This is a genomic window from Bradyrhizobium nanningense (assembly GCF_004114535.1).
Lineage (GTDB): Bacteria > Pseudomonadota > Alphaproteobacteria > Rhizobiales > Xanthobacteraceae > Bradyrhizobium > Bradyrhizobium nanningense.
This window is the reverse complement of the sequence record NZ_LBJC01000007.1, coordinates 285673-516358: the sequence shown is the minus strand read 5'-3', so window position 1 is coordinate 516358 and position 230686 is coordinate 285673. Positions and strand designations below refer to the sequence as shown.

Genomic DNA, 230686 nt, shown 5'->3' with positions numbered 1-230686 from the left:
GGAGGCGAGCATTGTTGAAATTGCCGAAGCCCCCGTCACCGTCAACGAGCACAGGTAGCTTGGTTGAGTCCACTATGCGTTCGACGCTCTGGACGAGCTGGGTCCATGAAGCTTCATTGGCATCGCGATAGCCGAGCGAACTGGCAATCGACAGACCAGAGGCCCAGAGCCCTTTGAATCCCGAGCGCTGGGCGATCGTGGCAGACAGGCCATCATGCGCTTCCATCAGAAACGACAGATCATCATTCGAGCACACCTGGGCGCGAAGCATTTCGACTGGCGACGGCTGTGTGCATTGACGACCTGCGGTAGGCCGAACGGCTTGTGGTTGATACTGCATGCCTAAATCCTGGAGGCCGTTCCTCGATTGGCGCAAATTTCACTGTTCATATCGTTTTGTCGTGAAGTCGATCAATGACCAGCGTTGGTAGTTTAATGGCGCGTAAAAGCTAGCATGATCGCCATAGGGGTGGCGCCGAACGCTAGCCTGTCGTCATGGTCGGATGAGCGTCGACCGACACGCTGGAAAGGAGAGCTTTGGTGCAAATGAAAGATCTGGGCTCGCGAGCCGCGTGCTAACGGCCCTTCACAGAGCATTCAGCCCTGGCGGGAGGAGCGTCTAGTCAAAGGGTGATATCCAGCTCATACAGATATTGAAATATCGACTGCTACGATTGTCGTAAAGGCTGCTATTGCGTTGCGACATATGTCGCAATCCCGTCGAGAGGCTGCAGTTCGATGGTAGTCTCCCGAGAACGGACCGGCGATCTCCCAAGAGCCTCTCCTGCCGCGAGAGTTTGCGTGTGCCACTGAGTGGCATGGCACTTGCTGATCTCGTTCTTGTCCTCTCGGCTCCAGGAGAAATTCGTGGCGGATGTGCTAGAAGTTGTGCTGTCGGAACGGGAAAGACAGTGTTTGCGATGGGTGGAGAAGGGGAAGTCATCCTGGGTCATCGCAGTCATCCTGGGCGTGAGCTATAACACCGTCAACTTTCATATCAAGAATGCGATGCGAAAGCTGGAAACGACCAGCCGGACCCAGTGCGTCGTCAAGGCGCTACGTCTGGGTCTTCTTGACTAACGGCCGCAGTTCCGTTGCCGCTGAAGAGGGCGCGCTTCTATTTCGTCGCCGATTGTCACGGGGCGCCGTGGACCACTAGGCGAGGTAAGATCACCGGCGCATAACACTCTTGAAAGCTCGACCGCGGGTCGGATCCCTATGTCGACGTTGTGATCGGTCCGTCCCGCCTTGCTGCGGACGCGGCGGCCGTATGCGTGTCGCAAGAAAGAGAGGTGATCGTAGCGGCTTAGCTACTGAAGTCGTGCTCATCCGAACGGGGGGGGCTAGATGGCCTAGGCCGCACACGAAGACGGTGGTGATAGTTCGTAAACCCAGTTCCAAAAGCGTGCGTCTGGTAGACGTTGCACCATACGCTAGCGCTTTGCGCGCTCAACCAAGTGCGGGCGATCCTCACAAGCGTAGCACTACCCTTTCGCGGACCGGTAATGCGAAGGTTGCGTTTCTCGATAATCTAGAGGATTCGAGTCATAAGTTGGATATGTTTGCGGCGGAGCGATCCGAGTGTTTCTGAAGAGGCAGGTGACCCGAAGTCGATCTGACTGAGTTGGACCACCACCAGAGGGCGTCATCGATGATTTCGAAACTTGGCAGTATCGGGAGGGCGTTGAGAAGGATTCGAGGCGCGCAACACAGCTCATATACATCTCCGCGAGGTGGACACGACTCGTACAGAGCCATTAACGACGCACGCCCCCGTTAAACTGGTCAAACATTCGAGCTGCAATTTCGCTGTCGCATAGTGGGGAGCCGGCAGCATTGTTTGTGCCGCCGGCAGAGCATCAAGCCGACCACATCGGAGGTATCCTCCTCACGGTATGAAAGGGGCATGTCATGGAAGGGGATTGTATCCCCGCACAGGGCCGCACCTGATAGAGCCAAAGTCGTAGCCGCGGCTGCCTGAAAGAAGCTTCTCTGCAGGTTTCTACCTCGTATCGGATGCGCGCTGATGCGCCACGCGCGCACGAGCCAGGAGCCCTATGATGGCCGTCTATATCGTACCGTCGCGATGCCGAAGCAGGCGGCCCCGCCGAAGAACCTGATCTGGCGATTGTACCTGTTGTTGATTGTTGGCTCAATCTCAAGACGTGTTGCAACGTAGACCGTTTCTAGGCGCTTTTATTTTCCTCGTCTCGAGCGCAATCATCTCGGCAATCAGTCAACGAACCGATCTTTCGCCGTGACTAGTGGGTTTCGCGAGGAAAAAGCTCGTCAAAATCGGCAACGCTTGCAGTCAACGAGTCGGAGGTCGCCATGCATACCACCCTTGCCCGATATTGACCTGGCTGCTGATCAATGCGCTGCTCTTCGTGGGGATGATGCCCGTCGACAAGTCTGCCCGGTGACGCCAGCGTGAAGGAACAAGCTCTTATGCGGAGGAAAGCAGCATCGCTGCGGCCCGGGTTTTTGCCACTGAAGATCAAAAACGCTGGCGCTGTCTCGCAGGCGGTGGCCGCCGACACGCTGAGATATCCGCTTGGCAACCAATGTCGACAACCGAACAGGGTCGTGCAGCTCCGAACGGCTGAAACTTGCACTTTTCAGCCGGCACGCAGCTTGCAGTGAACGACCCGCGACATAGCGCAAGCCGCGCTATGTCATGCGCTTGCGTGCTCTCCGCCGCTTCTGCTTGACGCGTTAGGGGCCGGCAGCCTGGCCGCTCGACCTTCGCCGGAGCAAGTCCATGAAAACATCACTCTTGTCCGCCACGCTGCTTTCGAATCCCGCTTCACTTCCACGGGGGTTTTCACAGGAGCGAACGGAACGGTGACTGATGACCCATTCCTTTGGCGAGGAGATCGAAAGGCCAGACGCAGTGGCTTGGGCCCGCGCCGAGAACGAGAAGACGCTCGGGGTACTCCAGTCAGATCCTCGCTATTCGCGCTTTTTTGAACAGGCGCTCTCCATCCTGCAGGCCAAGGATCGGATCGCAGATGTTCCATTGGAAGGGCGCGGTTCGGAGAATTTCTGCCAGGACGAGAACCATGTGCGCGGCATCTGGCGGCGCGCCACGCGTGAGAGCGATAGTAGCAAAGACCCACAATGGGAAACCATCCTCGACGTTGACGCCTTGGCCGCCGCCGAGAACAGGAACTGGGTCTTCCAAGGTGCGAGCTGCCTTCCGCCTGAAGATAGCCTCTGCCTGATTAGTCTTTCCGATGGCGGCAAGGATGCCGTGTCCATACGAGAGTTCGACCGCGACGCCAAAACCTTCGTTGCGGAAGGCTTTTCTCTCCCAGAGGGCAAGCAGCACGTCAGCTGGGTCGATCGTGACACACTTCTTGTTGCACGGGACTGGGGTGAGGGGACTTTGACGAAGGCCGGCTACCCCTTTGTGGTGAAGGAGCTCAAACGCGCTCAGCCGCTCAGTGAGGCTCGTGAGATCTTTCGTGTCGAGCCCACCGACGGTGGTACGTCTCCCTTCGTGCTCCGTGACATCGGGGGTCATATTCATGCGACCGGCGCGATCCGCGCAATCAGCTCATTCGAGTCCGAGTATGTGGTCTTCCGCCCCGATGGGCCCGTCAAGCTCAATCTGCCGAAGAAGGCCGAGATCGTCACGCTCGCGTGCGGCCGTCTGCTTGTGAAACTTGACGAGGACTGGGCGCCGTCCGAGGACAACCGCTTCACGGCGGGCTCGGTGATCTCGTATGACCTCGACGACTGGAAGCAGGATCCGCTGCGCGCCAAAGGCTCGCTTGTCTTTCAACCTGGGCCCCGCCAGGCCCTGAGCGGGTCAGGCGTCACAAAGAATTTGTTGATCATGACGATCCTTGAGAACGTTCAGAGCAAAGCGTTCGCTTATAAGTACGATCAGGGAGCTTGGTCGGCGACGCCCATCCCGCTGCCGGAACATGCAAATGTCAGCCTGTCAGCCACCTCCCATGAAGCGGACCAGGCGATGTTCGCCGTCTCGAGCTATCTCAGACCAACCTCAGTCTGGTATTTTGATCCCGAAAGCAAAAGCCTTGAGGAATTGAAGACGAGACCGGCTGCCTTCGATGCGTCCAACCATGTCGTGGAGCAGCTCGAAGCCACTTCGCGTGATGGCACGTCAATTCCCTATTTTCTCGTGCGGCCGAAGAACGCAAGGTTTGACGGGACGATCCCGACACTTCTTTATGGCTATGGCGGTTTCCAGGCTTCGCTTCTGCCCTCTTATCTGGGACCGGTGGGGCGGCTATGGCTCGAACAGGGCAATGCCTATGTCGTGGCGATCCTGCGTGGGGGCGGCGAGTTTGGCCCACAATGGCATCAAGCGGGCCAGACGGCAACGAAGCACACGACATGGGATGATTTCATTGCCGTTGCCGAGGACCTGATCCGCCGGAAAATCACAAGTCCGCGCCGGCTGGGCGTGATTGGCGGCAGCCAGGGCGGCCTGCTCGTTGGCGCCGCGATCACCCAACGTCCCGAACTCTTCAACGCGGCGATCATCCAGGTGCCGCTGCTTGACATGCTTCGATACACCAGCCTTGGCGCGGGCGCCGGCTGGATCGGCGAGTACGGTGATCCCGCCATTGCCGAGCAGCGTGCGAGGATCGAAGGCTACTCGCCGTACCAGAAGCTGGTGGCGGGCAAGACCTATCCGGTTCCCTTCATTTTTACTTCCACAAAGGACGACCGCGTGCATCCAGCGCACGGCCGCAAGGCTGCCGCGAAGCTCGCCGCGCTGGGCCAGCCTTACGTCTATTACGAAAACATCGACGGGGGACACAGCACCGCGACCAATCTCATGGAATATGCGCGTCAACTGGCCCTTGAATACACCTATGCATCGAGGCGGCTTTGTTCTGAGTAAAATTCGGTCAACGGGCTGATCGAAGCAGACAAATAGAGACCATCGGTTATCTCAACGTCTTCACGGTGCTCAGCTGAATTCATCGAATCCAAGGCGAGAGAGCTGAGGTTCTGCAGGCGGGCACGATCAAGCTCGTCAGATGCGCAAGTTGCCGGTGGCGAGCGGTCTTCCTCTTTCCAAGCACAACAAGACGAGCGGGCGTCAGTTGCCAGATGCGTTTCCTTGAGGATTGTCTCAGCAAACCCGTTCGTTCGACAGGGCGCGACGTGCGGCTGACATCCGAAGACGAACAGCCAAAGCGCAGCCCTGCGAGCATATTCGTGGTTGAGAAAGCATGTCAGGTAGCTTCATGCAGGCATGCCGGATCGATAATCCTGCTCCAGGCTGCGCAAAGGAGTTCACGGCCGCCCTGTTGCTCAACGTCGATGAAAACCATCCGCCGGCTCTGGATGAGCGTGGGATGTTCGAGGCTCCGCAACTCTTCTGTAGGCCGGTGGCGAGCGACGAGTGGAGCGAAGGTCAAAACGTCATCCGGGCGGAAGCCTTGAGGCGAAACGTCGCCGACGGCAGGCCGCCTTTGTCGCTTGCACAATGCGGCCGCAGCTAGACCACGCGATAAAAAACGAGCACGTGACCAGCGCAGCGAGGCAGGGCGTCTCTTGCCGACCATCTTGATGGCCGGGAGACTCTTCGCTAGATCACAACGGCTCACTATGGAGATGCCGCCGTGGCAATGGGTATTGTGAAGTGGTTCAACTCGACCAAAGGTTATGGGTTCATCAGGCCTGAGGACGGAGGTCCCGATGTCTTCGTGCACATCGGTGCCGTCGAAAGGGCCGGTTACACCACTCTCGAAGAGGGGGCCCGGGTAAGTTATCAGCTCAAGGCCGGACGTTCGGGTAAGATGTCAGCTGAGGATCTCCGGGTAGGCTGAACCGACTCGCCTCCGGAAACTGCTCGCTGCAAAGCGTGTTCTCGCACCCGTCCGGCGATGCCTTGTGACGGCGCGCCGGGCGTTCGGCCTTTCGACGGTCTCTTCCAGCCATGAGGCTGTCTCTTGAGGCCGTCGACCGATCACTGCCGTCAGAGTATCTGCGCACGGTCGAGCCGGCCGGCTTCAATCTCGACCGCTCGTTCCAGGTCCTGTTCATCATCATCATCATCGGCGGCCTCGCTGCGCGGCGCGTTTCTCGGCGCCGCCTTCATTGTGGTGTTTCCGCTGATCCTGTCACGCACCGGCGCGACCCTACTCGGCGGCGTGTTCGATTCGGGCGTGCTGGAGATGCGCCAGCGCATCGTGGTCGGCGCGCTGATCATCGCATTCCTGATTGCCGAACCGCGCGGCCTGATCGCGCTGTGGGACTACCTTGGACGGTTCTCACGCGGCAGGCCGCCATTCGCACCACATGACATTTCGCACCACTGGAGAAGTTGACGATGATCAAGTCGAGAGTTCTGAAATTTGCGTTCGCGGCGGCGGTCGCTTCCGTGCTGGTCGGGCTGCCTGCGGCACGGGCTGACGAGCAGTTCTTTCCCCTGCAAAGCTATCGGGTCGGCCCCTATGCCGCCGGCGGCACCGGCTTCTTCGGCGGGTTCATCGACTATCTCAATTTGATCAACATCCGCGATGGCGGCGTCAAGCTGACCTGGGACGAGGGCGAGACCCAATACGAGGTCGAGCGCGGTGTCGAGGTCTATGAACGGCTGAAGGGGCGGCCCCGTGTCGCCGCCTGGAATCCGCTGTCGGTCGGCATCGCCTATGCCATGATCGATCGCATCACCAAGGACAAGGTGCCACTGATCACCATCAACCATGGCCGCACCGATTCGACCGACGGCCGCGTGTTTCCCGATGTCTTCCCGCTGCTGCTCAATCCCTACAGCGAAATGTCGGGAATCGTGAACTACATTGCGAGCCGCGAGGGCGGGGTCGACAAGCTGAAGGGCAAGAAGCTCGTTGTGCTCTATCACGGCTCGCCCTATGGCAAGGAGACGATCCCGATCTATAAGCTCCTGGCGGACAAGTATCAGTTCAGCCTGGAGCAGTTCGAGGTGCCGCATCCTGGCAACGAGCAGCAGTCGCAATGGCTGTCGATCCGGCGGGCGAAGCCCGATTATGTGGTGCTGCGCGACTGGGGCGTGATGAACCCGGTGGCGCTGAAGACCGCGCAGAAGGTCGGATTTCCCGCCGACCACATCATCGGCAACGTCTGGTCCAACTTCCGAGGAAGACGTGATCCCGGCCGGCGACGCCGCCAAGGGCTATATCGCGATCACCACGCAGGCTTCCGGTGAGCAATATCCGGTGCTGCAGGAGGTGATCAAGACCGTCTACGGCGCCGGCGAGCGCAATCTCGACGACAAGAAGCGGATCGGCAGCGTCTACCACAATCTGGGAATCGTGAACGGCATCCTCAATGTCGAGGCGATCAGGATCGCACAGAAGAAGTTCGGCAAGTGTACCCTGCCGGTGACGAAGTGCGCTGGGGTTTTGAGCACCTGCAGCTCGATCCGGCGCGGGTGGAGGCGCTCGGCGCCAAGGACCTGTTCCATTCGATCAACGTCACCTGGGACAATCACGAAGGCGACGGCCGCGTCACGTTCCAGCAGTGGGACGGCGGCAAATGGAAGGTGGTCTCGGGCTGGATCGCGCCGGACTGGGCCGTCCTGCGTCCGATCATCGAGAAGTCGGCGGCCGCCTATGCCAAGGAGCACGGCATCAAGGTGAGGACCTCCGGCGACGACGCGGTCAGCAATTGATGCAGCGGCAGTTGCGGGAGGAGCCTTTCGGCTCCCGTGTCCTGCAACGCCACGGATCAACAGATGAGTGAAACCCTGCTCTCGGTCGAGCGACTGGCCGCCACCTATAATCACGCGATCGCGGCGGTCAGCGAGTCTCGCTCGCCGTGCGGCGCGGCGAGATCGTCGCCGTGCTCGGCGCCAACGGCGCCGGCAAATCGACCACGCTGCAGGCGGTCTCGACGCTGCTCGCCGCACGGCGCGGCCAGATCACCGCGGGCCGCATCCTCTTCGACGGCCGCGATGTCGCGGGTACATCGGCGGCGACGCTGGCGCGCGCCGGCCTGGTGCCGGTGCTCGAGGGCCGGCACTGCTTTGCCTCGCTTACGGTTGAGGAGAACCTCATCACCGGCGCGATGGGGCGCGATGCGCGGCGGGCCGAGATCGCCGCGGACCTCGATCACATCTACGCGCTGTTTCCGTGCCTGAAGCAGCATCGCCGCTCGCTCGTCGGCCTGACCTCGGGTGGCGAGCAGCAGATGACGGCGATCGGCCGCGCCTTGATGTCGCGACCGCGGCTGCTGGTGCTGGATGAACCGGTCGATGGCACTCGCGCCGCTGCTCGTCGAAGGAGTTTTTCGCGCGCTGAAGCAGCTCAACGGCGAGCAGGGGCTGTCGATCCTGGTCGCCGAGCAGAACTCGACCGTGGCGCTGCGCTTCTCCGACCACGCGGTGGTGCTCGAGAACGCCCGCAGCGTGCTGGCCGGCACGGCGGCCGAGCTGCGCCAGCGCGCCGACATCAAGACACATTATCTCGGCGGATCGTCGCAGGGCGATCTCGGCCGGAGGCAGCCGACAGAGGCTGTCGCATGACTGCAACCCGGAGAGACTGACCATGGCCAACGACAATCTCGCACGCAAGATCGACGACGACGTTTATACCAGGCTCGATGCCATGGATGCGACCGTGAAGGTGAATGCCGACCGCAACGACCGCGAAAGCCGCTTTCCGCGCGAGAATCTGCGCGCACTTGCCGAGGCCGGCTGGACCGGCGTGCTGAACGAACCTCAGTTCGGCGGGCTCGGTCTCAGTCATCTGGATTTCGCCGAGGCCGCCTACCGGATCGGGCAGGCCGATGCATCCACCGGCCTCGTCTATGTCATGCATGTCGGTGCGGCGCAGACCATCAATTTGTTCGGAAACACCGACCAGAAGGAGCGCTGGCTGAAGGCCGGCAATGGCAGCCCGCTTCGGCACCTACTCGACCAGTGAACGCGCCACCGGCGGTCACTGTTGGTACAATCTGTCCGAAGCCTCGCGCGACGGCGACGACTATCGCGTCAATGCGGAGAAATCGTTCACGACGAGCTCGGGTCAGGCGGACTATTATGTGGTGCAGACGCGCACGCCTGACGCCAGGGACCAGCCGATATCATCTTCTTCATCGTCGACGGCAAGGCCGAGGGCATCGAATCCCGCCCCTGGGACGCGCTCGGTGTGCGCGCCAACCATTCGGGGCCGATCCGCTACACCAATGTGCTCGTGCCGCAACGCGACCGCCTTGGCGCCGAAGGGCAGGGCAAGGAAATCATCTATGACGGCGTATCGCCGGTCTATCTGATCGGGCTCGGCGCGGTCTGGGAAGGCGTGGCGCGGGGCGCGTTGAACGCGGCGATCGCGCACACCACGAGCTTCGTGCACAAGGATCGGAACAAGAGCCTGTCCGACTATCAGGCGATCCGCCAGGAGCTCGGCGCGGCCAAGGTTTTGGTCGAGACGCTGCGGCCCTCGCGCAACGAACTTCCAGCCAAGCTCGACGCGCTCTGGCGCGCCGGCAAGCCGCAAAGCGAAATCCTGATCCCGCTGACCGAATTCAAGGTGCATGCCGCAGAAGTCGCCAACAAGGTCGCGGCGACGGCGCTGACGGTGACGGGCGGGTACGGCTATCACCGCGGCCCGATCGAGCGCGCCTATCGCGACGCGCGTGCGGCGATCGCGATGGGGCCGTCCAATGTCATCGCGCGCGACTGGATCGGCAAGGCGCTGGTCGGCCTGCCCCTGGGACTATTCTACGAGGGCGGAGAATAAGTCGAACTTCACCAATCCATTGCCAGCGGTCGGTGCGCTACGCCGACGACTTCGTCATGGGTTTCGAGACCAAGGCAGATGCGCGGGAATGCTCTTGGGGCCCTCAAGGTGCGGCTGGCCAGCCTTCGGCCTCATGCTCCCAAGAGGACAAGACGCGGCTGGTCGAGTTTTGGCCGGCTCGCCGCCCTCCCGCGTCAGCGGCGCGGCGAGCGGCGGCCACGATTGGAGTAGCCGGTTAAGCCAAGCGGGCGGACACAAGATGAAACGCTGCAAGCTACTGCTTCGTCACGTTCAACTGTCCATTCCAGCGCGTCGCCCCGGAATAGCCCACCGTTGGACGTTTGCGATAGTTTCTCGTGGGCCGCCGGCAAATCGATTGACATCACATCAAGGTGTCGCTCGCCGGAGGCGCTCGCGCAAAGGGCTCGTCTTCATTGCATTGCGGCGCCGCTATCGCCGCCCGTTCCGCGGGTGCCTTGATAACCGGTCTCGCGACTGCACTCGCTTTCGGGGCCCGCCGTCATTTCATGCCGGCGTTGCTATCACTGCCCCTTAGCGGAAGCCTTCTCTCCTGCCTTCGCTCCGCTTCGGCCAGGGCGCTTACGCCGGCCGGCATTCAAGGAACGTTTGGTACGGTGATGCAGTCCGAAGGAGGGGGGATACGCGCTGACGATAGATCTCCGACATTTTCGTCCGAGTCGATGTCTGCAGCGCGGTGCCTGCCGTATTCAGGCGGCCGGCTCAGCTTCCGGCAGCGGGAGCCAACCACCGGCTGGACGGAAGGGGGAGCCACATGGGATACCGCCGCGCACGACCAGCTCGAGGCCTATCGCAAACAATATCCGGCATGGAATATCAACCATGTTCCGGACCGCGAATATTCCCCGAACGACTGGCTTAGCCATGTCCGCTACCGGTTCGAGATGAGCTTTAGCGCTACTCCTAAGTGGACGAGCAGCTTTGCCTGATCGCGAGGGGCCGGCTTCGACCGGTCCGTTCTTTACCCGCTTTCTTCCTCGGACCGTCACGGATGTCGGCCGGTTGAGGATTCCTTCTGTTGGCCTGCGCGTCGTCTGGTCGAGGGCGACGGCGGTTCGCCACCGGCAGAATGGGTGTCCCGCAGCGATCGCCGTGCCCGTGCGCCATGCTCGGCCGATTCAAATAAGGTGATCGGTGATATGCATGATTGAGAAATAATTCTCCGGGTGATGCTGAACGTCGCCAGCACTCACATTTGAGAGCGTGATTGAATTGCCCTCGCCCAGATCGACGATGGTATTGGAGCCAGCCGCCTCGACGCGGCTGGCAAGATCGGCAAGCGTATGAATACCAGTGTGATTGATCCCGTCCTCGATGTGCAACCTATCTCCCGCCGTGAAATCCATCACGAAATCCTTGCCGTTCCCGCTCGTAAACATGAAGTTGTCATTGCCGTGATTGCCGAACAGAGTGTCGTTGCCCTGATTGCCGTACAGAAAATCGTCGCCCGCACCACCAGAGATCGTGTCGTTTCCCTGATTGCCTTCCAGCTCATCGTCGCCCTTACCACCGGAGATGACGTCGTTCCCGCCCAGACCCTGGATAAAGTCTCTATCGGGCGTCCCAACCACGTGATCGTTGTAGTTCGTGCCGCGGAATACAGCCATGTTATTCTCCTGTGTCGTGTCTGCCAGGCGAGCGGTCACGGAAGTGATCGCGCTCTCGGACATACACATCGGATCTGACGAAAACCTGACGCGCACACCCGCCAAGACGGTGTGATGCGTCGTCCAATTACGAGCCGTTGTGCAAGTGATTTCAAAAGCCGAGCGGCTCACACTTTTGATGCCGGATGGACAAAGCTGGCACGGACGAAGTTACAAGGCCAAGCCGTTGTACGGGATAATGCCGGTCGCATCCCGGCAAGCGGCGAAGGCGTGATCAACCAGTACCGCACTCATTGGCAGACAGTGAGAGGAGCCTTGAACAAGTTCATGCTTGGGCGCCGATCTCTCCACGGGGCAGACCAGACTTTTGCGACAATGGCCTCAGTCGGCGCTATTGACCCGAAGCGTCAGGTCTTCGCCCCTCGCTTCCTTCCTCTATGGCGCGATGAGCATAGCTCCGCGCCGATCATCTTCATGTATGATGCGTTAACCGCGACGAAGAGGTCATCGAGAACGCCGACAGCTTCGTCATCGACCGCAAGAACGTGCGGCAGCATCTGTCATTCGGATTCGGCATCCATCGCTGCGTTGGGCGACACCTTGCGGAGCTGCAGTTGAAAGTCCTCTGGGAAGAAATGTTGAATGCGCGGCTGGAGGTCGAGGTTGTCGGCGAACCCGAGCGAATTGCGTCTAACTTCAGCACGGTTATTCCGCTCTTCCTGTGCAGATTAGCGCTTAGGCTTTGATGTGCTGGCTTTGAAGGTATTGCTCGGCACAGTTTCCGTCCCTCTTTGGTTGGCCCCTTTCACTGCAGCACAATGTCGAAAGCGGGTTGATTGACGGAATCACTACATCTCGGGGGCCAGGCATCCATCGAACAGACGTTTAGGTTCCTGCGACTAAGTTCCTGTGAGGAGTGGTGGTGTCGGGCCGAGGCCTTTGCGTTTCCCGCTCTCAAAGGCGGCCCGGAGATGGATTTTGACACTCACGCGATGAGTTTGACATTGAAGGTTGTCGCGGTCGCAGCGATTTTCTTTGGAGAGGCGTTTTCGATTATCGCGGAGTTGATTGCCTCAAAGCAGTTTGGAAAGGCCGGTGGGGAGTTGACAATGCTCCTGCTGATGTTTTTGCTGAGATCCTTCGGTGGTATCCTACTCGTCTTCGGATACGTACTCGGCTACATGTATCTCAAGAATATCTGGATAATTATCGCAATATCGGTCGGCGCAATTTTAGTGGTGGAGCCGGTTCTCACGTTTCTTCTGTTTCGAGACGTCCCGACAGTCGGCTCGCTGATCGGGCTGGCTCTCGGTGCGCTTGGCACGCTCGCTGCGATATTTTTATGAGCGTATTCCGGCTAAGCTTAAATGGATCGCTAGCTTGCTAGCTTCGGCAGGATCGTAGTTTGAAAAAGGAGTTGTGCAACGTCGGGTTCTGCTTAACGCGAACGTGAGGAAGGAAATGACGTTTTGACGGGCGTTCCACGTCCAGTCAGGATTTGCGCATGATCGAGCCGTGAGCCTTCGGTCGCAGACCCAGGATCTCCTTCGCGCAGGAAGACGTGCGCAGTCGCGGATGGTCTCCAACCGATATGCGCCGGGTACCTTTGCTTCAACACAATCCTCCAGTCCGCTCCACCAGGCGGGCATGCTTGTGATGACAAGCCGGTAGAGGATGGTTTCTGCCAAGTTCTTCCATGGACAAAGCTACCGGCAGTGAGCCGGGTTGTAGGATCGTCGTCCCGTTCGATGCTTTCGCGGCCTGCCAGCGCAGATCTCTATGGCGTTGATGCGGGCCAGTGCCAGGCCGCGGCCAGGTACGGCAGCTGAGGATTCCGCACCTGATGCGGTCATCCCTGCATCTCGGCCTCCAGCACCACGGCAGCTTCCATGGAGCTGGAACCCACGGTGATTCAGTTTTTTTGTCCATCCGGAGAGCGCCCTTCGTCAGCCAATCGTCAGCCAGGTGGTCTATCCAGACAGGCTGCGCATTCTCGATTGTATGGGAGATAGATTATGACGGGCACTGGCCGACCTGGCGAACCGCATGTTGGGGCTGCAGGAGCCGGCAGCACGTCGGGATCGGGCAGTTCGCGCTCAGAATCCGGTCTCATCTTGGCGGAAGGCAGCCAGTTTTTCGACGCCGTCGTGGAGCAGATGCGCTTGGAGCCTCAAGAGAGAACGGCGTCGGTCGCGAGCCAGCCGCCAACGTCGGGTGAGGGAGTTTCCTCAAGGGGCGACGGGATCAACGCGGCAAAGCGAAAAATGGGCAGTCTGTTTGAGGAACTTAATGCTTGCCGTAATGGCGCCATGCACGCCCAGAGCTCGTCGGAGGCGCAAGAGCTGATCGATCAGCTCGTCAAGGCGGGCTCAGCAGTTTTGGACTACTACGCGAGCCTGCCGCCGGATCTGGCGCGCAGCATTCTGTCCGACGATCAGGCCCGCCGACTTCGCGACGAGACGCTCGAGGCGGCGGACCAATGCGACGTGCTGGGCACCCCGACTACCTACGCGCTGGAGCAGAGCAGGAAGAATGCGGGAAAGGTGTTCGAGCGGATGCGCGAGTCCAACGTTCCGCCCGACCAACTGAGCCGAGCGGCTTCCAGTGTGGCAAAACACTATTTGGCCTGCGTGGAGTGGTGGGAAAAGAAGGCATTGCGCTCGGAACGGGTGCAGTCCGTCTGTGCGGCCACGGCCAACTTGCCAAGTACAACGGCCGAGATGCGGCAGGTCGAACAGGCTGCACTACGGCTGCACACCGGCTGGGCGCTGTATGCCAAGAACATGCATCTGCAATCGCAGGTCGCTCTCGCGCGGGTCATGATTGAATCGCAGGCGGGCACGTTCGAACCAGCCGTCGGACAAATCCTCTTGGGTGAGAACGGTCGGGCACGTCTACTCGGAACCTTCATCCAGGATGTTGTTCCGGCATTCCTCTCGACGGCCGAGGCTGTCCTAAAGAGCAGAGGAAGGGCCCTTGACGCAGAGCACTGCGCCGTTCTGGAAGGTGTCATGGAGCGGCTATCGGAATTTGCGTCGGCTTTGCACGACATGGTTGCCGAGCTAAGGAATGCCGGAGCAGGTGCCGATCTCCCGTTGGAACTGTTGGATCAGATCGTGGAAGGCGCTTGGGTCACTGCGCATGAGGTCATGCGCCTCCTGGCAGTACAGCCGAAGATGCCGGCCATGGTTGAACAGCCGGCCGAGGCTGGGACCGCAATACCGGCCCATACGACCGGCGGTGCTGTCGTGGCTGAAGGCACTGCAGCGCGCAGGAAGGGGAAAGCCAAACGCACGCCGGCCGCAGGCGCGGGGAGTTCGGCCGCCGGGCGGCCGAAGCCGCAGCCCTCTGGCCCCAACGCCGACACGGCGCCAGCAGCCAAGATTATCGTGCTCTCGGAGCTGGGCACGAAGAAAATCGCGACTGCAGAGGACGCACATGCGAGGGCGTTATCGTCGGCGACGGGACATTTGGCGATCTGGCAGGCCCCGCCATCGAAGGAGGCACTGACACGACTGCTCGAGCGGTTGGACGAACTTTTAAAATTCGATCTGCCCGGTCAGCAAAGGGCCATCTCGCAAGCACGCCTCATGAAACCCGAAGACGCCGACCACGTCGTGGACACTGTCGTCGAGCGCCTGCAGAGGCAGGCCGCCGAGATTGAGGCCTGTGTAGCCGCGCTGCAGGAGCCTCGTCGACGCGGCCTGCTCACGCCCGTGCAAGTGCCCGAAGTGCACGACAAAATAGTACGACTGAAGGGCATGTTATCCGAAGTACAGGGGCAGGCAAACGCTTTGAAGGAGCGAAAGGCTACGATCAAGATGGATTGCATGAAGACCTACGCCTTCCCCTCGCAGCAGTACCTTGAACACTTGCAGGCGGCCGGGGAGTTGGCTCCCCTGGAGCCACCCCGCGCGTTGAAGGGCGAGCCTGGGACACTGTTCGAGATCAAGCTGCAGCCCGAGGCACTGAGCAATGGTGCGATGCCGAGCCCGGTGTGGGTACACATCCATACGAAGCGGCCGGTACATGCGTGGCAGTTGGCGACGCTGGATAACGCCGAGTTCGCCGCTTGCCACGTGAAGTCCAACGAACAGCGCGGCTACAATCGCCTCTGGCAGAACGCTCGAGCTTCGACAGGGCACGAAAGCGTGGTGATCCACCGCGGCAAGCTCACGCCTGCGTTCTGCAAGTCCTTGTTAGGCACCGCTTTTAGCGGCTATCCGCGATATCCTTTTGCCGAGGCGGAGCACGGGTCGACGCTGGTCGCTCGATATGGGACTTAGTTAAGGTGTCTCGCGGTAGAGTGCCGCTTGTGAGGACAGCATCAGCCATGCAACCGAATCCGGATCCAGAGGGCCCGCTGAACCGCACCGGGACCCCGCAGGTCCAGCTCCTGAGAGGTCGGTCCATAGCTCGAAGCAACCCGGGATAGTCCGGGCTCTTATGAGAAACTCGACTGAATCGCCGCTTGGCACTTCACCTTTCCGGACTGCTCGAACGCTCCCTGGCCATTTCCGCTAACAGTGAACGCAGTGAGGCGATCACGGTACCGCATCATCGCAAGTAACATCTGTTGTCGGACTTCGGGATCGATCGTTCCTTGTCGGAGGTTGACGACGGTCACGTATATCAGTGCACCGATCGTGAACTGACGGAAGTCTGAGGTTGCGTCGGAATTGGCTAGGAACGCCAGCGATAAGTCCAGCGTGCCTGGTCTTACCCGATCGTCGATGGACGTGCGCCGCCTGATCTCGGATTGGAACTGGCTCCAAAAAGCGGGCTCTGACATGTGTGATACACTAGGCGCAACACCTTCGGCGCGGGGGAAGGGGCCTGCGCGGCCGCTCGCGTGATCTCAGAGAAAATCGAGCCGTCGTCGAAATAAGACGCGCGAGCTTCCTTGGAGGCAGGACCAGGCGGCATCCCCGGACCAAATCCAATCGCGCGCCATGTCTTCGCGAACGGCGCATGTGCCCACACTCGACTCTGAATGAGCCTTTTGAATGCGACAGCCGCAATCAGCCGTCCAACCAGGCGTCAAAGAAAGGAGAAGGATGAACAATGCGAAGACGTTCGTGATCGGGACAAGGCAGTGCCCCAACTTGCAGCGCGACAACGCAATGGTGTCTTCAACTTTAGCGAGAAGTAAAGAGTTCGGTTTCGGCGCGGGAACGCCGTTTGCGGTCTACCGACCGGATAGCTTAGCCGTCGGTGGTTGGCGACCTTCAGAGGAAGGTTGCGGGAGCCAACCTCAGAATTCCCGATCGGTAACTTTCCGAGCCGCTCAGCCTCGGCTTGAGGTAAATATTCCCGCTCGGTAACTTTTGTCCTTCGTCCATCGGAATAGTACGAAAAGTTCCCGCTCGGTAACTTTTCTCTGGACATCTGCTGTTTCAACGCATAAAGTTCCCGTTCGGTAACTTACGGCGAGAGAGCTATGAACACGCCTCCAAAAGGCACTCCCCCCTCGGGCGGAAACGAGGCTCCTGGCGAGACCGGTGTCGCGCGCCAAGCCGCCGAGTTCGCTGCAGCATTCGGTCGCCTCATCCAGGAAGAACGCAAACGCCAGGGCCTCCGGCAGGACGAGCTGGCCATGGTGAGCGGGACAGGAAAGCGTTTCATCGTCGACCTCGAGGCCGGAAAAAGCACCTGTCAGCTCGGGCGCAGCCTGCACGTGGCAAACGTGCTCGGGCTGCGCATCGAGGATGTTCTCAAAGATGCGCAAGCCCGCCGCGCGAACACTTCCGAGACACCGGACATTCCCGACAGCGACGAGGAGGAGCCTCATGGACCGTCTTCCGGTCTACTTTGAGACGCGAGAGGTCGGCTGGATCACGACCGCCGACGAAGCGTCAGGCTTCACCTATGCCGAATCCTGGCGCGGGCTGACCGGCGCCTTCCCTGTGTCGCTCACCATGCCGCTCGCGCGGGCGTCGCATGATGCCTCGGCAATTCTGGTATGGGCGGCAAATCTGCTGCCGGAGAACGCAACTCTCGGGACCGTAGGTCATATGCTCGGCAAGTCGCCGGCCGATGTCATCGGTCTTCTTGCCGAGATGGGCCGCGACACCGCCGGCGCGCTCTCCGTCGGACAACCTGGCACCGGGCTGATCGCCGGCAAATGGCGAGAGATCCCCGACAAGGCCTCGCTCGAGCGCATCCTCAATGAGCTACCCCACAAGCCTTTCCTCGTCGGCGAAGATGGCGTGTCGATGTCACTTGCCGGTGTGCAGACAAAGCTCGCCGTCGCTCTGGATGGCGACACCCTGTACATACCGATCGACGGCGCGCCATCGACCTACATCATCAAGCCCGATGGCGAGCGCTTGCCTGGCGCCGTCCAGAACGAGGCATTCTGCCTGACGCTCGCGCGCATGATCGGAATCCCGACGCCAAAGGTGACGACAGGGAGGGCAGGCGAACGTAGCTACCTGCTGGTTGAGCGCTATGACCGCCGTCATGACGGCAAGAGGTGGCGGCGGCTGCATCAGGAGGACTTCTGCCAAGCCCTGGGCCTGCCGCCAGCTGCCAAGTACCAGAACAACGATAGAGGCCTAAAAGGACCATCATTGGCCGACATGGTCGGCGTGACCCAGCGCCACATGACAGCACAGGAGACCGCCCGCTTCGTCGATCTTGCCATCTTCAATCCGATGGTGTGGAACACCGATTCCCACGCCAAAAATTACGCGCTGATGCTATCGGCGCGCGGCGCCGCCATGGCGCCAGGTTACGACATCGTCTGTGCGGCGCCATATCCGAAGATCACCCGCAACATGGCGCAGAAGATCGGCGGGCAAAAGCAGGCTGACCAGCTCGGACGCAACCACTGGGAGCGCTTCGCCATCGACTGCAAGCTCTCTCCAGCGCAGACGATCCGGCGCGTCTCCGAGATTGCTCAGGCTGTGACGCACCATGCAATGGCGGCCAAGGCAGAGGTCGAAGCCATGCCTGCCGGCGGCGATCCCGTCCTGGACACGGTGGTCGAGGCGGTGATTTCGCGCGCACGCGGCTACCTAGAGCGCCTAAAGCAAGCGCAGCCGGCGCCGGAAGGCGCAGCAGCCCCATCGCCCTAGGCTAGGAATAGACGCACGTGGCGACAAAGCCGAGCTCGCCTGTCTCACCCGCCGGAAGACGTGGCTGCACATCTGCGCTCAAGGACTCCGGGGGGCGTGCCCGACGATTTTCCGCACAAGGATACGATCATCGCACTCGAGGCGCTGCTCGAAGACCACGAAGGATTTCACCCAGTAGCACCCCGATCTTCCGCATCGCTTATGTAGCTGGCGCGGCCCGCCGGATAGCAAGATGTCTGCTGCCGGCACGATATTCGCGACGTGGCATGCGAAACCGCAAACGGCGGTTAATCGAAAGGCCATGATGCGTGCCGATCGAGTGGCAGAGCGCCCAGGTACGGCGAGCTTCGTGCTGATGGTCGTGGCCTTCCTCGCCGTCGCCTCGGCTTTCGCGCTCTCGATCGTGACCGGCTACATCTCGATCCGCCGTCAGGGCATCTATTTCTCGATGATCACGCTGGCGCTGTCTACAGCTGCTATTTCATCTACTTCAGGCCCCGTTCATCCATGGTGAGGACGGCATTCCGCAGGGACACATGTTCGGCGTCCTCGATCTCCCAAGCCGACGGTTCTGTATTACGTCGTGCTGATCGGCTTCCTCGCCGGGTTCCTCCTGATCTTCCGCGTCATCAATTCGCCCTTCGGCGAGGTCCTGAAGTCGATCCGCGAGAACGAGCAGCGCGCCATCTCGCTGGGCTGCCGGACTGACCAGTACAAGTTCCTGGCCTTCGTGCTGTCCGGCACGCTGGCGGGCTTCGCCGGAGCGCTGAAGGTGTTCGTGGCGCAGAACGCCTCGCTCACGGACGTGCATTGGTCGACGTCGGGCGAAGTCGTGCTGATGACGCTGGTCGGCGGTCTCGGCACCATCTTCGGCCCCGCGGTCGGCGCCTTCATGATCATCGCCATGCAGCAATATCTGGCGAGCTTCGGCCAGTGGGTGACAGTGATTCAGGGCGCGATCTTCGTGACCTGCGTGCTCACCTTCCGCCGTGGCATCGCACAGCGCTACAACTGTAAGCTCTGACGATCTGATGCAAGCTGTCACGCGGAGCGCTCGTCAGCGGCTTATTCGTCGTACAGCTGACGCAAGAGTGTTGACCTCTTCGAGTGTATTGTAATAGTGCGGCGAAGCCCGAATGACATGCGGGAGCCTTCTCCTCATTGCGTCCAATGGCGTACTTGTTGGAGGAGAGACCGAGACATTGATTTTTTCACTTTGCAAATGGCGCATGACTTCGCGTGCTTCCACGTCCTGAAGAGTGAACGAAACGATTGAAGCGCGATCTTCTCCGAGGTCGTGAATCGACAAACCGGGGATCGCGCTGAGTGCAGCGCGCAACTCGTTCGCAAGCAGGCGGCAACGTCGTTCGATCTTGTTGATGCCGATTAGAAGTGCGTAGTCGACCGCTATGCCAAGGCCGAGCCGCGCGGCGTAATTCGCCTCCCAGGTTTCAAACCGTCGAGCGTCGGACCTAAGTTCGTAGCGGTCAGGTCCAACCCAAGGTGCACCAAACAGGTCTATCATGGCCGGTTCAATGTCCTTCAGAAAATCCTCGCGCATGTAGAGGAAGCCTGTTCCACGCGGACCGCGCAGGAATTTCCGGCCCGTCGCCGTGAGCATGTCGCAACCAAGTGCATGGGCATCCACCGGGATCTGTCCAACTGCCTGGCACGCATCCAGCAGGTAGGGAATTCCATGTGCTCGCGCGATTTGACCGACAGCTTCAGCCGGATTCACCAAGCCACCGTTCGTCGGTATCCAGGTGATGGCGATCAGTCGCACGCGGTCATCGATCATCCGCTCGAGCGCCTCAGGGTCCAAAACCTGATTTGCGTCGTCGGGTATAACCTCGACCCGTGCGCCCGTGCGGCGTGCGACCTGCAAAAACGCAACATAGTTTGCGGCAAATTCTGCGGAGGTGGTGAGTATTCGGTCTGAAGGTTTAAAGCGGAGCGAATAGAAGGCGCGCTGCCAGGCCAGAGTGGCATTTTCGGCCAGCGCGATTTCTTCCCGCTTCGAGCCGACTAGTCGAGCTATGCCATCGTATACGCCTTCGAGGCACGCTGTGCTTTCGGCGTACGCTTCGTAGCCGCCAATCTCGGCTTCGCGCCGGAGATATGTCATCATGCCGTCCACGACGGGACGTAGCATCAGCGCGGCGCCCGCATTGTTGAGGTGAATTCGATGCGCAACACCCGGCGTATCGGCTCGCAAACGATCGACCTCGGAATCTGAAAGATCTTCCTTCGAGCTTGCGGCTTGCTCCCGGATATCCTGCACCAGAGATCCCCTCTTTCGCGACACGGTAGAATGCCAGATTGCGAGGCGTCAGCGGTCTTCGACCAGCAAATCTTTTTGGAATATGCCTGCCAGACGAGCCCAAACCCGCCATTTTAGGCTCAACAATGCCGAATTCCGTCATGGATTGCGTCAAAGATTGCACTAACCGGCTTCGCGGCTCGGCACAGTACAGTCCGAAAAGATCGAACGAACTTGCCAGGAGGATGACCTTGGTACCCCCTTTTGAGGCCGCCGACTCCGCGACACAGACGCTTGCCACTCAACGATCTATCCTATTACGCAGCCGGTCATCTGGACTGAAACATGCGGCTTCCTGGTGCGACCGCAACGCAGGAGATGAGCCTCTGCGCCTTCTTCAAGCTTGTCCGCGCTATGCTCCGACCAATCTGATTTCTCTGCCGCGCACCGCGGAAAGGCTGGGGCTTGGCGAAATCTGGATCAAGGACGAGACCCAGCGTCTGGGCATAGGCAGCTTCAAGGGGCTCGGCGGAGCCTATGCCGTGCTGAAGCTTGCTATGCGACACGTCGAGAGGCGGACGGGGCGAGCAATTCTGCCGGCGGAACTGATGGAGCCTGGCGTTCGGGCCATGCTGTCCGAACTCACCTTTTCCTGTGCATCTGACGGCAATCACGGTCGTTCCGTATCAGCCGGAGCGCGGCTCATCGGGGCGCGAGCTGTGGTGTATCTCCACCAAGGCGTGAGTGAAGAGCGTGCCGCTCATATATCACGGCTCGGTGCTGAGATCGTGCGTGTGTCCGGAGATTATCACGACTCGGTGGAAGCTGCAGCCAAGGCTGCGTCGCAGGACGGTTGGATTGCCGTCCCAGATACCGTCGGCCCAGGAGAAGATGCCACGGCCTGCACGCTTGTGGTTCAGGGCTACTCGATCCTGACCGATGAAATCGTTGCAGCCACCACAGGACAGCAAAAGCCCTTTACGCATGTTCTGGTTCAAGCTGGCGTCGGAGGTCTTGCTGCAAGCGTATTCGGCCATGGTTGGGCGCGTGGTCTATTCGGGCCCGATACCCATCTGTGGATCGTGGAGCCGGAACGATCGGCCTGCCTTTATGAAAGCGCGCGAGCCAAGATGCCCGTGCGCCTTCCACCGGGGCCTGCGACGAACATGTCGATGCTCGAATGCCAAAGCCCGTCCTTGTTGGTTTGGCCGATCATCGAAGACCTGACCAGCGGCTACATCACGGTCACCGACGAAGAGGCCGCTGACGCGGTACGTTTGCTCAATGAGGGCATTTCAGGCGATCAGCGTCTTCGCGTCGGAGAGTCGGGAGCGGCGGGATTGGCAGGCCTCTTCAGGGCAGCCGAAGAGAAGGACCGAAAGCGACTTGGGCTGGATCAGTCCGCCAAGGTCCTGCTCTTTGCGACCGAAAGCCCTACCGACCTGTCGGTCTGGAGCGGCAACCAATAGGCAGGATCAAAACGCTGCCAATCAGGATACGTCAAGATTGATGCGGGTGGTGAATTTCACCGTCTGCATCGACACATAGGTGTTGAACGACTTGACGTTCTTGTCGGGAAAGAATGCTCGCTCGGTGAAAGCGCCATATTCTTCCATCGAGCCAGTGTTGACGACCAGAATGAAATCAGCCGAACCCGTTACGTAGTAGCACTGCGTAACCTCAGGATAGGCGCTCATCCGATTCTTGAAGGTGTGGAGAAGATCGAGCTGCTCTTGCTCGAGCGCCACGAGCACGATCGAGGTGACCCGTTTCCCGGCGACCGAAGGCGATATGATCGAGACGTCAGACATGATCGCCCCGTTTTCACGCAATCGCCTGAGCCGACGCAGGCAAGACGTCGGGGAAAGTCCCACGCGCTCTGCCAATTCCTCAGAGGTCTGCAGATTATTCTCCTGCAGCAGCATCAGAAGCTTCAGATCGAGGCGGTCGAGGTCCGTGCGCGTGACAGCCATTTAAACTCTCAACTTGCAACTTTCCGGCATTTTAGATCGCAAAACGGCGAATTCAGCCACTCGCTTGCCGGATTATAGGCATGAAGCCGGGTCGAGCAAGTATTTGCCACTACAAACGGAGGCGAAGATGGTCGATGTAGTCAGACGCAAGCTTCTTCGGGGAACCGCTTTGGCTGGGGGCTTGGCGGCCGCGCGCTCGCTGTTTCCCGCCCCGGCGCTTGCGCAAATCCCGAAGGGCACCGGTGAAGTCGTGGTCTATGACGGCGGCGGGTCCTGGGGCGAAGCCAAGCGGATCGCCTATTTCGAGCCCTTCGAGAAAGCGACCGGCATCAAGGTTATCGCTCAACCCCGCACGGATACGGGAGCGGTGCGAGCGAGCGTGTTGGCCGGTGCTCCCCGATACGACGTGACGATCATTCCTGGCGGCAAGGCCCCGACTTTCGAGCGCGACAATCTTCTGCTTCCGATCGACTACGGCTACTTCGACAAGGCAGACCTCGACGCGTTCAGTCCGGTCAAGGTCGGCAAGTTCACCGTGCCCGCGATCATCTATTCTCTGTTCATTGCATATGACGCGTCGAAGTTTACCTCCGATGCGCCGAAGTCTTGGGCGGATTTGTGGGATGCCCAAAAATTTGCGGGACGGCGCTCGCTCATGGCAGGAACCTGGGCCTCGGACGGCGGCACGTTCGAAGCAGCCCTGATGGCGGATGGTGTTGATCCGTCGAAGCTCTATCCACTTGATTGGGATCGCGCATTCAAGAGCCTCAGCCGGGTCAAGCCGAACATCCTGAAATGGTGGAATACCGGTGCGGAAGCTCCGCAGATGATCATCGATAAGCTGATCACGGCCGGAAGCGCCTGGAACGGTCGGGTTTCGGCAGCCAACGAGCAGGGGGCCAAGATCGGCTACACCTGGAATCAGGGGATGCTGCAGTATGACACCTGGGTGGTTTTGAAAGGCACTAAGAACGCAGACAACGCGTTCAAGTTTCTCGCGTTCTCAGCGCGAGCCGAGAACCAGGCAAAGTTTGTCCAACACATTCTCTACGCGCCGCCGAACTCGCGTGCGTTCGACTTAGTGCCGACTGAACGGGCGAAGCTCCTGCCGACCTCACCGGAAGCGCGGAAGCTGCAATTCGTCCAGGATTATGAGTTCTGGAACACGGTCGGCTCCAACGGCAAGGCCAACAATGAAGTAGCCGTCGCTCAATGGGAGCGTTGGATTTCTGGCGCACGGTAGGGCAAGATGGCGGATGCGAGTGTGGCAATGCCCCGTAGGGGATATACATTAGGACGGGCGCGCCTAGTGCCCGTCCTTCTTCTCTTGCCAATCGTAATCGTATTCTCGGTCGGCTACGTCGTGCCGCTTGCGCAACTCGTGCTCAAGAGCCTGCAGCTTGATGGCGCCTGGTCGCTCAAGAGCTATATCGAGATCGCCAACTCGCCCGCGTTTCTTTGGATCGTCCTTAGAACACTCGCGCTCGCCGCGACCGTGACGATCATTTGCCTCCTCATCGCTTATCCGCTCGCTTATGCCATATCGAAATGTCCACCGCGTCCGGCGGCGTTTCTTCTGCTTATCGTCACGCTCCCTTATTTGACGAGTGTCTTGATCAGAACCTACGCTTGGATCGTCCTGCTCAGCCCCAACGGGCCCATTAACCAGCTGCTCCTGCGGCTTGGAGTCATCTCCGAGCCATTGCAAATGGTATTCAATTCGATCGGCGTCTATATCGGCATGGTCCAGGTCCAGCTGCCGCTTATGGTTTTTCCTCTTTACGCTGTGTTGGCACGGGTTAATCCAAGCCTTGCAAAAGCGGCACAAAGTCTCGGAAGTCCTCCGACCGACGCCTTCCTGAGGGTCACGCTGCCAGCCTCGATGCCAGGCGTGATTAGCGGCTGCACGCTCGTGTTTCTGTCCAGTCTCGGCTTCTATATCACGCCAGAGCTTCTTGGTGGTCCGGACAGCTATCTGATCGCTCAGGGCATCAGCCTGCGCGTGCTGATCCTCGGAAATTTTGATGAAGCCGCAGCCCAGTCATCGATCTTGATGCTAGCAGTCATCACGGTCTTCCTGATATTTCGTCAGCGGATTGCGGAAGAACTCGACGATCGCCCGCACGACAACGTCTCACCAACCGGCACAACGACATCGGGACTCTCCACGCCGTGGCCGATCCTGGAGCGGCTAACGGCGATCCTGCACGGGCCGTCGCTAAGGTTGCATGAGGCTTTCACGGTCGTCCGCCGGCCCTTGTTCTACTTGATGGCGGCGCTAACGCTGCTCCTGCTCATATTGCCGTTCGCGGTCGTGATTCCTCTTGCATTCAGCGATGCACCCTATCTGACCTTCCCGCCACCCGGCTACTCACTGCGCTGGTTCTCAAGTCTGCTCAGAAATACGCAATGGCTCAATGCCTTGAGCTTCAGTCTCAAATGGGCAGGACTGTCTGCCCTGTTGAGCGTGGGTATTGGTGTTCCCGCTGCCTTCGCCCTCGTGCGGTACCGGTTCGCCGCGCGCGTGCCTGTCTATCTGCTCTTGATTTCCCCGCTGATCGTTCCTCACGTCGTCATTGCAGTTTCCCTGTTCTTCGCTCTCGCCGGGTCTTCGCTGATCGGTAATCCGCTGGCATTTGCCCTTAGCTATACGATCATTGGCGCGCCATATACCGTCGTCGTCATGATCGCAGGGCTCAAGCGCTTCAACCGCACGCTCGAACTGGCTGCCGCCAGCCTCGGTTCGAGCCCTCTCGTGACGCTGCGAACGGTGACGCTCCCATTGTTGTTGCCGACGCTAGCAAGCGCAGCAATCTTCGCGTTTATCGTGGGCTTCGATGACGTCGTGTTCGGCCTATTCCTGAGCGGACCTACCGCGACGCCTTTGCCCATGAGGATGTGGGACAACATCCGTCTGGAAATCAGTCCCCAGATCGCCGTCATTGCCGTTCTGTTTCTCATCGTGCTTGCGCTTCTGCTGCTTCTGCGGCTGTTCGTTGGCGCGGTCGTTGCAGGCCGGCGGCCGGAGGAAAGCGCCCATCCGTGATGGGGATCAATGAATTACGCTTCCGATATTGTTCATCACCAGCGAGAAAGCCAATGACGACTTTCCTGAAGCTGCCCACTCGATACAATCCTGGCCAATGTTTCGCGGTGGCAACGGAGCATGAATCATGAGCCGCGATCTCACATTCTCCGTCGAGGAGTACGAGCGCCGATGTGATGCTGTTCGCAAACTGATGGCGGACCGTCGGCTTGACTGCGTCATCTTCGACGAGCCCGAGATGATGTCGTGGCTTTCTGGCTATACAGTGTCTGAGAATCTCTGGCGTGCGTGCGTCGTGCCAGCATCGTCCGAGCCGTTCCTGCTGGTGCGTAAGCTTGACATGCCGCCGGCGCGGCAGCGCACGTGGATGGATAAAATCGTGGGCTTCGGTGATTGGGACGATCCGCTGGCCGTGCTGGTCAGCACCTTGCAGAAAACGGGTCCGGCGCTTGCCCGGATCGGCGCTGAATTTCAATCGAACTCTTTCACCATCCAAAGACTAAAATCGCTTCGCAAGCTCTTGCCGGACACCGAGTTTTGTGACCTTGAGCGATCGGGATGGGATCTCAGGCGATGCAAGTCGGCCGAAGAGATCGCGCATATGTCCCGGGCGGGTTCACTCTTGGATGCGGCCTTCGATGCGACCGTCAGGGAGGTTGCAAGCGGCAAGAGTCAACGTGATATCGCCGCAGCTGCCGCTGCAGCCTACTATCAGCTTGGGTTTGACGATGGTTTTGTTGGGCCTCTCAATGTCGGATCAGGCTGGGATTCGCTGCATGGGTTCCTCACAGAGCGACCGCTGGTCGATGGCGATATCGTTCATATCGAGCTATTGCCGCGCTTGCGATTCTATACGGTCCGGATCATGCGATCGGTCATCGTCGGACGAGCAAGCGCCGAGCAGCACGCCGCAGCCCAGACTCTGATCGAGCTCCAAGATCGCCAAATCGCAGCGCTCAGGCCTGGCGCGATTGCCGCTGACGTCGACCGCATCGTGCGGGAAGGCGTTGTCGCGGCGGGATTGCGCGAGACCTACGACAATATCACCGGGTATACACTTGGTACCGCTCCGCTTGTTTCTCAGCACACGAGCGACCTATATCGCTGTTTCACGCCTCGTTCGGAGTGGGCTATCGAGGAAGGAATGGTCTTTCACATGTACACGTCCGCTGCCGGTCTTGCCTTCAGCGAGTCCGTTGTGGTGACCAGTTCGGGTGGGAAGCGATTGACCTCAATACCGCGCAAGATATTCGAGACGGGGCCGAAATGAGCGTCAGCACAGCAACGGTGAACGAAAAGGCAGCGGCTAGTGTAGCTACGGCGCGCAGCCAACGGGGCTCCGTCTCGGTCAAGTCGTTGACCAAAATGTTTGGACCGGTCACGGCGGTCGACGACGTCTCGTTGTCGATCGAGCCGGGAGAGTTCGTCGCCCTGCTTGGATCGAGCGGGTCAGGGAAATCAACTTTGCTGATGATGATCGCCGGGTTCGAAGCGTCCTCATCCGGCGATATCCTGCTCGACGGCGTGCGAATCAATGATGTTCCGAGCTATCGTCGCGGCTTTGGCATGGTCTTCCAGAGCTACGCGTTGTTCCCTCATATGACCATCGCCGAGAACATCGCCTATCCGCTGCGACGCCGGGGCTTGCGTGGCGCAGACGTCGAACGTGAGGTCGCAAAAGCCCTGAAGCTCGTTGCGCTTGACGGGTATGGTGCACGGCTTCCAAGCCAGTTGTCGGGTGGGCAGCAGCAGCGGGTCGCGCTGGCCCGCGCGCTCGTCTTTCGTCCGCCGCTGCTGCTCATGGACGAGCCGCTTGGGGCGCTTGATCGCAAGCTGAGGCAGCAACTCCAAATGGAGATCAAGCTGATCCATAAGGAGGTCGGCAGCACCATCATTTTCGTGACCCACGACCAGGAGGAAGCGCTATCCATGGCCGATCGCGTTGCGGTTCTCGAACGAGGCCGCTTGCAACAGTGTGGAACACCGCGTCAGCTATACGAACAGCCGGCAACTGCCTTTGTCGCGGATTTCATCGGCGAGATGAACTTTCTGCCTGTCGAGTTGCTGCGGTCTGGTGGCGAAGTCTGTGCCCGCAGCGCCGATCTCGGGCTTGAAGTCGTGCAGCGGGAGAATCAGGTGCTGGCGTCAGGCGATCGAGGGTTGCTGGCGGTCCGCCCAGAATATGTCGGCCTGACACCCGACGAGGGCTCTACCGCGTTGGTTTTGGAGTCTGCCTACACGGGCACGAACCAGAGCGTGCTCGTGCAGGTGGGGTCCATCCGATTGACCGCCCGGACTTCAGTGAGCCCGGGACGGCAGCTGTTCCAATCCGGTCAACGGGTCCGCGTTGAGATCGAGGCTGCGCATACCCGCGTGTTTCCGGCCGCCCGTTGAGCTCCCTTTGGCGTGCAAGGAGCGACCCGAAATGAGCCGGAACGCCGCAATCTCGCGTGCCAAAAGCCATTTGGATTCCGGGGACTTTGAGACCGTGCTCTCGCAGCTCGTCGCTATTCCTTCGGAGAGTCAGAACCCGGAGCGAAAACTTCAGCTTGTCGAGTATCTCGACCAGCTCCGTTCTATGCTTGAAGCGCTCGGCTGCGACTGCCAGGTTTTGGCCGCTCTAGGTGTCCAATTCCTTTATGCAGAGCGCATAGAGGATCCCTCATTGCTGACGGTGCTCGGATATGGGCACGGCGATGTGGTTCGGGGAATGGAAGGCTCGTGGGCCGCGGGAAGGTCGCCTTGGCGCCTCGCAAAGCTCGATGATCGCTGGTACGGCCGTGGTACCGCCGACAACAAGGGACAGCACGCCATCAACATTGCCAGCCTCCGTGCTGTGCTCGAGACGAGAGGTCGCCTCGGCTTTAATCTGAAATACCTGATCGAAATGGGTGAAGAGGTCGATTCGCCTGGCCTGCGCGAATTCTGTACGATCCACAAGAAGCGCCTCCGTGCCGATCTTTTCCTGGCGTCCGACGGGCCGCGTTTGTCCGAACATCGACCCACGGTATTCCTGGGGTCGCGCGGATGTCTCACTTTCGACATGTCGATCGAGGCGCGTGATCGGGCATATCATTCGGGCAATTGGGGCGGTTTGCTCTCCGATCCCGCAATCCAGCTCGCGCATGCCTTGACGACGATCGTCTCCCCCACCGGCCGCATCCTGATCTCAGAATGGCTTCCAAGGGGGCTGCCCGACTCCGTCCGGAGGGCGCTTGCCGGTTGTATCGTTGATGGGGGGCCTGATGGACCCGAGATTGATCTGGCTTGGGGCGAAGCGGGGCTGACCCGGGCAGAACAGGTGTACGGCTGGTGCTCATTCGATGTTCTCGCCATGAGTTGCGGAAATCCGCAGGCGCCGGTCAACGCCATCCCCCCGACTGCCTGGGCGCGCTGTCAGCTCCGCTTCGTGGTCGGTGTTGATCACGAGGACATTTTGCCGGCGCTTCGGCGACACCTCCCGAAGTCCGGCCTCGACATGGTCCAGGTGGCACCAAGCCCTGACGATGGGGTTTTTCTTGCCACGCGCCTCGACCCTGAAGACCCGTGGGCTAAATGGGCCCAAGCCTCGATCATCCGGACGACGCAGAAGGCGCCGGCGATGTTGCCCAATTTCGCAGGGTCACTTCCGAACGATATCTTTGCCAACCTGCTGGACTTGCCCACTTTATGGGTGCCCCACGCCTATCCTGGATGCCGGCAGCATGCAGCCGACGAGCACCTGCCGACCGGGCTCGCGCGTGAAGCGCTGGCAATCATGGCGGGGCTATATTGGGATCTTGGCGAGCCAGCTACTCTGCCGGCATTCCAACGACGTTGACCTGTTCGGTGGAACTTTGCCGCCGATCATGGGCAGGTAATCACTTTTCTGCGAAGGCCCTTGCACATTTTCGAAGTACCGCTCGCCGTCCGATGCGCCAATCTTTGTCCAGGCGGCGCCGGGCGCCATCTTCGATTGGAACGTTGAAGGGGGAGCAAAGCACATGAGTGATGCATTTGGTCATCACGGCCTCGGCTGCAAGTGTTGCGATCACAGTCCGGCGCAGCCGAGCTTTGAGGCTGCTGTATCGGACCGCGTCGAGCAGGCGCTTCTGCATGGCCTCTTCCCGCAACCCATCCTGCGACGCGAATTGCTGCGGACCGTGGGCGCCGGTGCGATCATCGGGGCGCTGTCGAGCATTCTCCCCATCGAGACGCTGAAGGCGATTGCCCAGGAGCGCAAGCCTCTCGAGAAGACCAAGCTTGCCGTCGGCTTTTTGCCGATTACCTGCGCTGCTCCGCTCATCTACGGCGAGAAGCTTGGGAGCTACAGCAGGGAAGGCCTCGAGGTTAGCCTGCAAAAGATCGCCGGAATAGCTTTGATTCGGGACAAGATGCTCAATGGAGAGCTGGACGTCTCACAGCAGGTGATGCCCGTGCCGCTGACGATGACCGCAGGCCTTGGGGGCAATGTCCAGTCGATCAAAGTGCTTACAATCCTGAATCAAAATGGAAACTCGCTTGTCCTGGCCAATAAGCACAGGGACAATCGCGAGCCGAAGAACTGGAAGGGCTTTACCTTTGCCGTTCCGTTCGAGCAGAGTCACCAGACCCTGCAGTTGCGTAACTATCTAGCCGCGGCCGGCCTCGATCCGGACCAGGATGTCAAATACCGGATTGTTCCTCCTACCGAGTACGTCGCGAGCCTTCGAGTCGGGAGCATCGATGGCTTCTTCGGTGGTGAGCCGGGCGGCCAGCGCGCGGTCTACGAGGGCGCGGGATTCATCCATCTCATTTCGAAGGAGATCTGGGACGGTCATCCGTGCTGCTCGGTCACTGCGTCAGAGAGCTGGATACAGCAGAACCCGAATACGTTTATGGCGTTCTACCGCGCCATCATCGCCGCCAGTCTCCATGTCTCCAAGCCGGAGAACCGCGTTGGGATGGCGAAGGTGTTGTCGGAGCCGCAATACCTCAACGCCCCTGAAATCGTTCTTGAGCAGGTCCTCGGTGGCACCTACGCGGACGGCCTCGGAGCGATCAAAAAGGATGCGCGCCGCGTCGATTATCAGCCATTTCCGCAATACTCAGCCGCCGTTTGGCTGATGACGCAACTCAGACGCTGGAACATGCTGAAGGAGGACGTCGATTACAAGACGCTCGCCGAACGGGTGATGCTCGCAACAGACGCTGCCCGCATCATGCGTGAGCAGGGCGCCTCTCCTCCAGTCGTCGGGTTCGGCAGTGAGAAGATCCTCGGGAAGGATTTCGATTCCGGCAGGCCGCTGGAGTACCTGGCCTCGGTCAAGAAGTCCGGCTGACGCAAATGTTGCATCGGCTGCAGCAGCCCTGGGTGGCATCAATCGCGATCTTTGTTGGGTTCATCTGCATCTGGGCGTGGTTCACGACGACGACGTCGGGATCAGGCAGCGCCGCTGACGCCGAGTATGCGCGGCTCGCCGGCCAAAGTGCACCAGGGCAGCAGGCCAGCGCAATTCCTTCGCCCTGGGCCGTTGCGCTGCGCGGTTATGAGCTGATCGCGCACGCGTTGGATCGTGATAACCCCAACAATCTCGGCATCGCATGGCACCTGCTCTATTCCATGGGGCGAGTGGCTCTTGGTTTCACGTTGGCGTTAGCCGTCGCCGTCCCGCTGGGTTTCGTACTTGGGCTATGGCCGGCTTGTTATCGCGCACTTGATCCTTTCATCCAGGTTCTTCGGCCGGTCTCACCACTCGCGTGGATGCCACTTGCTCTCTACACGTTTCGCGACAGCACGATCTCGACAATCTTCATCATCTTCATCTGTGCCGTGTGGCCGATGTTGATCAGCACCGCGACCGGAACAGCGTCAGTGCGCGCGGAGTGGCTGAACGTGTCACGCGTATTCGGGGTTCCGAGGCTCGAGCACGTCACGCGAGTCGTGTTTCCCGCCAGCGTGCCTATGATCTTGTCGGGAATGCGTATTTCCATCGGCATAGCATGGTTCGTGATCGTGGCCGCGGAAATGGTCGGAGCCCAAAGCGGGATCGGCTATTTTATCTGGAACGAATGGAACAACTTGCAGATCGCCAGCATGATCGTTGCCATCGTTCTGGTTGGCGGGATCGGCCTGGCGCTTGACGTCATTCTTAAACGAATTGGCGAGCGCCTCAGCTTCCGGGAATAGGACGATGGCCGATCTCGATATCAACGACGTCTCGATGTCATTTGTGGACCGGTCGGGCAAGGAGCTGCGCGCGCTCGATCGGATATCGCTCGCAATCGAACATAGCGAGTTCGTCTGCCTGATCGGCCACTCCGGCTGTGGCAAAAGTACGTTGCTCAACATCGTGGCTGGCCTGCTTACGCCCACCTCGGGGGCGATCCGCTGCGCTGGCGCCGTGGTTAGTGGTCCCGCCCCGGAGAGGGCGATGGTCTTTCAGAGCCATGCCTTGCTTCCCTGGATGACCTGCGTCGAAAACGTGCACCTAGCCGTTAAGCAGGCGTTTCGGGGAGCGTCCAGGTCCGAACTGATGGATCGGGCCGAACAGGCGTTGAAGCTCGTGCATTTGGAGCACGCGATCGGAAAATACCCGTTTGAAATATCTGGCGGCATGAAGCAACGGGTCGGGATCGCGCGGGCATTTGCCGTCCAGCCGAAGGTACTCTTGCTGGACGAACCATTCGGTGCGCTTGACGCATTGACGAGATCGAGCTTGCAGGACGAACTGGTGCGGATCGTCGAGACGACGAAAACAACTGTCGTCATGGTTACTCATGACATCGATGAAGCGATCTTTCTCAGCGACAGGATCGTCGCACTCTCCAACGGACCGGCTGCCCGAATTGGCCGGATCTGGAAAATCGAGACATCGCGACCGCGCGATCGACTCAAGCTGACAACTGATTTCGAGGGCATCAAGTACCGAAAGGAGATTCTCGAGTTCCTGTACAAGAAGGAGCCATTCCCGCAATTGGCCAGCTAGACGCCATCGCAGAGGTAAGCCTCGGATCACGTGACCGCGGGCCACCTATCAGGCGAGGGCATCGCGAAAATGCGCAAGTCTTCTCTCGCAAAGTCTCAGTGGGCAATGATTCAAGGTCTGACGAAACTGTCACAAACAATTCAGGAGTAGCAGATGACTGTATCTTCAAAGGCGCTGGAAAGGGGAATGATCGCACTGGCGCGATCGAGATTGACGGTCGCGGCGTCGTTAAGCTTTGCGATGATCGCGATCTATTTCGGTTTCATGGGGCTGTTCGCGTTCGCCAAGCCTGTTCTCGGCACGATGCTCGCCCCCGGTTTGTCGCTTTGCATTGTGCTCGGCCCGTTGGTCATCATCAGCTCGTTTCTTCTCTGCCTGATCTACGTGTACTGGGCAAACACGATCTTCGACCGCAACGTGAAGTCCACGCTGGAGCAAGCGTGATGCAGTCGCAGACCAGCAACATCTCCATCGCATTCTTCTTTGCGTTCATGGCCTTGACGCTCGCAATAACCTATTGGGCGGCCAAGCGGACCAAGACGACCGAGACGTTCTTTGCGGCAGGTGGTGAAATCACCGCGTGGCAAAATGGCTGGGCCCTCGCCGGAGACTTTCTTTCTGCGGCAGCGCTTCTAGGAATCGCCGGCATTGTCACTTCCAACGGCTTCGATGGCATGGTGTATTCGATCGGGTGGCTGGTCGGCTGGCCGATCATCCTATTTCTCATCGTCGAGCCACTCCGGAATGTGGGCAAATTCACCTTTGCCGATGTGGTGGCGTATCGTCTGTCGCAAAAGCCGGTTCGCTCTGCCGCCGCGATCGGAACCCTGGCCGTGATTTCGTTCTATCTCATCGCGCAGATGGTTGCGACAGGGGCTCTCATCAAGCTGCTATTCGGCATCCCGTACTCCTGGTCGGTCATCATTGTCGGGACCGCCATGCTGATCTACGTGCTCTTTGGTGGCATGCTCGCTACGACCTGGGTTCAGGTCGTCAAAGCGGCGCTCCTGATGGCAGGTGGGGCATTCCTCTGTATCCTGGTGCTTGTCCAATTTCAGATGAATCCGGTACGGCTATTCGCGGCCGCAGCTGAACGATACGGCGCGAATGTACTTCAGCCGGGTTCGCGCGTCGTTTCCGGTCAATGGGACGCGATTTCTCTTGGGCTGGGTCTCATGTTCGGTACGGCGGCGATGCCGCATATCCTCATGCGCGTCTATACGGTCAAGGACGTCAAGGCGGCGCGGCTCTCCATTCTCTATGCGACCGGCCTGATCGGAGCATTTCATCTCATGGTCTTCGTCATCGGCTTTGGCGCCATGGTGATCGTCGGACCTCAGGCGGTACTCAAAGCCGGAGGCGGCGGCAACATGGCTGCGCCCTTGCTGGCTCAAGCGGTCGGAGGCAACGCCTTCTTCGGCTTCATTTGCGCCGTAGCGTTCGCGACCATGCTTGCAGTCGTTGCTGGATTGACCCTTTCGGGGGTTGCCACCCTGTGCCATGACCTCTGGACCAACGTCATAAGAGCGGGGAAGGCGACAGAGTCCGAGCAGTTGAAGGTTGCGCGCGTCGCTACGATCATCATTGCCGTCGTCGCAGTCGTCTTGGGAATCCTGTTCGAGGGCCAGAATGTAGCCTTCATGGCGGGACTTGCATTCTCCGTAGCGTGCGCAGCAAACTTTCCTTCGCTGGTACTCGCAATCAGTTGGAAGCGTTTCACCACACAGGGGGCGGTGGCGAGCATCCTCGTCGGCACTGTTGGCTCGATTGTTCTGATCTGCTTGTCGCCGACCATTCAGGTCGACGTACTTGGGAAATCACTGGCGGACATTGCCGAAGCCTGGTGGTTTGTCCCATTGAAGAATCCAGCAATTGTGGCCATGCCGCTTTCGTTTGCGGTAGCCATTGCGGTGTCCGTTGCCACCCCTGTGATGGATGCCGACCGCACCTTCCGGGAGATGCAACGAAGGATCTTGATGGGCCCATCCGATCCGGCGCGCGCCGGGGCTGGTTCACGTGAGGAGGGATAGTTGGAGATGATTTCAGAACTAAGTGGCTGATTTCCCGGTTGGAATAAGCACCTGCCCTTGCAGGCCCGCCGCTACGGCTAATGGTTCATATGCGTCCTGAGGATGCTGGCAATCTCTTGAGACTAGTGCGAAATTCGCTGGAGTCTTCGAGGGGCAGAGCGGAGCGAATGTTCGACTGGAACGATCTGAAATTTTTTCTGGAGCTCGCAAGACAGGGCCGATTGATGCCAGCCGCTCGGCGCCTCAAGGTCGATCATACGACCGTCAGTCGGCGGATATCGGAGCTCGAGAGAGATCTTGCGATCAAGATATTCGATAGAAAACCGGATGGTTTCGTCCTGACTGAGGACGGCCACAAGCTCTACCAGGCCGCCGAGAAGATCGAAGCTGCCGCATTGGTGGTTTCCGAGGATTTCCGCTCAGCACCGACCGAACCCACCGGCCGGGTCCGGCTCACCAGTATGGAAGGCATTGCCGCTTTCTATCTAGCCGAGAAACTGGTTCAGTTCAATGAGAAGCACCCCGGTGTGCTCGTTGAGCTGGTTACCGAGAGGCATCTGATCAACCTTACGAAACGCGAGGCGGACGTCTGCGTCAGTTTCGTGCCGTTGGTAGGGCCTAAGCTGTCGGTCAAGAAAGCGGGAGAGTTCAAGCTCGGGCTGTTCGCTTCGTCGAAATACATCGTGAACAGGGGCGCCCCCGCTTCGTCGGAAGATCTAAAGCGTCATGACTTCATCGATTACGTTGACGATCTCGTGGCGATTCAGCCGGTGCAGTGGTTGCATGATGTGCTCGTTCCGGAAAACGTCGTGTTCCGCTCGACAAGTATGGCTGCGCAGCAGAACGCAATCGCCGCTGGGCGCGGTATCGGCCTCTTGCCGTTCTTTTCGGCGAAGAAGGATCCTCGCCTTGTACGTATTATGAAGGACGTCGTCGTCACGAGGTCATTGTTTGTCTCGGTGCATGAAGATATCGAATATATGGGACGGGTTCGCGCATTGGTGCGATTCCTCCATGAGATATTCAGGGCTGATAAGGCTTTCCTAAACGAGTTCGAGTGATCAACTTTGCGCAACCGGTCCTGCGGATTTTTGGTCAAGCGCTTCCCTGAGATCGGATAAGTTCGCAGCTCCATGGAGCGCTGCAATGGCTGACGATTTCACATACAAGGTTCGCGGCTTTTTCGGCCGAATTCCATCCGAGCCTCATGACCTGACGGACCGGATCACGCCAGTCCAGGCCTGCATCGTCCTGTGCCATCTCGGTGTTCTGGAGGCTTCTGCCGCCGATGATTGGAAGCTGGAAATCGGCGGGTTGGTGGAGAGACCTGTCGTTCTAACACTTCGCGAGCTCAAGAACTTTCCAAGGCACGAAGTCGTTTCAGTGCATCAATGCGCAGGAAGTCCGCTCGCGCCCAACAGGCCGACAAGGCGTGTCTGCAACGTTTCATGGGCCGGGGTTCGTCTGGACCACCTGTTGGAAATGGTCCGAGTTGAACGGACGGCGCGCTTCGTCTGGTCGCACGGCGCGGATTCTGGCGAGTTCGGCGGCATCGAGTGCGGTCACTATTTAAAAGACCTGCCGCTCTCCAGGGCGGCCCGCGATGTTCTGCTGGCTTACCAGATGAACGGCGCCGACCTGCTCCCGGAGCATGGATATCCGCTGCGCCTTGTCGTTCCGGGGTACTATGGCACGAACAGCGTCAAGTGGCTGCGCAAGATCGAGCTGCGCTCGGAACGAGCACCCGGTGTCTTCACGACCAAGTGGTACAACGATCCCGAGCCTGACGGGTCTACCCGACCAGTCTGGGGAATTGCACCCCAGTCGATCATCGTCTGGCCGAAACCCGACAACCAGTTGCGCCGCGGCGATCTGGTGCAGGTGTGGGGGTGGGCTTGGGCGGACGCGGATCTGGAGACCGTCGAGGTTAGCTCTGATGAGGGGGCGTCTTGGCAGGAATGTCGTCTGGAGCGTGCAGCTGGGTGGTCGTGGACCAAGTTCGTGTGCGAATGGTCCGTCGGCGAGGGCTGCACCGGGTTGTTGTCGCGAGCCAGATCCCGATCCGGTGAACTTCAGCCAGAAGCGCGACGGCGTAACGCCATCTATCGTGTCCCGATCTCGGTGCTTTGAAGACGTGCAACGAGCCGTGCAGATTTTCGCATTCGCGCGCATCCCGTGAGGGACTAACCTCTATTGGCCAACACCGGGAGGTAGTCTCAAATGGTTTCCACTTTGCCGCGCTTCAAGGCCGCCGCATGCCACACATCTTCAGTCTTTCTCGATGCCGCTAAGACTGCTGAAAAGGCGTGTGATCTCATCGCGGAGGCGGCGCGCAACGGCGCCTCTCTGGTGGCCTTTCCCGAGTCTTTCATTCCGGGTTTTCCGGTCTGGGCAGCCCTCCAGGCGCCCATCATGTCCCACGATTTCTTTGGAGCCTTATCGGCGCAGGCGCTTTTGCTCGATAGCCCTGAACTGACGAGAATCAGAATGGCCGCCAAGCGCCACGGTGTCGTGGTCTCGGTCGGCTTCACTGAAGGGACCGTCGCTAGCCTGGGCTGCATTTGGAATTCCAATCTCCTGGTCGGCGAAGACGGATCGATCCTCAATCATCACCGCAAGCTCGTGCCAACATTTTATGAGAAGCTGGTCTGGGCAGCCGGAGACGCACGAGGCTTACGCGTGGTCCAGACGAAGGTAGGCCGCGTAGGAATGCTGATATGTGGCGAAAACACAAATCCGCTGGCCCGCTATTCGCTGATGGCTCAAGGCGAGCAGGTGCACATCTCGACCTACCCGCCGATCTGGCCCACCCGTCCATCTCAACAGAAGGGGGGGTATGACCTGCGCAAAGCAATCGAAATACGGGCTGGCGCCCACTCATTCGAAGCGAAGTGCTTTAACATCGTTTCGTCAGCCTGCGTCGACGTCGGAATGAGGGACGCACTCGCCCAGGCAAATCCGGCGATGCTGGATCTGATCGAAGGGACGCCTCATGCTGTCTCTATGATCCTCGATCCAGCCGGACAGGTCATTAGCGAGGTGCTTTCCGAGAGCGAAGGCATCGCTTATGCCGACATCGACGTCGCTCGTTGTGTCGAGCCGAAGCAATTTCATGACGTCGTCGGTTATTACAACCGGTTCGACGTGTTCTCGCTCACCGTGGACAGGTCGCAGCGCGATCCGGCGGTGTTCGTTGAGGTCGAAGGACACGAGTTGGTGGACAGGTCGGGACAGGCTAAGCGTCGCGAGATGCCGGAGCCGCAAGCCAGCGAATTCGAGCGTCTGGTTGCGAACTGATTCACTTCGAAGGGACGGATGGGCACGTCTTCGGCGAAGTTCGACAACTTTGAGCTGTGAACAATGCGCATCAGGTCCACAATGGCCCGATGCAGAGGGTCGTTGAGCGACCACGACCCTCTGCAGACGCGCATCAGCTCATCGTCGGCATCACAAACTCGGCGCCCGCCCGAATACCGGTCGGCCACCGCGTCGTGATCGTCTTCAGCTTGGTGTAGAACCGGACTCCCTCGGGGCCGTGCATGTGGTGATCGCCAAACAGGGACGCCTTCCAGCCACCGAAGGAGTGGAACGCCATCGGGACCGGAATTGGAACGTTGATGCCGATCATGCCGACCTGGATCTGATGGGCGAATTCCCGGGCCGCATCGCCATCCCTGGTGAAGATGGCGGTACCATTGCCGAACTCATGCTTGTTGATCATATCGGCGGCGTCATCGTACGATTTGGCGCGCGCGACCGCGAGCACAGGTCCAAAGATCTCCTCCCGGTAGATCTTCATGTCGGTCGTTACCCGATCGAACAGTGTGCCGCCGAGGAAATACCCTTTCTCGTAGCCCTGGCGCCGGAAGTCGCGCCCGTCGACGATCAGTTTGGCGCCTTCACCGACGCCAGCATCGATGTAGCTGCGGACCTTGTCGAGATGCTGCTTCGTGACCAACGGACCCATCTCGGCTTCGGGATCGGTGCCCGGGCCGATATTGAGAGCCCGAACCTTAGGCGCCAGCTTCTCGATCAACCGGTCCGCCGTGGTCTCTCCAATCGGGACCGCCACCGAGATCGCCATGCAGCGTTCGCCGGCGGAGCCGTAAGCCGCGCCCATCAACGCGTCGACCGCCTGATCCATGTCGGCATCAGGCATGACGATCATATGGTTCTTGGCGCCTCCGAGCGCCTGGCATCGCTTGCCGTGGCGCGTGGCGGTCTCATAGATATAGCGGGCAATCGGGGTCGAGCCGACGAAGCTGACAGCGACGATGTCCGGGTCGGTCAAGATGGCATCGACGGCCTCCTTGTCACCATGCACGACATTGAAGACGCCGTCGGGCAATCCGGCCTCTTTGAGCCACCGCGCAAGGACGAGCGATGCGGACGGGTCCCTCTCGGACGGCTTCAGGACGAATGTGTTGCCGCAGGCGAGGGCAACCGGGAACATCCACATGGGCACCATCGCCGGGAAGTTGAACGGCGTGATTCCGGCCACGACGCCAAGCGGCTGCCGCAGCGAGTGGCTGTCAACGCGGGTACCGACGTTCTCTGTGATCTCTCCCTTGAGAAGTTGCGGTGCAGCGGTCGCGAACTCGACGACTTCCATGCCGCGCTGGATTTCGCCCTTGGCATCCGAGAGCACTTTCCCGTGCTCCGCCGTGATCACCGCGGCGAGCTCGTCGATCCGATCTTCGAGGATCCGCAGGAAGCGGTTGAGGATACGAGCGCGGCGGAGAGGAGTAGTATTGGCCCAGGCGGGAAACGCCTTTCTCGCTGCCGCGACCGCCGATTGGACCTCCCGTGTCGTTGCCAATCCGAGCGTTCCCGATTGCTCGCCGGTCGCGGGATTGTAGACCGGCGAGGTACGACTGCTCCGGCTCGGCACCAGCTCGCCGTCGATGAAATTCGGAATAGTTGCGGTCATAGGGCTTCTCTCCTCCAAACGAAGCTTGATCCACCCGATATGAAGCGCATAAAATTGCGCATCAACGCCCGATTTCGCGGCTCCGTTGTGCAGAAAGTGTAGTCGATGGATTGGGAGCGGGTTCGCATATTCCTTGAGGTCGCGCGCGCGGGGCAGATTCTGAAGGCCTCGAAACATCTGCGCCTGAATCATGCCACGGTGGCTCGCCAGCTCACAGCATTAGAGCGCAGCCTCGACGCCAAGCTGCTCGAACGGCACACTTCAGGGTGTACGCTTACGGCGGCAGGCGAGGCATTGGTCGCGGCCGCGGAGCGTGCAGAAAGCGAATTTCTGAAAGTTGGCTCAAGCATTGGAGGGCCGACCGAGGCGATCACCGGCACTGTACGCGTCGGGGCACCAGACGGCCTGGGCAATTACTTCCTGGCTGACCGACTTGGGTCGCTGGCGGCAAGACATCCTGGCCTTGTTATTCAACTCGTGCCACTGCCACGAACTTTCTCGCTGTCGCGCCGCGAGGCCGATATCGCGATTACGCTGGATCGGCCGAAGCAGGGCCGATTGGTCTTGTCAAAGCTAACCAACTACACTCTCAGTGTTTACGCGGCAGCGAGTTATCTGGCGCGCGAGGGACCTATAGACGATCAGGCCGATCTCGCCGGCCGTCTATTTGTCACGCATGTCGAGGATTTCGTTTACAGCCGGGCCCTAGACTATGCGTCGGTCTTAGGCCGGCTCATGTCCCGGCGCTACGAATGCGGGAGCGTCATCGCTCAAATGGAGGCGGTCCGGGGCGGGCATGGTATCGGAATTCTGCATGACTACGCTGCCCTCCGCTATCCTGAGCTGAAGCGCCTACTGCCTGACATACGTTTTGTTCGGAACTACTGGCTGACCTCGCATCCCGACACGCATGAGACGCGTCGAGTACAGGAGGTCCATCGATTCATCACGACCGCCGCGAAAGCGGCGAGGTCATCTTTTGAGGCCGACTAGCGGCATTAACCACCGCGGCGGTTACGGACATGTTTGCCGATGAAATTGACCCGGCGCATTCGATCAATGCTCGCAACGCGGACGAAACGAATGCATCTTTGCGATGGACGAACAGTGTGGTGGCTCTGCCCGTTCCATTCGGCAGCGGATGAATTCGAATCAAGCCCTGGCGCGCAGCCGGTTCGGCAACCACCTGTGGGATCAGCGAAAGCCCGACCGAAGCAGCGACACATCCGATGATCCCATCGAGCGTTCCCATTTCCATCCAGCGCAGATCGACGAAACCGCCGTGCGCAAGATATTCCGACAAACGCTGTCGATAGGAGCAACCTGCACGGAAAACGATCACCTTTCGGCCGCTTCCGGTTGCCAGAAACTTGTTGATGTGCTCGGGGGAGGTGACCATCGGCGGCGTGATCAGGACCAGCTCCTCCTCCACAATCGGCTTGGAAGTCAGTTCGCTGTGCGTCACCGGCGCCGAGACGAACGCGCCATCGAGCTTCCGCGACAGTACGGCATCGACCAGACTTGCCGTTGGTCCTGTTTCGATCTGAACGTCCACGTCCGGATAGGCGATTGCGTAATGCGTCAGCAAGGGCGGCAGGCGCAAGGCCGCTGTCGTTTCCATCGAACCGATCCGTAACTCGCCGCTGGGAGACGCCTCGTCCTTTACGGCGCGTTGGGCTTCCGCCAGCAGCTCGCCGATCCGCTTGGCGTAGGGAAGCAGCCTGCTTCCCATCGAGGTGAGCGTCACCCCTTTCTTGGACCGATGAAAGAGCTGGACACCGAGTTGGTCCTCCAGCGCTCGAATTCGCTGCGTGACGTTGGATTGCACTGTGTGGAGATCGTTGGCCGCCCGGCCGATTCCGCCCGCTATAGCCACGGCGGCAAAGAAGTTGAGGTCGTTGCTGTCCATTGAGGTCATCTCCCAAAGTGATCATATAGATCAAAAATAATCACTTTTCCGTTGTCAATAGCCAATCTAGCCTTCCCGCGTCGAAAGGCGGATTGCCTGAGGGGAGGAAAAAAGATGTCTATCAAGACGAGACTGACTGAACTTTTTGGACTTGAGCATCCGATTGTGCTTGCGCCGATGGATCCGGCATCTGGCGGCGAACTCGCGTCAGCTGTGTCCGCCGCTGGCGCTCTTGGTCTGCTCGGCGGGGGCTACGCAAATCGGGCTTGGTTCCAAGAGCAATCGGCCAAGGTCACCCGCCCCGACGTAGGATGTGGGTTCATAACTTGGGCGCTGGCGAACGATCCGGGTCTGCTTGATCTTGCCCTGCAGCGGCATAGCAGAGCAATCATGCTGTCGTTCTCGGATCCTGCCCCCTTCGCGCCAAAGGTAAAGCAGGCCGGCATTCCACTGATCTGCCAAGTGCAGACCCTTGAGCATGTAAAGCGCGCAATCGACGTTGGTGCTGATGTCATAGTCGCGCAAGGCACCGAGGCGGGCGGTCACGGGCTGACGGCGCGCTCCACGATGCCGTTCGTTCCTGCGGCTGCCGATCTGATCGCACAGCGAGCGCCCCGGGTTCTCTTGCTTGCCGCCGGCGGCATTGCGGACGGCCGCGGCCTCGCCGCGGCGCTCATGCTCGGCGCTGACGGCGTGCTGATGGGAACGCGTTTCTGGGCTACACAGGAATCCGTCATCCACCGTAATGCCAAGGAAAAGGTCGTCACCGCCACGGGCGATGAAACAATCCGCACCCGTGTCTACGATGTCGTCCGCAAGAAGGCCTGGCCCTCCGAATATACCGGCCGTCTGATGAAAAATGGCTTCATCGAACAGTGGCATGGTCGTGAAGATGAGCTGCGCACCCTTCAGGAAGCCGAGTTGCAGCGGGTGGAGCAAGCCTGGACATCGGGCGACTACGACACGGCCAACGTCACTGTCGGAGAGGGCATCGGCCTCATTAACGACATCCCAACTGCCGGCGAACTCGTGAAGCGCATTTCGGTCGAAGCGAGCGCCTGTCTTTCGCGGTACGCTGCTACGCGGAGTTCGATCGCAGCCTGAGCGGCTTCCCGCACCTTTTACATATTGCCGGGCGAAATCCAGCGCGTGCGCCATGGCGCACGCGCTTGGGAGAACGCGTGCCCTCAAGAGCGAAAGAGAGATGTTGATGAACGAACCGAGATTGGACGCCCAGGCTCCAGGAATATGGACTGTCGTACTTGCCTCAAGTGCAGGTACGATTATCGAGTGGTACGACTTCTATCTGTACGGCAGCCTCGCCGTCTTTTTTTCGACACTCTTCTACCCGGCCAATGATCCGACCGCGGCGGTCCTGATCAGCGTCGCGACCTTTGCTACGGGATTCGTTATTCGTCCCTTCGGCGCTATCGTCTTTGGCAGTCTCGGCGACCGGCTAGGACGGAAACACACGTTCCTGCTCACCCTGGTCCTGATGGGCATTTCGACCACCTTGGTCGGATTCCTGCCGACATACTCAAGCATCGGATTCGCAGCTCCCGTCGCCCTTGTGCTGCTGCGCCTGGTCCAAGGGTTGGCCATCGGCGGAGAGTACGGCGGCGCAGCCGTTTATGTGGCGGAACATGCTCCGGAGAACCGTCGCGGCTTCTTCACGAGTTTCATACAAACCACCGCGACCGTCGGCTTCTTTGTAGCCATCCTCGTCGTGCTCGCGTGTCGCTTGTCCCTCGGCGAAGAGGCATTTCGCGCGTGGGGATGGCGCATTCCGTTCCTCTTGTCGGCCGTTCTCGTCATCCTTTCGATCTATCTTCGCTTGAAGCTCAGCGAGTCACCCGTTTTCGAGCAGATGCGTCAAGCCGGGAAAGTCTCCCGTGCGCCCGTGCGCGAAAGCTTCGGCAGCGGGCAGGGGCTTCGATACGCCCTGTACGCCCTCTTTGGCGCAACGGCCGGGCTTGGTTGCGTATGGTACACCGGGCAGTTCTACGCGCTGTACTTTTTGCAGAGCATTCTGAAGGTGGACTTTCTCACGGCCAACATTTGCGTCGCTGTGGCGCTGGCTATCGGGACGCCATTGATCGTGGTGAGTGGCGCTCTTTCTGATCGCATCGGGCGTCGCCCGTTGATCGTAACGGGACTCCTGCTCGCTGCTGCTCTCTATGTGCCGATCTACATGGGAATGGCCGCGGCGACAGCAGTTCAAAACTATGTTGCTGTCACAGCCCTCATCCTGGCACAGCTCATCTTCGTCGCCCTGGTCTATGGGCCGAATGCCGCTTTCCTCGTCGAGCTTTTTCCGGCGCGTCTGCGGTATACTTCGCTCTCGCTTCCCTATCACATCGGGACGGGCATATTCGGAGGCTTCGTTCCGTTGATCAGCCTCTCTCTCGTGAGCTACACGGGTAACATCTATTCTGGCCTGGTCTACCCGATTGGGATATCCGTCTTGACTGCGGCCGTTAACATCTTGTGCCTACCAAAAACTGCGGCAGCCGTGATGCCGCTCGAACTGGAATCAGCGCCTGCAGCGGAGCGAAATCTCGCATGAAAAACGAGGTTAGCGCCTCTGACGCCGGCATTCGTGCAATACCCTTTGCACAGATACTCGTCTCGATCTCGGCTTGATGTGGTAGAGATGCGTCTCTCCCTAGACTTGTCGCCATGCATGCTGCGACGCATTCCCCGCTGCGCATAGCAGCGGGGTTTTCTTTCGGCAGAGGCAATTTTAGGCGGCGCGCCTTGATACCGACTTTGATCTGAGCAGATCGAATAGCGCCTTCATGGCGCTCGACACGTAGGCGTCATCTCGACGGACGAATACCGTTTCTACCATTGCCCGCGAAGGGGGCAGCTTATGCACGGCGATTTTGCCGTCCTTAAGGGCAGGAGCAATGACGCCCCTTGGCAGCAGAGTGACGCCAAGGCCAGCGGCAACACAAGTGATGATCGCATCGAGAGATCCGAACTCGAGTGGCTGGGCCACCGCAATGCCCATTTCGGCCAAAATGGACTCGAGCTTCTGACGGTAGGAACAGCCGATCTGAAAGACGATCGTCTTCAGATCATTGATTGCAGTCAGTTGCTTGGGCGAGCGGATGGAAACCGCCGTCACCAGTACAAGTTCTTCTCGAAAGAACGTCTCATGCTGCAAATCGGGATGGCTAACCGGGCCAGCGACGAACGCTCCGTCGAGACGATACTCGAGCACGTCACTCAACAATCTTCCCGTTGTACCCGTCGTGATCGCCAGCCGAACTTCAGGATACGCCTTCGCAAACTCCACCAGCACGGGAGAAAGTCGCAGGGCCGTCGTCGTCTCCAGGCTCCCGATCATCAGCGATCCGCTCGGCTCCCCGTCATCTCGGGCGGCGGATTGTGCGTCTGCAACAAGCTTTGCAATGCGGGCCACGTAGGGAAGTATCCTGCGGCCGGCGGGGGTTGGTGTGGCCCCGCGGGCGTGGCGTTGCAACAGGGGTACGCCGATTTCTTCTTCCAGCACGCGGATGCGGGCGGTCACGTTCGACTGGACCGTGTGCAGTTCGGACGCCGCGCGGCTCATGCTTCCGAGCCGCGATACGGCCTCGAGCACCTTGAGGTCGGAAATATCCATGCGAAACCTTCTATACGACGACAGGAATATATCTCTAGACGAGATAGCTACTATCTCATGTAATCATTTTTTGTAATTCCGGAGAAGGAGTATTTTGCGGCAACTGGGTTTTTGAGAGGACGCGTCATTCCGATGGACCGCCAGGACACTGTGTCAATATGGGCACCAGCGTCGCGGATGTGGCCCGCAGTTTCAGCCGGCCTATGCGCAACGCTGGTTGGAATAGGGCTCGCACGTTTCGCTTACACGCCACTGCTCCCTGCCGTAGTCGGAGCGCATTGGTTCGGCGCCTCTGCCGCTGCCTACATCGGGGCAGCGAACCTTGCCGGCTATCTGGCCGGTGCCTTGGTGGCGCATCCCATGCTCAAGTTCAGTTCGGCGGCTTCTTTGATACGTATGATGATGCTGCTCGCGTCGGCCGCTTTCATCGCCTGCGCGTTCCCGGTCTCGTTCGCCTGGTTTTTTACCTGGCGCCTTGCTTCGGGTTTTGCGGGCGGTGTCCTTATGGTCCTGGCGGCGCCGACCGTTCTTTCACACGTGGCGCCCTCGCGGCGTGGCCTTGCCGGCGGCATCATCTTCACCGGCGTGGGCATTGCCGCGTCTGGCACTCTCGTGCCGCTGCTGCTCGATCGTGGTTTAAAGCAAGCGTGGATGGGCCTCGGAGTTCTAGCACTCGTGTTGACCGTGGTGGCATGGCGCGGATGGCCCACGGCGCCGCCACCAACGCTTCCAATCCGCACCCGCGCCCCCCGAAGAGCACTTCCCCTATGGATTCTCTATATCGAGTACGGCCTTAACGCAGTGGGGCTCGTTCCCCACATGCTGTTTCTAGTCGACTTCGTGGCGCGCGGCCTTGGGCAGGGTGTGCAGGCTGGTGCACACTATTGGGTCCTCTTCGGTGCCGGTGCGATCGTCGGACCTTTGCTGACTGGCCAACTGGCCGACCGGATCGGGCCACGCAGCGCGTTGCTCATCGCCTACGCTCTCCAGGCCTTTGCGGTCGGATTACCAGCGCTGTATCTGGGAACAGTTTCTCTCGCGTTCTCGAGCCTGGTCATGGGAGCATTCACGCCGGGTATCGTGATCTTGGTGCTTGGACGTGTTCACGAACTGGTGCCGCACGATCATGGCTCCCAGAAAGTCGCTTGGAGCGTGGCGACCACCAGCTTTGCTGTCATGCAAGCGCTGGCGGCATTCGGGTTGTCTTTTGTCTTTCAGAACAGCGGAGGGAGCTATCGTCTGTTGTTCCTCATCGCCGTTTGCGCCCTCGCACTCGCGTTCATGATCGAATCCGGAGTCGGAACTTTCACTTCCGCACGGAGAGCAGAATCTCGCGACGGGCCCACACGAGGCTAACCCACCCAAGGTGCCGGGGCGCTTTGAAATTGGCTCTTGGCGTGCGGCACGGACAATAACTCAGGGCAAGGCTGCAATCATCTCGATCTCAACCTTCGCTCCCAGTGGCAGCGAGGCGACGCCTATCGTTGTGCGTGCCGGATAGGGCTTCGAGAAGTGCTTGGCGTAGACCGAGTTCATGGCGGCAAAGTCTTGCATGTCCGTCAAGAAGACATTGCATTTGACGACATTGTCGAAGGAAAGACTTGCCGCTTCCAGCGCCGCTCCTAGGTTGCGGAAGCACTGATGCACCTGGGCCTCTATGTCACCGTCGACCAATCGGCCAGTAGCGCCATCGATTGGAGTCTGACCGGAAAGATAGACGAAGCCGTTTATCAGCACCCCATGGGAGTAGGGTCCGACTGCTGCGGCGCCTGGAGCATTGATTGCTCCCCTGCTCATTGTTGCCTTCTCCTTGTTCGTCCGTCGCAAGCGAGAGCCCGTTGAAAATGGCTCAGTACGGTCGCGAAGCGGAAGTTCATGACGCATCGATGGGGAGCCCATCGGTCTGAGCGCCAACGAGGGCGACTAGCTTCCTGTTGACTGTGCCTTCAAGTTGCACGACGAGCAAATAATAACGTTGTTCCCAGTCCGCACATGACGGCGCCCGACGCTTGTCGTGTCCTGGCAATGAATGATGGTCGCTTTGCAAGTCCCGCTCTTGCTTTTGCAGCCCAATAGGTCACGACCAAGTCGACACTTGTGTTCAGTGCAACCGAGACGAGCCCAAGTACGATAAACTGCTCGGCGACGTGCGCGGTCGGATCTACGAATTGCGGGATAAACGCGAGAAAGAATGCCGCCGTCTTCGGGTTGAGCGCCTCGACCAGGATGCCTTCGCGAAAGGCACGATACGCCCCTGTCGTTTGAACCGCTGTTGGTTCCACGATGCGGGCTTCGCGCCATGTCTTGATGCCGAGCCAGATGAGATAGAGGGCTCCCGCGATCTTCAGGAAGGTGAATGCCTCAGTGCTTGCCATCACAAGCGCAGATAAGCCGATAGCGCCTGCGAGAACGTGAACGAGCCCGCCGAGACCGAGGCCCACGCTAGATGCCAGTCCTTCCGAGCGCCCGCCGGCAAGCGTTCGCGCTACGATGTAGAAGATGCCTGGCCCCGGCGTGATCGCGACAACGAGGGCTGCTGCCAAGAACAGAAGCGAGCTTTGAAAGCTGAACATCGTATACCTGTGACTGTGCTAGGTCGAGGATCTCTCGCCTTTGCTCTGAACCGGAATGAGCAGTCCCACTTCTCTATCACGCGGATCCTCGCTCGCTGTAAGGCCAGCGGAAACGCGGGTGCGGTCAGCTTCGGGACGGTTCTGACTCATCTTGCGTTTGCCCTCGAACCGGGTGACGGGAATGCGCAGCCCAACGATCCCGCGCAATTGTGCGGCAACGAAATCGGCAGGAGCTTCGTCAACGGTCCAGGGCTTTGCGCGCGGCGCCTCGTGCATATTTGTAAGGCGCTTGACAACCTCAAGCAAGCGTCCGGGATCGTGAAAGAATTCGACCGGGCCATAGGCGTGGACGGCGATGTAATTCCATGTCGGTACTACCTTGCCGGTTTCTTGCTTGGTGGCGTACCAGGAGGGCGTCACATAGGCTTCCGGCCCCATGAAGATTGCGAGGGCTTCGCCGATCGGGGGCGAATTCCACTGTGGGTTTGCCCTTGCGACATGGCCGTACAGAACGCCGCGCTCGCCTTCGGTCTCATCAAGAAAGAGCGGCAGCGGCGTCGCGAGTGGCCCATCTGAGGTAGCGGTGACGAGGTTGGCCAGCCGGGCGGAGCGGATGTTTGCCCGGATGTTGTCAAGGTCATCGTCTCTGAACGCGGGAGGTACATACAAGGCAGTTCTCCGTTCTGACGTGGTTTAGATTGGATGACGCGACCGAGGCGATCGATTAGCCTGAAGCTTGCCCATTGTCCCAAAGTCCTGTCATGCTCGTGAAGGGCGAGAATTCGACGTCAGGCCCAGATCGAATCGACGCACTTTGCGCGAAGTATCCATGCTCGATACATAGGCGCCAGGCCCGCTGGGCACCAGAGTACGAGGCAACCCGCGGATCGTTCCAAAGAATTTCAACGCGTCCCTGAATGTGCACCAAATCGCCGGTCAGAAAATCGATGAAGAGCAAAGCGGCATATGGATGGACTGAAAAGTTGCCCAGCGTGTTGTAATAGAGGTTGCCAGAAAAGTCTGGCACGGTGATCTCGCGATCGGTGGCATGGACGAAACCGGGCCGGCCGCCACGATGAGATATATCGCAGTCATAGGTGCCGGGCTCTCCATCGTATGCGGGAGTGCAGGACGCCACGAAAAATGTGTCCGCGTTTTGAATGACGCGCTTAATCGGCTTGTCGAGCTGCTTGAATTCCAATCTCCGTCTTTTGTCAGAGCAGAGCTTATTCGAGGTTATGTTTTGGCGAACCTGAATATACTTCGGGCAATTGCCGAAGCTTTGATGCACAAGCAGCTCAAAGCCCTCGGCGTCGGCGCTTACAACTCGTCCGTTGAGCCTATTTCGCCGTCGGTTGGTCAGGTCTAGGCCTAGCAATCCCAAATTTGTGCCAACCACGAGATTTTTACTCAAAGGATCGTCTTTAGACCGTTCGGCCCTCACCAGCAGGCGTGCCGGATCTGGCGACGACATGAACCCCCTCGGTCCGACCAAGATCGATGCGCTCGGCTGGCCGTCCCGATCGGCCGATCCAACAAAGACATAGGTCAGGTTCGCGAAAAACTCCCGATGCTGCTCGGGCATCTCCTTTCGTATTGCAACCTGCGCACGCTTCCGGACGCCGTCGCCGACACCCGCCCGTTGCTGGACCTCGAGCTCACCTGGGTGAAACGGAGACGAACTGCGTTCCGATATCATGATTTGCCGCTCCATAAGGCATCTATCGAGGGGCGGACGGCATAGGCTCGAATCTTGGCAAGGCTTCGATACGCTCGAGCCATCGAACGATGTTCGGGTAAGGCTCCAGCGACACACCACCTTCCGGTGCGGCGCGCGTGTAACTGTAGCATGCGACGTCAGCAACTGTCGGCACCTCGGTGGCGACGAACTCTCTCTGTGCCAGATGCTCGTTCATCACCTTGAACAGCCGATCCGCGATCTCGGTTGACCGTTCACGATCGATCGATCGTCCAAACACGGTGCCGAGGCGAGCGGTTGCCGGTCCGAAAGCGAGGGGGCCGGCAGCGACGGAGAGCCATCGCTGAACCTGCGCGAGTTCAACGGCCTCCACAGGAAGCCAGGTCCCGGACTCGTCGTAGCGACTGGCGAGATAGACAAGAATCGCATTCGAGTCAGCGATGATGGTGCCATTGTCGTCGATGACCGGAATCTCGCCGAATGCGTTCATTGCCAGAAACGTCGGCGTCTTGCGATCGGGTGGCGGCGTAGCGGCAAACTCGAACGGCAGATCGAGAAGCCTGAGAAACAACTCCACACGATGGCTGTGACCCGACAACTTGCCACCGTAGAGCCGAATCTGCTGGTTCATTGAACTCTTCTCCTGTTTGAGCTTCCTAATAGTTCTGGTCGGATCAGCCGGGAATGCCGCCGCCCGGCAACATATTGTTGCAAAAATCGCAATGATGGTGCGCATCTGTCTTGGCGCACGTTTTTTCACCGTTTTCCGCCGGCGTGCTCCGGCGAATTGGGCGATCGCTGGCGCCTGCAGCATGCCTTCGTCGGCTCTGCCGCGGAGATTTGAACCGTGGAGAGTTCGAGTCATCTGAAGCCGTGATGATGGTCATCTGAATTTCGAATGCGTCCCTCTGCCTGATGAAAAAGTTGCAACCGGTATTGCGCGTTTTCACATGGCAAGATGCTGGTGGCGCATCGAAGAGTCATGATTGCAATCTACGAGAGTGTGCTAGCGCGCTCGCCGAGAGCGCAAGTCCAAACCACGCGACCCGAACGTCGGTCGCACAAGGGGTTCTCAATGCCATTTCTTAGGTTTGATCTGATCGAGGGATGGAGTGATGGTGAGGTCCAGAAGCTGCTGGACGTCACTCATGAAGTGCTGGTTGAGACGCTGCACGTACCGGCTCGCGACCGCTATCAGGTCGTACACCTTCATCCGCGGTCTCGCGTAGTTGCGTTCGACACTGGTCTTGGTTTCGAGCGTACCGAGAGGCTGGTTATTTTGCAGTTGACCAGCCGCCCACGGGAGAGGGCATTGAAGGTCGAATTCTATCGAGTGCTGGCTGAGAGGTTGTCGTCGGTGTGCGGAATAGCGCCCACTGATCTCGTTATCAACTTCGTGATCAATGACGACGAGGACTGGTCATTTGGTTTGGGGCGAGCGCAGTTCTTGACAGGTGAGTTGCATTAGGCGGCCAGAGTTACCTCGAACACCAGTCCCTCCTTCCTGTGCACGCTGTCCGCGAAGGCGGCGTCAAATGCGATCTCCCCCACGCTGGGTTCGTGGGATATGGCGTAATTACTAGCTTTGGAGCTTGACCATGTACCGCAGGGTGCTGTTCTTCGTTTTAGCGCTGTCTCTGGACCCAATCAGCGCTGCCAGCGCCCAAACGTCTGCTCCACCTACCGTGCGGGCGTCGACGCCTGAAGAGCTCGTTGACGCCTTGGATGGCGTGTTCGGCTCACACCCCGGCGCCCGGGCCGTTCATGCGAAAGGAATTGTGCTTGAGGGGATCTTCAAGCCCAGCCAGTCGGCTTCCGCCATAAGCAAGGCATCTCACTTGCAGCAGACTGAAGTGCCGGTAACGGTCCGATTTTCGAATTTTGCTGGAATTCCCGACGTTCCGGATAATCAGGGGCTTGCTAGTCCTCGTGGATTGGCAGTCAAATTCAAGCTGCCCGACGGCAGCGACAGCGACATAGTGGCCCACTCGTTCAACGGCTTCCCCTCACCGACGGCGGTCGATTTCCGGGAGTTGCTGATAGCGCTGGGAAACAGTGGACCGAAGGCGACCAAACCGACGCCTCTCGATAACTATCTGGCTAGCCATCCCGTCGCGAAGGCGTTCTTGACTGCATCAAAACCAGCACCCGTAAGTTATGGCACGCTGCCCTATTACGGTGTCAACACGTTCAAGTTCACCAATAAAGAGGGGCGCGTCACTTTTGGCCGCTATCAATTTCTCCCGATGGCCGGCGCTCATTTTCTGAGCGACGATGAAGCGAGCAAAAAGGGCAACGACTACTTGAACGCTGAAATCCAGACACGAGTTGAGCAGGGTCCGGTGGACTTCAAGTTGGTGATTCAAGTTGCTGCCCCGGAAGACAAGCTCGATGATCCATCAATTGCATGGCCCGACACCCGCCAAATTGTAGAGCTGGGGACCGTTTCGGTAAGAGAGGTCGTACGAAACAACGATGCAGCACAACAGGCATTGCTATTCCTGCCAAACGCGCTTCCATCTGGGATCGAGCCGCAAGATCCCATGATCGATGCGAGATCGGCCGCCTATCCCATCTCATTTGTGCGCCGGCAGAAATAGCAGTCGACAGAAGCCGCTAACCCAGATTCAAGGCGCCTCGCTTAGACCCCCTTCGTTGACCGAGCGCATCGAGATCATCGCCGCCATCAAGCCGTATCTCTATCACCCCGTGGTGCTCGCCAAGCTGGCGCTCGACAAGCATGCCGAGCCGCACACGTCGCGCGCCTTCGAGATCGAAGGGAATTGCAGATGGCCTTGGAAACCCGGAATTTCGAGACGCTGGCGTTGCACGGTGGATCGTACCGCACCGATCCCGCCACCGGCGCAGTGGCGGTTCCGATCTAGCAGACCACGTCGTTCCAGTTCGAGAATGCCGATCACGCCTCGCGCCTGTTCGCGCTCGAGCAACTCGGCCCGATCTATACCCGCATCGGCAATCCGACTCAGGATGCGTTCGAGACGCGGCTCGCCGCATTGGAGGGCGGGGCGGCTGCCCTTGCCGTCGCCTCGGGGCAGACTGCCTCCGCCTTCGCGATCTTCAATATCGCGCAGGCCGGCGACAACATCGTGTCCTCGACCGATCTCTACGGCGGGACCTGGACGCTGCTCTCGCAGACCCTGAAGCAGTTCGGCATCGAGGTCCGGTTCGTCGATCCCGCTGACCCCGAAAACTTCCGCCGCGCGACCGACGCAAAGACGCGGGCCTATTTCGACGAGACGCTCCCGAACCCCAAGCTGAACGGGTCCCGAGTCAAGGAGGTCGCGGATATCGGCCGCTCGCTGGGCGTGCCGCTGATTCTCGACAACACGGCCTCGCCACTGATTGCGCGTCCGTTCGAGCACGGCGCCGCGGTGGTGGTCTATTCCACGACCAAATATATCGGCGGCCACGGCACCGCGATTGGCGTCGCCATCGTGGACGGCGGCAGTTTCGACTGGGCGGCGGATGCCGACCGATTCCCGCTGCTGAACAAGCCTGACGAGGCCTATTCCGGCCGAACACAACAGGTCTCTGGCCTAATTAGCGTATTGAGCGGTTGGGCGCGGGCAGCTCTTCGATTTGCTATCCCTTTGGCGCCGCGGGCGGACGCTGCAATTTGGATGGCGTGAAGATTTTTCGCAAGATTTATCTTTGGCGAAGCTTTTTCATGATGTCAGATCCGAAGGCGAGATCGCCAACGAAATTCATGGCCGAGAACGTTTTTCATGGGTTTAAGCCAAGCACCTACATTTTTTAGGTCCCGTGAGCGTTTTTCATGACCGGAGGCTGCCAGAGACCGCAACCCCGCCGGCTACGCAGCGCTGATTGACGCCACCGGCTGTCTGTCCCCCACGTGCTTTCCGCCAGTGGAACAAAACACCGCATCATCGAGCAAGGAGGATGGCGCATCTACACGCCACATGCCGCCGGCCTTGAGGGACATCTCACCTTCGCGCTCAAGAACGAAGGACTAGACCTTGCCATTCTGAAGCGGCTCTTCCTCACCGTGAAGGAGGATGAGATTGCGGACCTCGTGAACCAGAAGCCGAGTGGGCTCAACACGCGCCGCATATGGTTTCTCTACGAATGGCTGTTGGGGCGCGAGCTCAATCTCCCCGCAGCAGACAAGGTCTCCTACGTCGATGCCGTCGATACCGAGCTCAAATATGCGAGCTCCGGACATAATTCAGCACGGCACCCGCGTCCGCAACAATCTACCGGCACGCCGGACTTCTGTCCGCTCGTTTTCAAGAGGCGGCTTCGTCGGCGAGCATGACCGCGAGACGCAAAGACCCATTCCGGATCATGTCAGCGCACGTCACGACGATATCAGCCTAGCAAGGCGGTGTCGGAAGATATGTGCAGCGGCGGACAGATGACCTTACGTTCAGTGGACCAGACGGGTACCGACATTGCGATGTTTCCCAGCATGAATTTTCCGGCGCCCACAAGCGCGGACGTTCTTGAGAGGCTCAGAAATCGGCTTCTCGAAACTCCGACATGGTCTGGCCCCGACATGTCGAACTGCAGTGCGGGCATTCAAGCGCTAAGCCTCCACGCAGACCTAACAGGGCAGTTACAATCATTCTGGTCCCTCGTCAGCTTCTCGAAAGCTAAGCCTCGTAGCGAGATCGTGTTTATCCAGGTTCGGCGTTAGCTGCTCAGATTTGTCAGGAGAATCGGATGGATGCGTTCAACCACCTCCACCCATTCGAGGCCCCAGATGTCGAGCGGGCGTACGGCGACGAGCTGGAACAGCAGCAGGATTACCAAGCGGGGTTTCAGCAGCACCTGAACGAGTTGCATCCGCACGAGCGCCCGCCCCAGAATTCAAATAGCCTCGGCGACCGCGACGTTGTGTCGAACAGAGATGCGGATTTTTTGAGAATGCCGCACGGGGATCGCGTCGGACAAGGCACCTCGCGGTTGCCCTCGGATTCGCCCGCCTTCTCGGGACAAGCGGTCAATCAAGATCTGCTTTTTCCGGCCGCGGATCGGGGTGGCCAATTGCTAGCCGGCAGTTTCAGTCTGACGGATAGTTGGCACGGCGTGGATGCAGCTGCCGATTGGCCGACGCAAAGTTTCGATCAGGAGGAGCATTGGTGGGCGGAGCCCGCTGATGTGGTGCCTGAGTGGCCAACGACCCCGGCAATTCCTTGGCAGCAAAATCTCGGAGCATCAATCCTCGCCCGACAGCTCCGGCCAGGCGATGGCAGTACGACGGACCTTGAAGACCCCGTCCTCAGGCAATCGCGGCTCGACCACATCTTGGACACCTGGGCCGCCGAGGAGGGGCAGACGGAAGACGAAGACCGCCAAGAGGCCGTAAGACGAATAAGAGTCTGGGCAGAGGCCGGCGACGTCTATGCAGGGCTGGACCTGCATGATCTGGGCCTGACGACACTGCCCGCCGCCCTTCCGCCCGGGCTCCAGTCGCTCAACGTCAGCGACAACGAGCTGGTGCGCCTGCCTAACACCCTTCCGTCCAGCCTCCGGACGCTTGGCGCCAGCAACAACCGGTTAACCGGCCTGCCCGACACCCTCCCGACCAGTCTCCAGTCTCTGGTCATCAGCAGCAACCAGCTGACCGGGCTGCCCGAAACGCTTCCGGAGAGCCTTTCGACACTCGCCGTCTGCAGCAATCGGCTGACCAGCCTGCCAGACAACCTGCCGGCCGGGCTCCAGGACCTCGATGTCCGTGGCAACCTGTTGACCCGCCTACCCGACGCCCTACCGTCCGGACTTCAGTCGCTTGCCCTCGGCAGCAACCGGTTGACCACTCTACCTGACACTCTCCCGCCCGAACTCAAAGAGCTCGAAGCCGACGGCAACCGTCTGACCAGTCTGCCCGACACTCTCCCGGCCGAGCTCCTGTTGCTCTTCGCCCGCGATAACCGGCTGAACAGCCTGCCCGAGACGCTCCCGTCTGAGCTCCAGAGACTCCACGTCAGCGGCAACAGCCTGTCGAGCTTGCCCGAGAACCTCCCGACCGAGCTCCAGATGATCGAGGCACGCAACAATCGGCTGACCAGCCTGCCGGAGACCCTGCTAACCCGGCTAGGTTCTGGATGCATGGTTTATGTGGAGGATAATGCGCTGCCCGAGCAGGTGCGGACGAATTTGGCGGCAGCCCTGAATGCGCCGAGCTATGCCGGCCCGCGGGTCTTCTTTTCAATGGGGGGAAGAACGATGGTGGACCAGGAGCGGCCGCTCGCCGATGCGGTCGCGGACTGGTTGAAGGGCGAGCCGGAGACGATCGCCGTCTGGCAGAACTTCGCCCACGAGGAGGGGGCCCCGGAATACGCGCTCTTCCTCGACAAGCTGCAGAAGACTGTGAATTATGACAATCCTGAATTCCGAGAGACGGTGGCCGAGGATCTACGGCAGGCGGCGATCAGGCCGGAATTGCGGCGGCAGTTTTTTGAGCTGGCCTACGGGGCGAGCGAGACCTGCCAGGATCGCGTCACCCTGACCTGGAACGGCATGCAGACCGCACGTCTGAAGGCTGATGTCGAAGACGGAGGCTATGACGATCGGCTCGGCGAACTCATCCAGCAGGCGCGGGTCCTGTTCCGCCTGAACGCGCTCGAGCCGATCGCCCGTCAGAAGGTCGACTCGCTCGGATTCGTCGACGAGATCGAGGTCTATCTCGCCTATCAAGTCAAGCTACGTGAGCGGCTGGACCTGCAGCTCATCGCTCCGGACATGCGATTCTTTGATGTCGCCCACGTCACTGAAGACGACCTCACCGCAGCCGAGATCCAGGTGCGCAACGAGGAGGCGGCGGGGTTCGCCGACTATCTGGCAACTCGCTGGCAACCCTGGGAGATGGTGGTGAGTCGGATTGCCCCACAAGCTCATGCACAGATGGAGGGCCGACTCAGGCAGGCGATGGACGAGGAGTTTCCGAGCCGCCTTGAGCAACGGCTCGCCGACCATCAGCTAACCGGAGATAGCGATGCCGCGGTGCAATTCGGAGCCCAGATCGGCGAGGAGATCGCCCGCGAGATCAAGGGCGCTCTGATGCGCCAGATGCTTGGGGACCGCGGGCTTGAGCTGTGAAACGGCCATCCAATTGCGAGGAGCGTCAATTTTACGTCATGTTGTTTTCGGATGCCGGCACTCTGAATGGGTCGTTTGTTGAAAACGTTCGGCCGGCAGATCTACGCGCATGGCGGCGCTCGATCTCCCCGAAAGATGACCGCGGGGGCGCGCGGCAGCGGCCCAGATGCAATTCATCAGCTTCGCAGCTGACCGACACTATTGCTTGTTGCGCAATTGCTGCTTGGCATCAGGGCATCCATCCGGGGTGACGCGGACTGATTGACTGGCAGATCGCCTATACTAGGAGTCCGATGCCTCGCAACCGGAACGATGACAACGCGCCGCTCGGTACGATTCCAACTCTAGAGCATCCGCCGATCATGCAGCGTATCCTGCGGCGATGAAGTAGTTGCGGCATTTGGTTGCTGTCAAGCGATCAATCGCCCAAATCGCGCTCCAGAGGCCCTTCGTTCTGCGGCCTGACGCAAGAGCGCCTTGAGCTTGGCGAGGCGTTCTCGATCGGATTGAAGTCGGGGCTGTAGGGAGGCAGGTAGAGTAGGCGTGCACCCGCAGCCTCGATCATCTGGCGGACCCTTGGTCCCTTGTGGCTGGAGAGGTTGTCCATGACGACGATAGCGTCTGGCGGAAGGTCGGGGATGAGAACCTTCTCGACATAGATTGGCGTATAGTACCGCATGGGTACATCAATGCGGTTGATTTCTTCGATGAACTCCAGCGCGAAATGAGAAAATTCGCTTGATATCTGCGGTGCCCGGCAGAAATTGGCGAATTTTCCTCTTCATGACGAGGTAAGTTTTCCGTTGCGGACGGTGTTCGAAGGGCCCGGGTCCGGGTCCGGATGAAGGCTCAAGCCGAATGAGCTCACGCGGCAGCAGCTTTCTATCGATGCCGAGCAGCGAGGATGCTCCGGATGCTGCACACCAGAGTTTCTGACTCCGGAGTTGCAGAAGATGAACGTGTGGGATCGTCGCAAAGGCTTTAAGTCTCTCCCAGGCGCGACAACTGGAAGTGATCGGGCATTTCGGCTCGCTCCGATCGGGTTCCGTGTTGGTCGTCTCCAAAGCGTCAGCGCGGCACGGTGTGTGTCTTCCCAGCCGATCGCCGCATTTGCCAGAATTTCGAGGCAAGGTCACTCAGGAAAGCGGCGCGCAGGACTGAGGAGCTAGCTCAGGTACGACCTTGTCCGAACCGTACCAAAGACACGCTCTCCGCAACATGGATAACGCGAATGTTAAACGTGCCGCCGAATCTTCGCGTCGCCCTCAAATTTGGCGGTCCCTTCGAGCCCTCATCGACAATCCCTTTCCGCGTTTGCGGATACTTGGTGACAACACTCCGCTCAAGATTGCGATAAAAGGAATTTACTAGTTTGTTCTGATTGGAATTAAGCGAGTCCTGTTGTGAGCACTTTCCAATTTATCCATACCGGCGACATACATCTGGACAGCCCCCTGAGAGGCCTGAGCGGACAGGAGGGGCCAGCGGCCGAGCGTATTCGAACGGCGACCCGAACTGCCTTTGAGGACCTCATTACTCAGGCAATCGATAGACAGGCGGCTTTCGTGGTCATCGCCGGAGACCTCTACGACGGCGATTGGCGCGATTTTCACACCGGCCTGTTTTTCGTTCGGCAGATGGGTCGTTTGCGGGGGGCGAAAATCCCCGCCTTCGTGTTGCACGGCAATCATGACGCCGAAAGCCAAATCACGAAGCGGCTGACGCTTCCCGACAATGTTCAGGTGTTTAGCTATCGAAAGCCTCAAACTTTCAAGCTCGATGATTGCCGCGTCGCCCTTCACGGTCAAAGCTTCCGCCTGCAGGCGACGACGGAAAATCTGGCAGCAGCCTATCCCGCGCCGATCAAAGGCTATTTCAACATCGGCGTGCTGCATACTGCACTCGGCGGAATGGGTGGTTCTCACGAGAACTACGCCCCTTGCACGCTCGAAGAGTTGGTCAACAAGGGGTACGACTATTGGGCGCTCGCGCACGTGCATCAGGGCGGCGTACTGCATCGAAATCCGCACGTGGTGTTCTGCGGCAATCTACAGGGGCGCCACATCCGCGAAGCCGGCCCGAAATCGGCGCAGCTCGTTACGGTCCAAGACGGAGCGATCGAAGGCGCTGAGCTGCTCCAAACGGATGTCGTGCGGTGGATGCATGTCGATGTACCGGTCAGTGGTAGCGCGCGGTTCGGGGATGTTGTAGATCAAATCAAACGCTCGATCGACGAGGCGGCCAAGAACGCAGAAGGCCGACTGCTGGCTTGTCGCATCAAACTAACTGGCCCGACGGCTCTTCACGCCGAGCTGATGGCGTCTGCGCCGCAATTGTTGGCTGAAGCGAGAGCCGCAGCACTGGCTCTTGGCGAAGAGGTTGCATGGATCGAACGTGTGATCAATGCGACCGTGCCTACGACGGCCGTTTCTATCCAGACAGAGGGCAGCGCGATCAACGATCTCAAAGTCCTACTAGCTCAGGCTGCGGGGGATTCCGATCTCCAGGCAGAAATCGCGAACGATCTGGGCGACCTTGTCCGCAGGCTTCCTCACGACGCGGCACTTGATATTGACGATGTTCTTCTCGAAGCGGTGATCGCGAAACAATACTCGGTTGTGATTGAGCAGGCTGGCGAATATCTGAGCGCACGTCTGACTGCGGAAGGGCGTTGATCCGTGCGTATTCGTTCTCTTGACCTGATCCGTTACGGACATTTCACCGGCGCGACGCTTCATTTTCCGTCAGGCGAACCTGACTTTCATGTCGTGTACGGCGAGAATGAGGCTGGAAAGTCGACGACGATGTCGGCGATTGAAGATCTACTCTTCGGCATTCCCGGGCAATCATCCCGCAATTTCCTGCATGAGAATGCGGCGCTGCGAATCGGCGCCGCCCTAGAACGCGACGGCGCGCTGCTTTCGGTCCGGCGTCGCAAGGGCAACAAGGACACGCTTCTCGGTCCGGACGATCTGCCGCTTGCGGCTGGCGATGGCCTGCTTGCTCCTTTGCTCGGCGGGATGGACCGCGCGTTTTTCTGCCGGATGTTCTGTCTTGACCATGAGCGCCTGCGGGCTGGCGGGCGGGATATCACCCAGGCCAAGGATGATATCGGCGCGGCATTGTTCGCCGCCGGGGCCGGCGTGTCAGGTCTCCGCGATCGGCTGGGTGCGATGCAGGCAGAGGCGGATGGGCTCTGGGCCAGCCGCAAGGCGGGACACCGAAAATACTACCAAGCGGAAGACCGCCTGAAAGAGGCTGATGCGGCGTTGCGTCAACACATGGTGAGCGTAAACAAATGGCAGGAATTGAAATCCGCATTTGAAGAGGCGCGCGGCCTTTGCAATCAGATCGAGAAGGAAATCGAAGAGCACGTTTCCGAACTTGCGAAGATTTCTCGAGTCCGGCGCGTATATCGCGGTGTGCGTCGGCTTCAAGAGATTGAAACCGAGATAGCGGACCTCGGCGCGGTGGTCGAATTACCTCCGGACGCGGCTAGGCAATTTGAGGAGGCCTCGGGCGATAACGCTGCTGCAGAAGTGCGTATAAGCGCATTCCGCGAACAGATCGCAACAATCGGCACGGAAATTTCCGGACTTGTGGTTGACGATAGCGTTCTGCTCCACCAAACGGAGATTGAACGACTTTCGAAGCGCAGCATACAGCTTTCTTCGGGCCGGGCGGACTTACCGAAGCGGCGGGCCGAACTCGCCGCAGCGGAAGAAGTCCTGAAGCGCGCGGCGATTGAACTGGGGTGGACAGGATCCATCGCCGACCTGGTCGAGAGAATTCCGCCGCGGGCCAAGGTTGCGGCAGTCCGCGGACTGTTGACATCGCGTGGCAGCCGATTTGCCGCCGTTGATAGCGCTGAAGCGGCGCTAGAGGATGCCAACGAAAAACTCGCCGATATCCAGGCACGGATGGAAGCGCTCGGAGCGCAGAAAGACCTTTCGGTGCTGGCTGGGGTCGTTGAGTCCATTCGTGCTTTTGGCGATCTCGATGCGCGTCTCCTGAGTATCCATCAAGAGCATCAGGATGCCGATAGATCATGTCAGCGGCAAATGGCTGATATGAATCCGCCTATCGTGAGTGAAACGAGTTTGCAGGCCTTGAAAAGCCCAGCGGAAGAGGCGGTAAGGGCGCATCGCGATGCTGCCCGCGAGCTTCGGGCGCGTATTCAGCGCCAGCAAGCTGTGACGCGTGAGCTGACGCGTACAGTCGAAAACAATCGAAAGTCTTATGCTCGTCTTGTGTCAGATGAAAAAATTGTCGGCGTTGAGGAGTTGAAGAAACTCCGCGAACGGCGGGATGCCGGATGGTCTATCATCAGGCGCAGACATGTCGACAAGATCATGGTTCCAGAATCGGAGGAGCTCGCTTTTACAAGCGGCGAGCCGCTGCTCAATGCCTATGTGAAGGCCATCGAAGACGCCGACACCGCGGCGGACCGTCGCTTTCAGAATGCGCAGTCGACGGCTGCGGCCATGGTGCTGGCGCGGCAAATCGCTGACGAGCGAGACGTCCTTGAATCCGCCAAGCAGGAGCTTTTTTCGTTAGCCGAAGAGCAGAAAGCGTTGGCCGAGGCTTGGGCGATCCTGTGGAAACAGGTTACCGATAACCCGCGTTCTCCGGACGAAATGCTGGATTGGCTCGATGCGAGGGCCGACGTGCTCGATCAAATCGCCAAGCGTGACGCCGCGCTTCATGCAGAGTCCTCGCTCCAGCAGCAAATTGCGAAAGCCAAGCAACAGCTCGCCAGCTTGATGGCGGACACGGCAATCGCAGCCTCCGCAGATAGTCTGCCGCTGAACGGAATTCTTGGGGCTGCCGAAGCGCGCCTTCGCGCGGAGGAGGGCAACACACAAAAGAGGAATGAACTCGCGCTCGAGGAACGGAAGGTCGCAACAGAAGTCGAACGCAGGCGCGTGGCTGTTGAAAACGCTGCGAAAGAGCGTGATGTCTGGAACGCGCAATGGAAGGAGGCCCTGAGGGGTCTCAATCTGTTACCCGAAGCCCCGCTTGAGACCGTTCAAGAGCAAATCGAAGCAATCGATCAGATGCGGGAGACGTCTGCCAAGATCGCCGATTTGAAGCACGAGCGCATTGGAAAGATCGAGCGGGACATCACGGCGTTTACGGAGGATGTCGAAAAGCTCGTAAATGCGATCGCGCCACGGTTTTCCGGACAGAATGCAGATGAAGCAATCCTTCAACTCCATGCGCAATTGAATGCGGCGAGGCAGACTGTCGTGTCCCGCGACGAAAAAGCTGAGGCGATGCGGGGCCTGCAGAAGAAATTGGAAGAATGCGACAAGTCTAGGACGGACGCCGAGGCCGTAATAGATGGCCTCAAAAGGGCCGCAGCCGTCGATTCGATCGACAGATTGCGAGCGGCTATTCTTCAGTCCGATCTACAACGCGCGCTTAGGGATGAGCGATCGCGCTTGCGGACCACGCTTGAGGCTGATGGCGATGGGCTTGGTGTCGAACAACTCGCTGAGGAATGTCGCAGCGCCGATCCCGATCAAACAACGGCTCGGGAGCAAACGCTAAAGGCGATACTCAAAGATGTCAGGGAACGCCAGCTGATCGCCATTCAGAGTCGCAATGATACTGAGCGTTTGTTCGAAGCCGTCGGCGGTGACGCCGCTGCGGCCAAAGCTGCTGGTGATCGTCAGCTGGCTTTGGCCGAGATGAAGGAGGTGGCGGCGCAGTATGCCCGCGTTCGCTCCGCAACCATCATCCTGAGGTGGGCGATCGAGCGGTTTAGGCGCGAAAAGCAGGCACCATTGCTCAAACGGGCAGGGGAGCTGTTCTCTATTCTGACCGGCGGCTCGTTCCAACGCCTTACGCTCGAATACGACGAAAAAGACGTGCCACATCTGGCGGGCGTGCGCGGGGACGGTGGAGCGGTGTCCGTATCAGGTCTCAGCGAAGGCGCCGCCGATCAGCTCTTTTTTGCGCCGCGCATTGCTGCCGTTGAAGAGTATCTGATGCATGCTGCGCCGGTGCCATTTATCGCCGATGATCTTTTCATCAATTATGACGATGCGCGCGCCTCGGCCGGTTTCAGGGTGTTGCAACTGCTTGCGGAGAAAACGCAGGTGCTTTTCTTCACCCATCACCAGCACCTGCTTGATGTGGCGTCTACTGCGTTTGGCAGGAGTGTTTCGACGGCAACGCTTGAGCCTCGCCGACATCAAATGAAGAATGTTGCTTAGATGGATTACAGAATGCATGTCTCGACATCATTATCGCTATGTTCAAACGCAGTCCGCGATGCGGAGTTTGCGTCGACATGCTTCTCGGACTTCGCTTGGGGAAGATCAATCCCGGAAAGTTCACGGTCCTGAGGCCCTTCGTCGCCGCGACACCAAGCGTAACCTGATCGGCTAAGGGCTAATTTCAGATTTAGCGAGGACGCAATCCTCGCCGAAATTGTTCCATTCACTAAATCTCATGGGGATGACGACGGCTGTAGTGGATACAGTCCGCGTTGGCCGGGAAGGGACTGTATGGCGGCCAAGAGCGCGCCGGAGATGGCGCAGGAATTCGCGCAGGCGGCGCTTAGCGCCACACCGGTGATCATTCTGGGCAGCGGCGCCTCGGCTGCACACGGTGTGCCCGGCATGGGCTGCCTGGCGTTGCAGCTTTCCGCTATCAAGCCTCCCACGAGCTGGACAGCAGATGAGAGGAGCGAATGGGATAAGTTCGTCGCGCAGCTTGCGGCCGGCAATGATCTCGAAAGCGCCCTTCAGGCCGTGCGCCCGACGGAACGCCAGACCCAGTTCATCGCCACCGAGACCCGCGCTGTCCTGCTGCCGCACGATCTTCGCGTCCTCCAGACGCTTATGGCGGATCGGCGCGCGCTACCCCTTTCGCGGCTGTACCGCCATCTCTTCGACAGCACGCACAAGACCGTCCATGTCGTCACGCCTAACTATGACCAGCTTGCCGAATATGCGGCCGATGCCGTCGATGTAAGCACGTTCACCGGCTTCAACTACGGTTATTTGCAATCGCGCGCGCGCGCTTCGAACACGCGCGTTTTCGTTAATCGGACCCGTACCGTTGCCGTCTGGAAAGTGCATGGCTCTCTCGACTGGTTCCAGGATTCCGCTGGCCAGATCATCGGCGTTCGCGGAATGCCCGAAGTGCCGGCCGGATACTCGCCGCTGATGATCACGCCGGGCATCGATAAATACCGGCTGACACATGGCGAGCCGTTCCGAACGATCTTGGGCTGCAGCGACGCCGCGCTGGAGAACGCCCGCGCCTATATCGCGCAGAGGCAGCGACACCGAAACGGGGATGGCATTTTCCCACGCGAGCCACTGCTTGTCATACTCGAAATCGATTGCGCCGCTGCTCTCGCGCCGCAGCCACCCGACCAGCCGTGCGTTGAGATAGACGTTGAGCGGCGCGCGGGCAGGACGACGCGCCATCAGAACAGATCCTCAATCGCTTCAGCCGTCAATTGGGTGCGCGGCTGGATGACCAACTCGAGGTCGAGCGCGGCCAGCGCATCTATCAAGATGCGCAGCTTTCTGCCGCCGGTAGCGCCTGATCCCGGCGCCGATTTGCTGGGGGGGGGGCGGGCAATCGTATCCATAAGCTGCATACGCAAACGCGTATATACCGTCAATATACGCGCCCGCGAATATCGGCCGATTATGCTTAATACGCAATTGCGTATGCCACGCGATCTGCACTCTGACTAAAAACTGAAGCTGATCGATGTAGAGCTGGTGGCTCGAATCTGCCGGTCATCTCATTTCTGAGATCGCAGTCGGGCGTACGTCGCCTTGATCAGCTCGTCCAAAGCCGCAGCGGCGTTCTCATTGAGATTGGGATCTTCGCGCAGGATGGACGAGATCTGGGTCAAAGGGCTGGCCGCGCCGAAAGCGACCTTCCGCTGCCCCATAAAGCGGTCAGCCGGCAGGCCAAGCCATTGCGTAAGAGCTGCCAAACTGTCGACGTCGGGACGCCTACCCTGGGACAAACGCGTTAGTGTTGAGGCGCTTACACCCGATTCCCCGGAGACATCCTTCCAGGTCAACCGCCGGGCGATCCGTTCTGCATCGAGCGCGGCATGAAGAGCGGCGACGTCGAACTGGGCAGGGTCAGAATTTTTCGATTTCACTCTTGCAATTCTCCACCTATATCACAATACTGATTTCACACTAGCAATTCAGTTTCACTTTCGCAAGGAGATCATCATGGCGAGCAACGAGGAAAAAGACCACCCGGGCGGCAATCCGGGTCAGGGCGGAGGTCATGGCGGTGGCCCCGACAAGCCCGTCAGTCTTTTCGTCAACGAAAAACCGGTCACGGTCGAGGACAAGAAGCAGACCGGCCTGAGCATCAAACAGGCGGCGATTGCGCAGCACGTTCCGATCCAGCTCGACTTCGTGCTGAGCATCGAGCGCGGCGGCGGCAAGACCGAGCTGATCGGCGACGATCAGAAGATCACGGTGCATGACGGCGATCGCTTCCTGGCCATTCCGAATGATGACAACTCATGACCGCGATTACGCCTGCCATTGAGAAGGCCATTGCGGAGATCCGCTCATCCTTCCCCGAGTGCCAGATCGATGCCGAACCGGACGGTTCGGGCGGCGCATACGTCATGGTGCGCGACGTGCCGCTCGGCCCGCCCTATGTCCAGCCGACGATCTGGATCGGCTTTCAAATCACGTTTCAATATCCGTACGCGGATGTGTACCCGCATTTCACCTGCGCGGAGTTGAAGCGCACCGATGGGCGCCCACTTGGCGAAGGTCTTGGGCTGGCCTCTCATCGCGGCAGCCCGGCGATGCAGATCTCGCGCCGCTCAAACAAGCTTAACCCGGCGACCGACACCGCGGCGCTCAAACTCCTGAAAGTGATGCAATGGCTTCGTACCCATCCATAGGTCCTTGGCGCCTGACTCTGCCCGAAGGTATGTACCAGACCCTGATGCGGCACCTCTTCCCCGGTGATCACGACGAGCACGGCGCGATCATTCTGGCCGGAATTTGCCAGTCGGACCGCGGCCTGCGCCTCGTCGCGCGAGAGCTGCATCTGGCCGTCGACGGCGTCGACTATGTGCCGGGGAAATACGGCTACCGGATGCTTAAGGCCCAGTTCATCCAAAGCCGCATCCTGCGCGCGCGCGACCTCAAGCTCGCGTATCTTGCGATACATAATCACGGTGGCACGACCACTGTTGCCTTCTCGCCGGACGACATGGCCTCGCATGAGCGCGGCTATCCCGCGTTGATCGATATCGCGCGCGGTATGCCCGTCGGCGCGCTCGTGTTCGCTGGCGCCGCCGTAGCGGGCGATCTCTGGCTGCCCGGCGGGCGGCGAGCACCGCTCGCAAGTGCCGCGGTGATCGGCGGTAAGCGCCTTGAGTTGTTTCCCGGGCCGCCCGCAGTGGCGAGCCGCATTCCGGACTATGACCGACAAAGTCGGTTGTTCGGCGACCGTGGGCAAGCCATCCTGGCCCGCACCCGTGTTGGCATCATCGGCCTGGGCGGCGCAGGATCGATTCTGGCAGAGTTGCTTGGCCGGCTTGGCGTGGGTGAATTCGTTCTCGCCGATCCTGACAAGGCCGAGACGACGAACCTGCCGCGCCTGATCGCCGCTTGGCGCTCGGACGCGTCGCCGCCCGCATGGCTGCCGGCGCGCATCCGCGAGCTGTTGCGCCAATACAAGGTCCATATGGCGGCTCGCAACATCAAGCGCGCGAATCCGAACGCGAAGGTGCTCGCCTTGCCGCGCGACTTTCTCGACGCCGACGTGGCAACTCGTTTTATCGATTGCGACTATCTCTTCCTGGCGGCCGATACGATGAGTGCGCGGCTGTTGTTCAACGCCATCGTCAACCAGTACGGCATTCCCGGCGTGCAAGTCGGCGCAAAAATTCCGGTCAGCCAAGCCGGCGAAGTCGGCGATGTGTTCTGCGTCGCGCGCAGCGTGCGCCCCGGTCACGGTTGTTTGTGGTGCAACGGCCTCATCAACCCGGCTCGCATCCAGGATGAAGCCGTGCCGGATACGGTCAAGAAAGGCTATGCCTATCTCGACGATCCGGGGGTGGCGGCGCCAAGCGTCGTGACCATGAACGCGATCGCCTGCGCGCATGCCGCCGACGACTTCCTGTTCCATATGACTGGACTAAAAAATAATGGGGCGGAGACGGCGTGGTTCCGGTGGAATTCGCGCAAGAACTGCGCAAGCTACGACGTTCCGCGCCAGGATCCGGAGTGTTTGGAGTGTTCGGGTATCGATCACGGTCGCTTGGGCCGGGGCGATCATTTCCCGTTGCCGGTGCGCCCGCGCTAGAGCGTCATCCGGACCCGAAGGGCCGCGTCAGCGCAAGTGTGCCGCAGTTTTTCGAAAAGATCATACATCAAACAAGATGCTAAAGCGCGATGACCATTCATCCTGATCTCATCGCGCTTTAATTAGTGCATGAAGCGCTTCTCGCGACACTCGTAGAGGCCGTCATCCCTGATGGCAAAGACCTTCTCGTCTTTGCCGGGCTCCGCATCGACGTCGCGGACGATGAGCATACCTGGCAAGTGCAGGGAGAGCAGACCCGCGGCGTCCTTGCCTGTCGACGTCGCGTCCAGAATGCTGTGTCCGTACATGCGTCGTAGCCCGGGCGAGGCCTGGTTGTACGAGTCGACGGTCGAGATCTCGGTGATCCAGGTGAAGTGAGGCAGGTGCAGGCGCATCAGTAGATCTTTCAATCCGCCCGATGCAGAGGACTGAGCGATGTGAGTACGATAGCCCGAGGCGGAGGTCAGATAGGTGCGCATGACGATTCGCTTCTTCTTGTGCGCCTCGATGAGCTCGTTGAGAAGCCGGTCATTCACTTGAACCCCCTGCTTGGCCAGCTTGCTACGGATGCTCTTCATGTCGCCCAAGGTGGCGTCTAGTCGGCCCCAGGCCGTGCGTTCTGCGGCGCCGGCCGTCGAGAATGCCCGGAGCGGCATGAGCACGACGGCGAAAACGGCGTGGTCCGCCACGTTGAGATCGACCTGCAGCGTGCCATGCAGGCGATGGCGCACCAGTTGGTGAGGGTCGAACTTGTACGCGGCCGCCGTTTTCGCGTCTTTGGGAAGCAGCATGTAAGGCCCAGCCTGATCGTCGTGGACGATGTAGGCCGGAAAATAATCGGCAAGCTGGTTGCTGAGGGTATTCTGCTTGCCGAACACGCGGCCAATTACCGTAACGGCATGCCCGAGCGATCCGGGAGATTTCTTGTCCTGAAGACCGAGGATGACCGGCAATCCCGATTCCACGTACGGCAGGATGGCGGCGCCGACATTGGCACCTTCGACGCAAAGCGGCTGAAAGCCCATGTCGTGGATCGCCCGGATCATGCGCTCGGAGGTCAGAAAGTCGGATCCAGCCGGAAGCGAAGTTGCTTCCTCGGCCGTCGTCGGCACGGCCAGGTGCGTGATATCTGCAACTGAGAGCCAGTCGTATCTGTGCCTGTGATGCATGTGGCGCGCGCCGGTCCAGATCGCGACCTGGGCACAAGCACCGACACGTGAGTCCTGCTGCATGAAGCAGGCTCCCATCACGTCAAGCTCTGCGCCGAGCAGGTTGGCGCGGATGCTGGCTCGGCACGTCACCACGGATTCAAGATCGGGCCCAGCCGGGCCATCGCCACGCAGGGCGGTCCGTCCGATCGGCGCGTTGGGCAACGGCCGCACTACGCAAAAACCAAGATAGCTGCGCTTGCTGGTTTTCTGGAGAGCCAGGGCACGCTCGACCCAATTCTTGTTGGTGCCGATGGGCTCAAGATCTTCGGCAAAGAAATGCGCGCGCTTGCAATGCCGGTCGTAGGTCTTGAATGTCTGCGTGTAGAAGCGCCGATAGTCGGACGAATAGTCGCGATCGATGTAGCGGGATTCGATCAGGTACGACTTGGCTCCAATGACCATCAAGTGCCGAATGATGCTGCCGACGACGCGATGATTTCCGCCGAGACACCCAGCCAGCGTCTTCCAGTCACTCTCGCTCTTGAGCTGCCCGACAAGATAGTCGACGTTCATTGGAAATCGATTGGATCAGTACAAACTTCATGAAAAGTGTGGAGACTCAAAAACCCACAAGGTTTTATCGCAGCGCGAACTTCTTGCTCGCTTGCGCGGCACGGACCGCCTCTTCCTGAATTTCATCAATTTCGATCAGTGTCTTTTCATCCGTCTTGAGCGTAATCCCGAGCGCCTCGGCGCTGAACTCAACGGACTCGGATGTGGGGAGAAGGCTTGAAGGCATGCTCTGCGGCTGGTCGGGCATGTGCGGATAGGGCTTTGCGGTTGAAAGATGCAGATTTGCGAGCCACCACTATTGAGCATACAGCTCCAGCGAATGCAACGAATCGTTGCCTCATTTAAGACGCACAGTGCGTCACCGTCAATTGACACAGGTCAACGGCTGGCGATTTCGATATTGTGCGGCCCCGATGAAACGATAAGTTCAGCGTTCGTTCCGCCCGCGGTTTGGATGTCGAGCGCCAGTGCGCCCGCTCCCAATCAGAAGGCAGGCTATGTTGGCGCGTCAGCCGCTGCGTTTTCCTGCACATCTTGGGATTGGCTCTGATCCACTCCATCGAATGCTCGCGATTGTGCCGAGGTGAGGATCTCCTTTCAGCTGAACCGGCAGACAGGCCGTCGCATTAGGAATCCGAAGCTGGACGCCGAGACGAGGCGCCGAACGAAAATATCGTCAAGGGCTAGCCATTTCCCTTGTAGCGCACCCATTCGCACCATCTCTTAATGGCCGCACCCTCCGTGCGATCTTGGACGCTGTTTGATTCACCTTCGTACTCGCCCGACGCGCGCCAACCAGATTTGGAAATGCGATCGGTTCGTATTGTGTACGGCTTATCCCATACTCTCACGACGGTCTCACCCACGATCGCTTCTCCGTGTTCATCTAAGTCATATCGCTCTGAGGTGAGCGGCAATAAAACGAAATAGCTCTTCTTTACCGAGAGATAATTGCGCAAGCCAAGCCAAACCGGCGACGGCTACTCCGTAGGCGAGAATAACGAAGAATCGGTACCATTCGAAACTGCTCAGTGCCTTGCGATAGTGCTTCGCCGCTAGTTCTTCGTAGTCTTTCTCTAAGAGCAAAGGTGCATATAGCCGGGATCTAAAACTCTTCTCATTCTCGACGATCGCGTTGACGGCGCTGTTGGCGGCCATGACGGTGAATGCACAGCTTGCGACCAGGTAAGCCATGGCAAACCAAATCAGCCAGGAACCAAGGGTTGTTGTTGTCGCTTTCAGCACGACGACACCGAACGCGACGGCAGCATCACGCCAAAGCCCGGAGGATAGTGACGCAGTATTGTTGGCAAGCGATCGAACGTCGTCAGAAAGACCCTTTCGAAGGTCAGACATGAGCTTCAACGCATCCACGCCTTTCGACTGCAGATGCAGCCGATATGCCGTGCGCGCAGCCTCAAAGCTTCCGCCTAAAGACTCATTTAGCCCTTGCAGCCACGTGGCGTCTGACGGCCAAAGCCGAACAAGTTCGGATGCAAGTAAGCTGTGCCTGGTCTCCGCGTCGGGACCTTCGAAATAAATCCAGCGGCAGACTTCGGACAGGAGCAGGTGAAGCCCACTCATATCTATCCCTGTCGCAACGTGCTCGATCACAGCCGCTATCTTCCTGCCGCTTCGGACGTGAGAGACAACGTTGCCGTCACTGTCTAACGAGATTGCATCGGGAATGCACAGGGCTAGCCGTTGAATGGCGGTTTTGCGGATTCGATCGGACCACCAGGTGTCGGCGGACTCGTCAATGATCCAGACGCGCGGCGAGGTCGGGAGCAACCCCTTTCCCGACATATCATTGACGAGCCGTCGAGGGCGGACGGCATTTTCCTCGGCAACTACCGACGCGGCCCAGTCTTCTGACCATGGACCGATGCTGATTCCGTTGGCGTTGCATTTGAATCCGAGCGGCAATTCGGCGACGACGACTTTGGTGCTTTCTTCCAACCGCGAAGGCTCAGATTGAACTGACCGATCGAAACCATCGACAGTTAAGAATTTCAGGATGTTTCCTGATCGAACTTTTACGATCCGAATCGAGAAGGTTCGGTCTGAAAAATCCTCCAATTGCTCATCCAGCAGATTGTGTTCGTCATCTAGATCGCTGTCGGTCGCGCTAATGGTAATGCCTAAGGAGGTCGCATTTGACCGCACGGACTGCAGGGATCGCCAATGCTCTTGTCCGCCAACTCTGATGGTTTGCTGAAAAATGTCGCACGTCTCGCTTGGCGGTGCGATGCTATGACTGTGCAAGCCTACGGCTAGCAATTTCATCTGCGAGGTCATCGTCTTCAATTCCTGACGTTCTGATCGTGATCGTGGCGCTTCCGTCTGGCTGCTTTTCCACCTTCACGAGCGAGTCGCCCGCATCATCAAGTTGCTTCGGATAAATGATCAGCACGTTTTCGCGGGTTTTTAGTCGCCGCATGGGGGGTGGTTTGACGCGCTCTTTATCAATTTCGATCACTTCGCCCGAAATGCGTTTCTGATGAAGCGATCGATCGACGTGCTTGCGAAAATTCTTGTCCTGCCAGAACGCGCCGAACACCTGTGAGCCGAACACATTCAAATCTTCACCTGGCTCAATCGTCTCCCGCGCCTGCACGGCGTCATGAAGATTCTTTCGCCAATTCCTTTTCACTGCGTCAGGCATAAGTGACTTGAATCTAATGACGCTCGCGTGTAGCGCATCGACGAAGCGGCCAGTTGCGTCGGTTGGCGTGTAAAGTCGCCGAACTCCCAAGAACGTTTTGAAATATTCGCTGACGTTACATTTGTTTACGCGATCATAGACGGCCAATTCACCGCCGTCCTGATTTTCGTTCAACACGATCAGCGCGGATTTCTGCATCGCCTTGCGATCTTCGATAAACGTATTGTCTACCTCAGTCACCTTTGCCCGAACGCTGCCGTCTTCCTTTCGCGTTTGCTGATATCGCAGCACGGTCTGGTCGTCGAACTTGATGAGAGCGAATGCTGGAACCTCAAGTCCGCCCAGTTGCGCTACGATGAAAGCCCCGCGAGATGACATCGGTGCGCTCTTGTGGCCTGACTGAAACGACTCCGTCAGCTGCTTCGTTCTCTGAACGAATTTCGTTGCGCTCTCGGCTATTGATCTGAGGGAGGGACAGACACCCGCATCCGGCCCTATGAAATTGAAACGGTTGCCGATGTTGGTTTCGCGAATGCGCGCCAAAAAGAAGCTTTCGAACCCCGAAGCATCGATTTCATCCATCAACTGAAAGTCATCATCACTCGGTCCAACAACATGAAAAATCATTCGCTGAATGGAAAGTCCATCCAGCAAGTCTTGGTCTAACAGCCCCATTATGAGCAATCCCCCGGAGCACCCATGTGCCAGAGGCCGAGTAGCAGAGAATCCCAAGTGCAACCAAAACAGAAATTAGAACATAAGGAGAACATTAGCGCTTGTCAACAATTAGGCCGGAGGCGTTTTATTCATGCGCAGTATCGCAGGATCCTCGCAGCGGCCTGCCAAGATGTGTCAAGTTCAGCTAAATGGACAGCAACCCTGATCGCCTGCGACCTCGACGATGCCTCCCGTGCACAATGGGAGGCTCCGCCGATCCAAGTGAGGCGTTGCGACGAGCGTCAAGATGGTTGTTGCGCCGTACCTTTCGTCCCCAGAAGTCATATCGACGCCGCGGCGGGGGTAGCTAGGGTGGGACGATGAGCCTTCTCGCACGAATGAATGACGGGCCTGCCGTACGGTCAATCTCGCGGCGCAGGGAGCTTGGAGCGTACGAGGCGCTGTGGCTGGAAAAGGGCGCGACCTTCAAGACAATTGCGGAGAAGTTCGCCTCCGATCCCACTGCCGTCCCATCCAATTTCGTTCCAGGAGCTGTCGCTGACGCTCGCGCCGCGGAAGTTCTGGCGGCACTCAAGAAAACTGGCGTCTCCAGATTTGGCACCCGGCTGAATCTCACCGGCAACTATCCTCCAAAGCTTCGGGATGCGAAGCATCCGGTGGAGATGCTTTACTTCCAAGGCGCTTGGGAGCTCGTCGAGACCCGATGCGTCGCCGTCGTGGGGAGCCGAAATCCGAGCGAAGACGGGAAACTGCGTGCGGCGAAGCTCTCACGTGCGTTGGTCGAGCGCGGCTTCACAGTTGTGTCGGGGCTGGCAACCGGCATCGACACGGCAGCTCATACAGCCGCGATCGAGGCGAAGGGCCATACCATCGCTGTGATCGGCACGCCGATCGGGACCTATTATCCGAAGGAAAATCAGGCGCTCCAACGCAAGATAGCGGAGGAGCACCTGCTCATTTCTCAGGTGCCAGTGCTTCGGTACGCAAGCCAGCACGTCCCGCAGAACAAGCTCTTTTTCCCGGAGCGAAACGTCACGATGAGCGCTCTTACCGAGGGAACGGTCATCGTGGAGGCCAGCGACACAAGCGGGACGCTCACGCAGGCTGGAGCGGCCTTGGAGCAACGCCGCAAGTTGTTCATTCTCGATTCCTGCTTCAAGCGGGATGACATCACCTGGCCGGCGAACTTCGAGAAGCGGGGCGCGATCCGTGTCCGCGACCTCGCCGATATCTGGGGCGCATTAGGTGATGCCGCGGTTTCTCCAGCAAATTCATGAGACCAACCGACGAGACCACTGCGCGCGTGATCGGTCTATTCGTGGTCAGACGCGCGCTCGCCGATCCATTCGAAGAAGTGTCGATTGAAGATCTACGGAAGTGAACGTTGTCTCGTCGTCGATACCGCGGTGAGCACAACGTCGTTTCGGCTGATCCCTCTACTTACGAAGACATACTTCGGATAGCCGAGGCGGTGGTGGTGGTGGGTGGGTGGGGCGGCGGCTGGTGGGCCCGCCTGGATTCGAACCAGGAACCAGACCGTTATGAGCGGCCGGCTCTAACCATTGAGCTACAGGCCCAGATCCTGGCCTACCAAAAGGCCGCGGGGGAGCGGTGCGGAAGCTCGTTTACAGGGTGGCTGGCATTCTGGCAATGCCAGTTGAAAGAAGTGCCGATTGCGGCGCGCGTTAGCTCATTTCCGCTGAACAGAGCAGGCCGACTGACGAAGACGTCGGTACTCGGTTGGCGCAGGCGCGATCTGTCGCTGGCGGAGTTGCACAGCATCAAGCGACATCGTCATCGCCCAGCTCGCCTCTGATTGGCCGTTCTTGCGCGGCGGGAAAATGAGGCCGCCAACTAAGGCGGCTTTGATTATTTCAGAGAGCTGCTGATCGAAGCGAATTTCGTATTGAGTTTAGTGCCTAGCCCATTCACAGCTGCGATGATAGCAAGCGAGATACCCGCCGCTATCAGCCCATATTCTATGGCGGTGGCCCCGGACTCATCGCGTAAAAAGTGAACTAACGTTTTCACGGTACGTGCCCTTCTAAGGTTAATGCGCAGGATTTACCGGCAATTTGTTAAAGCCGTCAGAATCGCATTCGACTTTCCGTTTGTTGTGACGCGAAAACTCTGTACGCAACGGACAAATGCGGGCGGCTCTTCAAGGTCGTGGTGAAGCTCTCGTCGGTCCAGTTACGTTTGCCGCAATCTGGTGCAGGTGGCGATCTCGGCGCTAGCACAGCGTGATTCCAAGCTTCAATGGGAAGCATGCGATGCGGTTGCTGCGCAAAGCAAAAAAGTCATGGCCGAGCGGAAGGATCTTTTAGAACGTTCCTATCTGTGGCCGGAGCAACGCGCTCGGGCGAGGAACGGGACCGTTCGTACGTTCCGTGCTGTCTTTGTCGGCGCTCCGCCCTCGATTTGGCTATTAGGTTGGCGAGAGTGGGACAAGGAAATTTTTCGTTCGCGCTCACTTGATCGGAAAAGGCTCGACATGAACCATGACGACAACGCAAAATCGTCATGAAGTATCGGTGATGACGGACGAACAGCTCAACCTGGAGGACTGCAAGCACGAGATTGCTCGTCTCAAACAGCTGGTTGTGCACCTTCTGAAATCGCGTTGCGCAACGTCGTAAGAGACGCCGAGGACCGAAAAAGCGGTACACGCGTGAGTCTCTGGCAGCCCACCGAACGCCAGCCTCGGAGGGAAACGAACGTTGCGTCGTAGCGCGCTGTTCCTGGCAGCGCGGCTCCCCACCGGGGGCAGGGAGCAGCCCCGCCCTTATCTCCATAGGGCGGGGCTCCTATTTTCTAGGCGGAACTTTTGAGAGTTCAGACCCCGCATTCTCGGACATGCGCAGGAAACGCGTACAGGACAACTATTGGCGATTGAGTCGATTAGATCTGGCCGCGCCCCGCTTGGAGAGGCGCGATCCCACATTGCAGTAGTCATCGACGCCATAATCCAGGACGAGCGCTTGCGCCGCACCAGCGCGCAGATGAAGGCTGCAATGAAAGAGCAGCTGAAATACCGTGCACATCGGCGAACTTCAAAATCAGCTCTGGCTCCACATCGGTGAAAAAAGTTGCGACGTGGACGGTCCATGGTTTTCTCTTTCCTGAAGTCAGACCTCTGGTAAGTTCGGTGGCGGTAATCGATCTCCCGCACGGTGCGTTGGTGATGCCGAGAACGAGCTCTTCCACCTCGCGTTACCCTCACTACTGGTCGCGTCGCACGAGCGCCGACATTGATGACGCGTCAGCTTTCGAGTGCCGCGCCACGGCAGCTCCAAACATCATTCGGTCCCGAAGCTGTCAGCGGTTTTGCGCCGGATCCCCAGGGGCTTGTAGCTCAGTTGGTTAGAGCGCGCGCTTAGCGAGACCTGGCATCAGGCTTTCGCAAGCCCTGTGCTCCATTGACTCTGAAAAATCTCCTCGAATCAGGGGATTGGATCGATCGCGCTTGTCGGGGAACCCTCGAATCGGCTAGTTTTGCACTGTTCATACAGTACTTGTGCACTGGCGTTGCGTTTGCTTCCGAATCCGGAGCAGGCAATGGCGAAGATTACCAAGGCTCAACGCGAACTGGCGGAAGTGCTCGATTTCCGCACGAGCGCGAAAGCACTACTGCACGACCGCTACAATGACTGGAATGACTGGGAATTTGATTGGCTGACCGACGAGGTGCGGCGGCCTCCCGATTATACATACACCGAGAAAGAATGGGCCGTGCTCAAGCGGCTTCAACATTACGCAAGCTCGTTCACGGAATACGCCGGCTATTCGATTCCGGAATTGATCGCGATCGCCTATGTCAGCCGGCTCGACTTTCAGGAGCACGAGCAGGAATTTGCTGAGAAAGTGCACCGCTGGGGTGCGACGCATCTCAAGCGGCGTCAGATCCGCTTCCTTGCGAGCTTGTGTCGCCGGTTCGAAAGCATCGGCTATGATCTCTTGCCGGACTATGATCCTGTCGAGGAACAGGAATATGTTGGAGCCGAGGCTTTGTCATCAGCGGCATAGAAAGACGGTCCGCCGGACTTGTGCGGTGTAAGCCCTGCCGGGCCTGAAGTCGGCGGCGCGCCGTGCCGAATTGTTTCCCTTGAACTCGCTAATAAGGTGACTCGCGCGCTTTGGAAGTCTTCGGCCCAGATTCCAACCATCACAGCTAAGGTCGTTTCGTATCTATTCGCGACCAAGTCGCAATCCGAAGTCACAGCCGGGCAGGTGGGAATAGCTGGGCAGGGCAAGCAGTCGGAGCGTGGGCCAGCGTGAAATGCGAGATGGCGGCACAAGCGGCCAGTAGCCTTTTCAGCAGCCAGGCGGGGAATGCCTCGCGGCATCACCTTAGGACCTCCAAAAATTCCCGGATAACCATTCGCGAAGATTGGAGCTGACACCAAGGTCGACCGGGCAGTGACCACCTGGACGGTCCCTGCGGCCCGTTTGAAGGGCAAGGGGGCCCGCAAACGCGACCACGTCGTGCCCCTCAGCGACGGCGCACTGGGGATCCTCGAGAAGCAGCCCGAGGGGTCGAACTACTTATTCGCGCGTCAGTCCGCCAGCGGAGAAGACGGTCAACGTCGTCGCGATCAGACCATCGCGTTGAACGACAACCCAAAATATTGTCGGTTGGTACCTTTGAAATGTGGCATATATACCACATTCGTTTACCAAGAAGTGACTGGCCACGCCGAACCAATGACACGGTAGGCGCGTCTACCCGTATAATGCGCTCGTTGGTTCCTAGTTCGTTCCCCCTTGCTCGCACCGTGGGAGGCCTGAAATGACTCCTGTTTGGTACAACGCTCGCAAGGCCGCTCAAGTCGCTGCTTACTTTGCGAAGTCCCAAGGGGGCAAAATCAACATCCTTAAGCTGGTCAAGCTGATCTATCTGGCCGATCGTTTGGCGCTTGAAACGTTTGAATCGCCAATACTGGCGGACAAATTCGTTTCCATGGACCATGGTCCGGTTAACTCAATTACACTCAACTATCTCAATGGTCTTTCGGATGATCGCGACGAGTGGGCCGAATTTGTAACGGATCGCGAGGGCCATTTCGTCGGTTTGGCGAATAGCGAACTGAAGATTCCCGAGCTGGATGAGTTGTCAGGGGCGGAGCTGAAGATCCTGGCGCTCACGTGGGAGCGTTACGGCAAAATGAATCCCTTTGAAGTGAGGGATTTTACCCACAACAATTGCCCGGAGTGGGAGGATCCGAAAGGATCGTCCGAACCAATTCCGCTCGAGCGCATCTTTAAGTTTCTGGGCAAGCGTGATGGTGCCCAACTAGCGGCCCAGGTCGAATCTGAGCGGTATATCGATCAACTCATTGCAAACGTCGATGCCCTTCCTGCCATTGAAGAAGGCGACACTGTTGATGCCTTCCGGGCCACTTCGTGACCCGAATAGGCTGCACCTATGGATTGTTCTGACCGATCCATGCCCGCATGATGCAAACCTGATCGTTAGCGTTTCGAGCGTTCAGTTGGGGCGGTTTCACGACCCAGCCTGCGTCATTGGGGTTGGAGAACACCGCCGGATCACGATGGAGAGCTGGGTCGTCTACAAGCTTTGTCGAGCTGCACACGCAGCCTCACTGACAAAGGGTGTCAGCGCGTGGGTCTATCGGGCAGACGAAACAGTTTCAGACAAGCTGTTTGACAAGATCTGTCAGGGCATTCACGACACCGAACATATCGCGCCCCGTATGAAGAGATATTTTGAAGGGAAGGGGCCCGCATTCTAGTGGGATCAAGCAAAGGCTGACTGCCCGGCGGCTCACTACGTTCAATGCGCTGGTCGAGGGCTGAAAGACCAAGTCATCTCGGTAACCCCCTTGTGTTGCGCAATATTCAAATCGAGCACATCACCGGGTCGGCTGCATTGCTCACAGGTGAACTGAATTGTCATTCCGTGGCGCCTTGAGCTCGGATTTCCCGAGCCGGAAGACGGCACTATGCTAGTCTCAACAGCTGAGCCACTGACGGTTATTTTGACAGTTGTTTCAGCATCCTCTCTACGATCGAAAAAGACCGCGCCCATATGGCAAAGGTATTCCGACCCACATCGCGGACAGATCAGATCTGACGTTGAACCTGAATCGGTGAAGGCGATTCTCTTCGAATTAATGATTTGCGGCATGACTGCTCCAAGGTTAGCACGGCAAGAGGATGAACTAGACTAGGTGCTTCGGCTTTCCATCGGGACCGAGCACGCCTGCCCGGAAGCGATCTTCGGCGATTTGGCTCTTCAAACCTCGATTGCGAGCGAGACAGCTAAGCACGCTTTGAAGAATGCTGTATGCAAGAGTTTCGGCCGAAAGTGAATGAGTTTCCTTTTCCACGTTCATGATCACGCCCTTTAATTCGGATAGTGATACACAAAAGCGCGAGCACCAGCCGCACGAGCATGCAGATAATGGTACGGCGGCCGATGTGGTTCATCGCAGGGGTTGCGCTAACTCAGATCAATGGCGCAGCCAATCCAGGGGGTCGGTTCTCGCAGCCTATGATGAGCGTTGGCTTTGAAAATTTTGAAACACTCCTCTTGAAAGCGTGCAATCGCGGGCGACAAGTCGAGGGCATTTGTCGCGATCGTTCCTGCTTTGGTGCTATATGAGAACCGGGACTTCGCTGATTTTAGCAGCGCCCAGAATCTCGTATTTTGGTCGGTAAATTCTGGGTTCAGCACCACTATCCCAGTCGCGTACGCATCGCTCGCGTCGCGCACCAAACGCCAAAATCCGCTGGCTGGTTTGAATCTGCCCATGCCGAAATATTGGAAGTAGGAGGCGTTGACCTCTGGTCGCCGAACAATTGAGCCAGGATGAGAAACTTTAACGATGATCATGTACGTCATTGTGGCGTCGGAACAGCTAACGCCAGGATTGCTTGTCTCGGAAGCAAGAGTGAGCACGTCATCAGCCTTGGCGATAGTCCGATCGTCAAGGCGGGCTCGTAATCTCACGCGGCCCGCTCACCGCCGCGCACGAAAGCATCATCATTGCGCTGAGAAAAGTAGCCACCATTTGATGGACATGTTTGCCCCCATGTGCAGGTCAAAATTCCCCGCAATCGGAGGGCGAGTGCAAGGGGAGGGTGAGTTGCAGAACGAGCCGCCCGTGTTAGAAGACCGCTCCAACCATTCGGAGTGATGATGGCCAAAAAGACCAAAAAGAAGAAAGTGCGCCGTGAATATACCAAGGCAGACATCAAAGAGCTGCGTGCGCATTCGAAAGCTAAGACCCCCGTCGCCAAAATCGCAAAGCTGATGAAACGCAGCGTAGGATCTCTGCGCCAGAAGGCGCTCAAACTCGGGATCAGCCTCGGCCATCGCCGCTAGACGGTCGCTGGATGGCCGTATTACCGTCATCTCGTTAAGTGCAACAGGAAGGTCCTACAGGCGTTCTCGGCTTCAGCAAACGTCCCGAAGGGCGAGCCGCCCAGCTTGATGGCAGGCCTATTCAAATAGAGCGGTCGCCACGAGGCAACAAAGCCGGGCCGTCCATGAAGGCCGAGACCTGGCTCTCGTTGCTAATCACGAACGAGAAGCCGCGGCTACTAGCGCTACTAACCTCCAAATCCCTCACGGGACTGATGATGCGGCTAAACTGCATGATGCGTCCGACCAGAGACCGCCCCTTGGCTGAGTCGGAAAATGCAGTGCGACGGACTTATCTGCCGTTTTCCCCAGGGAAGGCGGGAGGGCAGCGCTAGGGGGCTCGAATCCGTTGAGGAAAGCAGCCTCGGGCTTGATCAGGCCTTGGCTGCAGCGCGGGACCGCGGTCGGATCAGGGCTGCGGAGATCCTGTCTGGCAAAGACATGCGCAGCGCCGACGAACTTGCCGAGTTGCTGCACACAACGCGCGTAACGATCAACGCCAAGCGACAAAACGGACAACTTCTCGGGTTGGATGGCGCCAAACGCGGCTTCCGCTTCCCAGTTTGGCAACTCAATCGTGATGGAAAACTCTATCCCGAGTTGCCGGCCTTGCGGGAACGGCTCGGCGGTCCCTGGGCCATCTTCCGTTTTCTCGTACAGCCCCACGATGAACTTGACGGCCTGACGGTCGCGAGGCCCTGGAGCGGGGGCAGGAGAAGCCTTGCTCGCGGCCGCGGAGAGCGTCGGGCGGGGGGATTTTGGCTAGGTTGCTGGCAAGGATCCACCGGCGAAGCACGCGTCAACCCGGAGGAAGATCTGGCCGCCGCGTTCGCGCACACCAGAATGGCCGCGACAATCTTGGAGGCTCGTTGGTTCGTCGTTCTGCAAGGCCGAACCGTCTCACGTCTTGCGGAGCGACTTCGCTCCCACCGCGTTTGCGATGGCTTCCGCCTCGTCCATGTAGCGGCCGCCGGGGTCCAGATAGCGCAATGCAGGCCATCGCAGCACTGCGACCAGTTATCGTAGCAGGCTGTTCCGACCAGCCGTCCCGCCAACGGCGTATCTTCGCCTGTATGCGTCGAGAAAATCCTGATCGGAACAGATGCACCTGCCCGAGGTGTCGCGAGCACGCGGATCGGCTAATACAGGAGCCAGAGGCCGCAGTAGATTCACTCGCGTACTGGTCGATTGCGGTATCGGCAAGCCTGCGGCGTGCTTCACCAAATCGGCTGCAAGTCCTACTCCGGCGAGCGCGGATTGAAACGCCATCGGAACGACAGCCGTGCCAGCATTGCCGGTGCCCGTCAGACCGATCATCATCCCACCGCAGATCGCTTTTTGATAAAAATTGAGTAGCGGCTGACCAACGAACGGCTGCAACTCGGCATAAGGAACAGAGAAGGCAGTCGCGACCCGCTGCACGAAGTTCTCCGATACACCTTCACTTTTCTGCAGAAGCTCGCGAACTTCCTGCTTCGCTTCGGGCAATCTCAACTCTTGGGCAACCCGTTCGTCTTCGCTTTTGACCATGCCGGACGGCAGATAAAGGCAGGCAAGACATGCCTTGCCGTCATCAAAACCGTGTCTCGAAATCCCGAGATCAAGCTCCTGGGTCCAGGCATTGACGATCCAACGAGGCAAAGACGCTTGGAGGCTGATGCGGTCGGCAGCATTGTCGAGCGCGACCGCGACCCGCTCGAAACTTCGGTCCCGGCGCCTGGCGACGAAATCGCTCCATTTCAAGGGATGCGCAGTGATGCGTAGACCCTCCCGTTTCAGCAACCTGCGAGCCAGCTTGGATTTCGGCGTGCCGACATCCTTCTGCACGGCCATGACGTAGCGCTGCAGGTTCGACAGATCGACCATATCGTGATCGACGGTGTGCAGCGTGCCAGCAAGACCAGGTAGGCGGCCGAGCGCCCACATCGCGCCGTGTCCGATGGCGCCGAGGCCGGCCACGTATGCCTCTCCCAAATCGATATGATCCGGCAGCCGTAGACCCGGTCCGCTCTCCTGCCGATAGTCGAACAGAGAGACGTCGATCTGGCGATCGAGATCGCCGCACACGAGCTGGGGTGCAAACACGAACCGAAACACGTTCGCGGTGGCGAAACAGGCTGCGGCCCCTGCGCCGAACGGGTTCGTGGTCGGCCCCGATCCGACCGGGGCGTCGGCGGACAGACGCGCGCGCCAGCCATCCGATCCGGCGAATATCTTGGTCATGTCGTCGGCCGGGTCCGTCGCGCCGACGACGATCGCCACCGTCGACCGCGCGATGTCGGTGGACAGATCTATGCGGTCGTTGATTGCGATGGCCAGCGCTGCCAGTTCCTTTCCGAGAGCCTCCGCTTCGCTGCCGACGCCGGCGATGACGATCGCCGGATAGAGGCGCGCCAGGATCCTGACGCACATTTCCAACGTCGCGCGTCCTTCGGGCGACGTCGCCGCCGACTCGTCGAAGCACAACCCGATCTGATGTCTGGACAGCGTGGCCTTGTAGGTGTCGAGGTTGAAGTTCGAAAGCACCTGCGACGCGGCTGTGACCGTGCGGTCGAAGAAATTCGCGAAGGCCATCTCTAGTCCTCGATCACTATCGTCTGGGCTGCGCGCGAGGCCGAGATTTCGCGCCAGCTCCCCGATGCATCCAGCCGATACGACGCGAACCGACCGATCTCGAGCGGTCCGGTCCCGAAATCCGGCACGACCAACGAGAAGCAACCGACCGTGGTGGCGACCGCGAATTCGTCATCGGTACTGGAGTGATAGGCGCGCCCTGGATGGCTGTGGATCTGCGCGATCAACGTCAGGCCGTTTCGGTACAGCCAGACATTGATGCGGTGGAGTTCTTCAGCTCCAGTGATGACGCACACGCCGTCGGCGGTGCGGATGTGGCGCTGGGCCGGTATGATCGCTCGATCGACCTGAAATAACGATCCGCTCTGCCGACCCGCCCAGAGCCCCAAGCCCTCATATCCCTGGCGACCAACGTCGCGAAGGTGAGAATGGACGAGTTGCGCGTCCCGCCGTTTGACTATGACCTTTTCTACGTCGGCCAGCCGCTTCACTCCGGAATTCCTTGTAGATGCGCTATGACCCCGGTCACTTGCGCCTGAATTTGGAAGTTGTACGTCGAGAGCGGATCCACTCCGTACATCCAGATCTTCTCCAGAATGAAGACCAAAGAGCCTTCGCCAGAACCCCGATGCAGCAGCCATGAGTCTCCCGTATGCGCTGGATTGTCGTGATATTCCCGGACACCCGGCAGGCAGATGAATGGGTAGTCGTCCGGCCTATTGGCCTGGATCATGCTCGACAGCTGTAGGCCCCCTTGTTGCATCAGCGCCGCCATGGCTTCCGGTGGAATGCCGGGCATCGGCGGACGCCGAAGCATCTGAAACTGCACGTTCGAGGCGAGCAATTTCTCGCGCGTGAACGGGTCGACGAAGCGAACGGACGGCGGTTGCAGATCGTAGTCCGTGAAGTCGACGACGACGGCGGCGACGATGGGAGCGGGTCGAAGCTTCGTCGCGGCGAAGACAACGAAGATTTCGGGAAATTCGGCATCGAGCAGCAGCCATCCCCGCTTCCGGTAGGTTGCCTCCAGGTTACGATAGGCGGCGACTTCCCGGTCGAATTTGGCGCGTGATACCTCGGGATCAACGACCTGTGTCACGGTTAACCGGCGACCCCCGCCTTGAGGCTGAGGAAGAGGGTGACTTCCTTGCCGAAGTGGTATTCGCCGACGCGCTTCTCCGGATCCAGCACGGCTCCGGCTTCGTCCTTGATTTCCCAGTTTTCGGCCGGCTGGGCCAAATTTTGCGTCTCCTGCAGTGCCTTTTGCCGGATCTCGGTCAGCTTTTCCTTCTCTTCGGCCTCGATGACGACCGGCTGGCCATTGACCACCATGGTGATCCGCACGAGATGGCCATGATCATGGTCGTGATCGTGCTTTTCGCGCTCGCGACGGGCCTCTTCTTCGAGTTCATGCTCGCGCTTTTCGAGGTCGTGCTTGATCTTTTCCTCGGATCGAATGACCTCGTTGACGCCCTCGATCTCCTTCTTCAAGAACTCGGCCTCGCGGTCGAACTGTTCGGCCGATTTATTTCCCGATTCAGACATGTTAGCTAACCTTTCCGGGCCAAACCCCGCGTTATCGTGGACAGCTGACATGCTGCCATCTACACACCAATGCGCTCGCTGGGGTAGATTCGGACGCAAAAATATTTGTGTCCGAATCCGCTTTCGCTGACGCATTCACCAGTAGGTTGCCCAACAGGGGGGCCTCATGCGGTCCGAAGATTCCGAAGAATCCGGCCCGGGTGCTATCCGCTACACGGCGGCACAGATCCGGGCGGCGCTCGATGGGTTGAGTGACGACGACCACCGTCGGTTGACGATGGTCGCGCGTCACTTCGCGCCCCGCACGAACATGTCGGAAGACGATCTGAGGCAGGAAGCCTTCTTGAGGGTCTTGTCGAGCCGAACCTGTAAGGTCGGGGTCGGCATAGTGGAGTTCCTTGCCGGCACCATCCGCAGCGTCGCGTCTGAAACGCCCAGGGCCCGCAAAAGGGCACGGGAGAATGCCGGGCTGGAGCTCGTCTACATACCGGAGTACGGCGCCGGCGAGGTCCAAGAGCCGGAAGATCAGAACACGCCGTCTCCGGAAGATCAGGCTTTGGCCCGGACCATGTATACGAAAGAGGTCGAAAGAGCAGGGCAGCTGGTGTCCGGGGACTACGAACTCGAACTTTTGGTCGAGGCGTTGGCCGACGGCCAGCGCGGAAAAGAACTTGAAGTCGTGCTCGGCACCGACACCAAGGGGTTGGCTGCCGCCCGAAAACGATGGATTCGTAAATTGCAGGTAAGTTTCCCCGACGGCGTACCGCTTTGAGGACACGGCCATGAGCGAAAAAGAGCGCGTCGATCGGCTCGACGAGGCCATCATCGAGGAAATTCTGGGGTTGAGCGACTCGGAAGCGGCCGGGCTCGTCGGCAAGGACGACGTCGCTGCATCCCGTAAAGACCTACTTCGAGCGAAAGGGATGGTCGGAAAACTGCGCTTGGCCCGTGCGAAGACCGATGTCGCGCTCCATGTCGCCGGCGCCGCTACGGCCCGCAGCGGGATGAGGGCCGACGGCCAACGGGTGCTATCTTTGCGAAAATCGGATCCCGTCCTGGACAAGAAGATGACTTTAGCCGCTAGGAGCGGAAGGGCGAACGCGGAGGCGGATGCCGCCAGCCTGGACGAGGACCTCGCGGAACTCGACGCGTGGGAAGCGGAGGATCGAGACCAGTCGTGAGCCGTCGCCTCACTCTGCCGGAGCTGCTTCTACAGGATTTCGGGATAGATCGCCCCGAAGAGATCGATTTGCAGGCCATCGCTTGGGAATTGGGCGCTCGGATCAAGGTTCGCGAATTGCACTCTTGCGAAGCGAGGATCGTCGGACGGGACGATCGGGCGATCATCACTGTCGACGCCAAGGCGTCGCCCCGACGAAAGCGATTTTCGATCGCACATGAACTGGGGCATTGGCATCATCATCGAGGACGCTGCCTCATCTGCCGGTCGGACGACATCGGTAATCGAAAGCGTTCCGCGACCGATCCGGAGCGGGTAGCCGATGATTATGCATCGGACCTTCTGTTGCCGCGGTATCTGCTCGAGCCGATGCTCAGAGCCTTCCGACGACCCACACTCGAGGCCGTCAGGGAGACTGCCCAAGCTTTCGATGCAAGCCTGACCGCCACGGCGTTGAAGATCGCGGAGACGGATTTCTTTCCGATCATGCTGGTATCCCATTCGCAACAGGGGCGTGCCTGGTTCAGAAAGGCGCCGAGCGTGCCGGAACACTGGTTTCCGAAACAGGAATTGGACCACGAGAGCTATGCGTTTTCCGCCCTGTTCGGAAAACATGAGGACAAAGGCGGCCCTAGGCGCATCGGTGCCGATGCCTGGTTCGACCGGAGGGGAGCCGAAAACTTCGAGATCTATGAAGAGACCTTCCGTGTCGCGGCCGACCAGATCTGCACGATACTGTTCTTCAACGATACGAAGATGCTTCGCGACTGACTTCGCGGCTCCATGCGAGACGATCAGTCTGCCCCAGATCTCGCTTGTGCAGCTTGAGGGGCACGCAATGCGCGGGCGGAGGCATTCTGAACGCAGGAAATTCCTCAACGCGATCAATGGGTGAATGGAAGGGGAAAATTCAGAAGTGCCATTGATTTTATTAGTGTATTCATCGGATTTTGATTCCGCCATTCGGAGGTTCGATCCCTCCCGCCCCAGCCAATATTCAAGCTGACAATCACGTTCACGCGCCGCTCCGGCGATTGTGGCCGCTTCGGTCGTGCAGGCGGGGGCTCCCGCCTGGCCGCGAGGCTTATTCAGTCAGCTTGCGCCTGCCTCGAGGCAAAACCCCTTGACAGCGGCCGGAATACTTAACATGTTAAGTAAAATGCTGCCGCTCGCAAGCGGCTCGAACGAGGGAGTGAACCGTGATGTCCAAGCTTGCGGAAAACATCGCCAAGGCGGAACGCTACCTCGCCCGGTTCACGCAGCACGGGGTGCCCAATCGGATCGGCGGCGAAGACATTCCGGCCGCAGACGGTGCGGTCTTCGAAACGATCTCTCCGGTCGATCTGAAGCCGCTCGCCAAGGTGTCGCACGGAAAGGCGGCCGACATTGATCGGGCCGCAAAGGCCGCGCACGCGGCCTTTGCGCAATGGGCCGAGACATCCGGGGAGGCCCGGAAAGCGCTCTTGCACCGGGTTGCCGACGCCATCGTCGCCCGCGCCGAAGAAATCGCCTTCGTCGAATGCATGGATACCGGGCAGTCCCTCAAATTCATGGCCAAGGCGGCGCTGCGGGGAGCCGAGAATTTTCGCTTCTTTGCCGACCGCGCCCCCGAGGCGCGCGATGGCAAGTCGCTTCGGACGGATGGCCAGGTGAACATGACCACCCGCGTGCCGATCGGCCCGGTGGGCATCATCACGCCCTGGAATACGCCCTTCATGTTGTCGACGTGGAAGATCGCGCCGGCGCTCGCGGCCGGCTGCACCATCGTTCACAAGCCGGCCGAATTCTCGCCGCTGACTGCGCGTCTGCTGGTCGAGATCGCGGAAGAGGCCGGTCTGCCCAAAGGCGTCTGGAATCTCGTCAACGGTTTTGGCGAAGACGCCGGCAAGGCGCTGACCGAGCACCCGCTCGTCAAGGCGATCGGATTCGTCGGAGAAAGCCGCACCGGCTCGATGATCATGAAGCAGGGCGCCGATACGCTGAAGCGCGTTCATTTCGAACTGGGCGGCAAAAACCCGGTGATCGTGTTCGCGGATGCCGACCTCGATCGCGCCGCGGACGCAGCTTTGTTCATGATCTACTCTCTCAACGGTGAACGCTGCACCTCCTCCTCGCGTCTTCTCGTCGAGGCGAGCATCTACGACAAATTCACCGCGACGGTCGCCGAGAAGGCCGGCCGGATAAAAGTGGGGCATCCGCTCGATCCCGAGACCGTCATCGGACCGTTGATCCATCCGGTGCACGAGAAGAAGGTCCTCGATTACGTCGAGATCGGCAGATCGGAGGGCGCGACGATTGCCACCGGCGGCCGCAAGGTCGATGGTCCCGGCGGCGGCTGCTACGTCGCCCCGACGCTCTTTACCGGCGCCAACAACCAAATGCGCATCGCACAGGAGGAAATCTTCGGCCCCGTCCTGACGGCGATTCCATTCAAGGACGAGGCGGAGGCGCTCGCGCTCGCCAACGACGTTCAGTATGGCCTCACCGGCTATCTCTGGACTGCCGACGTCACGCGTGCCTTCCGCTTCACCGACCGGCTGCAAGCCGGAATGATCTGGGTCAATTCGGAGAATGTTCGCCACCTGCCGACGCCGTTTGGCGGCGTGAAGAGCTCGGGCATTGGACGCGACGGCGGGGATTGGTCGTTCGATTTCTATATGGAGACGAAGAACGTCGCGTTCGCCACCACCGCGCACAAGATCCAGAAATTGGGCGGCTAAGCGGTCCGCAGCAAACCAAGGAGGACATCATGGCATTGCCGACGCCCAACCTTTATCCGCCATTCAATATCGTGCGTCTCAGTCACGTCGAATTTGGCGTGAGCGACCTTGGCAAGTCCCGCGCGTTCTATGTCGACACGCTCGGTCTGCAGGTGACGGACGAAAGCCCCGATGCGATCTATCTTCGGGCGATGGAAGAGCGCGGCCACCATTGCATCGTGCTGAAGAAGTCCGACAAGATCGAGGCCCGCGATCTCGGCTTCAAGGTGTTCGGCGAACAGGACCTCGACAAAGCGGCCCAATTCTTCAAGAGCAAGGAATTGCCGGTCGAATGGGTGGAGCGTCCCTATCAGTCGCGCACGTTCCGCACCCGCGATCGGCACGGCATTCCGCTCGAGTTCTATTCGAAGATGGACCGGTTGCCGCCGATCCATCAGAAGTACGCCCTTTACAAGGGTGTGAAGCCGCTCCGTATCGACCACTTCAATTGCTTCTCGCCGAACGTCGACGAATCCGTCGCTTTCTACAACGAGATCGGCTTCCGCGTGACGGAGTACACGGAGGACGAGGAGACCGGACGCTTATGGGCAGCCTGGACCCACCGCAAAGGTGGCGTTCACGACTTGGCGTTCACCAATGGCCGCGGCCCGCGCCTGCACCACACGGCATTCTGGGTGCCGACCCCGCTCAACATCATCGATCTTCTCGACCTCATGGCGACTACCGGATGGGTTTCCAACATCGAACGTGGTCCGGGCCGCCACGGCATCTCGAATGCCTTCTTCCTTTATATCCTTGATCCGGATGGCCATCGGATCGAAATCTACTGCTCGGATTACCAGACGGTCGATCCCGATCTCGAGCCGATCAAATGGGATCTGAAGGACCCGCAGCGTCAGACGCTATGGGGGGCACCCGCGCCGAAATCCTGGTTCGAGCATGGCAGCCTGTTCGCCGGAATCCAGCCGCGCGACGCCGAACTGGCGGCCCAGCCGATCATCGCCCCCTGATCGGGTCGGGACACAGTCAACAAGGGAGGCCACGCATGTCTCGTCCGAGGTTCATCAGTTTCAACCGCAACGGTTCGCTCGGCTACGGCTTGTTGCTGGAAAGTGGCGTGGTCGATCTGTCCGGACGTCACGGCAAGCGCTGGCCCACCTTGCGCCAGGTGATCGAGGACGGCGCGCTGCTGTCGCTGGCCGAGGCGAGCGCCGCGCTAGCGCCGGATTTTCCGGTCGAAGACATCCGCTATGAGATTCCGGTGCCGGCACCGGAAAAGATCATCTGCGTCGGCGTCAACTTTCCCGACCGCAACGAGGAATACAAGGACGGGCAGGCGGCCCCCTCGAATCCTTCGCTCTTCATCCGCTTTCCGCGCTCGTTCACCGGCCATGAACAGGCTCTGCTGCGTCCCCCGGAGAGTCCGCAGCTTGATTACGAAGGCGAAATCGTCATCGTGATCGGCAAGGGCGGTCGCAGGATTGCGAAAGCCGAGGCGCTGGGCCACATCGCCGCGCTATCGCTCTGCAACGAGGGCACGATCCGCGATTGGGTCAGGCACGCCAAGTTCAACGTGACGCAGGGCAAGAACTTCGACGCGACCGGTTCGATGGGACCCTGGCTCATCCCCTATACCGACGAGAGCCAGCTTGCCGACATCAAACTGGAGACGCGCGTCAACGGCGAAGTCCGCCAGCAGGACCGCACCAGCCGGATGATCTTCTCCTTCCGCAAGATCATCAACTACATCTCGACGTTCACGACCTTGGTTCCCGGCGACGTCATCGTCACAGGCACGCCGACGGGAGCCGGCGCACGCTTCGATCCGCCGATCTGGCTGAAGCCCGGCGACGTCGTCGAGGTGGAAGCGGAGGGCATTGGCGTGCTCCGCAATACGGTTGCAGATGCATGATATTCGTCGGCCGCCAGGACCAGCGATGGGATCTTGATTGATCAGGCCGCTGATGCGGCGTGCACGCGGATTCGGCCGTTGTCGTCCACGGCGATCGGAATGGCATCGAGGGCGCAATTCAAGCCCAGTCCTTCGACGCCGGCGCCATCTTGAACGCGAAAGCCGGCGCTGTGATTGGTGCACCGAAGGACCATGCCGTCCGCGCTCAGCAAGTTGTCACCGCGATGATCGAGCGGCAGGTACTGGTGCGGACATGCATTGACATAGGCCGCGAGAGTGCCCGCTGACCTCACGATCAGGATCGGAAAATCCGACGGGCCGGCTTTGATCGATTTGAGGCTGCCTTCGCCAATGTCACTGGCGCTACACAGGATGGTTCCCTCGGCCGGCGCGCCGCGATAGCTCTTCCATGCGCCGGGTATTGCTGCCTCCCTCAAGATGCCTTGAGCACGCCGCGCTCAATCTGATCGGCCTCGATGCTCTCGAACAGGGCCTTGAAGTTGCCCTCGCCAAAGCCGTCATCTCCCTTCCTCTGGATGAACTCGAAGAAGATCGGGCCGATCACGGTCTTGGAGAAGACCTGAAGCAGGATGCGGGTCAGCCCGCCGTTGACGACGCCCTCGCCGTCGATGAGGATTCCGTGCTTGCGCATGCGATCGAGCGGCTCGGTGTGGCCCTTCACGCGGTCGAACGATTTGTCGTAGTAGATCGAGGGCGGGCCCGGCATGAACTCGAGCCCGCGATCGGCGATGGCATCGGTCGCTGCATAGATGTCGTCGGTGCCGACGGCGATGTGCTGGATGCCCTCGCCCTTGTACTGGCGCAGATATTCCTCGATCTGGCTCTTGTCGTCCGCGCTTTCGTTGATCGGGATTCGAATCTTGCCGCAGGGGGACGTTAGGGCGCGCGAGGTCAGGCCGGTCAGCTTGCCCGAAATGTCGAAGTAGCGGATCTCGCGAAAATTGAACGTCCGGCTGTAGAACTTGTACCAGGTGTCCATGTTGCCGCGCATGACATTGTGCGTGAGGTGATCGAGATAATAGAACCCCACGCCTTTCGGGGTCGGATCGGCCTCAACGGTCCAGTCATATTCGGCGGAATAGGGCGAGCCCTTCGCGCCATAGGTCTCGACCAGGTAAAGCAGGGATCCGCCGATGCCGACCACGGCCGGCACGTCGAGCGACTTGTCGTTGCCGGTATACTCGGTGCCGCCGAGCTGCAGGACGCGCTTCAGGGCGTGTTTGGCGTCAACGACGCGCCAAGCCATCGCCGGCGCGCAAGGTCCGTGTTCTCCGACGAAGCGCGCTGCATGGGAGTTCGGCTCCCGGTTCAGGACGTAATTGATCTTGCCCTGACGCCAAAGGGAGATGTCCTTGGTCTTGTGTCGGGCGACCTCCGTGTAGCCCATCTGCTCGAAGAGCCTGGCGAGCTTCTGCGGCTCCGGATGGGCGAACTCGACGAACTCGAAGCCATCGGTGCCGGCCGGATTGGCTGCCGAAATCGTGGCGGGTGGGGCATCGTGAGGGAAGGGACCCATGTCGAGCTCCTGGAATGGTATCTGATCTGACAGGAAATATACTGCCAGCCGACTGCACGATCTCCGCAAAATCCGCTCGACAAAGCCTGGTAGTGCGTGAAACATGCAGAGATCCGCATCTAGGCGCAAGGATCATGCATGGATCAGTTCGACGTCAAATTGCTGCAGGCGCTTCAATCCGATGGACGTCTGTCGAATTTCGAACTGGCTGACATCGTGGGTTTGTCGGCATCGCAATGCTCGCGCCGCCGCGCCGCGCTCGAAGATGCCGGCGCGATTGCGAGCTACCACGCTCATCTCGACCGTGAAGCGCTCGGACTCGGCATTGTCGTCTTCGTGCAGGTGACGCTTGCAACACACTCGCCGGACAATTCGAGGCGCTTCCTCAAGCTGATCGAGAGCCTGGAGGAGGTGCAGGAGGCGTATGCGCTCACAGGCGAAGCGGATTACCTCATCAAGGCGACGATCACCGACTTGAAGGCGCTCTCGCGGCTTCTCAACGAGGTGTTTCTGCCGCACGACAGCGTTGCGCATGTGCGCTCATCCATCGTTCTCGATCGCCTGAAGCAAACCTCGCAATTGCCCCTTGGGCACCTCATCCCTGCCGAGACGCGTGCTGCGGAAGGCTCCAGGTCGCGAAGGAAAGGTTCATCACCACGATCTAGACGATCCAGCTAGCTCAACGCTGCCGACAGCTTGTGCATCACCCGATCGAGCACTTTTGCCTCTTCGGCGGTCAGCACGCCGAGCAGCTCCGCCTCCCGTGCCAGCGCGAAAGGCACGATCTTGCGATAGAGGGCGCGGCCCGCCGGGGTCAGTGCGACGATCAGCTCGCGGCGATCGCCGGCATGATGCTTGCGGCTCGCGATGCCGCGCGATTCCAGTCCCTGGACGGCGCGGCTGACCTGCATCTTGTCCAGCGTCGTCAGCGGACCGATCTCCTTGGTCGCAATTTCCGGGCGTACACCGAGGATCGCAAGCACGCGCCATTCCTGCCGCGTCAGCGCAAAACGCTCGGAATAGACTTCGGCCACCGCCAGCGACACCTGCTCGGCCAGGCGAGCCAGCCGGTACGGAAAATATTGCTGCAGCTCGAGCTCGCCACCATCCTGCGCCGTGCCGCGCCCGGCCGTTTCCCGGTCTCGCGCTTCGCCCGAACGTCCCATCACGCCGTTTCCGCCCCACCCGTCCACATGGCAGATTCTTCCGAGCCACTTGATCCAGATCAAATCCAGAAAATAGTAACATCTGATACCAATTTCGCAACCGCAAATCCAGGGAGCGAAATCATGAAGATCGAGAAGATCCATCACGTCGCCTATCGCTGCGTCGACGCCAAGGCCACCGTCGAGTTCTACAAGAAGGTCATGAACATGGACCTTCTCGGCGCCATCGCCGAGGACCGGGTGCCGTCGACCAAGGCGCCGGATCCCTACATGCACATCTTCCTCGATGCCGGGAACGGCAACATCCTCGCCTTTTTCGAGCTGCCGAACTCGCCGCCGATGGGCCGCGATCCCAACACGCCGGACTGGACTCAGCACATCGCCTTTCAGGTCAAGGACCTCGCCGAACTCGAAGAGGCCAAGGCGCGCGCGGAGGCGGCCGGTCTCGACGTCGTCGGCGTCACAGACCACACCATCTTCAAGTCGATCTATTTCCGCGACCCCAGCGGCCATCGCCTGGAGATCGCGGCCTGGACCGCCACGCCCGAGCAGATCGATCGCATGAAGTCGGTTGCGCACGAGATGGTCGAGGAATGGTCGCGCACCAAGCGTCCGCCGCGCCACACCGCCTGGATGCACGAGAAGGAATTCGCGGACGCGCATTGATCCTTGGCCGTGCATCAGGAAGCGAACATGACGAGCTACATTTATCCGAAGTTCGGCTATCGGCGTTCCCAGGAGCAGGCCGAGGGAATCGTGAAGCGGCATCCGATCGTGGTGATCGGCGCAGGTCCCATCGGCCTGACCGCGGCGCTCGACTGCGCGGCACGCGGCCAGCCGGTCGTGGTGCTCGACGACAACGACACCGTCTCGATCGGCTCGCGCGCGGTCTGCTACGCCAAGCGTCCGCTCGAGATATGGGACCGCCTCGGTTGCGCGGCGCCCATGGTCGAGCGCGGCGTCAGCTGGAATGTCGGGAAGGTGTTCTTCCAGGACCAGCTGTCCTACCAGTTCGATCTCCTGCCCGAGGCCGATCACCAATGGCCGGCCATGATCAACCTGCAGCAATATCATCTGGAGGAAATGCTGGTCGCCCAGTGCAGGGCCAATCCGCTGATCGAGCTGCGCTGGAAGCACCGTCTCATCAGCCTCAAGCAGGCCGCCGATTATGCGACGCTCGCGGTGGAAACGCCGGACGGCATCTTCACCATGGAGGCGCAATGGGTGATCGCATGTGACGGAGCCAACTCCGATGTGCGCAAGATGGTGGGCGCCGAGTTCACCGGACAGTTCTTCCAGGACCGCTTCCTGATCGCCGACGTCGCCATGAAGGCGGATTTCCCGACCGAGCGCTGGTTCTGGTTCGATCCGCCGTTCCATCCCGGCCAGTCCGTTCTGCTGCACCGGCAGGCGGACAATATCTGGCGGATCGACTTCCAGCTCGGCTGGGAGGCCAATCCGGAGGAGGAAAAGCGGCCCGAGCGGGTGATCCCGCGCATCCGCGCCATGCTCGGCGAGGACACCGAGTTCGTGCTCGAATGGGTCTCGATCTATCAGTTTGCCTGCCGGCGCATCGATAATTTCCGGCAAGGTAGGGTGCTGTTCGCCGGCGACGCCGCGCATCAGGTCTCCCCGTTCGGCGCACGCGGCGCCAATACCGGCGTCCAGGACATCGACAATCTCGCCTGGAAGCTCGCGATGGTGCTGCGCGGCGAGGCCTCGGAAGCCCTCCTCGACAGCTATCACGAGGAGCGTGCCTATGCCGCGGACGATAACATCCTGAACTCGACGCGGGCCACCGACTTCATCACCCCGAAGACGAAACCGAGCCGTTATTTCCGTGACGCCGTGCTGGAGCTCGCCCGGCATCACGGCTTTGCGCGACCGCTGGTCAACAGCGGCCGGCTCTCGACCCCGACCCCTTATGTGACGTCGGCGCTCAACACCCCCGACCACGACGCAGTGCCGGGCGGCATGCGCCCCGGCACGAATGCGGCGGATGCGCCGATTGCGGTGGATGGCAAGCCCGCCTGGTTCCTGCATTGTCTCGGCGACGGCTTCACGGTCGTGGCCTTCGGCAACGTGAGTGACAAGATCGAGATCGCGGTGGGGCCGTTCGCGGCAAAACTCATTCTCGTCGGCCGCGACATCGAGGATCCCAAAGGTCTCCTTGCGCAGCGCTACGGCGCTTCGCCCGGGACCACCTATTTGTTCCGCCCCGATCAATATGTCGCGGCGCGCTGGAGCGGATTCGACGAGGCCAAGATCACCGAGGCGATGCTGCGCGCCTCGGGCCATGACATCGCCGACCGGACGGAGCTTGCGGCATGATGCTCAATTTGTCACCGAACATCGCCGATCCCGACGACTTCTACGCCGAGTTGATCAACAGCCAGCGCGATCTCGACGAGGAGCAGGCGCTGCGCATGAATGCCCGGCTGATCCTGTTGCTCGCCAATCACATCGGCGACCGCAAGGTGCTGACGGAGGCCATCGGCTGCGCCCGCAGGGGCGGCGGCTAGGTCACGGGAATTCCGCCTCGCGAGAGAGGAGGTCGCACGAAGGCCGCCGGCAGCGCCGGCGGCAGGTCCTTTTTGCGCGATCTCGCCGGCTGAATTCGGCGCCGAGGGTCAGTCGCGCCGAAAAGCCATCGGGGCAGAAGCCGCTTTCTTGACTTGGCTCAAGGTAAACTCGGTGAAGTTCGACACTTTCTTAGGCCCCACACCAAGGCCGGAGGAAGCACCATGCTAGGTCGAACCATTGCTGCAGCGTTGCTGGTCGTCACCCTGGGCCAGCCGGCTTGGGCTCAATCGCCGGCGGACCACCAGGGCCATCATCCCGGACAGGAGCAGGAGCAGGCGCCGGCGTCGCCGCAGTCGAATTCTCCTGCAAGCCCATCCGCCGAGCGGCAGAGTCCGATGCGCGGTGGAGATATGATGGGAATGATGGGGCGCGGAATGATGGGACAAGGAATGAAGGGGCAAGGCGGGGCAGGCGGTGACGCCATGGAGCCGCCGGTCGTCTTCCGCATCATCTTCGCGCTGATGGATGCCGATGGTGACGGCACCGTCTCCTTGCCCGAGTTTCAAGTCGCTCACGAACGAATCTTCAAGGCGATGGATCGCGACAAGGACGGGAAACTCACTTTCGAAGAGATGATGACGTTCATGCACAAGAGCAAGAGCTCCCTCCCGCAGAAATAGCGAGCGGAAACCGAAGGGCGGGCGCGCCAAGCCATGTCGTTTGATCGGGTCTTGCGATGGGCTTTGGTTGCGATCGCAATCGCTGGATTGAGCGCGGGTATTGTCGCGCGAGCCGCAGGCCGGCCTGACCTGGCCGATGTCGCCTGGGCGCTCGGCACGGGGCCCGTCATTGCAGGATTGGCGGTCTCGATCGTCCAGGATCTGCTGAGAGGCCGTGTCGGAGTGGACGCGATCGCATTGCTGTCGATGAGCGCGGCGTTGGCGCTCGGACAGCCGCTCGCCGGGGCTGTGGTCGCGCTGATGTATTCCGGTGGCAACATCCTGGAGGAGATCGCGGTCGCACGGGCGGAGCATGATCTTCGATCCCTGGTTGATCGGGCGCCGCGGCAGGTCCACCGCAAATCCAGTGAGCGGATCGAGGACATTCCGATCGAGGAAGTCGGCATCGGCGAAGAGCTTCTGGTGCATGCCGGCGAGATCGTGCCGGTCGACGGTGTCGTTGCGTCGGCCTTCGCCACGATCGACGAGTCCGCGGTCACCGGCGAACCGATTCCGGCGGAGAAGACGCGCGGAAGCGCGGTTCTTTCTGGTTCTCTGAACGCCGGTGAGACCTTCCAGGTGACCGTGACCGCGCCGGCCAGCGAGAGTACCTACGCGGGCATCGTGCGCATGGTGACTGCGGCGCAAACAGCGAGAGCTCCCTTTGTGCGGTTGGCAGACCGGTATGCGCTGATCTTTCTGCCGGTGACACTCGTTATCTCCTATGTGGCATGGCATATCTCCGGTGACGTGACCCGCAGCCTTGCCGTGCTGGTGGCGGCAACGCCGTGTCCCCTGATTCTGGCCGCGCCCGTCGCCTTCATCGCCGGGGTGGCGCAAGCGGCCCGCCGCGGCATCCTGGTCAAAGGCGGGAGGGCGCTGGAGGCGTTGGCCCGTGCGCACACCGTGCTGTTCGACAAGACCGGTACTCTGACCGTGGGCGGGGCGCGGTTGCTGTCCGTAGAAGTTGCGCCGGGCGAGAATCCGGATGAGGTCCTCACGCTCGGGGCGTCCCTCGAGCAGGCTTCGCATCACGTGCTTGCGAAGGCTGTCGTCGCTGCGGCTCTCGCCCAAGGGCTCAAGCTGAAGCCGCCGGAACATGTCAAGGAGACCATGGGGGCCGGCCTCAGCGGCCAGATCGACGGACGCCGAGTTATCGCGGGCTCGCCAGAGATGCTTGTCTCGCGCGCCGAGCTCTCGCCATGGGAGTTGCGGGCGATTCGACGCGCCTCGTGGCGCTCGGCGCTGATCGTCTTTGTCGCGGTGGACGGCCGTCTCGTCGGCGCGTTGCTGCTGGCAGATGAATTGCGAGCCGATACGCCGCGGGCGATCCGGCTGCTGCGCGATGCCGGCATCGCGCGGATGGTGATGGTGACGGGTGATCGCGCCGCAGCTGCTCAGGCTGTTGGAGCGGCGCTCGATCTCGATGCGGTGCTGGCCGATCGCGTTCCCTCGGACAAAGTCGAAGCGGTGCGTAGCGAACAGCGGCTGCATCCGACCATCATGGTCGGCGACGGCATCAATGACGCCCCGGCGCTGGCCGTGGCTGACACCGGGGTCGCGCTCGGCGCGCGCGGTGCAAGCGCCTCCTCCGAGGCGGCGGATGTGGTGATTCTCACGGATCGGCTGGATCGGGTCGGCGAAGCGATCGTCATTGCGCAACGCGCGCGGCGCATTGCGCTGCAAAGCATCTTTGTCGGGATGGGATTGTCATTAGCGACGATGGTCGCCGCCAGTCTCGGCTGGCTCGATCCCGTCCCCGCCGCGATCGTTCAGGAGGTGATCGATGTTGCCGTCATTCTGAACGCGCTGCGAGCCCTCAATCCGCCCCTCGTCAGGAGTGGTCCGCGCCTCACCGCGGAGCAGGGGTTGACGCTGCATCACGATCATCAGGCGCTGCTCGAGGACCTAGACCGCTTGCGCCAGATCGTCGACGCGTTGGACGATGCGGTGCCCGAATCCGTTGCTGGTTTGATTGGTGAGGCCCACCGACTGGTCCAGAGTAGCGTCGTGATGCACGAACGCGAGGATGAAGACAGCGTCTATCCGAAGCTCACGGAAGTGCTGCGCGACCGCCACGGGCTCGCTGCGATGAGCCGTGCGCATCGCGAGATATTGCATCTTGCGCGGCTACTCGCCCGGATCGCGGAGGATCTGCCGTCAGAGAAGATCGACCGCTACCTCATTCGAGATGCCCAGCGCGTGATCGAGGCGATCGAAACGCTGGTGCGCATGCACACGGCTCAGGAGGAGGATATCTACGAGGCCGTCGCTGCATAGGCGATAGCCGGGCGTAGGCCGAGGAACTTGGCTCCGCAGCGATGGCGGCGGCAGCCGTCGCCACGAGATCTCAATGTTCCGGCGGTCGTCAGCCGGCATGATCAAAATACGCACCGTATTGAGCAAGCGCGCGCACGATCTTGATGGCTCCTTGATCGCGGCCGGTCCCAGTCTTCATCTTGGCCGCGCCGTCGATGATTTGCTCGAGGACAAGGTGGAGTTGCTGGTCGGCCTGTTCGGGCAGCTTGCAGTTTCCCACCACGTCATCGACCCGCGCCTGGATTCGCGTCGCCAGAGCCTCGTATTGCGCAGGCGTGAACACATTGCTGTGAATGGGGGCCAGCGATTGTCTCATCGCGAGACTGATGTCATCCATGCCTCGGCGCAAGACGTCATCCGTCGGCCATTTCTTGCCATGGTCTAACCGGAGCTGGACTGCGGCCGCTGGTTTGTCATGCGCGTGCGGACCCGCGGCGAGAGCGGGCGGCCCCATGGCGACGCCGAGTGCGAGGACTGCCAATATGAGCGACTTGTTTGTGATGATCACGGGACTTCCTCCGAAAAATCTCCTTGCTTTCAGGTGGAAGATCGCGACGGGCGGGAGTTTGTGCTGGAGCAAAGTCTCGAGCGGAATGAGCTGCGGCCCCGCGACGCAGGATGCGTCGGGAGTCAACCATCAGACCGTCGTCAGCATTTGGCTGAATGGGAATACCCACGCTCCGATGCGATGATGAAAGTCGCATGTGCATTTCCGCTCCCCAGCTTGCCCTGGCAGCCTTTCCCTGTAATCTGCAACAAACAACAGGGAAGGGATCGATGGCAGGAGTCTTGGAGGGCGTGCGTGTGCTCGATTTCGGGCGCTATATCGCTGGGCCCTATTGCGCGACGCTGCTGGCCGAATTCGGCGCCGAGGTTATTCGCATCGAGAAGCGCGAGGGCAGCGAGGATCGCTTCGTGGCGCCGGTCGGCGAAAACGGCGAAGGCGCGCTGTTTCTCCAGGTCAACCGCAACAAGAAGTGCGTCACGCTCGACCCGATGAAGCCTGAAGGGCAGGAGGTGATGCGCCGCCTGATCGCGACCGCGGACGTCGTCGTCGCCAATCTGCCGCCGCAGACCTTGCGCGCGATGAAGCTCGACTACGAATCCTTGAAGGCGATCAAGCCCGACATCATCCTGACCACGGCGACCGCGTTCGGCGGGCCGGGGCCCTGGTCCGACCGCGTCGGCTTCGACGCTGTCGGGCAGGTCATGTCGGGATCGGTGTACATGACGGGCGCTGGCGATCCGCCGTATCGCGCCGCGGTGAACTGGGTCGATTTCGGCACCGCGCTGCATTGCGCGTTCGGCACGCTCGCAGCCCTGATCGAGCGCGGCAAATCCGGACGCGGGCAGGTCGTCGAGGGCGCGCTGCTCGCAACCGCCTTGTCCTTCACCAACGCCACGTTGATCGAGCAGGCAATCATCAAAGTCAATCGCGTGCCGACAGGCAATCTCGGCCAGACCGCGGCTCCCGCCGACATCTACCGCACCAAAGACGGCTGGGTGCTGTGTCAGGTCACCGGACATCCGCTGTTCAAGCGCTGGGCGCGGCTGATGGGCGAGGAGGAGGTGTGGCTGAAAGATCCGCGCTTTGCCGACGATATCAGCCGCGGCAACAACGGCGCCGTCATCAGCGAGCGGATGGCGCGCTGGTGCGCCGAGCGCACCACGCAGGAGGCGGTCGATACGCTCGGCCAGGCGATGATTCCGACCGGGCCCGTGCTCTCACCGCAACAGGCGCTGGATCATCCGCACATCCGTGCCGCCGGCTTCATGCAGGATGTCGACTATCCCGGCCTGCCGAAGCCCGCGCCGGTGACACGGGCCGCGGTCCGGCTGTCCGAGACGCCGGGCGAAATCGCGCACCGTGCGCCGACGCTCGGCGAGCATACCAATCTTGTCCTCGCCGAGCTCGGTTATGACGAAGCAGAGATCGCGGCGCTTCGGCGAGGCGGCATCGTCTAGCGTCACAGCAACTGCTTCAGCGCCAGCGCATCGGCCGGTGCCGCGCTCTTCTGGTCGTTGTCGAAATAGACGTAGACGTCGCAGCCCTGCCGCTTCCAGGATTTGATGCGCTTGGCCCATTGCGCCAGCGCGGCCTTGGTGTAGTGCCCGTGATAGCGTCCGCTCGGGCCGTGCCCGCGCACATAGACGAAATCCGCCGTGCGCTTCCATGGCGCCGGCGCATCGTGATGGTCGGACAGGCAGAGCGAGATGTTCTCGTCCGCCAGCATGCGCAGGATGCGCGGCTGATACCAGCTCGGATGACGGAATTCGAAACTGTAACGCCGTTTCCGCGACAGCAGCTTGAAGAAGGATGCGAGGCGGTCGGCGTTCGCCTCGAATTGCGGCGGCAACTGGAACAGGATCGGCCCGGCCTTGCCGCCGAGCCTGGAGATGCGGTCCTCCAGCAGTTCGAGGCTGTTGATGGAGCGCTCCGACAGGCGCTTCCAGTGCGTGATGAATTTCGACGCCTTCCAGGCGAAGACGAAGTCGCGGCCGGTCTGCTCGCGCCAGCCCGTCACCGCTTCGGGCGTCGGCGTGCGATAGAACACGCCGTTCAGCTCCGTGGTGTCGAACTGTTCTGCGTAGTAGCTGAGCTGCTGCTTCAGCGTCACGCCTTCAGGGAAGAACGGGCCGCGCCAGGAATCGTAATGCCAGCCCGAAGTTCCGACCAGAACGCGCGCCATTGTCTTCGTGCCCTCCGTTGCCTTTGCCGGAGGGGAACGTCCAGGCGGTCGATACGTTGCTGGTGAAATCGCCAACGCAAGGACAGGAACCGATGTACGCGCTGTTCGAAGGGAGCAAGCAGATCGGCGATCCCTTTCCGACCGAGAAAGAGGTGTGGGAAGCCGCCTTGATCGAGGGACTCGTGACCGACGTTCCGGTCGCGGACGAGGAGGGCGGCCGGCTGCTGCCGGCCGGATATCACGTCGCACGCGTCGAGGAGACGTTCGAGCCGAAGCGGGACTGGAAGCTGCCGCGCGAGATCTCGTGAGCTAGTTCGACGCCAGCGCCGCCTTGGCAACTTCGGCCATCCAGCTCGACGCTACGGGTAAGATCGCGTCGTTGAAATCGTAGCGCGGGCCGTGCAGCTCGGCGCCGTCGCGCAATTCGCCGTTGCCGATCCAGACGAAGGCGCCCGGCCGCTGCTGCAGGTAATGGGCAAAATCCTCGCCGGCCATGCTGGGCGCGAGGTCGCGCCGCACGGGCGCTTGCACCTTCTCGGCAGCGATGCGCGCCAGGTCCGCCTCAAGGGGCGTGTTGACCACCACACCCACACCCCAGACGATCTCGGGCGTCACCTTGACGCCGAAGCTGGTCGCAATGCCGGCGCAGGTCCGTTCGATGCCGTCGAGGATGGTGTCCTTGACCGCCTCGCGGTGGTAGCGCAGCGTGCCGCGGATGGTGACGCGGCCGGCGATCTGGTTCGGCGCGGTGCCGCCTTCGATGGTGCAGAGCGAGAGCACGGCGGTGTCGAGCGGATCGACGCCGCGCGCCACGACCGATTGCAGCGCCACGATCAGATGGCCGGCCGCCACCACCGGATCGCGCGTCAGATGCGGCATGCCGGCGTGGCCCGCATGGCCCTCGATGCTGATGGTGATGCGCCCGCCGGAGGCCATGACGACGCCGTCATGCACGGCAATGGTGCCGGCGGCAAGGCCCGGCCAATTGTGAAAGCCGAACACACGTTCCATCGGAAAGCGGTCGAACAGCCCGGCCGCGACCATCGCGCGCGAGCCGCCAAAGCCTTCCTCGGCCGGCTGGAAGATGAAGTCGACCGCGCCGCTCCAGCTGGTATCGGCGGCGAGCAGCGCGGCGGCGCCGAGCAGCGAAGTGGTGTGTCCGTCATGGCCGCAGGCGTGCATCACGCCTGATATCTTGGACGCATAGGGCAGGCCGGTGTCCTCGGTGATTGGCAGCGCATCCATGTCGGCACGCACGCCGACCCGCCTTTGCGCATGTCCGCGCGTCAAGGTCGCGACGATGCCATGGCCGCCGATGCCGGCCTCGAATGGAATGCCGAGCTCGGTGAGCCTGTCCTGCACGAAGGCGGCGGTGGCTTTTTCCTGGAGCGACAGCTCCGGGTGGGCATGAAGGTGCCGGCGCCATTCGGTCAGTTTCTGCTGCAGCTCGGGTGTCAAGGCGGGTGTCTCTCGCAAGGTGTCGGTTGTCGCCACCATAACGGATTATCCGCCGCATGCATCAAGCGTTGGGGAATGGCTCGCGTGCACAATGTCCTTTTTCGCCGTCGTCAGCACTGTGCGAGCTCTCTGAAGACGGTGCGCTCTCTCCCCCGCTTGCGGGGGATGGCTGGGGAGAGGGTGTCTCCGCAGTGGGACTCCCCAAGAGGATAGAACCCTCACCCGCGCCTTCGGCGCGACCTCTCCCGCAAGCGGGAGAGGTTCAGGGCACCGAGCTTACCCCACCAGCTTCGCAAGCCCCGCCCAGTCGAAGCTGATGCCATGCCCGGGGCGGTCGGGTGCCAGCGCCTTGCCGTCCTCAAGCACCAGCGGGTGCTCGATGTATTTGTCCAGCCCGAACCCGTGGGCCTCCAGATAGGAGCGGTTCGGGCAGGCCGCGAGCAGATGCACGGTGATGTCGTGGGCGCCGTGGCTGGTGACGGGCAGGTTGAAAGCCTCCGCCAGCCGCGCGATCTTCATGAACGCGGAAACGCCGCCGCAATTGGTGACGTCGGGCTCGGGATAGGACACCGCGCCACTCGTGATGTAGTTCTTGAACTCCCACAGCGAGCGCAAATTCTCGCCCGCCGCGATCGGCACGCCGCCGGCCTGCATGATGCGGGCATGGCCTGCGACGTCATCGGGGATAGTCGGCTCTTCCAGCCAGGTGAGATCGTAGGGAACGAAAGCGCGCGCGGCGCGGATCGCTTCCTCCACGGTCCACTTCATGTTCGCATCCGCCATCAGCGGAAAGCCGTCGCCGAGATGTTCTCGCATGGCAGAGACCTTTGCGACGTCGGATTTCAGGTCGGGCCGGCCGACCTTCATCTTGATGGCGCGAAAGCCTTTCGCGAGGTTGCCGTCGGTCTGCGCGAGCAGCTCGTCCACGGAGAGATCGAGGTCGATGCCGCCGGCATAGCACGGCACGCGCGCATCGAAGCCGCCGAGCAATTGATACAGCGGCAGCTTGGCGCGCCGCGCCTTCAAATCCCACAGCGCGATGTCGAGCGCGGAGAGCGCCAGCACCACCGGCCCGCCGCGCCCGCCATAATGCAGCGCCCACCAGACGTGATGCCAGATCGCTTCGGTATCGTCGGCCTCGCGGCCCTCGACCAGCGCGGGGATCTCGCGCCTGAGAATGTCGGCGACAGCGCCGCCATTGCGGCCCACGGTGTAGGTGTGGCCGACGCCTTCGGCGCCATCGGCATCGCGGATGCGGCAGGTGATCAGCTCGAACGCCGCCATCTCGCCATGGGTGGAGTCGGACAGCGTGACGGGGAGGGGGATCCGGTACAATCCGGTCTCAATCGTCGCGATGCGTGGCATGTGGCCTCCCTTTTTCTTTTTATTTCGTAGAGTGGGTTAGCGAGCGCCTGCGCGAAGCGCAGTCGGCTGGCGTAACCCACCTACGAATCTATCTCACCGCGTCGTCGCAAGCTGCAGCGCCAGCGCACAGGCGCGGTCGTATTCGTCCAGGTTGATCCACTCGTCGATCGTGTGTGCCTCGTTCTGACCGGCGCCGAAGGTCACGGTCGGAATGCCGTGGCGGACCATCCAGTTGGCATCCAGGCCGCCGTTGGCGGTGCGGACGTTCGGAGTGCCGCCGACCGCGCTTACAGCCTCGACCGCGCGCTTGATGACGGGCTGGCTGTCCTTCATGCGGAACGGATAGTAGTCGGTCTCGGCCTTGAACTTGACCTTGCCGGACTTGCCTTGCGCATTCGTCACCTTCTTGGCGGCCTTCTCGAACGCGGCCTTGTAGGCTTTGGTGATCTCCTTGAAGAATTTTCCGTCATGGCTGCGGCATTCGCCGCGCACATGCACGTAGTCGGTGACGACGTTGGTGGCATCGCCCGCGGGGCGGCCCTCGCCGCCGGTGACGGGGCCGACATTGCTGGTGCCTTGCCGCTTGCCCTTCACCACCTTGCCGAACCAGCCGCCGGACTTCACCTCAGTGAGCGCCAGTGCCATGATCATGGTCGAGGAGATGCCGCGCTCCGGCGCGACGCCGGCATGCGAGGCGCGGCCGAAGATCTCGACGGTCCAGCGGTCGGCGCCGACCGCGCCGATGACGACGTTGGAGGCGGAGCCGCCGTCATAGTTGAACGCCATCACGGGCGAGCCGAGCTCGTCCAGCTTGACGTGGCGCGCGCCGTAGAGCCCGCTCTCCTCGCGTACGCAGAAAAGCAGCGTGATCGGCGGATGGTCGAGCTTCTGCTTTTCGAGTTCGGCCGCCAGCGTCACCAGCACGCCGCAGCCGCAGCGATTGTCGCCGCCGAGCGCGGTCTTCGCTTCGTTGACGATCTTGCGTCCCGATTTCTTCGGCTTGGCGCCGGCGCAGAGCGGCACGGTGTCCATGTGCGTCATGAACATGATGCGCGGCTGGTTGTGCAGCGCGCCGCGGCCGGGCAGGTCAACGATGAGGTTGCCGGTCTCGGTCGGCACGGGAATGCGCGTGTTGGCGTCGTCGAGCCGGATCGCCTTCGCCGGCACGCCGGCCTCTTTCAAGGCGGCCGTGAGTTCACGCCCGATCGCCGCCTCCTGTCCGGTCACGCCCTCGACGGCGAGGAAGCGCATGAGACGGTCGGTGGCGGCTTTGGTGTCGACGGGCATGATTCTTTCCTTTGGCGAACCGGCCTGCACCTTACGAACGCGGCGACGTGTAAGTCAAAAAGATCAGCACGCCGAGCGCCAGCATGGCAGCCATGAACAGCAGCACGGCCGGCAATCCCGCGAGCGCCGCGACTGCCCCGGTCACCGACTGCATCAAGGCCGCGCCGAGGAAGAAGGCGAGGTTCACGGCCGCCAGAGCTTTGCCCGCGACTTGTGCATCGACCAGCTGCCGGGACATGCCGAAGATCAGCGGCTGGGCGGAGGTCGCAAGGCCGATCAGCACGAACAGCACGAGATCGTATTGCGGCGGCATCACGGCGATTCCGAACAAGGCGGCCACCGCGTAATGCGGCGCCCCGAGCGCCATCAGCGCCAGCAGCAGCGCCCCGGCCATATGCGCGCTCGCCACCAGATCGCGGCGGCGTCCGAGCCTGCGGTCGATCATGCCGATGAGAAGTGGACCTGCGATCATCGCCAACGTGAAGGCACCGAGCTGGTTGCCGGCCTCGACCCGCGACAGTCCCTTGACCTGCATCAGCCACGGCCCGCCCCACAATCCGCGCAGCACAAGCGACGTCGCCAGCGATACCAGCGCGAGCGCGATCAGGCCGCGCAGGGGACGCGAGAGGCCGAGCCTGAGCACCTCGATCATCTGCGACAGCGGCGAGGAATCGTCCTTGTGTTCGGCCGGCTGGTGCGGCACCAGCGCGAACACGGCGAGTGCGACCGCGACGCCGCCAGATGCGGAGATCCAGAACCCGGCGCGCCAGCCCCAAGTGTCGACCACGAAGGCGAGCGGGCTCGCCGACAGCAGCATGCCGATATTGCCGATCGAGAGGATCGCGCCCGACCACAGCCCGAACCGCGCCGCGGACAATTGCTTGGCCGCCAGCGTCATCGGGCACATCAGCATGCCCGAGGTGGCGACCCCCAGCATGAACTGCCCGACCGCAAAGCCCGCGGGGCCGGTGGCAAATCCCGACGCCACCGCGCCGAGCACGGTCCCCGCGAGCAGGCTCAGCGACACCGGTCGCACGCCGAACCGATCCATTGCCGCCCCGACCGGGATCTGCGCCGCGGCGAAAGCGAAAGGATAGATCGAGGTGAGGCTCGCCAGCGCCTGCGGCTCGAGATGGAAATCCGCCGCCATCAGATCGAGGCTGACGGCCGGAATGGTGCGCAGCAAGGTCGAGAGCATGTGGCCGCAGGCGAGCGCAAGCAGCGCAAAGATCAGCGCGCGGGTGCCATCTCCCGCCTCGTTCGTGGCAGCCATCGTCATGAGCGTTCGTCCCGGCAAGCTTTGCGCTGCGGTTACACGATCGCAAGTCCGCTGCCAATGGCGGGCCGGGCAGCCCCGTTATTCCGGATTGCGTGGCTTGTCATCGTCGGCCGGGGGAGCCGCGCGCTAGATTCGTTCAAACGTATCGACGTTCGTTGTCACGGCGCGCCACCAATTCAGCGGTTTCAGCTTCGCCGGCTCGCCTTCGCTGGACGCGCTCAGCGCCTGGTCTGCGATCACGAACCAGGCCGTCTCCATCTTTCCGTGACGCAGCAGTCCGGTATAGGAGACGGCGCGGTCGCCCGTCGCAGATGAGCCTACCGCGACAAAAGCGATGCAATTGCCCTTGTGAAACCCGGTGATAGGCACCGCTTGCCCGTAAAAGCCGCTGTCTTCGAGCGCAGTCTCGAAATTCCCCTCGATACGGCCGTGGGCATCGTCAGTGATGCGTAAGGTCGAGCCGAATTGATTTCGCCAATTGCCGACCCAGGCAACATCGTGTCCCATGCCGGTTCTCCTATGCCCGCACATCCGGTACAGCGCGCAGTCGGCGCAAGCGATACAGCTCCTTCGCCGCAGCCTGCATCAGACCATCGGCTGCCTTGCGCTCCTGACCGACGATGACGCCCGAGGCGAAAGCCTGGGCGCGGCGATGCTCAGGCGGCGCCGTCAGCGCAGCCTCCGTCGCCAGCTCGCGGTGCGCCATGAAGTCGTTCAACGATCCCAGCGCGGACTGGATCTGCTTGAGGCGGCCGGAGAGCTCTGCAAGCTCCTTCTGTTGGCTATCGCTATAGAGGCTTTCGAAGAAATCGACGGCATAGCGAATCTTCTTGATCCTGATTCGCAGCTTGTGGCGCTGCATCGGCTCGAGATTGGTCAGGCGCTTGCCCTGCTTGCGCGCCTTTCGGATGCGCCGATCGAGCAGCTCCGCGGCGTAGGCGGCGATCGTGCGCTCGTCATTTCGATCGTCATGGGCGCGAGGCCGGCCGCCTTCGATCCATTCGGCCACGTCGATCAGCAGGCGGCGGTAACGCGCCGACATGACCGCCGCGCGGGCGCGCCCGAATGCCGCCATCCGTTGCCGGGAGAACCGCTTGCGGATCGCGCGGGCGCCGCGGCGCGGCACCCCCTGCTCGGTGATCGGCCGAATGCTCTCGTTCAGGAACACGTCGATTTCGCGCGCCGGCGCCAGCTCGGCCGTGAGCCATTTCAGCTCGGTCTTGATCCGTGCGGTGCTCGCGCGCGGCAGAAGATCGGCAAACAGCGAGATGGCCGCACGCAGGCGCCGCAGGCCGACGCGCATCTGATGGACCCCCTCGGCGTCCATGTCGCGTACCGGATCGGCGTTGGCCGTGATCTGATGTAGCGTCGAATGCGCGATGGGGCGGAAGGCCTCGCGCGGTGACAGTCCCGCCTTCAGCGCGATCGATTCGGCGCGTTGGGCGCCGCTGCCGCTTCCCGAGACCAGCAGATAACCTTGCTCGGCCTTGGAGCGCAGATCGAGCTCGGCCCCCGCTTTGCGCTCGAGATCGCGGGCAAGGCGGAACAGGTCTGCAACATGTCCGGACTTCAGTTCCAGCTCCAGCTCGGCAACGGGCCGCGACCGGCGCCCGGCCCTGATGCGGCCACGGTCGACCGCAAGCTCGATCTGGCTCCTGCGGACGCGCCGCCCCTGCGCCATGCGATGAATGTCGGTCCGGAACATAGGCGCAAGCTTGCGGCGAAGCTTTCGCGTCGCAAGCTCCTGGAGCGGCGTATGCTTCGTCTTCTCGAGATCGGGGCTTGCACCGGAAACCTCGCGCTCCCATTCGCCCCGCGTCACGCCGCCCGTGCCGCCCGCTTTCACGGTCTGCACGTAATGATCCTCGATCTTGCGGACGCGCAGCGTCAGGCCATGGCGTCTGAGCCTATGCTTGTTCGTATCGTAGTAGGTCGACACGAGCGATTGCTCGGTCTGGTCGCCGCGCCGTCCGGTCAAGCCACCCTTCCGCAGCAATGACGACAATTTTCCTGGCGCAACGCGGAATTTCAGTTCCGTTTCAGTGGTCATGGCGAACGCGCCCGTTTAGCCAATTCAAAGTTGGTCCCCGCGGGAAGTTCCGGCGCCCCCGAGCATTTCAATGGGAACCCTCGCGCGAGCTGATGAGAAAGCCCGCGATCCATCCGGACGACTTCCCGGTCGAAGCCAGCGAGACCGCCGTCATGACCAACAAGGGCAAGCCGCTTGCAGAGGCGGAGAGCGAGCCCGTGGAGAGGGATATTGCCGATCGCCTCAACGAAGCAGGCCTATCGCGAGGAGCACGACCGCTGGTCGCCATGACGCCGGAAACGCGCGGCCTGTGCGGCTCGACGCCCGTCTCGGCGGGTCTCCCACCACGGGGGTCCTGAACCAGGACGGCCGCCAGACGTTATACCCGGGAAAAACTGGCATCCTGCCTACCAGGAAGCGCCTTCACCTGCGGCCAGCGGCGGCAATGTCTTCGTCGGAGAGTATAGGTCGGACGACCAGCGAGGCGGCCCGCCGGGAGCGGAGGAGAAGCAATTCCTTGCTCCTGGTTCTCGCCGTGGGATTCCTCGTTTTTGGCGGCGCGGCCGGCGCACTCTATTACGCATTGCGGCCCGACGTCCTCCGGATCGCCGTTGGACCACCTGGCAGCGACGATCACAAAGTCATTCAGGCGATGGCCGATGCCTTTGGCGCCGAAAGTCGGACTGTCAGGCTGCGCCCGATCAAGACCGATGGCGCGGCGGAGTCTCTCGCTCTGCTTGGGGCCGGCAAGGCCGACCTCGCCGTGGGCCGTGGCGATCTGGACATGCCCACCGAGGCCCAGACCGTCGCCGTCGTACGGAAGAACTTCGTCGTGCTGTGGGCTCCGTCTCGGCCCAACGGCAAAACCGCGAAAAGAAAGCCCTCGCCGAGAATCAAGGAGGTCGCCGATCTCGCAGGGCGCCGCGTCGGAGTGATCGGCCGGACCCCGGTCAACGCGGCATTGCTACGCGTCATCCTGAGCGCCTCTGGAGTGGAGGCGGAAAAGGTCGTGGTGACACACTTTGGCACGGACCAGACCGAGGAGTTGGCGCGCGATCTGACCATCGATGCATTCATGGCGGTCGGGCCGCTCGACAGCAAGATTACATCCGATGCCGTGGCTGCAACGGCGCGGGTGCGCGGCGCGCCGAAGTTTCTCGCCATCGAGGCATCGGAAGCGATCGCCTTGAAGCATCCCCGGTATGAATCGGAGGAGATTCCGCCCAGCGTCTTCAATGCGGATCCGGCCTGGCCGGGTGACAAAGTCGAAACGGTCAGCGTCAGCCACCTCATCGTGGCGAGAAAGTCCCTGCCTGAAACGACGGTCGCCGCCTTTTTCCGCCAGCTCTTTGCCGTTCGCCAGGCGATTGCGAGGCAGGTGCCGGGCGCTGCGCACATTACCAAGCCGGACGTCGACAAGGACGCCGAACTGCAGGTGCATCGGGGCGCGGCGGCTGTCATCGACGGCAACGAACGTACCTTCCTCGACCGGTATGGCGATTACTTCTGGTTCGGGCTGCTGCTTCTCTCCGGGATCGGCTCGGCGGCCGCCTGGTTGCGGCGCTATTTGAATCGGGATGAAAGAGAGGAAACCAACAGCCACCGCAAGAGAATCCTGGCCATGGTTTCCAGCGCGCGAACCGCGGAATCCAACCAGGATCTTCTGGTCCTGCAGCGCGAGGCCGACGCCATCATTGGTGAAACGCTCGAATGCTACGATGACGGCGCCATCGAGGAAGAGGAGCTCGCGGCATTGGGTCTGGTGCTCGGGCTGTTGAGCAATGCTATCGCGGAACGACGGGCCGCGTTGCAGCGCGCCAGCTTCGAAACCGTTCGAGGCGTGGCGACCTCGCCGCGAGGATGAGGCGACCACCGTCTCAAGCTGCCGCTGTCGATCTCTGCGACGCAATTGGCGGGCCATGCAAAGTAGGATCGAGCTCTCGCTTATTCGTCATTCAGGGCCGAGCGGTCTGGTGGAAGAGGAACAAAAGAGATGTCATCGCTCTTACCCTCGTCAGGAGACCTGCTCATGCTGTGCTCAAAACCACCACGGGTCATTCGCACAACGCTTGATCTTGCGAACGCAGGGCAGGTCAAGTCCGTTCGAAGGCGCCTCAAGATCTCCGATGCCGATCTGATCAGGATCGTCGACAAGATCGGTAACTCTCTGACCGCCATAGAGAAGGAAGTTCAGCTCGAAAAGCTCGCGCTCGATGAGCAGGGCGGCAACAAGGGCGGGCTCGCGGCCCCCGGATAGATTCAGTCATCCATCGGAAAGGAGAACTGCAATGAACGGCCTGATTTATCTCGTAGGACTAGTCGTCGTGATCGCGGCCATTCTGTCATTCTTTGGCTTGCGTTGACCCTTCTCCTTATGCGGGCCGACGCGCCATCCCATCCGGGTGAAGCAGTTGGCAACTTCGTGTGCATCAAATGGATGATTTGCACCAGGTGAACACCATCATCGCCACGACCATTTGTGCGTTCTTCAAGGGACATCCCGACGCACAGATCGGGACCGAAGAGGCCAAGCTTCTGGCGAAGCAGATTGCCCAGGCGCTGGAGGAGGCAGGGCTGCAGATTGCTGCCGCCAATCCGGAGAACGCCCCGCGCTAGTCTTTCGGCAGGCGAGCCGGTGATATTGGCGTTTAACTTCCGAAATGACCCGTTTCCCTTAGTTCGAGTCCAGCTCCTTCAACAGCTTTCCCGCCTCGCCGAGCAGCTCCCGGATCGCCCTTCGCTCCGCAATCCGTTCCTGCGCGAAGGCGCCGTGCTTGCGCGCATTGCGGTTGCCCCACGGGGCGCCCGATCCCTCGGCGCCGCCGTGCATGCGGCAGCGGAGCTTGCTGCGCACGGCCGGGGCGCGGCAGGCGAGCCCGCAGCGGGTGCGGGCCCCGCAGCGCGGGCTTGCCGACATCGCACGCGTGTTGCGGACGTGATCGGCACTCACGCGCCGGCACCTCGCAGCATTTCGGTCCGGTCGTGCTCGTGGTCGCCGGCTTCGCGGGACGGGACCAGTCCCGCGTCAATCGAAGTGCCCGGCTCGCCGACAGTCAGGTGCGCATGCTGCGCGACATTTCCCACGATCGCACTGCCGCCGTCCTGCACCGACAGATTCTGCACCGTGATCGGACGTTCGCCCTTGCCGCGGTGGCGGTTGAGCGCCTCGATCTGGGCTGCGAAGGTGCGGGCCAGCCGGGTCATCGTGCGCGCGATGCCTTCCTGCTGCGAGAGATCCTCGGTGAAGGCGAGACGACAGGCCGAGCGCATGGTGGCGACGTGAACCGACACCATCTGCGCCGTCAGCATGGCCTCGAGTGAATCCCTGGGCGCGATGCCCTTCATCATCGAGACCATGAAGGCGAGGTTGGCTTCATCGGGCTTCTGCAGGATCACGCTGGCTTTCATCAATTGCTTGAGGATGCCGTGCAGCGCGTCGCGGTCGACGGCGCCGAGCGCCTCGCCCAACAGCCGTTCGCCGGCCTGCGCGTCGGGATGCTGGATCAGGATGCTTTCTTGGGTGAGCTTGATCCGCGGGCTCGGCTTGCTGCCGTCATGCTTGGTGACGGGCGTCGTGCTGTTGCGTGTCAGGGCTGTCGTCATGTCGATATCTCCTTGGGTCCGCGGTCGGCGCGCGGCGGCTCGCTGGTGCGATGCCGAGCCGCGCAGCTGCCGTGCGGCGGTTGCGATCTTCAGATGTCGATGAAGGGCTTGTGCGCGATCGAAACGAGGCGTCCATGGCCGGGCAGGCCGGGTTGCTTACGGTCATCGCGATGATGCCATTATGCCCCTGTTTTGCCCGACGAGTCAAAATCGATTTCGCACTATCCGAAGGCAGGTGTCCGCGCGTAAGCCCTTGTTTCGACTGGGGCCGTCTACTGTGCATGGGGTTGTTTTCGCATTTATTGTTTGGAGGGCCGCGCGCGTGCCGTGCGGCGGAATGCCGGCGCCCAAACGCGATTGCGAAATCCGCGATGGCCGCTATTCATGATCCTCGGATGCGTCGCACCAACAAGCCTGCACAAGCGGCGCCGTGAGGCCTGGGGAGAGAACCAATGCAACGAACCGTCCGCCTGCTGGCCGTCATCGCCGGATTGTGCGCCTCTGCGCTGTCGACGGAGGCCATGGCGCAGAAATATCCGGTGCGGCCGGTCAAGGTCATGGTCGGCTTCAGCGCCGGCGGACCAGTCGACGTCGCCGCGCGCATCATCGGTGATCGCCTGGGCAGCAAGCTCGGGCAGCCCTTCGTGGTCGAGAACCGCGCCGGCGCCAACGGCATGATCGCAGCCGAAGGCGTCGCGCGTGCGGACGGCGACGGCTACACGATGCTCGCCTGCAACTCCTCCACCATCACGCTCAACAAGACGCTGTTCAAAGATATCCGCTACGATCCGGAAAAGGATTTTGCGCCGCTCACCACCGTCGTGTCGGCGCCGCTGGTGCTGGTGGTCAATCCGGAGAATCCCAAGACCGCTGATATCAAGACCGTGGCCGATCTCGTTGCCGCCGCGAAGGCCGCGCCCGGTGCGCTGGCCTACGGCTCGGGCGGCAACGGCAACCTTGCCCATCTCGCCATGGAGCTGCTCAGCCAGAAGGCCGGCATCAAGCTGATCCACGTGCCTTATCGCGGCGGTTCGGCTGCCGAGGTCGGCATCCTCGCACAGGAGGTGCTGGCGGTGTTCGACCCGCTCTCCGCCGTGCCGCTGGTCAAGGCCGGCAAGCTGCGCGCACTCGCGGTGTCGTCGGCCGAGCGGCTGCCGTCGTTGCCCGATGTGCCGACCGTTGCCGAGGCCGGCTATTCCGGCTTCGACATCTCGTTCTGGGTCGGCTTCTTCATGCCGAAGTCGACGCCGGCGCCGATCCTCGAGACGCTGCACCGTGAGATCGTCGCGGCGGCCAGGGATCCGGCAATCGCGGAGAAGCTGGGCTCGCAGGGCGTCGTGAGCGTGCTCAGCCCTGCCGAATACGCCGCGAAGATCGCGAAGGAAACGAAGGACCTCGCCGAGGTCGTGTCGGCGGCGAACATCAAGGCCGAGTGAGAAGGCCGCTTGCGGAAATTGATCATGATTGCGGTGGTCGCTACTCGCCGCCGGCCAGCTGCGCCAGCCGATCGAGCAGCGGGCGTTGTCCTGCGTTGATCTTCGCCCGCGCCGCATCGAGCGTGAACCATTCGGCACGATCGACCTCGGGGAAGGCCTGCTGTTTGCCGCTCCGTGGCGGCCATTCCATCTCGAACGTGTTGCTGCGAACGCTGCGCACGTCGAGATCGAGCTCGGCTGCGAACGCAGTGACGAGCTTGCCGCCGCGCTGCTTGACCTGACCAAGCGCGGTCAGCGGCGCGGACAGCTCAAGCCCAAGCTCTTCGGCGAACTCGCGCCGTGCGGCGATTTCCGCATCTTCCTCGTCCGTATATTCCCCCTTGGGGATCGACCATGCGCCGAGATCCTTGTTGCGCCAGAACGGCCCTCCGGGATGAACGAGGAGGACCTCGAGCTTCCGGCGCTTCCGATAGGCGACGATCCCGGCACTGTTCGATGGCATCGCAGGTTCCGTGCAGGAAAAAGTGGAACAGGCGGTTTTAGCGCAGGTTAGTAGCCATGTTCATTTGATAAAAGGGAGTGACCCATGATCCGCCTGTTGGCAACCACCGCCCTGGGGCTGGTGCTGGCGAACGCCGCCTTCGCGCAATCGCCAAGCACGGCCACGAAGTCCGAGCAGACACCGCAAGCCCAATCAAAGTCCACCGCGCCGTCCACTACCTCGCCATCCAGCACTGCTGATACGCAGCGCACCACATCGCAGCCGCAGCAATCTCCGGCGACTGGAACGTCGGCACAGAATGCGCAGAGCACCGCGCCGTCCGGGGCTGCCAATTCCAGCACATCTAACAATGCCGCGAACAGCGCGGACACCTCGCGGCCGCAGAGCGGCACGGCGAATTCGAACGCGGCCGGCAACCAGCCTGCGTCCCAGCAGAGCGCCAACCCGCCGCCGGCGAACACGAACCAGGCGCAGGATCGGTCCAATCCGCCTCCGGCCAACAGCAACCAGGCCCAGCAGGCGCCAGCGGCGTCCGGGACCAACCAGGCTCAGCAGGCACCGAATGCGCCGACCAGCAATCAGGCGCAGGGCGAGCGGACGGGAACCGGTTCACAGGCGGCCGCGCAGACCGACGTGAATCTCAACCGGCAGCAGGAGACAAAGATCAGCACGTCGATCTCGCACCTGAACGTTCAGCCTTTGACCCGTGTCAACTTCTCACTGAATGTCGGCACGGTGGTGCCGCGCGACGTGCATCTTTCGACACTGCCGCCCGACGTCGTCGAGATCGTGCCGCAATATCGCGGCTACAGCTTTGCGCTGGTCAAGGATCAGATCGTCGTGGTCGACCCTGCAACCTACAAGATCGTGACGGTGCTGCCGTATTCGGGGCAATCCACTGCGACAACGACGACGACCACGCGCGAGCGCAGCGCCAGCAAGTTCTCCGATCGCGATCGCGAGGTGATCCGCAAGCATGCGAAGACCCGCACCGAAGGGCGAAGCGAGGCGCGGACCACCGGCAGCACGGCGCGCACCGAGATCCATGTCGGCGATCGCGTCCCGGACAGTGTCGAAGTGGAGGAACTCCCCAGCACGGTGTATCGGGATGCGCCGGATCTGAGGGAATACCGCTACATCCATCGCGACAGCCGGACCTACGTCATCGAGCCCCGCGAACGACGCGTGATCGAGGAGATCGACTAGCAATGAACGTCGGAGCCACTCAAGCGGGTGGCTCCGAACATTAGCCCGAGGGCCGTTCGCGTGATGCGAAGCGAACGGCGCGGACTTTCGCGCTCTTTCCGGCCGCGCGCGCTGCAATCATGCTGCGCGCCTTGCCGCGAGTGGAAGCCGTCTTCCGGAGCAGGGTTGCGAACCGCTTGCGGGCACGGCTCGTCGCCAGCCGCGCGGCGAGCTGCTCGGCTTTGCGAATAAGAGCGATGGCCGACGGCGTCAGGTTGACCGGAACCCAAGCGACGTCCTTTGCCTTCGACAGGCTGCCGACACCTTCGCAAGGTGCCTCGCGCGGCAGGTCGATCCGGATCGCAAGCGCCTCCGACCGCTCGATCCAGTCCTCGGCCTTGGTGCCGGTAATGATGCGGACATAGTCGCGCGTTTCGCGCGGCAGCTCGCTCTCCTTGGCGAGCCACTTCTGAATGCGACCCGGGCCTGCATTGTAGGCGGCTGCGGCGAGACCGAGATTGCCGAAATCATCGCGCAGCTTGCGCAGGAACTTTGCCGATGCAGGCATCGCCTTCATGGGATCGAAGGGATCGTCGAGCCCGACTTCGGCGGCGGTTTCCGGCATGAACTGCGCGACGCCTTGGGCGCCGGCCTGGCTGACCTCGTTGGATTTGAAGCGGCTCTCCTGCCAGAGCAGGCGGGCAAAGAATGGCACGGGAATGCCGCTGGCCTCGGCGGCTTCGCGGAGCGCATGGCAGAATTTATCTGTCGCTGAAATCGGCGCCTCGGCGACGGGTTCGCTCGCGCGCAGCGGCTCGATCGTTTCCTCATGCGCCGCGCGCGCGTTGGCGAGCTCAATGGCCTGCACGCTGGCGAGGAAGAGTTCGACCACCGGAACCAGGGGCGAGGCATGATTGTTCTGAAGAATGGCGGTGTCGAAAGTTGATGTTTGCCGGGACGCCGACGGATCGAGGTCGCACATCAGAATCAGAAACGCGGCGCAAGCCGCGACGACGAATCGCATTTGCTGGGGCAACCTCGAACTGTGGGATGAACGGCCAGCGAAGCGCCGGCGATAGGAAGTTCTTAACCTTCCGATTGCGGCAAAGCTGCGATCTCACCGGTTCCTTCGGTGTTACTACGGTGTTCCCAAAGAGAAACTGCCCGCGATTTTGCGGATCATTATTTTCAAGACGGGACGAGCGATCATGATGCGATGGATGCTTGGCGTGGTGATGTCGCTGTGGCTCGTCTGCCCGGTGCTCGCGGGCAACCTCGATGCGAGGGCTGTGAACGACGCGGCGCGTCCGGAAAAGCAGCTGGCTGCGGACAAGATCAGCGCGCCGGTGACGAAGCTTCAGATTTTGCTCGATCGTGCGCAATTCTCGCCAGGCCAGATCGACGGCAAGCTCGGCGAGAACGCGCAGAAGGCGTTGAAGGCGTTCGCCGAGCAGAACGGTGCTGGCTTCGACAAGACGATCGCCCCCGAACTGTGGGACAAGCTGAACGCAGCGAGCGAGGGTCCTGTCGTCGTCGACTACAAGATCACCGATGCGGATGTGAAGGGACCGTTCTTGAAGAAGCTTCCGGCCAAGCTCGACGACATGAAGTCGCTGGACGCGTTGAGCTATACCAGTCCGCTCGAAGGGCTCGCGGAAAAATTCCACATGAGCGAGGAGCTGTTGAAGGCGCTCAATCCGGGGAAGGCTTTCGACAAGATTGGCGAGACGATTGTCGTCGCCAACGTGCCGGCGCGCCGGGAGCTTCCGCGCATCGCTCGGATCGAGATCGACAAGACGCGCGCGACGCTGAAGGTTTTCGAGAGCTCAGGTCGTCTGGTCGCGTCCTACCCGGCGTCGATCGGCAGTCCGGATCGCCCGACGCCGACGGGGACGCTGAAGGTCACCAGCACCCATGAGCTGCCGACCTACCACTACAATCCGGAGTACAAGTTCAAGAGCGTGAAATCCAAAAGGCCCTTCGAGATCAAGCCGGGTCCCAATAACCCGGTGGGATCGTACTGGATCGGGCTATCGGAGCAGGGCTATGGCATCCACGGGACGGCGGAGCCCGACAGGGTCAGCAAGTCCGCCTCTCACGGCTGCATCAGGCTCACCAACTGGGACGCGCGTGCACTCGGCGAAAACGTCAAGCGCGGCACACCCGTGGTCTTCCTGGATGCGCCGACGGAATCATCCTCAAAGCAGCGGGGCACGACGGCTGGCAAGCGCGCGGCGAACTAGCGATGGCGATGCGTCGGCTCACATGGGTGTTGGGACAGTGTGGCTGCCAAAATACGTCGCTTGCGCTCGTACTACTTTGAGCATTGAATTCATCATGATGCTCCGGCGCTGCTGAATGCACCACTCGGCCGCAGCGATCACCGTCCGCTGTCTAAACCCCTCGCCGAGGTCAGGAGTCGAACTGTACGGATAAGGCAGCTTGCCGCAGCAGGCTTTGGATGTAGTTCCCGCGATACAATAAGGGAGGGAAAACAATGACAGTCAGTACAAGGCACCTGACCTGTGTTGCCGCACTGGCCGCGATCGCTGTTGCACCACTGGCTTGGGCCATCGCGCCGTCAGAGATCAATCCCGCTCGCATCGAGGCGGCCGAGCAGAACCCAAGCGATTGGCTGACCTATCACGGCGGCTACAAATCGTATCACTACAGCGGACTTGATCAGATCAACGCGAACAACGTGAAGAACCTCGAAGTTGCGTGGATCCATATGCCCGGCCGCTCGACCCGCGGCCTGCAGACGATGCCGCTCGTCGCTGACGGCGTGCTGTATTATTCGGGCTCCTACAGTCGCGTCTACGCACTCGACGGTGCGACCGGCAAGATGATCTGGTCCTACTTCCCGCAGCTCGACGAGGAACTCGTGTCTATGCAGACGCACTCGCCATACAATCGCGGCGTCGCGCTTGGCGATGGCAAGGTTTTCGTCGGCACCGTCGACGGGCATCTGATTGGGCTCGACACGAAAACCGGCAAGGAGGTGTGGAACACCCACCTCGTCGATTCCAAGAAGCTCACTGTCGGCTTCACGGGCGCGCCGCTGGTGGTGAGGGACACCGTCATCATCGGCAGCCAGGGCGGCGAATGGACCTCGCGCGGTCCGCTTTTCGGCGTCGATATCAAGACGGGCAAGAAGAAATGGGAATTCCTCACGGTCGCCGGCACCGAGGAAGCCAAGGCGACTTGGGGCAACGAATCCTGGCGTACCGGCGGCGGTGGCGCATGGATGCCGGGCACCTATGATCCTGAAACCAACACCATCTGGTGGGGAACAGCGAACCCGGCACCGCTCTACGACTGGTCGGGCGCGGACTGGCAGAAAAGCGGGCCACGGCCAGGCACCAACCTCTACACGACATCAGTCATCGCGCTTGATCCCGATACCGGCAAACTGAAGTTCTACCACCAGGAGCTGCCACACGACGCATGGGACTTCGACTCGGCGGTCGGGGAGTTCCTGATGATCGACCGCGACGGCCGCAAGCTCGTCGTGCATCCGAACAAGGGCGGATTCGTCTTCGTCTACGACCGGGCCGATGCAAAGGTGCAGAACGTCTGGCGGATCGCGAAGAACATCAACTTCGTCAAGGACATTGACCCGAAGACCGGCGAGCTGATCGGTCGGCGCGATCTGTCACTTGGCAAGGCAGGCGAGCCACTCTGTCCGGCGATCGCCGGCGGCGTGAGCTGGAACTCAGGCGCCTACAGCCCGAAGACCGGCCTGTGGTACAAGATCGCGCAGGAATGGTGCATGGATGTGGACGTAGTGAAGACCACGCCAATCACCGAGCCGATGGCGCAGCTCAATATCGGTGCGAATTTCAAGCTCGTTCCGCCACCGGACGGATCGGCGCGTGGACATCTTGATGCTCGCGATCCCGTGACCGGCGCCAAGAAATGGGAGGTCAATTTCGACGAGCCGCCGCTTGCGAGTGTGCTCGCAACAGCCGGCAATCTAGTGTTCGTACCGGACTCGCGCGGTGTGTTGCGCGCCTACAATGCGGAGACCGGACAGGAGCTGTGGTCGCATTACAATGGCGTCGGCCACAATGGCGGCATCATCAGCTACAGCGCCGGCGGTAAACAATACATCGCGGTACCGGCCGGATGGGGCGGCATGGTGGCGGACGAATTCCCAGCTCTCTTCGGCGAACCTTATACGAGCATGCCGAAGGATGCCGGGGCGCTCGTTGTCTTTACGCTGAAGCAATAACTCATGGTGGGAAGAGGCAGGGTGTGGTCGCACCCTGCCTCTGCAGTCCAGATGCCGATGTTGAAGTCGATTACTCTCATCGCTGGCATTGCGCTGTCATTGTCGCGCGACCTCTACGCACAGCAGAGCCAGGCTCCCAATCAGGATCAATCGGCTAAGGAGAGCGACATCGAGGGCGGGACGATGTTCGCCACCTCGTGTGGGTTCTGTCACGAAAACGGCGGCCGCGCCGCCGGCAAAGGACCGAAGCTCGCGGGCACGACACGCAGCGACGAGTTTATCGTGGAGCGGATCAAGAAGGGTAAGTCCGGCGCGATGCCTGCCTTTGGAGGTGCTTTTTCAGAGAGCCAGATCATGGCAATATTGGCCTATATCCGGAGCATTGAGGAGTGAAGCCCGAGATGCGCCGTGTCACTCTGGTGATCTTGCTGATGCTGTTCGGCGCGACTGCTGCTTCAGCGCGCTCGCTGGAGGCAATTCGTGAGCGCGGCGCCCTGACGCTTTGCGCGCACCCAAACGCGCTACCGTTTGCCAGCAGGCGCGATGCCCATCCTGGATTTCAGGTCGAAATCGCCAAGGCGTTGGCAAACCAGCTCGGGGTCTCGCTGGAACAACGGTGGGTCGTCACTAGCTTTCAGTACCGCCGCGCGGACTGCGACATTGTCCTCGATGCGATAGCGGATCGGGCGGCGTTGGCGGAGGTGGGGTTGCGCATGTCGCGACCCTACCAGCGCAGCGGTGTCGCGTTGGCGGTCGGTGCAAACTCCAGCGCAGCGTCACTCGCAGATTTGAGGCCAGGCCAGCGTGTTGGGGTACAGGTCGGCTCGATCGCCTCCATGACACTCAGCAAGCGAGGCGTCCAAACCTCACCGTTTGTCTTCGAGGATGAAATCATGGACGCGCTTGCTCAGAACGAGATCGACGCCGCGGCGGTTACGCCCGCTGCAGTTGGTTGGTTCAACCAAGTTCATCCCGATGCGCAGTTGCGTCGTATTCCTGCTTTTGAGGATGATCCCGACCTGAACTGGAATGTCGCTGTTGGGATGGTCAGCCCAGACGAGCAGCTCAGGCAGGGACTCGACGCAGCCCTTGAAGCATTGCTTGCCAACGGCACCCTCGCGCGGATCTATGCGCATTATAACGTCGAATTGCAGTCGCCAAAATGAGCGAGCTCCCGGGGTAAGAACTGGTGGAGCAACGGACGGCACCCTCGCCGATTGCGTCCGCGAGCTGATGAGCAAGTTGTTGACGAGATAGGGCAGGCCTCGGTCCTTCTGCCGCTCGCCTTTTAGCGACGGCCACTTCCTCAATTCGGCCGGCGCGTCATAAGCGATCGGCGATGCCTCTTTGAACATGGCTTGGGCCCCGGTGGCTTGGATCGCAGGGAATCCTAGCGGCCCCGGGCAACACCCGTTAAAGAATTCGTTCAAATCAGGCGGTAACGAAGGCGAGCAGGGTGCCGTTGGCCTTGGCTGGCGGCACGCAGATCGCGGGCCCACTGCGCACGGCGCTCGACCCCAGCGCCTTCTCCGTCGCCGCGAGATCCCTGCTGACGAGCACGAGGGCCGCGCCGCCGCGCTCGGAGAGGCCGGCGAGCGGCACGCCGGGATAGCGCTTGCCGAGTTGCTCCAGCGTGAGATAGACGAAGTCGGCACGATCGCGGCCGGATGGCACGGTCACGGCGCCGTCGGACTCCGCCTTCGGCTCGCGGTCGATCAGTTGGCCGAGATGCGCGGCTTCCTTCGCCGGCTCGGGCGTTGCGATCAGAATCTGCTTGATCCGCTTCGCCGCGTTGGCGTGCTTCATCAATTCGGGAATCCACACGGTCTCGCGCGTCTTGTGTTGGCAGGCGAAGATACGCACGCCGCCGGGCGCTTCGGCGGTCGGCCACATGAAGGTGCGGAATTTTGCCGCCGAGACCGTGCCGTCAGGCAGCGTCACCGGCCGCTCGAAATCGGTCGGACCGATCGGCGTTAGGCCACGTGCGCGGATCTCCTCCGCGCCTTCAGCGGAATCGACTGCGGTGAAGGCGATGCGCTCGATGCCTTCGCCCCGCTTGTCGAGGAAGGCGCGCGCCGGCGCGTTGTGTTCGGTCGCGGCGAGCACGCCGAGCAGCTCCATATAGTCGGGATCGAACATGATGGTGTAATTGCCGGTGCCCATATGCGCACTATGGGTGCCACGCGGGGAGACGGTGAAGCCGAGCCGCCGGTAGGTCTCGGCGGCTTTGTCGAGGTCCTTCACCATGACGACGGCGTGGTCGATACCGATGACGTTCTTGAGGGCCACTGTTCTTCCCCGCGGATGCAAACTGACTTGGACCGCCGCGCCGGCAGCCGCTTGCTCTGTCTACGCCGGATAGGCAGCTATGTCATTTTCAATTCAATGGAGCATGCGGAATTTCATTCCGCAGAATGCGGTGTCGACGCGTGACGAGGTCAGTGCGCCTGCTCGACATAGGCGGCAAGGATGGCACGCTCCTGGCTGGTCATTTCGGTGATGTTGCCCGGCGGCATCGCGCTGGACCAGGCTGCGACACGGCCGATCAGGCGGATGTTGCGGTGGATGTGCTCGGGCGCATCGAGCAGGATGCCTTTTGGTGCGGTCACGATGCCCGCCCAGGCCGGTTCGGCCGCGTGGCACATGCTGCAGCGGGACATCACGATCTCCTCGACGGCGGCGAGCGTCGGCTGCGCTGACAGCGCGCCCGTCGTCACCTCGCGTGGGCCGGCCGCGGAGAGGAAGAGGATCGCGATCACGCCGATTGCTGTCACGCCCCATATCCACCATGGCGATTTGCGCCCGGCATGCCGCTCGTTGAAGAAATGGCGGATCACGGGACCGAGCGCGAGGATGATCGCGACGATGATCCAGTTGAAGCGGGTCGCGTAGAGCAGGGGATAGTGGTTGCTGATCATCAGCACCACGACGGGAAGCGTCAGATAATTGTTGTGGACCGAGCGCTCCTTGCTGGCCTTGCCGAGCTTCGGATCGGGGGCCTGTCCCGCGATCAGGCTGGCCACGATCTTCTTCTGGTTCGGGATGATCAGCGTGAAGACGTTGGCGACCATGATGGTGCCGATGATGGCGCCGATCTGATTGAACGCGCCACGGCCGCTCAGCACATGGGTGAAGGCATAGGTGAGCGTGACCAGGAACAGATAGAAGCCGAGGGCAAAGGGCAGCTCGCGCTGCGCAAGTCCGCTGCGGCAGGCGGCCTCATAGAGCAGCCACGCCAGCGCGAGGCTCGCGAGGCTGAACAGGCCGGCCTGGAACGGCGTGAGGTCGAGGATCGACTTGTCGACCAGGAACAGGTCGGCCTCGAGATAATACACCACCACCATCAGCGCGAAGCCGGACAGCCAGGTGGTGTACGCCTCCCATTTGAACCAGGTCAGCTCGTCCGGCATCTGGCTGGGCGCGACCAGGTACTTCATGATCCGGTAGAAGCCGCCGCCATGGACCTGCCAGGCTTCGCCCTGGACTCCATCCGGCAGGTCGCGTCTCGGCCTCAGGCTGAGATCGAGGGCGATAAAGTAGAAGGAACTGCCGATCCAGGCGATCGCCGCCACCACGTGCAGCCAGCGGAGCAGCAGGCTCGCCCATTCCGATATGATGGATCCCCACATGATCATCCCATCAATTGCGACAGCGATGCCGCAGCTTGATGACCGCAACCCCGCCCTACCAATGTGTCGCACCTCTCTGCGGTGTTTTCCAGTACGATGGGCTGCAGCTGATGCACATCGTGCGTGCATCAGCTGACGTGGGATGCGGCAGAGCTTCGATCTGCCGCTGTGTGTCGATGGTCGAGATCGCAGGGCCGGGAGGACAACGTGAAGAGCAGAATCTTGTCCGTCGCGATATCCGCGGGGAGGTTGGCTGCGGGGCTGCTGGCCGCAACCAGTGCGCAGGCCGAGCCGGTGCTGCAGGGGAAGGACGCTTATGGCGATTGGCGGGCCGACAAGCCCGGCACGATCAGGCTGATCCGGCCGCAGGACCTGGTCAGGCCCGGCGCGACGCGCTCTGTTGCGAGTTCGTCGCGCGTGGTGCCGCGTCCGCCGGAGGCCGCGCTTCAGGTACCGGCAGGTTTCAAGATCGAGCTGTTCGCCGAAGGCCTGCGCGCGCCGCGCATCGTGCGGGTGGCACCGAACGGTGATGTCTTCGTCGCGGAGACGCGGGCGGGCAGTATCCGCGTGTTGCGCGCCGGCGAGAGCGGCAAGGTCGCGAGCAACGAAGTCTTTGCCAGCGGCTTGAGGCAGCCCTTCGGCATCGCCTTCTTTCCGAACGGCGACAATCCGCAATGGGTCTATGTCGCCAACACCGACAGCGTCGTCCGCTTTCCCTATCAGGCGGGCGATCTCAAGGCGCGCGGCAAGGCGGAGACGATCGTGGCAAGTCTGCCGCATGACGGCGGCCATTCCACCCGCGACATCGTCTTCACCCCCGACAACAAGCGCATGGTGGTCTCCGTCGGCTCCCTGAGCAACGTCGCGGAAGGTTTGGGCACGCCGCCGGGCGGAATGGAAGCGTGGGCGAAAGCGCAACCGCTCGGCGCGGTCTGGGCCAGCGAGACCGAGCGCGCGGCGGTGCTGGCTTTCACTCCCGATGGCAAGGAACGGAAGATCTATGCCACCGGCATCCGCAACTGCGTCGGTCTTGCGATCCAGCCACAGACCGGCCTGCCCTGGTGCTCGACCAACGAGCGCGACGGCCTCGGCGACGATCTCGTGCCGGACTATGTCACCAGCGTGAGGGAGGGCGCCTTCTATGGTTGGCCGTGGTTCTATATCGGCAGCAATGAAGACCCGCGCCATTCCGGCGCGCGGCCGGACCTCAAGGACAAGGTGACCGTGCCGGACGTGCTGATCCAGCCGCATTCCGCCTCGCTCGGCACGACGTTCTACCAGGGCACGCAGTTTCCGCCCGAGTATCAGGGCGATGCCTTTGCCGCCGAGCACGGCTCGTGGAACAGGTCGAAGCGCACCGGCTACAAGGTGATCCGCATCCGGATGAAGGACGGCAAGCCGACCGGGGAATATGAGGATTTCGTCACGGGCTTCGTGGTGAGCGACACGGAGGTGTGGGGAAGGCCGGTAGGAGTTGCGGTGGCGAAGGATGGGTCGCTGCTGGTGTCGGAAGATGGCAACGGCACGATCTGGCGGGTGACGTATTCGCGCTGAGCGAGCTGCTTCGCATCTCCCCGCTTGCGGGGAGAGGCCGGAATCTGCGAAAGCAAATTCCGGGTGAGGGGGACTCTCCGCGAGTCCGTCTGTCACCGTCCTTGTGGAGACTCCCCCTCACCCCTGCCCTCTCAGCGCGAGAGAAGCTCGTCGCGGCTCGCGCAAGCGGGGCGAGGCAGAAGACCGATCTACCCCCGTCTCACGCTCGCCCCACCATCCACCGGCAGCGTCACGCCGGTGATGAAGCCCGCTTCATCCGACGCGAGGAACAGCGCGGCGTTGGCGACGTCCCACCCCGTTCCCATTTTCTTGCGCAGCGGCACCTTGCTGTCGCGTTCGGCTTCGACCTCGGCGCGGGTCTTGTGCCATTCGCGGGCGCGGGTATCGACGGCCATGGGTGTGTTCATCAGGCCCGGCAGGATGACATTGGCGCGGATGCCGTATTCGGCGTTCTGGTAGGCGAGCTGCTCGGTGAATGCAATCATAGCCGACTTCGTCGCCTTGTAGGCGACATAGGGATAGGTCGTGATCGCCGCCATCGAGGAGATGTTGATGATGGCGCCGCTTCGTTGCGCGCGCATGATCGGGATCACTTCTTTCGCGGCGAGAATGCAGCTCTTCAGATTGATGGCGACGACGCGATCGAACGCCTCTTCGGTCAGTTGCAGCAATTCGGCATCGCCGCCGGAGAGGCTGACGCCGACATTGTTGTGCAGCACGTCGATCCGACCCCAGCGCGACTGCGCATCCTCAACCATCGCCTTGATGTCGGCCGATTTGGTCACATCGGCTTTGAAGGCCGCGGCGGCTCCTTGCTTTGCGGTGATCATCGCAACCGTTTCCTGCGCCGATTCCAGATGATGATCGACACACAAGACCTTCGCGCCCTCGCGCGCGAAGGTCAGCGCAGTCGCGCGGCCGTTGCCCATGCCTTCGCCGGGGCTCTGGCCGGCGCCGACGACGACCGCAACCTTGTCCTTCAAGCGCATCTCATTTCACTCCCGGGCTCGAGTCCTGTTTATCCCATTATTTTCGTGCAGATTAGCAATGACCCCGAGCGGAGAGAAGGGCGCCGCTCCTGCGTTCATGTCATTGACATTACATGGAATTGCATGATGCGGCCGGCCCACCGCGCATAGCTGACCCCAGCCGTTCGGAACCGTTCCGAGGTCGCGGCGTTTGTTGCGGAGCCTTTCGCACGCTAGGCTCCGTCCCGGGGCTTCCCAACCGCCAGTGGCTTGCCGATGAATCTGCTCGATCCGCAAGGGCCCGTGGCTGCGGCCAACAGCACCATTCTGGTCGATTCCGTCTTCATCATGCTCGTGATCGTGGTGCCGACCATCGTCGCGATTCTGGCCTTTGCGTTCTGGTTTCGCGCCTCCAACACCAAGGCGCGCTACCAGCCTGACTTCGTCTATTCCGGCCGCGTCGAGATGGTGGTGTGGTCGATCCCGGCGCTCACCGTCATTCTGCTTGGCGGCGTTGCCTGGATCGGCTCGCACCAGCTCGACCCCGCAGCACCCGTACCGGGCACCGGCAGTCCGGTGCGGATCCAGGCCGTCTCGCTCGACTGGAAATGGTTGTTCATCTATCCGGACCAACGCATCGCCACCGTCAACACGCTGACGGTGCCGGCCGGCGCCGAGCTGAATTTCCAGCTGACGTCGTCGAGCGTGATGAACACGTTCTTCATCCCGCAACTCGGCAGCATGATCTACACCATGAACGGCATGGTGACGAAGCTGCATCTGCGCGCCGACAATGAAGGCAAGCTGCAGGGATTGTCGGCGCATTTCTCCGGCGATGGCTTTCCCGACATGATGTTCGACGTCAACGTGATCTCGCCGCTCGCCTTTCCCGATTGGGTCGCGTCCATTGCGAAGACGGACGCGGTGCTGAACGAGGAGAGCTACAAAAAGCTGATGCAGCAGGGCATCGAGAAGAGCAAGCCGGCCTATCGGCTCGACGACCCGCGCCTGTTCGATTTGATCGCAACCCAGCACATTCCGCCGGGGCCGGGTCCGGAGCTGATCTCCGATGCCGGCCGTCCGCACAGTGGAGGCCATGATGCTCGGTAAGCTCGACTGGTCCGCCGTTCCGTTCGATCAGCCGATCCCACTCATCGCAGGCGCGATCGTGCTGGTTGCGATCCTCGGCGTGCTGGTCTGGGTCGTGGCGAAGGGCCATCTGCCCTATCTCTGGCACGAATGGATCACCAGCGTCGATCACAAGCGGATCGGCGTGATGTACATCCTGCTCGCATCGGTGATGCTGCTGCGCGGCGGCAGCGACGCCATCATGATGCGGATCCAGCAGGCGGTCGCCTATCAGTCGCAGGGCTATCTGCCGCCGGAGCATTACAACCAGATCTTCTCGGCGCACGGCACCATCATGATCTTCTTCGTGGCCATGCCGTTCGTGATCGGGCTGATGAACCTCGTCGTGCCGCTTCAGCTCGGCGTGCGCGACGTCGCGTTCCCGACGCTCAATTCGGTCGGCTTCTGGCTGACGGCGACCGGCGCGTTGCTGGTCAACATCTCGCTCGTGGTCGGCGAGTTCGCGCGCACCGGCTGGCTCGCCTTTCCGCCGCTGTCGGAATTGTCCTATTCCCCCGGCGTCGGCGTCGATTACTACGCGTGGTCGCTACAGATCTCCGGGGTCGGCACGCTGGTCGCCGGTATCAATCTCGTCACGACGGTGCTGAAGCTGCGCACCAAGGGCATGAACTACCTGCGCATGCCGATGTTCTGCTGGACCACGCTCGCCTCGAACCTGCTCATCGTCGCGGCCTTTCCGATCCTCACCGCGACGCTCGCGATGCTGTTGCTCGACCGCTATCTCGGTTTCCATTTCTTCACCAACGAGGCCGGCGGCAACGTCATGATGTTCATGAACCTGATCTGGGCCTGGGGCCACCCAGAGGTCTACATTCTGGTGCTGCCCGCCTTCGGCATCTTCTCGGAGGTGGTCTCGACCTTCTCCCACAAGGCGTTGTTCGGCTATCGCTCCATGGTGCTGGCGACCATGGCGATCTGCGTCATCTCCTTCATGGTCTGGCTGCATCATTTCTTCACGATGGGCGCGGGGCCCGATGTCAACGCCATCTTCGGCATCGCCAGCATGATCATCGCGGTGCCCACGGGCGTGAAAATCTACAATTGGCTGTTCACGATGTATGGCGGCCGGATCCGTTTCGCGACGCCGATGCTGTGGGCGGTCGGCTTCATGGTCACCTTCATCGTCGGTGGATTGACGGGCGTTCTGCTCGCGGTGCCGCCGGCCGACTTCATGCTTCACAACAGCATGTTCCTGGTGGCGCATTTCCACAACGTCATCATCGGCGGCGTGTTGTTCGGCGCCTTCGCCGGCTTCGAATACTGGTTTCCGAAGGCGTTCGGTTTCCGCCTCGACGAACGCTGGGGCAAGGCTGCGTTCTGGTTCACCATCCTCGGCTTCTTCATCACCTTCGTCCCGCTCTACGTCGCCGGCATGCTCGGCATGACGCGGCGGATGCAGCACTATGATGTCGCCTCGTGGCGGCCCTGGATGATCGTTGCAGCGGTCGGCATGGCCGTGTTGACGATTGGCGTGGTCTGCCAGATCGTGCAGCTCGTGGTCAGCATCCGCAATCGCGAGGCGCTGCGCGACCGCACCGGCGATCCCTGGGACGGCCGCTCGCTGGAATGGGCGACCTCGTCGCCGCCACCGGTGTTCAATTTCGCCTTCAATCCCGATGTGCGCGGGGAGGACGCCTATTGGGACATGAAGGTCCATGCCCAGCAGCAATCGCTCCAGCGCGACGGGCCGGAGTACCAGGACATCGAGATGCCCCGGAACTCCCCGACCGGCTTCGTCTGCGCGTTCTTCGCCACCATCATGGGCTTTGCGCTGATCTGGCATATCTGGTGGATGGTGATTTTGGGGGGGCTCGGCGCGTTCGCGACCTTCGTCGTGTTCGCCTGGCGCGACCATGACGAATACGTCATTCCGGCCGAAGAAGTCGCAGCGATAGACGGTATCAATCTCGAGGAGCGACGCAGCCTCGTCAGCATGGCGGGGACAGTCTGATGGCGATGACCGCGACCGTCGGCCATGCCCATGCCGATCCCCATCACATCGGACTCGTGATCGAGCATCCCGGACCCGCGCCGAAGCGGATCGTGACCGCCTACGGCTTCTGGGTCTTCCTGCTCTCCGACATCGTGATGTTCTCCTGCTTCTTCGCTGCCTATGCGGTGCTTTCAGGCCAGACCGCCGGCGGCCCGAACGGCTCGGAGATTTTCGAGCAGAGGAACGTGGCGATCGAAACGGTCTGCCTTTTGTTGTCGAGCTTCACCTGCGGCATGGCCAGCATTGCCGCCGATATGCGCAACCGGTTCTGGTTCTATCTCGGCATGGCGGTGACCTGTGTGCTCGGGCTGATCTTCCTCGCCATCGAGTTCCGCGAATTCGCCGACCTCGTCGCGCGCGGCTATGGCCCGTCCCGCAGCGCATTCCTGACCGCGTTCTTCTCGCTGGTCGGCTGCCATGGTCTGCATGTCTCGGCCGGTGTGCTGTGGCTGCTCACCATGATGGCCCAGGTCTTCGCCAAGGGCTTTCGCGCCGATGTCCTGCGCCGGATGATGTGCTTTGCGTTGTTCTGGCACGCGCTCGATATTATCTGGGTCGGAGTGTTCTCAGTCGTCTACCTGCTTGGGAGCGGCGCATGAGCGATCAGTCGCACATCGGACATGATCTCGCACCGGGCGAGGAAGAGCAACACAGTGTGGGAACCCGCATTCTTGGTTACATCGTCGGGCTCGCGCTCGCGCTGCTGCTCACGGCAACATCGTTCTTCATCGCCGGCACCGACCTGGTCTGGCAGCCGTCCATCCCCGTTGCGTTGATCGTGCTGGCGATCGCGCAGATGGGAGTGCACCTGGTGTTCTTCCTCCACATCACGACCGGACCCGACAACACCAACAACGTGCTGGCGCTGGCCTTCGGACTGCTGGTGGTCTTCCTGGTGGTCGGCGGTACGGTCTGGATCATGGCGCATCTGAACGCCAATATGCCGCCGATGGACCAGATCATGATGCGGCAGTAGCGCGAGAGGACAGAGCCGCCCAAAAAAGAAGAGCCGCTTGTTGTGACAAGCGGCCCAAGTCTAGGGAGGAAACGCCCAAGCAAAGACAATCCGATGAGGATCGTCTGCCAAGGAAACGCTCGCGCAAGCGCTTGCGTACGCTAATAAGTGCAACAACTCGCGAAGGAGTTCAATTCCGGATCAATACGGACCCGGACTACTACTCACGGCTGCGTGAACAACTTTGTTCACTTCGGCCGGCGGCAATTATAAGCCTTGCGGAAGCCAGCGGCCTGGGCGTCGTCCTCAGAGCAGAACCAGCGGTCCGGCTTGGTGGTCGCCGGGTAGCTCGGGCAACCCCGCAAATGATAGATGCCGATATTGCCGGTGACGCGCGCGCGCACCGCAAGCTTGCCCTTGATGCTGCAGCTCGGCGGCATCGTCAGCTCCTCGGGGAACAGCACGGCGCGAATTTCCTTCTCCCGGTCCTGGCGGCAGGCCGCGCCCAGGAGTGTGCCGTCCTTCTTGCCGCCGCGGAAGTCTTGCGGTGCAACAAAGCAGCCCTTCCAGATTCCGGCCGAGGCCGTCTTGGCTTCGGACGCCGCCGGCTTGACGTTCGCCTTGATCGGCTCCCGTGCGACGGCAAAACCGAGCTTGACGAGCTGTTCGTTCAAGGATGCCTTGTCGCCCTCGGCCGTGCAGATGGCCCGGTGCCGCTTGCCAAAGGTTTTCTCCGGCCCGACATCGTCACAGCGCACGGAGCGTTTGTTGATGAGCTTCGCCAGCTGGTCGCGCGCCTCGATGCCGCAGGTCCAAGGATCGGCGTGATCGTCGATACAGACTTGGTCCAGCTCCGGCGCGTCGACGCCGTCGAGCCGGTAGGTGACGTCGCCGAGCTGGATGGAATTGCCGTCGCGGACGGTCGCGGCGGCGGTTAGCGCGGAGGCCGGCTCGGACGCCGCCAGGAATCCCGACAAGGCAAAGAAACAAAGAAGCGAAAACGCGCGGACGGCGGCAAAGGTATTTCGGAAGGACATAAGGTCTCGCTATCGATTGCTCGGTCGCCCGTTCCTAGCATCCGGATGTGGCGATACCAATGGTCTGCACCCTGCGAAGTGCGACATTCCGGCCTCGCGGCTTTACTCCCCGCCCGCTCTGACCCTATCGTTCTCGGGCCTTGCGAATGGTGCAGGCCGAATCGCCCGGAAAGCGGCGAGGGCGGGAGGAAAAGGTTGCGATGAAAGACCCCGTGGACGTCCTGATCATCGGCGCCGGCGCTTCGGGCGCGGCGGTGGCGTGGTCGCTGGCCGAGACCAAGATGCACATTCTCTGCCTGGAGCAGGGCGGCTGGATGAACCCGGCGGAATATCCGAGCACGGGCCGGGACTGGGAGGCCAAGTTCTACGGCGAGTGGTCGTCGAGTCCGAATATTCGCGGCCGGCCCGAGGACTATCCTGTTAACGACGACAATTCGCCGATCAAGGTCGTCAACTACAACGCGGTCGGTGGCTCGACGGTGATGTACACCGCGCATTGGCCACGGCTGCATCCCTCCGATTTCAAGGTGAAGACGCTGGACGGCGTCGCCGACGACTGGCCGATCGAATACGACGCGCTGACCCCGTTCTTCGAGGAGAACGACCGCATGATGGGCACGTCGGGGCTATCAGGCGATCCGCTCTCGCCGCTGACGCATCCGCCGATGCCGCAGCAGCCGCTCGGCCTGTCCGGCGCCATCATCGGCAAGGCCATGAACGAGCTCGGCTGGCACTGGTGGCCGTCGGACACCACGGTCGCGACGATGGACTATGAGGGGCGGGCACGCTGCATCAATCTCGGCCACTGCACGCCGGCCTGCGCGCAAGGAGCAAAGTCGTCCACCGACATCACCTATTGGCCCCATGCGATCCGCGCCGGCGTCGAGCTGCGCACCCATTGCCGGGTGCGCGAGATCACCACCGACGAGAACGGCATGGCCTCGGGCGTGGTCTATTACGACAAGGACGGTGTCGAGCAATTCCAGCCCGCGCACGTCGTCATCATCGCCTGCAACGGTGTCGGCACGCCCCGCCTGCTGCTCAACTCGAAATCCAACCGTTTCCCCAACGGCCTTGCCAATTCGTCGGGTCTCGTCGGCAAGAACCTGATGTTCCACCCTTACGCGCAGATCTACGGCTATGTGACGGAGCCGACCGACTCCAACCGCGCGCCGCCGACCTGCCTCTGGAGCAAGCAATGGTACGACACCGACCCGTCGCGCGGCTTCGTGCGCGGCTACGGCGTGCAGTTCGTGCGCGGCGCAGGTCCCGTGTTCGAGGCCGTCGTCAGCGAGCAAAAGGGCATCTTGCCCTGGGGCGAGGATCATCACCGCGTCTTCCGCAAGCTCAACGGCCATCGGCTGGGTTTCTCTGCGATCTGCGAGGATCTGCCGGAGGAGCATAATCAGGTCACGCTCGATCCCGTCCTGAAGGATAGCCACGGCATTCCCGCGCCGAAGATCGACTACACGATCAGCGAGAACAGCCGAAAAATGATGGAGCACGCACTTGCCCGCGGGCGGGAAGTTCTCGAGACCGCCGGTGCGACCGATATCTGCATCAACTCGCCGATCCCCTGGGGCGGTTGGCATCTGCTCGGCACCGCGCGGATGGGCACTGACCCCGAGCGCTCCGTGGTCAACGAATGGGGCCGCGCGCACGACGTCAAGAACCTCTTCATCGTCGACGGCAGCATCTTCGTCACGTCGGGCGGCGTGAACCCGACCTCCACCATCCAGGCCCTCGCGCTCTACATCGCCGACCAGATGAAGCAGCGCCTCGCCAATTTGTTCGACTGAGAATGATGACGGCCAGACCTAACCGCGCACTCGGTGCACCTCTCCCGCTTGCGGGAGAGGTCGGCACGCAGTGCCGGGTGAGGGTTCTCTCCTCTGGGGGAGCCCCTCTGTGGAGACACCCTCTCCCCAACCCTCCCCCGCAAGCGGGGGAGGGAGCGCACTTTCATCGCTGCGCGAGCTTCAGAAGAGGACACCATGACTGATCAACTCTCCCTCTCGCCGCGGCAGCGCGACGACCTCCGCACCGTCTCCGGGATGATCGTTCCCGCCAGCGCCGAGTACGGGGTGCCGGGCGCCGACGATCCCACGATCCAGGCCGACATCCTCGCGACGCTCGGCCGTGATGGCAAATTGGTGGCGACGGCGCTGGATCATCTGGCGCGCCTCGCAGGAAGGCCGCTTGCCGAGCTCGATGCCAAGGGGCGCGATGCGGCGGCGCAGGAGTTTCGCGGGGCTGGCGGCGCGCCCGCCGGGACGCTCGTCCGCGTCGTCCTGCAATGCTACTACCGCGACGACCGCGTGTTGCGCTCGCTCGGGCTGGAGCTGCGCGCGCCGTTCCCGAAGGGCCACGTGCTGCCGGATGGCGACTGGTCGCTGCTCGATCCGGTCAAGGCGCGAGGCGGCTCGCTGAGGCGGGCGCCCTAGCCATCTGGGCAGTCCAGCCCTGCGCGGCCGGGCGGGCATCTTGCGCGGCGGGGAGCAGGCCACCATCTGTGTGAGCCTTCAAGGACTTTTGCCATGCTGGATTTCACTTCAGACATCGCCGATGACGCACCGTCATCGCGAACAACCCCGTCTGTCCCGGTCGATGACCGGGCGCTGCTGGACGCCTATTCCAATGCCGTGATCGACGTGACCGACCGCGTCGGCCCTGCGGTCGTGCGGGTCGAGACCGGGCCAAAGGTGCCGAACGGCCGCGAACGCGGCGGGCTCGGCTCGGGCATCGTGATCTCGCCGGACGGGCTCGTCCTGACCAACAGTCACGTGGTCGGCACGTCGAAGCAGATCCGGTTGCGCGACGTCGAGGGCCATGTCGGCGAGGCCCAGGTGCTTGGCGTCGACGCCGATACCGACCTTGCGCTGCTGCGCGCCAACGGCGTGCGCCATTTGCCCTATGCCGCGCTCGGCAACTCCAAGACGTTGCGGCGCGGCCAGCTCGTGATTGCGATCGGCAATCCGCTCGGCTTCGAATCGACCGTGACCGCCGGCGTGGTCTCGGCGCTCGGACGCTCGATCCGCTCGGTCAGCGGCCGCACCATCGAGGACGTGATCCAGACCGATGCCGCGCTCAATCCCGGCAATTCCGGCGGCCCGCTGGTGTCGTCGCATGCCGAGGTGATCGGCATCAACACCGCCATCATCAACGGCGCGCAGGGCATCTGCTTCGCGGTCGCCAGCAACACCGCGCAGTTCGTGCTGTCGGAGATCATCCGCCACGGCTATGTCCGCCGCGCCTATATCGGCGTCGCCGGACAGACCGCGCCGGTGCCGCGGCGGCACGCGGTCGTGGCCGGCGTCGAGAACAAGATGGGCGCGCTTTTGATGCAGATCGAGCCGGACGGCCCGGCGGCGAAGGCCGGCTTGCTTCCCGGAGACGTCGTGATCAGGCTCGACGGCGTCGAGATCAACGGCGTCGACGATCTGATCCGCGTGCTCGACCGCGACCGGATCGGCCGGCGGCTCGCCATGGACGTGCTGCGGCTCGGCCGGCTGCGGGCGATCGACATCGACCCGATCGAACGGAAGCCTGCCCGCTAGCGCCGGACGGGTGAGGCGAGGTATGACGGTGTCATGCCTCGCCTTCGGACACTCGCCGCATGATGCCGGCGCAAGAGACCTACGATGTCATCGTCATCGGCGCCGGAGCCGGCGGTATGACGGCCGCGGCGGTCGCTGCCGCCGAAGGTCTGCGCGTGTTGGTGATCGAGAAGACCGCGTTCGTCGGCGGCACCACGGCCTGGTCCGACGGCATGGTCTGGATCCCTGCCAATGCCAAAATGAAGGATGCTGGGCTCTCCGATAGTGTCGCGGATGCCGTCCAATATCTGTCGAGCACGGTGCCCGAGCGCGCCAATGCCAGCCTGCGCGCTGCCTTTCTCGCGCGCGGGCCCGAGGCGATCGCCTATCTCGAAGCCAACACCGAGGTTCGGCTCCAGCCGGTTAAGGCCTATCCGGACTATTATCCGGAGCGACTGGGCGCGACATCAGGCGGCCGCGTGCTGGAGCCGGTTGCTTTCGACGGCACGCGGCTGGGCGGGGCTTTTGCGAGATTACGGCCACCGCTGCCGGAGTTCACGCTGTTTGGCGGGATGATGGTCAATCGTTTCGACATTCCGCATTTGCGCAGAGTTGGAAAATCGCTGCGCTCGACCATGCGCGCGGCGCGGCTGGTCTCGGAATATGCGTTGCAGCGGCTGCAAAGCCCGCGTGGCACGACGCTGTATCTCGGCAACGCGCTTGCCGCGCGGCTGTATGCTTCGCTGCTGGCGCGGCAGGTTGAAGCTCTCTTCAGCACCGACGTCGAAGTTCTCTCGATGCAGGGTGATCGCGTCAGCGGCGTGGTGATCCGTCATGGATCCCGCGACCGGCCGATCGCGGCGCGCCGCGGCGTGGTGCTGGCGACCGGCGGCTTTTCGCACGACGCCGTGTTGCGCAAGCGTCTTTTTCCGGCCGCGGCTGGATTTGTCTCGGCGACCAACAGCTCCAGCACCGGCGACGGGCTGCGGCTGGCGGCGACGACTGGCGCCGCGCTCAACACGGACGCGACCAGTCCGGCCTATTGGGTGCCGGCCTCGTTGTTCCGCCGCGCCGACGGCAGCCGCGGCGTGTTCCCACACACCGTGACCGACCGCGCCAAGCCCGGAATGATCGCCGTCAACGCAGCGGGCCGGCGTTTCGTCAACGAGGCGCTGTCCTACCACGAGTTCGTGCTCGCCATGCTCCGTGATGGCAATGGCGAGCCGGACCGGCCGTTCTATCTGATCTGCGACCGCGCGTTCCTGTGGGCTTACGGCCTCGGCCGCATCAAGCCGCTCACGCGCCTCTATCGGCGCTATGTGGCGAGCGGTGAGTTGATCGAGGCGCCCGACATCGCGCAGCTCGCCGCCAGGATCGGCGTCAAGCCGTCCACGCTCACGGCGACGGTCGTGAACTACAACGCCGATGCAGAGGACGGCCGTGATCCCGAGTTCGGCCGCGGCAGCACCATCTATCAGCGCCACCTCGGCGATATCAGTCACAAGCCTAATCCCTGCGTCGCGCCGATCACGCGCGCGCCGTTCTTCGCGATGCGCATCCATCCGGCCGATCTCGGCACCGCGATCGGCATGAAAGTCGACGCGCAGGCCCGCGTGTTGCGCAAGGACGGCACGCCGATCGCCGGCCTCTATGCCTGCGGCAACGACATGGGCTCGATCATGAACGGGAATTGTCCGGGGCCGGGGATCACGTTAGGACCGGCGCTGACGTTTGGATATATCGCAGGACGGCATCTGGCAGAGGGAGGGGTGACACGCGAGACCGCTGCCGGCGTGTCGGCGTCGGTCTAGCCATCTCCACCGCTGTCATGCTCCGCGAAAGCGGGGCATCCAGTACGCCGCGGCCCATCCGTTCAACCACAACCGCCTCGGAGTACTGGATCGCCCGGTCAAGCCGGGCGATGACACCGAGTGTGTGGCGAGATTCTGGATTGCTTCGTCGCAAGGGCTCCTCGCAATGATGTGGAGAGAGCTGGCCCCAGTCTTTATTCCGCCGCCGCGGCAAAACGGCTGTTCTCAAGCTCTGCTTCCAGCCGCGACTTCTCGGCCGCCGCGAGCTTGACGTTGGCTTCCTTGACGTGGCCAAAGCCGCGGATCTTCTCCGGCACGCGGGCGAGCCGTGCCAGCAGCGGGATCTGCTCCGCCTTCAGCCCGGCGATCCGCTGGTCGATCATCGTCATATATTCCTCGAGCAGCCTCCGCTCGGTCCGGCGCTCCTCGGTGCGGCCGAACGGATCAAACGCGCTGCCGCGCAGGAATTTGAGCCTCGCGAGTACGCGGAAGGCATGGATCATCCAGCCGCCGAACTCCTGCTTCTGGAGCCGGCCCGTCCCCCTGTCGCGCTTGGCGAAGATCGGCGGCGCAAGGTGGTACTTCAGCGTGAAGTCGCCGTCGAATTTTTCGGACACCTTCTTCGCAAAGCTGCCGTCGGTGTAGAGCCGCGCGACCTCGTACTCGTCCTTGTAGGACATCAGCTTGAACAGGTTCTTTGCGACCGCCTCGGTCAGCTCCGTTGATGCGGGCGAGGCGGCATGCTCCGCCTTGCGCACCTTGGCGATGGCCGCGAGATAGCGGTCGGCATAGGCCTTGTCCTGATAGGAGGTCAGGAATTCGGCGCGCGTTGCGATGATGTCGTCGAGCGACTTGGTCGGCGCGGCGGCGCGGTTCTTGAACTGCAGCACGCTGCGCACCCGCGACATGTCGTGGGCGGCCAGGCGCCCCCAGGTGAAGGCGAGCTTGTTCATCTCGATCGCGGCGCCGTTGATCTCGATGGCGCGCAGCAGGGCCTCCAGCGATAGCGGGATCGCGCCCTTCTGGAAGGCGAAGCCGAGCATGAAAGGGTTGGTCGCGATACTGTCGCCCATCAGCGCCGCGGCAATGCCGGTGGCGTCGATGATGTCGAGGTTGTTGTCGCCGATTGCGTCGCGCAGCACGGTCTGCATCGTGCCCATCTCGAAGTCGAGATCGGGGTTTTGCACGAAGCTCGCGGTCGGCTGCAAATCGGCGTTGATATAGGCTTTCGTCACGCCGCGCTCGGCGCGGCTGAGGGCTGAGGGACCGGCCGAAACGATCATGTCGCAGCCGAGGATGACGTCGGCGCCGCCGGTGGTGATGCGGACGGCGGAGATGTCTTCCGGCTTCGGCGCGATGCGGACGTGGCTCATCACCGCGCCGTTCTTCTGCGACAGGCCGGTGAAGTCCAGCGCCGAGCAGCCGCGGCCGTCGACATGGGCAGCCATGCCGAGCAGGGCGCCGATGGTGATGACGCCGGTGCCGCCGATGCCGGTAACGAGGATGTTGTAGGGCCCATCAAGCTCACGCGCAGGCGGCAGCGGCAGATCGGCGAACAGCTGGCCGGAATCAACCGCCGAAGTTTTCATCCGCTTGAGCGTGCCGCCGTGCACGGTGACGAAGCTTGGACAGAACCCTTCGACGCAGGAAAAATCCTTGTTGCAGTTCGACTGGTCGATCTGGCGCTTGCGGCCGAACTCGGTCTCCAGCGGCTGCACCGAGACGCAGTTGGAAGCCTGCGAGCAATCGCCGCAGCCTTCGCAGACCAGCTCGTTGATGAAGGCGCGCTTGGCGGGATCGGGATAGAGTCCGCGCTTGCGGCGGCGGCGCTTCTCGGCGGCGCAGGTCTGGTCGTAGATGATGACGGTGAGGCCCTTGATGTCGCGCAGCTCGCGCTGCACGGCATCGAGCTCGCGGCGGTGATGGATGGTCGCGCCTTGCGGGAAGTAATTGCCTTGCGGGTACTTGCCCGGATCGTCGGAGACGATCGCGAGCCGCTTGACGCCCTCGGCCCAGACCTGATGCGCGATCTGGGCGACGTTGAAGGCGCCTTCGGCCGGCTGGCCGCCGGTCATCGCGACGGCGTCGTTGTAGAGGATCTTGTAGGTGATGCTGATGCCGGCGGCCGATGCCGCGCGAAGGGCGAGGAGGCCGGAATGGGTGTAAGTGCCGTCGCCGAGATTCTGGAAAATATGCTTCTCGCTCGTGAAGGGCGACTGGCCGATCCAGTTCACGCCCTCGGCGCCCATATGCGAGATGAGATCGGTGCGGCGGGTCGGCATGCTCAGGGCCATGCCGTGACAGCCGATGCCGGCCATGGCGCGGCTGCCTTCGGGCACGCGTGTCGAGGTGTTGTGCGGGCAGCCCGAGCAGAAGAACGGCGTGCGCGCGAGCTTGATCTGCGTGTTGGTGGTGACGGGATGGTCGAAAGCCTCCAGCCGGGCGAGACGCTGCTCCAGCACCGGGCTGCGATGGCCGAGCTTGCGCAGCCGCGCCACCAATGCGCCCGCCACGATGGTCGGCGTCAACTCGCCTTCGCTCGGCAGCAGCGGCGCGCCGCTTTCGTCGCGCTTGCCCGTAATGGTCGGGCGCCTGGAGGCATCGATGTTGTAGAGGATGCGCATCAGCTGGTCTTCGATGAAGCCGCGCTTCTCCTCGACGACGAGAACGTCCTGTAAGCCTTCAGCAAAGCGCTTCGCGCCGCTTTCCTCCAGCGGCCAGGTCAGCGCGACCTTGTAGATGCGAAGGCCTAGATCCTGCGCGTCCTTGTCGGTGATGCCTAAGTCGGCCAGCGCCTGGCGCAGATCGAGATAGGCCTTGCCGGTCGCGACGATTCCGAGCCGTGCCGGCTTGGAATCGAGCACGATGCGGTCGAACTGGTTGGCGCGGGCAAAGGCCTGCACGGCGGCCATCTTCGGGCCGAACAGGCGCCTCTCGGCCTCCAGCGGCGGATCCGGCCAGCGGATGTTGAGGCCGCCGGGCGGCATCTCGAAATCGTCGGGGAGCTTGATCTTGATGCGTTCAGGATCGCTATAGATCGAGGCCGAGCTCTCGACGGTCTCGCTGATCGCCTTGAAGCCGACCCAGCAGCCGGAGAAGCGCGACAGCGCGAAGCCGTAGAGGCCGAGATCGAGATAATCCTGCAGCGTTGCCGGATTGATCACCGGGATCAGCGCCGCCGCGAACACCTGCTCGCTCTGATGCGCCAGCGTCGAGGACTGGCAACCATGGTCGTCACCGGCGAGCGCGAGCACGCCGCCGTTGAGCGCGGTGCCGGCCGCATTGGCGTGCTTGAGCGCATCGACCGAGCGGTCGACGCCGGGGCCCTTGCCGTACCAGATGCCGAACACGCCATCGACCTTGGCGCCGGGAAACAGGCCGACCTGCTGGCTGCCCCACACGGCGGTTGCCGCCAGATCCTCGTTCAGGCCGGGGACGAAGGCGACCTCGTGCTGCGCGAGGTGGGATTTCGCGCGCCACAGCGCGTGGTCGTACATGCCGAGCGGAGAGCCGCGATAGCCGGAGATGAAGCCGCCGGTGTTGAGCCCCTGGAGCCGGTCGCGTTCGCGCTGCAACATGGGCAGACGGACCAGTGCCTGCGTGCCGGACAGAAAGATCCGCTTCGATTCGAGCCGGTATTTGTCATCCAGCTCGACCTGCAACAGCGTCATTTCGGAAGTCCTCGGCTCTTGGTTCGGGGTGGGTGTGCGCTGCAGGAAGGATTGCGGCTGCGCGACGCGAATTGTGACAGTCAAAAGGATGGGCCGGCGAAGTCAATACGGCTAGCCGCATCCGTGGCGCTCCTGCTAGTCATGGCTTGCACGCGGAGGAGAGCATGACGGCGTTCGATACCCCAATCACTCAGACCGGCGGCGCCTTGGTCGGGCCGTGGCGCCGGCCGCGACAGATGCTGCAGGCGCAAACCTACGACGCGCATGCCTCGATCCATGATGACGCGACAGCGCAGAAGCTCGGCTTCAGAGGCGGTACGATCGAGGGGCCGACGCATTTCAGCCAATTTGCCCCGTTGTGCGAGCGGCAATGGGGGCAAGCCTGGTTCGAAAGAGGCTGCCTTTCTGCGCACTATCGCAGCGTCTGCTATGAAGGCGAAGAGGTGCAGGCGATCCTGATGGCCTCCTCGGTTGAACAACCGGAGTGTCAAATTCAAATGGTCAAGCGCGACGGCACCGAAGTGCTGCGCGGCACGGCCTCGATCATCGAGAGCCCGACAGCCCTTGACCTGCGTCTGCGCGAGCTCAAGCCGCTCGCCGATCCCGTGATCCTTCGCGATGTGCAAGTCGGCGTCCCCGGCAAGCGGCAGACGGTGCGCATGGCTTTCGATCAGACCATGGGTGACCTCTATCCCTTCTCGCTGCGGCAGAAGCTCGCCGTCATCACCGAAAACTCGCCCTATTATTCGGGCGCCGACAATCCGTGGCGCAGGCCGATCATCCCGATGGAGATGCTGAGCGTGCTGTTCCAGTACCGCTCGAAGGACGATCCGCTGCCGGCCAAGGGCCCAGCCGTCGGCCTGTTCGCGGACCAGGAGATCCGGCTCGTGAAGGGCCCGCTCCTCGTCGACGAGGACTACGAGGTCGAGCGCGAGGTGGTCGCGCTCTCCGGCAGCCGCCGCACCGAAAGCGTCTGGGCCAAGACGCGCGTGTTCGACAAGACGAACACGCTGGTTGCGACCATGCTGCTGAACATGGCGACGCTGAAGGATTCTTACGCGCCGTATGAAGAAGAGTATCGGCGGCTGTATGGGGCGGGGCGGTAGGCGCAAAGGCGCCGCCATACGCGCTCTTCGTCATTCGGAGAGCGCCCATCCTTTGAGCAGATGCACGCGGCGAAGCCGTCGCACAGGGAATAAGCAGACGCCGACCGCCGGCGTAACCTTCTGACTACGCAACGAATTCCATCGCCGCCCGCGCCCCACCGCAATTGTACACAATGGCACGCCGCTTGCAGAACTCCTGGCGCAGTTCTCGCGAGGGGCGGGCGTCATGCTGGACTTGAGCAAGCCGACATTGGGCGTCATCAGCGCCGAGCCCGAGCCGATCAGACTCGACTGGTCAGCGACAGCGCTGTTGATCATCGACATGCAGCGCGACTTCATGGAGCCCGGCGGCTTCGGTGAGACGCTCGGCAACGACGTCAGTCAGCTTGCGCGCGCGGTGAAGCCGATCGGCGCGGTGCTGACGGCGGCGCGCGACACCGGCATGCTGGTGGTCCACACCCGCGAAGGCCATCTGCCCGACCTCTCCGACGCGCCCCCGGCGAAAGTCGAGCGCGGCGCGCCGTCGCTGCGGATCGGCGATCCCGGCCCGATGGGCCGCATCCTCATTCGCGGCGAAGCCGGCCACGACATCATCCCCGAGCTCTATCCGCTCGACAGCGAGGTCGTGATCGACAAGCCCGGCAAGGGCGCGTTCTACGCCACCGAGCTTGGCGACGTGCTGGAGAGATACGGCATCGAGAACCTGCTGGTGTGCGGCGTCACCACCGAAGTGTGCGTCAACACCACGGTGCGCGAGGCCAACGACCGCGGCTACCGCTGCGTCGTCATGTCGGACGGTTGCGCGTCCTACTTCCCCGAGTTTCACGAGATGGGCCTGAAGATGATCAAGGCCCAAGGCGGCATCTTCGGCTGGGTCACGGACTCGGCCGCAGTTCTGGAGGCAATCAAGACTTCGACCACATCAGGGGAACGATCATGAGCACATTGACGGGGACGGCCGGCAAGTCTGAGATCGATACGTCCGAGTTCAAGCCGGCACTATGGACATCGGGCGACTGGAACGCGTTTTTCGGCTTCGGCACCAACATCCTCGTCAACATGCTGGTGCTCACGGGCCTGTTGCGCTTCGTCCTGAAGATGCCGGACAGTCTGGTGTTCGGCCGCATCCTGCCCGCGCTCGGGCTGATGATGTGCCTCTCGACCTTCTACTACGCCTACCTTGCCTACCGTCTGGCGCAGAAGACGGGCCGCAACGATGTCTGCGCGCTGCCCTCGGGCGTCAGCGTGCCGCACATGTTCATCGTCACCTTCGTGATCATGCTGCCGATCACCCTGAAGACCGGTGATCCGCTCAAGGGCTGGTCGGCGGGCCTGGTCTGGGTGTTCTTCCAGAGCTTCATTCTCATGATCGGCGGCTTCATTGCGCCGTTCATTCGCAGGATCACGCCGCGCGCGGCGCTGCTCGGAACGCTTGCCGGCGTTTCCGTCACCTTCATCTCGATGCGGCCGGCGCTGGAGATGTACATGACGCCGCAGATCGGTCTGGTCTGCTTTGCCATCATCCTGGTGAGCTGGTTCGGCGGCGTGAAATATCCGCGCGGTATTCCCGCAGGTCTCGTCGCCATCGCCGTCGGCATGATCATCGCCTGGGGTTCGAACCTGTTCGGGCTCGGCCTTGGCGGCTTGAGCCTCAAAGGCGTCGGCGCAGCATTTGCCAATTTCGGCTTCTCGGTGCCGCTTCCCGCATTGGGCTACGTCTTCTCCGGCTTCGAATTCCTCGGCATCATTCTCGTCACCGCCATTCCATTCGGCATCTACGACCTCGTCGAGGCCATGGACAATGTCGAGAGCGCGGAAGCCGCCGGCGACGAATATCCGACCACGCGGGTGCTCACGGCCGACGGCGTCGTTAGCCTGATCGGCTGCCTGATGGGCAATCCCTTCATCAACGCGGTCTATATCGGCCATCCCGGCTGGAAGGCGATGGGCGGCCGCATCGGCTACTCGGCCGCAACCGGCCTCATGGTGATCGTGCTGGCCTGGTTCGGCATCATCTCGGTGCTGCTGGCACTCGTGCCCGTGGTCGCGATCTCGCCGATCCTGCTTTACATCGGCATGCTGATCGGCGCGCAGGCGTTCCAGACCACGCCGATCAAGCACGCGCCCGCGATCGTATTGGCGCTGACGCCGCATCTTGCCGCCTGGGCCAAGCTCCAGATCGACACGATGCTGGGCTCGACCATGATGGCAGCGACGTCCGTCGGCGGCCTGGCCGCCGACAAGGCCGACGCCGTGAAGGCTGCCGCGATTGCCGCGCTGCCGCAGCAGGGCGTGTTCTACCGGGGGTTGGAGGTGATGGGCGGCGGCTCCATCCTCGGCGGCCTCATCCTGGGCGCGATCGGCGTCTTCATCATCGAGCGCGATTTCGAGAAGGCATCAGGTTTCGCGCTGGTCGGTGCGGTCCTGACCTATTTCGGCTTCATGCATGGCGAGGCCGTCGGCATCGGCGGCGGATTTGGCGTCACGCCCGCTGTCGCGCTGGCCTATGCCGCGATGGCCGCCGGCCTGTTCGCGGCCAGCAAGCTCGGCGCCAGCGACCACTATGCCGCGCATCCGGAGATGTCGGCCGCGCCGGCGGAGTAGGAGAAGCGAAGGAGATTGCGGCCGGTGACGTCATGTTGCCGGCCGTTTCCTTCCGGACCGTACGCCAAGGCAAGTCAACCCAGCCGGTTGATCCACTCGCGAAAGAGCTCCGGACCAGCCTCGACCGCGGCTGCAAGGTCGCGGGAGTCGCGCGCTGCGCGCGGCGAGTAGCCGAAGCGCTGCCGGAAGCTGCGGCTGAAATGCGCCTGGCTCACGTAGCCGAATTCGGCGGCGATCTCTGCATTCCAGCGATCCTCGTCGGCGTCATCGAGCAGCACATGGATCGCTTCGAGCCGTCGCCCGCGAATGTAATCGGCGACGCCCGCGAGCGGCGCGAAGACCCGATACAGCACCGAGCGAGACACGCCGATCTCGCGGCAGATGGTCGTCACCGAGAGATCGGGATGACCGAGGTTCTGATCGATGAAGCGGCTGGCACGATGAAGGACGGCGATGTCGCGCCGGGCAAGCCCTTGCTCGCGTGGCCGCTCGGCCATGCCAAAGCATCCGCGCAGGAGCCCGAGCGTCGTTCGGACCGCCTCGGGTGCGTCGTCCCCGTCCATCGCCGGAAGCCGTCGTCGCAGGAGCCCCATCTGATCGGCGAGCACCCGGCCGGCGGCGCCGTCGAGGACGAGCCCGTGCAGGTCGAGGCCATCGGGCGCGGCGCTGACGATTGCATCGCGCTCGACGTCGAGGCTGATGGTGTCGGTCGCCGTGGCGATGCCGTCGAAGGGCCGGGTCAGGTCGAGCACCAGCACCTGGCCGGGTCCGGCCGAGATCGGCTCGCCGTCGACCTCGCCACTCCAGGCGCCGCGACGGAGCAGCAGCAGCGCGAAGGAGTTGCGGCCATCGGCCTTTGCCAGCGCGGCGGAGCGGGTGAAGCGCACCGGCCCCATCCGGGTGGATGCGGCGACCAGACCGCCGAGCAGCCAGGCTTCGGCGAGAACCTCGAAGTCGTCCCGGTTCGTGCCGTCGGGGACCGACACGTCGTAATGCGCGAGAATCGCGCGGTAGCGGTCGATCCGCTCGGCGGCGGGCAGCTCCGCCGTATCGAAGCGCAGATACGGGATTTTCGTCATGCCAGGCCGCTCCCTTCGGCAGTTGGTCTGCAAATTGGGACGATCAGGCAAGTTTCCACGCCGTCGAACCGCAGTCTCCGGACATGAATATTCATATTATCGCGCGCGGGGCCAGACGCGCGTGTTTGCCGGCCCCAGCAATTTGCAATGACGTGAAGGTGAGCGATGGATACGCGGGGGATGGGTCTTGCGGCATGGTTGGCCGAGGGGGGGACCGGCGAGACGGCGGGACGAACGGCGAGGGAAGCGACGTGGCTGCGAATGCGGCCAGCCACGATGTGTGCCGTGGCGGCGTTCGTTCTTGCCGCGATCGTGGGCGCGCCATCCGCGCAGGCGCAGTTCGTCTGCGTCGATGCCAGCAACAGCACCGGCGGCGCAGTTGCCGGGGCCGTCGGAAGCACGGCGTGTGGTGCCGGCAGCGCGGCGGGCGGTGCATCCGGCACGGCCTATGGTGCTTCCAGCAATGCCTCTGGCAATACTGCTCTCGCCGTCGGCGCCTCGAGCCAGGCGACCAACGTGCAAACCACCGCGATGGGGTATGGCGCCCTCGCGATCGGTCAGCACGCCTCTGCTGCCGGGGCGCAGAGCGCGGCGACGGGCTACGAGAGCACCGCCTACGGCTATGTGAGCAGTGCGACCGGCAATCAAACCGTGGCCGTTGGCTCCAACAGCAGTGCAGCCGGCTGGTACTCCACGGCGCTGGGTGCCGACTCCCGGGCTTCCGGCGACTTCGCAACTGCGACCGGCGGCCGGAGCACCGCGACCGGCCTGACCAGCTCAGCCTATGGCACGGATAGTTATGCGTATGCCGACAGTTCGGTGGCGGTCGGATCGTGGGCGGTCGTCAATGCGGGCAGCACGAGCGGAACGGCTGTCGGCAACAACACCACAGTGACCGGCGTCAACAGCACCGCGGTCGGTGCGTTCAACAGCGTCACCGGCACCAACAGCGGTGCGTTCGGCACCGGTCAGACCGTGCGCGGCAATGGCAGTTACGCCATCGGCGACCCCAATACGTTGAACGGCAATGGCAGCTTCGTGCTGGGCGACAACAACACCGTCAACGGCACCAACCAGGCCGGCCGGGGCGACAACGTCAATGTGGTCGGCTCCAACAATGCAGTGGCCGCCACCGCGAGCGCTGCTGGGTCCTCCGTGTTCGGCTCCGGCAACGCCGTCAATGCGCCCAACGCGCTGGTGATGGCGAACGCGGCCACCGTGACCGGCTCAGGTGCCCTCGCGATCGGCAATACCGTATCGGTGGCCGGCGCCAACGCGGTCGCCGTCGGTAACAATACCAGCGCCGGTTTCGCCAACTCTGCCGCTTTCGGCAATGGCGCGACAGCGACGCGCCCCAACCAGCAGACGTTCGGCACGGCAGGCAATACCTACACCATGGCCGGCATCACCTCGTCGGCGAGCAAGGCCGCGCAAAGCGGCGCGACCCAGCTCGTCACCTCCGATGCTGCCGGCAATCTCGCGACCACCACGCTCGCCAATCTCGGCATCGCCTCGACCAGCGATCTCAGCGCTATCAATGGCCAGCTCGCCACCATCAACGGCCGCCTCGACGACCTCACCAGCCGGACCAGCAAGGCGACCAGCGGCGTCGCCATGGCCTTTGCCATGGCCGGTGTGCCGACGCTGCTGCCGAACGAGAGTTTTGCCATGACGATGAACTACGGGACCTTCGAGCGGGCCAACGGTCTCGCATTCAACGCGGCACTACGCCTCAATCGGAACATGCAGTTCAACGGCGGAATAGGCTATGGGCCCGACCAGCGGGTCGCCGGCGGACGCGTTGGCCTGCGCATGGGCTGGTGAGGGCATGGTTGTATTCCCACGATTGGCCGCATGCATGCTTTTCCTCGCAGCTTCCGCGCCCCTGCGAGCGGAGACGCAACCATCGCCTTCCGGATTTGCCGATCGTTGGGCGGTGCAGCCGACAGCGGCTTCCACAGCGCAGGGTGGGCCGCAGGTCACCATCGAGCAGGCACTCTATCTGATCCGCTCTTCGCTCTTGACCTTGAACGATGCCAATCGTTCCGGCAATTATTCGGTGCTGCGCGACCTTGCTGCACCCGAATTCCAGGCCAGGAACAGCGCGGCCGACCTCGCGCTTGCGTTCTCCGACCTGCGGACGCGCAAGTTCGATCTGTTTGGAGCAGCGCTTCTTGCCCCGCGATTGTCGATACCGCCCAACGTCAATGCCCGCGGCATGCTGCGGCTCAGCGGTACCATTCCGACGCGGCCATTGCAGATCGATTTCGATCTGCTGTTTCAGAATGTCGGCGGCGGCTGGAGGCTCCATGGACTTTCGGTCGCGACGCCGGCTGCCTCGGCTCAAGCCGCCCCGCCGCTAGCAGAAGCCTCGAAACGATAGTTTGCGAATTGCTTTGAGGGCGGGCAATGACTCGCTGATGCACCGTGGCGGGGCCTCGGCTCAAGGTCGTACGGCCGGCGTCTCCATCGGCAGGCCATGCGCCCGCGACATCAGATAGAGCTCGAGCGCGACCAACTCGGGCGAGCCGTAATCATAGGCCTGGGCGCGCACGCCGCTCATGCAGCTGCGCAAGCGCCGTTCCAGAGAACCCAGCGTTTGCCATTCCAGGCGGTAGAGCGGGTAGCCGGTCGGCTGTCCCTGCGTGATCGGCGCGCCCGCGAGGCGCCTGTCGAAATTGTCGTCGTGGCAATTGGTGCAGGCGAGATTAAGCTGGCCCTCGCGCTGCATGAAAAGCTCGCGGCCTTGCTCCACGAAGGGTCTTGCCTGCGGATCGTTGCCCGCGGTGATCGGGAGGCCGCGCGACTGGTGCGCGACGAAAGCGGAGAGCGCAAGGAGGTCGCGGCTCTCGTAGGGCAGCGGCGATGCCTGCTGATGATTGGCCCGGCAAAGATTGATGCGCTGGTCGAGCGTAACGGGGCGGCCGAGCGCTTTGTCGAAGGCCGGGTAGCGCGCGGCGATGCCCTTCATGCTGATGCGCGCCTCGCCATGGCAATCCGCGCAGGCTTTCTCCGCGCTTCCGGTCTTCTTCGTCCACAGCTGTTCGCCGTCGAGCACGAACAGCATCCCGGGATTGGAGGTGTCGTCATCCTGCATGGCGCGCGTATCGGGCCCCATGAAGGAATAGCCTGACCGGCGTGCATCGGGCGGGATTTCACCAGCGAGCAGGGCGGGGGCCGCGGCGAACAAGGCCGCCGCTGCTATCGCGCGCCAAACGCTCATTCGACCGTGATCGATGCCGATGCGGTGGATGAATAGCCGTTGTCGCCGATCCATTCGAACTCGAACTTGCCGCTCTCCTTGGCGACGGTGAAGAACGACAGATAGGGATTGGCTGCGATCGCCGGAAAGAGATCGGCGCGAAAGATCTCAGCGCCGTTGTAGCGGCAGGTGAAGCCCGTGATGATGTCGCGTGGCACCAGCTTGCCGTCCACAGTGTGGCGGAAGCCGGTCTCCATGATGTGCGAGGTCAGCGCGCGGATTTCGATGACGTCGCCACGCCTGGCTTTCGCGGGAACGTTGATGAGTGCGGCCATCAGTTCATCTCCTCGGTGCAGGCGGCCAGCGTCACGACAACGTCGGCGGCAATTTGCCAGAACGTATCGTCGGACAAGCGCGCAATCGCCACCACCTTCTGCGTGTCGGCGAGCCGGATCCGGGTCGAGACCTGGGCCCGGCCGGAGGCGGGTGTGAGATAGAAATTTCCGATGTTGGGCTGCGGGTTCTTCTCGTTGAAGACATGGATGCTCTTGACATGGTCGTCAGCCGTCATCGGGCTTGCCACGCTCACCGTCATCGGGACCGTGTTGCCGTTCTCGACCAGCGGTGGAATGTCGAGCTTCACCCTGCCGGTGCGAAGCTGTGCTTCGCCGACGACATTGCGGATCGCGGCGGTGAGCATCGCGGGCGTCGCCTGAAGCGGACGCAGGCTGACGATCGGCATCGTCCCGGCGGCGGTGACGCCTCCGGCGAGGCTCAGGAAGTGTCGTCGCGTGGTTGGCATGAACAGTCCTAGTCGCGAAGCGTTGCAAGAAAAGCCACGATGTCCTCGATCTCCGCGGCCGACAATATCGGCTTGCCGGCAAGATTGCGCCCGACCCGCACGAGGCTATCGTTGCGATAATAGGACGGCATGATGGTCTGTCCGTTGAATCGCGATGCATCGACCAGTCGAAGCCGCAACTGGCTTGCCGTCCATCGGTTCCCGGCCCCGGTGAGGTCGGGCGCGAGGTCGCCCTGGAACCGTGTTTCCGGGAAGGGGCCGGAATGGCAGAGGATGCAGGTCGTCGTGCGCGCGAGCACCAACGCGCGTCCGCGCGCGGCGTCGCCAGGCGTACCGGTGAGCGAGGCTGGAATGCCGTCGCCGACGATCTTGTAAGGGACGAGTTCCTCGGCCTTGGCAGGCGAGGAGAAGGCGCGGCTCGCTACGGCGAATGCCGCAATTGCAGTTATTAGATGGGATGACTGAGGTCGCTGCGGACTCCTCTTGCCTCTCCCGCTTGCGGGAGAGGTCGCCGCGCAGCGGCGGGTGAGGGTTCTTTCCTCTGGGGGAGTCTTCGTTGTTGAGACACCCTCTCCCCGATCCTCCCCCGCAAGCGGGGGAGGGAGCGCACTGTGGTCGTGGCGGCAGGCTCGTTCCATCGTTGTCCTAACCAAACGTCTCCGCCGTGATGGTTTCAAACCAGCGCTCCGCCTCTGCGGCTTCGCGCGCCCGCAATTCGCGCGGCGCATCGACCGGACTGGTCGCGCCGCCCTCGACCTCCGCGAAGATGTCGCCTTTTGGCTGGTAATTGCCGGCAAGGGAGAAGCCGTAGTCGGGTGCGACAATGCTGTAGCAGACACCGGTCAGCCGCGGCGTTTCCGGCGCGCGACCAGCGAGGAGACTAGCGATGGCGGCGGCGCAGGCCTTGCCTTGCCCGCTTGCGGCCGACGCCGATTTGGGAATGCCACCGCCGAGGCAGGCATCGCCGATGACATGGATGTTTTTGGCGAGTTTCGATTCGAAGGTCACGGGATCGATCGGGCACCAGCCGGTCGCATCTGCAGCGCCCGCAATCTCGGCGATGCGTCCCGCACGTTGCGGCGGGATGACGTTGGCGACATCAGGCGTGTAATTGCCGAACTCGGTGACGATGGTCATGGTTGCCGGATCGACCGAGGTCACGCGGCCGCCTTGCGACAGGCCGATGCGCTCGATCATGTCGCCGTAAAGCTCTTTCCACGCCTTCTCGAACAGCCGCTGCTGGGAGAAATTGTCCTTGGCGTCGAGGATCAGCACCTTCGAGCGCGGCTTGGTGGCCTTGAGGTAATGCGCGATCAGGCTGGCGCGCTCGTAAGGCGCCGGCGGGCAGCGCGAGGGATTGGCGGGGACCGCAATGGCGACGGTGCCGCCATCCGCCATCGCTTCCAGTTGCTTGCGCAGCAGCAGCGTCTGCGCGCCGGCCTTCCAGGCGTGCGGCATCTTCTGCGATGCGGCGTCGTCATAGCCGGGCAGGGCTTCGCCATGGAAGTCGATGCCGGGCGAGAGCACGAGGCGGTCGTAGGCAAACGCGGTGCCATCGGCTGTGGTCACGCTACGCTTTTGCGTGTCGATGGTCGTCGCGGCCTGAGTGACGACGGCGATGCCCTCGGCAGCGAGCTTGTCATAGCCGAAATGTTGCGTCTCCATCTTGCGCAGGCCGGCGATCACCTCGTTGCTGAACGCGCAAGAGGTGAAGACCTCGTTCGGCTCGATCAGGGTGACCTGCAGGTTCGCGCCGGCGCGCTTGAGCGCACGCGCGCACGCCGCGCCGCCGAAGCCGCCGCCGATCACGACGATGCGGCCTGCCGATTGCGCGTGCAGGATCGAAGGTGTGGCGAGCGATGCGGCTGCGGCGCTGATGCCGAGGACGGCATTCCGCCGTGTCACCGGCACATTCATGAGGCTGTCCGGAAAAGTGTGCCGCGGCGGCCATCGGGGCCACCGCGGCGTTTCTCAGGCAAAGGTGATATTCTGGTCGCGCAGCGGCACCGAGCGGATGCGTCTGCCGGTGGCGGCGAAATACGCATTGAGCACGGCCGGCGCTGCAACGCCGATGGTCGGCTCGCCGACGCCGCCCCAGAACCCGCCGCTCGGCACCATCACCGATTCCACCTTCGGCATCTCGCTGATGCGCATCGAGTTGTAGGTGTCGAAGTTGGTTTGCTCGATCTTGCCGTCCTTGACGGTGCAGCCGCCATAGAACAGCGCGGAGAGGCCGTAGACGAAGGAGCCTGCGATCTGCCGCTCCACCTGCGCCGGGTTGACGACGTAGCCGGGATCGGTGGAAGCGATCATGCGATGCACCTTGATCTTGCTGCCGTCGGTCACCGAGATCTCGGCGGCGCCGGCAACATAGCTGCCATAGCCCATGACCTGGGCGATGCCCCGATAGACGCCCTGCGGGGCCGGCTTGTCCCAGTCGATCTTCTCGGCGACGGCATTGAGCACCGCCAGATGCTTGGGGTGATTGCTCATCAACTTGCGGCGGAATTCGAGCGGATCCTGGCCTGCGGCCTGGGCCAGCTCGTCCATGAAGCATTCGATGTAGATCGCGTTGTGATTGACGTTGACGCCGCGCCAGAAGCCCGGCGGAACGTGCGGGTTGCGCATCGCGTGCTCGATCAACAGGTTCGGTACCGAATAGCCGAACGCGGCTTCGCCCGATTGGGCGACGCCCTGGAAGGCCGCCGGGTCCATGCCGTTCTGCAGCGCTTCGGGGCGCAGCGAGAACAGGATCGATTGGCCGGACAGGCGGTAGTGCAGCGCGACAAGATTGTTGTTGGCATCGAACGCGCCGGTCAACTTGCACTGGGTGATCGGGTGATACTTGCCGTGCGCCATGTCCTCTTCGCGCGACCACAGCAGCTTGACCGGCGTGCCCGGCATTTGCTTGGCGATCATCACGGCCTGGCGGACGTAGTCGGTCTGGCCGCGGCGGCCGAACCCGCCCCCTAACATCACCTTGTGGACGTCGCACTTCTCCGCCGGCAGGCCGGAGGCCTCCAGCACTGCCGCGAACGCTGCTTCGCCGTTCTGCGTGCCGCACCAGACCTCGCATTTGTCCGCGGTGTAGAGCGCAGTGGCGTTCATCGGCTCCATCGTGGCGTGGTTCTGGTAGGGATACGAGTAGACGGCCTCGACTTTCTTCGCCGCACTCGCAATCGCGGCCTTGGCGTCGCCGTTCTTGTTGCCGACATAGGCCGGCTGCGCATCGTCGAGGCCTTCGGCCAGCCATTTCGCGATCGACTCGCTGGAGACTTTTGCGTTGTCGCCCTCGTCCCAGACTATCGGCAGCGCCTCTAGCGCGGTCCTGGCGTGCCACCAGGTGTCGGCGACCACGGCGACAGCGGTGTCGCCGACCTTGACGACCTTCTTGACGCCCTTCATCCCGGCGATCTTGGCTTCGTCAAAGCTCTTCAGCTTGCCGCCGAACACGGGGCAATCCTTGATCGCGGCGTTCATCATGCCCGGCAGCTTGACGTCGACGCCGTAGATCATGGCGCCGGTGGTCTTGTCGACAGTGTCGAGCCGCTTCACGCCCTTGCCGATCAGCTTCCAGTCCTTCGGGTCCTTCAGCTTGACCTCGGCCGGCGGCGTCAGCTTTGCCGCGGCTTCCGCGACCTTGCCGTAGGTCGTGGTCCGGCCCGACGGCGTATGGGTAATGACGCTGTTCTCGGCCTTGCACTCGGATGCCGGCACCTTCCACGCGTCGGCGGCGGCCTGGATCAGCATCACGCGCGCGGTGGCGCCGCCCTTGCGGACGTAGTCCTGCGAGGAGCGGATGCCGCGGCTGCCGCCGGTGGAGAAATCGCCCCAGACGCGCTTGCGGGCGACGCTCTGGCCCGGTGTCGGATATTCGGTCGTGACCTTGGTCCAGTCGCATTCGAGCTCCTCGGCGACAAGCTGGGCGAGGCCGGTGAGCGAGCCCTGGCCCATCTCGGAGCGGGCGATGCGGATCACCACGGTGTCGTCGGGCCTGACCACGACCCAGGCGCCGATCTCGGGCGAGCCGTCAGCCGCGCGGACCATTGCGGGACCGCCGAAGGGGATGTCGAGGCCGATGGCGAGGCCGGCACCAAGCGTGGCGCTGCCGATGACGAAGGCGCGGCGGTTCATCTTGGGCGAAACATGCTTGTTCATGGGGCGGCTCCTTACGCGCTGGCGATCGTGTGGATCGCTTCGCGCACCTGCTGGAATGTGCCGCAGCGGCAGATGTTGGTGATGGCCTCGTCGATGTCGGCGTCGGTCGGTTTCGGCTTCTCGTTCAGCAGCGCCGCCACCGCCATGATCATGCCGCTCTGGCAATAGCCGCATTGCGGCACGTCCTGGGCGATCCAGGCCTCCTGCACCTTGTGCAGCGTGCCCCCAGAGGCGAGCCCCTCGATCGTGGTGATCTTCTTGCCCTCGGCCTCGCCGACCGAGACGCCGCAGGAGCGGGTGGCGACGCCTTCGATGTGAACCGTGCAGGCCCCGCATTGTGCAATGCCGCAACCGTATTTGGTGCCGGTCAGGCCGGCATTCTCGCGGATCGCCCAGAGCAGCGGCGTGTCCGGCTCGACGTCGAGGGTGAAGGTTTTTCCGTTGATTGTTAGGTTTGCCATCGCAGTCCCCTGATTGGCCCAATCCACCGATTGAACTCAGGCGCGCAATGTGTCCGGCAAACTGGAACTGTTCAAATCAACAGTCCGAGGGGTAGCCGGGATGCATTGCCGCGCCGCTTGAGAGTATGGACCGGGGCGCTGTTTTGCCTCATCCCTTCGCAATCGATTCGGGTTGACGACTCTTCCATGGGCGCCAATTCGCGGCTTTAGGCGACGTCCGGCCGTGAAGGCCGGTTCCCGACCGGATCGCGGCTTGCGCCATGGCGACAGTTTGTCCCTTTTGCCGGGGTGCAAGACGCGGGCGCTTTGGTACACTGCGCCGACACAAAAGGAGCTCCATGAACGTGCCGAGTCCCTGCAACGTGCTGATGCTCTACCCGCTGTTCTCGGCAGAGTCCTTCTGGAGCTTTGGCGAATCCTGCAAGGTGATGGGCGTCAAGCGCCCTGCCGCCCCTTTGGGCCTGATCACCGTTGCCGCGATGTTGCCCCAGAGCTGGACCGTCCGGCTCATCGACTGCAACACCGCGTCCCTCAGCGACGAGGATCTTGCGTGGGCCGACGTCGTCTTCACCGGCGGAATGATGCCGCAGCAGGCCGACACGCTGCGCCTGATCGAGCTCTGCCGCGCGGCGGGCAAGCCGGTGGTGGTCGGCGGTCCCGATCCCACCTCGAGCCCCCACCTCTATGAGCGAGCCGATTTCCGGGTGCTCGGCGAGGCCGAGAGCGTCATCGACCAATTCATCGCGGCCTGGGAAAGTGGCGCGCGCTCCGGCGTCTTCACCGCGCCGAAATTCCAGGCCGACGTCACCAAGACGCCGGTGCCTCGCTTCGACCTGCTCAAGTTCGAGGACTATCTCTATCTCGGTGTGCAGTATTCGCGCGGCTGTCCCTTCACCTGCGAATTCTGCGACATCATCGAGCTCTACGGGCGCGTGCCGCGGACCAAGACGATCGAGCAGATGTTCGTCGAGCTCGAGACGCTCTACCAGATGGGCTACCGCGGCCATCTCGACTTCGTCGATGACAATTTCATCGGCAACAAGAAGTCGCTGCGGCAATTCCTGCCAAAGCTCGCCGAATGGCAGCGTACGCACGGCTATCCCTTCGAATTCTCCACGGAAGCCTCGGTCAACCTCGCCGACGATCCGGAGCTGCTGGAGCTGATGGGGGCGGCCAATTTCTTCGGCATCTTCGTCGGCATCGAAAGTCCGGACCCGGCGACGCTGGTCGCGATGCGGAAGAAGCAGAACACGCGGCGCAACATCGCCGAGAGCATCCACAAGATCTACGCCGCCGGCATGCTCGTCACCGCGGGCTTCATCGTCGGCTTCGATAACGAGAAGGTCTCGATGGCCGAAGCGATGATCGATTTTATCGAGGAGGCGGCGATCCCCGTCAGCATGGTCGGCCTGCTCTATGCCTTGCCGAACACGCAGCTCACGCGCCGACTGGAGCGCGAAGGCCGGCTGCATCCTGGCCACGATGTGGCGCCGACCATCGGCGCCGATCAGTGCACGGCCGGCATCAACTTCGATCCGGTGCGCCCGCTACGCGACATCCTGATGGACTACAAGCGGGTGCTGGAGCACATCTACAGCCCGGCGGCCTACGCAGGACGCGTCGACCGCCTGATGACGCTGCTCGACCGATCCAGGCAGCGCCCCGAACTCGCCGAAGGAGATATCCGCGCCAGGCTAGGGGCGATGGAGACGGTGTACAAGGTGGTCACCGCTCTTCCCGAGGCACGGGGGCCGCTCTGGCAGACCTTCATGAACTGCGCCAAGCGTGACACGTCATCCGCGCGCATCGCCGTGCAGATGATCGCGGCCTACGCGCATCTCGGACCGTTCTCGCGCAAGGTCATCGCCGCCATCGACGCGCGCCTGGCTGCGCTCGACGGCGAGACCGTCGTTCCGGCGAATGTCGGAGTGACGGCGGCTTGACGGATTACTTCACCGCGAGCCGCAAAAAGCTCATCACGCTGCCGAGCGCGGCAAAGCCTGCGCCGAGCGCCAGCGCCAAGGTCGCACCGTCATGGCCTGCGAGCGCGAAGCAGGCGGCGGCGAGCGCCGCGCCCGTCGTCTGTCCCGTCAGGCGCGCGGTCGCGACGATGCCCGAGGCACTGCCGCTGCGGTGCGGTGGCGCGCTCGACATCACCGCCTTCATGTTCGGCGCCTGGAAGAAGCCGAACCCCATGCCGCAGATCACCATCCGCCAGATGATGTCGGCAATTGCAGGATTGGCCGGCAGCGTCGCGAGCAGCGCCATGCCGAGGCCGAGCAGCACGAGGCCGATGCCGCCGAGCAGGCCGACCGCGTGGCGGTCGGACAGGCGTCCGGCGATCGGCGCCATGATGCCGACCACCAGCGGCCACGGCGTCATGAAGAAGCCGGTCTCGACCTGCGAGCGGCCCAGCACGTCCTCGAAATAGAACGGCAGCGAGACGAAGGCGAGGCCTTGCACGGCGAAGGAGCACACGGCCGTTGCCGCCGACAGCGCGAACATCGGCCGGGCGAACAGGTCGATCGGCAGCATCGGCGCCGGATGATCGGCATGCCGGCGCGTCAGGATCAAGCCGAGCGCGAGCGCCGCGACCAGCTCGAGGCCGACGACCACCGGCGACAGATTGTGCGCGGCGCTGCCGATGCCGGTGATGAACAGGCCGAGGCAGGCCGCCGCCAGCACCGCGCCGAGAAAATCAAAGCCGTGATCGGCGCGCGGAGTCTTCGGCAGCATCGCAAAGCCAATGCCGGTGGCGACGAGGCCGAACGGGATGTTGACGGCGAACAGCCACGGCCACGGCCCGAGCGCGAGGATGGCGGAGGCGACCGAAGGTCCGAACGTGAACGCTGTCGCGACCACCAGCGCGTTATGACCAAAACCGCGGCCCAGCATCCTGCCGGGATAGACGAAGCGGACCAGCGCCGTGTTGACGCTCATGATGCCGCTGGCTCCCAGGCCTTGCAGCGTGCGGGCGACCAAGAGGCTCTCCAGCGACCACGCCACCGCGCAGAACAGCGAGGCGATGGTGAACAGGATCAGGCCGCCAAGATAGATGCGCTGGTGCCCGACGATCTCGCCGAGCGCGCCGAGCGGCAGCAGTGTCGCCACCAGCGCGATCTGGTAGACGTTGACCACCCAGACCGACTGCTCCGGCGAGATGTGCAGATCGGCGGCAATGGCGGGCAGCGCGATATTGGCGATCGCGGTGTCGAGCGAGGCCATCGCGAGCGCGGTGAAGATCGCGGCGATCGCCCAGCGCCGCTGGGCGGCCGGAAGGCCATCGGAGATGATGTGGTCAGGCTCGCGCGCGGCGGCAGGTAACGTGATTGTCATTGCGTTGGCGCGTTGCTCCGGCGGCCTCGCTGAGGGGACATTGGCATGTACTACGGCCTGCGGTGCTTCCACAGGCATATGCGTGCATGATGTGTATGCGCGAAGGCTGGGCGATGCAGCCTCGCGCCGGCGTATGATCGCGCCAGTCGCTGCAACGAGGGGAAGCGCCATGCAAATCGTCGTTCTGCCCGGTGACGGCATCGGACCCGAGATCACGACCGCGACAGCGGGCGTGCTTCGGGCTGCCTCCGAGCGCTTCCAGCTCAACCTGCGCCTCGAGGAGCACGCCGTCGGGCATGCGAGCCTGAAGCTATCAGGCACCACCGTGCGCCCCGAGCTGCTCGACATCGTCCGCGCTGCCGACGGCCTGATCCTGGGTCCGACCGCGACCTTCGACTTCAAGGACGAGGCGCATGGCGAGATCAACCCGTCCAGGCATTTTCGCAAGAATCTCGACCTCTACGCCAATATCAGGCCCGCGCGCACCTATGTGGGGAGGCCCGGCCGCATCGGTGATTTCGACCTCGTCGTGGTCCGCGAGAACACCGAAGGCTTCTATGCCGACCGCAATTTGGAGCAAGGCAATGGCGAGATGCTGATCACGCCTGACGTCGTGATCTCGCTGCGCCGGATCACGCGGCTGTGCTGCGAGCGCATCGCGCACGCCGCCTGCCGCCTCGCGATGAAGCGGCGCAAGCATCTCACCATCGTGCACAAGGCCAATGTGCTCAAGATCGGCGACGGGATGTTCCTCGACATCTGCCGCGCGGCGGCGAAGGCCTATCCCGGACTTGGCGTCGACGACATCCTGGTCGACGCCATGATGGCGCATGTGGTGCGCCGCCCCGATCGTTTCGACGTCATCGTGTCCACCAACATGTTCGGCGACATCCTGTCCGATCTCACCGCCGAGCTTTCGGGCAGCCTCGGGCTCGGCGGCTCGCTCAATGTCGGTCACCGCCACGCGATGGCGCAGGCCGCGCACGGCTCGGCGCCCGACATCGCCGGGCAGGACGTCGCCAATCCGGTCTCGCTCATCCTGTCGACCGCGCTGCTGCTCGCCTGGCACGGCGAGAAGACCGGCGCCGTCCGCTATGAGGAGGCCGCGCGTGCGATCGAGGCGGCCGTGGCCAAAGCGATTGGCGAGGGCAGGGCGACACGCGACGTCGGCGGCAAGCTCGGCACCATCGCGGCGGGGGCGGCGATTGCGGAGATCCTGCAGGCGGGGTGAGCGGTGCCTGCACATTTTTCTCGGCGCTCACATCAAAAAAGTCGAAAAACAACCCCATGCACAGTAGAAGGCCCCTTGATCGATAAGGGTTTTTCGAACGGCCTCGCGACGACAAGTGCGGCTGCGCTCGGATTGACCGGTCGGGCAAAACACTGCGCGCGGGCCAGTACATGCTGGTGAAAGCCTCGATTGCGGACGCGATCGTCACCAATGCGGTGTTCATGCTGGGGCCTGCCTGCTGCTCGGCGGCCTGCGCTACCGCGTGCAGGAATACAACCGCGCCGGGGTGCGGCTCTCGTCCGGCCTGTTGTTGACGGCAACGGTGGCGTTCGGCGCGGCGCGCAAAGACCGGCTCGACATGGACGTCAGCATCGCGCAAGCCGCGGGGTGCGAAGCCGTAGGCGGATAGTGACATTGCTCCATGAACCGTCGTCAAACCGGGCGTCGGCAGCCGACGGATCTCGACACTAATTATTTAATTTGACTTGCCATACAGTTAAATTATATGGATTATATATATTTAATAAATTTAATCATAGCGGCGTGCCGCCCCAACGTTACTTCGATCTACCGTGTTCTGATCGAGCACCGAGCCATGCGAACAGGCCGAGCCATCCGCCCCATTGCAGTTGTCGTCGAGAGAGGCGTGATGCATGCGGCGACCAATTGATACAGCACCGAGGAGCGGAGAAGACATCTGGGTAGAGGATGCGACCGGGGCTGCTGAGGTCGGCCACTGGTCACCTGGGGCGGGTCAATGGGTCTGGCGGGACGGCTCTCCAATCAATCCTGCGCCTACACATTGGCACCCCGTAACGGAGGATGTCGATCCGGAAGACGAACAATCGGGCGGATGGCTCGTGGCGGCTGCAATTCTGGTCCCAGTCATCTACCTCGCTGCCCTGCTCGGCGTGTTCACACCATTCACGGCGCAATCGGACATGACGCGCATCGGCGGCAAGAGCGCCGTCAGCCTTGATCAGCGGCTGGAAATCACGACCGGTTCGTTGGCGCTCCTTCAGCGCGAAGCGACTGAAGCCCCGATGCAGGCGGAGCAAGCAAGCGTGGTGCAGCCGAGCCCGCGGCTGGACGAAGACGCGCCGCGCATTGAAGCGCCCGCCAACGAGCTGGTCGAGGCGCACAGAAAGCTCGACGAGGCAGTCCAGCGCACGCAAACGGCGGAAATCGCCGCGGAGGAGCTGCAGAAATCACTTCAACAGGAGCAAGCCCGCAACGCCGAGCTCGCGAACGAACTTGCCGGAGTCCGCCGCGAACTCGACGCCGGTAACGCGCAATCCCGCAAAGCGGACGACGTTGCCACGCAGCAGAGAGATGCGGCGGCGCGGGAGATCGCGGAACTGCAGCAGTCCCTGCAGCAGGAACGGCAAAAAAGTGGCCTCCTCGTGAAGCAGGCGAACGCCGCGCAGGCGGCAGCGGCGAGCGCCGAGCAAGAGCGCCACGAGGCGCAGTCACGTGCCGCCGCGCTCGCGAGCGAACTCGCCGGAATACCTCGCGGATCGCTCATGGCGGAAGCTGCGGGTGCGGAACAACAGGAAACATTGGGTCGGGAGGTTGCGGAGCTGCGGCAGTCTTTGCAAGACGAGCGGCAGAAGAACACCGAGCTCGCTGCCCAGGCCAAAGCGGCGCAAGCGGTAGCGGCCAATGCCGAACAACAACGCCGCGCTCTCGAGGAGGCCCAGGCGCATGCAGCCGCGCTGACAAGGGAACTTATCGAGACGCGCCGTGAGATCGAAACCCGGAACGTGCAATTGCGCGAGGCAAACGATGCGGCCTCGCAGCAGAGACAGGCAGCGAACCGGAAGATTGCCGAACTGCGGCAGTCGCTGCATCAGGAGCGGGCCGGGACCGAAGCCAAGCAAAAAGACCGTGCATCGGCATCGACCCCGACCGATGCGCGCCTCCAGGTGGAGCAAACAAATGAAGACCCGATCTCGCCGGCGACGCGGAGCGTGGACGCGACTGTCGCGGAGCCGCTGACTGCCGCAAACCAAAACGAGGCGGAGGCCCGATTGATCCCGCGCGCCAGGGCGTTGCTCGATCAGGGAAATATCGGTGCCGCGCGGATCGTACTCGAGCTCGCGGCAGAGAAGGACATTGCGCAGGCAACCTTCATGCTCGCGGAGACATACGATCCGGCGGTTCTGTCCGCCTGGGGGACCTATGGAACGCGCGGCGAAGCGGCCAAGGCGCGAGAGCTCTACGCGAAGGCACAGCGGGGCGGTATTCGCGAAGCGAAGGAGCGGCTGGATGCGTTGCAGCGCTGAGAGTGGATTTGTTGCAGTCCTGCGGGACCAGAGCTGCGGTGGCTGATTCGGAAGGGAAACGACATGAACAGAGCGCCAAAATCACTCTCGTTGCTCCTGCTCACCTCGTTGGTGCCGGTCGCGATGATGCTTCAGGCGACCTGCTTGGAAGCGCAAACGGCGCGAAATGCCAGGGCCGATGCTCAGCCCGTCCGAAGGTCGCTCCCCCAAGAGAATGAAAAGGACCGGATGAACGCGTGGACGGTCGGGCTCGCCGGCGGTCTGCTCGAGGGCGCACCGATCCGCCTCGCCGCAGAAATGGCTCGCGTCGTGGACGACGGAGCCGACCTGCATCTCCTGCCGATCGTCACGCGGGGAGCCACCGATAATCTGAATGCGCTGCTGTATCTGCGTGGCGTCGACACCGCCATCATCAATTCCGATGCGCTCGAAGAATACAAGGTCCAGGCACCGCAGATCCGAAGCCGCATCACGTATCTGCTCAATCTCTTCCCCTCCGAGCTGCATATCTTTGTGCGGCCTGAAATCACTAGCCTGCAGGATCTTGCCGGCAAGAAGGTGAACTTCAACACCCTGGGCACCGCAGCCGCCTATTCAGGACCACTGATCTTCAGCCGTCTGGGCATCGATATCGACAAGACATTCATTCCGCATCAGGTGGCTCTTGAACAGATGCGCAAAGGCGAGATGTCTGCCGTCGTGTTCATCACCTCGAAACCCGTCGACGCCTTCGTAAAGGGTCGCTGGGAGGCTGGATTCAAGTTCCTGCCAGTCAACTACGACAGGAAGTTCGAGGACTACTATCTGCCCGCGACCCTGGATGCCAGCGAGTATCCCAATCTTATCAGGCAAGGCGAGCGGATCTCGACCATCGCGGTGCCGACAGCGCTCGTTGCGTTCAACTGGCCGCAACGTTCGAATCGCTATCAACGCGTGGCGCGCCTAGTCGAGTATCTGTTCTCGCGCGTCGACCGGCTGCAGGCGCCGGGCTTCGATCCGAAATGGCAGTCGATCAATCTCGCGGCCACTGTGCCAGGGCTCACCCGCTTCCAGGCCGCGCAGGATTGGCTGGATCGCAAGGCGCGAAGTGCACAGGCGCGGCCATGAAGCGTGCGGCTCCTCCGCTCGCCGTCGTTTTCAATGTGGCTTGCGGAATCGCTTACGCGCAAAACACGAGCGATCCAATAGCAACACTTCGAGCTTGTTCGGCGATGGAAGGGCCCGCCCGGCAGGAATGTCTGCAAGATCTGTCACGTAAGATTCCACCACCCGGGCGGCGGCAGTCAGACGATGGCTGGCTGATCAGCGAGACCACTTCGCCGGTCGACTATTCACCGATCGTCACCGCCACGGCCTCCTCCGTTGGCGGCTCGGATGGTGCCGCGATGCTGCTCGCAATCTACTGCCGCAAAGGCCGTACGGAAGTCGTAGTCGCGGGACCGACGGTGGCACGCAGTGCCAGTGAATATGCCGTCTCCTTTCAGCTCAATGCGGAACAGCCAATGCAACTCACGGCGGCCTCGCCGCTGTTCGGTTCCGGCGTTGCTTTCGGCGGCGACGTCGTGCAGTTGCTGAGGTCGCTACCCGACGACGGGCACATCATCGTGCGTCTCACCATCCGCACCGGTGCGGTGCAGGAGGGGAAATTCTCGCTCAGTGGATTCAAGAACGTGCGCGAAAAAGTGGGGATGGCATGCAAATGGCCGCATGCCGTTGCCAGACCAGGACGGTGACGATCAGGTAACGGGAGAAACGAGATGATCAATCCAAAGTTGGCGATGGCAGTCATCAGCGGCTTGGCGATGCTGCTTCTGGCCGGACCAGACGCGCAGGCGCAGCAGGACAACCAGTCGATCCCGCAGGCGAGTGCGAAGAGCCAAGCGGGCAACCCGAAGCATTCAAGCGCACATAAACAAGCCGGCAAGCCGGGGCAGAATCACACAGGCAAGCGCAACCCTGCGAGCGAGGGAGCGCTGGCTCAGATGATCAAACCTGAGGTCGCCAGCAAGCCCCATCGGTTGATATTGCAGGTCAACTCCAACGAACCTGCGATGATGAACCTCGCACTCAACAATGCGACCAACGTCGCGCAATACTACCGCGATCTTGGTGAGCCAGTGTCGATCGAGGTCGTCACCTTTGGTCCTGGGCTTCACATGCTGCGTGAAGACACCTCGCCGGTAAAGCCGCGGATCGAGGTTCTCGCGATGAGCCATCCCGAAATCTCCTTCAAGGCTTGCGGCAACACGCAGGAAAACATGCATAAAGCGGAGAACAAGGACATAAGGCTGATTCCGCAGGCCACGGTTGTCAAATCCGGTGTCGTCCGCGTCATGGAGTTGCAGGAACAGGGCTGGAGTTACGTCAAACCGTGAGATCCGACGGCAAACCGGGCACTGCAGGCCTTCGCGAGCCGAGCGGATTCTGGAACGAATACCTCCGTGAGGCGCCGGGAGCCGCCAGCGGTGATCTGCCTTTGTCCGAAAACCGATAGCGGCGTCCCCATCCACAGCGATCACCGTCCGCGGTGACAAAGCCTCGAAAACAACCCCATGCACAGGCGAAGATCCCTTGATCGATAAGCGATTTTCGAACCGCGCCGCGGCGACATTCGCCGCCACCATGACGTTGACCCGTCGGGCAAAACACTGGGCGCCTGGGCCTCCGGAGGCGGGCTCATGTCCTACGGTCCCGACGCCAACGTGAGGTGAGGGCGGCGTATGTCGACAGGATATTGAAGGGAGCGCAGTCGTCCGAGCTGCCGGTCGAGCGGCCCACCAAATTCCTGCTGACCATCAACTTGAAGGCGGCCAAGGCGCTCCGCCTCGTGATCCCCGAGAGTTTTCTGATCGGTGCCGATCAAGTGATGGACTGACGCGCCGCTTGCGTTCGAGCCAGGGCGAACGTGTTTGGCGGAACGGGTGAAGCATCTGCAAGACCCATCACGGACAATCCGATCAGCGCGAGCTTTCCTGCCGCCTCGCTAGCAAGAAGACGGGCACCGAAGCGAGTTGAACGAGGACCGAGAATGCGATCAGCCCGGCCCGCGAGTTTTCGTACAGCAGGCCCGCCACGACGCTGCCAATGAGCCAGCCGACGCCATAGCCCGCGTAGTACAGCCCGAAAGCGAAGTTGCGCTTTCCTTCGGGGAGCACCTCGGCGACGATCGCCTTGAGCAGCGTGTCCTGGATCGCGTAGCCGACGCCCCAGAGCAGCATTCCGAACAGGACCAGCCAGAAGCCGCCGAGAAACACGAAGGGTGAGAATGCGGCCGAGACGCATACGGCGGCGATCACCACCGGAAGTCCGGTCCGATCGTAGGCCTTTCCGAACGCCAGATTTGCCAGCACGCCGAAGGCGGTCGAGGCGGCGAGCATCACGGGAATCCAGTGTTCGGACGCGACCCCGGCCTTGGTCAAATGGTAGGAAATGAGTTCGAAGCTCATGAGCCCGGCAGCGAACAGCGCGCCGGCCAGCATGTACAGCCAATAGGCCGTGCCGAAGTCCTTTGCCGGGGCCGTCCCGCCCTGATCGAGGCTTGACGGCAGCGGGAAGTTGACCCGTGCGACCACCAGCGCGACGAGCGCCGCCGCGGCCGAGATCGTCAGGCAGGCGTACCCGGTCCGGAAGTCCCCCTTCAGCAGAAGCACCGCCGCGACGATGAGCGGACCGAGGGTCGCGCCGAACTCGTCAAGCGCAGTGTTCAGCGCGTACACCCACCCTTTGCCGAGTTCAGCCGTCGTATAGGAGAGCATCGCTTCGACGGTGGGCTTGCGAAGCGCGCGGCCTACGCGCTCGGCCAGGATGAGCGCGGCCGCGACCTGCCAGCTTCCAGCGAGCGCCATGGCTGGCACGGCGAAGAGGTTGATGACGTAGCCGGCGAACGTGATGAGCCAGTAGCAGCCGGTCCGGTCCGCCGCGTAGCCGGCGGGAAGGCGCAGGGCGTAGCCGAGAAACTCGCCAATCCCCGCCGTGACGCTGACGATGGCGGCACTTGCGCCGAGCGAGGCCATGAACGGCCCGTTGATGCTGGCGCCGCCTTCATAGGTGATGTCACCGAACAAGTTGACGATGCCCGTCGTCATCACGAAGAGAAACGCCGGAGAGCCGAAGTCGCCTGCCTTTCCGGATCGCACCATCAGCAATCCTCCACCATGCTCGCGCAGGCCCGGCGCCCCGCCGGTCAACGCGGCGTGAATTGGTTCAAATCGTCGATGCCCATCTGCTGCTCGAGCCGGGCAACGCGGGCGGCGATCTTCTCGAAGCCGTCCTCTCCGAACATCTCGTGCTCTTTCTTCTCGAATTCCTCGGCCATGGCGTCGTATTCGCTCGACGAGACCACGTCCTTCAGCTTTGGAAAGAGATCAGTATCCTCCCGCGCGGCATGCGGCCGGTACATCGTGATGAAGGACTGCATGGAGTCGACGAGCTGCTTGCGGTCATCGGCACCGGTTCGGCTCTTGGGCGCAAGGGTCAGGATCGACTGTGTGACCTTTCGGCCCGCTTCGTGCTGGCGCAGCAGGATGTCCACGAGATCCGTCATCTTCCCGGCCTTCTTGAATCGCGGGAAGACGTGTTGCTCCTCCGACTTCTCATGGTAGTTGTTGATGAAATCGCGAATGATCTCGGCCGACTGCGTGATCAGCGCGGGGTCGAAATCTTCGTTGGACGAGAGCTTCCGCATCGCGGCCTCGTAGAGCAGCAGCACACGCTCAAGTACGCCGTGCTCGCGCATCAGGTCCTCGGGTGGCGTGACCTCCTCGTCCCTCTTCCCCGTGACCGCTTCCTTCAGCTTCTCGCCGATCCCCTTGTTATCGGCCAGGGCCCGCTTGGCGAGAATTGCCGGCGCCGCGACGGTCATCAGCGCTGTTCCGAGCAGGTGCCGACGGCGCTTGTCTGGCACGATGACTTCCATGGCCGACCCTCCGTAGTGCAATGCGGATATTGCTCGGCCGGATTGCAGGGGTCCGGCAAGACGGCGCGTCAACGTGCAATGGAAAGCGTCGTTCCTTGCGATATAACGACTTGCTCGTCGGGTTCCAGGCTGCACATCGCGCACCCTGCGGCAGAGCGTGAAATCCACCGCCAGCCCGGAAGATGCGCGGGCACTTGCGAAACCCGTCACGCTTCACCGAGGCAAAGCGCTGGTCGTGCGGAGGCGACGGCCGGCAACATGGCTGCAAGCGCCAAAACGAAGAAGCGTGCGAAGATTGCTTCGCGGTTCGCAGCCCTAGAACTGATACCGCCGCAAGCCCCCGTCCACCGGGATCACCGTCCCCGTGATGTACCGCGCCACGGGTGAGGCCAGAAACACCGCTAGCGCCGCCAAATCCTCCGGCTCGCCCCAATAGCCGACCGGAATCTCTTCTTCCGCAAAGCGCTCGCGATAGTCGGGCGCGTAGTTGCGGCGGATCTGCTCGCTCATGATGCGGCCGGGCGGAATGCAGTTGATGGTGATGCCGTGCTCGCCGATCTCGCGCGACAAGCCCTTGGCCCAGGCATGCACCGCGGCCTTGGCCGCGAACGCCGCGTTCAGCCCTTCCGGCTCGGACTTGCCGGTGATGTTGACGATGCGGCCCCATTTGCGTTCGATCATCTGCGGCAGCAGCGCATGCGCGATGCGGCGGTAGCTGGTGAAATTCAGCGCGATCGCCTCGTCCCATTTGCTGTCGGGCGCATCGACAGGCAGCGGCCGGCTGCCGCCGGCATTGTTGACGAGGATGTCGACATGGCTGAGCTCCTTCAACGCGAAGGCCGCGATCCTCTCCGCCGCGTCCTTGGCCATGACGTCCTGCTCGAACGGCGTGATCAGCCCGCCACCGACCTCTTGCACCAGCTCGGCGAGAAGATCGGTGCGCCGCGCCACGCCGACGACGCGCACGCCTTCGGCCGCCAGGCCCTTGGCGATGGCGCGGCCGATGCCGATGCTGGCGCCGGTGACAACAGCGGTTTTCGATTTGAGCCCGAGGTCCATGGTCACACGCTCTCTTGCTTGGTTCTTGCTTGTTGCTGCCCGTTTCCTGCCGTCCCGCGGGCCCCAGCGAATTGCCTGAGCGGGACGAGCAGTGGTAACCAAGAGCGACGTTGAAGGAAACACGAAAAAGAAAAAGGCGTTGAGCGATGGTCTGGGATCCGCAGCAATATCTGAAATTCTCCGGCCACCGGCTCCGGCCCGCCGTGGACCTCTTGATGCGGATTCCGGATTTTGGCCCGCGCGAGATTGCCGATCTCGGCGCGGGCGCCGGCAACGTCACAAAGCTCATCAAGGAGCGCTGGCCGGCCGCGACGGTGACCGGGGTCGAGGGCTCCGCCGAGATGGTCGCCGCCGGCCGCAAGGCCGCACCCGACGTGGAATGGTCACACGAGGACCTCGGCCATTGGCGTCCGGCCAAGCGATACGACTTGATCTATTCCAATGCCGCACTGCACTGGTTGCCCAATCATGCGGCACTGTTTCCGGCAGTGATGGACAAGGTGAAGCCTAGCGGCATGCTTGCGGTGCAGATGCCGCGCAACTTTCTGGCGCCCTCGCATGTCCTGATCGGCGAGACCGCGCTCAATGGTCCGTGGCGGTCCAAGGTCGAGCATCTCGTCACCCCGCCGCCGGTCGAGGAGCCGGCGTTCTACCACGATCTTCTTGCGCCGATGTCGGCCAACATCGACATCTGGGAGACCGAATATCTGCAAGTGCTCGAAGGCGAGAACCCCGTCAAGGAATGGACCAAGGGCACCTGGCTGACGCGCTATCTTGACGTGCTCGCGGGCGACGAGAAGCTGGCGTTCGAAGCCGCCTATGGGATGCGCGTTGCGAAGGCCTATCCGAAGAATGCGGCGGGGCAGACCCTGTTCCCGTTCCGCCGTCTCTTCATGGTCGCCCAGCGCAAGGGCTGATGCATTGCCGCAATGCGACATAAGCGCTCGTTCCCTGGGGCGAGCGCGAGGGCCGGGTTGCGTAGACAGCACCCGTCAAGATAGCTTGGCTACGGCAAATTGGGCTTAGGTCTAGTTGTTCGGCTTGCGGATTGCTGCCACTACTGACCTGCAAAACAAAAAGAACCCGGTTTTCGAAGTTGTTGGGGAGGTCTTCATGCGCAAACTGCTTCTCGCGGTCGCGGCTGCCGCGCTCGTTTGGGCTCCTGCCGTTGCGCAGGCCCAAAATCCGATCGTCATCAAGTTCAGTCACGTCGTCACCAACGACACCCCGAAGGGAAAGGGCGCGCTGAAGTTCAAGGAGCTTGCCGAGAAATACACCGACGGCAAGGTCAAGGTCGAAGTCTACCCGAACTCCACGCTCTACAAGGACAAGGAGGAGATCGAGGCGCTGCAGCTCGGCTCGGTGCAGATGCTCGCGCCCTCCACCGCGAAATTCGCGCCTCTCGGCATCAAGGAATTCGAGGCACTGGACCTGCCCTGGCTGTTCAAGGACGACGAGACCTATGCCAACGCGATGAAGGGCACGGTCGGCAAGTGGCTGTTCCAGAAGCTCGAGGCCAAGGGCATCACCGGGCTCGCCTATTGGGACAACGGCTTCCACATGCTCTCCGCCAACCGCCCCTTGCTGAAACCGACAGATTTCCAGGGTCTTAAATTCCGCATCTCCGGATCGAAGGTCGCGGACCAATATCTCCGCATCATGGGCTCGATCCCGCAAATCATGGCGTTCTCGGAAGTTTACCAGGCCCTGCAGACCGGCGTGGTCGACGGCTGCGAGAACACCGCGTCGAACTACCTGACGCAGAAGTTCTACGAAGTGCAGAAGGACATCACCGTGTCCTATCACGCCCATCTGCAATATGCCGTCATCGTCAATTCGAAGTTCTGGTCCGGTCTTCCGCCCGATATCCGCACCCAGCTCGACAAGGCGATGGCGGAGGCGACCGACTACACCAACTCGATCGCGCGCCAGGAGAACGAGGACGCGCTGGCCGCGATCAAGAAGACCGGCAAGACCAATCTGCATTACCTCACCGACGCCGATCGCAAGGCGTGGCAGGAAGCCATGCAGCCGACCTACAAATGGGCAAAGGGCAGGGTCGGGCAGGAGGTGCTCGATCTCGTCGCCAAGGAACTCGACGTCAAGATGAACTGACGGCCGCGGCCCAATAATAACAACACCAACGGTCGGGGGTGATCGCACTCCCGGCCGTTTCGCTCTTGAGTGGACGAGTTAATGCTGGGGGGACCAAGTTGCTGCGTGTGCTGAATCGTTTTCTCGATCATCTCGAGGAGTGGCTGATCGCGACGATGATCGCGGCTGCGACGTCGCTCATCTTCGTTGCCGTGCTGCACCGTTATGGCGCCGGGCTGTCGATCGACATCGCCAAATGGGCGGAAGCCCGCAACCTGACTTTCCTGGCCGTCCCGGCGCGCGCGACCTTCCTTTGGCTTGCCGCTCTCGACCTGTCCTGGGCGCAGGAGCTCTGCATCTACATGTTCATCTGGATGGCGAAGTTCGGCGCCGCTTACGGCGTGCGGACCGGCATCCATGTCGGCGTCGACGTGCTGGTCAACATCCTTCCCGGCGGATCGCGCCGCCGCGTCATCACCTTCGGCTTGTTGTGCGGCGCGCTCTTTACCGCCATCGTCGCCTATTTCGGCGCCGCCTTCGTCGGCCAGATGTGGCAGACCGGGCAGCAGTCCAACGATTTGGAAGCGCCGATGTGGATGGTGTATCTCACCATCCCGCTCGGCTCCGGCCTGATGTGCTTCCGCTTCCTGCAGGTCGCCTGGTCGTTCTACCGCACCGGGGAGCTGCCGCATCACGACATGGCGGGCGTCGAAGGCGTCGAAGTGGACCCAGTGCATCCGGCGCCGGTCACGCCCAGCCAGGTCGTCCGGGACGAGCGCAGCCCGCTCGGCTGGATCCTGATGCTGCTGCCGGTGTTGATCGTCGCCGTATGCTTCGCGCATGCGGGCCACCTCATCACTTTGCCGCAGGGCCTGCGCGTCGTCATCGTGTTCGCGCTGCTGCTCTCCTTGATGCTCACGGGCATGCCGATCTCGATCGCGCTGGGTCTCACCGTGCTCAGCTTCATGTTCACGCTGACCGATGTGCGGACGGAATCGGTGGCGCTGAAGCTGTTCACCGGCATCGAGAATTTCGAGATCATGGCGATCCCGTTCTTCATCCTCGCCGGTAACTTCCTGACCCATGGCGGGGTGGCGCGGCGGATGATCACCTTCGCGACCTCGCTGGTCGGCCATTGGTACGGCGGTCTGGCGCTGTCGGGCGTGGTCGCCTGCGCGCTGTTCGCGGCGATCTCCGGCTCCTCGCCGGCGACGGTGGTGGCGATTGGCTCGGTGATCCTGCCGGCGATGGTCGCGCAAGGCTTCCCGAAGCGGTTCGGCGCGGGTGTCATCACCACGTCGGGCTCGCTCGGCATCCTCATTCCGCCGTCGATCCCGATGGTGCTCTACGCCGTCTCCACCAACAGCTCGGTCGGCAAGCTCTTCATCGCCGGCATCGTGCCGGGATTCGTGCTGGCCTCGCTGCTCGGCGCCACGACGTTCTATCGGGCCTGGCGCAACGACTATCCGCGGATGCCGAAGGCCACCTTCCTCCAGCGTCTCGATGCCTTCCGCAAGTCGATCTGGGGCATCCTGCTAATCGTGATCGTGATCGGCGGCATCTACAGCGGCCTGTTCACGCCGACCGAAGCTGCCGCCGTCAGCGCGGTCTACGCCTTCATCGTCGCGGTGTTCATCTACAAGGATCTGAAGCTGCGCGACGTGCCGCGGGTGCTGCTGTCGTCGGCGAACCTCTCGGCGATGCTGCTCTACATCATCACCAACGCCGTGCTGTTCTCGTTCCTGATGACCTACGAGAACGTGCCGCAGGCACTGGCGCAATGGATGATCGACCAGGGCTTGGGGTGGATCGGCTTCCTGCTGCTCGTCAACCTCCTTCTGCTGGTGGCAGGCAATGTGATGGAGCCGTCCTCGATCATCCTGATCATGGCCCCGATCCTGTTTCCGGTCGCGATCAAGCTCGGCATCGACCCGATCCATTTCGGCATCCTGATGACGGTCAACATGGAGGTCGGCCTGTGCCATCCGCCTGTCGGCCTCAATCTCTACGTCGCCTCAGGCATCGCCAAGATGGGCATCACCGAGCTCACGGTCGCGGTTTGGCCATGGCTGCTCACCATGCTGGGATTCCTCGTTTTGGTGACGTATTGGCCCGGCCTGTCGCTATGGCTGCCGCGGCTGCTGGGGATGTAGCGAAATAAGCGGCACGAGCGGCCGACTCTTACCCTCTCCTGGGGGGTAAGAGCGGCCGCATCATGCGGGCTGCACGGCGCCCGCAATGGCAATCGGTGATGATATGAGCTTAGATGGTTCCAACCAGAGCAGGGGAGGAGCCAGCCGATGACCGACATCACCAACGAGCCGAAGGACGCAACGCCCTCGGTCATCGCGCAGCACGCGGCAATGCTGAACGCGCTGCCGTTTTCCGACACGCGGGATTTCGACGATGCCGCACGCGGCTTCCTCGGCACGATCGAGAACGCAGAAATCACGAACCCGCAGGGGCGGACGGTCTGGAGCCTCGAGCCTTACGGCTTCCTGTCCTCTGAACAGGCGCCGCCCACGGTCAATCCGAGCCTGTGGCGGCAGTCGCGTCTCAACATGCAGTACGGCCTATTCGAGGTCGTGCCCGGCGTTTACCAGGTGCGCGGGCTCGACATCGCCAACATGACGCTGATCGAGGGCGACAGCGGCGTCATCGTCGTCGACACCCTGACCTCGATCGAAGGCGCCCGCGCCGCGCTCGATCTCTATTTCAGGCATCGGGGCCTGAAGCCCGTTACGGCCGTCATCTTCACCCACACGCATACCGACCATTGGGGCGGGGCGCGCGGCGTGCTGGAGGAGGATGCGCTCGCGACCGGCAGGGTGCCGATCATCGCGCCGAACCTGTTCATGGAGCACGCCGTCTCCGAGAACATCATTGCGGGACCGGCCATGCTGCGCCGGGCGCAGTACCAGTTCGGGCCGCTGCTGGCCAAGGGGGCGCGGGGACAGGTCGATTGCGGGCTCGGCAAGTCAATGGCGGCAGGATCGGTTGCGCTGTTGCGTCCCACGGACCTGATCATGGCGACCGGCGACAGGCGCGTCATCGACGGCGTCGAATTCGAATTCCAGATGGCGCCGAACAGCGAAGCGCCGGCGGAGATGCATTTCTTCATCCCGCGCTACAAGCTTCTCAACCTCGCCGAAAACTGCACGCATAATTTCCACAACATCTGCTGCCGTTTCGCGGCGCCGACGTGCGCGACGCGCTGGCCTGGTCGAAATATCTGAACGAGGCGTTGCGGCTCTGGGACGGCAAGGCGGAAGCGATGTGCGGCCAGCATCACTGGCCAGTGTGGGGTGCCGAGCGCATCGGCACCATGATCCGCCAGCAGCGCGATCTCTACAAATTCGCGCATGACCAGACCATCCGCCTGATGAATCACGGCCTCACCGCCGCCGAGATCGCCGAGACGATTAAGCTGCCGAAGAGCCTGCAGGGCGCCTGGCATGGCCGCGGCTATTACGGCCACATCCGCCACAACGTGAAGGCGATCTACCAGAAATATCTCGGCTGGTACGACGCCAATCCGGTCAATCTCGATCCGCTGCCGCCGGTCGAGGCGGGCAGGAAGTATGTCGAGTACATGGGCGGCGCGGATGCCATTCTGGCGCGGGCGGCTGCGGATTTCGACAAGGGCGAATTTCGCTTCGTCGCCCAGGCGCTCGGCCATCTCGTCTTTGCCGAACCTGACAATGCGGCGGCGCGCGGTCTGCTCGCCGACACGCTGGAGCAGCTCGGCTACGCCGCCGAAAGCGCGACCTGGCGCAACGCCTATCTGTTCGGCGCGCAGGAGTTGCGCCAGGGCATGCCGAAGGTGCCGGCGCGTCCGCCGATGCCGCGCGAGACGCTGGCCGCGCTGCGCACCTCGCAGCTCTGGGATGTCATGGGTATCCGCCTCAACGGCCCCAAGGCGGAAGGCAAGCACATCGTCTTGAACTGGCACTTTTCCGATACCGGCGAGACCTTCGTGCTCAATCTGGAGAACTGTGCGCTCACCTACGCCGAGGGGATGCCTGCGGAGGGCGCCGATGCCAGCTTCACGCTGGCGCGCTCTACGCTGGACGAGGTGATCGCCAAGCTGACGAGCTTTCCGGAAGCCGTTGCCGCCGGCAAGGTCAAGCTCGCGGGCAACCCGATGAAGCTTGCCGAGCTGATGGGCCTGATGGACGAGTTTCCAAGGATGTTCGAGATCGTCGAGCCGAAGCGGGCGGTGGTGGTGTAGGGCTCGTGCCCCGGACGCAGCGCAGCGCTTCTTCAGCGGTGCGCTGCAGAGCCGGGGGCCCATGTTTCCGCGAGCATCTCCGACTGCGTGGGTCCCGGCTCTGCGCCGCAACGCTTAGGAGCGTTGCAGCGCGTCCGGGACACGAGAGTGGTAAGTGCCTCCGCGCTACTCCGCGCTGCTCACCAGCTTGATCCGCGGCGCTTGTGCCTCGGTCAGGCTGCGATAGGCCGCGAGGTAATCCAGGGCCATGCGCCGCGCCGTGAAGCGCGTCTCGAACTGCTTGCGGATCGCGGCGCGGTCGAGTTGCGGAAGACGGTTCACCACACCGGCCGCGCTGAGCACGTCCTCGACGACGAAGCCGGTCAACCCCTCGTCGATGATCTCCGGCACCGAGCCGCGGTTGAAGGCGACGACCGGCGTTCCGCAGGCCATGGCTTCGATCATCACCAGGCCAAACGGTTCCGGCCAGTCGATCGGCAGCAGAAGCCCGAGTGCGCCGCTCAGGAAATCCGACTTCTCGTGATCGCTGATCTCGCCGATGAACTCCACCAGCGGATTGTTCTCGATCATCGGCCGGATCAGCTCGTCGTAGTAATCCTGATCGGCGCGATCGACCTTGGCCGCGATCTTCAGCGGAATGCCGCAATGGGTCGCGATCTTGATGGCGCGGTCGACGCCCTTCTCGGGCGCGATGCGGCCGAGCACGGCGAGATATTCCTGCTTTGCGGGCTTCGGCGTCAGCAGGTTCTCCGGAAGACCGTGATGAATCGTCGTCACCCAGCTCGCCTGCGGCACCGGCCGCCGCTGCGCGTTGGAGATCGAGATGACGGGCATCTTGGAGAAGGTGTTGAAGACCGGCTGATGCTCCGGCAGGTCGAGCCGGCCGTGCAGCGTGGTCAGGAACGGCGTTGGCTGGCGGTAGAACAGCGACCAGGGATAATAGTCGAGATGGAAGTGGAGGAAATCGAACTCCTCGTCGTCACATTTCTGCCGCACGCGCTCCAGCAGCACCATGTGCAACGCATTGGGATCGCGCACGGACCCGTCGAGACGAAGCGCTTTCGGCCACAGCGCGTCCAGCCTGGCTGAGGTCTGGGAGTCGCCGCTGGCGAACAGCGTCACGTCGTGCCCAAGCGCTACCAACTCCTCCGTCAACCAATGCACCACCCGCTCGGTGCCGCCATACAGCTTGGGTGGAACAGCCTCCGTCAACGGAGCTACCTGCGCGATGCGCATCTCACCATCTCCTCTGCGATCATGAATGTTGAAACCCCCGCCAGTACGGCACCGGCATGCCAGACAAGGGAACGTTCCCGCAGTTGCGAAGTTCCTTCCTCCGAACGTTACATATTCGACACGTCCGCGGACCGTCTCGATGCTGCCACTACATCTTCTCAGATCGTCCGTATCCGCATGTCGTGATCGCCCGGCCCGGGAACCGAGGCGAAGAGGTCGATGTTCAATCGATCAGTAACAACGAAAACCAGCATAACGGGGCGATAGCCATATGGATCAGCTTTCTGGATACGCGCGCAGGCCATTTGCCTTTGTCTTGCGCTATCTCCGGCGTCGTCTCGCCTCGCATTTGGTGATCCTGAGCGCGGTCGTGGCAGCGGTTGCTTGCTCCGTAGGCACGCAATACGGCGTCAAATCCCTGGTCGACAGTCTGTCAGCCGGACCATCGCACGGAGGCAGCGTATGGCTGGCATTCATTTTACTCATGTCGCTGATCGCCGCCGACAATTTCCTGTGGCGGATCGCGAGCTGGACAGCGAGCTTCACCTTCGTTCGTGTCACGGGTGATTTACGCCGTGACATATTTCGTCATCTGACCGGGCACGCGCCGAGCTATTTCTCCGACCGCATGCCGGGCATGCTGACGAGCCGCATCACGGCGACCTCGAACGCGGTGTTCACGGTCGAGAACATGTTCGTCTGGAACGTGTTGCCGCCGTGCATTGCCACAATTGCGGCAATTGCCCTGATTGGAACCGTCAGCCCTTATATGGCGCTCGGGCTCAGCGTGATCGCCGGAGGCATGGTGATCGCGATGTTCCACCTGGCCGCCGCCGGCAAGCCCCTGCACGATGATTTCGCCGACAAGGCGGCGGTCGTGGACGGCGAGATGATCGACGTCATCAGCAACATGCCGCTGGTGCGGGCCTTCTGCGGCATCGGCCACGAGCATGAGCGGTTCGATGCGACGGTGAATCGGGAACTCACCGCGCGAAGCCGCAGCCTGCGTTATCTGGAGAAACTGCGGCTGCTGCATGCCGCTGTGACCGTGCTTTTGACGGTTGCGCTGATGGCCTGGGCAGTCACGCTCTGGCAGAAGGGTGAAGCCACCACCGGCGACGTCGTGCTGGTCTGCACGCTTGGCATCTCCATCCTGAGCGCCACGCGCGATCTCGCGGTGGCGCTGGTCGACGTCACCCAGCACGTCGCCCGTCTGACCGAGGCGATCGCCACGCTGCTGGTGCCGCACGGGCTGCGCGATCACCCTGAAGCTGAACCTCTTGTGAAGAGCGGCGCCGCGATTGCATACAACAACGTCACCTTCGGCTATCCCGGCGGCGAGAAGATCTTCGAGCGGTTCAGCCTTCGCTTGCAGCCCGGCCAGCGCGTCGGCCTGGTCGGCCAGTCCGGCGGCGGCAAGTCGACGCTGTTCACGCTGCTGCAGCGCTTCTACGACGTCGACGATGGCAGCATCACTATCGACGGGCAGGACATCTCGAAGGTCACCCAGCTGAGCCTGCGCGAGGCGATCTCCGTCGTGCCGCAGGACATCTCCTTGTTTCATCGCTCCATCCGCGAGAACATCCGCTACGGACGCCCGAACGCGACCGACGACGAGGTGCTGCGTGCGGCGATCGCGGCGCGCTGCGATTTCATCGACGGTCTGCCCGAAGGCCTCGACACCATGGTCGGCGACCGCGGCGTGAAGATGTCGGGCGGCCAGCGCCAGCGCATCGCGATCGCGCGCGCTTTCCTGAAGGACGCGCCGATCCTGCTGCTGGACGAGGCCACCGCGGCGCTCGACAGCGAGTCCGAGGAGGCGATCCGCGAGGCGCTGTCGCGCCTGATGCGCGGCCGCACCGTGATCGCGATCGCGCATCGGCTGGCGACGCTGCGCAATTTCGACCGTGTGGTGGTCCTGAGAAATGGTAAGATCATCGAAGACGGATCGCCCGAGCGCCTCATGCAGGGTCACGGACCCTACCGTGAACTGGTCACGCAGGAAATGAGTCGGCTCTCGCAAGCCGCCGCGTAAGCCAACAGTCGCGTTCTCGAGTCGGTCGCGTTCTCAAGAAACAAGCGCAGGGGAGCAGCTCATGTCGGCCGAAGCCGTAACCCAACTCGTCTCCGTGACGCGGACCTCCGAACAGGTCGCGGAGCAACCTTTCTATATTCCGATGACCGGGCCGTCGGCGCGGCCGCGGCGTTCGCTCAAGCACGACGACATGTTCATCGTGCTCGACAGCCATGGCGACATCGGCGCATCGGCCGGCGGGCCGGACGGTCTGTTTCACTACGACACGCGCTATCTGGCGCGGCTGGAGCTCGTGCTCGACGACCTCCAGCCGCTGCTACTCGGCTCCAACCTGCGCGACGACAATTCGGCGTTGGCCGTCGATCTGACCAATCCGGACATCTATCGTCAGGGCCGTCTGGTGTTTCAGAAGGATCTGCTGCACATCGTGCGCACGATCTTCCTGTGGCGCGGCACGGCCTATCAGCGCATCGGCGTGCAGAACCACGGCGACGGGCGGGCCAGCTTCGAGCTGACGCTGCTGTTCGACAACGACTTTGCCGATCTGTTCGAGGTACGCGGCGAGCGCCGCCCGCGCCGCGGGACCGGAACGAGCAGATTGCTCGGGCCGACCGACGTGCTGTACGAATATCGCGGTCTCGATGACACCGAGCGCACCACGGGGCTGCATTTCGACCCGCGTCCGACGCGGTTGTCGGTGAATGCCGCAACCTGGCAGCTCGAACTGGACCCTCACGAATCGACATCACTGTTCGTAGCCGTATCCTGCAACAGGCCGATCGCGGAGAAGCCCGCGCGCTTCTTCAGGGGCTTGCTTGCCCACCGCCGCGAGATGCGCCATTCCACGGTGGGCGCCGCCAGCATCGAGACCTCCAACAACATCTTCAACGAGGTGCTGTGCCAGGCCATGGCGGACCTCAACATGCTGATGACGGAGACGCCGCAGGGGCGTTATCCCTATGCCGGCATTCCCTGGTACTCCACGACGTTCGGCCGCGACGGCCTGATCACCGCGCTCCAGATGCTGTGGGTCGATCCGCGCGTCGCCAAGGGCGTCTTGCGCCGGCTCGCTCATTTCCAGGCCAAGGCGGTCGATCCGCTTGCCGATGCCGCGCCCGGCAAGATCCTGCATGAGATGCGCGGCGGAGAGATGGCGGCGCTGCGTGAGGTGCCGTTCGCGCAATATTACGGCAGCGTCGATTCGACCGCGCTGTTCGTCCTGCTCGCCGGGAGCTATTTCGAACGGACCGGCGACCAGAAGACCTTGATCGAGCTATGGCCGGCGATCGAGGCGGGGCTGGCCTGGATCGACGGTCCCGGCGATCCCGACCAGGACGGCTTCATCGAATACCAGCGCGCGACCGAGAAGGGGCTGGCCAACCAGGGCTGGAAGGATTCGTACGACGCGATCTTCCACGCCGACGGCCAGCTCGCGGAAGGCAATATCGCGCTCGCCGAAGTCCAGGGCTACGTCTACGCCGCCAAGCAGCTAGCCGCGCGTTGCGCCTTGCGGCTCGGCAAGCCGGACCGTGCGCGCAAGCTCGAGGCCGACGCCAGGGCGCTGGCCGAACACTTCGAGAAGGCGTTCTGGTGCGAGGAGCTCGGCACTTATGCGCTCGCCCTCGACGGCAAGAAGCGGCCGTGCAAGGTGCGGACCTCGAATGCCGGTCAGGTGCTGTTCAGCGGCATGATCCGCGAGGACCGCGCCCGCCTCGTCGCCGCCGATCTGATGCGGCCGCATTTCTTCTCGGGTTGGGGCATCCGCACCGTCGCGCAGGGCGAAGTGCGCTACAATCCGATGTCCTACCATGACGGGTCGATCTGGCCGCACGATAACGCGCTGATCGCGCTCGGGCTCGCGCGCTACGGCCTCAAGCACTCGGTGGCGCATGTCTTCAAGGGGCTGTTCGACGCGGCGACCTATATGGACCTGCGCCGGCTGCCCGAATTGTTCTGCGGCTTCCGGCGCGAGAAGCGGCGAGGCCCGACGCTTTATCCGGTGGCCTGCGCGCCGCAGGCCTGGGCCAGCGCGACGCCGTTCACGCTGCTGGAAGCGGCGCTCGGCATCGAGTTCGACGTGGCGCGCGGCGAGATTCGCCTGCGCAACCCGCATCTGCCGGCGTTCCTCAACGAGGTGATCTTGCGCGATCTGCGCCTGGGCGAGTCCAGCGTCGATCTTCGCGTCAGCCGCCACGGCGACGACGTGGCGCTGGAGGTGATGCGCACGCGCGGCCAGATTCAGGTCACGATCGTGCTGGCGCGCTAGCAGCGCGCAAGGAGGCGTTATGCGTACGATCGGAGCATTGATCCTTGGCACAGCCGTCGTTGCAAGCCTGGCGGTCGCCACCTCGCACGCCGCGGACGAGCCGCCCACAGGCCCGAGTGAGGCCAATGCGCCGGCGACCCAGCCGCCGGCCTCGACCGTGCCCGTGACGCCGAAGGACGCCGCCCCGCCGCCGTCGGTGACCATCATCGGCGCGAGCGAGGCCCATGGCGTGCTCGGCCGCGACGTGCGCAGTGCGGCCGGCGAGGACATGGGCCGCATTGTCGACGTCATCGTCGATCGCACCGGTCACGTGCGCGCCGCGGCCATCGATTTCGGCGGGTTTCTCGGCGTCGGCAGCCGCAAGATCGTGGTGGACTGGAACGCGCTGCGCTTCGGCAAGATCGCCAACAAGAAGGACAGCATCACGCTGGAATTGACCAAGGCGCAGGTCGCGGCCGCGCCGGAATACAAGGAAGACACGCCGATCGTCGTGCTCGGCGCGTCCGGCAGCCTTCAACCGCTGCAAGCGATCCAGTGAGGTGCGGGGAGGGCTGACCGCCTGTGCTGTTGTCGAGGAAGCCGAACCATGCAGATCGCGACGGCCGCGTTGAACAGGACAACGTCGCCGCGCCGTCGGTCACTGGCATCCCGGCGCCGTCGCGCCAGAGCCTGCGTGGCCTCGACTGGTTCATCTTCTTCCTCGCCGACGTGCAGACCGGATTCGGTCCGTTCATCGCGGTCTATCTGACCACCCAGAAATGGACCCAGGTCGAGATCGGCCTCGTGCTGTCGATCGGCGGTATCGTCGGGTTGATCGGGCAGATGCCGGGCGGGGCGATCATCGATGCCGCGAAATCGGAGCGACTGGTTGCCGCCCTCGCGATCGCGACCATCGGCACTTGCGCGCTGGCCTATGCCGCGATGCCGATCTTCCCCGTCGTGGTGGCCGCGGCGACCTTGCACGCGGCGGCGAGCTGCGTGCTGGGGCCGGCGATCGCGGCGATCAGCCTTGGCCTGGTCGGCCCGCTCGCGATCGGCGAGCGGCTCGGCCGCAACGCGCGCTTTGCCTCGCTCGGCAACGGTGTGGCGGCGGCGGTGATGGGCACCGCGGGCTATCTGCTGTCGAGCCGGTCGGTGTTCCTGGTCACCTTCCTGCTCGCAATCCCGACCCTGATTGCGCTCTCGCGTATCCGCGAGAACGAGGTCGACATCAGGCGCTGTCACGGCGAGATGCCGCCTGAGGCCGCCGACCGTGGCGACACCAACATCTGGCACCTGATCCGGCAGCGTCCGCTCATCATCTTTGCCCTGAGCGTTCTGCTGCTGCAACTGGCGAACGCCTCGATGATGCCGCTGATGGCAAGCGCTGTGACGGCGCGGTCGGCCCAATGGGCGACGGTGCTCGTCGCCTTTTGCATCGTCGTCCCGCAAGCGATCGTGGCGCTGCTGTCGCCGACGGTCGGCCGCAAGGCGCAAGCGTGGGGCCGGCGGCCTTTGCTTCTGATCGGATTCGGCGCGCTGGCGATTCGCGGCCTGTTGTTTGCGACCGTGCGCGATCCGTATCTGCTGGTCGCCGTGCAGGTGTTCGACGGCATCACCGCGGCCGTGTTCGCGGTGATGATTCCGCTGATCGTGGCTGACGTCGCCTTCGGCAGCGGGCACTTCAATCTGGCGCAAGGAATCGTCGGCACCGCAACGGGCATCGGCGCGTCGCTGAGCACTGTGCTCGGCGGCTATGTCAGCGACAAGTTCGGCAACGCAACCGCCTTCATCGGACTGTCCGGCGTTGCCGCGACCGGGCTCTTGCTGATTCTTCTCGTGATGCCGGAGACGCGGCGCACGGCATGATCGCGCCCGAAAGAAAAAGAAAATGGCCGGCCGAAACGAATTCGACCGGCCAAGTTGGTAGGGAGGAGGAAGATCAGGCGAAGATCAGGCGTCGAGATGCTGCAGGCGCTGACGGTTGCGCAGCACGATCTGGCGGGCGCCGGAGAAGCCCAGGATGCCCTGGCTGTGAAGCTGCGACAGCGCGCGCGATACGGTTTCGAGGGTGAGGCCGAGATAGTCGCCGATGTCGCGGCGGCACATCGGCAGCGCCATCATGCCGGCAACGGCGAGGCGGCGGTCCATTTCGAGCAGGAAGGTCGCAACGCGCTCCATCGCGGTCTTGCGGCCCAGCAGCAGCATGTGGTCCTCGGCATGGCGCAGCTCGGAGGCGGTCATCGCCCAGAGCTTGCGGGCGACATGGACGTCGGTGCCTGCGGCCTTCTCGAGGCTCGCGCGCTTCACGAGGCGCACGGTGGTATCGATGATGGCTTCGGCGGCAAGGCGGTGAGCGGGACCGGATTCGAGGCCGAACACGTCGCCGGGAAGATGGAAGGCGCCGATCTGGCGGCGGCCATCGGACAGGAGCTTGTAGCTGCTCACTGCGCCTGACACGACCTGGTAGACATATTCGGCCGGCTCTTCCTCGCCATAAATCTCCTCGTCCTTGCGATAAGAGAATTCCGTGGCGACCAGACCCACGTGGCCGGTGATGGCGCCGAACTGGTCGGTGACGGAATGGGCGGGAGCAACCTTGCCGATAATCTGGGTGTTGATCGCCGGGGTGTTGATCGTCTGGGTGAGCATCTGCGCCATCTCCGTTGTGATGGCGCTTTGGTACGCGGTATCGGGGGCTTCGAAAATTTCGATCGATATCTTAAGGAGGGTGCCTTACGTAGAATCCCGTAGGTCAGGCGCGAGGGCGGTCCTGAATGGCATGGCGGATGCTCTTGACCAGATTTTCGTCGAGAAGCGGCTTCAAAACCACGTCTTTGATGCCCGCCGACGCAGCCCGGGCCGAGATATTCTCGTCGGGGTAGCCGGTGATCAGGATCACAGGCGCGTCGCGGTCGGACTTGCGCAGGCGGCCGGCCAGCTCGATGCCATTGATGTCCGGCATCTTGTAGTCGATGACGTAACAGTCCGGCCCAGCCGCGCCGCCGATGTTGAGCAGCGCCGTGCCGCTCCTGAAGGTCCGCACGGCAAAGCCGTCGGTCTCCAGCAGAAACCGCAGGGATCCCAGGACGGCGGCGTCATCGTCGACCACAAAGACGGTGAGTTGTGCGGGGGACAACGGCCGCGCACGATGTGAGCTGACCTCAATCATGTTGTCTGGTTAGCATTGCGCCGGGAAGCCGCCTTGACCTGCCTCAATCGTTGAGCATGCCGGCCCGCATCGCCAGCCGGACCAGTTCGGAGAGGCTGTTGGCCTGCATCTTGGTCATGACATTGGCCCGGTAGACCTCGATGGTGCGCGGGCTGATGTCGTATTCGCGGGCGATCAGCTTGTTGGAGAGGCCCGCAATCAGCCCTTCCATGACCTGGCGCTCCCTGGGGCTCAAGGACGCGACGCGGGCGGCGATGTCGTGCGCGACGGCTTCGTTCTTGGCGGCGGGCTCGGCCTGCCGGATCGCCGACTCGATCATGGCGGTGAGACGGTCGTCATCGAACGGTTTTTCCAGGAAGTCGACCGCCCCGAGCTTCATCGCCTCGACCGCGAGCGGCACATCGCCATGACCGGTCATGATCAGGATCGGGAACGGGCTTTGCTGCGCCTTCATCCGCTTGAGCAGCTCGATCCCGTCGAGGCCGGGCATGCGCACGTCGGAGACAACGCAGCCGAAGCCGAGGCCGGGCAGGGCATCGAGAAAGGCGAGTGCGTCATCGAACAGCGTGACGCCGAAGCCAGCGGAATCCAGCAGGAAATTCAGCGAATCGCGCATCGCTGCGTCGTCGTCGATGACGTAGACATGTCCCTTGGTCGTCATGAATTCAGCTTTCGTCGGTTGCCGGCAAGGTGAAGCGGAATGTCGCTCCACCCGCTACGTTGCTTTCGGCCCACATGCGGCCGCCGTGAGCCTCGATGATCGAGCGGCTGATGGAGAGTCCCACGCCCATGCCGGTGTCTTTGGTGGTGAAGAAGGTCTGGAACAGATTTGGAATGACGTCGTCCCGGAAGCCGGAGCCGGTATCGGAGACCTCCACCTCGATCATGTCGTCGGCGACGCGGGTGTTGGCAACGACGAGCTCGCGGCGCGGTGACTGCGCCATCGCCTCCAGCGCATTGCGGAACAGGTTGACCAGCACCTGCTGGATCTGCACCCGGTCGGCGAGGACGAGATCGGCGTCGGGATCGAGGCTGAAACGCAGCTGCACGTTCTGCTCGCGCGCGCCGGCGAGCCCGAGCGCCCCGGCCTCCTCAATCAGCTTGGACAGGCTTTCGACCCGCTTCTCCGACTCGCCGCGGGACACGAAGTCGCGCAGGCGCCGGATGATCTGGCCGGCGCGCAGGGCCTGCTCAGCCGCGCGATCCAGCGCGTTTTCGACCTTCGGCGTGTTGGGATCGGTGCTGCCGGCGAGAAGGCGCCGCGACCCCTTCATGTAATTGCTGATTGCCGCCAGCGGCTGGTTGAGCTCGTGGGCAAGCGCGGAGGCCATTTCGCCCATCGCGGTCAGCCGCGAGACATGGACCAGCTCGGATTGCAATTCCTGGAGCCGGGCCTGGGTCTGCTGGTGCTCGGTGAGGTCGCGGACGAAGCCGGTGAAATAGGGCTCGCCCGCGCGTTGCGTCTGCCCGACCGACAGGTGCATCGGGAAAGTCGTGCCGTCGCGGCGTTTGCCCGTCACAATCCGGCCGATGCCGATGATGTGCGGATCATTCGTCCTGAGATAGCGCACGAGATAGCTGTCGTGACGCGACTGATCGGGCTCCGGCATCAGGATGCTGACGTTCCGGCCGATGGCTTCCTGCCTGCTGTAGCCGAACAGCCGCTCCGCAGCGCTACTGAAGAGCTGCATGATGCCGCGTGAATCGATGACGATCATGGCGTCGGGCACTGTCTCGAGAATCGAGCGGAGATGATTCTCCTGGGAGCGCAGGGCGTCCTCGAGATGCTTCTCCTCGTTGATGTCGAGGAATATTCCGCTGAGATGACGCGGCGTGCCTGAATCGTCCCGGATCACGCCGGCCCTGGCCCGGATCCATTGACCGGCCCCGGAGGCGCCGCCGACCTTGAAGGACAGGTCAAGTCCCCCGCCAACCTCCAAGGTGTGCCCGATCGCCTTCAGGAGGTGGTCCCGATCGCCCCGCTCCAGCAAGGAAAGAAAGAAATCATAGCTGACGGCCCGATCACGCTCGAGGCCAAATAGCCGCTTGGCCATGTCCGACCATTCGAGCTCGTGCGTCTCTAGATCAAGGTCCCAGGTGCCCACCCCGAAGCCCTCGATGCGGACCCGGAAATGCTCGCCCCGGCCGTCGTCTGCCGGATGGGTTACGCGGGTCGGCGCCAATCTCTGCTCCTCACTCAGCAACGGTAGGCCGGATGCCGTTACCGCTACCGCAATTTCGCCCAAGGCGCGCTCCGAGGCAAGCGCAGACGTTGAATTCACTGGCGGATTCCTCAGGCAACGGCGAGGAGCCATGAGTGCCCATTTTGATCTATCTCATCCTGCTGCACGGCAGCAGGCTTAGGATTCAACAAAACTTGGTGACGTGGAGAATTCCGATGACATACGCGACGGTGATGGTCAGCCTGGCGCTCGATCAGTCCAATGAGGCGCGTCTTCAGGTCGCCGGTGAGCTCGCTGAACGATTCGAGGCGGCCATTGTCGGGGTCGCCGCGGCGCAGTTCGCGCCGCCGCTCTATTTCGCCGACGGCGCCGAGGCGCAAGCGCTGATCGACGAGGGTGAAGCTTCGGTCAAGCGGCGGCTGGCTGGCCTCGAGGCGCAATTCCGTGCGGCGACCAAGAATCGCGGCGGACATGCGGAGTGGCGCAGCGGCATGGATTTTCCGGCACGATTCGTCCTGGCGCAGGCGCGTTGCGCCGACATCGTCGTCAGCGGCGGACAGAGCCCGGCCTTCTCTGACGCGTTTGCGCTCGCAAGTCCCAAGGATCTGGTGATGCAGGCCGGCCGCCCGCTTCTCGTCGTCCCCGACCAGGCCAACTGGCTCGACCTGCGTAGCGTGCTGGTGGCATGGAAGGACACGCCGGAGGCGCGGCGGGCGGTGGCCGATGCGTTGCCGATGCTGCGCAAGGCGAAGGACGTCACCATCGGCACAATTCCGGAGCGCGACGAGGACCGTTCGGGCGTGACGGCCGGCGTCACCGACGTTGCCGCCTGGCTCGCCCGCCATGGCGTCACCGCGACGGCGCGCATCTTCGAAGGAGCCCGGAACGAAACTGCGGCGGGGCAACTGGAGAAGGTGGCAACCGACCTTGATGCCGGCCTGATCGTTGCGGGCGCTTATGGTCATTCGAGGTTTCGTGAACTGATCCTGGGAGGCGTCACCCAGTATCTGATCACGCAGACCGCACGCAGCGTGCTGCTGTCGCACTGACGGCCGGCCGGCCGGAATCGAATCGAGGAGGACGCGCCGTGTACAGATTTCTTGAACAGACCGTCGACGGCTACATGACGCGCAACGTCAAGTCGGTGCAGCGCGACCGTGACTTGTTCGAGCTCAGTGAGATGTTCGAGACCGACGATTTCAACTCCTATCCGGTCGAGGACGACGGGCAGGTGGTCGGCATCGTCACCAAATTCGACATCCTGAAGTGCTTCGCCTTCACGCCGAGCCAGATGCTGCCCCGCTATCAAGACCTGATGAGCCGGAAGGTCGGCGACGTCATGACTCCCGAGTTCATCTATGTGAGCCCCGACACGCGGCTGACGCGCGTGCTCCAGATCATGGTCGAACACCGGATCCGAAGCATCATCGTGCTCGATAGCGCGCAGAAGCTGGTCGGAATCATCGCCCGCCAGGACGTCATCGCGGCGCTCAAGGCGACGGCGCGCGACTGACGGGATACGCCCGATCGGGATTCCTTCTCGGCTCCGGGATTCTACGGAGGCTGGACCCGTTCGCGCGCGAGGCCGGACCCGCTTCCTCTCATTCGCCGCACAACGCAGTGAGTTCCCACGGGCTGCTCTCACGAGGGAGAGGGCGCTTCGACCGGCTGCGACGCGCGTATCTGCAGGGGAACCACCACGATCTTCGGTGGCTCCGAAGAACTTAAGTGCTGTTCTTGATTTCAATCAATTCCCGGTGAGAGTGGATGTGGTTTCTGGCGCTGTGTTCTTTCAGAGAGAATCCGCATGAGCCAGCCCTCCATTTCCAAATCCATGACCATCGGTGAAAGCGGCTTGGCTGTCGTGTTCGCAGTCACCGCCTTCCTCTGCGTGATCGCTTCGGCCAAGGCGCTCGATGCGCCCTTCGCCTTCCATGCCGCGCTCAGCGCGGCGGCGAGCCTGGCCGCGGTGTTTGTCATCATCAACCGCTACCTCGATCGCCCGGCGGCGCTGCCACCGCAGGAGATCAACGGCCGCCCTAACTACAATATGGGTCCGATCAAGTTCTCCTCCTTCATGGCGATGTTCTGGGGCATTGCCGGCTTCCTGGTCGGCCTCATCATCGCCTCGCAGCTGGCCTGGCCCGCGCTGAACTTCGATCTGCCCTGGACCAGCTTCGGCCGCCTGCGGCCGCTGCACACCTCCGCCGTGATCTTCGCCTTCGGCGGCAACGTGCTGATCGCGACGTCCTTCTACGTGGTGCAGAAGTCCTGCCGTGCGCGCCTCGCCGGCGATCTCGCGCCGTGGTTCGTCGTGGTGGGCTACAATTTCTTCATCCTGATCGCCGGCACCGGCTATCTGCTCGGCGTCACCCAGTCAAAGGAATATGCCGAGCCGGAATGGTATGCCGATTTGTGGCTGACCATCGTCTGGGTCGCTTATCTGCTCGTCTTCCTTGCCACCGTCATCAAGCGCAAGGAGCCGCACATCTTCGTCGCGAACTGGTTCTACCTCGCCTTCATCGTGACGATCGCGGTCCTGCATCTCGGCAACAACCCGGCGCTTCCCGTCTCGGTGTTCGGCTCGAAGTCGTACATCGCCTGGGGCGGCATCCAGGACGCCATGTTCCAGTGGTGGTACGGCCACAACGCGGTCGGCTTCTTCCTGACCGCCGGCTTCCTCGCCATCATGTACTACTTCATCCCCAAGCGCGCCGAGCGGCCGATCTATTCCTACCGGCTGTCGATCATCCATTTCTGGGCGCTGATCTTCCTCTACATCTGGGCGGGTCCCCACCATCTGCACTACACGGCGCTGCCTGACTGGACGCAGACGCTCGGCATGACCTTCTCGATCATGCTGTGGATGCCTTCCTGGGGCGGCATGATCAACGGCCTGATGACGCTGTCGGGGGCCTGGGACAAGCTGCGCACCGATCCCGTGCTGCGCATGCTCGTGGTCTCCGTCGCCTTCTACGGCATGTCGACCTTCGAAGGCCCGATGATGTCGATCAAGGTGGTCAACTCGCTCAGCCACTATACCGACTGGACCATCGGCCACGTGCATTCCGGCGCGCTCGGCTGGGTCGGCTTCGTCTCCTTCGGCGCGCTGTACTGCCTGGTGCCGTGGGCGTGGAATCGCAAGGGCCTCTACAGCCTGAAGCTCGTCAACTGGCACTTCTGGGTCGCGACCCTCGGCATCGTCCTCTACATCTCGGCGATGTGGGTGTCCGGCATCCTGCAGGGCCTGATGTGGCGTGCCTACACCTCGCTCGGCTTCCTCGAATACTCCTTCATCGAGACCGTCGAGGCGATGCATCCCTTCTACATCATCCGCGCCGCCGGCGGTGGGCTGTTCCTGATCGGCGCGCTGATCATGGCCTACAATCTCTGGATGACCGTCCGCGTCGGCGAACAGGAAGTCCAGATGCCCGTCGCTCTTCAGCCGGCGGAATGAGGAGCTAAAGCAATGTCGTTCTGGACACGCCATCAAGTCTTCGAAAAGAACTCGATCATCCTGGTCGTCGGCATCCTCCTCGTGGTTGCGATCGGCGGTCTCGTCGAGATCACCCCGTTGTTCTACCTCAAGAGCACGATCGAGAAGGTCGACGGGGTCAGGCCCTACACGCCGCTGGAGCTCGCCGGGCGCAACGTCTACGTCCGCGAGGGCTGCTATCTCTGCCATTCGCAGATGATCCGGCCGCTGCGCGACGAGGTCGAACGCTACGGCCACTTCTCGCTCGCTGCCGAGAGCATGTTCGACCACCCGTTCCAGTGGGGCTCCAAGCGCACCGGTCCTGACCTTGCCCGCGTCGGCGCCAAATATTCCGACGACTGGCACGTCACCCATCTGACCAACCCGCGTGCGATCGTGCCGCAGTCGGTGATGCCGGGCTATCCGTTCCTCGGCAAGAACGAGGTCGATCCCGACGCGATCGCCGACCACATGCGCACGCTGAGGACCGTCGGTGTGCCCTACACGGACGACCAGATCGCCAATGCGGGCGCCGACATGAAGGCCCAGGCCGATCCGGACAGTGCCGGCGGCGACGCCTTCACTAAGCGCTACGCCAAGGCGGCGGTGCGTAATTTCGACGGCAAGCCCGGCACGCCGACCGAGATGGACGCGCTGATCGCGTACCTGCAGATGCTCGGTACGCTGGTCGACTTCAAGATCTACAACGAGAAAGCCAATCTTCGCTGAGAAGGCATCAACGATGAAAGCCATCCTGACACTCGACAATCTCGCGTCCGGTCTCGTGACCACGATCTGGACGCCGGTGTTCGTCGCGATCTTTCTCGCGATCATCGCCTACGCATTTTGGCCCCGTAACAAGGCTGCGTTCGACGAAGCAGCACACCTGCCGTTGCGGGAGGAGTAGAGAACCATGACCGATCATCATAGCGACATCGATTCCGTCTCCGGCAAGTCCACGACCGGGCATGAGTGGGACGGCATCAAGGAGCTCAACACACCGCTGCCGCGCTGGTGGGTGATCACCTTTTACCTGACCATCGTCTGGGCGATCGCGTATTGGGTCGTCTATCCGGCCTGGCCGCTGATCCAAAGCAATACCACGGGCATGTTCGGCTATTCCTCGCGGGCCGACGTGGCGGTCGAGCTCGCCAATCTCGAGAAGATCCGCGGTGGCAAGATGACGGCTCTGGGCGCGGCCTCGCTCGCCGACATCGAGAAGGACCCGGCCTTGCTGGCGCTCGCCCGCGCCAAGGGCAAGACCGTGTTCGGCGACAATTGCGCGCCCTGCCACGGCTCCGGTGCCGCCGGCGCCAAGGGCTATCCGAACCTGAACGACGACGACTGGCTGTGGGGCGGCACGCTCGACCAGATCATGCAGACCATCCAGTTCGGCGCGCGTTCCGGCCATGCCAAGACGCATGAAGGCCAGATGCTCGCCTTCGGCAAGGATGGCGTGCTGAAGCCGGAGGAGATCGTCACGGTCGCCAATTACGTGCGGTCGCTGTCGGGCCTGTCGACCCGCAACGGATTTGACGCCGCCAAGGGCGAAAAGATCTTTGCGGAGAATTGTGTCGCCTGCCACGGCGACGGCGGCAAGGGCAACCCGGAGATGGGCGCACCGAACCTGACCGACAAGATCTGGCTCTACGGCTCCGACGAGGCGACCCTGATCGAGACCATCAGCCAGGGCCGCGCCGGCGTGATGCCGGCCTGGGAAGGGCGGCTAGATCCCGCCACCATCAAGGCGATGGCGGTCTACGTCCACTCGCTCGGCGGTGGAAAATAGCAGATCCGCGGCTCAAACGGTTCAGGCGGGGGTGAACAAAAGTGCCCCCGTTTGAGCTGGATCAACTGACGCGGCGGTGTCGGGTCTAGGTTTAATCGCACCTCTTTTGAGAAGTTCCAAAGCGATGAACAAGACCGTCAATCCGAACGAGCTCAAGCCTGTGGACGACAACGGGCCGCTCTACGCGGCCCGCAAGAAGGTCTACCCCCAGAGCGTCTCCGGCACGTTCCGCCGCATCAAATGGGGCCTGATGGCGATCTGCCTCGGCGTCTACTATTTCCTGCCGTTCGTGCGCTGGAACCGCGGCCTCGGCGCCCCCAGCCAGGCGGTGCTGATCGACCTTCCCAACAGCCGCTTCTACTTCTTCTTCATCGAGCTGTGGCCGCAGGAGGTCTACTACTTTACCGGCCTGCTGATCGTGGCCGCGGTGGCGCTGTTCCTGATGAACTCGGTCGGCGGGCGCATCTGGTGCGGCTACCTCTGTCCGCAGACGGTGTGGACCGACTTGTTCTACGCGGTCGAACGTCTGATCGAGGGTGACCGGCGCGAGCGGATGAAGAAGGCCAAATCGTCCGATCCCCTGAAGCTCGAGCGCGTCTCCGAGATCGTGCTCAAGCATTCGATCTGGCTCATGATCGCCTGGTGGACCGGCGGCGCCTGGGTGCTCTACTTCAACGACGCGCCGACCCTGGTGAAGGAGCTCGTCACCTTCCAGGGGCCGATGATCGCCTATATCTGGATCGGCATCCTCACGGCATCGACCTATCTGCTCGCCGGCTACATGCGCGAGCAGGTCTGCACCTATATGTGCCCGTGGCCGCGCATCCAGGCCGCGCTCACCGACGAATGGGCCCTCAATGTCACTTATCGCTACGACCGCGGCGAGAAGCGCACCTCGGTGAAGAAGGCCGCCGAGCTGCGCGCGCTCGGCCAGCAGGTCGGCGATTGCGTCGATTGCTACCAATGCGTCGCGGTCTGTCCGACCGGCATCGACATCCGCAACGGACCGCAGATGGAATGCATCCAGTGCGGCCTCTGCATCGATGCCTGCGACAACGTGATGGCCAAGATCGGCCGGCCGAAGCGGCTGATCGGCTACGACAACGACATCAACATCCATCGCCGCCAGGAAGGCAAGGCGCCGATCTACCGGATCGTCCGGGCCCGCACCATCGTCTACAGCGCGATCATCGCAGCGGTCGGCGGCTTCATGGTCTATACGCTCGCGACCCGCAGCCTGCTCGACGTCAACGTGCTGCATGACCGCAATCCGGTCGCGGTCAAGCTCAGCGACGGCTCGATCCGCAACGCCTACACGGTGCGGCTGCTGAACAAGAGCGGCTACGACCGCGCCATCGCCATCGACGTGGAGGGGCCGGTCAATCCCACGATGCATGTCGTCGGCGCCGATTCGGTGACGCCGGACCGGCCGATCATCGTGATCCCGCGCGACTCCACCAGCGAGCTGCGGCTGCTCGTCACCGCGCCGGCTGAAAACAATCCGGAGAAGTCGATTCCGGTCCGCGTCCACGTGATGGATATCGGACTAGGCGTCGCCGCGAGCGCCACCGACAATTTCGTCGCGCCGTAAGTCCAGGAGACCATCATGTCATCCAAGCCGCTGACCGGAACCAAGGTTTTCCTGATGCTGGTCGCCTTCTTCGGCGTCGTGATCGGCGTCAACGTCACCATGATGAAGCTCGCGATCGCGACGCTGCCCGGCACTGACGTCGACAGCCCCTATGCTGCCGGCCTGACCTACGACCGCGAGATCTCGGCGGCGCAGGACCAGGCCGCGCGCAAATGGAAGGTCAACGCCCATATCGAGCGCCGCAACGACGGCGGCGCAATGGTCCAGGTCGAAGCGCGCGATGCCGGCGGCCAGCCGATCTCGGGGCTGAAATTCGGCGGCCGCCTGGAGCGGCCGACCGACAAGCGGGCCGATCTCGCGGTCGAGCTCACCGAAGCCGGCATCGGCCTCTATCGCGGCGATGCCGCGTCCGTCGCGCCGGGCCAGTGGGACCTGGTGATCGAGGGCGAGGCGCGGGGGACGCGCGTGTTCATGTCGCGCAACCGCGTGATCCTGAATTGAAGGATTTTGCCATGCAGGTCACGCGCGATTTCTCCCATTATGTTCGCGATGCGGGCGAGGGCGTTCAGCATATCGACCTCGCGGTCGAAGGCGTTCACTGCGCCGGCTGCATGGCGAAGATCGAACGCGGCCTGTCCGCCATCCCCGACGTCACGCTGGCGCGCGTCAACCTCACCGACCGCCGCGTCGCGCTGGAATGGAAGGCGGGCACGCTCGACCCTGGCCGTTTCATCGACCGGCTCGAGGAGCTCGGCTACAAGGCCTATCCGTTCGAGACCGAGAGCGCGGAGGTGGCGGAGGTCGCCGAATCGCGCTTCCTGCTGCGCTGCCTCGGCGTCGCCGCCTTCGCCACCATGAACGTGATGATGCTGTCGATCCCGGTGTGGTCGGGTAACGTCTCGGACATGCTGCCCGAGCAGCGCGACTTCTTCCACTGGCTCTCGGCGCTAATCGCGCTGCCGGCGGCGGCTTATGCCGGCCAGCCGTTCTTCCGCTCGGCCTGGCGCGCGCTGTCGGCAAAGACGACCAATATGGACGTTCCGATCTCGATCGGCGTGATCCTCGCGCTCGGCATGTCCGTGGTCGAGACCATCCACCACGCCGAGCACGCCTATTTCGACGCGGCGATCATGCTGCTGACTTTCCTTTTGGTCGGCCGCTTCCTCGACCAGAACATGCGGCGGCGGACCCGTGCGGTCGCCGGCAATCTCGCCGCGCTGAAGGCGGAGACGGCCGCCAAGTTCGTCGGACCCGATGAAATCTCGCAGGTGCCGGTGGCCGCGATCCATCCCGGCGACATCGTGCTGCTCAGGCCCGGCGAGCGCTGCGCGGTCGACGGCACCGTGATCGAGGGACGTTCGGAGATCGACCAGAGCCTGATCACCGGCGAGACGCTCTATGTCACGGCCGAGCAGGGCACGCCGGTCTATGCGGGATCGATGAACATCTCCGGCACGCTGCGGGTGCGGGTCTCGGCCGCGTCCGAGGCGACGCTGCTCGCCGAGATCACGCGGCTGCTCGACAATGCGCTGCAGGCGCGCTCGCGCTACATGCGCCTCGCCGACCGCGCCTCGCGGCTCTATGCGCCGGTGGTGCATGCGACGGCGCTCATCACCATCCTCGGCTGGGTCATTGCCGGCGCGTCCTGGCATGATGCGATCGTGACCGGCGTCGCCGTGCTGATCATCACCTGTCCCTGCGCGCTGGGGCTTGCGATTCCGACCGTGCAGACCATCGCCTCCGGCGCGATGTTCAAGTCCGGCGTGCTGCTGAATTCCGGCGACGCGATCGAGCGGCTTGCGGAGGCCGACCACGTCATCTTCGACAAGACCGGCACGCTGACGCTGCCCGATCTCGAAGTGATGAATGCCGCCGACATCCCCGCCGACATCTTCGAGCTCGCCGGCCGGCTTGCGCTGTCGAGCCATCATCCGGTCGCCGCCGCCGTCGCGCAGGCCGCGGGCGCCAAATCGCCTGTTGTCGGTGCGGTCGAGGAGGCCGGGCAGGGCGTTCGCGCAATTGTGGACGGTGTCGAGCTTCGCCTTGGTCGTCCCTCTTTCTGCGGCGCGGAAGCACTGGTCGGCAGCGCCATGGTCGATCCCGAAGCCTCCATCGTCGCTTTCAGCAAGGGCAGCGAGAGATTCGTGCTCTCGGTCCGCCAGGGCTTGCGTCCGGACGCACAGGCTGTGATCGCAGCGCTGAAGGCGCGCAACGTCGGCATCGAGATTCTCTCCGGCGACCGCGAGCCGGCGGTGAAGGCGGCGGCCCATGCGCTCGAAATTCCGGAATGGCGCGCCGGCGTCACGCCGGCCGACAAGATCGCGCGGATCGAGGAATTGAAGCAGCGCGGCGCCAAGGTGCTGATGGTCGGCGACGGCATGAACGACGCGCCCTCGCTCGCGGCGGCCCATGTCTCGATGTCGCCGATCTCGGCCGCGCATCTGAGCCAGGCGACCGCCGATCTCGTCTTCCTCGGCCGGCCGTTGGCGCCGGTGGTTGCCGCGATCGATGCCTCGCGCAAGGCGCTGCATCTGATGCGGCAGAACCTCTGGCTCGCGATCGGCTACAATGTCCTCGCCGTGCCGGTTGCGATCAGCGGCGTCGTGACGCCCCTGATCGCGGCGGCGGCCATGAGCGGATCCTCGATCCTGGTGATGCTGAATTCGCTGCGCGCGCGCAGCGCTTCGCGGGAGACCGTGTGATGGAGATCCTGGTCATCCTGGTCCCGCTGGCGCTGATGCTCGGCGGTGCCGGCCTCGTCGCCTTCCTGTGGTCGCTTAGGAGCGGCCAGTACGACGATCTCGACGGTGCCGCCTGGCGCGCCATCGCCGACGACGAGCCGCCGCAGGAAGCCCCGGCCAAGCGCTAGCGCCTCAGGGCGAAGGCGAGCAGGGCCGCGGCGGCGAGCGCCATGCCGACCCCGGCGACACACGCATGCCATCCGAAAGCGTCGAACAGACGCCCGAGCACGGCCGTACCGACCAGCCCGCCGCCAAAATAGCACGCAAGATATGTCCCGCTGGCGATGCCGCGGTTCTCGGTAGCCACCTGTCCGACGAAGCCCGTGGCGGCGGCCTGCGCAAAGAATGTGCCGACGCCGACCAGAACCATGCCCGCAAGGACTTCGCTCAGATGCGACATCAGCATCAAGGGCAGGCCCAGCCCGGCGATGGCGAGCGCGCTCCATATCGTCGGACGCGTTCCGAGCTTTGATACCACCCTGCCGGCCAGAAGCGTCGTGACGACCGATGGCAGGAAGACGAAGTAGACGAGGCCCAAATCCATCATGCCCAGTGCCAGCGGCGGCCGCACCAGCACGTAATTGACGAAGGTGAAGGTGCCGATGAAGGCGAACAGGATGCAGAAGCCGATGCCGAACGCCGCTCGCAATCGCGGATCGCGCCAATGCGCGATGGTGGCAGCCAGCGGCGAAGCCGTCGGCGTCATCGCATGCATCGGCTGCACGCGCCGAATCGTGAAATAGACCAGCACCGCGCCGGCCAGATTGAGCGCTGCGAACAGGTAGAAATTCCAGGCGAGGCCGAGCCCGTCGGCGACCGCCGCCGAGATCAGCCGGCCGACGAGATTGCTCGCGACATTTCCAGTGATGTAAGCGGCAAAGGCGCCGCCGGCGTCCATCGCGCTGCATTGCTCACCGAGATAGGCGAGGGTGAGCGCGAAGGCAGACGCCATGCAAAGGCCCTGTGCGACCCGCAAAATGGTGAAGACGGCAAGGTTCGGCGCCGAGGCCAGCAGGCTGGTCGGGATCGCCAGCAGCGCCAGGCTGAGTAGGATGCCGGTCCGCCGGTTGATATGCGGGCTAAAGAAGCCGACGACGAGGCTGGCCGTGGCCATGCCAAAGGTGCTGGCGTTGACGGCAAAGCCCATCGCTGCGGGCGTGACGCCGTAATGCCGCGTCAGCGAGGGCAGGATCGCCTGCGTTGCGAAGAGGTCGACGACGGTCAGGAATGCGGTGAGGCCGATCACGAGCGAGCGCAGAGCCAGGCCCGGCGAGTGCGCTTCCATGGTCATCGCGGCCGGTTTGATCGACGCGGAAAGATCGGTCATGGCGGTTGTCCTGTAGGAATGTGGCGCCCGGGGTGGGGAGTCCCGGGCGCCACCTCTCGTAACGAGTGCCCTGGGGCTGGGGGCACCCGTTACATGTGGTGGTCGTTGGGATCCTTGCGGACGTCGCCGACATAGAGAATGACGGTCTCCTTGCCGAGGTTCTTCCACCAATGCGAGGTGCCGTGGACTTCGGGACGGATGTCACCGGCCTTGTGCACGATCGGATCGACGCAGTTAGAGGCGTATTCGACGATCTCGCCCTGCTGCACGAAGATCAATGCGGGACGGTCGTCATGGCTGTGCCAGGGTACGATGCCGCCGGGCTCGATGGTCAGCTTACGGAAGCGCAGCTCGCGGCCCTCGATATGGGCCGGCTGCTTGCCGAGGTCGATCGTACCGAGCGTGACGTCGGTCACGCCGACGGGCTTGTAGTCGACCATCTGCTGGGCGTTCGGCTTGATCTTGCCGGCCGGACATTCGCCGGCAACGACCGGCTGCGCTGAGAGCGTAAGCGCGCCGGCGATGGCAAGGCCCGGCCAGATCAGACGCGACAAGGCATGGCTCCTGGACATGGGAAGGTCTCCTGTGTTGGCCGCAACCCCGCTGGTCGCCGGCTATGAGGGCAGCTTCATCGAGATCGGGTCCATCCTGAAATGCCGGCTTGCTCTCGATGCGATAGCGCCGGGCTATGTTGATGCGCGGCGGCTATCGATCCGATTGGGCAACGGCATTTCCACTTTCGCAGCATTCGGCGTCCGATGACGGGGCGCCCGATTGGCGGGCGTTCACGTCAATCCGGAGGAGCATGTCATGACGAGAGTGTCCAAGACCCTGATTTTCACCGCCGCGTTTGCGGTCATCGCCACCTCGGCGTTCTCGGAGGCCACCTGGGACTTCAAGGCCGGTATGGCCTATGTCTATGGCGGGCCCGGCAAGATGTCGGCGATGGCCATGGCGCCGGCCGAGAAGAACCACGAGGCGATGATGAAGAACGCCAAGAAGGTGCCAGACAACACCGTCTTCTTCATGAGTAACGGATCGCTGTACTCCACCTCGGGGCGGCTCGATCCGACCGGCAATTTTTATGTGAACTGAACCGGTCCTGGCATCGCGGTCGCCCCTTGCGGGCGGCCGAACCGGGAAACTAATATTCGCCTCAGAATGCCGGAGCAGAAGATGACATCTCTCTCGCCAGCCGATGCCGAACAGCTCAGGCTTGCCTTCCAGCGCTGCCGCGACATGGACGCCACGCTGAACGAGCAGCTCCGCGCCTATGCCGATGCCAGCCGCGCGGTCTTTCCGGCCTATGGCGAGGCCGTCGATCGCCTGGTCGCGAGATTGGGCGGAAACGGCGGCGGCGAGACCGCGCCGCGCCCGGGCGATGCGATGCCGCCGTTCATGCTGCCGGACGAGGGCGGGCGTCTCGTCACGCTGCCAGCGCTGCTGGAGCGCGGTCCGCTCGCCGTGATGTTCTTCCGCGGCCATTGGTGTCCCTATTGCCGGCTCAACGTCCGCGCCGTGGTCCAGGCGCTCGATCGCATCGAGGGCATGGGGGCGCAGGTCGTCGCAATCGTGCCGGAGACGCAGGAATACACTGGGCAGCTCAAGGCTGAATCCGGCGCACCGTTTCCGATCCTGACCGATCTCGACAACGGCTATGCGCTCTCGCTCAATCTCGCGATCTGGCTCGGCACCGAGATCCAGCACCTGTTGTCGTATCAGGACATGGCGAAATTCCACGGCAATGACGGCTGGATGTTGCCCATTCCGGCCGTGTTCGTGGTCGGCCGCGACGGGATCGTCAAAGCCCGCTTCGTCGATCCCGATTTCCGCAAGCGCATGGAGATCGATGATCTGCTCGCGGCGCTGGAGAGCGCGAGCCGGGAGAACTAGGTCTGGAATTTTGATGGCGCGGAGCGCTCTTGCCCTCGCATATAGGCCGTGCACTTTCTTGGCACGTTCGTCCCCACATCGTCATGGCCGGGCTTGTCCCGGCCATCCACGCCTCGCCGCGCAGCACGAAGAACGTGGATGCCCGGGACAAGCCCGGGCATGACGACCTCTGGCAAAGGTCTAAGTGCGATTGACTAGTCCCGCCGTTGCTAGCCCGCGATCTCACGCCAGTCGGCACCTCGCAGCATGCGCATGACGGCGTTAGCGACGGCCGTGCGCTGCCGGCCGGCCACGCCGTAAAGATTGACGGTGCGACGGGCGTCCAGTCCGGTGACGGCGGCGCGTGTCAGTCGCTCCGGCACGGGTGAGGTGTGCGGCACCATGGCGACGCCGATATCGGCCTCGACGAGCTCGATCAGATCGCGCTCACTCGAAACCTCGTGACCATGTTCGATGTCAATGCCGTGCTCGCGCAGGCTCGCAGAGATGCGGCGCGAATGCTCGCAGAAAGTCCGGCTCAGCAATTGCTCCGAGCGCAGATCCTCCAGTTCGATGCTGCTGCGGCCGGCCAGCCGATGTCCGTCGCCAACGACAAGCTCGAAGCTCTCGGTGAACAGCGGCCAGGTATCGAGCCGGTCCCAGGCCTCGTCGATCTCGGCGGCGATGCCGAGCTCGGCCTCGCCCTTCTTCAGGAATTCACCGACCTCGCGGCTCGTTCCGCGCAGGAAGCGCAGCTCGAGCCGGTTGAACTGCCGCCTGATCTCGTTGAGATGGGGAATCAGCAGCGCGAGGTCGATCGAATGCGTCAAGGCAATGCGCAGTGCGCCGACTTCACCGCTCCTGAACGAGGAGGCGAGCGAGCGCGCGCCGGCGGCGGCGTCATAGCATTGCTTCAACAGCGGATGCATGCGCTGGCCGAGCTCGGTCAATTGCGCTGCCGGCCGCTCGCGGCGAAACAGGTCGCCGCCGAGCTCGGCCTCGAGCTGCTTGATCGCGCGCGTCAGCGAAGGCTGCGTGACGTTGCATTCCTCAGCAGCACGCGTGAAGTTCAGCAGCTGCGCCACCGCGAGGAAATAGCGGACCTGGTGCATTTCCATGGATCGGCTCCCAGCAAGATCGGCCGCAAATCTAGCCGATCGGAGCGGGAAATGACATCCCGCCTGCGATAGCGCGGACGTATGGAATCGGAAGCTAGCCGGTATTTCCGTTTGGGCCGGCGCTCCTCCAGGGTTCTGCGAAGGCTGGAAACCCAGTCATCGCCAACGGAGACCATGCCATGAACATACCGCTGAAGCCGCAGACATCTCAGCCTGCACGCGCGCTGGCCGGCAAGGTCGCGCTCGTGACGGGCTCGACCAGCGGCATCGGTCTCGGCATCGCACGTGCCTTGGCTGCGGCCGGCGCCGATGTGGTGCTGAACGGCCTCGGCGTTGCCGCCGAAATCGGCCGGACACGCGAGCAGATCGCCGCCGAGTTCGGCGTCAAGGCGAGCTACTCGCCGGCCGACATGACCAGGCCGAAATCGATCGCCGAGATGATCGCGGCGACCATCTCCCAGTCCGGCGGGCTCGACATCCTCGTCAACAACGCCGGCATCCAGCATGTGGCGCCGCTCGAGCAGTTTCCGGTCGACAAATGGGACCAGATCCTCGCGATCAACCTGACCTCGGCCTTCCACACGACGCGACTCGCGCTGCCGGCGATGCGCCAGAACGGTTTTGGCCGGATCATCAACATCGCCTCGGCGCACGGCCTGGTCGGCTCGCCGTTCAAGGCGGCCTATGTCGCGGCCAAGCACGGCATCGTCGGTCTGACGAAGGTGACGGCGCTGGAGACGGCGGAGGACGGCATCACCTGCAACGCCGTGTGCCCGGGCTACGTCTATACGCCGCTGGTCGAAGCGCAGATCGACGGGCAGGCCAAGGCGCACGGCATTTCCCGCGATCAGGTGATCCGCGACGTGCTGCTCGCGCAGCAGCCGAACAAGCGCTTTGCCACGGTCGAGGAGCTGGGCGCGCTGACGGTGTTCCTGTCGACGGATGCAGCGGCTTCGATCACCGGCATCGCGCTTCCGGTCGACGGCGGCTGGACCGCGCATTGACATGGGCGGGGACATGGGCCGGCGTAACAAGCCGCAGCGAGCCGCGAATATTGGATCGGTGCAAGCTCACCAGGAGCGAGACATGAACGGCATGCAGGACAATACGCAGGGCATGGGCGCGGATCTGCCGGGCCAGGTCGTGCTCGTGCTCCAGGGCGGCGGTGCGCTCGGGTCCTACCAGGCCGGGGTGTATCAGGCGCTGCACGAGGCCGGGATCGAGCCGGACTGGATCATCGGCACCTCGATCGGCGCCATCAATGCGAGTCTGATCGCGGGCAACGAGCCTGGCCAGCGGCTGGCGCATTTGAAGGAGTTCTGGAAACGGATGGAGCAGAATCCGGTCTGGAATCTGCGCACGGCGTTTCCCGGCTTCAACGAGAAGCTGGCCTATTGGTCGACCGTCACCAACGGCATTCCCGGCTTCTTTCGTCCCAATTCTCTGGCGCATGCTGGTGATTCCTATCCGCTTGGCGCCGATCACGCCGGCTTCTATTCGACCGCGCCGCTGGAGAGGACGCTGCTCGATCTGGTCGATTTCGGCCTGGTCAACCGCTGCTCGCCGCGGCTGACCGTCGGCGCGGCACATGTCCGCAGCAGCCAGATGCGCTATTTCGACAGCCGCGACGGCGAGCTGACCGTGAAGCATGTGATGGCCTCGGGCGCGTTGCCGCCGGCGTTCCCGGCGGTGCGCATCGACGGCGAACTCTATTGGGATGGCGGCATCCTGTCGAACACACCGACCGAAGCCGTCTTCGACGACAATCCGCGAAAGGACTCGCTGATCTTCGCCGTGCATCTGTGGAATCCGATTGGCGCCGAGCCGACGACGATGGCGGAGGTGCTGAACCGGCACAAGGACGTGCAATATTCGAGCCGCATCGCAAGCCAGATCGCCCGCCAGCAGCAGGCCCACCGCCTGCGCCACGTCATCAACCAGCTCGCCGCGCGTCTTTCCGAGAGCGAGCGCCGCGACCCCGCGGTGCGGGAATTGATCAGCTATGGCTGTCCGACCCGGATGCATGTCGTGCGGTTGCTGGCGCCGCAGCTCGACCGTGAGACCCACACCAAGGACATCGACTTCAGCCCGTCCGGCATCATGCGGCGCTGGGACGCGGGCTATGCGCACACGCGATCCGTGCTCGAACGAAAACCGTGGGTCGGCGAATTCGATCCGCTCGCCGGCGTGGTGCTGCACGAGCATATGGACGTGCTGCCGATGGCGGCGGAATAGTGGCCTCGTCGGTGCTTGTTTTCTTGCGGTGACGATGTTGCGAGAGCGCAGTCTGGGCTATTGTCGCGGCATCGTCGTCGCGAGGCAGCCATGGTTAATGAGAAGGATCTCGAGGCAGCGCTCGATCTCGTCCGCGCTCGCGCCGCGGGAGCGGATGCAGGCGTGTTCGGTCCTGACACGTTGACCTGGCGGATCGACTGCGAGGCCGTCGTCTTTCTCGGTGCCGGTCGCGCGTTGTTGCTGCAACTGGCGCATCCCTGGGTCGCCGCCGCGATCGCCGAACACTCGAAAACTCTTGCCGATCCGATTGGCCGTTTCCATCGCACCTTCGACATCGTCTTCGCCATGGTGTTCGGCTCGCTTGACCGCGCATTGCTGTCGTCGCGCCAGCTGCACCGGCGTCACAGCATGATCGTCGGAAAAATGCCGGAGACTGTCGGCCTCTTTGCGGCAGGTTCGCGCTATTGTGCCAACGACATCCCGTCGCTGCGATGGGTTCATGCGACTCTGGTGGAGTCCGCGCTGATGGCGCACGAGCTGGTTCTGCCACCTTTCTCTGCGGAGGAGCGCGAGCGCTATTGGGCCGAGAGCCGATTGTTTGGTGCCTTGTTCGGGCTGACGGCGGACGACCTGCCGGCGGATTGGTCGGGCTTTACGGCCTACACCGCGGCGATGGCGCAGTCGGAGACGCTGACCGTCAGCCCGGCGGCGCGCGAGATCGCGACGCAGATCTTCAGCGGTGCGCGACCGTGGCTGCGGCCGCCGCGCTGGTATCGCGCGCTGACGGCGCGGATGTTGCCGGAGCGCTTGCGTGCAGGTTTTGGTTTCGAGCTTGACGCGCGGGAGATCCAATCCGCCGACAATGCCCTGCGCTGGATCAAGCGGCTCTATCCGAAGCTGCCGGATCGGCTGCGCTATGTCGGCCCCTACCAGGAAGCGCAGGCGCGGCTGCGGGGCGAACCGCAGCCCGACTGGATGACGCGCTGCCTCAACCGCGCCTGGATCGGACGGCCGCAGATGGATGTGCGCGGCAAGAGGCGATCTTAGTTCCATCATGCTGAGGTGCGAGTGGCGCGATGCGAAGCATCGCGCCGGGAGCCTCGAAGGATGCACGGCCCGCCGCTGCAGCCGGGCCGTCGCCCTTCGAGGGCCACTGAAGAAGCGGCCACCTCAGGGTGACGGCGATAGATAGGCGCTCGTTTCTCCACACCGTCATTGCGAGGAGCGCTTGCGACGAAGCAATCCAGACTGTCACCGCGGAGGGGATTCTGGATTGCTTCGCTGCGCTCGCAATGACGGAGCTTGTGGAAGCGCCGTCGCGCCTCACACCGACGCCAACTTCCGATACAGCGCGCTATAGCTGCCGGCCGAGATGCTCCAGGAGAACGACCGTCCCATGGCGCTGCGGCGCATGGTGTCGAGCTGGTCCTGTGCCCTGAACGCCGAGAAGGCCCGGCGGACGCCGCCGAGGAAGGAATCGCGCGAGGGTTTCGAGAACAGGAATCCGGTTTCGCCGTCGGTGATGGTTTCGGCGAGGCCGCCGGTCTGGTGCCCGATCGGCAGCGAGCCGAAGCGCTGGGCGTACATCTGGCTGAGGCCGCACGGCTCGAAGCGCGACGGCATCAGGGTGAAATCGCTGCCCGCAAAGATGCGGCGCGCCTGGGCGTCGTTGAAGCCGATCACGACGCCGATGGCGTCGGGGCGGCGGCGATGCGCGTCGATCAGGGCCTGCTCGAGCGCTGGCTCGCCGGAGCCGGTGACCACGATCTGCCCGCCGGCATCGACGATCTCGTCGGCCGCCGACAGCACGAGGTCGATACCCTTCTGGTGCACGAGACGCGCGACGATGCCGAACATCGGTCCGCGCGAGACGGCAAGCCCGAACTGCTTGCGGACGTAATCAGCATTGGCCCTCTTGCCGACCCAGTCGCCGGCGCCGAACTGCTGGGCCAACTGGGCGCAGGAGCGCGGGTCCCAGCTCTCGTCGATGCCGTTCAAGATGCCGGTGAGCTCGGCGGCGTCCGAGCGCAGGCGGAGCAGGCCCTCCAGACCGCAGCCGAACTCGGGCGTGGTGATCTCGCGCGCGTAGGTGCCGCTGACCGTGGTGAGGTGGGAGGCGTAGACGAGGCCGGCCTTGAGGAAGGAGAGCTGGTCGTAGAACTCGATGCCGTCGATGTGGAAGGAGCTCTCCGGTGCGCCGATCCGCCGCAGCGCCTCCTTCGGGAAGAGGCCCTGATAGGCGAGGTTGTGAATGGTCAGGATCGACGGCAGCTTGGCGCCCTGCCAGGCGAGATAGGCCGGCACCAGCGAGGCCTGCCAGTCATTGGCATGGATCAGGTCTGCTGCCCAATTCTTGTCCAGCTTGCCCATGGCCAGCTCAGCGGCTGCCGAGGCAAAGCGCGCGAAGCGGATGTCGTTGTCGGGCCAGTCGCGCCCGGACTCGTCGCCATAGGGGTTGCCGGGCCGGTCGTAGAGTTGTGAGCAGAGCAGCACGTAGACCGGCACGCCGTCCTTGGTCGCGGCGCGGCCGAGCGAGCAGGCCGGCATCTCCGCGAACGCCGGGCAGCGGCCAACGATCTGAATATGCGTGAGTTGTTCGATGATGTCGCGATAGCCGGGCAGCATGACCCGGATATCGGCAAAGGAGCGAAGCGCGCGGGGCAGGGCCGCAGACACGGCGCCGAGTCCGCCGACGCGGACGAAATCGTCCATCTCTGTCGTGACGAACAAGACCCTCAAGAACAGTTGCCCTCTTCCGATCCCGTTTGCTGCTATGCAAGAACGGGTCCAGTTGCCCACGAATTCTTAAAGCCCGCCCACGCGGCGCATCCGTTCGGTAAAGACTTTCCTACTCAGCCGCCGCCCTCTAGGGTCGGCGCATCAACAAGAGAGAACATTGAAGGTTCCAAGGGGCTTCGGGGATGCAGTTAGCAGATAAGCATGAGGGGACGTTGACAAAGGTCATGGCGGGTTTGCGGGTCCTGGACTTCTCGACCACCATCGCCGGTCCTCACTGCGCGCGGATGCTTGCCGACATGGGCGCCGAGGTCATCAAGATCGAGACCGACGGCGGCGAGACGATGCGGACCCGGCCGCCGCTGCGCAAGGGGTGCAGCACCACGTTCGGCCAGCTCAATGTCGGCAAGAAGAGCGTGGTGCTCGACCTCAAATCCGAGGACGGCAAGGAGGCGGTCCGCCGGCTGGCCGCGACGTCCGACATCCTGGTCGAGAACTTTCGCCCCGGCGTGATGCACCGGCTGCGGCTCGACTACGACAGGCTGCGCGCCGTCAATCCGAGGCTGATCTATTGCTCGATCTCCGGCTACGGCCAGAGCGGCCCTTCGGCCGAGCTGCCGGCCTACGCGCCGGTGATCCACGCGGCCTCCGGCTACGACATGGCGCATCTCGCCTACCAGCCCGGCCGCAACCGCCCCGATTATTGCGGTATCTATCACGCCGACGTCGTCACCGGCACTTACGGCTTCGGCGCGATCGCTTCCGCGCTCTATCAGCGGACCGTGACCGGCCTTGGTCAGCATATCGACGTGTCCATGCTGGAATCGATGCTGTCACTGACGCTGACGGAATTGCAAAGCGCACAATTTGCCGTGAAGCCGCCGCCGCGCCCGATGTTCGGCCCGACCGAGACGGCAAGCGGCTACGTCATGATCACGGTCGCCAGCGAGAAGACGTTCCAGGGATTGATGGGCGTGATCGGCCGTCCCGAATGGATCACCGATCCGCGCTTCGCGACCTATGCCGCGCGCCGCGAGAACTGGGCGGAGGTGATGGACGGCGTCGAAGCCTGGTCGCGGCAGCTTGCGACCGATGCCTGTCTCGCAGCGCTCGGCGCGGCCGGCGTGCCGGCCTCGGCCTATCGCACCGTATCCGAGGCGCTGGCCGATCCGCAACTCGCGCACCGGCAGGCGCTCACGTCCGTGCAGGACGAGGGCGGCTCCTTCCGGGTGCTCAACCTGCCGTTCCGGATGTCGGGCGCCGACACCACGCCCGGCAAGACGATGGCCGTGCTCGGCGAGCATACCGATGCGCTGCGCGATGAGATCGGACTTGCCGATGATGCGCCAATTCCGACAGGCAAAACAGCCGCGACACGCTGAGCAACCTTGCGCTGCACATGCGGCGTGCGATCTGGCGCGCGTTCCTCTTGCCGTCGCGTGCTTTTGTCGCCAATCTCGCCTCCAGTCATTCAGCGATCCGAAACATCGGACGAGGGATCCCGGGAGGAACCATGACGAAGATTGCTGCCGCGGCGCGCAAGCACGCGCCGATTTTCCTTGCTGCGGTATTTGCCGTCCTTCCGCTGGCTGAGCCCGCGCAGGCGCAGAAGTCCGGCGGCAGCATCACCGTCGGCCAGGAGCTGGAGATTGCAGGCTTCGATCCCCTGAAAGTCGGCGTCTACGATACCTCGACCTTCACCGCTGCCGCCGCCATCTTCGACACGCTCACCACGCTGGATGAGAAGGGAGAGGCCGCGCCAAAGCTCGCGGTGTCCTGGACTCATTCCGACGATTACATGAGCTGGACCTTCAAGCTGCGCGAGGGGGTCAAATTCCACGACGGCACGCCGTTCAATGCGCAAGCCTTCAAGGAGAATTTCGACCGCCAGAAGGATCCGGCCAACAAGTGCCGCTGCGCCTTCTATATCACCAACGTCAAGGAGGTGCTGGCGCCGGACGAATACACCCTGGTCTACAAGCTCACCGATCCCTCGGTGAATCTGCCCGCGGTGATCACCATCCAGAGCCAGAACAACGCCATTCATTCGCCGACGGCGTGGAAGACCAAGGGCGACGACTACAATCGCAATCCCGTGGGCACTGGTCCTTACGTCCTGAAATCATGGACTGCCGGCGACCGCATGGTGCTGGAGAAGAATCCCAGTTACTGGGACAAGGGCCGGCCCTATCTCGATCGCATCATCTTAAAGCCATTGCCCGATGCACAGTCGCGCTTTGCCTCGCTGCAATCGGGCGAGGCCGACATCATCTGGGACGACGAGAACGACGCCGACAACATCATGAAGGCGCAGAAGGACTCCAAGCTCACCGTGCACACCTACAAGGGCTCGGGCGCGCAGGTCTACGCCTTCAACACCAAGGTCGCGCCGTTCGACGACGTCCGCGTGCGTCAGGCGCTGGTGATGGCGATCGATCGCCCGAAAATGTCACAGGCGATCACCAACGGCCTGAGCCGCCCCGCCAGCAATCCTTACGGCGACGGCTCCTGGGTCAAATGCAAGGACGACGGCGCGCTGCCGTTCGACGTCGAGAAGGCCAAGGCGCTGATCAAGGAGTACGGCAAGCCGGTCGAGTTCAAGATGCTGGTCACCGCGACGCCGCGCGGCCGCATGGTCGGCCAGGTGCTCCAGCAATTCTGGAAGCGCGTCGGTGCCAATATGGAGATCGAGCAGGTCGATCAGGCCACCATTCCGTCGCGCGCCTTCACCCGCCAGTTCCAGATGACGCCGTGGCGCATCGTCGATCTCGCCGATCCCGATCCGCAGATGTACGCGAATTTCCGCAGCGGCAGCCCGCTGGCGCTGGCCGGCTTCTCGAATCCCGAGCTTGACAGGCTTCTGGACCACGCGCGCGTCACCGCCGATATCGGCCAGCGCACCGAGGATTACTGCGCCATCAGCCGCTTGATCAACAAGGAGGCGATCTGGTTCTGGACCTTCCAGAATACCTATTACGCGTTGTCGAGCGCCAAGCTGAAGGGATTCCCGAAGATGTACAACGGCGTGATCGACGTATCGAGGACCTGGCTGGAATGATGGCGCGATGCTGAACTTCGTCGTCCGGCGGCTGCTTGCCATGCTGCCGGTGCTGCTCGCCGTCTCGCTGCTGACTTTCCTGATTGCCTCGCTGCTGCCGGGCGATCTCGCTCTTGTCATCCTCGGCGATCAGGCGACACCGGAGAATGTCGCGGCGCTGCGCCGCGACATGGGGCTCGACCAGCCGCTGTGGTGGCGTTATCTCAGCTGGCTCGGCCACGTCCTGCAGGGCGATCTCGGCCGCTCGTACCGCACCGGGCAGACGGTGCTGCAGGCGGTTGCCGAGCGCATTCCGGTCTCGCTGCAATTGATGCTGATGGCCGAATTCATCGGCCTCCTGATCGGTGTTCCCGTCGCGATTGCCTGTGCCGCACGTGCCGGCGACGCCTTCGACCGCTTCATGACCGGCAGCGCGTTCGCGATGCTGTCGATGCCGTCCTTCCTGGTGGCGATCCTCCTGATCTACCTGTTCGCGGTCGAGCTGCATTGGCTGCCCGCGACTGGCTATGTGCCCTTCACCGAGGAGCCGCTCGGCAATTTGCGCTTCTTCGTGCTGCCGGCGCTGACGCTGGCCCTCGCCGAATGGCCGGGCATCATGCGGGTGCTGCGCTCCGACATGATCGCGACCCTGCAGGAGGACTATATCGCGCTCGCAAAAGCAAAGGGCCTCAAGCCCGCGCGTATCCTGTTCGTGCATGCGCTGAAGCCGTCGTCGCTGACCCTGGTGACGGTGACCGGCATCAATATCGGACGCCTGCTTGGCGGCACGCTGATCGTGGAATCGATCTTCGCGCTGCCCGGCATCGGCCGGCTGCTGGTCGGGGCGATCTACACCCGCGACCTCGTCATTCTCCAGGGCGTGGTGCTGCTGGTTGCCAGTGGTTTCGTCATCGTGAATTTCATCGTCGACATGCTCTACGCCGTGCTCGACCCCAGGATCCGCCATGGCCACGCTTGAGCTCTCGATTCGAGACGAGGCGACGCCCACGCCGGTCAGGCGCAAGCGCAAGCTTGGCCTGTTGTTCTGGATCGCGAGCGGCTGGCTCGCGATCATCCTTGCGCTCGCGATCCTCGCGCCGGTGCTGCCGCTGCAGAACCCTGTCGACATGGACATGCTGGAGCGTCGCGCGGCGTTCTCTTCCGAGCACTGGCTCGGCACCGACGGGCTCGGCCGCGACGAGCTGGCCCGCTTGATCTTTGGCGCGCGGACGTCGCTGACGGTCGGGCTGATCGCACCGATGATCGGTCTGACGCTCGGCGGCGCGCTTGGCCTGCTCGCCGGCTATTTCCGCGGCCGGTTCGAGACATTGGTGGTGGGCAGCATGGACGTGCTGCTCGCCTTCCCGCCGCTGATCTTCGCGCTCGCCGTGACCGCTTATCTCGGCCAGTCCGTCCCCAACCTCACCCTGATCCTCGGCGTGCTCGGCATTCCCGCCTTCATGCGGGTGGCGCGGGCAGCGACGCTGACGCTGGCGCGGCGGGAATTCGTCATCGCGGCCGAGGCGCTCGGCGCCAGCCATGCGCGCATCCTCTTGCGCGAGCTGTTGCCCAACGTGGTCCTGCCGCTGCTCGCCTTCTTCCTGCTCGGCGTCGCCGTCACCATCGTGGTCGAGGGTGCGCTGTCCTTTCTCGGCCTCGGGGTGCCGCCGCCGATGGCGAGCTGGGGCAGCATGATCGGGGAGGGGCGCGACAGCCTCGACGTCGCGCCGCGGCTGGCGTTCCTGCCGGCGGCCGGACTTTTCGTGACCGTGCTGGCCTTTAATCTGGTCGGCGACACCTTGCGGGCGCTGACCGATCCGCGTCAGGGGGCGCTGTGAGCAGCCCGCTCTTGACTATCGCGGACGTCGCGGTCGAGCTGCCGACGCCGCGCGGCAATTTGCGCGCGGTCGATCATGTCGACCTGTCGCTGGAGGCGGGCCGCACGCTTGGCATCGTCGGCGAATCCGGCTGCGGCAAGACCATGCTGTCGCGCGCGGTGCTGCAGCTGCTGCCGAAGAAGGCAAAGCTCACCGGCCGCGTGATGTTCGACGGCCAGGACCTGGCGCGGCTCGCGCCGGAAAGCCTGCGGCGCCTGCGCGGGCGCGACCTCGCAGTCGTGTTCCAGGACCCCATGACCTCGCTCAATCCGGTTCTCACCATCGGCACGCAGTTGATGGAGACGATCCAGGAGCATCTCGAGCTCGATGCTCCGGAGGCACGCAAGCGCAGCATCGAGCTGCTGGCGGCCGTCGGCATTCCCGCGCCGGAGCAGCGGCTCACGCAATATCCGCATCAATGTTCCGGCGGCATGCGCCAGCGCATCGCGATTGCGATCGCGCTGTCCTGCGAGCCGAAGCTCTTGATCGCGGACGAGCCGACCACGGCGCTCGACGTCACCATCCAGGCGCAGATCCTCGATCTGCTCGCGCGCGAGCAGCGCCGCCGTCACATGGCGATGATCATCATCACCCACGATCTCGGCGTCGTTGCCGGCCGCGCCGACGAGGTCGCGGTGATGTATGCGGGCAGGGTGGTGGAGCGCGCACCGACCTCGGCCTTGTTCAAGCGCATGCATATGCCCTACACCGAGGCGCTGCTGGCGGCGATCCCGAAGCTGGACGCCGCGCCGCACACGCCGCTGCCTGCCATCTCCGGCCGTCCGCCCGATCCGACCCGGCCGCTGCGTGGCTGCTCCTTTGCGCCGCGCTGCCGCTATGCCACGGGGCGCTGTCATGAGGCCAAGCCCGCGCTGACGAGCGCCGAGATGCCTGATCACCTCTACGCCTGCTTCCATCCCATCCAGTTGGCGGAAGGAGTTGGCGCATGATGCAGCTTGCAGTCCCGGAAGTGCCGCTTCTGAACGTCGACAATCTCGTCGTCGAATATGGCCTGGGCAACAAGACGGTGCATGCCGTCTCCGGCGTCAGCCTTCAGGTCGCGCGCGGCGAGACGCTGGGGCTTGTCGGCGAATCCGGCTGCGGCAAGTCGACGCTGGGGCGCGCGGTGCTGCAGTTGCGCCGCGCCAAATCCGGGCGCGTGCTGTTCGACGGCGAGGATCTCACCGCGATGGAGGGCGAGACGCTGCGCAAGATGCGCCGCCGGGTGCAACTGATCTTCCAGGATCCGATCGCTTCCCTCAACCCGCGCCGGCGGATCGGCGATATCGTGGCCGAGCCGCTCATTATTGCCGGCATCAAGGATGCCGTAGAGCGCAAGCGCAGGGTTCACGAGGTGCTTTCCGCGGTCGGGCTCGATCCTGATCTCGTGGCGGGCCGCCTGCCGCATGAATTCTCCGGCGGGCAGTGTCAGCGCATCTGCATCGCGCGGTCGCTGGTGCTCAATCCCGAATTCATTGTCTGCGACGAGCCGGTCTCGGCGCTCGACGTCTCCATCCGCGCGCAGATCCTCAACCTGCTGGAGGAGATGAAGACACGCTTCGGCCTGACGCTGCTGTTCATCGCGCATGATCTTGCGGTGGTCAAAGCGGTCAGCGACCGCGTCGCGGTGATGTATCTCGGCCGGCTTTGCGAGGTCGGCCCTTCCCAGCAATTGTTCGCAAACCCCGCGCATCCCTACACGGCGCTGCTGTTGCAGGCGATCCCGGTGCCCGATCCGGACGTTCGTCCCGCCGAGAGTGTGGCAGCCGGCGAGCCGCCATCGCCGATTGCGCCGCCGTCCGGCTGCCGCTTCCGCACCCGCTGCCTGCGGGCCGATCAGCGATGCAGCGCGGAGATACCGGAGTTGCGCGAAATCGCACCCGGCCAGTTCGCGGCTTGCCATCATCCGCTGGCCTGAACTAAGACCGGTTTGTCTCGTCTTGCCGGCCATGGCATGCTGGCGCGGCGACAAGAAGCATGCGGGAGGATGCCGATGAAGAGTTTCAAGGTTGCCGATTTCAAGGCGCCGCTGCAGGAGTTCGACGAGGCGACGCCGCAACCGTCGGGCACGCAGGTGTTGATCAAGGTGAAGGCGGCCGGCGTCTGCCACAGCGATCTCCACATCTGGGAAGGCGGTTACGATCTCGGCCACGGCCGCAAGCCGCTGTCGCTGAAGGACCGCGGCATCAGCCTGCCATTGACCATGGGGCACGAGACGGTTGGCGAAATTCTGGCGTTCGGTCCCGACGTGAAGCCCACCGACCAGGGCGACCTGAAGATCGGTGACGTCGGGCTTGTCTATCCCTGGATCGGCTGCGGCAAGTGCGCCACCTGCCTTGGCGGTGACGAGAACATGTGCCTGACCCCGCGCTCGCTCGGCGTCTATTGCGACGGCGGCTATTCCGATCACATGCTGGTGCCGCATCCGCGTTATCTGCTCAATCTGAGAGGGCTCGATCCGGCGACGACCGCGCCCTATGCCTGCTCTGGCGTCACCACCTACAGCGCGCTCAAGAAGGTCGAGCAGCATTTCGACACGCCGATCGTGATGTTCGGCGCGGGCGGTCTCGGCCTGATGGCGCTGTCGCTGTTGAAGGCGATGGGCGGCAAGGGTGCGATCATGGTCGATATCGACGCCAGGAAGCGCGAGGCGGCGGAGAAAGCTGGGGCGCTCGCCACCGTCGACCCCAAGGCACCGGATGCGCTGGAGCAGCTTGCCAAGAAAGCGGGCGGGCCGATCCGGGCCGTGATCGACCTCGTTGGCAACGCCGCGACGACGCAGCTCGGTTTTGATTGCCTCACCAAGGGCGGCAAGCTCGTCATCGTCGGCCTGTTCGGCGGCGGCGCGACCTGGGCGCTGCCGCTGATTCCGATCAAGGCGATCACGATCCAGGGCAGCTATGTCGGAAACTTGCGCGAAACGCAGGAGCTGCTTGACCTCGTTCGCACCAAGAAGGTGCCGCCGATCCCGGTAACGACGGCCCCGCTCGCCAAGGCCAACGAGGCGCTGGTGCAATTGCAGCAGGGCGCAGTGGTCGGGCGCACGGTGCTGACGCCGTAACGAACGCTCTCTCCGTCGTCATTGCGAGCGCAGCGAAGCAATCCAGAAGCCCCTCCGCGGAGACAGTCTGGATTGCTTCGTCGCAAGAGCTCCTCGCAATGACGAGATCATTTTGACCTTCGCGCAGGAACCCCCATGTCCGCAAATAACGCCTTCCACATTGCCGTGCTCGCCGGTGACGGCATTGGTCCTGAAGTCATGGCGCCGGCCATCGAGGTGCTGCGCAAGGTCGGCGATAAGTCGGGCCTGGGCTTCCGCTTCACCGAGGCGCCCGCCGGTGCCAACAATTATCTGGCGACCGGCAAGTCGATGCCTGACACCACCATCAGACTGTGCGAGGAGGCGGATGCTATCCTGCTCGGGGCCTGCGGGCTGCCGTCGGTGCGCTACCCCGACAATACCGAAATCGCGCCGCAGATCGAGCTGCGCTTCATCTTCGATCTCTATGCCGGCGTGCGGCCCGCGCGCCTCATTCCGGGCGTGCCGAGCCCGATCGTCGGTGCCGACCAGCGCGGCATCGATCTCGTCGTCATCCGCGAGTCCACGGAAGGGCTGTTCGCCTCGATGGGCAAGGGCGTCGTCACCCATGAGGACGCGCGCGAGACCATGGTGATCACGCGTCGGACCTCCGAGCGTCTGTTCGAGTTTTCGTTTCGCCTGGCCGAGCGGCGCAAGGCGCGCGGCAAGCCGGGGATACTGACCTGCGTCGACAAGGCGAACGTGTTCAAGGCGTTTGCATTCTTCCGAGGCATCTTCGACGAGATCGAGAAGAAGCACCCTGGCGTGAAGACCGACCGGCTCTATGTCGATGCCTGCTCGGCAATGCTGGTGAAGCGCCCCTGGGATTTCGACGTGATGGTGATGGAGAACATGTTCGGCGACATCGTCTCCGACATCACCGCGAGCCTGATCGGCGGCCTCGGCATGGCGCCGTCGGCCGACATCGGCGACAAATACGCCGTGTTCCAGCCCTGTCACGGCACTGCGCCTGACATCATGGGGCAGGGCAAGGCCAATCCCACCGGCATGATCCTGTCGGCGGCGATGATGCTGGACTGGCTCGCCGACAAGCACGGCGTCGAAAGCGCGGCGGAAGCGGGCGAGACGATCGAGCGGGCCGTGGACCAGGTCTATGCCGGCGGCATCAAGCCGATGGAGTTCGGCGGCAGTAACGGCACCGCCGACATCACGAAGGCGGTGCTCGCGGCGCTTTGAGCTGCGGTCAAGGAACGGCGCCACATCACCTCAAAAGAAAAGGGGCCCCCGGGCCCCTTCGTTCACCAGCGGCGCCAGTGGCGGTGGCGCCAGCCCCACGGACGCGGGCCGTAGAAGCCCGGACCGCCGTAATAGCCATAGGAGCGGTAGTAATTCGGGCGCCACCAGCAGCGGCCCCAGGGGTTACAGACCCAACGCACCTGATCGACGTTGGCGGCAGGGCCCTTTGCAATCTGGTCCGCCTGCGGAATGCCGTTCGGCATTGCCGCAAGGGCCGGTCCCGAGGCGAGTGCCACGCCGCCGATTGCAGCCAGACCAAGCACAGCAAATTTGAGTGTCATCGCAATCTCCCTCATTGGTGGCGGGAGAACTTTCGACGGATCAACTGGTTGCTACCGCACTAAGCTGCCCGAGGAATTTAATCTTCCTGAATGCTTGTTCAGGCCGTCTGGCCCAGTTGCTTCGCTGCGCTCGCAAGGGCGTGGTGAGTAGGTGCGCTCGCAACAATGGCGGACTCACTTCCCCTGGAACTTGGGCTTCCGCTTCTCCATGAAGGCCTGCCGGCCCTCGCGGAAATCCGCGCTGTCCATGCAGGCATGGCCGATCGCCTTGATGGCCTCCATGTCGCGCTGGCTTTCGTCCTTCAGCACCTGCGCGATCGTGATCTTCGCGGCCTTGATCGCAAGGGGGGCGTTTTCGGAGATGGTCTGCGCGATCGTCATCGTCTCACCCCAGAGCTCATCGATCGGGAACAAGCGCTCGACGAGGCCGATACGCAGCGCCTCCGCGGACTCGATGCGCATGCCCGTGTACATCAGCAGCCGTGCCCAGGACGGGCCGACCAGCGACACCAGGTGCTTCAAGCCGTCATAACCATAAGCGATGCCGAGTCTGGCCGCGGGGATGCCGAACTGGCTGCCGTGTGCGGCGAGGCGGATATCGGCGAGCATCGCGACCTGCATGCCGCCGCCGAGACAAAAGCCCTGGATGCAGGCGATCGTCGGCTTGGGAAAGTCGGCGAGCAGTGCGCGCTGGACGGCGCTGCGCTTGGCGTATTCCTCGGACGCCGCCGCGTTATGGCGGGTCTTCTCGAACTGGCTGATGTCGGCGCCGGAGACGAAGGCTTTGCCGCCGGCACCGCGCAGGATCACAACGCGCACCGTCTCGTCGTCGCGCAAGGCCGTCAGCGCCTCGCCAAATCCTTCCCACATCTCCAGCGACATCGCGTTGCGCTTGTCGGGATTGTTGAAGATGATCACACCGACGCCGTCAGTGACGTGCTTGAGGATCTTGCCGTCGGCGTAGGATTTCTCACTGAAGGCGTCAGGCATCGCGCGCTCGCTTGTCGTAAGGCGAGCGCAATGTGCGGCCCGGCAGGGCCTCAGTCAACCGCGGCGAGGCGAGCGGCTTCGCACCCGCCTGTGCCGCGATTGCATGGCGCGAGACTTGCTACTGCATCACATGCATGTGTGCGGTCAGCGGATGGCTCCCGGCATTGCTGAAGAACGCGGCCTCTTCGGCGGTTGCCTCCAGCAACTGCTCGTCCTGGTTATAGACGTCGTTGCGGAACTGGATGGTCTGGTCCTTGGTCATCCACGCCGTGAGATAGATCCAGGCCACCGGCACCTTCTTCGCCATGGCGACCTCCAGATGTTGCCCGGTCGCGATCTCCGCGTCGATCGCGGCCCGGCTCCATTTCGGCTGGTCCTTGAGCAGCCAGGCGGCGAGATCGCGCACATTGTCGATGCGCGAGCAGCCGTGGGAATCGAAGCGGTAGTCGTCACTGAACAGGTTACGCTGGTTGGTATCGTGCATGTAGACCGAATAAGCGTTCGGCATGTCGATCTTGACGGCACCGAGCGCGTTGAAGGTGCCGTTTTGCTGGCGCACCGTGAAGCTCGGCGTGCGCGTGCCCGACCAGTCGACCGAATGCGGATCGATCGGATTGTCGTGGGCATCGAGCACTTCCATGTGCATGCGCGACAGATAGGTCGGGTCCTTGCGCATATGCGCCGAGATCTCGGTCCTGGCGATCGAGGCCGGCACCGTCCAGGTCGGATTGAGCACGACGCTGCTGATCTGGGTCGTCAGCGTCGGCGAGGGCTTTTCGGTCTTGCCGACGATGACGCGATAGCGCCGCACCACGACGTCGTTCTCGACAGCCTCGGCAAACGCGGCGGGGATGTTGACCACGACATAGCGCTGTCCGAAGCCGAAGTTCATGTTCTCGAGCCGCTGCAGCGAAGCCTCGAGCTGCCGGACGCGCTTCTGCACGGGGACGTTCATTGCCACGATCGTGCGCGGCGTCATCGCGCCGGTCGGTGCCAGTCCGTGACGGGCCTGGAAGCGCTTCACCGCGTCGGCAAGGTCCTGGTCGAAAGCCCCGCTCGGCCTGTCGGCGGCCAGATCGCCGGAGAGGATCAGCCGCTTGCGCAGCAGGTCGTCGTTGGTGCCCTGGACGCCGGGTGCGAATTTGGCGTCTACAGGAATGCTCGGCCAACCGCCGCGCACCGCGAGATCGGAATAGCTGAGCGCCGCGTCCCTGATGCGCTGTGCGGAACCCTCGTCATAGGTCGGCTCGTGCGTCATCGCGAGCGCGGCGGCCGAACGGCTTTCCGCCGTCGAGGCAGGCGCCGCGGCGGTCCTCGGCGCGGCCGCGTGAGCTGGATTGGCCGCGGTCGGCACCGTCCCCGCCGTCGCCGGCCTTGGCGTCGCCTGTCCAACGGTCTCGGTTTGCGCCAGCGCAGAGGCGCTGGCGAGCATGCCGACGGCAAGGATCATTGCGTGGCGTTTCGACATGTGTCTCATTTGCCCCCAGTCCAGCTTGCAAGAGAGCGAGGCCCGGGCGGGCCATCGCATTGGCAATTCCCGGCGGCCGCGCTGCGGGCGCCGATTCGTGAAATCGGCGGGAAATTAGAGCTTCGGTGTTGAGGCCCCATTAAGCACGGCAGTCGAAAGCTCCGCGCTTCCGGTGCGGAGTCTCTCGATTGGGTCGCGGCGAGGGCGGGATGGGTTCGCGAAAAACGCGATCAGGGCGGTAAAAGGTCCCGAAAAAGGGGCGGTCAGATCACCCAGAGAAGCAGAGGCCGCGCGCGGAAAGCGCGCGGACCAAGACGGACGCAACAACATGCGATCCGGCTCTCGTTCAATCCGGCCGCGTCCCCGTGACGCGGCGGATTGAAGATCGGCCGTAAAGATAGACCGTCGGTCGATCTCAGCTTTCGTTCGCTGCGATCGATTCCATCAGCGAAACCAGCTGGCGCTGCACCGTCTGGTCCTTGATCTTGCTGTAAGCGCGCAGCAGGCGGAGGCTGAAGGCCGAATCGAGGAACAGCAGGCTCTCGACTTCGCGGGCCTTGTTGTCGCCGTCGTAGAAGAAGGTCACGGGCACGTCGAGGGCGGAGGCGATCTGCTGAAGCCGCGCCGCGCCCACGCGATTGACGCCCTTCTCGTACTTCTGGACCTGTTGGAAGCTGACGCCGAGCTTTTCGCCGAGTTCGGCCTGCGAGATCTTCATCTCGACGCGCCGCAGACGGATCCGCTTGCCAAGCTCGATGTCCGGCTTGCCGGCGCTGCGCTGCTTCATTCTCTTTGCCGCTGCTTTCATCTTCGTTTTCACCTTTGTTCTTCGGTTGAAAATCCCCCGAAGAGCTGGGTCAGGGGTTCGCCCATATACGAGTTCTTGAATTCATGCGGATGCACGAACTCTTCCTTAAACCACGGGAAACGAGCTGGACTGAAAGCTTCGATCAGCCAGTCGATCATGTGCCGCACGCGCGGAATACGGCCGCTACCGGGATGGTAGGACAACCAGATATCCAGCGGTCGGTTCAGCTCGACCTCCAGTGGAATCAACTTCCCGCCAAGCGCAATGGCGTAGCTGGGGAAGACGCCGATGCCGGCGCCATTCGCGACGGCCCAATAGTTGGCGCTTGAGACGTTGGTCTTCATGACCAGAAGGTCACGTTCCGAAACGCCCGGGAAGAAGCTCTCGAAGGATTCCTTGGCGGCGAGCTGGTCGGCGAATTGCAGCACCAGCCGATGCTTGATCAATTCCGCCGCCGAACGCGGCGCGCCATGTTTTTCGATATATTTCTCCGAGGCCCAGAACATCAGGTGCATGCGGCCGAGCCGCACCAGCTTGATGTCGAGCGCCGAGGGACGCGACAGATGGATGGCGACGTCGGCCTCGTGGCGCGAGACGTCGGCCGAGCGCATCGCGCAATGCAGGTCGACCAGGATCTTCGGATAGGCTTGCTGGAATTCAACCAGGCGCGGGGCAAGCCAGAACGTGCCGAGCCCCTCGGTAACGGCGACCCGGACCTCGCCGGACAAGGCGTTGGCCATCGAATCGCTGGCCCGCAGCACGTCGAAGGTGGCAGCCTCCATGCGCTCGACGGCGGACACCACCAGCGCGCCTTCATCGGTCAGATGGGTGCCGTGGACGTCGCGGGTGAAAAGCGTGGTGCCGGTTTGGCGCTCGAAATCGTCGATCCGCCGCCGCACGGCGTTAATCGACAGCGACAAGCGTTCGGCCGCCGACCGGAAACTTCCGCACCGGACGACTTCAAGGAATATGCGGGCCGTATCCCAATCGGAGAGGCCGCTGAGATTTGTTTTTGGACGTTCCGCCAGAGGAACGCCCCTTTCCGCCAAGGAGTGCATACAAGTCCCTTCGGATAGCTAAACTGGCAGAATCTGGCGCAAACCACAACTACTGCGAGTTGGGGGATGATGAGTTTTGAACCGTCATCCTTACTATCTGGTGGGTGGTATTTGGATGCTGCTATAGGCTGGGAATCGGGTGGATTTTTCGCCTGGATGAGGGGTGTGGCGTGAGTTCCGTTGCGAGCCGTGAAGTGGCTGCGGGATTACAGGCGCTGTCCGCAATGACTGTCCTTGCGCGCAAGCCGGCCCCGTCTCCTTCGATGGATCAATCACAACGCGCCAAGCGTTCGCTTCTAGATGGCTTCAATCAGGGCCAACAGCGCGACGCGGCGATGTTCACCGGAACCGCGGTTCCACGGCAGAAACCCTCTGAAATCGGGTTCAGAGGCGCAGTGGCCTCATGCTATCCTCGCTATTCCATGGGGGCCGAGGGGGTCGTCACAATCACGTCTCGCAGGCCGAATTAACGGAAAGAACGCCGGTGTCGCATTCAGACGAACAATTGCAGTCGGTGCTGGAAACGCTCGAAGAGTGCCGCAAGGTTCTCAACGCGTGCAACAGCCGTGAGTCGGCCGAGCTGCTCTCCATCGTCATCCTCGATGTCAGGATGAAACTCAAAGGAATAGACAGTGCCGATCTCAAGGCATTGTGCGACGAAATGCTGCGGAGCGCTGCGAGCGAGCCGCCGTCCTCTTCCAAGCAGACGCAGGACCAGCCCCGGCGTCCGCTGCTCCGCGTGGTGAAGTAGCCGCGCCGCCGAATCTCGCTTTATGGCGAGATTTGTGCGCGTCCCGATGCCGCACCTGTGATCACAGACGGCATTGGGAGGAGCCCTCGTTTCGTGCGCCTCTGTTGCGCATTTTCCGGCATCGGCTACACCAGAGCCGATTCGGCTCCGGCCGGGCGCATTTCCCGCGCGCCTACCGGCACCTGAGATGGCTCAGACGGCATCATGCAAAATGTTTCGATCCCGGCGGCGCTGATTGCCGGCCTCGTCAGCTTCCTTTCCCCTTGCGTCCTGCCGCTGGTCCCGCCGTATCTGATCTACCTCACGGGCGCCACGATCGAGCATGTCGAGAGCGACGAGCCGTCCTCGGCCTCCAAGCGCGCGATCATGATGTCGGCGCTGCTGTTCGTGCTCGGCTTCTCCACGGTATTCGTCGCGCTCGGCGCCAGCGCCTCGCTGATCGGCGGGCTGATCCGAACCTGGTCGGCGGAGCTGTCGATCCTAGCCGGCATCGTCATCATCGTCATGGGCCTGCACTTCCTGGGGCTGACGCGCATCGGGCTGTTGATGCGCGAGGGGCGGCTGCCGATCCCGAAGCCGGTCGGCCTCTGGGGGGCTTATATCATGGGCCTTGCCTTCGCCTTCGGCTGGACACCCTGCATCGGCCCGATCCTCGCCGCGATCCTCTCGATCGCCGCGGCTGAAGCCACGGTGACGAAGGGGGCAGGCCTGCTCGCGGTCTATTCCGCGGGCCTCGGCATTCCCTTCCTGATCGCGGCCCTGATGATCGAGCAGTTCTCCGCATTGTTTGCGCGCATGAAGGGCCACCTCGTCAATGTCGAGCGCGCCATGGGCGTGTTGATGGTGATCACCGGCATCGGCTTTCTCACCGGCGCGGTCTCGAATGTGAGCATCTGGCTGCTGGAGACCTTTCCGGCACTGCAGACGATCGGGTAGGCCGTCTTTCGTTCACCGCGCCTCGTCCGCAGTCCGACATGCTCTTGCCTCGGCTCGCGCTGATTGCGGCCAGCAGACACATGACGTAGCCAGCCGCCGAGGCCGAGCTCGGCAACCCGGGCCTCTCGATGCGATGTCATGCCGTCAGCTCGGCGAGGGGCGGCCATCTTTGAGCTGGCCGCCCGCTGCCGCGCCTCGATCAATCGATTTCCTGCACCACCGTGCGCGAGCCGGGATCGACGAGCATCACGCGATCGCCGGAATAGACGTAGCGATATTTCGTGAGGGAGGGACCCCAATCGGATGGTACGGCCTCCAGTTCGACATCGCTCGGCACGGTCGCGCCGACGATGATCTTCTCCTTCGTCGTGACCGGACGGAGGTGATGCTCGGTGACGTAGGATTTGATCCTGGTTCGGTATTGCGGCTCGATCTGAATTGCCGCGGCGTGGCCGGTTCCGGTGGTCGTCACCACGGTGGATTGCGCAAACGCACTGGTGGAGATCAGAACCGCCGCGGCGGATAGCAGGAACAGCTTCTTCATCTCGTCCTCCTCGCAGGAATAAGCGCCGCAACCACACCTCACCATCCACGGCGTTCCTCCGCATAGGAACAAATGCATAGGAACAAATTGCCATTTTTTCCCGTTTGCAGATCGGACCGGGCCGGAAAGCCCGGCGATTGGAGGAGAAGAAAATGAAGCTGAAGATAGCGACTGCGGCGCTGATGCTTGCTGCATTGTCCCTGCCGGCGTTCGCGGCCGACGAGTTCTATGTCGTCCAGGACGTCAAGACGAAGAAGTGCACCGTCGTCGACAAGAAGCCGACGGATACGTCCATGACCGTGGTCAGCCCGTCGGGCACGATCTACAAATCGCGGACCGAAGCTGAAAGCGGCATGAAGACCGTCAAGGTCTGCACGTCAAATTGAGGGGGACGACAAATGCCAGTCTTCATCTTGTGGGCAGTGCCGGCCGTGCTGGTGATCGGCGGCGGCATTTATCTGATCGGCCATATGCACTAGGCCTGCAGTAGACGGCGAGCGGGCCTGTGCGTGCAGCGCACAGGTCCGCCAGTCTTCGGATCTTTGAAGAAGCAGTCGAACCGCGTGCCCGCAGGGGCGCGCGAGTTGCGGTGCAACAGCTCGTGGTGGGTAGCCCTGCGACGAAGGAGTACCTCCAGCCCAGGCGAAATGACTTCCGTCCCGCTGAGGTTTTTCATACGCTTCCCCTCGCAAGCCGCAGGCCGGCTGCGCTCACGCCCCGGCGACAGGGTCGGAGCATCAAAGGGAGGGGAGACGATGAAGCGAAGATCATTTCTCGCTGGTATCGGCGCGACCACTGCGGCGGCTACGCTCGGCATGCCGTCGATCCTCAAGGCGCAAGCGCCGATCACGCTGAACGGCGCAGTCCAGTTCAACGATGACCATGCCTTCAACCGGGCGCTGCTCCGGTTCGAGGAGTTGGTGAAGAAATATTACGGCAAGCCGGTCAATTTCACCCTGCACAAGAACTCCTCGCTCGGCCTCGAGAAGCAGTATTTCGAGTACATGTCGCAGGGCAAGGCGGTCGATTACGGCATCGTCTCGCCTGCCCACATGTCGACCTTCGCCAAGGCGGCTCCGTTCATCGACGCGCCCTTCGTGTTCAAGGGAATCGATCACATGAACAAGGTGGTCGAAGCCAATATCCTGGCGCCGATCGCCGACGAAGTCGCGGCGAAAGCCGAGGTCGTCCTGATCGGTTATTCCGGCGGCGGCATCCGCAACATCTTCGCCAACAAGCCGCTCAAGAACCTTGCTGACCTCAAGGGGCTCAAGGTTCGCGTGCAGGGCGCGCCGATCTGGTCGAAGACCTTCGCGGCGGTTGGCATGAGCCCGACAGTGATCGCCTATAACGAGATCTACAACGCGATCCAGAACGGTGTGATAGCGGCCGGCGAAAACGAGGCGGCCGGCGTTGAGGCGATGAAGTTCTACGAGGTCGCTCCACATCTCAGCCTGACCCAGCACGCGGTGTCGATCCGGCCGATCTGCTTCTCGGTGAAGACGCTGAAGACCTTGCCGAAGGATCTGCAGGACGCGATCATGAAGGCCGGCAAGGAGGCCGGCGATTACGGCCGTCAGCTCGAGTCGAGCGAGGAGGTCGTCAAGCTCGACACGCTCGAGAAGGCCGGCAAGCTCAAGCGCGTCCCCTTCGAGGAGCGGGATGCCATGAAGAAGCTCGCCGACCCCGTGATGGCCGCCTACGCCAAGGAAATCGGCGCGGAAGGCATTTTCGAGAAGATCAACGTCGTCTGAGATCTTTGCGTCCGCCGACAGCATCTCCGGGCAAGCCCCGCTTCTTGCCCGGACGTGGCGGATGAGCTGCCGCACGGAGCCCCAATGCCTGACATGCCCGTCCCGTCCACACCGTCGCTGTGGCGCCGCGTATCGGCGGCCTATGCGAAATTGCTGGAATTCCTGCTGGCCGCCTGCGTCGGCGTCCTGATCGTTCCGGTCACGCTGCAAATCGTCTCACGCTACACGCCCTTCATTCCCTCTTACATCTGGACGGAGGAAATGGCGCGTTTCCTGTTTATCTGGACGATCATGATCGGCGCCATGGTCGGCGTGCGCGAAGCGCAGCATTTCGAGGTCGACGTGTGGCCCGATCTGTCGCGGCGGTCGGAGGCTGCGGTGCGGATCATCGCGCGTCTCGGCGTGCTGGCGCTGGCGCTGGTATTCGTAACGGCTGGTCTCGAGTTCACTCGCTTCGCCTGGAACAGGACGTCGGAGCTGGCCGATCTGCCGCTTTGGCTGATTCACGTCGCCTGGCCCGTTGCTGGGATAACGTGGATCGTCTTCGCGGGCGAACAGATCATCGATGAAATGCGCGTTCTGGTTGGGGCGAGGCGATGAGCGGAAATGTACTCTCTGCCGGACAGGCCGCGATGGTGCTGTTCGGAGTCTTCGTCGGCCTGCTCATCGTGCGCGTGCCGGTGGCTTTCGCGCTTGGCCTTGCCTGCGTGCCGATCCTGCTGATCGAGCCGCATCTGTCTTTGATGATGCTCGCGCAGGAAACCTTCAATGCCTACAATTCATTCATCCTGCTGGCGGTGCCGTTCTTCCTGCTGACGGCGAACCTGATGAGCATCGGCGGCATTACCGACCGCCTGGTGGCGCTGTCGCGCTCGATGGTCGGGCATTGGCCGGGATCCCTGGCGCAGATCAACGTCGTGCTGTCGGTGTTCTTTGCCGGCATTTCGGGCTCCTCCACGGCCGATGCGGCGAGCCAGTCCAAGATCTTCATCGATGCCCAGACCAAGGAAGGCTACGACCTATCGTTCTCGATCGCGATCACGGCGGTGTCGGCGGTTCTGGCGGTCATCATCCCGCCGTCGATCCTCATGATCGTGTGGGGCGGACTGATCTCCACATCGATCGCGGCGATGTATCTGGCCGGAATCGTGCCGGGTCTGCTGATCGCGGGCGCGCAGATGGCGACGGTGCACGTCTATGCAGTGCGCCGCGGCTACCCGACCTATCCGAAGGCGACCTGGGTCGAGATGCGATGCGCGATCTGGAAGTCGATACCGGCGCTGATGACGCCGTTCATCATCGTTGGCGGCATTCTGCTCGGCTGGTTCACCGCAACCGAATCCGCCTGCGTTGCGGTGCTCTATTCCGTGGTGCTCTCGGCGTTCTTCTACCGCGAGACAGGAGCCCGCGAGTTGTACAAGGCCTTGCTCGACACCGGGCGCCTCGCCGGCGTGGCGCTGTTTTGCGTCGGCACGGCCAGCGCGTTCGGCTGGCTGCTCGCCTATTACAAGATCCCGCAAGAGCTGCTGGCCAACGTCTCGACCTGGGGCATGGGCGCCGTCACGGCCGGCTTCTTCATCTCCTTCTGCTTTCTGGTGGTGGGCTGCTTTCTCGACGCCATCCCGGCCATCATCATCGTCGGCACCGTGCTGGAGCCGCTCGCCAAGTCCGTCGATCTCCATCCGGTCCAGTTCGCGATCATTTCCATCGTGTCGCTGGCCTTCGGACTGGTGACGCCACCCTATGGCCTCTGTCTGATGATCGCCTGTTCGATCGCGGGCGTACGACTGCGCTATGCGCTAAAGGACACGGTGATCATGCTGATCCCGATGCTGCTCGTGCTCGCGGCCGTCATCGTCTGGCCGAGCGTGTCGCTGTTCCTGCCGCGTCTGATCGTGCCGGAAATGCTCAAATGAGCGCTGGCAAATGAGCTTCCCAGAGTGCGATCCCGCGGACGACTGCCGCGGGATCGAGCCAATTGGCTAAAGGTTGCTCTCGGTGATCGCGGCGTAGACCATGCTGCGCAGCTCGCGCCGGATCGGGTAGGCGCTCGACGGCAGCACCTGGGTCATGAAGATCGCGATCAGCTCTTCGGCCGGATCGATCCAGAACGAGGTGGTGGCGGCACCGCCCCAATTGTATTCGCCGGGGCTGCCGGCGATCAGCGTCTCTGCGGGGCGCATCGTCACGGCAAAGCCGAGGCCGAAGCCGATGCCGTTATAGGTGGCTTCCGAGAACAGCGAGCGCGACACTTCCGGCAGCACATGGCCGCCCGGAATGTGGTTGGTCGTCATCAGAGCCAGCGTCTTCGGCCCGATCAGCCTGACGCCGCCGAGTTCGCCGCCGTTGAGCAGGGCCCGGCAGAAGGTGAGATAGTCGGCGACCGTCGAGCACAGGCCACCGCCGCCGGAAATGAAGGAGGGCGGGGTGAGGAACGAGCTCGTCGCCGGGTCATCTTGGAGCGTCAAGCCTTCGCGCCGCTGGCCGGCGTGGAACGTCATGCCGCCGCCGGGGTCTGCCGAGTAGCAGGCGGCGAAACGATGGGCCTTCGAGGCCGGCACATGGAAATCGGTGTCGGTCATGCCGAGCGGATCGAGGATGCGTGACTTCAGAAACTGTTCGAACGGCATGCCTGAGATCTTGCCAACGAGATAGCCGAGCACGTCGGTCGCGACCGAGTAGTTCCAGGCCTCGCCCGGCGAGAACTCCAGCGGGATCTTTGCCAGGCCCTCGATCATGGTCTGGAGTGTGCCAGACTTCTCGACCTCGCCGATCTTTTCAGTGCGATAGGCGGCGTCGACATTGGAGCGCTGCTGGAAGCCATAGGTGAGGCCGGAGGTATGACGCAGGAGGTCGACGATCAGCATCGGCCGGGACGGCGGCCGGGCCAGGAAGGCCGGGTAGGTGCCCGCGACGAAGACGCCGAGATCCTTCCATTCCGGAATGTACTTGACGACGGGCTCGTCAATCGCGACGAGGCCTTGCTCGACCAGCATCATGAAGGCGACGCTGGTGAGCGGCTTGGTCATGGAATAGATGCGGTAGATGGTGTCATCCTTCACCGGCGCCTTGCGCTCGACATCGGCCAGGCCCTGAACCGAATTATGAACCACTTTGCCTCGACGATAGACCAAAAGGTGGGTTCCGGGGAAACGGCCGGCATCAATGTAACGGTTCTTCAGGTGCGCATCGATGCGATCGAGCGCGGCCTGGGACATGCCGACGGATTCGGGGGAGGCAGGAGTGGGGGCTAGCATGGGAACGTTCCTCGGACGGTTCTTGTCGTAAGCGTGATAGCCGAAATCGCCCTCCTATTCCAAGCCGGTTGCGCTTAACTCCAGCTGGCCTGCTGGTGTAGCCTCTATGGCTGGACGCTCCAAGAAAACCGAGAATCCGAAAGCAGAAAACGGGAAGCACAGCATCATGACCCAGTTCAACGAGACCGAACTCACCGAAGCCGTCGTGCGGAGCTTCGACAGCACGCCGAACCCGCGGGCAAAATTCCTGCTCCAGGAATTGGTGAAGTCGCTGCACGATTACGTGAGCAAGACAGGTCTCACCTTCGAGGAATGGGAATATGCCATCGAGTTCCTGACCCGAACCGGTCAGAAATGTACCGACACCCGTCAGGAATTCATCCTGCTGTCCGACGTGCTCGGGGTCTCCATGCTGGTCGATGCCGTCAACCACAGGGATCGCGAGGGTGCCACGGAGACCACGGTGCTCGGCCCGTTCTATGTCGGCGAGCACAAGGTGACCGCACACGGCACCGACATCTCCCCCAACAACCAGACCGGCGAGCGGATGTTCGTGCGGAGCCGCGTCACGGATCTGAAGGGCAAGCCGCTCGCGAACGTCCCCGTCGACGTCTGGCATGCCGATGATGACGGCTTCTACGATTCACAAAAGGCCAACTATGACGAGGTCGGCGCCTCGGCGCGGGCCCGCTTCATCACCGATGATGATGGCCGCTTCTTCTTCCGCACCATCCTGCCGTGCAGCTATCCGATCCCGACCGATGGTCCGGTCGGCGAGATGATCGTGCAGACCAGACGCCATCCGATGCGCCCGGCGCATGTGCACTTCCTGGTCAATGCGAAGGGCTACGAGCCGCTGATCACCCACGTCTTCATGGATGGCGACAAATATCTCGATTCCGACGTGGTGTTCGGCGTGAAAGACGATCTCGTCGCCAAGGTCGAGCCGCGCAATGACCCCACGATGCCCGACGGCACCAAGGCGAACGGGCAATGGCACCTGATGAGCTACGAATTCCACCTCAAGCCCGGCGGCGGCATGGCGCCGAAGCCGCTGGGAGTGAAGGCGGGAGAGCCGGCGTGAGGGCCCGCTGGGAAGGGCGGCAGCCTGGGCGCGGACGACGTCCGCTGTGCTCTTGAAAGCGGTGCAATCACGGAGCTCGGTTAATTTCCTGCCGGCGACCACACCGACACTTGGTCGACTGATCCCGATACACCAGCCCAAGTCTACCTAAGCCCAAGTCTACCTAAGCCCAAGTCTACCTAAGTATGGCCACTTCATACCTGCGTGCGATGGCGCCGACCAAGTGCTTGGTGCTACCGATATATCCAGAGTGAAAAGCAACGGAACCGGCCTGCGAGCCGGCAGTTGCGGGACAAGGCCGGCGGCGTAGTGCCCGCCGGCCCTTCTCCCGATCCAGCGGCGCTTTGCCGCTCAACTGATGCTTACCGCCATGGTTGGTGCAGAGAGTACGCCATGAGAAACATCGCCGATCTTCTGATGCGGTTCTGGCAGCCGGCCCCCGCGTCCCAGACTCAGGTTGCGACTGCGGCTAAAAACCGAGATCGATCCAGTATGGCAGATTTCGTGCGGATCCTGCAGGCCTACGATCAAGCCCATTAGGGCAGGAATTAGAGGCAACCGCGTCGGTCCGTGATACCGCCGTTCAGGGGCATTCGCGTCGACGTGGCCGCACCGCTCGACAGGGCCCGTCAGGGGAAAAATCTTGAAGCCTCGGATCTCGCCTGCGCAACGCACAATGCGTTGCACTATCATCGATCGCGATTGGGAACCCATTCCTCCGCGGTAGCGTCCCAATGATGGGTGTCGTCGAAGTGCTTCCAGGGTGGCCGCCTTGGCTTGGTTTCATCGTCCTGTCGGTTTGCATTCGACGTGCGGAGTCGGACGACCAGCGCTCGAGCCATCATCACCCATTCGCGAGCGCTATATCGGGAGTTCCATTTGATTGCAGCGAACATTGGATGCCTCCTTCAAATAAGAAGCTTTCGCCACATTAGCCCGGCCAAGAACACAGGAATGTAAACCACTTCACAGTCAGTCGGCATCTTCGACATGGCCGTGGGCGATCTCACTGCGCGACGGCCACACCTATGTTCGCGCGCAGCGTCCGGCTCAGGTCACGCTGCCGCGCGAACAAAACACACGCGACGAAACGTAGCATTGTACTTGTAGGCGGAGACGCGTCCTTTTGACAGAGTGCATGTCAGCGCTGGTGGGCTGTGCGCTCGATAGAGGTCAGCGCATGCTTGAGCTTTGGAACAGCTGGTACGACACCCTGGTCTCGGTGGAGGCGCTTGCCACGGTCATCGTCATTGTCCTAGTGGCTGCGGGCGTCATTACGCTGGCGGAGAGTCGGCGGCGATAAACGCGTCCGACAAATGATTGATTTAGGAGACCCTGACGCTTCCGCCCTTAGGTCCTAACGCGCGTGCAGCAGAGCCAGCAGCACGACGACTGCGCAGGCAAGCGCCGCCGAGGTCAGCTTCCAGAACATCAGCGGGCTGCGCTCGAGCAGCGGTGTGATCCGCGTGTCGAGATAGGCCGGATTGGGCGTGCGTAGCTCGAAGATGAACTCGGAGAGGTCCTCATGCCGCTTGTAGGGATCGGGATGCAGTGCGCGCCGGAGCGCGCCGTCGACCCAGGCCGGGACATTGCGGTCGTCGTCGGCTGCGCGATATTTGAGCCGCCGCACATCCGCCTTGCGGCGGATCCTGGCGATCTGGGTGCCGTAGGGAAGCTTTCCCGTCAGCATCTGATAGCAGATCACGGCCAGCGAAAACATGTCGGAGCGCGGTGAGCCCCCTTGCCCGAGAAAATATTCCGGCGCCGTGTACTGCATCGTGCCCAGGATTTCGTCGGCCTCGTCCGGCGGCGCGGCCTCGGCGACGCCGGCGACCCTGACCGATCCGAAGTCGATGATTTTCGCGGTACCGGTCTTGTCGATCAGGATGTTGTCGGGCCTGAGGTCCTGATGCAGCATCTCCATGCGATGGAAGGCGCGCAGCCCCGCGGCGATCTGCTCAATGATGCCGCGCACGGTTTCGAGATCGGGGCGCGGATTGTCGGTCATCCACTGCTTCAGGGTCTGGCCCTCGACGAATTCCATCGCGACGTAGAGATAGCTGCGGCGCCGCGATTGTGAGAGCGGCTTGAGAACATGCGGGCTGTCGATCCGGCGCGCGATCCACTCCTCCATCAGGAAACGCTTGAGATAGGCGGCGTTGTCGCGCAGATCGACTGACGGCAGCTTGAGCGCAACCGGCTGCTCGGTCTCGGTATCGACGGCAAGGTAGATATGGCTGCGGCTGCTGCCGTGGATCTCGCGGACGATCCGGTAGCCGTCGAAGATCGCCCGCGGCTCCGGCAGCGCGGGAAGCGGCAATTCCGAGGTCTGATTGAAGATGCCGGCCGGCTCGCGCTGCGGCACAGCGTCGATGCGAATGATCTGGACGGTGATGTTGTCGTCGCTGCCGCGCCGGTAGGCCTCCTCGACGATCGCCTTCGCGGCCCCGTCGAGCTCGGCTGCGTGCTCGTTCAGCGCGCTCGTGACGAAACGCGCGTCGACGAATTCGTAGGCGCCGTCGGTCGCCAGCAGGAAGGTGTCGCCGGCCTCGACCTCGAACGCCTGGTAGTCGATCTCGAGTTGCGGATTGATGCCGAGCGCGCGGCCGAGATAGGTCTGCTCCGACGACACGATGATGCGGTGATCGTCGGTCAGTTGCTCGAGCGCCTTGCCGGCGACGCGGTAGATGCGGCAGTCGCCGACATGGAAGATGTGCGCGGTGGTCGCCTTGATGACCATGGCGCTGAGGGTGCAGACATAACCCTTGTCGCGGTCATAGGCATATTGGCTCTTGCGCGTCTGGGCGTGCAGCCAGGAATTGGTGGCGTCGAGCACGCGGCGGGCGGACGTTTTCACCGTCCAGGATTCCGACGTGCAGTAATAGTCCATCAGGAAGCTCTTGACCGCCGACTCGCTGGCGATCTGGCTCACGCTGCTGCTCGAGATGCCGTCGGCGAGGACCGCTGCGATGCCTTTCAGGCCGAGCAGCGGCTCCTCCGGAATCAGAACGCCGTGAAAATCCTGGTTGACCGGCTTGCGGCCCTTGTCGGAGTGCTGGCCGACCGAAATCAGGAGTCCGCGCATCTTCGCCATCACCAGGAGAGGGGAGCCTCACCCTGCTCGGGCAAGGCTCCCCTGTCGAGACGTATTCGATCAGGCGGCCACGCGGGGCTTCGCAGCCTTGTCGACCTGGCGCTTCGGCAGGGTCATGACATGCGTGGCGTAGAGAGTCAGGCCGGTGAAGGCGAGCCCGCCGACGAGGTTGCCGAGCACCGTCGGGATCTCGTTCCAGATCAGATAGTCCAGGATCGAGAACTTGGCATGGAGCATCAGGCCCGACGGGAACAGGAACATGTTCACGACGGAATGCTCGAACACCATGTAGAAGAACACCAGGATCGGCATCCACATCGCGATGACCTTGCCGGGGACCGAGGTCGAGATCATGGCGCCGACCACGCCGGTCGAGACCATCCAGTTGCAGAGCATGCCGCGCATGAACAGCGTCGCCATCCCCGCCGCGCCGTGCGCGGCATAGCCCAGGGTCCGGCCCTCACCGATATTGCCGATGACCGTGCCGACCTTGTCGGGGGCCTGCGTGAAGCCGAACGTCGTGACGAAGGCCATCATGAAGGCCACCGTTAGGGCGCCGGCGAAGTTGCCGATGAAGACGAGACCCCAATTGCGCAGTACGCCGCCAAGGGTAACGCCCGGGCGCTTGTCGATCAGGGCGAGCGGCGAGAGTACGAACACGCCGGTCAGGAGGTCGAAGCCCAGCAAATAGAGCATGGCGAAGCCGACTGGAAACAGCAGTGCGCCGATGATCGGCTGCCCGGTGTTGACGTTGATCGTGACGGCGAACCACGCCGCCAATGCCAGGATGGCACCGGCCATGTAGGCACGGATGATGGTATCCCGGGTGGACATGAAGATCTTGGACTCGCCGGCATCCACCATCTTGGTGACGAATTCCGAAGGCGCGAGATACGACATCAATGGTTCCTTTGCTTCGTAAGTGAGATCGACACACCCTCTAAGAGAGCGCGGCTGAACGTCTTTGGCCGTGCGGGCTGGCCTGCCGCGCACGAGGGCTATGGAAAGTCTGGAAGCCTTGGGAATCGCGTCACGAGGATTGAGCCGGCGAGGGCCGCGAACCAGGTGAGCTTCCGGTCTGCAGCCGCCAGAGGCTGCAAACAATGCGGCAAGCCGCAGTCTTCGTTGACGCGACGAGGGAATGCAAGTCGCGTGCCGTCCAAGGCGCAACAAAAAACGAAGCGATATCAATAGCATATATCGCCCTAAGTTCCCGGGCGGTGTGTTCCGAGGCCCTTTGCCTGGGCTGTTGCATAATCTTTGTGCGTCGCACAAGAATTGAGCAGGTCGCAATTTTCCCATGCGGAACCGCTCTGCGGCAGTTCGGCGCGGCCACCGTAACCCTTTAAATACTCGTCATTTTTAGGGATGAAGGGCTTGGCATGAAGCTTGAATGGTTCCCTGCCGACGCCATTGAAGCCGTCCCGCGAGACTTCTCATCCGACTTGCCGACGCCACCAGACGGGGGTCTCCCCGTCGTGCGTTCGCATGCGCCAAAGATGGCGCCGCCGGACGGACGGGCTGCTCGTGTGCACTGACGCCAATCAATTCTGCAACGACGCAAAGGACGACACCGCCTATGACCAAGCGCACCCGCCGGCCCTCGGAGACGGGCCTCAGCCGCCGTCAATTGTTGAAAGCCACCGGCTCCACCGCCGCACTTCTCGCCGCAGCAAAACTGAATTTCCCCGCCGGCGCCTTCGCTCAGGACGCAGGCCCCGAGGTCAAAGGCGCCAAGCTCGGCTTCATCGCGCTCTCCGATGCCGGCCCGCTCTTCGTCGCCAAGGACAAGGGCCTGTTCGCCAAATACGGCATGCCCGACACCGACGTGCAGAAGCAGGCCTCCTGGGGCACCACGCGCGACAACCTCGTGCTCGGCTCCGAAGGCAACGGCATCGACGGCGCGCATATCCTCACCCCGATGCCGTATCTGATCTCGGCCGGCAAGGTGACGCAGAACAACCAGCCGACGCCGATGTACATCCTGGCGCGGCTCAATCTCGACAGCCAGTGCATCTCCGTCGCCAATGAATATGCCGACCTCAAGCTCGGCGTCGACGCGACGCCGTTCAAGGCGGCGCTGGAGAAGAAGAAGGCGTCCGGCAAGGCGGTGAAAGCCGCGATGACCTTCCCCGGCGGCACCCATGACCTCTGGCTCCGCTATTGGCTCGCGGCCGGCGGCATCGATCCCGACAAGGACATCGAGACCATCGTGGTGCCGCCGCCGCAGATGGTGGCCAATATGAAGGTCGGCACCATGGACTGCTTCTGCGTCGGCGAGCCCTGGAATCTGCAGCTGATCCACCAGAAGATCGGGTATACCGCTGTCACCACCGGCGAGCTCTGGAACAAGCATCCGGAAAAATCCTTCGGCATGCGCGCCGCCTTCGTCGACAAATATCCGAAGGCGGCCAAGGCGCTGCTGATGGCGGTGATGGAAGCCCAGCAATGGGCCGACAAGGCCGAGAACAAGGCCGAGCTTGCCGCCATCATGGGCAAGCGGCAGTGGATGAACTGCCCAGTCGAGGACGTGCTCGACCGCAGCGCCGGCAAGTTCGACTACGGCATCCCCGGCAAGGTGGTCGAGAACTCGCCGCACATCATGAAGTACTGGCGCGACTTCGCTTCTTACCCGTTCCAGAGCCACGACCTCTGGTTCCTGACCGAGGACATCCGCTGGGGCAAGTACGAGCCTGGCTTCGACACCAAGGCGCTGATCGCCAAGGTCAATCGCGAGGACATGTGGCGCGATGCGGCCAAGACGCTCGGCGTGGCCAACGCCGAGATTCCGGCCTCGACCTCGCGCGGCAAGGAGGCCTTCTTCGACGGCAAGGTGTTCGATCCCGAAAATCCGGCTGCCTATCTGAAGTCGCTCGCGATCAAGCGCGTCGAAGTCTGATGGAGCCCTGCGGCCGCCCCGGGGCGGCCGCATCGTCCTTGCGAAGCCGGAGAGAGATAGCGATGAACATGCCTGCCACGAAGATCGACCTTGAGACTGCGATGCCTGCTGCAGCCGCTGCACCGGTCGTCGCGATGACGCCGAAACGGCCGCCGCGCACTGAAGCCTACGCGCGCATGGCGAGGGAGACCGCGGTTCGCATGATCCCGCCCCTGGTCGTGATCGCGCTGCTGACGCTGGTGTGGGAACTGATCTGCCGCCGCGCCGGCTCGGCGCTGCCGCCGCCGTCGAGAGTGTTCAAGGACACAAAGGAGCTGATCCTCGATCCGTTCTTCGACCATGGCGGCATCGACAAGGGCCTGTTCTGGCATCTCTCCGCCAGTCTGCAGCGCGTCGCCTTCGGCTACTCGCTCTCCGCGATCGCCGGCATCGCGCTCGGTGTGCTGGTCGGGCAGTCGGTCTGGGCGATGCGCGGGCTCGATCCGCTGTTCCAGGTCCTGCGCACCATTCCCCCGCTGGCCTGGCTGCCGCTTTCGCTCGCGGCCTTCCGCGACGGCCAGCCTTCGGCGATCTTCGTCATCTTCATCACCTCGATCTGGCCGATCATCATCAACACCGCGGTCGGCATCCGCAACATCCCGCAGGACTATCGCAACGTCGCCGCGGTGGTGCAGCTCAATCCGCTCGAGTTCTTCTCCAAGATCATGATTCCGGCGGCGGCGCCCTACATCTTCACCGGCCTTCGCATCGGCATCGGCCTGTCCTGGCTCGCGATCGTCGCTGCGGAAATGCTGATCGGCGGCGTCGGCATCGGCTTCTTCATCTGGGACGCCTGGAACTCCTCGCATATCAGCGAGATCATCCTGGCACTGTTCTATGTCGGCATTATCGGCTTCGTGCTGGATCGCCTGATCGCGAGCCTCGGCAAGGTCGTCACCCGCGGCACCGCGCAGAATTGAAGGAGGGGGGCAAATGACCGCCTATCTGAAGCTCGACCACATCGACAAGGTCTTTACCCGCGGCGCCGCCACCACCGAGGTGCTCAAGGAGATCAACCTGACGATCGAGAAAGGCGAATACGTCTCGATCATCGGCCATTCCGGTTGCGGCAAGTCGACCTTGCTCAACATCATCGCAGGTCTGACCGGCGCCACCACGGGCGGCGTGCTGCTGGAGAATCGCGAGGTCAACTCGCCGGGGCCCGATCGCGCCGTGGTGTTCCAGAACCACAGCCTGTTGCCGTGGCTCACCGTCTACGAGAACGTCAGGCTCGGCGTCGACAAGGTCTTCGCCAGGACCAAGTCCCGCGCCGAGCGCGACGCCTGGGTCATGCACAAT

General features: G+C 62.4%; 204 protein-coding genes, 1 tRNA gene and 11 pseudogenes (2 of these 216 running past the window's edge). 138 read left to right on the top strand and 78 right to left on the bottom strand.

Annotated elements, in window-relative coordinates; genetic code table 11:
* Window positions 1-271, bottom strand: the 5' end (the start) of a protein-coding gene (gene aepX / locus XH84_RS06310; protein ID WP_128948089.1) for a phosphoenolpyruvate mutase. 587 nt of this gene lie to the left of the window's left edge; 271 of the gene's 858 nt are visible here — the first part of the coding sequence; the start codon lies at window positions 269-271; the stop codon falls past the left edge of the window.
* A gap of 596 nt (window positions 272-867) precedes the next feature.
* On the opposite strand from aepX, the gene XH84_RS06305 reads away from it, so the two are divergent.
* From XH84_RS06305 to XH84_RS40565, 9 genes and pseudogenes are all read left to right on the top strand, one after another.
* A complete protein-coding gene (locus tag XH84_RS06305; protein WP_128948073.1) occupies window positions 868-1080 on the top strand; it encodes a response regulator transcription factor in 213 nt (70 codons plus the stop codon).
* A 1771-nt stretch (window positions 1081-2851) separates the two neighbouring features.
* Window positions 2852-4879 (top strand): prolyl oligopeptidase family serine peptidase, encoded by a 2028-nt coding sequence (locus XH84_RS06300; RefSeq protein ID WP_128948072.1) that lies wholly within the window; start codon window positions 2852-2854, stop codon window positions 4877-4879.
* Window positions 4880-5213: 334 nt separating this feature from the next.
* Window positions 5214-5486: a hypothetical protein gene (locus tag XH84_RS06295; protein WP_128948071.1), complete on the top strand. Its 273-nt coding sequence runs from the start codon at window positions 5214-5216 to the stop codon at window positions 5484-5486.
* A 120-nt stretch (window positions 5487-5606) separates the two neighbouring features.
* Window positions 5607-5813 (top strand): cold-shock protein, encoded by a 207-nt coding sequence (locus XH84_RS06290; RefSeq protein WP_018645234.1) that lies wholly within the window; start codon window positions 5607-5609, stop codon window positions 5811-5813.
* Window positions 5814-5968: 155 nt separating this feature from the next.
* A pseudogene (locus XH84_RS06285) lies at window positions 5969-6314 on the top strand (branched-chain amino acid ABC transporter permease); the annotation flags it as partial.
* A 2-nt stretch (window positions 6315-6316) separates the two neighbouring features.
* Window positions 6317-7639, top strand: a pseudogene (locus XH84_RS06280) (ABC transporter substrate-binding protein).
* 63 nt (window positions 7640-7702) lie between these two features.
* Window positions 7703-8491, top strand: a pseudogene (locus XH84_RS06275) (ABC transporter ATP-binding protein).
* Between the two features lie 22 nt (window positions 8492-8513).
* Window positions 8514-8891, top strand: coding sequence for an acyl-CoA dehydrogenase family protein (locus XH84_RS40570; RefSeq protein WP_245471616.1), 378 nt, complete (start codon window positions 8514-8516; stop codon window positions 8889-8891).
* A 225-nt stretch (window positions 8892-9116) separates the two neighbouring features.
* Window positions 9117-9707 carry an acyl-CoA dehydrogenase family protein gene (locus XH84_RS40565; RefSeq protein WP_245471615.1) on the top strand — a complete coding sequence of 197 codons (591 nt, stop codon included), beginning with the start codon at window positions 9117-9119 and terminating at the stop codon, window positions 9705-9707.
* Window positions 9708-10864: 1157 nt separating this feature from the next.
* Here the strand turns inward: XH84_RS40565 and XH84_RS06265 are convergent.
* Window positions 10865-11353 carry a calcium-binding protein gene (locus XH84_RS06265; protein ID WP_128948070.1) on the bottom strand — a complete coding sequence of 163 codons (489 nt, stop codon included), beginning with the start codon at window positions 11351-11353 and terminating at the stop codon, window positions 10865-10867.
* 488 nt (window positions 11354-11841) lie between these two features.
* Between XH84_RS06265 and XH84_RS06260 the strand changes: the two are divergent.
* From XH84_RS06260 to XH84_RS06235, 6 genes and pseudogenes are all read left to right on the top strand, one after another.
* A pseudogene (locus tag XH84_RS06260) lies at window positions 11842-12092 on the top strand (cytochrome P450); the annotation flags it as partial.
* Between the two features lie 232 nt (window positions 12093-12324).
* Window positions 12325-12699 carry a hypothetical protein gene (locus XH84_RS06255; protein ID WP_245471614.1) on the top strand — a complete coding sequence of 125 codons (375 nt, stop codon included), beginning with the start codon at window positions 12325-12327 and terminating at the stop codon, window positions 12697-12699.
* 669 nt (window positions 12700-13368) lie between these two features.
* Window positions 13369-15639, top strand: coding sequence for a hypothetical protein (locus tag XH84_RS06250; RefSeq protein WP_128948069.1), 2271 nt, complete (start codon window positions 13369-13371; stop codon window positions 15637-15639).
* A gap of 1154 nt (window positions 15640-16793) precedes the next feature.
* The gene (locus XH84_RS06245) at window positions 16794-17168 is read left to right on the top strand and encodes a helix-turn-helix domain-containing protein (RefSeq protein WP_128948068.1); all 375 of its coding nucleotides are present in this window, start codon (window positions 16794-16796) and stop codon (window positions 17166-17168) included.
* Window positions 17062-18432 carry a type II toxin-antitoxin system HipA family toxin gene (locus tag XH84_RS06240; RefSeq protein WP_347338864.1) on the top strand — a complete coding sequence of 457 codons (1371 nt, stop codon included), beginning with the start codon at window positions 17062-17064 and terminating at the stop codon, window positions 18430-18432. Before XH84_RS06245 ends, XH84_RS06240 begins: the two co-directional genes overlap by 107 nt.
* A 232-nt stretch (window positions 18433-18664) precedes the next feature.
* A pseudogene (locus XH84_RS06235) lies at window positions 18665-19456 on the top strand (branched-chain amino acid ABC transporter permease).
* A 33-nt stretch (window positions 19457-19489) separates the two neighbouring features.
* On the opposite strand, the gene XH84_RS06230 reads toward XH84_RS06235, so the two are convergent.
* Window positions 19490-20704 carry an aminotransferase class V-fold PLP-dependent enzyme gene (locus XH84_RS06230; RefSeq protein ID WP_245471625.1) on the bottom strand — a complete coding sequence of 405 codons (1215 nt, stop codon included), beginning with the start codon at window positions 20702-20704 and terminating at the stop codon, window positions 19490-19492.
* Between the two features lie 134 nt (window positions 20705-20838).
* On the opposite strand from XH84_RS06230, the gene XH84_RS06225 reads away from it, so the two are divergent.
* A complete protein-coding gene (locus XH84_RS06225; RefSeq protein ID WP_128948066.1) occupies window positions 20839-22161 on the top strand; it encodes a diaminopropionate ammonia-lyase in 1323 nt (440 codons plus the stop codon).
* Between the two features lie 21 nt (window positions 22162-22182).
* Here XH84_RS06225 and XH84_RS06220 read toward each other — a convergent pair whose 3' ends face one another.
* A complete protein-coding gene (locus XH84_RS06220) occupies window positions 22183-22665 on the bottom strand; it encodes an Lrp/AsnC family transcriptional regulator (RefSeq protein WP_128930938.1) in 483 nt (160 codons plus the stop codon).
* A gap of 127 nt (window positions 22666-22792) precedes the next feature.
* Here XH84_RS06220 and XH84_RS06215 point away from each other — a divergent pair, with 127 nt between their 5' ends.
* From XH84_RS06215 to XH84_RS06155, 13 genes are all read left to right on the top strand, one after another.
* Window positions 22793-23908 carry an ABC transporter substrate-binding protein gene (locus XH84_RS06215; protein WP_128948065.1) on the top strand — a complete coding sequence of 372 codons (1116 nt, stop codon included), beginning with the start codon at window positions 22793-22795 and terminating at the stop codon, window positions 23906-23908.
* 66 nt (window positions 23909-23974) lie between these two features.
* Window positions 23975-25711, top strand: a complete 1737-nt coding sequence (locus XH84_RS06210; protein WP_164937334.1) for an ABC transporter permease subunit — start codon at window positions 23975-23977, stop codon at window positions 25709-25711.
* A gap of 127 nt (window positions 25712-25838) precedes the next feature.
* Window positions 25839-26981, top strand: coding sequence for a M24 family metallopeptidase (locus tag XH84_RS06205; protein WP_128948063.1), 1143 nt, complete (start codon window positions 25839-25841; stop codon window positions 26979-26981).
* Complete coding sequence (locus tag XH84_RS06200) at window positions 26978-28105, top strand: ABC transporter ATP-binding protein (protein WP_128948062.1); 1128 nt, start codon at window positions 26978-26980, stop codon at window positions 28103-28105. The genes XH84_RS06205 and XH84_RS06200 overlap by 4 nt, the downstream gene beginning before the upstream one ends.
* 31 nt (window positions 28106-28136) lie before the next feature.
* Window positions 28137-29531, top strand: a complete 1395-nt coding sequence (locus XH84_RS06195; RefSeq protein WP_128948061.1) for a M20 family metallopeptidase — start codon at window positions 28137-28139, stop codon at window positions 29529-29531.
* A gap of 163 nt (window positions 29532-29694) precedes the next feature.
* Window positions 29695-31011 carry a CmpA/NrtA family ABC transporter substrate-binding protein gene (locus XH84_RS06190; protein ID WP_128948060.1) on the top strand — a complete coding sequence of 439 codons (1317 nt, stop codon included), beginning with the start codon at window positions 29695-29697 and terminating at the stop codon, window positions 31009-31011.
* A gap of 5 nt (window positions 31012-31016) precedes the next feature.
* Window positions 31017-31859, top strand: coding sequence for an ABC transporter permease (locus tag XH84_RS06185; protein ID WP_128948059.1), 843 nt, complete (start codon window positions 31017-31019; stop codon window positions 31857-31859).
* Window positions 31860-31863: 4 nt separating this feature from the next.
* On the top strand, window positions 31864-32658 hold the full coding sequence (locus tag XH84_RS06180) for an ABC transporter ATP-binding protein (RefSeq protein WP_128948058.1): 795 nt from the start codon (window positions 31864-31866) through the stop codon (window positions 32656-32658).
* Between the two features lie 186 nt (window positions 32659-32844).
* Window positions 32845-33102: a DUF485 domain-containing protein gene (locus XH84_RS06175; protein ID WP_245471613.1), complete on the top strand. Its 258-nt coding sequence runs from the start codon at window positions 32845-32847 to the stop codon at window positions 33100-33102.
* Complete coding sequence (locus XH84_RS06170; RefSeq protein ID WP_128948056.1) at window positions 33102-34688, top strand: sodium:solute symporter family transporter; 1587 nt, start codon at window positions 33102-33104, stop codon at window positions 34686-34688. The genes XH84_RS06175 and XH84_RS06170 overlap by 1 nt, the downstream gene beginning before the upstream one ends.
* Before the next feature lie 167 nt (window positions 34689-34855).
* Window positions 34856-35749 carry a LysR family transcriptional regulator gene (locus XH84_RS06165; RefSeq protein ID WP_128948055.1) on the top strand — a complete coding sequence of 298 codons (894 nt, stop codon included), beginning with the start codon at window positions 34856-34858 and terminating at the stop codon, window positions 35747-35749.
* A gap of 85 nt (window positions 35750-35834) precedes the next feature.
* Entirely contained in the window at window positions 35835-36818 is a 984-nt protein-coding gene (locus XH84_RS06160) for a molybdopterin-dependent oxidoreductase (protein WP_128948054.1), read from the top strand.
* A 90-nt stretch (window positions 36819-36908) separates the two neighbouring features.
* A complete protein-coding gene (locus tag XH84_RS06155) occupies window positions 36909-37985 on the top strand; it encodes a carbon-nitrogen hydrolase family protein (protein WP_128948053.1) in 1077 nt (358 codons plus the stop codon).
* 133 nt (window positions 37986-38118) lie between these two features.
* Here the strand turns inward: XH84_RS06155 and XH84_RS06150 are convergent, their stop codons facing one another.
* A complete protein-coding gene (locus tag XH84_RS06150; protein ID WP_128948052.1) occupies window positions 38119-39618 on the bottom strand; it encodes a CoA-acylating methylmalonate-semialdehyde dehydrogenase in 1500 nt (499 codons plus the stop codon).
* Window positions 39619-39723: 105 nt separating this feature from the next.
* Between XH84_RS06150 and XH84_RS06145 the strand changes: the two genes are divergently transcribed.
* Window positions 39724-40611 (top strand): LysR family transcriptional regulator, encoded by an 888-nt coding sequence (locus XH84_RS06145; protein WP_128948051.1) that lies wholly within the window; start codon window positions 39724-39726, stop codon window positions 40609-40611.
* On the opposite strand, the gene XH84_RS06140 is transcribed toward XH84_RS06145, so the two are convergent.
* A complete protein-coding gene (locus XH84_RS06140; RefSeq protein ID WP_128948050.1) occupies window positions 40565-41527 on the bottom strand; it encodes a LysR family transcriptional regulator in 963 nt (320 codons plus the stop codon). The two genes, XH84_RS06145 and XH84_RS06140, sit on opposite strands and share 47 nt — an antisense overlap.
* 114 nt (window positions 41528-41641) lie before the next feature.
* On the opposite strand from XH84_RS06140, the gene XH84_RS06135 reads away from it, so the two are divergent.
* Window positions 41642-42631 carry an NAD(P)H-dependent flavin oxidoreductase gene (locus tag XH84_RS06135; RefSeq protein WP_128948049.1) on the top strand — a complete coding sequence of 330 codons (990 nt, stop codon included), beginning with the start codon at window positions 41642-41644 and terminating at the stop codon, window positions 42629-42631.
* Window positions 42632-42737: 106 nt separating this feature from the next.
* Entirely contained in the window at window positions 42738-44093 is a 1356-nt protein-coding gene (locus XH84_RS06130; protein WP_245471612.1) for an MFS transporter, read from the top strand.
* Between the two features lie 177 nt (window positions 44094-44270).
* On the opposite strand, the gene XH84_RS06125 is transcribed toward XH84_RS06130, so the two are convergent.
* Window positions 44271-45155 carry a LysR family transcriptional regulator gene (locus XH84_RS06125; protein ID WP_128948047.1) on the bottom strand — a complete coding sequence of 295 codons (885 nt, stop codon included), beginning with the start codon at window positions 45153-45155 and terminating at the stop codon, window positions 44271-44273.
* A 132-nt stretch (window positions 45156-45287) separates the two neighbouring features.
* On the opposite strand from XH84_RS06125, the gene XH84_RS06120 reads away from it, so the two are divergent.
* Window positions 45288-46511 (top strand): YbfB/YjiJ family MFS transporter, encoded by a 1224-nt coding sequence (locus XH84_RS06120; protein WP_128948046.1) that lies wholly within the window; start codon window positions 45288-45290, stop codon window positions 46509-46511.
* Window positions 46512-46571: 60 nt separating this feature from the next.
* Here the strand turns inward: XH84_RS06120 and XH84_RS06115 are convergent, their stop codons facing one another.
* The 6 genes from XH84_RS06115 to XH84_RS06090 form a co-directional block, all read right to left on the bottom strand.
* Entirely contained in the window at window positions 46572-46952 is a 381-nt protein-coding gene (locus XH84_RS06115; protein WP_128948045.1) for a RidA family protein, read from the bottom strand.
* A gap of 149 nt (window positions 46953-47101) precedes the next feature.
* The gene (locus XH84_RS06110; RefSeq protein ID WP_128948044.1) at window positions 47102-47728 is read right to left on the bottom strand and encodes a LysE family translocator; all 627 of its coding nucleotides are present in this window, start codon (window positions 47726-47728) and stop codon (window positions 47102-47104) included.
* An 18-nt stretch (window positions 47729-47746) separates the two neighbouring features.
* Window positions 47747-48397, bottom strand: coding sequence for an FMN-binding negative transcriptional regulator (locus XH84_RS06105; protein ID WP_128948043.1), 651 nt, complete (start codon window positions 48395-48397; stop codon window positions 47747-47749).
* A 55-nt stretch (window positions 48398-48452) separates the two neighbouring features.
* Entirely contained in the window at window positions 48453-49427 is a 975-nt protein-coding gene (locus XH84_RS06100; protein ID WP_208757049.1) for a pyridoxamine 5'-phosphate oxidase family protein, read from the bottom strand.
* A gap of 22 nt (window positions 49428-49449) precedes the next feature.
* The gene (locus XH84_RS06095) at window positions 49450-50058 is read right to left on the bottom strand and encodes a glutathione S-transferase (RefSeq protein ID WP_128948041.1); all 609 of its coding nucleotides are present in this window, start codon (window positions 50056-50058) and stop codon (window positions 49450-49452) included.
* Between the two features lie 43 nt (window positions 50059-50101).
* Window positions 50102-50314, bottom strand: a complete 213-nt coding sequence (locus XH84_RS06090; RefSeq protein WP_128948040.1) for a hypothetical protein — start codon at window positions 50312-50314, stop codon at window positions 50102-50104.
* A gap of 188 nt (window positions 50315-50502) precedes the next feature.
* On the opposite strand from XH84_RS06090, the gene XH84_RS06085 reads away from it, so the two are divergent.
* From XH84_RS06085 to XH84_RS06065, 5 genes and pseudogenes are all read left to right on the top strand, one after another.
* A complete protein-coding gene (locus XH84_RS06085; protein ID WP_128948039.1) occupies window positions 50503-50895 on the top strand; it encodes a tautomerase family protein in 393 nt (130 codons plus the stop codon).
* A 130-nt stretch (window positions 50896-51025) separates the two neighbouring features.
* Complete coding sequence (locus tag XH84_RS06080; protein WP_128948038.1) at window positions 51026-52027, top strand: catalase family peroxidase; 1002 nt, start codon at window positions 51026-51028, stop codon at window positions 52025-52027.
* Between the two features lie 189 nt (window positions 52028-52216).
* Window positions 52217-52963: pseudogene (locus tag XH84_RS06075) on the top strand (PLP-dependent transferase); the annotation flags it as partial.
* A gap of 338 nt (window positions 52964-53301) precedes the next feature.
* Entirely contained in the window at window positions 53302-53724 is a 423-nt protein-coding gene (locus XH84_RS06070; RefSeq protein ID WP_208757047.1) for a hypothetical protein, read from the top strand.
* A 407-nt stretch (window positions 53725-54131) separates the two neighbouring features.
* Window positions 54132-56510, top strand: coding sequence for an NEL-type E3 ubiquitin ligase domain-containing protein (locus XH84_RS06065; protein ID WP_245471611.1), 2379 nt, complete (start codon window positions 54132-54134; stop codon window positions 56508-56510).
* A gap of 360 nt (window positions 56511-56870) precedes the next feature.
* Here the strand turns inward: XH84_RS06065 and XH84_RS06060 are convergent.
* Window positions 56871-57168, bottom strand: a pseudogene (locus tag XH84_RS06060) (transposase); the annotation flags it as partial.
* A gap of 745 nt (window positions 57169-57913) precedes the next feature.
* Between XH84_RS06060 and XH84_RS06055 the strand changes: the two are divergent.
* Together XH84_RS06055 and XH84_RS06050 are read left to right on the top strand one after the other, a co-directional pair.
* Window positions 57914-59185 carry a metallophosphoesterase family protein gene (locus tag XH84_RS06055; protein ID WP_128948037.1) on the top strand — a complete coding sequence of 424 codons (1272 nt, stop codon included), beginning with the start codon at window positions 57914-57916 and terminating at the stop codon, window positions 59183-59185.
* 3 nt (window positions 59186-59188) lie between these two features.
* The gene (locus XH84_RS06050) at window positions 59189-62731 is read left to right on the top strand and encodes a YhaN family protein (RefSeq protein ID WP_128948036.1); all 3543 of its coding nucleotides are present in this window, start codon (window positions 59189-59191) and stop codon (window positions 62729-62731) included.
* A 648-nt stretch (window positions 62732-63379) separates the two neighbouring features.
* Here the strand turns inward: XH84_RS06050 and XH84_RS41790 are convergent.
* From XH84_RS41790 to XH84_RS06040, 3 genes are all read right to left on the bottom strand, one after another.
* Window positions 63380-63955 (bottom strand): HipA N-terminal domain-containing protein, encoded by a 576-nt coding sequence (locus XH84_RS41790; RefSeq protein WP_245471610.1) that lies wholly within the window; start codon window positions 63953-63955, stop codon window positions 63380-63382.
* The gene (locus tag XH84_RS40320) at window positions 63955-64131 is read right to left on the bottom strand and encodes a hypothetical protein (RefSeq protein ID WP_208757045.1); all 177 of its coding nucleotides are present in this window, start codon (window positions 64129-64131) and stop codon (window positions 63955-63957) included. The genes XH84_RS41790 and XH84_RS40320 overlap by 1 nt, the downstream gene beginning before the upstream one ends.
* 150 nt (window positions 64132-64281) lie before the next feature.
* Window positions 64282-64653 carry a helix-turn-helix domain-containing protein gene (locus XH84_RS06040; protein WP_128948035.1) on the bottom strand — a complete coding sequence of 124 codons (372 nt, stop codon included), beginning with the start codon at window positions 64651-64653 and terminating at the stop codon, window positions 64282-64284.
* Window positions 64654-64729: 76 nt separating this feature from the next.
* Here XH84_RS06040 and XH84_RS06035 point away from each other — a divergent pair, with 76 nt between their 5' ends.
* From XH84_RS06035 to XH84_RS06025, 3 genes are read left to right on the top strand one after another with little or no spacing between them, the layout of a single operon-like run.
* The gene (locus tag XH84_RS06035) at window positions 64730-65035 is read left to right on the top strand and encodes a multiubiquitin domain-containing protein (protein WP_128948034.1); all 306 of its coding nucleotides are present in this window, start codon (window positions 64730-64732) and stop codon (window positions 65033-65035) included.
* Complete coding sequence (locus XH84_RS06030; RefSeq protein ID WP_208757043.1) at window positions 65032-65424, top strand: hypothetical protein; 393 nt, start codon at window positions 65032-65034, stop codon at window positions 65422-65424. The genes XH84_RS06035 and XH84_RS06030 overlap by 4 nt, the downstream gene beginning before the upstream one ends.
* Before the next feature lie 29 nt (window positions 65425-65453).
* Window positions 65454-66836, top strand: a complete 1383-nt coding sequence (locus XH84_RS06025; protein WP_208757041.1) for a ThiF family adenylyltransferase — start codon at window positions 65454-65456, stop codon at window positions 66834-66836.
* A 122-nt stretch (window positions 66837-66958) separates the two neighbouring features.
* On the opposite strand, the gene XH84_RS06020 is transcribed toward XH84_RS06025, so the two are convergent.
* From XH84_RS06020 to XH84_RS06005, 4 genes are all read right to left on the bottom strand, one after another.
* Window positions 66959-68560, bottom strand: a complete 1602-nt coding sequence (locus XH84_RS06020; RefSeq protein ID WP_128948032.1) for a hypothetical protein — start codon at window positions 68558-68560, stop codon at window positions 66959-66961.
* A 64-nt stretch (window positions 68561-68624) separates the two neighbouring features.
* Complete coding sequence (locus tag XH84_RS06015) at window positions 68625-68807, bottom strand: hypothetical protein (RefSeq protein ID WP_128948031.1); 183 nt, start codon at window positions 68805-68807, stop codon at window positions 68625-68627.
* 644 nt (window positions 68808-69451) lie between these two features.
* Window positions 69452-70858 carry a hypothetical protein gene (locus XH84_RS06010; RefSeq protein ID WP_128948030.1) on the bottom strand — a complete coding sequence of 469 codons (1407 nt, stop codon included), beginning with the start codon at window positions 70856-70858 and terminating at the stop codon, window positions 69452-69454.
* Window positions 70812-71900 (bottom strand): nucleoid-associated protein, encoded by a 1089-nt coding sequence (locus XH84_RS06005; RefSeq protein WP_128948029.1) that lies wholly within the window; start codon window positions 71898-71900, stop codon window positions 70812-70814. The genes XH84_RS06010 and XH84_RS06005 overlap by 47 nt, the downstream gene beginning before the upstream one ends.
* A gap of 362 nt (window positions 71901-72262) precedes the next feature.
* Between XH84_RS06005 and XH84_RS06000 the strand changes: the two genes are divergently transcribed.
* Complete coding sequence (locus XH84_RS06000) at window positions 72263-73180, top strand: DNA-processing protein DprA (RefSeq protein WP_128948028.1); 918 nt, start codon at window positions 72263-72265, stop codon at window positions 73178-73180.
* A gap of 224 nt (window positions 73181-73404) precedes the next feature.
* On the opposite strand, the gene XH84_RS05995 is transcribed toward XH84_RS06000, so the two are convergent.
* Together XH84_RS05995 and XH84_RS05990 are read right to left on the bottom strand one after the other, a co-directional pair.
* A tRNA-Ile gene (locus XH84_RS05995) sits at window positions 73405-73480 on the bottom strand.
* A 292-nt stretch (window positions 73481-73772) separates the two neighbouring features.
* Window positions 73773-73934 (bottom strand): Flp family type IVb pilin, encoded by a 162-nt coding sequence (locus tag XH84_RS05990; RefSeq protein WP_128948027.1) that lies wholly within the window; start codon window positions 73932-73934, stop codon window positions 73773-73775.
* 1527 nt (window positions 73935-75461) lie between these two features.
* Between XH84_RS05990 and XH84_RS05980 the strand changes: the two genes are divergently transcribed.
* Both XH84_RS05980 and XH84_RS05970 read left to right on the top strand, forming a co-directional pair.
* Window positions 75462-75929, top strand: coding sequence for a hypothetical protein (locus tag XH84_RS05980; protein ID WP_128948026.1), 468 nt, complete (start codon window positions 75462-75464; stop codon window positions 75927-75929).
* A 763-nt stretch (window positions 75930-76692) separates the two neighbouring features.
* Window positions 76693-77310, top strand: a complete 618-nt coding sequence (locus tag XH84_RS05970; protein WP_128948024.1) for a Panacea domain-containing protein — start codon at window positions 76693-76695, stop codon at window positions 77308-77310.
* Window positions 77311-78366: 1056 nt separating this feature from the next.
* Here XH84_RS05970 and XH84_RS05965 read toward each other — a convergent pair.
* On the bottom strand, window positions 78367-78759 hold the full coding sequence (locus XH84_RS05965) for a hypothetical protein (RefSeq protein WP_164937332.1): 393 nt from the start codon (window positions 78757-78759) through the stop codon (window positions 78367-78369).
* Between the two features lie 306 nt (window positions 78760-79065).
* Here XH84_RS05965 and XH84_RS05960 point away from each other — a divergent pair, with 306 nt between their 5' ends.
* Window positions 79066-79251 carry a hypothetical protein gene (locus XH84_RS05960; RefSeq protein WP_128948022.1) on the top strand — a complete coding sequence of 62 codons (186 nt, stop codon included), beginning with the start codon at window positions 79066-79068 and terminating at the stop codon, window positions 79249-79251.
* Between the two features lie 378 nt (window positions 79252-79629).
* Window positions 79630-80056: pseudogene (locus tag XH84_RS05950) on the top strand (XRE family transcriptional regulator); the annotation flags it as partial.
* 251 nt (window positions 80057-80307) lie between these two features.
* Here XH84_RS05950 and XH84_RS05945 read toward each other — a convergent pair.
* The 4 genes from XH84_RS05945 to XH84_RS40550 are packed head-to-tail and all read right to left on the bottom strand — an operon-like array spanning window position 80308 to window position 83460.
* Window positions 80308-81864: an E2 ligase fold family C protein gene (locus tag XH84_RS05945; RefSeq protein ID WP_128948021.1), complete on the bottom strand. Its 1557-nt coding sequence runs from the start codon at window positions 81862-81864 to the stop codon at window positions 80308-80310.
* Window positions 81865-81866: 2 nt separating this feature from the next.
* Window positions 81867-82355 (bottom strand): Mov34/MPN/PAD-1 family protein, encoded by a 489-nt coding sequence (locus XH84_RS05940; RefSeq protein ID WP_245471609.1) that lies wholly within the window; start codon window positions 82353-82355, stop codon window positions 81867-81869.
* Window positions 82352-82963, bottom strand: coding sequence for a putative metal-binding protein (locus XH84_RS05935; protein WP_245471608.1), 612 nt, complete (start codon window positions 82961-82963; stop codon window positions 82352-82354). The genes XH84_RS05940 and XH84_RS05935 overlap by 4 nt, the downstream gene beginning before the upstream one ends.
* Before the next feature lie 2 nt (window positions 82964-82965).
* Window positions 82966-83460: a DUF2604 domain-containing protein gene (locus XH84_RS40550; RefSeq protein ID WP_245471607.1), complete on the bottom strand. Its 495-nt coding sequence runs from the start codon at window positions 83458-83460 to the stop codon at window positions 82966-82968.
* 115 nt (window positions 83461-83575) lie between these two features.
* Here XH84_RS40550 and XH84_RS05925 point away from each other — a divergent pair, with 115 nt between their 5' ends.
* From XH84_RS05925 to XH84_RS05900, 6 genes are all read left to right on the top strand, one after another.
* The gene (locus XH84_RS05925; protein ID WP_128948019.1) at window positions 83576-84181 is read left to right on the top strand and encodes a hypothetical protein; all 606 of its coding nucleotides are present in this window, start codon (window positions 83576-83578) and stop codon (window positions 84179-84181) included.
* Between the two features lie 10 nt (window positions 84182-84191).
* Complete coding sequence (locus tag XH84_RS05920; protein WP_128948018.1) at window positions 84192-84590, top strand: hypothetical protein; 399 nt, start codon at window positions 84192-84194, stop codon at window positions 84588-84590.
* A complete protein-coding gene (locus tag XH84_RS05915) occupies window positions 84587-85360 on the top strand; it encodes an ImmA/IrrE family metallo-endopeptidase (protein WP_128948017.1) in 774 nt (257 codons plus the stop codon). The genes XH84_RS05920 and XH84_RS05915 overlap by 4 nt, the downstream gene beginning before the upstream one ends.
* Before the next feature lie 431 nt (window positions 85361-85791).
* Window positions 85792-87309: a 5-carboxymethyl-2-hydroxymuconate semialdehyde dehydrogenase gene (hpaE, locus tag XH84_RS05910; protein WP_128916805.1), complete on the top strand. Its 1518-nt coding sequence runs from the start codon at window positions 85792-85794 to the stop codon at window positions 87307-87309.
* Between the two features lie 29 nt (window positions 87310-87338).
* Window positions 87339-88319, top strand: coding sequence for a 3,4-dihydroxyphenylacetate 2,3-dioxygenase (gene hpaD / locus XH84_RS05905; protein WP_128916806.1), 981 nt, complete (start codon window positions 87339-87341; stop codon window positions 88317-88319).
* Between the two features lie 35 nt (window positions 88320-88354).
* Window positions 88355-89221 carry a fumarylacetoacetate hydrolase family protein gene (locus XH84_RS05900; protein ID WP_128916807.1) on the top strand — a complete coding sequence of 289 codons (867 nt, stop codon included), beginning with the start codon at window positions 88355-88357 and terminating at the stop codon, window positions 89219-89221.
* A gap of 41 nt (window positions 89222-89262) precedes the next feature.
* Here the strand turns inward: XH84_RS05900 and XH84_RS05895 are convergent, their stop codons facing one another.
* On the bottom strand, window positions 89263-89658 hold the full coding sequence (locus XH84_RS05895) for a Rieske (2Fe-2S) protein (RefSeq protein ID WP_206734069.1): 396 nt from the start codon (window positions 89656-89658) through the stop codon (window positions 89263-89265).
* A complete protein-coding gene (gene hppD, locus XH84_RS05890; protein WP_128916808.1) occupies window positions 89655-90758 on the bottom strand; it encodes a 4-hydroxyphenylpyruvate dioxygenase in 1104 nt (367 codons plus the stop codon). The genes XH84_RS05895 and hppD overlap by 4 nt, the downstream gene beginning before the upstream one ends.
* Before the next feature lie 138 nt (window positions 90759-90896).
* Here hppD and XH84_RS05885 point away from each other — a divergent pair, with 138 nt between their 5' ends.
* On the top strand, window positions 90897-91436 hold the full coding sequence (locus XH84_RS05885; protein WP_128916809.1) for an Lrp/AsnC family transcriptional regulator: 540 nt from the start codon (window positions 90897-90899) through the stop codon (window positions 91434-91436).
* Here the strand turns inward: XH84_RS05885 and XH84_RS05880 are convergent.
* Window positions 91433-91924: a MarR family winged helix-turn-helix transcriptional regulator gene (locus XH84_RS05880; protein ID WP_164935941.1), complete on the bottom strand. Its 492-nt coding sequence runs from the start codon at window positions 91922-91924 to the stop codon at window positions 91433-91435. The genes XH84_RS05885 and XH84_RS05880 overlap by 4 nt on opposite strands.
* A 123-nt stretch (window positions 91925-92047) precedes the next feature.
* On the opposite strand from XH84_RS05880, the gene XH84_RS05875 reads away from it, so the two are divergent.
* The 5 genes from XH84_RS05875 to XH84_RS05855 all read left to right on the top strand — a co-directional run bounded on the left by XH84_RS05875 (window position 92048) and on the right by XH84_RS05855 (window position 97446).
* Entirely contained in the window at window positions 92048-92590 is a 543-nt protein-coding gene (locus XH84_RS05875) for a VOC family protein (protein WP_057195783.1), read from the top strand.
* A gap of 27 nt (window positions 92591-92617) precedes the next feature.
* Window positions 92618-94255: an FAD-dependent oxidoreductase gene (locus tag XH84_RS05870; RefSeq protein ID WP_128916810.1), complete on the top strand. Its 1638-nt coding sequence runs from the start codon at window positions 92618-92620 to the stop codon at window positions 94253-94255.
* The gene (locus XH84_RS05865; RefSeq protein WP_100179269.1) at window positions 94252-94446 is read left to right on the top strand and encodes a DUF2783 domain-containing protein; all 195 of its coding nucleotides are present in this window, start codon (window positions 94252-94254) and stop codon (window positions 94444-94446) included. The genes XH84_RS05870 and XH84_RS05865 overlap by 4 nt, the downstream gene beginning before the upstream one ends.
* A gap of 222 nt (window positions 94447-94668) precedes the next feature.
* Complete coding sequence (locus XH84_RS05860) at window positions 94669-95127, top strand: EF-hand domain-containing protein (RefSeq protein ID WP_128917166.1); 459 nt, start codon at window positions 94669-94671, stop codon at window positions 95125-95127.
* A 33-nt stretch (window positions 95128-95160) separates the two neighbouring features.
* Entirely contained in the window at window positions 95161-97446 is a 2286-nt protein-coding gene (locus XH84_RS05855; RefSeq protein WP_128916811.1) for a heavy metal translocating P-type ATPase, read from the top strand.
* 88 nt (window positions 97447-97534) lie between these two features.
* Here the strand turns inward: XH84_RS05855 and XH84_RS05850 are convergent, their stop codons facing one another.
* On the bottom strand, window positions 97535-97993 hold the full coding sequence (locus XH84_RS05850) for a hypothetical protein (protein ID WP_245471606.1): 459 nt from the start codon (window positions 97991-97993) through the stop codon (window positions 97535-97537).
* Window positions 97994-98262: 269 nt separating this feature from the next.
* On the opposite strand from XH84_RS05850, the gene XH84_RS05845 reads away from it, so the two are divergent.
* Window positions 98263-99450 (top strand): CaiB/BaiF CoA transferase family protein, encoded by a 1188-nt coding sequence (locus XH84_RS05845; RefSeq protein WP_128916812.1) that lies wholly within the window; start codon window positions 98263-98265, stop codon window positions 99448-99450.
* A gap of 2 nt (window positions 99451-99452) precedes the next feature.
* Here XH84_RS05845 and XH84_RS05840 read toward each other — a convergent pair whose 3' ends face one another.
* Window positions 99453-100175: a DUF72 domain-containing protein gene (locus tag XH84_RS05840; RefSeq protein ID WP_128916813.1), complete on the bottom strand. Its 723-nt coding sequence runs from the start codon at window positions 100173-100175 to the stop codon at window positions 99453-99455.
* A 92-nt stretch (window positions 100176-100267) separates the two neighbouring features.
* On the opposite strand from XH84_RS05840, the gene XH84_RS05835 reads away from it, so the two are divergent.
* The gene (locus XH84_RS05835) at window positions 100268-100483 is read left to right on the top strand and encodes a hypothetical protein (protein ID WP_128916814.1); all 216 of its coding nucleotides are present in this window, start codon (window positions 100268-100270) and stop codon (window positions 100481-100483) included.
* Between the two features lies 1 nt (window position 100484).
* Here the strand turns inward: XH84_RS05835 and XH84_RS05830 are convergent, their stop codons facing one another.
* The 6 genes from XH84_RS05830 to XH84_RS05805 form a co-directional block, all read right to left on the bottom strand.
* Entirely contained in the window at window positions 100485-101633 is a 1149-nt protein-coding gene (locus XH84_RS05830) for an amidohydrolase (RefSeq protein ID WP_164935942.1), read from the bottom strand.
* 276 nt (window positions 101634-101909) lie between these two features.
* Window positions 101910-102998, bottom strand: a complete 1089-nt coding sequence (locus tag XH84_RS05825; protein WP_128916816.1) for a mandelate racemase/muconate lactonizing enzyme family protein — start codon at window positions 102996-102998, stop codon at window positions 101910-101912.
* 93 nt (window positions 102999-103091) lie between these two features.
* Window positions 103092-104285: a M20/M25/M40 family metallo-hydrolase gene (locus XH84_RS05820; RefSeq protein WP_128916817.1), complete on the bottom strand. Its 1194-nt coding sequence runs from the start codon at window positions 104283-104285 to the stop codon at window positions 103092-103094.
* 31 nt (window positions 104286-104316) lie between these two features.
* Complete coding sequence (locus tag XH84_RS05815) at window positions 104317-105564, bottom strand: MFS transporter (RefSeq protein ID WP_128916818.1); 1248 nt, start codon at window positions 105562-105564, stop codon at window positions 104317-104319.
* A gap of 126 nt (window positions 105565-105690) precedes the next feature.
* On the bottom strand, window positions 105691-106071 hold the full coding sequence (locus tag XH84_RS05810) for an avidin/streptavidin family protein (RefSeq protein WP_128916819.1): 381 nt from the start codon (window positions 106069-106071) through the stop codon (window positions 105691-105693).
* A gap of 10 nt (window positions 106072-106081) precedes the next feature.
* A complete protein-coding gene (locus tag XH84_RS05805; protein WP_128916820.1) occupies window positions 106082-107614 on the bottom strand; it encodes a CYTH and CHAD domain-containing protein in 1533 nt (510 codons plus the stop codon).
* A gap of 92 nt (window positions 107615-107706) precedes the next feature.
* Here XH84_RS05805 and XH84_RS39535 point away from each other — a divergent pair, with 92 nt between their 5' ends.
* The 4 genes from XH84_RS39535 to XH84_RS05790 all read left to right on the top strand — a co-directional run bounded on the left by XH84_RS39535 (window position 107707) and on the right by XH84_RS05790 (window position 110209).
* Window positions 107707-107952 carry a hypothetical protein gene (locus XH84_RS39535; protein WP_164935867.1) on the top strand — a complete coding sequence of 82 codons (246 nt, stop codon included), beginning with the start codon at window positions 107707-107709 and terminating at the stop codon, window positions 107950-107952.
* 86 nt (window positions 107953-108038) lie between these two features.
* A complete protein-coding gene (locus tag XH84_RS05800) occupies window positions 108039-109457 on the top strand; it encodes a TAXI family TRAP transporter solute-binding subunit (RefSeq protein ID WP_128916821.1) in 1419 nt (472 codons plus the stop codon).
* A 165-nt stretch (window positions 109458-109622) separates the two neighbouring features.
* On the top strand, window positions 109623-109850 hold the full coding sequence (locus tag XH84_RS05795; RefSeq protein WP_128948016.1) for a hypothetical protein: 228 nt from the start codon (window positions 109623-109625) through the stop codon (window positions 109848-109850).
* Window positions 109851-110044: 194 nt separating this feature from the next.
* A complete protein-coding gene (locus XH84_RS05790; RefSeq protein ID WP_245471605.1) occupies window positions 110045-110209 on the top strand; it encodes a hypothetical protein in 165 nt (54 codons plus the stop codon).
* Between the two features lie 58 nt (window positions 110210-110267).
* On the opposite strand, the gene XH84_RS05785 is transcribed toward XH84_RS05790, so the two are convergent.
* Together XH84_RS05785 and XH84_RS05780 are read right to left on the bottom strand one after the other, a co-directional pair.
* Window positions 110268-110543 (bottom strand): HGGxSTG domain-containing protein, encoded by a 276-nt coding sequence (locus tag XH84_RS05785; RefSeq protein ID WP_128916823.1) that lies wholly within the window; start codon window positions 110541-110543, stop codon window positions 110268-110270.
* The gene (locus XH84_RS05780; protein WP_128916824.1) at window positions 110540-111196 is read right to left on the bottom strand and encodes a hypothetical protein; all 657 of its coding nucleotides are present in this window, start codon (window positions 111194-111196) and stop codon (window positions 110540-110542) included. Before XH84_RS05780 ends, XH84_RS05785 begins: the two co-directional genes overlap by 4 nt.
* A gap of 452 nt (window positions 111197-111648) precedes the next feature.
* Here XH84_RS05780 and XH84_RS05775 point away from each other — a divergent pair, with 452 nt between their 5' ends.
* Window positions 111649-112632: a Bug family tripartite tricarboxylate transporter substrate binding protein gene (locus XH84_RS05775; protein WP_128916825.1), complete on the top strand. Its 984-nt coding sequence runs from the start codon at window positions 111649-111651 to the stop codon at window positions 112630-112632.
* Between the two features lie 40 nt (window positions 112633-112672).
* Here the strand turns inward: XH84_RS05775 and XH84_RS05770 are convergent, their stop codons facing one another.
* The gene (locus XH84_RS05770) at window positions 112673-113134 is read right to left on the bottom strand and encodes an NUDIX hydrolase (RefSeq protein WP_128916826.1); all 462 of its coding nucleotides are present in this window, start codon (window positions 113132-113134) and stop codon (window positions 112673-112675) included.
* Window positions 113135-113218: 84 nt separating this feature from the next.
* Here XH84_RS05770 and XH84_RS05765 point away from each other — a divergent pair, with 84 nt between their 5' ends.
* Window positions 113219-114340, top strand: a complete 1122-nt coding sequence (locus XH84_RS05765; protein WP_128916827.1) for a DUF1236 domain-containing protein — start codon at window positions 113219-113221, stop codon at window positions 114338-114340.
* Window positions 114341-114380: 40 nt separating this feature from the next.
* On the opposite strand, the gene XH84_RS05760 is transcribed toward XH84_RS05765, so the two are convergent.
* Entirely contained in the window at window positions 114381-115343 is a 963-nt protein-coding gene (locus XH84_RS05760; RefSeq protein WP_128916828.1) for a lytic transglycosylase domain-containing protein, read from the bottom strand.
* Window positions 115344-115527: 184 nt separating this feature from the next.
* On the opposite strand from XH84_RS05760, the gene XH84_RS05755 reads away from it, so the two are divergent.
* From XH84_RS05755 to XH84_RS05740, 4 genes are all read left to right on the top strand, one after another.
* Window positions 115528-116562, top strand: coding sequence for a L,D-transpeptidase family protein (locus XH84_RS05755; protein WP_128916829.1), 1035 nt, complete (start codon window positions 115528-115530; stop codon window positions 116560-116562).
* A 254-nt stretch (window positions 116563-116816) separates the two neighbouring features.
* Window positions 116817-118553: a pyrroloquinoline quinone-dependent dehydrogenase gene (locus XH84_RS05750; protein WP_128916830.1), complete on the top strand. Its 1737-nt coding sequence runs from the start codon at window positions 116817-116819 to the stop codon at window positions 118551-118553.
* A 51-nt stretch (window positions 118554-118604) separates the two neighbouring features.
* Window positions 118605-118946 carry a c-type cytochrome gene (locus XH84_RS05745; RefSeq protein ID WP_245471604.1) on the top strand — a complete coding sequence of 114 codons (342 nt, stop codon included), beginning with the start codon at window positions 118605-118607 and terminating at the stop codon, window positions 118944-118946.
* Complete coding sequence (locus tag XH84_RS05740; protein ID WP_347338718.1) at window positions 118943-119719, top strand: substrate-binding periplasmic protein; 777 nt, start codon at window positions 118943-118945, stop codon at window positions 119717-119719. Before XH84_RS05745 ends, XH84_RS05740 begins: the two co-directional genes overlap by 4 nt.
* A gap of 265 nt (window positions 119720-119984) precedes the next feature.
* Here XH84_RS05740 and XH84_RS05735 read toward each other — a convergent pair whose 3' ends face one another.
* Window positions 119985-120842, bottom strand: a complete 858-nt coding sequence (locus XH84_RS05735) for a VOC family protein (protein WP_128916831.1) — start codon at window positions 120840-120842, stop codon at window positions 119985-119987.
* A gap of 149 nt (window positions 120843-120991) precedes the next feature.
* Window positions 120992-122182: a urate hydroxylase PuuD gene (locus tag XH84_RS05730; protein ID WP_128916832.1), complete on the bottom strand. Its 1191-nt coding sequence runs from the start codon at window positions 122180-122182 to the stop codon at window positions 120992-120994.
* Window positions 122183-122389: 207 nt separating this feature from the next.
* Here XH84_RS05730 and XH84_RS05725 point away from each other — a divergent pair, with 207 nt between their 5' ends.
* Window positions 122390-123736: a PQQ-dependent sugar dehydrogenase gene (locus tag XH84_RS05725; protein ID WP_128916833.1), complete on the top strand. Its 1347-nt coding sequence runs from the start codon at window positions 122390-122392 to the stop codon at window positions 123734-123736.
* Between the two features lie 188 nt (window positions 123737-123924).
* Here XH84_RS05725 and XH84_RS05720 read toward each other — a convergent pair whose 3' ends face one another.
* Window positions 123925-124725, bottom strand: a complete 801-nt coding sequence (locus XH84_RS05720) for an SDR family NAD(P)-dependent oxidoreductase (protein ID WP_128916834.1) — start codon at window positions 124723-124725, stop codon at window positions 123925-123927.
* Between the two features lie 255 nt (window positions 124726-124980).
* On the opposite strand from XH84_RS05720, the gene XH84_RS05715 reads away from it, so the two are divergent.
* Genes XH84_RS05715 through cyoD form a run of 4 tightly spaced genes read left to right on the top strand, consistent with a single transcriptional unit; the run spans window position 124981 to window position 128822 of the window.
* Window positions 124981-125814, top strand: a complete 834-nt coding sequence (locus XH84_RS05715; protein ID WP_128916835.1) for a cytochrome ubiquinol oxidase subunit II family protein — start codon at window positions 124981-124983, stop codon at window positions 125812-125814.
* Window positions 125804-127804 (top strand): cytochrome o ubiquinol oxidase subunit I, encoded by a 2001-nt coding sequence (cyoB, locus tag XH84_RS05710; RefSeq protein WP_128917170.1) that lies wholly within the window; start codon window positions 125804-125806, stop codon window positions 127802-127804. The genes XH84_RS05715 and cyoB overlap by 11 nt, the downstream gene beginning before the upstream one ends.
* Complete coding sequence (locus tag XH84_RS05705) at window positions 127804-128445, top strand: cytochrome (ubi)quinol oxidase subunit III (protein ID WP_128916836.1); 642 nt, start codon at window positions 127804-127806, stop codon at window positions 128443-128445. The genes cyoB and XH84_RS05705 overlap by 1 nt, the downstream gene beginning before the upstream one ends.
* Window positions 128442-128822 carry a cytochrome o ubiquinol oxidase subunit IV gene (gene cyoD, locus XH84_RS05700; protein ID WP_128916837.1) on the top strand — a complete coding sequence of 127 codons (381 nt, stop codon included), beginning with the start codon at window positions 128442-128444 and terminating at the stop codon, window positions 128820-128822. Before XH84_RS05705 ends, cyoD begins: the two co-directional genes overlap by 4 nt.
* A gap of 227 nt (window positions 128823-129049) precedes the next feature.
* Here the strand turns inward: cyoD and XH84_RS05695 are convergent, their stop codons facing one another.
* The gene (locus XH84_RS05695) at window positions 129050-129838 is read right to left on the bottom strand and encodes a thermonuclease family protein (RefSeq protein WP_128916838.1); all 789 of its coding nucleotides are present in this window, start codon (window positions 129836-129838) and stop codon (window positions 129050-129052) included.
* A gap of 200 nt (window positions 129839-130038) precedes the next feature.
* Here XH84_RS05695 and XH84_RS05690 point away from each other — a divergent pair, with 200 nt between their 5' ends.
* The 4 genes from XH84_RS05690 (at window position 130039) to XH84_RS05675 (ending at window position 135185) form a co-directional block, all read left to right on the top strand.
* Entirely contained in the window at window positions 130039-131637 is a 1599-nt protein-coding gene (locus tag XH84_RS05690; RefSeq protein ID WP_128916839.1) for a GMC family oxidoreductase, read from the top strand.
* Between the two features lie 195 nt (window positions 131638-131832).
* Entirely contained in the window at window positions 131833-132282 is a 450-nt protein-coding gene (locus XH84_RS05685) for a hypothetical protein (RefSeq protein ID WP_128916840.1), read from the top strand.
* A gap of 93 nt (window positions 132283-132375) precedes the next feature.
* Window positions 132376-133395, top strand: coding sequence for a S1C family serine protease (locus XH84_RS05680; protein WP_128916841.1), 1020 nt, complete (start codon window positions 132376-132378; stop codon window positions 133393-133395).
* Between the two features lie 59 nt (window positions 133396-133454).
* Window positions 133455-135185, top strand: a complete 1731-nt coding sequence (locus tag XH84_RS05675) for an FAD-dependent oxidoreductase (protein ID WP_128916842.1) — start codon at window positions 133455-133457, stop codon at window positions 135183-135185.
* 194 nt (window positions 135186-135379) lie between these two features.
* Here the strand turns inward: XH84_RS05675 and XH84_RS05665 are convergent, their stop codons facing one another.
* Entirely contained in the window at window positions 135380-138856 is a 3477-nt protein-coding gene (locus tag XH84_RS05665; protein ID WP_128916843.1) for an indolepyruvate ferredoxin oxidoreductase family protein, read from the bottom strand.
* 164 nt (window positions 138857-139020) lie between these two features.
* Between XH84_RS05665 and XH84_RS05660 the strand changes: the two genes are divergently transcribed.
* The 3 genes from XH84_RS05660 (at window position 139021) to XH84_RS05650 (ending at window position 142566) form a co-directional block, all read left to right on the top strand.
* Window positions 139021-139962, top strand: coding sequence for a hypothetical protein (locus XH84_RS05660; RefSeq protein WP_128916844.1), 942 nt, complete (start codon window positions 139021-139023; stop codon window positions 139960-139962).
* 226 nt (window positions 139963-140188) lie between these two features.
* A complete protein-coding gene (locus XH84_RS05655) occupies window positions 140189-140902 on the top strand; it encodes a cysteine hydrolase family protein (RefSeq protein ID WP_128916845.1) in 714 nt (237 codons plus the stop codon).
* Window positions 140899-142566: a regulator gene (locus tag XH84_RS05650; protein ID WP_128916846.1), complete on the top strand. Its 1668-nt coding sequence runs from the start codon at window positions 140899-140901 to the stop codon at window positions 142564-142566. The genes XH84_RS05655 and XH84_RS05650 overlap by 4 nt, the downstream gene beginning before the upstream one ends.
* A gap of 74 nt (window positions 142567-142640) precedes the next feature.
* Here the strand turns inward: XH84_RS05650 and XH84_RS05645 are convergent, their stop codons facing one another.
* Window positions 142641-143645 (bottom strand): helix-turn-helix domain-containing protein, encoded by a 1005-nt coding sequence (locus tag XH84_RS05645; protein WP_128917171.1) that lies wholly within the window; start codon window positions 143643-143645, stop codon window positions 142641-142643.
* A 276-nt stretch (window positions 143646-143921) separates the two neighbouring features.
* Here XH84_RS05645 and XH84_RS05640 point away from each other — a divergent pair, with 276 nt between their 5' ends.
* Together XH84_RS05640 and XH84_RS05635 are read left to right on the top strand one after the other, a co-directional pair.
* Window positions 143922-145469, top strand: a complete 1548-nt coding sequence (locus tag XH84_RS05640) for a hypothetical protein (RefSeq protein ID WP_164935944.1) — start codon at window positions 143922-143924, stop codon at window positions 145467-145469.
* Window positions 145470-145581: 112 nt separating this feature from the next.
* Window positions 145582-146028 (top strand): hypothetical protein, encoded by a 447-nt coding sequence (locus XH84_RS05635; protein ID WP_245471603.1) that lies wholly within the window; start codon window positions 145582-145584, stop codon window positions 146026-146028.
* A gap of 60 nt (window positions 146029-146088) precedes the next feature.
* Here XH84_RS05635 and soxA read toward each other — a convergent pair whose 3' ends face one another.
* From soxA to XH84_RS05600, 7 genes are all read right to left on the bottom strand, one after another.
* The gene (gene soxA, locus XH84_RS05630; protein WP_164935907.1) at window positions 146089-146868 is read right to left on the bottom strand and encodes a sulfur oxidation c-type cytochrome SoxA; all 780 of its coding nucleotides are present in this window, start codon (window positions 146866-146868) and stop codon (window positions 146089-146091) included.
* On the bottom strand, window positions 146865-147182 hold the full coding sequence (gene soxZ, locus XH84_RS05625) for a thiosulfate oxidation carrier complex protein SoxZ (protein WP_128916849.1): 318 nt from the start codon (window positions 147180-147182) through the stop codon (window positions 146865-146867). The genes soxA and soxZ overlap by 4 nt, the downstream gene beginning before the upstream one ends.
* On the bottom strand, window positions 147182-147649 hold the full coding sequence (locus tag XH84_RS05620; RefSeq protein WP_128916850.1) for a SoxY-related AACIE arm protein: 468 nt from the start codon (window positions 147647-147649) through the stop codon (window positions 147182-147184). Before XH84_RS05620 ends, soxZ begins: the two co-directional genes overlap by 1 nt.
* Window positions 147650-147657: 8 nt before the next feature.
* Complete coding sequence (soxX, locus tag XH84_RS05615) at window positions 147658-148098, bottom strand: sulfur oxidation c-type cytochrome SoxX (RefSeq protein ID WP_128917173.1); 441 nt, start codon at window positions 148096-148098, stop codon at window positions 147658-147660.
* Window positions 148099-148294: 196 nt separating this feature from the next.
* Window positions 148295-149566, bottom strand: coding sequence for an NAD(P)/FAD-dependent oxidoreductase (locus tag XH84_RS05610; protein WP_128916851.1), 1272 nt, complete (start codon window positions 149564-149566; stop codon window positions 148295-148297).
* Window positions 149567-149620: 54 nt separating this feature from the next.
* Window positions 149621-151807, bottom strand: a complete 2187-nt coding sequence (locus XH84_RS05605; protein WP_128916852.1) for a xanthine dehydrogenase family protein molybdopterin-binding subunit — start codon at window positions 151805-151807, stop codon at window positions 149621-149623.
* An 11-nt stretch (window positions 151808-151818) separates the two neighbouring features.
* Window positions 151819-152268: a (2Fe-2S)-binding protein gene (locus tag XH84_RS05600; protein WP_164935908.1), complete on the bottom strand. Its 450-nt coding sequence runs from the start codon at window positions 152266-152268 to the stop codon at window positions 151819-151821.
* Window positions 152269-152606: 338 nt separating this feature from the next.
* Here XH84_RS05600 and XH84_RS05595 point away from each other — a divergent pair, with 338 nt between their 5' ends.
* Entirely contained in the window at window positions 152607-154211 is a 1605-nt protein-coding gene (locus XH84_RS05595) for a B12-binding domain-containing radical SAM protein (RefSeq protein WP_128916854.1), read from the top strand.
* 4 nt (window positions 154212-154215) lie between these two features.
* On the opposite strand, the gene XH84_RS05590 is transcribed toward XH84_RS05595, so the two are convergent.
* The gene (locus XH84_RS05590) at window positions 154216-155604 is read right to left on the bottom strand and encodes an MFS transporter (RefSeq protein WP_128916855.1); all 1389 of its coding nucleotides are present in this window, start codon (window positions 155602-155604) and stop codon (window positions 154216-154218) included.
* A 169-nt stretch (window positions 155605-155773) separates the two neighbouring features.
* Here XH84_RS05590 and XH84_RS05585 point away from each other — a divergent pair, with 169 nt between their 5' ends.
* From XH84_RS05585 to XH84_RS40545, 7 genes and pseudogenes are all read left to right on the top strand, one after another.
* Window positions 155774-156835, top strand: a complete 1062-nt coding sequence (locus XH84_RS05585) for an isocitrate/isopropylmalate dehydrogenase family protein (RefSeq protein WP_206734070.1) — start codon at window positions 155774-155776, stop codon at window positions 156833-156835.
* Between the two features lie 152 nt (window positions 156836-156987).
* Window positions 156988-157163: pseudogene (locus tag XH84_RS05580) on the top strand (calcium/proton exchanger); the annotation flags it as partial.
* A 532-nt stretch (window positions 157164-157695) separates the two neighbouring features.
* Window positions 157696-159120, top strand: coding sequence for a coiled-coil domain-containing protein (locus tag XH84_RS05575; RefSeq protein ID WP_128916857.1), 1425 nt, complete (start codon window positions 157696-157698; stop codon window positions 159118-159120).
* A 123-nt stretch (window positions 159121-159243) separates the two neighbouring features.
* A complete protein-coding gene (locus tag XH84_RS05570; protein WP_245471623.1) occupies window positions 159244-160227 on the top strand; it encodes a TAXI family TRAP transporter solute-binding subunit in 984 nt (327 codons plus the stop codon).
* Window positions 160224-160853: a hypothetical protein gene (locus tag XH84_RS05565; RefSeq protein ID WP_245471602.1), complete on the top strand. Its 630-nt coding sequence runs from the start codon at window positions 160224-160226 to the stop codon at window positions 160851-160853. The genes XH84_RS05570 and XH84_RS05565 overlap by 4 nt, the downstream gene beginning before the upstream one ends.
* Window positions 160854-160877: 24 nt before the next feature.
* Entirely contained in the window at window positions 160878-161495 is a 618-nt protein-coding gene (locus tag XH84_RS05560) for a DsrE family protein (RefSeq protein ID WP_245471601.1), read from the top strand.
* A 332-nt stretch (window positions 161496-161827) separates the two neighbouring features.
* Entirely contained in the window at window positions 161828-161995 is a 168-nt protein-coding gene (locus XH84_RS40545) for an ABC transporter substrate binding protein (RefSeq protein WP_283810266.1), read from the top strand.
* Between the two features lie 82 nt (window positions 161996-162077).
* On the opposite strand, the gene XH84_RS05550 is transcribed toward XH84_RS40545, so the two are convergent.
* The 3 genes from XH84_RS05550 to XH84_RS05540 form a co-directional block, all read right to left on the bottom strand.
* Window positions 162078-163307: an MFS transporter gene (locus XH84_RS05550; RefSeq protein ID WP_245471599.1), complete on the bottom strand. Its 1230-nt coding sequence runs from the start codon at window positions 163305-163307 to the stop codon at window positions 162078-162080.
* A complete protein-coding gene (locus XH84_RS05545) occupies window positions 163304-164035 on the bottom strand; it encodes a hemerythrin domain-containing protein (RefSeq protein ID WP_128916860.1) in 732 nt (243 codons plus the stop codon). The genes XH84_RS05550 and XH84_RS05545 overlap by 4 nt, the downstream gene beginning before the upstream one ends.
* A 315-nt stretch (window positions 164036-164350) precedes the next feature.
* Complete coding sequence (locus XH84_RS05540) at window positions 164351-165094, bottom strand: SDR family NAD(P)-dependent oxidoreductase (RefSeq protein WP_128917177.1); 744 nt, start codon at window positions 165092-165094, stop codon at window positions 164351-164353.
* A 146-nt stretch (window positions 165095-165240) separates the two neighbouring features.
* On the opposite strand from XH84_RS05540, the gene XH84_RS05535 reads away from it, so the two are divergent.
* From XH84_RS05535 to XH84_RS05520, 5 genes and pseudogenes are all read left to right on the top strand, one after another.
* Window positions 165241-166011, top strand: coding sequence for a methyltransferase domain-containing protein (locus tag XH84_RS05535; protein ID WP_128916861.1), 771 nt, complete (start codon window positions 165241-165243; stop codon window positions 166009-166011).
* Between the two features lie 196 nt (window positions 166012-166207).
* Window positions 166208-167209, top strand: coding sequence for a DctP family TRAP transporter solute-binding subunit (locus XH84_RS05530; RefSeq protein ID WP_128916862.1), 1002 nt, complete (start codon window positions 166208-166210; stop codon window positions 167207-167209).
* A gap of 155 nt (window positions 167210-167364) precedes the next feature.
* Window positions 167365-167844, top strand: a pseudogene (locus XH84_RS41580) (TRAP transporter small permease); the annotation flags it as partial.
* A gap of 216 nt (window positions 167845-168060) precedes the next feature.
* The gene (locus tag XH84_RS41575) at window positions 168061-169341 is read left to right on the top strand and encodes a TRAP transporter large permease (RefSeq protein ID WP_245471622.1); all 1281 of its coding nucleotides are present in this window, start codon (window positions 168061-168063) and stop codon (window positions 169339-169341) included.
* Window positions 169342-169488: 147 nt separating this feature from the next.
* Window positions 169489-171419: pseudogene (locus tag XH84_RS05520) on the top strand (alkyl/aryl-sulfatase).
* 165 nt (window positions 171420-171584) lie between these two features.
* Here the strand turns inward: XH84_RS05520 and XH84_RS05515 are convergent.
* Window positions 171585-172655, bottom strand: a complete 1071-nt coding sequence (locus tag XH84_RS05515; protein WP_128916864.1) for a glycosyltransferase family 4 protein — start codon at window positions 172653-172655, stop codon at window positions 171585-171587.
* A 271-nt stretch (window positions 172656-172926) separates the two neighbouring features.
* Between XH84_RS05515 and XH84_RS05510 the strand changes: the two genes are divergently transcribed.
* The 4 genes from XH84_RS05510 to XH84_RS05495 all read left to right on the top strand — a co-directional run bounded on the left by XH84_RS05510 (window position 172927) and on the right by XH84_RS05495 (window position 178804).
* Window positions 172927-174690: an ABC transporter ATP-binding protein gene (locus XH84_RS05510; RefSeq protein WP_128916865.1), complete on the top strand. Its 1764-nt coding sequence runs from the start codon at window positions 172927-172929 to the stop codon at window positions 174688-174690.
* Between the two features lie 61 nt (window positions 174691-174751).
* The gene (locus tag XH84_RS05505) at window positions 174752-176956 is read left to right on the top strand and encodes an amylo-alpha-1,6-glucosidase (protein ID WP_128916866.1); all 2205 of its coding nucleotides are present in this window, start codon (window positions 174752-174754) and stop codon (window positions 176954-176956) included.
* Between the two features lie 19 nt (window positions 176957-176975).
* Window positions 176976-177494 carry a PRC-barrel domain-containing protein gene (locus XH84_RS05500; RefSeq protein ID WP_164935909.1) on the top strand — a complete coding sequence of 173 codons (519 nt, stop codon included), beginning with the start codon at window positions 176976-176978 and terminating at the stop codon, window positions 177492-177494.
* Between the two features lie 23 nt (window positions 177495-177517).
* Window positions 177518-178804, top strand: a complete 1287-nt coding sequence (locus XH84_RS05495; protein ID WP_128916867.1) for an MFS transporter — start codon at window positions 177518-177520, stop codon at window positions 178802-178804.
* Between the two features lie 84 nt (window positions 178805-178888).
* On the opposite strand, the gene XH84_RS05490 is transcribed toward XH84_RS05495, so the two are convergent.
* The 4 genes from XH84_RS05490 to fixL all read right to left on the bottom strand — a co-directional run bounded on the left by XH84_RS05490 (window position 178889) and on the right by fixL (window position 182290).
* Window positions 178889-179587, bottom strand: a complete 699-nt coding sequence (locus XH84_RS05490; protein WP_164935910.1) for a helix-turn-helix domain-containing protein — start codon at window positions 179585-179587, stop codon at window positions 178889-178891.
* A gap of 103 nt (window positions 179588-179690) precedes the next feature.
* Window positions 179691-180107 (bottom strand): response regulator, encoded by a 417-nt coding sequence (locus XH84_RS05485; RefSeq protein WP_128916869.1) that lies wholly within the window; start codon window positions 180105-180107, stop codon window positions 179691-179693.
* Window positions 180108-180150: 43 nt separating this feature from the next.
* Complete coding sequence (gene fixJ, locus XH84_RS05480) at window positions 180151-180768, bottom strand: response regulator FixJ (RefSeq protein WP_128916870.1); 618 nt, start codon at window positions 180766-180768, stop codon at window positions 180151-180153.
* A 4-nt stretch (window positions 180769-180772) separates the two neighbouring features.
* The gene (fixL, locus tag XH84_RS05475; RefSeq protein WP_128916871.1) at window positions 180773-182290 is read right to left on the bottom strand and encodes a sensor protein FixL; all 1518 of its coding nucleotides are present in this window, start codon (window positions 182288-182290) and stop codon (window positions 180773-180775) included.
* Window positions 182291-182505: 215 nt separating this feature from the next.
* Between fixL and XH84_RS05470 the strand changes: the two genes are divergently transcribed.
* From XH84_RS05470 to ccoS, 10 genes are all read left to right on the top strand, one after another.
* Window positions 182506-183339 (top strand): universal stress protein, encoded by an 834-nt coding sequence (locus XH84_RS05470; protein ID WP_128916872.1) that lies wholly within the window; start codon window positions 182506-182508, stop codon window positions 183337-183339.
* A 38-nt stretch (window positions 183340-183377) separates the two neighbouring features.
* Complete coding sequence (locus XH84_RS05465; protein ID WP_128916873.1) at window positions 183378-183803, top strand: CBS domain-containing protein; 426 nt, start codon at window positions 183378-183380, stop codon at window positions 183801-183803.
* 294 nt (window positions 183804-184097) lie between these two features.
* The gene (gene ccoN / locus XH84_RS05460) at window positions 184098-185747 is read left to right on the top strand and encodes a cytochrome-c oxidase, cbb3-type subunit I (RefSeq protein ID WP_128916874.1); all 1650 of its coding nucleotides are present in this window, start codon (window positions 184098-184100) and stop codon (window positions 185745-185747) included.
* Window positions 185748-185759: 12 nt separating this feature from the next.
* Complete coding sequence (gene ccoO, locus XH84_RS05455; RefSeq protein WP_128916875.1) at window positions 185760-186494, top strand: cytochrome-c oxidase, cbb3-type subunit II; 735 nt, start codon at window positions 185760-185762, stop codon at window positions 186492-186494.
* Between the two features lie 13 nt (window positions 186495-186507).
* Window positions 186508-186672: a CcoQ/FixQ family Cbb3-type cytochrome c oxidase assembly chaperone gene (locus tag XH84_RS05450; protein WP_015687703.1), complete on the top strand. Its 165-nt coding sequence runs from the start codon at window positions 186508-186510 to the stop codon at window positions 186670-186672.
* A 6-nt stretch (window positions 186673-186678) separates the two neighbouring features.
* Window positions 186679-187554, top strand: a complete 876-nt coding sequence (gene ccoP, locus XH84_RS05445; protein ID WP_128916876.1) for a cytochrome-c oxidase, cbb3-type subunit III — start codon at window positions 186679-186681, stop codon at window positions 187552-187554.
* A 124-nt stretch (window positions 187555-187678) separates the two neighbouring features.
* The gene (gene ccoG / locus XH84_RS05440; protein WP_128916877.1) at window positions 187679-189145 is read left to right on the top strand and encodes a cytochrome c oxidase accessory protein CcoG; all 1467 of its coding nucleotides are present in this window, start codon (window positions 187679-187681) and stop codon (window positions 189143-189145) included.
* 15 nt (window positions 189146-189160) lie between these two features.
* Window positions 189161-189646, top strand: coding sequence for a FixH family protein (locus XH84_RS05435; protein ID WP_128916878.1), 486 nt, complete (start codon window positions 189161-189163; stop codon window positions 189644-189646).
* A gap of 11 nt (window positions 189647-189657) precedes the next feature.
* The gene (locus tag XH84_RS05430; protein ID WP_128916879.1) at window positions 189658-191847 is read left to right on the top strand and encodes a cation-translocating P-type ATPase; all 2190 of its coding nucleotides are present in this window, start codon (window positions 189658-189660) and stop codon (window positions 191845-191847) included.
* Window positions 191847-192014 (top strand): cbb3-type cytochrome oxidase assembly protein CcoS, encoded by a 168-nt coding sequence (gene ccoS, locus XH84_RS05425; RefSeq protein ID WP_008550618.1) that lies wholly within the window; start codon window positions 191847-191849, stop codon window positions 192012-192014. Before XH84_RS05430 ends, ccoS begins: the two co-directional genes overlap by 1 nt.
* Here the strand turns inward: ccoS and XH84_RS05420 are convergent.
* Together XH84_RS05420 and XH84_RS05415 are read right to left on the bottom strand one after the other, a co-directional pair.
* Window positions 192011-193213 (bottom strand): MFS transporter, encoded by a 1203-nt coding sequence (locus XH84_RS05420; RefSeq protein ID WP_128916880.1) that lies wholly within the window; start codon window positions 193211-193213, stop codon window positions 192011-192013. The two genes, ccoS and XH84_RS05420, sit on opposite strands and share 4 nt — an antisense overlap.
* Before the next feature lie 89 nt (window positions 193214-193302).
* The gene (locus XH84_RS05415; protein ID WP_128916881.1) at window positions 193303-193785 is read right to left on the bottom strand and encodes a cupin domain-containing protein; all 483 of its coding nucleotides are present in this window, start codon (window positions 193783-193785) and stop codon (window positions 193303-193305) included.
* A 13-nt stretch (window positions 193786-193798) separates the two neighbouring features.
* Between XH84_RS05415 and XH84_RS39530 the strand changes: the two genes are divergently transcribed.
* The 3 genes from XH84_RS39530 to XH84_RS05405 all read left to right on the top strand — a co-directional run bounded on the left by XH84_RS39530 (window position 193799) and on the right by XH84_RS05405 (window position 195106).
* A complete protein-coding gene (locus tag XH84_RS39530; RefSeq protein ID WP_164935911.1) occupies window positions 193799-193975 on the top strand; it encodes a hypothetical protein in 177 nt (58 codons plus the stop codon).
* Between the two features lie 48 nt (window positions 193976-194023).
* Window positions 194024-194308 carry a hypothetical protein gene (locus XH84_RS05410; RefSeq protein WP_128916882.1) on the top strand — a complete coding sequence of 95 codons (285 nt, stop codon included), beginning with the start codon at window positions 194024-194026 and terminating at the stop codon, window positions 194306-194308.
* Window positions 194309-194389: 81 nt separating this feature from the next.
* Window positions 194390-195106, top strand: coding sequence for a peroxiredoxin-like family protein (locus tag XH84_RS05405; protein WP_128916883.1), 717 nt, complete (start codon window positions 194390-194392; stop codon window positions 195104-195106).
* Window positions 195107-195315: 209 nt separating this feature from the next.
* Here XH84_RS05405 and XH84_RS05400 read toward each other — a convergent pair whose 3' ends face one another.
* The gene (locus XH84_RS05400) at window positions 195316-196203 is read right to left on the bottom strand and encodes a LysR family transcriptional regulator (protein ID WP_164935912.1); all 888 of its coding nucleotides are present in this window, start codon (window positions 196201-196203) and stop codon (window positions 195316-195318) included.
* 179 nt (window positions 196204-196382) lie between these two features.
* On the opposite strand from XH84_RS05400, the gene XH84_RS05395 reads away from it, so the two are divergent.
* The 3 genes from XH84_RS05395 (at window position 196383) to XH84_RS05385 (ending at window position 199485) form a co-directional block, all read left to right on the top strand.
* Complete coding sequence (locus tag XH84_RS05395; protein ID WP_128916885.1) at window positions 196383-197207, top strand: 3-hydroxybutyrate dehydrogenase; 825 nt, start codon at window positions 196383-196385, stop codon at window positions 197205-197207.
* 82 nt (window positions 197208-197289) lie between these two features.
* The gene (locus tag XH84_RS05390; protein WP_128916886.1) at window positions 197290-198438 is read left to right on the top strand and encodes a patatin-like phospholipase family protein; all 1149 of its coding nucleotides are present in this window, start codon (window positions 197290-197292) and stop codon (window positions 198436-198438) included.
* 90 nt (window positions 198439-198528) lie between these two features.
* A complete protein-coding gene (locus XH84_RS05385; protein WP_164935913.1) occupies window positions 198529-199485 on the top strand; it encodes an oxygenase MpaB family protein in 957 nt (318 codons plus the stop codon).
* A gap of 276 nt (window positions 199486-199761) precedes the next feature.
* On the opposite strand, the gene glgA is transcribed toward XH84_RS05385, so the two are convergent.
* Complete coding sequence (gene glgA, locus XH84_RS05375) at window positions 199762-201177, bottom strand: glycogen synthase GlgA (RefSeq protein ID WP_128916888.1); 1416 nt, start codon at window positions 201175-201177, stop codon at window positions 199762-199764.
* A gap of 182 nt (window positions 201178-201359) precedes the next feature.
* On the opposite strand from glgA, the gene XH84_RS05370 reads away from it, so the two are divergent.
* The 8 genes from XH84_RS05370 (at window position 201360) to XH84_RS05335 (ending at window position 210364) form a co-directional block, all read left to right on the top strand.
* The gene (locus XH84_RS05370) at window positions 201360-202556 is read left to right on the top strand and encodes a CaiB/BaiF CoA transferase family protein (protein WP_128916889.1); all 1197 of its coding nucleotides are present in this window, start codon (window positions 201360-201362) and stop codon (window positions 202554-202556) included.
* A 131-nt stretch (window positions 202557-202687) separates the two neighbouring features.
* Window positions 202688-204232 carry an ABC transporter substrate-binding protein gene (locus XH84_RS05365; protein ID WP_128916890.1) on the top strand — a complete coding sequence of 515 codons (1545 nt, stop codon included), beginning with the start codon at window positions 202688-202690 and terminating at the stop codon, window positions 204230-204232.
* A 7-nt stretch (window positions 204233-204239) separates the two neighbouring features.
* The gene (locus XH84_RS05360; RefSeq protein WP_128916891.1) at window positions 204240-205190 is read left to right on the top strand and encodes an ABC transporter permease; all 951 of its coding nucleotides are present in this window, start codon (window positions 204240-204242) and stop codon (window positions 205188-205190) included.
* Window positions 205177-206049: an ABC transporter permease gene (locus XH84_RS05355; RefSeq protein ID WP_128916892.1), complete on the top strand. Its 873-nt coding sequence runs from the start codon at window positions 205177-205179 to the stop codon at window positions 206047-206049. Before XH84_RS05360 ends, XH84_RS05355 begins: the two co-directional genes overlap by 14 nt.
* Window positions 206046-207038 carry an ABC transporter ATP-binding protein gene (locus tag XH84_RS05350; protein WP_128916893.1) on the top strand — a complete coding sequence of 331 codons (993 nt, stop codon included), beginning with the start codon at window positions 206046-206048 and terminating at the stop codon, window positions 207036-207038. The genes XH84_RS05355 and XH84_RS05350 overlap by 4 nt, the downstream gene beginning before the upstream one ends.
* Window positions 207035-208006, top strand: coding sequence for an ABC transporter ATP-binding protein (locus XH84_RS05345; protein ID WP_128916894.1), 972 nt, complete (start codon window positions 207035-207037; stop codon window positions 208004-208006). Before XH84_RS05350 ends, XH84_RS05345 begins: the two co-directional genes overlap by 4 nt.
* A gap of 75 nt (window positions 208007-208081) precedes the next feature.
* Complete coding sequence (locus tag XH84_RS05340) at window positions 208082-209149, top strand: alcohol dehydrogenase (protein WP_128916895.1); 1068 nt, start codon at window positions 208082-208084, stop codon at window positions 209147-209149.
* Between the two features lie 135 nt (window positions 209150-209284).
* Window positions 209285-210364 (top strand): isocitrate/isopropylmalate dehydrogenase family protein, encoded by a 1080-nt coding sequence (locus XH84_RS05335; protein WP_128916896.1) that lies wholly within the window; start codon window positions 209285-209287, stop codon window positions 210362-210364.
* A 62-nt stretch (window positions 210365-210426) separates the two neighbouring features.
* Here XH84_RS05335 and XH84_RS05330 read toward each other — a convergent pair whose 3' ends face one another.
* The 5 genes from XH84_RS05330 to XH84_RS05310 form a co-directional block, all read right to left on the bottom strand.
* The gene (locus XH84_RS05330) at window positions 210427-210705 is read right to left on the bottom strand and encodes a hypothetical protein (RefSeq protein WP_128916897.1); all 279 of its coding nucleotides are present in this window, start codon (window positions 210703-210705) and stop codon (window positions 210427-210429) included.
* 174 nt (window positions 210706-210879) lie between these two features.
* Window positions 210880-211695 (bottom strand): enoyl-CoA hydratase, encoded by an 816-nt coding sequence (locus XH84_RS05325; RefSeq protein WP_128916898.1) that lies wholly within the window; start codon window positions 211693-211695, stop codon window positions 210880-210882.
* Window positions 211696-211813: 118 nt separating this feature from the next.
* Window positions 211814-213163, bottom strand: a complete 1350-nt coding sequence (locus XH84_RS05320) for a L,D-transpeptidase family protein (RefSeq protein WP_128916899.1) — start codon at window positions 213161-213163, stop codon at window positions 211814-211816.
* Window positions 213164-213578: 415 nt separating this feature from the next.
* On the bottom strand, window positions 213579-213950 hold the full coding sequence (locus tag XH84_RS05315) for a helix-turn-helix domain-containing protein (RefSeq protein WP_020608151.1): 372 nt from the start codon (window positions 213948-213950) through the stop codon (window positions 213579-213581).
* A 29-nt stretch (window positions 213951-213979) separates the two neighbouring features.
* Complete coding sequence (locus XH84_RS05310) at window positions 213980-215029, bottom strand: LysR family transcriptional regulator (protein ID WP_128916900.1); 1050 nt, start codon at window positions 215027-215029, stop codon at window positions 213980-213982.
* 484 nt (window positions 215030-215513) lie between these two features.
* Here XH84_RS05310 and XH84_RS05300 point away from each other — a divergent pair, with 484 nt between their 5' ends.
* Together XH84_RS05300 and XH84_RS05295 are read left to right on the top strand one after the other, a co-directional pair.
* The gene (locus XH84_RS05300; protein ID WP_128916901.1) at window positions 215514-215780 is read left to right on the top strand and encodes a hypothetical protein; all 267 of its coding nucleotides are present in this window, start codon (window positions 215514-215516) and stop codon (window positions 215778-215780) included.
* A gap of 204 nt (window positions 215781-215984) precedes the next feature.
* Window positions 215985-216716 carry a cytochrome c biogenesis CcdA family protein gene (locus XH84_RS05295; RefSeq protein ID WP_128916902.1) on the top strand — a complete coding sequence of 244 codons (732 nt, stop codon included), beginning with the start codon at window positions 215985-215987 and terminating at the stop codon, window positions 216714-216716.
* Between the two features lie 199 nt (window positions 216717-216915).
* Here XH84_RS05295 and XH84_RS05290 read toward each other — a convergent pair whose 3' ends face one another.
* On the bottom strand, window positions 216916-217260 hold the full coding sequence (locus tag XH84_RS05290; RefSeq protein WP_128916903.1) for a DUF1236 domain-containing protein: 345 nt from the start codon (window positions 217258-217260) through the stop codon (window positions 216916-216918).
* 152 nt (window positions 217261-217412) lie between these two features.
* On the opposite strand from XH84_RS05290, the gene XH84_RS05285 reads away from it, so the two are divergent.
* From XH84_RS05285 to XH84_RS05270, 4 genes are all read left to right on the top strand, one after another.
* Window positions 217413-217646 carry a hypothetical protein gene (locus XH84_RS05285; protein WP_128916904.1) on the top strand — a complete coding sequence of 78 codons (234 nt, stop codon included), beginning with the start codon at window positions 217413-217415 and terminating at the stop codon, window positions 217644-217646.
* Between the two features lie 369 nt (window positions 217647-218015).
* Window positions 218016-219014, top strand: coding sequence for a TRAP transporter substrate-binding protein (locus XH84_RS05280; RefSeq protein WP_128916905.1), 999 nt, complete (start codon window positions 218016-218018; stop codon window positions 219012-219014).
* Window positions 219015-219098: 84 nt separating this feature from the next.
* Entirely contained in the window at window positions 219099-219614 is a 516-nt protein-coding gene (locus XH84_RS05275) for a TRAP transporter small permease (RefSeq protein ID WP_128917180.1), read from the top strand.
* Entirely contained in the window at window positions 219611-220930 is a 1320-nt protein-coding gene (locus tag XH84_RS05270; protein WP_128916906.1) for a TRAP transporter large permease, read from the top strand. Before XH84_RS05275 ends, XH84_RS05270 begins: the two co-directional genes overlap by 4 nt.
* 66 nt (window positions 220931-220996) lie before the next feature.
* Here XH84_RS05270 and XH84_RS05265 read toward each other — a convergent pair whose 3' ends face one another.
* Window positions 220997-222271 (bottom strand): serine hydrolase domain-containing protein, encoded by a 1275-nt coding sequence (locus XH84_RS05265; protein WP_128916907.1) that lies wholly within the window; start codon window positions 222269-222271, stop codon window positions 220997-220999.
* Window positions 222272-222437: 166 nt separating this feature from the next.
* Between XH84_RS05265 and XH84_RS05260 the strand changes: the two genes are divergently transcribed.
* The gene (locus tag XH84_RS05260; RefSeq protein ID WP_128916908.1) at window positions 222438-223355 is read left to right on the top strand and encodes an intradiol ring-cleavage dioxygenase; all 918 of its coding nucleotides are present in this window, start codon (window positions 222438-222440) and stop codon (window positions 223353-223355) included.
* Window positions 223356-224535: 1180 nt separating this feature from the next.
* Window positions 224536-224658 (top strand): hypothetical protein, encoded by a 123-nt coding sequence (locus XH84_RS41340; protein ID WP_283810244.1) that lies wholly within the window; start codon window positions 224536-224538, stop codon window positions 224656-224658.
* A 54-nt stretch (window positions 224659-224712) separates the two neighbouring features.
* Here XH84_RS41340 and XH84_RS05255 read toward each other — a convergent pair whose 3' ends face one another.
* Together XH84_RS05255 and XH84_RS05250 are read right to left on the bottom strand one after the other, a co-directional pair.
* Complete coding sequence (locus XH84_RS05255) at window positions 224713-226449, bottom strand: bifunctional protein-serine/threonine kinase/phosphatase (protein WP_164935946.1); 1737 nt, start codon at window positions 226447-226449, stop codon at window positions 224713-224715.
* 60 nt (window positions 226450-226509) lie between these two features.
* Window positions 226510-227349: a formate/nitrite transporter family protein gene (locus XH84_RS05250; protein ID WP_128916910.1), complete on the bottom strand. Its 840-nt coding sequence runs from the start codon at window positions 227347-227349 to the stop codon at window positions 226510-226512.
* Between the two features lie 679 nt (window positions 227350-228028).
* Between XH84_RS05250 and XH84_RS05240 the strand changes: the two genes are divergently transcribed.
* From XH84_RS05240 to XH84_RS05230, 3 genes are all read left to right on the top strand, one after another.
* Complete coding sequence (locus XH84_RS05240; RefSeq protein ID WP_128916911.1) at window positions 228029-229348, top strand: CmpA/NrtA family ABC transporter substrate-binding protein; 1320 nt, start codon at window positions 228029-228031, stop codon at window positions 229346-229348.
* A gap of 62 nt (window positions 229349-229410) precedes the next feature.
* The gene (ntrB, locus tag XH84_RS05235; RefSeq protein WP_128916912.1) at window positions 229411-230307 is read left to right on the top strand and encodes a nitrate ABC transporter permease; all 897 of its coding nucleotides are present in this window, start codon (window positions 229411-229413) and stop codon (window positions 230305-230307) included.
* Window positions 230308-230320: 13 nt separating this feature from the next.
* A protein-coding gene (locus XH84_RS05230; protein WP_128916913.1) for an ABC transporter ATP-binding protein crosses the window boundary here: on the top strand, window positions 230321-230686 show its beginning. The gene runs 429 nt beyond the window's last position; only the first 366 of its 795 coding nucleotides appear in the window; its start codon is at window positions 230321-230323; its stop codon lies beyond the right edge, outside the window.

Excerpts from the sequence above, each read along its gene's own strand:
- XH84_RS06170 (WP_128948056.1), top strand. The coding sequence starts at position 33,102 with ATGCAGTCGCAGACCAGCAACATCTCCATCGCATTCTTCTTTGCGTTC.
- XH84_RS06225 (WP_128948066.1), top strand. The coding sequence starts at position 20,839 with ATGCCGAATTCCGTCATGGATTGCGTCAAAGATTGCACTAACCGGCTT.
- XH84_RS05660 (WP_128916844.1), top strand. The coding sequence starts at position 139,021 with ATGACGGCGTTCGATACCCCAATCACTCAGACCGGCGGCGCCTTGGTC.
- XH84_RS06120 (WP_128948046.1), top strand. The coding sequence starts at position 45,288 with ATGGACCGCCAGGACACTGTGTCAATATGGGCACCAGCGTCGCGGATG.
- XH84_RS05490 (WP_164935910.1), bottom strand. The coding sequence starts at position 179,587 with ATGCTCACCCAGACGATCAACACCCCGGCGATCAACACCCAGATTATC.
- XH84_RS05275 (WP_128917180.1), top strand. The coding sequence starts at position 219,099 with ATGCCTGACATGCCCGTCCCGTCCACACCGTCGCTGTGGCGCCGCGTA.
- XH84_RS05265 (WP_128916907.1), bottom strand. The coding sequence starts at position 222,271 with ATGCTAGCCCCCACTCCTGCCTCCCCCGAATCCGTCGGCATGTCCCAG.
- XH84_RS05435 (WP_128916878.1), top strand. The coding sequence starts at position 189,161 with ATGTCATCCAAGCCGCTGACCGGAACCAAGGTTTTCCTGATGCTGGTC.
- XH84_RS05920 (WP_128948018.1), top strand. The coding sequence starts at position 84,192 with ATGAGCGAAAAAGAGCGCGTCGATCGGCTCGACGAGGCCATCATCGAG.
- XH84_RS05965 (WP_164937332.1), bottom strand. The coding sequence starts at position 78,759 with ATGATCATCGTTAAAGTTTCTCATCCTGGCTCAATTGTTCGGCGACCA.
- XH84_RS06010 (WP_128948030.1), bottom strand. The coding sequence starts at position 70,858 with ATGACCTCGCAGATGAAATTGCTAGCCGTAGGCTTGCACAGTCATAGC.
- XH84_RS06140 (WP_128948050.1), bottom strand. The coding sequence starts at position 41,527 with ATGGACAGCAACGACCTCAACTTCTTTGCCGCCGTGGCTATAGCGGGC.
- XH84_RS39535 (WP_164935867.1), top strand. The coding sequence starts at position 107,707 with ATGAGAAAGCCCGCGATCCATCCGGACGACTTCCCGGTCGAAGCCAGC.
- XH84_RS06020 (WP_128948032.1), bottom strand. The coding sequence starts at position 68,560 with ATGAACGTCGACTATCTTGTCGGGCAGCTCAAGAGCGAGAGTGACTGG.
- XH84_RS05815 (WP_128916818.1), bottom strand. The coding sequence starts at position 105,564 with ATGACGATGGCTGCCACGAACGAGGCGGGAGATGGCACCCGCGCGCTG.
- XH84_RS06215 (WP_128948065.1), top strand. The coding sequence starts at position 22,793 with ATGGTCGATGTAGTCAGACGCAAGCTTCTTCGGGGAACCGCTTTGGCT.
- XH84_RS05685 (WP_128916840.1), top strand. The coding sequence starts at position 131,833 with ATGACTGATCAACTCTCCCTCTCGCCGCGGCAGCGCGACGACCTCCGC.
- XH84_RS05765 (WP_128916827.1), top strand. The coding sequence starts at position 113,219 with ATGATCCGCCTGTTGGCAACCACCGCCCTGGGGCTGGTGCTGGCGAAC.
- XH84_RS05780 (WP_128916824.1), bottom strand. The coding sequence starts at position 111,196 with ATGACGACAGCCCTGACACGCAACAGCACGACGCCCGTCACCAAGCAT.
- XH84_RS40570 (WP_245471616.1), top strand. The coding sequence starts at position 8,514 with ATGGCCAACGACAATCTCGCACGCAAGATCGACGACGACGTTTATACC.
- XH84_RS05270 (WP_128916906.1), top strand. The coding sequence starts at position 219,611 with ATGAGCGGAAATGTACTCTCTGCCGGACAGGCCGCGATGGTGCTGTTC.
- XH84_RS06180 (WP_128948058.1), top strand. The coding sequence starts at position 31,864 with ATGGCCGATCTCGATATCAACGACGTCTCGATGTCATTTGTGGACCGG.
- XH84_RS05875 (WP_057195783.1), top strand. The coding sequence starts at position 92,048 with ATGAAGATCGAGAAGATCCATCACGTCGCCTATCGCTGCGTCGACGCC.
- XH84_RS41790 (WP_245471610.1), bottom strand. The coding sequence starts at position 63,955 with ATGGCGCGTCGTCCTGCCCGCGCGCCGCTCAACGTCTATCTCAACGCA.
- XH84_RS41340 (WP_283810244.1), top strand. The coding sequence starts at position 224,536 with ATGCTTGAGCTTTGGAACAGCTGGTACGACACCCTGGTCTCGGTGGAG.
- XH84_RS06250 (WP_128948069.1), top strand. The coding sequence starts at position 13,369 with ATGACGGGCACTGGCCGACCTGGCGAACCGCATGTTGGGGCTGCAGGA.
- XH84_RS05840 (WP_128916813.1), bottom strand. The coding sequence starts at position 100,175 with ATGGCGCGCGTTCTGGTCGGAACTTCGGGCTGGCATTACGATTCCTGG.
- XH84_RS05970 (WP_128948024.1), top strand. The coding sequence starts at position 76,693 with ATGACTCCTGTTTGGTACAACGCTCGCAAGGCCGCTCAAGTCGCTGCT.
- XH84_RS05545 (WP_128916860.1), bottom strand. The coding sequence starts at position 164,035 with ATGGAAGTCATCGTGCCAGACAAGCGCCGTCGGCACCTGCTCGGAACA.
- XH84_RS05430 (WP_128916879.1), top strand. The coding sequence starts at position 189,658 with ATGCAGGTCACGCGCGATTTCTCCCATTATGTTCGCGATGCGGGCGAG.
- XH84_RS05385 (WP_164935913.1), top strand. The coding sequence starts at position 198,529 with ATGGTTAATGAGAAGGATCTCGAGGCAGCGCTCGATCTCGTCCGCGCT.
- XH84_RS06025 (WP_208757041.1), top strand. The coding sequence starts at position 65,454 with ATGTACCAGACCCTGATGCGGCACCTCTTCCCCGGTGATCACGACGAG.
- XH84_RS06100 (WP_208757049.1), bottom strand. The coding sequence starts at position 49,427 with ATGATATCGGAACGCAGTTCGTCTCCGTTTCACCCAGGTGAGCTCGAG.
- XH84_RS06155 (WP_128948053.1), top strand. The coding sequence starts at position 36,909 with ATGGTTTCCACTTTGCCGCGCTTCAAGGCCGCCGCATGCCACACATCT.
- XH84_RS05540 (WP_128917177.1), bottom strand. The coding sequence starts at position 165,094 with ATGGACCTCGGGCTCAAATCGAAAACCGCTGTTGTCACCGGCGCCAGC.
- XH84_RS06080 (WP_128948038.1), top strand. The coding sequence starts at position 51,026 with ATGTACCGCAGGGTGCTGTTCTTCGTTTTAGCGCTGTCTCTGGACCCA.
- XH84_RS06085 (WP_128948039.1), top strand. The coding sequence starts at position 50,503 with ATGCCATTTCTTAGGTTTGATCTGATCGAGGGATGGAGTGATGGTGAG.
- XH84_RS40550 (WP_245471607.1), bottom strand. The coding sequence starts at position 83,460 with ATGTCAGCTGTCCACGATAACGCGGGGTTTGGCCCGGAAAGGTTAGCT.
- XH84_RS05720 (WP_128916834.1), bottom strand. The coding sequence starts at position 124,725 with ATGCGCTTGAAGGACAAGGTTGCGGTCGTCGTCGGCGCCGGCCAGAGC.
- XH84_RS05945 (WP_128948021.1), bottom strand. The coding sequence starts at position 81,864 with ATGGCCTTCGCGAATTTCTTCGACCGCACGGTCACAGCCGCGTCGCAG.
- XH84_RS05805 (WP_128916820.1), bottom strand. The coding sequence starts at position 107,614 with ATGACCACTGAAACGGAACTGAAATTCCGCGTTGCGCCAGGAAAATTG.
- hpaD (WP_128916806.1), top strand. The coding sequence starts at position 87,339 with ATGGCATTGCCGACGCCCAACCTTTATCCGCCATTCAATATCGTGCGT.
- XH84_RS05810 (WP_128916819.1), bottom strand. The coding sequence starts at position 106,071 with ATGGGACACGATGTTGCCTGGGTCGGCAATTGGCGAAATCAATTCGGC.
- XH84_RS06240 (WP_347338864.1), top strand. The coding sequence starts at position 17,062 with ATGTTCTCAAAGATGCGCAAGCCCGCCGCGCGAACACTTCCGAGACAC.
- XH84_RS05505 (WP_128916866.1), top strand. The coding sequence starts at position 174,752 with ATGTCGGCCGAAGCCGTAACCCAACTCGTCTCCGTGACGCGGACCTCC.
- XH84_RS05750 (WP_128916830.1), top strand. The coding sequence starts at position 116,817 with ATGACAGTCAGTACAAGGCACCTGACCTGTGTTGCCGCACTGGCCGCG.
- XH84_RS05280 (WP_128916905.1), top strand. The coding sequence starts at position 218,016 with ATGAAGCGAAGATCATTTCTCGCTGGTATCGGCGCGACCACTGCGGCG.
- XH84_RS05395 (WP_128916885.1), top strand. The coding sequence starts at position 196,383 with ATGAACATACCGCTGAAGCCGCAGACATCTCAGCCTGCACGCGCGCTG.
- XH84_RS05960 (WP_128948022.1), top strand. The coding sequence starts at position 79,066 with ATGGCCAAAAAGACCAAAAAGAAGAAAGTGCGCCGTGAATATACCAAG.
- XH84_RS05250 (WP_128916910.1), bottom strand. The coding sequence starts at position 227,349 with ATGTCGTATCTCGCGCCTTCGGAATTCGTCACCAAGATGGTGGATGCC.
- XH84_RS05655 (WP_128916845.1), top strand. The coding sequence starts at position 140,189 with ATGCTGGACTTGAGCAAGCCGACATTGGGCGTCATCAGCGCCGAGCCC.
- XH84_RS06035 (WP_128948034.1), top strand. The coding sequence starts at position 64,730 with ATGGCGAGCAACGAGGAAAAAGACCACCCGGGCGGCAATCCGGGTCAG.
- XH84_RS05880 (WP_164935941.1), bottom strand. The coding sequence starts at position 91,924 with ATGGGACGTTCGGGCGAAGCGCGAGACCGGGAAACGGCCGGGCGCGGC.
- XH84_RS05360 (WP_128916891.1), top strand. The coding sequence starts at position 204,240 with ATGCTGAACTTCGTCGTCCGGCGGCTGCTTGCCATGCTGCCGGTGCTG.
- XH84_RS05760 (WP_128916828.1), bottom strand. The coding sequence starts at position 115,343 with ATGCGATTCGTCGTCGCGGCTTGCGCCGCGTTTCTGATTCTGATGTGC.
- XH84_RS06295 (WP_128948071.1), top strand. The coding sequence starts at position 5,214 with ATGTCAGGTAGCTTCATGCAGGCATGCCGGATCGATAATCCTGCTCCA.
- XH84_RS05835 (WP_128916814.1), top strand. The coding sequence starts at position 100,268 with ATGTACGCGCTGTTCGAAGGGAGCAAGCAGATCGGCGATCCCTTTCCG.
- XH84_RS06135 (WP_128948049.1), top strand. The coding sequence starts at position 41,642 with ATGTCTATCAAGACGAGACTGACTGAACTTTTTGGACTTGAGCATCCG.
- XH84_RS05860 (WP_128917166.1), top strand. The coding sequence starts at position 94,669 with ATGCTAGGTCGAACCATTGCTGCAGCGTTGCTGGTCGTCACCCTGGGC.
- soxZ (WP_128916849.1), bottom strand. The coding sequence starts at position 147,182 with ATGGCCGCACTCATCAACGTTCCCGCGAAAGCCAGGCGTGGCGACGTC.
- ccoS (WP_008550618.1), top strand. The coding sequence starts at position 191,847 with ATGGAGATCCTGGTCATCCTGGTCCCGCTGGCGCTGATGCTCGGCGGT.
- XH84_RS05565 (WP_245471602.1), top strand. The coding sequence starts at position 160,224 with ATGAAGCGTGCGGCTCCTCCGCTCGCCGTCGTTTTCAATGTGGCTTGC.
- XH84_RS05755 (WP_128916829.1), top strand. The coding sequence starts at position 115,528 with ATGATGCGATGGATGCTTGGCGTGGTGATGTCGCTGTGGCTCGTCTGC.
- cyoB (WP_128917170.1), top strand. The coding sequence starts at position 125,804 with ATGCTCGGTAAGCTCGACTGGTCCGCCGTTCCGTTCGATCAGCCGATC.
- XH84_RS06245 (WP_128948068.1), top strand. The coding sequence starts at position 16,794 with ATGAACACGCCTCCAAAAGGCACTCCCCCCTCGGGCGGAAACGAGGCT.
- XH84_RS05640 (WP_164935944.1), top strand. The coding sequence starts at position 143,922 with ATGTGTGCCGTGGCGGCGTTCGTTCTTGCCGCGATCGTGGGCGCGCCA.
- XH84_RS05730 (WP_128916832.1), bottom strand. The coding sequence starts at position 122,182 with ATGTGGGGATCCATCATATCGGAATGGGCGAGCCTGCTGCTCCGCTGG.
- XH84_RS05620 (WP_128916850.1), bottom strand. The coding sequence starts at position 147,649 with ATGCCAACCACGCGACGACACTTCCTGAGCCTCGCCGGAGGCGTCACC.
- XH84_RS05695 (WP_128916838.1), bottom strand. The coding sequence starts at position 129,838 with ATGTCCTTCCGAAATACCTTTGCCGCCGTCCGCGCGTTTTCGCTTCTT.
- XH84_RS06255 (WP_245471614.1), top strand. The coding sequence starts at position 12,325 with ATGGATTTTGACACTCACGCGATGAGTTTGACATTGAAGGTTGTCGCG.
- XH84_RS06110 (WP_128948044.1), bottom strand. The coding sequence starts at position 47,728 with ATGTTCAGCTTTCAAAGCTCGCTTCTGTTCTTGGCAGCAGCCCTCGTT.
- XH84_RS05260 (WP_128916908.1), top strand. The coding sequence starts at position 222,438 with ATGACCCAGTTCAACGAGACCGAACTCACCGAAGCCGTCGTGCGGAGC.
- XH84_RS06265 (WP_128948070.1), bottom strand. The coding sequence starts at position 11,353 with ATGGCTGTATTCCGCGGCACGAACTACAACGATCACGTGGTTGGGACG.
- XH84_RS05315 (WP_020608151.1), bottom strand. The coding sequence starts at position 213,950 with ATGAAGCAGCGCAGCGCCGGCAAGCCGGACATCGAGCTTGGCAAGCGG.
- XH84_RS05705 (WP_128916836.1), top strand. The coding sequence starts at position 127,804 with ATGGCGATGACCGCGACCGTCGGCCATGCCCATGCCGATCCCCATCAC.
- XH84_RS05855 (WP_128916811.1), top strand. The coding sequence starts at position 95,161 with ATGTCGTTTGATCGGGTCTTGCGATGGGCTTTGGTTGCGATCGCAATC.
- XH84_RS05585 (WP_206734070.1), top strand. The coding sequence starts at position 155,774 with ATGCAAATCGTCGTTCTGCCCGGTGACGGCATCGGACCCGAGATCACG.
- XH84_RS05665 (WP_128916843.1), bottom strand. The coding sequence starts at position 138,856 with ATGACGCTGTTGCAGGTCGAGCTGGATGACAAATACCGGCTCGAATCG.
- XH84_RS05415 (WP_128916881.1), bottom strand. The coding sequence starts at position 193,785 with ATGTCCAGGAGCCATGCCTTGTCGCGTCTGATCTGGCCGGGCCTTGCC.
- XH84_RS05595 (WP_128916854.1), top strand. The coding sequence starts at position 152,607 with ATGAACGTGCCGAGTCCCTGCAACGTGCTGATGCTCTACCCGCTGTTC.
- XH84_RS05535 (WP_128916861.1), top strand. The coding sequence starts at position 165,241 with ATGGTCTGGGATCCGCAGCAATATCTGAAATTCTCCGGCCACCGGCTC.
- XH84_RS06160 (WP_128948054.1), top strand. The coding sequence starts at position 35,835 with ATGGCTGACGATTTCACATACAAGGTTCGCGGCTTTTTCGGCCGAATT.
- XH84_RS05450 (WP_015687703.1), top strand. The coding sequence starts at position 186,508 with ATGAAAGCCATCCTGACACTCGACAATCTCGCGTCCGGTCTCGTGACC.
- XH84_RS05420 (WP_128916880.1), bottom strand. The coding sequence starts at position 193,213 with ATGACCGATCTTTCCGCGTCGATCAAACCGGCCGCGATGACCATGGAA.
- XH84_RS05470 (WP_128916872.1), top strand. The coding sequence starts at position 182,506 with ATGACATACGCGACGGTGATGGTCAGCCTGGCGCTCGATCAGTCCAAT.
- XH84_RS05340 (WP_128916895.1), top strand. The coding sequence starts at position 208,082 with ATGAAGAGTTTCAAGGTTGCCGATTTCAAGGCGCCGCTGCAGGAGTTC.
- XH84_RS05900 (WP_128916807.1), top strand. The coding sequence starts at position 88,355 with ATGTCTCGTCCGAGGTTCATCAGTTTCAACCGCAACGGTTCGCTCGGC.
- XH84_RS05405 (WP_128916883.1), top strand. The coding sequence starts at position 194,390 with ATGACATCTCTCTCGCCAGCCGATGCCGAACAGCTCAGGCTTGCCTTC.
- XH84_RS05925 (WP_128948019.1), top strand. The coding sequence starts at position 83,576 with ATGCGGTCCGAAGATTCCGAAGAATCCGGCCCGGGTGCTATCCGCTAC.
- XH84_RS06175 (WP_245471613.1), top strand. The coding sequence starts at position 32,845 with ATGATCGCACTGGCGCGATCGAGATTGACGGTCGCGGCGTCGTTAAGC.
- XH84_RS06200 (WP_128948062.1), top strand. The coding sequence starts at position 26,978 with ATGAGCGTCAGCACAGCAACGGTGAACGAAAAGGCAGCGGCTAGTGTA.
- XH84_RS05320 (WP_128916899.1), bottom strand. The coding sequence starts at position 213,163 with ATGTCGAAACGCCACGCAATGATCCTTGCCGTCGGCATGCTCGCCAGC.
- XH84_RS05680 (WP_128916841.1), top strand. The coding sequence starts at position 132,376 with ATGCTGGATTTCACTTCAGACATCGCCGATGACGCACCGTCATCGCGA.
- XH84_RS06150 (WP_128948052.1), bottom strand. The coding sequence starts at position 39,618 with ATGACCGCAACTATTCCGAATTTCATCGACGGCGAGCTGGTGCCGAGC.
- XH84_RS05770 (WP_128916826.1), bottom strand. The coding sequence starts at position 113,134 with ATGCCATCGAACAGTGCCGGGATCGTCGCCTATCGGAAGCGCCGGAAG.
- XH84_RS05605 (WP_128916852.1), bottom strand. The coding sequence starts at position 151,807 with ATGAACAAGCATGTTTCGCCCAAGATGAACCGCCGCGCCTTCGTCATC.
- XH84_RS05610 (WP_128916851.1), bottom strand. The coding sequence starts at position 149,566 with ATGAATGTGCCGGTGACACGGCGGAATGCCGTCCTCGGCATCAGCGCC.
- XH84_RS06130 (WP_245471612.1), top strand. The coding sequence starts at position 42,738 with ATGAACGAACCGAGATTGGACGCCCAGGCTCCAGGAATATGGACTGTC.
- XH84_RS05365 (WP_128916890.1), top strand. The coding sequence starts at position 202,688 with ATGACGAAGATTGCTGCCGCGGCGCGCAAGCACGCGCCGATTTTCCTT.
- XH84_RS05410 (WP_128916882.1), top strand. The coding sequence starts at position 194,024 with ATGACGAGAGTGTCCAAGACCCTGATTTTCACCGCCGCGTTTGCGGTC.
- XH84_RS05240 (WP_128916911.1), top strand. The coding sequence starts at position 228,029 with ATGACCAAGCGCACCCGCCGGCCCTCGGAGACGGGCCTCAGCCGCCGT.
- XH84_RS05650 (WP_128916846.1), top strand. The coding sequence starts at position 140,899 with ATGAGCACATTGACGGGGACGGCCGGCAAGTCTGAGATCGATACGTCC.
- ccoP (WP_128916876.1), top strand. The coding sequence starts at position 186,679 with ATGACCGATCATCATAGCGACATCGATTCCGTCTCCGGCAAGTCCACG.
- XH84_RS05825 (WP_128916816.1), bottom strand. The coding sequence starts at position 102,998 with ATGCCACGCATCGCGACGATTGAGACCGGATTGTACCGGATCCCCCTC.
- XH84_RS06115 (WP_128948045.1), bottom strand. The coding sequence starts at position 46,952 with ATGAGCAGGGGAGCAATCAATGCTCCAGGCGCCGCAGCAGTCGGACCC.
- XH84_RS05600 (WP_164935908.1), bottom strand. The coding sequence starts at position 152,268 with ATGGCAAACCTAACAATCAACGGAAAAACCTTCACCCTCGACGTCGAG.
- ntrB (WP_128916912.1), top strand. The coding sequence starts at position 229,411 with ATGAACATGCCTGCCACGAAGATCGACCTTGAGACTGCGATGCCTGCT.
- XH84_RS06205 (WP_128948063.1), top strand. The coding sequence starts at position 25,839 with ATGAGCCGCGATCTCACATTCTCCGTCGAGGAGTACGAGCGCCGATGT.
- XH84_RS06125 (WP_128948047.1), bottom strand. The coding sequence starts at position 45,155 with ATGGATATTTCCGACCTCAAGGTGCTCGAGGCCGTATCGCGGCTCGGA.
- XH84_RS05515 (WP_128916864.1), bottom strand. The coding sequence starts at position 172,655 with ATGCGCATCGCGCAGGTAGCTCCGTTGACGGAGGCTGTTCCACCCAAG.
- XH84_RS05570 (WP_245471623.1), top strand. The coding sequence starts at position 159,244 with ATGATGCTTCAGGCGACCTGCTTGGAAGCGCAAACGGCGCGAAATGCC.
- XH84_RS05310 (WP_128916900.1), bottom strand. The coding sequence starts at position 215,029 with ATGCACTCCTTGGCGGAAAGGGGCGTTCCTCTGGCGGAACGTCCAAAA.
- cyoD (WP_128916837.1), top strand. The coding sequence starts at position 128,442 with ATGAGCGATCAGTCGCACATCGGACATGATCTCGCACCGGGCGAGGAA.
- XH84_RS05775 (WP_128916825.1), top strand. The coding sequence starts at position 111,649 with ATGCAACGAACCGTCCGCCTGCTGGCCGTCATCGCCGGATTGTGCGCC.
- XH84_RS05330 (WP_128916897.1), bottom strand. The coding sequence starts at position 210,705 with ATGACACTCAAATTTGCTGTGCTTGGTCTGGCTGCAATCGGCGGCGTG.
- XH84_RS06195 (WP_128948061.1), top strand. The coding sequence starts at position 28,137 with ATGAGCCGGAACGCCGCAATCTCGCGTGCCAAAAGCCATTTGGATTCC.
- XH84_RS06300 (WP_128948072.1), top strand. The coding sequence starts at position 2,852 with ATGACCCATTCCTTTGGCGAGGAGATCGAAAGGCCAGACGCAGTGGCT.
- fixJ (WP_128916870.1), bottom strand. The coding sequence starts at position 180,768 with ATGACGACCAAGGGACATGTCTACGTCATCGACGACGACGCAGCGATG.
- hppD (WP_128916808.1), bottom strand. The coding sequence starts at position 90,758 with ATGGGTCCCTTCCCTCACGATGCCCCACCCGCCACGATTTCGGCAGCC.
- XH84_RS05820 (WP_128916817.1), bottom strand. The coding sequence starts at position 104,285 with ATGCCCGTCGACACCAAAGCCGCCACCGACCGTCTCATGCGCTTCCTC.
- XH84_RS05690 (WP_128916839.1), top strand. The coding sequence starts at position 130,039 with ATGAAAGACCCCGTGGACGTCCTGATCATCGGCGCCGGCGCTTCGGGC.
- XH84_RS06185 (WP_128948059.1), top strand. The coding sequence starts at position 31,017 with ATGTTGCATCGGCTGCAGCAGCCCTGGGTGGCATCAATCGCGATCTTT.
- XH84_RS05745 (WP_245471604.1), top strand. The coding sequence starts at position 118,605 with ATGCCGATGTTGAAGTCGATTACTCTCATCGCTGGCATTGCGCTGTCA.
- XH84_RS05345 (WP_128916894.1), top strand. The coding sequence starts at position 207,035 with ATGATGCAGCTTGCAGTCCCGGAAGTGCCGCTTCTGAACGTCGACAAT.
- XH84_RS06005 (WP_128948029.1), bottom strand. The coding sequence starts at position 71,900 with ATGGGGCTGTTAGACCAAGACTTGCTGGATGGACTTTCCATTCAGCGA.
- XH84_RS05255 (WP_164935946.1), bottom strand. The coding sequence starts at position 226,449 with ATGGCGAAGATGCGCGGACTCCTGATTTCGGTCGGCCAGCACTCCGAC.
- XH84_RS05500 (WP_164935909.1), top strand. The coding sequence starts at position 176,976 with ATGCGTACGATCGGAGCATTGATCCTTGGCACAGCCGTCGTTGCAAGC.
- XH84_RS06015 (WP_128948031.1), bottom strand. The coding sequence starts at position 68,807 with ATGCCCGACCAGCCGCAGAGCATGCCTTCAAGCCTTCTCCCCACATCC.
- XH84_RS05845 (WP_128916812.1), top strand. The coding sequence starts at position 98,263 with ATGGCAGGAGTCTTGGAGGGCGTGCGTGTGCTCGATTTCGGGCGCTAT.
- XH84_RS06190 (WP_128948060.1), top strand. The coding sequence starts at position 29,695 with ATGAGTGATGCATTTGGTCATCACGGCCTCGGCTGCAAGTGTTGCGAT.
- XH84_RS05560 (WP_245471601.1), top strand. The coding sequence starts at position 160,878 with ATGATCAATCCAAAGTTGGCGATGGCAGTCATCAGCGGCTTGGCGATG.
- XH84_RS05290 (WP_128916903.1), bottom strand. The coding sequence starts at position 217,260 with ATGAAGAAGCTGTTCCTGCTATCCGCCGCGGCGGTTCTGATCTCCACC.
- XH84_RS05335 (WP_128916896.1), top strand. The coding sequence starts at position 209,285 with ATGTCCGCAAATAACGCCTTCCACATTGCCGTGCTCGCCGGTGACGGC.
- XH84_RS05355 (WP_128916892.1), top strand. The coding sequence starts at position 205,177 with ATGGCCACGCTTGAGCTCTCGATTCGAGACGAGGCGACGCCCACGCCG.
- hpaE (WP_128916805.1), top strand. The coding sequence starts at position 85,792 with ATGTCCAAGCTTGCGGAAAACATCGCCAAGGCGGAACGCTACCTCGCC.
- XH84_RS05370 (WP_128916889.1), top strand. The coding sequence starts at position 201,360 with ATGCAGTTAGCAGATAAGCATGAGGGGACGTTGACAAAGGTCATGGCG.
- XH84_RS05795 (WP_128948016.1), top strand. The coding sequence starts at position 109,623 with ATGCTGTGCTCAAAACCACCACGGGTCATTCGCACAACGCTTGATCTT.
- XH84_RS05865 (WP_100179269.1), top strand. The coding sequence starts at position 94,252 with ATGATGCTCAATTTGTCACCGAACATCGCCGATCCCGACGACTTCTAC.
- XH84_RS05800 (WP_128916821.1), top strand. The coding sequence starts at position 108,039 with ATGTCTTCGTCGGAGAGTATAGGTCGGACGACCAGCGAGGCGGCCCGC.
- XH84_RS05325 (WP_128916898.1), bottom strand. The coding sequence starts at position 211,695 with ATGCCTGACGCCTTCAGTGAGAAATCCTACGCCGACGGCAAGATCCTC.
- XH84_RS05510 (WP_128916865.1), top strand. The coding sequence starts at position 172,927 with ATGGATCAGCTTTCTGGATACGCGCGCAGGCCATTTGCCTTTGTCTTG.
- XH84_RS05485 (WP_128916869.1), bottom strand. The coding sequence starts at position 180,107 with ATGATTGAGGTCAGCTCACATCGTGCGCGGCCGTTGTCCCCCGCACAA.
- ccoG (WP_128916877.1), top strand. The coding sequence starts at position 187,679 with ATGAACAAGACCGTCAATCCGAACGAGCTCAAGCCTGTGGACGACAAC.
- XH84_RS06220 (WP_128930938.1), bottom strand. The coding sequence starts at position 22,665 with ATGGCTGTCACGCGCACGGACCTCGACCGCCTCGATCTGAAGCTTCTG.
- XH84_RS06065 (WP_245471611.1), top strand. The coding sequence starts at position 54,132 with ATGGATGCGTTCAACCACCTCCACCCATTCGAGGCCCCAGATGTCGAG.
- XH84_RS05870 (WP_128916810.1), top strand. The coding sequence starts at position 92,618 with ATGACGAGCTACATTTATCCGAAGTTCGGCTATCGGCGTTCCCAGGAG.
- XH84_RS05295 (WP_128916902.1), top strand. The coding sequence starts at position 215,985 with ATGCAAAATGTTTCGATCCCGGCGGCGCTGATTGCCGGCCTCGTCAGC.
- XH84_RS06165 (WP_128948055.1), top strand. The coding sequence starts at position 34,856 with ATGTTCGACTGGAACGATCTGAAATTTTTTCTGGAGCTCGCAAGACAG.
- XH84_RS06090 (WP_128948040.1), bottom strand. The coding sequence starts at position 50,314 with ATGACCATCATCACGGCTTCAGATGACTCGAACTCTCCACGGTTCAAA.
- XH84_RS40320 (WP_208757045.1), bottom strand. The coding sequence starts at position 64,131 with ATGCAGCTTATGGATACGATTGCCCGCCCCCCCCCCAGCAAATCGGCG.
- XH84_RS05390 (WP_128916886.1), top strand. The coding sequence starts at position 197,290 with ATGAACGGCATGCAGGACAATACGCAGGGCATGGGCGCGGATCTGCCG.
- XH84_RS05285 (WP_128916904.1), top strand. The coding sequence starts at position 217,413 with ATGAAGCTGAAGATAGCGACTGCGGCGCTGATGCTTGCTGCATTGTCC.
- XH84_RS06000 (WP_128948028.1), top strand. The coding sequence starts at position 72,263 with ATGAGCCTTCTCGCACGAATGAATGACGGGCCTGCCGTACGGTCAATC.
- XH84_RS05715 (WP_128916835.1), top strand. The coding sequence starts at position 124,981 with ATGAATCTGCTCGATCCGCAAGGGCCCGTGGCTGCGGCCAACAGCACC.
- ccoN (WP_128916874.1), top strand. The coding sequence starts at position 184,098 with ATGAGCCAGCCCTCCATTTCCAAATCCATGACCATCGGTGAAAGCGGC.
- XH84_RS06145 (WP_128948051.1), top strand. The coding sequence starts at position 39,724 with ATGGATTGGGAGCGGGTTCGCATATTCCTTGAGGTCGCGCGCGCGGGG.
- XH84_RS06030 (WP_208757043.1), top strand. The coding sequence starts at position 65,032 with ATGACCGCGATTACGCCTGCCATTGAGAAGGCCATTGCGGAGATCCGC.
- XH84_RS05885 (WP_128916809.1), top strand. The coding sequence starts at position 90,897 with ATGGATCAGTTCGACGTCAAATTGCTGCAGGCGCTTCAATCCGATGGA.
- XH84_RS05645 (WP_128917171.1), bottom strand. The coding sequence starts at position 143,645 with ATGACGAAAATCCCGTATCTGCGCTTCGATACGGCGGAGCTGCCCGCC.
- XH84_RS05530 (WP_128916862.1), top strand. The coding sequence starts at position 166,208 with ATGCGCAAACTGCTTCTCGCGGTCGCGGCTGCCGCGCTCGTTTGGGCT.
- soxA (WP_164935907.1), bottom strand. The coding sequence starts at position 146,868 with ATGAGCGTTTGGCGCGCGATAGCAGCGGCGGCCTTGTTCGCCGCGGCC.
- XH84_RS05675 (WP_128916842.1), top strand. The coding sequence starts at position 133,455 with ATGATGCCGGCGCAAGAGACCTACGATGTCATCGTCATCGGCGCCGGA.
- XH84_RS05590 (WP_128916855.1), bottom strand. The coding sequence starts at position 155,604 with ATGACAATCACGTTACCTGCCGCCGCGCGCGAGCCTGACCACATCATC.
- ccoO (WP_128916875.1), top strand. The coding sequence starts at position 185,760 with ATGTCGTTCTGGACACGCCATCAAGTCTTCGAAAAGAACTCGATCATC.
- XH84_RS05980 (WP_128948026.1), top strand. The coding sequence starts at position 75,462 with ATGGCGAAGATTACCAAGGCTCAACGCGAACTGGCGGAAGTGCTCGAT.
- XH84_RS05400 (WP_164935912.1), bottom strand. The coding sequence starts at position 196,203 with ATGGAAATGCACCAGGTCCGCTATTTCCTCGCGGTGGCGCAGCTGCTG.
- XH84_RS06095 (WP_128948041.1), bottom strand. The coding sequence starts at position 50,058 with ATGAACCAGCAGATTCGGCTCTACGGTGGCAAGTTGTCGGGTCACAGC.